Raw genomic sequence first — 230,686 nt, 5'->3', positions numbered from 1 at the left:
GCCATTCAAACTTCTGGTAATTGCATTCGCAATATCACCAGCGATGCTTTTGCTGGGGTTGCTGGCGATGAATACGTAGATCCACGCCCTATTTGTGAATTACTACGTCAATGGTCAACATTACACCCTGAGTTTGCACACTTGCCACGCAAATTTAAATTTGCGATTAATGGCGCCAAAGAAGATCGCACCATTTTGCTTTGTCATGATGTGGGCATTGAACTCAAAAAGAGCAAAGATATTCATAATGGCGAACTAAGCAATGGACTAACTGCAGACATCTATGCCGGTGGTGGCATGGGTCGCACCCCAATTCTAGGCTCGCTGATCAAGCAGAATTTGCCGTGGCAGCTACTGCCAAGTTACCTTACCGCACTATTGCGCGTGTATAACCGTTTTGGCCGACGAGACAATCTCTATAAGGCTCGCATCAAGATCTTAGTCAAAGCACTTGGGCCCGAAGAGTTCGCACGCCAAGTTGAAGGTGAATGGGCTCATATCAAAAATGGTGATGATAACTTTACTCAGGCCGAGTGGGATCGCGTTGCAAAGCACTTTACAAAGCCAGCTTACAAGAGCCTGACAACACTCTCCAATGAAGAAATCGTTAACCAGGCAAGCGATACAGAAAAGGCAGCGTTTGCAAGATGGCTTGAGCGCAATGTCAAAGGCCATCAAGTGCCTGGTTATGCCAGCGTGATTTTGTCACTCAAACCACATGGCTCAGTAGCCCCTGGTGATGCCACTACTGCACAAATGTTAGCAATTGCTGATTTAGCAGATCAATATAGTTTTGGTGAATTACGCGCAACTCATGAACAAAACCTAGTCTTGGCTGATGTTGAACAAGGCAAGCTATACGCACTTTGGCAAGAAGCGAAAAAGCAAAAAGTAGCGCTACCAAATATTGGTTTGCTCACTGACATCATCGCCTGCCCAGGTGGAGACTTCTGCTCCTTAGCAAATGCCAAATCACTACCGATTGCTAAAGCCATTCAAGAACGCTTTGATGACTTGGATTACTTATTTGATTTGGGCGACATCTCACTCAATATTTCTGGGTGCATTAACTCTTGCGGTCATCACCATGTCGGCAATATTGGCGTCTTAGGTGTCGATAAAGATGGTGAAGAGTGGTATCAAATCACCTTAGGTGGCGAGCAAGGTAATGATGCTGCTATAGGCAAAGTCATCGGACCCTCTTTCTACGCCGATGAAATTCCCGATGTCATGACGAACATCATTAATACTTATGTAGCGCAGCGCCAGGATGGTGAATCCTTTATCAAGACCTACAACAGATTAGGTATTACCCCCTTCAAAGAAGCTGCCTATCAGAATAAAAGAGCCAAAGAAGAGAAAGCTCAAACTGCGGGAGATGCATCATGACTAATGCAACGATTCCAACAAGTAACAATATTGCAAGTCATGATCAAATTTTGCATTTTCCTAAAGATCAAAAGCCCAATCTATCCCCCAATGAATGGTTAATTTGGGGCGGTAGTCAAGATGAAGGTGGCTTGCCAGATATCGAGCCGGGCCACTCTTCTCTTCACAAAATACTCGTGCCATTTACTTGGTGGATAGAGCATCACAATGAAGCCGATGTAGTCGCTAAAGCAAAACAAGGTCAAATTGGCGTGTGGTTTGCGGCTGATATTGATATTTTGAAACATGCCGAGTTGATTGAAGCTGGCAAGAAGGTATGGCCACTAGTCGCAGCACACTTTCCGATTTTTAGAGACGGTAGAAGCTTTAGTACTGCCGCACTATTGCGCAATCGTTTGCAGTGGACTGGGGAAATCCGCGCCATTGGCGATGTATTAATCGATCAATTATTGCAAGGTGCCCGTGTTGGTTTTGATAGCTTTGCACTACGTCCAGATCAAAAGACTGATGTTGCCTTAAAGCAATTTGATTTGTTTAGCGTGACAACGCAGAACAGTTGGCGCGATAAACGCACTACCATTAGCGCCTAATAAATACTTCAAGATACTTCGAGCTATCTCAAAAACTGCACCATTCATGTTCAATAACCCTTCATCCACTGGCAAAGTGTATTTAGTTGGCGCTGGCCCAGGTGCAGTTGATTTAATTACCGTGCGTGGTGCAAAACTTTTAGCGCAAGCAGACATTGTTTTTTATGATGCTTTAGTTGACCCTGAAATGCTAGAGCTTTGCCCGCAAGCAGAGAAAGTGGCTGTTGGTAAACGTTGCGGCAAGCTTTCATCAGCCCAGCAATTTATCAATAAGCGCTTAGTTGATGCTGCGCAAAAGTACCAAATCATCGTGCGCCTTAAAGGTGGTGACCCCATGATGTTTGGTCGCGCCGATGAAGAAATCCAAACCCTAAAAAATCGTCAGATTGAAGTGGAGGTCGTTCCAGGAATTACTGCTGCACTAGCTGGCGCTGCAAGCATTCAACAATCGCTGACTTTACGTGGCGTAAGCAGGAGCGTTGCTTTTATTACGCTGGCGCAAGGCACCAATCACTCGCATGCAAATGAAGATAAGGCGCCACAACCTATTGCAAGCCCCAGTGCAGATACCTTGGTGTATTACATGGGGCGTAAAGACGCTGCCAAAATTGCACAGCAACTCATTCAGCAAAGTGATCATGGTGGCGTTCATAAGCAGGATACGCCTGTGCATATTTTAGAAGCAGTTAGTACAGCACATGAACGACTTTGGAGCAGCACGCTTGAGCAATTGGCCAGCGGCAAAGCTGATGGCTGGTTTAACAGTAATTCGCCTGCTTTAATTATGGTTGGCGAAGCCTTAAGACATAAAGCTGAACTGGTGACTACAAAATCAGAGAGCTCTAGCACCAAAATCGATAATGGCCTGCAAGACAGCCAAATCCTCGCCAACCGCACTCGTCGCGCTTAAAGCAATCTGAGGAAATTTTTCTTGGCAAGCAGCAAGTAAGAGAGGAAAGTCATTGCGCAAATGACCACCCTGACCAAAAAAGACAGGCACTACAGTAATTTGGGTGGCACCATCGCCCGCTAAAGAAGCTACAGCACTCTCCAATGAGGGTTGCATCATTTCCAAGAAAGCAAGTTCCACCAACACCTGGGGATGCTGACTACGCCATAGTCCAGCCAATCGATCAAAAGGCTCGCGCCAACGAGCATCTCTAGCACCATGGCCAAAAAGAATGATTGCCTTCATAAATACTTATAAACTCTCACTATGAGTAGCTTTGCTAGATAAATATAGGTGATGATATATATCCGTAAGCTTACCCTTAATTTCACAAAAACCAATTTTAATTAATACAACATGGGCCATTCATGGAACTTCTTCACTCCTTAGCCAGCCATACCTGGTTTATTGCGCTGATGGCCGTCATGCTCATTGGAGGCGTGCTTTCTGCAGTTCACCACGCGGAAGTGATTGCCCATAAAACTGGTGAACCTTATGGCGCCCTAGTATTGGCAATTAGCGTCACCATTATCGAGGTTTCTTTGATTATCTCCATGATGCTATCGGGTCACGAAGGATCACAATTTATTGCTAGAGATGCAGTGTTTGCCACCGTCATGATTGTGATTAATGGCGTTATTGGTTTGTGTATTTTTATTGGCGGCCTGCACCATCATGAAATGTCTTTTCGCAATGAGGGTACCAACTCGGCCTTAGCAGTGCTGACTGCATTAGCCACCTTCATTTTGGTTATGCCAATTGTGACAACCAGCACCCCAGGGCCAGACTTCACCAAAAGCCAACTTGCTTTTGCAGGCATCGCCTCATTTGTCCTTTACGCTGCTTTTTTATTCTTCCAAACCATTAGTCATCGCGACTATTACCTACCAAAAACAGAAGAGAAAAAAACTGACATTAATTTTCATGCGCCAAAGCCCAGCAATCTCAAGGCTTCCATAAGTGTTGCACTATTGATTGCATCGCTGATCGTGGTTGTGGGTTTAGCGGAATTACTCAGCCCCGCCATTGAAGCTGGAGTTAAAGCTGCCGGCGCACCCAAAACCATTGTGGGTATCGCGATTGCCATGCTAGTACTCATGCCAGAAGGATATGCGGCAGTAAGAGCAGCAAAGGCTAATCGCTTGCAAAGCAGCTTAAATCTAGCATTAGGGTCAGCTCTCGCGAGCATTGGACTATCTATTCCAACAATTGCGGCGATCGCCATCTTCTTTAACCTGCCTCTTAGCCTAGGTATTAGCGACCTGAATATGACCCTGATGTATCTCACCCTCTTTATTGGGGCACTTACATTAGCCATCGGCAGAACCACGCTATTGCAAGGGGTGGTCCACCTGATTATTTTCTTTGAGTATTTGTTTTTAAGTTTGGTGCCCTAAAAATTAGTATTACCCCAAAAAAACTATAGATAACTCGCCCCCACTAAAAGACTATTTTTTTAACAAAAGATATATTTAGAATTTATAATCAAAAAATGATTGGTCTAATCCTTGCCTTCCTTCTGTCTTTCATAACAACATCGCTATTAATTCGATATAAAAAATTACATCAAAAATTTTCAGCAGACTCGGATTTCTCAGGGCCACAAAAATTTCATCAGTTCCCCGTTCCTAGAGTTGGGGGAATAGGCATTGCACTGGGCGCCGTCTTCGCAATACTTATTAGATTCTCTTATGGCCAGGGATTTGGTGTTGAAACGCTTTTATTGCTCTGCGCAATCCCCGCCTTTGCAATTGGGATGACAGAAGATATAACCAAGAAAATTAGCGTTAGGGCACGTCTAATTTTCACAGCAATTGGCGCTGGATTATTCGTATCACTTTCGCATATGCGAATATTGGGGGTGGGTATTCCGCACATAGATTCAATCATCTCCATTCCCGGAGTCGGGGGATTACTTACTATCTTTGCAATTACCGGATTATCAAACGCTTACAACATCATTGATGGATTCAATGGTTTAGCAAGCATGGTTGGCATCATTACACTTTTAGCCATAGGCTATATAAGTTATGTTCTGATGGATCCATTGCTGATGTACACAAGCCTTATCATGGCAAGTGCTATTCTGGGCTTCTTTGTCTGGAACTACCCTCGTGGCTTAATATTTTTAGGCGATGGAGGCGCATACCTAATAGGATTCTGGATTGCCTGCTTAAGCATAATTCTGGCCTATAAACATCATGAGGTCTCACCCTGGTTTTGCTTAATGATTAATGGCTATCCCGTTATTGAAACACTTTTCTCAATATATAGGCGTACAATTCATCAAAATAAGAGCCCTGGCCAACCAGATGGCATGCACTTTCACACTCTAATTTATCGACGAATCTTAATTAAAGACCAGTGTGATGACCATTTATTCTCAGCCAATGCCAAAACTGCACCATATCTCTGGATTATGGCAGGGCTGAGTGTTATGCCAGCAACTCTATTCTGGAATTCAACCCACATCCTAGCCTTGTCTTGGTTTATTTTTCTATCTATATACATGTGGATTTATTCCAGGATTGTAAACTTTAGAACCCCATTTTGGATGCGCATAAGCTAGCAAAGAATTGCAGGCTACGAATATATTAGGACGAAGATTTCGCTAACAAAATATGGCACCTAACCCTCTACCGCCACAGGGGGTTAATATAAAACCGAAATATTCTTAAAATTGATAGTTAAGTGATCCCGCAAGACTTCTAGGGGGCGCAGGCAATTGAGGAAAAGCGCGCCATACTACAGTTGATTTTGGAGAAATAATCAACCAGGCAGTAACAAAAATAGCGGTGAAATATATTTTTACGCTTTGATTTTGAACATACCATTGCTCTAATGCGCCTTTATAGGGCGCTATTACATTCTTATAAAAATCAATAGGACTTACATCACAACAAAGAATATCCTCCTCATTGCGAAAAACTATTGAGCCTATACCAGATAATCCCGGTTTTACTTTTTCGACCGCTTTTTGCACCTCCAAGGAATAAGAATTAAATGTCTGCTCAGTCAAAGGCCTGGGCCCTATTACACTCATATCCCCCAAAAAAATATTTAACAATTGTGGCAGTTCATTGATTTTTGTTTTTCGAAAGAATTTTCCTGAGGGGAGTATTCTTGGATCATCTTTTATGGTGACAGTTCCAGCCTTCATATTAGGACTGTTTTTTAACATGGTGGAGAATTTATATAGCCTAAATAATTTACCATGCTTACCAACCCTGTTCTGACAATAAAAAATTTCTCCCTCGCCAGTATTTTTAAGAAAAATAGCAACCGGAATTAGCAGCGGCGAAAGAAGCAACAAAGATAAAGCCGAAAAAAAAATGTCAAAAACTCGCTGCATTATCACATCCTTTGGTCTAAGTATTTTCCAGTTTCTTTATGCGCAAATCCTGGAACCATATAATTAAAGAGATCAACTATCTCCTCCTTGTGCCATGTTTTATTTGCTCTCATTAATTTTAGAGTCTCAATAAAGTGTTCAAGTCTGCCATTATCAAAAGTTGCAAGATTTTTAATTACGCCGATACCCTCAAACGACTCCATATCCAACAATTCGCTAGATGTAAAAAACTCTTCGAAATCTTTCTCCCCCGTGGTATCACTCTCAAAAAAATAACATGGCCATTTTTTTTGCGGAATAAGCTCCAAAACACGATGTCGAGCCTCCTCTTCCGTAGAGCACTCAACTGCCTCAAAACCTATATCGGAAAGATAGCGAATTGCGATTTCAGAAAAGGTTGTCAAATGAAGATTTTCATTTAGTTTTGGAAAAAAAATGTCTCGGTTTTGACCCAGCAAACATGACATCAAGCATAATTCACCAGATTCTTGAGGTGTTACAAAATATCGCCTAACGTCATTGGGGGCCGAAATTGGCTGGCGCTTTAAAATGCGTTGACTAAAACCATATAACAATGATCCATCCGAGAATGCCACATTCGCAAAACGCGCCGTAGAAATCGGGATCTCCAGACTTGCTCGCCCTAAAAACATTTCCATGATGCGTTTACTTCCGCCCATCATATTTACGGGGTTTGCAGCCTTATCCGTGGATACGCAAAAATATTTCTTGGCGCGCATAGACTTAGCAAGATCAATACTACGAATAACATTGGTAATATTGACATCAATCATTCTCATTAGCGTAAACGGATCCTTTTCGCTACGAACATGCTTTAATGCAGATAAATTTAATACATAGTCATATTCATACCCAGAATTTAAAAGCGCCAAAAATTCAACCGAGCCATAATCGATTGCAAACGTTTGAAAATCACCATTTATATAGCCTAAAGTGCTTCTGATATCGCGTACCAATTCCACCATGTTATTTTCACTAATATCAACAACATGCAAAACCTTCGGCATTCTTTTAAAGATTTCCCTAACTACAGCCTGACCTATAGAACCAGCTCCACCAATTATTAAAAAGCGAGACTGCTGAACCATATCATTTAACGCTGTTGAATGCGCAATAATGTCAGCATCAAATAAATTAAATTGACGCCCAATTAAAGATAGGATATTCATATTTCAACTTCGTAGTAATAGTGGATTAATTTTTTAACACTTAATGAGCCTCTTCGCCAGAGAGGATTTAATTTAATATTTATACAAATTGAACAATAAGTAAATTTCACTAGTAATGCAATAAATAATGGCCGAGTACAGCCACTTTATTGAGTATTTGATAAATTCGCAAAAAATGATATCGCCGTTCTTGAAATGCCTTCTCGCATTAAAAAAGGGGGGCTCCATCCAGGCACCCGCCTTTCATAAAAAGGATCGACTTCTAGCGACTCAGTTAACCTTAAAAACTGGCCTTCTTTGCCAAGCAACTTCATAACACACCCAAGAATTGGAAGGGGGAAATAAAACGTTGGCGGTAATTTCATGCCCAAGAATACCCCTCTCCTTAACTTTGATACCATCTTAGCGTGAGTGAACCGTGAACGATTGTCATTTTGAGCATATCGATCAAACTCTTCGGCCAATAGATTTATTAGAGCACGGGTGGAAATACCTGCCCCATCCGCCACCTCATAAACTCCACTTGGGACATGAGCACAGATGATGCAATACCTCAATAAGTCAACCAAATTTTCTATATACACCATTGATCTTTTATTCGCCACCGCTTTAAATGGCAACGGGAAGCCCAAAGATACCAATTTCATAAGACTCAAGAAATTTCCTCTGACGCCACCCCCGTACACCAATGGGGGACGAATGATGATTAACTTTACAGCAGATCCGGAAAAAATTTTCACCAAAGCCTCTTCAGATCTAATTTTTGATTCACCATAAGGATCGCTATCATCATGAGCGGCTTTTATGGAGCTAATATAAATAAACGTCTCAACACCGGCCTCGATAGTCTGCTCCGCTAATTTAATAGTCGCCTCAACATTTACCTTTATATACTCAGATAGCGGATCTGTTACACACTCCCTCATTTGGTGAACCCGCGCAGCACAATGCACCACTGTATCAACCCCATTAAGCGCCCCTGACCAATCTGTATAGCTATCGATATTTCCTATAGCTATATTATTAAGCCCGCGATCTCCATTCAGTTCGCGAAAAACTTTGCGAACTGAATGCCCATCCACATTTAACGTCTTGCAAAGGGCTGAACCAATAAAACCCCCAGCACCAGTTACAAGAACGCAATTTTGAGGTTTTTTTGACAATATCACTTACCCTCTATAAAAAATTTTAACTAATGTTTTTAGTAAAATTATCTGATCACCTATAAATGTTCGACCATTAACATAATCAATTGCCAGGCTTGCCTTAATCGGAAGAATATTTTTAACATATAGCTCTTCGGGATTCTTGGATGCCCCTAGAATTTTAGCTTCATTAATAAAAAATATAGAAGCTGAATCGGTCAAGCCGGGGCGCACAGAAAAAATAATCTTTTTTTGCTGAAGAGTATAAAAGTCAGCAAAATAGGGGACTTCCGGTCTTGGCCCAACAAAACTCATCTTACCCAGTAATATGTCAAAGAGCTGCGGCAACTCATCAAGCTTGCTACTTCTCAATACCCTTCCTACACCAGTGATTCGATTATCAGACCCTATCGTTAAAAGCGAACCATTCTCCCCTGCTGAATATTTCATTGATCTAAACTTATGAATGAAAAATGGCACTTGATTTCTACCAACCCTCAACTGAGAAAATAATATCGGCCCCGGAGATTCAATTTTTATCGCCACTGCAATTAGCGCAAACACTGGCATCAGAAAAATCAATGCGATCAAGCCAGTAAAAATATCAAATGCTCTCTTTAAAATCATGGTAGCGATAACTCAACTGCTTGTATAACCCGATTAATCTGCTCATCGCTCATAGAGCTATAAATTGGAAGCGATACTGAGGTCTCATAGACCATCTGGCTAACGGGAAACATCTCCTTCCGCAAGTCGCAAAAACTTTTCCAATACGGTTGCAAATGAAGTGGTATGTAATGAACGCTGCAACCAACACCATAGTCATGCATTTTATTAATAAAATTATCTCTATATTCCTTCATTTCAGCGGGCAACTGAATCACGTAAAGATGCCATGAATGCACGTCCCCCTGAAGTGGCTGAGGCGGAATGGTAATGCCGAACCGATTAAGTTTTTGATTGTATTCTTTGGCGATCCTCTCTCTTGCAGCCTGAAACCTCCAAGCCTTCTTTAGCTGCGCAATACCAATTGCCGCCGCCATATCAGTCAAGTTGTACTTATACCCAGGAGCCATTACCTGATAAAACCAGCTTGGAATTTTTGCCTGGAAGCGGCCAAATGCGTCTCTATCTATACCGTGCAACCTCATAAGCCTTGCACGATTTGCGATTTCTTGGCTCCTCGTTACCAACATTCCGCCCTCGCCCGTTGTTATAGTTTTGTTAGCATAAAAACTAAATACGGTTGCGTCTGAATTCAAAGTTCCCACCAAATGCCCATCGATACTAGACGGCAATGCGTGTGCAGCATCCTCTACAATTTTGATGTCATATCTTTTTGCAATCTCCGCTACAGCTGAGATATTGGCAGATATACCCGCAAAGTGCACAACTATAATTGCCTTAGTTTTTGGCGTGATTGCACTCTCAATCTTAGATATATCGATGCACAAAGTGGAGGGATCAATATCTAAAAACACTGGGTTCGCCCCTAAATATCTTATGACTTCCGCAGTTGCAGTAAAAGTGTGCGTTGTTGTAATTACCTCGTCACCAGCGCCCACACCCACCGCCTCAAGCGCTAAATGCAGCCCCGCAGTTGCTGAATTTACTGCAATAGCCTCTACCGAGCCCCCCAAAAATTCGGCAAAATCACGCTCAAAAGCAGCCGATCTTGCGCCAGAAGTTAACCAGCCACTTCTTAATACATCTACAACACCAGCAATTTCGTCGTCGCCTATTTCAGGGGAGGAAAATTTTATAAATTCATTCATCATCCGCAAGTCAAATCCAAAGAATATTTAGCAAGCACTCGCCCAGTAGTTCTGACCTCAATACCGACCATGGTAAATCCATGCTTTTCATAAAAAATTTTAGCGATCGCATTATCGCTATAGTCAGTTGTGAGAGTTATACAGTCAAAATGCCTTGATTTAACTTCAGCAATAAAGGCTCTCAATAATTGAGAGCCAATACCCACACCCCCCATTAGAACACCAACTGAAGCAAGCTCGCATTCAACCTCACGCGTCACGGACAACCTATTCACCCTTAAAAAATTAAGGGCCACCTCCAAAAATAAAGCTGGGCTCCTAACCATTGCAATAAGCGCAGGAAAAATAATTCGAAAACACCTTGCGAGGAGATGCTTATAAAATCTAGATTTATCAAGATAGCCCGCTATAAATCCAATTAGCTCGCCATTAGAATCCTCGGCAATCAAAAAAATATTTTGACGATACCCAATTAAGATGTCGTAATAAGCAGTTAAAAAGCCAATGCCCATGCGCTCCAAAAAAAACCCTTCAAATGCGATTCTATGAACTGATGCAATTGCAGATGAATCGCTAACCTCAGCTTTCCTAATTATTATTTTCGGTGACATTTATTCCCATTAAATTTAAAAAAATAATAAATTAATAGCTATAATCATACGCACATTTGAAGAATTTTTAGAATTTATTGAAAATTTATCTATAAATAACATCTCTTCCCTGTTGAGGGTTTATGAAAACAATTGGCTCCATTAGAATAATTCTTTACATCTTAATTGCCATCCTTGGTTCTGTATATATTTCAACCGCAGGCGATAAGGTTAATTGGCCAGATGAAAAGATATATATTGAGATCGCCACAAATTTAAATAAAGGACAGGGCTATGTTAACGAACTATCCGAGCCGTCAGCATTTAGGCCACCTGGATATCCGTTCTTGATCTCGATCCTCTATAAGGCTAAAAGCGCTCCTTTAATAGCAAAGATCGCAAACCTAATATTCCTGATTCTTACAACCTATATTCTTGAGAAAATAATCAGGTTCACATCCCCCAGTGGGGCAATATTTACTCCATTAGCTATATTTGCATACCCTTTGTTTATTTATGCTTCAGGAATATTAATTCCTCAGATTTTCGGAAGTTTTCTTTTTATTTTATCAATATACTGCATTTTTATTGCAAAAAGAAATTATTGGAATGGAATATTTTGCGGAATAATAATTGGATTCCTAGCTCTTACAATTCCAACTTTTTTCTTGTTTTATTTAATACTACTCCTCATATTAATCGCAAAAAATCCAAATAAAAAAAAATCAATATATATATTATTAGTATTTTTATTCATGAATATTACCATTGCCCCCTGGATCATTAGAAATAGCTTGTTGTTCAATAGCACTGTATTTATTTCAACTAACTCAGGAATAAATTTGCTATATAGTAACTCAGAAAATACTCAATATGACTCCGGCACCATTGATATTTCGAAGCATACATCACCCGTTAAGTTAAATGAGGCTCAGGAAGATGAGTATTACAAAAAGATTGTTTTTAATTTGATCTCTGAAAATCCAACAAGATATATAAAGCTATATTTCTTAAGAACTTTAAATTATTTTAATTATAAAAATAACATATCAAATCAATCTGAAGTTAATTCATTAAAAAATTTAGTCCTCTTTTTCAGCTATTACCCCTTTTTAATTATTGCAATTTTAAGAATTTCATTCTTTCAAAAAATTAAACTTTCTTATATTGAATACTACTTCTATTTAATTTATTTTGGTAATGCATTATTGAGCGCGATATTTTTTACCAGAATACGGTACCGCATACCATTTGATTTCATTCTAATTGCCATATCCTGTATTGCAATTGGACGTTATTTAGATTTTCAGAATTCCAAAAATGATAAGAGCATGTCATACACATTATGATTTTCAAAAAACACCATAAAGTAAAATTTTTAATCTTGGGGGCAGGCCCAAGCGGCCTATCTCTTGCGCACGCACTCTTAAGCCTAGGTCACAATACTTCCGATATTGTTCTGCTCGAGAAAGAAATGGTTCCCGGGGGTTTATGTAGATCTGAAATCATTGATAACGCACCGCTTGATATCGGCGGGGGGCATTTTCTAGAGGCCAATAATAAAAAAGCTTTAAATTTTTTATTTAAATTCATGCCAGAAGACGAGTGGCAACTATTCGATCGCATTTCAAAAATTCAAATTCATGGCATGGAAATTGACCATCCTCTTGAAGCAAACCTATGGCAACTCCCTAGGCATCTGCAAATAGGCTATTTAGAATCAATTGCCCAAGCAGGATGCGTAGTTAACAAACCCCATCCACATTCATTTTCCGAATGGGTAATATGGAAATTTGGCGTTGATATTGCAAATCAGTATTTACTTCCATACAACAGAAAAATATTCTCCATGGATCTATCGCAATTGGGAACATACTGGCTTCATAAGCTCCCCAATGTTTCGTTCAAAGATACGCTCTTGAGCTGTCTGGAGTCAAGGCCTACTGGCCAGCTATCAGCTCACGGAAGATTCTTCTACCCCAAAAAGTATGGGTATGGAGAGGTTTGGCGAAGAATGGGGGGGCAGCTTGGAGACATGCTGCACTTGAATTGCCCAATAAAAACGATTGATCCAGTCAAAAGAGTGGTTAATAACAAGTGGTCGGCCAGTTACATTATCAATACAATTCCATGGACTCTTTGGACATCATACTGCAATATGCCCCTAGAGATCCAAAAACTCATTTATCAACTTAAAAATGTATCAATAAATGTAGATTATGTTCCACAGACTTTACAGAATAAGTCGCATTGGATTTATAACCCCGATGAAAGCATTGCGCACCATCGACTACTCTTAAGATCCAACTTTACGAATAGTGGCAGAGGATATTGGACAGAAACGAATTCAAATCGCTCCCATCCGACCACAGGGCAACGATTCACAAATGAATTCGCCTACCCCGTTAATACCCTTGATAAACCAAAAGCAATTCGGGGAATACTGGAATGGGCATCCAATCATCAAATTATCGGCCTAGGAAGATGGGGGAAATGGGAGCATATGAATTCAGATGTAGCCGTATCGGAAGCGCTTGACCTTGCTTCAAAATTGAGCGGGCTATAAATTGATGAAAATCTCATTATGCTTAATTGTTAAAAATGAACTGCAAGGATGCAAAACCGATGTACCAAAAATTCCAAGAGATGAATTTCATGAAATTTTTGCCGTTGATGGAGGCAGCAACGACGGCACCATTGAATATTTAAATTCAGTAAATATTCCCGTATTTCCTCAGCCTAAAATTGGCCTGAATGCCGCCTACGTTTATGCAAATGAATTGGCTTCCGGAGATGCTGTTGTAGCCTTTTTCCCAAAGGGCACCTTACCAACAGACGACCTAAAAAAATTTCGCCCCCACTTTAACGCAGGGGCTCAATTGATAATTGCTAGCAGGCAATTATCAAACTCGAGCAACGAAGAGGATCAATCTTTTTTTCGGCCTAGAAAATGGGCTGTATTAGCACTTTCAATCCTTGCATACATTATATGGCGCCGTGAAGGTGTTTGGATCCGCGATGTTTTGCATGGATTCAAAGGCTGGGATAAAGCTGCCTTTAGGAAAATGGAGGTGCTTGATCGTGGCCTCTCCATCGACATTGAGATGGTAGTTCGCTCTTATAAATTACGACTTAAACGAATAGAATTCCCCACCAAAGAAGTTGCAAGAAATTACGGTGAAACAAATTTCAAGTTTTGGCCAACTGGAAAGAAAATATTGATATATCTTTTATATGAGCTAGCAAGAAAAAATTGACGGAGCCTATCCAGATAAAAAACTAAATTCAGTCTTAAATAATTTTCTCCGCATTGTAATTGACATAATTTTTCGATCCTCAACCATTGGTTATTTTTTGTTGCCCCTCCACAAAAAATATTTCAAAAAATAAATTTTCTAAGCTCCCTAAGTTGTATCGAAGAAAAAACTAAGCCGAACCCAACCAGAACAGCAATCAAAAATAAGAGCCAAAATGGCAAAGAGTCGTAAAAATTTACCATTACCAACATTTGCATTAACGAAACAAATATTTGCAGAAAAAATTTTCGAATGGGGTAATTAACTCTCCAATAAATCTCGCTAATAAATATTGTAATAACGCAAAAGACTATAAAAATTAATAAATTTGAGATTGCTGCGCCAATTGCCCCAAATTTAGGTATCAGCATGCAGGAGAAAATTACCCCTGCAATTACGGATGCTATTGAAATTGGTAAACTTAAATACGTCTTATGTGTGACCCATATGCCCGGGGAAAATATTAATGCAAAAATATAAAAAAATACTTGCCAACAAAAGATGCTAACCATAGGCCAAGCAGAATAATAAGCGGGGGCAGTAAAATTCTTTAAAAGATAAGGCGAAAGAAAAGTTATAAATACAATTGCCGCACATGCAACCCCAACATATAGGTTTGACAATAAATAAAAATGCCCTTTGCCGCCTGGTGATTGCATTGCCCGCAAAGCTAAAGGCCACCATGCCATCCTAAATGCCTCTAAAAAAATCGTTACAAATAAACTAAATTTAGCAGCCAGCACAAATAACCCAACCGCTTCAGCCCCAAAGTAGTATTCAAGAATCCACCTGTTTCCATTCATTAAGATATAAGTGAGAACACCGGCTGGCAATAATGGCAAACAAATTTTTAACACCCGAATAACTATAGGCTTTCTTGGAACCCTCACCATTAGGTAGTTGCGCATTAGCGCCCAAGAAAAAATCGCAAGAATAAATGATGAAATCGTTGATGCTAAAAATACTCCAAGTATTCCCATTTTCATAGACACTACAAATATTAGCAACAAACCAATGCTAGTAACGGACTGAGCCAGAAGCAATAGAAAGCAGGGCAATGCTCTATGAAGCAACCTCATTCCATCCATTACATAAAGCATTATTTGAGTGAAGAATACTCCTATAAAGTTTAAAGCAAAATAATACCAATAATATTTTTCACCACCTAAATACTCAGAGAGAGGCTTGCTAATAAATAGAGCAATGAGGAGAATTAGCAGGCCCCAAATAATTTGCATTTGCAACACCGAAGAAAAAATTATAGAACGCCTTGTATTCCCATACGTTTCAATTTTTAAAAACAAACTTGAAAAAGCAGAATCCACCCCAGGATTCGACAACGTCGCCATAAACAATCCAGAGACTATAACCATCTCAATAATTCCAAAATCATTTGGAGTAAAAATATTAGCGTATATTGGAATTGCTATGAAAGACAATCCCTTGACCATTAGATTTCCGGCCACATAAATTGACATGCTCCTCTTTAAGGTCGCAATAATTTTCATATCATTCTTAAAACAACCATCAGCTTCTTGACCACAAATCTTAATTTGATTATTTGAAATTAAAGAATTCCAACATCTTCAAAGGGTAGCGCGATAGTATCTTAAAAAAATTTGTCTTAACGCCACTTTCTTTGAGTGCTCGCATCATTTCAATATTCAATAAAATTGTATTTTTTAAACCCGCAGTACTTATGCCACCAATACCCATACGCACTAAAATTACAGGAATATATTTCGACCTAAACCCCTCGGAAGTAAAAATCCTGGAAATAAACTCTACATCCCCCGCAATTTTATAATTTGTTTTATACATTCCATGTTTTTCAAATACCCTACGTCTAACAAATAAAGTGGTATGCGCTGGAATCCAGCCCCAGGCAATTGACTTTAATGAAAATCGGCGAGAGCTATATTTGCGTATAAATTTTGAGCTATTTTTTGCATCAAAGAAAACTGCATCCCCATATATTGCGTCTAATGTTGGATCTAAAAATTCCTTGGCTACTAACTCCAAAATATTTGGATTCGCAAACAAATCATCTGAATGCAAAAGCCCAATAATCTCACCCGTGGCCAATCGAACACCTTTGTTAATGGCATCATATATCCCTTCATCTGGCTCACTTATCAGATAGCAGCCAAATTTATGAGAATACTCTTCCAATAGTCTCAATGTCCCATCATTGGAACCCCCATCAACAATAATGTGCTCTTTATTTGAATATGTCTGGGTGCTAAAACTATTACAAAGGGATTTAACAGACTTTTCACGGTTATAGATAGCCGTCACTATTGAGATTTTTGGCGTTGCACCTGAACTCATTTACTCAGATTAACTTTCTCTACCAACCCCATGATTAGGATTCGAGCTCGCTCCTCATCTCTTTCATGGCATGCTATCTTAATTGCATTGATGGCACCCTCAAGACTTTCAAGAGATTGAAATGGCTCATTGGCAATATATATTTTTGGGTGCAATGTTGGAATCGGATTACCCTCTAACAAAAGCTCTTCATAAAGTTTTTCACCAGGACGCAATCCTATGAAGACTATCTCAATGTCCCCATTAGGATTAATCTCACTCCTAATTGAGAGTCCAGAAAATTGAATCACTTTTTTGGCAAGATCAATTATCTTAACGGCCTCACCCATATCCAATAAAAAAACTTCGCCTCCAGCACCCATAGCAAATGCATTTAACACTAAGTGCACCGCCTCGCCTATAGTCATAAAATAACGGGTCACATCTGGACTTGTGACTGTTATCGGGCCACCCTTCATAATTTGCGCTCTAAATAGAGGAATAACAGAACCACTGCTACCCAAAACATTGCCAAAGCGCACTATTGAAAACTTTGTAGAATATTGATTTTTGATAGCCGTTTGTTGGGCCGCCTGCACGTACATCTCAGCCAATCTTTTAGTCGCGCCCATTAAACTAGTTGGCCTTACAGCCTTATCAGTAGATATGAGGATAAATGCCTCCACCTTTTTAAAAAGAGCGGCGTCTACACAAGAAATCGTGCCCAAGACATTGTTCTGGATACCAGAAATTAAGTTGGACTCCAATAATGGCACATGTTTATAAGCGGCGGCATGAAAAATTACCTGAACGCCAAGACCCTCAATAATATTCTGCATCAGACTTACATCAAGTATTGAGCCCAACACAGATTTAATAGGCACATTTAATGAGCCTACACCAGCCAAATCTTGCTCAAGCCTGTACAAATCATGCTCGCTATGGTCGAATAAAATCAGAAGCTTTGGATTGCCTCCCAAGACTTGGCGACTAATTTCACTTCCTATGCTTCCTGCGGCCCCAGTAACCATAACCACCTTACCGGATATTGACTGATTAATACGCGAATAGTCAAAATTAAAACTTTCCCGATCAATTAACTCGTCTAAATCCAACTCTCGGATGCTATCCTCAATAGAACCATGCTCTACCCCTAAAGGAGGCGGGGCATCATAAACTCGAACTCGAAGTGGCAGGTTTACAAGCCTTCCAAAAATTATGCGCCTCTCTTCGGAGTTTCCTGCAGGTAAGGCAACAATCAATTCATCTACAAGCTTATTCCTTGCAATATCAGCGAACTGAGTCATCGAATAAATTTTTATACCAGAAACAACTCGACCCCAGAGAGTCGGATCATTTTCGACAAATCCCACAACCTTATGCCCTCTCAACCTATAAATAGACTCTGCAAGATGCCTTGCATCTAAACTAGTGCCATAGATGTATATATTGTCACCGCCCCGTCTGTTTAATTCTGTTTTTTTATTTAATATGCCTAATATTGATTGCAAAATTAATCTATACACAATAATTAAGCTACAAAACAAAATAGGTTGGATTAGCCCAACATACTTAGAGACCCACTCAAAACCAAAAAAATTAAGCAGTATTGTTAATGGGAAAAAAATTCCCCAATAGCCTATACAGGCCCTCACCACCAACCCCAAAAATGCCATATCAGCAAATCTGGTTGCTTGGTCGTAAATTTTCTTCAACGCCAATACTGAAATACCCACCAAAAGTGCTAGGGCATAAGTTCCAATAACACGCCTGTCCAGGGGGTTTAACACTTCCCCATCAAGCCTGATCCAATATATTAGAGCGGTAGATGAAATCGAGAGAACACAGTCTCCAATTACCAAAAATATAAAGCGAGATATCCTATGAATTTTTTGATGGTTAGCGATCATTAAGAAATTCGAAATCAAAAGATGGGTATTCTATTAAGCCTCAAAAAAAATTAGTGGCGCCACAATAATCCACTACGGCACGTCTATCAAACTTTCCAGCGATTGCTGCCTCGACAAACTCTCGATGAGCGACTAGAACAACAATTAAATCAGCATCCCTCAAAGCCCGATCTAACTGAGCCAAAGAAAACTCAGGGTGACTTTCTATGTTTGGCTCAACAACGATAAGGTCGATATTATTTTCTTTCAATGCACGCACAACCGATACCGCAGGGGATTCCCGCAAATCATCAATATTCGGCTTAAATGCCAATCCCAAGCACGCAATCAATGGCCGTTTTTCTATCGCCGACAAGTCCGATATTTTTTTTTCCACCTCCGTTATGACCCATTCAACCTTCTGATTATTTACTTCGCGGGCAGCTTTAATCAATCTAGAGCGTTGCGGGCTTCTCGCTACAATAAACCATGGATCTACAGCAATACAATGTCCGCCAACCCCTGGGCCCGGCTGCAATATATTCACGCGCGGATGATGATTAGCCAGGGAAATTAATTCATTTACGTCTACTCTTAATTCACCACATATCATGGACAATTCATTTGCAAATGCGATATTAAGATCCCTAAAAGCATTCTCGGTTAATTTGCACATTTCTGCCGTGTTGGAGCTTGTTCCAATTACAGCACCCTTAATAAAAGATTTATAAAATTCAGAGGCTAGGGTTGTTGACTCTGGGGTAAGTCCGCCAACAATGCGATCATTAAAAATTAACTCGTGCAAAATATTCCCAGGAAGAACCCTTTCGGGACAGTAGGCCATATGAATACTTATTTCCTGAGACCGAAATAATTCGTAAACTTTTTCAGTTGTACCAACGGGCGAGGTTGATTCAAGAATAACCAATTCACCACCCTTAAGAAATGGAATTAAACTACTCGCAGCAGCCAAGACATAGTCTAAATTTGGTTGAGGTATTGACGAACAACTTTCAATAAACGGCGTAGGCACACAAATCAAATATACATCCGCCAATTGTGGCGTTACTGATGCTGATAAGCGACCTGATTTGACTGATTCTTGTATTAACTTCTCAAGACCCGGTTCTACAATATGAATACAGCCCTTATTCACTAGATCAACAACCTTGGAATCAACATCTACACCAACTACAGAATACCCAGCTGCAGCCAATATCCCAGCTGTTGGCAGGCCTATATAACCCAAACCAATAACACAAATTGTTGGCTTTTTTTCCACAATAGCAATCACTTAACAATCCTTCAATATTGAGATAATTTTTTGGCAAGCCGTTCCATCACCGTAAGGATTATCGGAATTAATCATGTCCTGATAAAGTATGTTATTCGTAAGAAGTTCCGATACATTTTTAATAATTTCATCCGCATCTGTACCAACAAGTCGGATGGCGCCAGCTTCAACTCCCTCTGGCCGCTCGGTAGTATCCCTCATCACCAAAACTGGCTTTTTTAAGCTTGGAGCCTCTTCTTGAATACCTCCGCTATCAGTTAGAATAATATATGCCGCCTTAAGCAAAAGAATAAATGGCTCATATTCCAAGGGTTCAATTAAATATATGTTATCAATTGACCCGAGCAGCCGATGCGCAGCTTCGTAAATTGCTGGGTTTGGATGCACGGGATAAACAAACTCTACAGCTTTAAAACGGTGCGCTAGTTGCTTTAGAGCCTTACAAATTTGAATGAAATTATCCCCATGATTTTCTCTTCGATGTCCGGTAATTAAAACAAAAGGTTTTGATTGCCAATCAAAACCTAGCACACCGGATAATTCTAAAACCCATCGATTTCGTCTCGAATCATCCAAATCTAATTTTTGCAAAATCCAGTACAGTGAATCAATCACAGTATTACCAGTAACAAATATTGACCCTGGATTGACACCCTCCTTCAGCAAGTTTAATTTCGATCTTTCAGTGGGGGCAAAATTCCACTTTGCAATCTTCGAGACTACCTGACGATTGAATTCCTCAGGAAAGGGCTGAAGAATATTGCCAGTTCTCAACCCAGCCTCAATATGCCCAACAGGCAAGTTACTATAAAAACCAGCTATTGCGGAAGCAAAAGTTGAGGTTGTATCTCCATGGACCAATAATAGATTGGGTGCGGTCTTCTGTATTACATCTCGCATGGCGATCAACATCTCGCCAGTAAGACTATGCAAATCCTGCCCCCTCCTCATCAAATTTAAATCAAAATCCGGGGTGATGCTAAATATCTCTAGAGCTTGATCCAACATTTCTCGATGCTGGGCGGTAACACATACAATAGCCTCAAAATCATTGGGCAACGCCTTCAATGCATGAATCAAAGGTGCCATTTTTATAGCCTCAGGACGAGTGCCAAAACTTAGCAATATTCTTTTTTTAATTTTTTGCAAGATCGTTGAGTCTATCTTTTAATTTTTCTGCAAGTCGGTAAAAACATTAATAGCGTTAAATAATATCGGCGGAAGCCTCGTAAGATTAACTTGAACGTGTCAAAACTAAACAATAAAAATTGTTTTTTTTGACTCCCCCCAATTTTTTTTAATTCCGCCTGAGCAAGCGCTAAGTCACTTAAATACGGTTTGTATACAGACTCTATTAATGGGTTTGGCAAGAAATATCCATTATTGGACAATATTACCCAGTTTTTTCTTAATATTCTCAAACTATGAAAGTGATAAAAAATTCCATCGCTCCATGGAAATCTAAGCGCATTCCATGGACCTAAAGCTGCACTTTCATTTTTTAACACGTGCACTTGATCCCCAAACAGGGTGGGCCATAGATCTAAATACTTCTGATCCCCAAACTTTCCATCCTCAAGTCTTGCAAAGCACCACTCTAAACACTTATGTTGCCACCACTTCTGGACAGATTCCACGCTGCTTCGAGAAAAAATAATAAACTGGACACAAAATTTACCCCGCTCGGCAGATGTGTCGCTGAGCGGATGAAAAGCATGCTTAGTAATCAGTACTTTCTTACAAGAGGATTCAAACTCATCAAAAATCTCCCTTGGATCCCTCAAAAACCACAAATCCGCATCCAAATAGGTCACTCGATCTACAGAGCCGTCCAAATCAAAGACAAAATTTGCAGCAAAAGGTGTTAAGGTCCAACAATACTCAGCTTTCGATCTATTCTTTTTAACACCCCTCAACTCGGCCGTCTCTAAATCTGACAAGCGAAGAAGAGTGATAAAAGGTAATCCCAATTTGACTAAGGAAAAATAAACCTCATCATCCAAACAAATTATCCAAAGATTAAAACGGTCAACATGGCGACACAGAGATTTATACAGAGCCAATCCCTGGGGTGCAAATGCAGAATCAAATAAAGTTACGAATTGCTCTATTTTTTGCAGTTTTAGCATATCAATATTAACTTAATTGATGATCAATCTCTCTCAATACATCCATAACTCGAAACTGTTGACTCTCTTCCAGCTGTGGGTACATAGGCAATGAAAAAATTTCTGCTGCAACCAATTCTGTATGAGGCAAATCACCCAGCTTGTATTGCAAATGATCAAATGCTTTCATGGTGTGGATGGGCCAAGGATAAGATATATTTACGTTGATTAATTTTTCGCTCAATAGCCTGATAACCTCATCCCTTCTGCTATGGCGCAAAACATACAAATAGTACGCGTGCTCATTTTGAGGTGCTGATTGAGGCAAAATGAAGCTAGTTCCTCGCAAGCCATGGTCATATATTCTGGCTATTTTTTGACGAGCCTTAATATATGAAGTTAAATGCTCCAACTTTTTAAGTAAAATTGCAGCCTGAAGTTCATCAATACGAGAGTTATAGCCATGCTCGATTGAGTAGTAGTTTTTTTCCATCCCGTAAAATCTTAATCGTCGCAACTTATCTCGCACAACCTCATTGCTTGTGAGGCATAGTCCTGCATCTCCATAGGCACCAAGAATTTTTGTGGGATAGAAAGAAAAGGCGGCGACATCCCCAATCGTTCCTGCCGTTCTACCTTTATATTTTGCGCCATGCGCTTGAGCACAATCTTCAATCACCTGAATTTTATATTTGCCCGCTAACGCCATCAATGGATCCATATCAACCATTTGGCCATATAGATGAACCGGGATAATTAACTTTGTCTTAGCAGATATTTTTTTTTCAACTAGATTAATATCCATAAGATAAGTATCGGGATTGACATCCACAAAAACAGGTACGCCACCAGCCGCTACGATTGCAGACACCGTAGGAACAGCAGTATTTGCCACGGTAATGACCTCATCCCCACTCTGGAGACCAAGTGCCTTGCAGGCTAAAAATATTGCATCAGTGCCATTGCCAACCCCAACAGAAAAATTTGCGCCGCACCATTTTGCAAATTTTTCCTCAAAAGCTTCAGTTTGCGGGCCGAGTATCAATCTTCCAGAGCTAAAAACTGTATCAATAGCCTCATAAATCTCTTGCTTCTCTAGGGCGAATTCAGCAGCATATTCCCAAACATTTATCAATCTAAAACTCCATTAAATAGGAAGCATGCAAAGATTATTTTTTAATAAATCAAAAAATTTGAGCATTATTAATATAAGATTTAAGCTAAATTTTAATACAGATTATAAGAACGGTAACAGAAAAAACGTGATCCCCAATACAAAAATTCAAGATTGTCAGGCTATTGATCTATCGACCATCTCATCCAAAGATCTGGGAAAATTAACAGTCATTGAAGGACCGCCAAATATCCCCTTCCATATCAAGAGGGTGTTTTATCTCCACGACATTCCTCCAGAGAAATCGAGAGGGTCCCATGCTCACAAAGAGCTACATCAACTGCTTATATGTATTAATGGATCATTTGATGTAGCTCTAGATGATGGATCTTCAAAAAAAATTGTTCATTTAAATGCGTTAACTGTAGGCTTACACATTCCCCCGATGATCTGGGCGGAAGAGCTAAATTTCAAACCCAATACCATATGTCTAGTTTTAGCCTCAGACTTTTATGACGAGTTAGACTATTACAGAAACTACGATGATTTTCTTGCCGCAAAGTTGATTGCCCGCTCTATAGATTCACACATTTGATCCATTGTTCTACTAGAACGATAATGCTTCAAAGCTCTTTCTCCTAGCTCAATGAATACATCTCTATTGCCTTCAATTTCATTAAAAATTGAAACAAGCTCATCATCCTCACCATACAGAACTCCATTTTTCATATGTTCAATATTAAAAATTTCACCGCCAGTAAACGCATCTCTCTTGGTGATAAAGGGAACGCCGTATCCCATACTTGTTAAAACACTTAAGCCAGCCTGATCCGGAGAGATACACGCATAAGCCTCCCTAAAGTGAAGCGCAAGCCCAGAAGGATCGTAAATCGCACCTTCAAGTCCAACCAAGCCATCCAATTTATTTTCTATAATCCAGCGCTCAACCTCAAAAAACTCTTCACCATCACCAATTATGGAAAGCGGAAGCGGGCTAGCGCTACATGAAACATATTTTTTATAAGCATGCAATAAAGAAAAAATATTCTTTTCTTTATAAAGAGTTCCAACAAAAATTATCTTTCTTTTTTCAATGGGATCATGCTCTCCCGATGAAATATCTACAGTATTGTGCGCAACAAAAAGCTTATCCCTGGAAACTCCAAGTTTTGCATACAACTCAATAGGGTAATTAGAGTAAAATATTAGCGCTTCCGCCCTATTGAAGAGGAATGCCCTCACACGATCAAGCCCCCTATTTTTATGAAATTTATTTTTATATGATGCTGAAACGCCTATACCCCAAGCCACCCACTTAAATTTTCTAAATGGCCACAATATTAATAAGTTTCTATCCAAGTATCTTAGGTTTGCCTCAGACACCACAACATCATACTCATTGCAAATGGAATATATATTTTTTTTAAAGTAAAGAAAAGGGGCCAAGTTTAATCAGCAACAGTATTATTTCGCTAAATTTTTTCTGCGAAGCAAGCTCTCCACTATGCAGTACAGTAATCTCGTGACTCCTACTTAGCCTCTCAAAAAGTGGGGAGAGATAATGCGCAACATATGGCTGAATAAATAACACTTTCATATATGCCTTTTCTTTGCTACGGCGCGCGCAAATGATTCTTGTAGCAAACTTTTAAAACGCTGGGAATAAATTGAATCTGAAAACCGCTCAGCCCTAGCAATTGCAAGTCTTGACATGCTTTTTTGCAATTCAGGGTTTTCGTAAAGATGGCCAATTATTGCCACGAACTTATCAATGAATGCGTCTGAGGCTATAGGCAATAAATATCCAGTTGCACAATCAATAACCTCCGACAGTCCGCCCAATCCGGTGGTTGCCACTGGATTACCCGCAGCCAGATGCTCCAAAGCCGTCAACCCAAACCCCTCAGGCTGAAGGGATGGCACCACGCCAATATCCGCGATACGGTATACAGAAGGCATAGCATCATAATCCACATAACCCAAGAAAATAACCCTGTCCGCCAAGTCAGCCGCTAACGCCCTAGCCCCCACCATGCAATCATCATCACTGGAGTTCTTAAAGGCTGGCGCACCTGCAATAATCAATCTAGCTGGATATATTTTTGCAAGTTTCTTAAATGCATCGATCAATAGCATAATCCCTTTTGATTCGGCGACTCTGCCTGCATATAAAATTACGAACTCATCAGGTCGAATATTCAAAGAGGCTCGAGAATACCGGCAATCTTCAAGTGGATTTTTTGGGTTAAATTTACCAACCTTAATCCCATTGTACAAAAGATGCATTCTTTGTGAATCTATGCGATTTTGGAGCTGGCTCAAAATAAAATCACTTACCCCATATATTTCATCAAAAGAACGAATAATCTCTTCGTTTAAATGGGTTTTTTGATACAAATAATTATTGTGCAAATGCAAAATTACATAGCCTTTATACACTTTTCTCAAAGGAAGAATATATTCTGGAGTATTTTCAATAACTACAAGATCAAAATCGTGAATTTTTTTGCCTAAATTTCTCAAGACCTCTTGAAAATACACATCTTCAATTAAGCCAAAACCAAAAAATCTCACAACCTTAAAGAGTGCTTTTTTAACAAGAAATCTTAAAGAGCGCGTTTTTATATATAGAAAACTTGTTTTTTTAAACCCAGCAGCCAGCCCTTCTTGGCAAAGTGGAGATGCTGATGCGCAAAGTATTTCAAAATGTTGGTGAGCCTCGTTAAACTCCAAGAAAATTTCTAGCAAATTTTCAACAGCGCCCCCCTCGTAAGCTGGTATTGGGAGTCGACCGGGAGAAATTAGCAACAGCTTAATGGCTGGATAAATTGTCACAACTAATTAATTTGATAGGGATGAAAATGCCAGCATATAATTGGCTTGAAGTTCTTTTGCAGCGGCGCGAATATCATAACCATAGGAGTAAATTGAGCTTAGATTCCCCTTCCTCCTTTTTAAATCAATACTCACAATCTCACTGGCCCAAGTTTTTGCAGGCTCGTTAAGCCCGATAAAGAAGACGCCGTCTCCAATAGCCACCTCTCGTGTAATAACGTCCGAAATAACGCATGGGACCCCAGCGGCTTGAGCCTCAAGCAAAACAAACGGAAGGCCTTCATGCAAAGAGGGAAAAAGAAATATATCAAACGCAGCAAATAACTCGGGAATATCCACGCGATCTCCCAAAAAACGCACCTGCCGCTCAATCCCATACTCTTTTGCCATCTCACTTACATCTAAAAACAAATCGCCAGTCCCAACTAGGACTAAAACTACATTTGGATTTAAATTAGCCAAATTTTTAAAAATTTCCAGTATAAAAGTATGATTTTTTTGAACATTAAAATGCCCAATGTGGCCAATAACTAATTCATTCACAATTCCAAGCTCGGCCCTCTTTAACTCCCTCGAAGCATCCTCATAAGTAAATTTGACTGGATCAATAGCATTCCTTATCAAAGTATAATTATTCGAATAAATGACCTCCGCACCATAAAGCCAGATAGCCGATTCTGTGGAGCAAGAGAATCTATGGGTGGAAGATGTATTGATAACTACTCTAAGGATTTTTTTAATAATTAAATCTACGCCTCTTGCGGGAAGTAATGCATTATGACTGTGAGAAATTCTTATGGGTATTAAAAAAATAAGGCTTGAAAATAAGAATATTGCGTTAAGCCAATTTAAATGGCAATGAATTGCCGACGGCCTATTAACAGTCAGAAATTTGCAATATAAGTAAAATTTTTTTAAATGAGATCCAGACCCCTCAAGCTTAAAAATATGACCGCCATATAGCCCAATTTCATCCGCATAAAAACTTTGACCACTCTCCAGCTCTAAAAAATCAAATTGAATTTTTTTTCTATCAATGTTTCTGTAGTAGTTCATGATCATGGATTGAACGCCGCCATGATCCATTTTTCTGACTATATGAAGAATTCTTTGCATTTTCAACCACCGCACTTAAGGGGATAAGTTAATCTTAAGATCGCCCCAGATCTGGCCTGGAAAAAGCCAGTCCAATGCAAAACCATAACGATGCCTCACTGATGTATGTACCGGATACATGGAGTCTAACAAGCGGGAGCATAAAAATAATTAGAATTATTAAATTTTTTGAATCTAAAGATATTAACTTATATAAATTTTTAGCAAAATAAAAAAAGAAAATTACCGCAAGAGAAAAATAAAAAATCCCGCCCTGCAGAAAAATTTCCAACTCTATGTTGTGAGGGTAGCCAGATATATCCCAAAATCCAAATAGGCCATATCCAAAAAATGGCCGTTCAATTATCAGCCTGATAGTATTTGAGTAGAGCGCCCCACGATTTGAAGTTCCACTCCAATTAATCCCCGTCATTTTCAACCAAGGGTGTATTGGCGCATTAATTGCATTTGCAGCGTCCAATATCTTAACGTCGCCCTCCTCGAGCTTGCCTTTATCGCCAGCATCGGAATCATTATGAGGCGGAGTTGGCTTGGCCTCAGATTTATGGTGATCGTTATACTCCAAGTACTCTAAAGCACGCTTCAATCCCCTCCCAGAATTATCCAGCTTATTAAACCCAACCGCCAATATTGGAGCGATAAAAATAATAGCTAGGAAAATATAGGAATTTTTTTTTGGATTTATCTTTTTCACACCCAGATATATATATGATATAACAAAAAATATTATATATAAGATCATTAAAAGAAATCCGCCCCTACCTTCTGGAATCAAGACCCCAAGGAATAAAATTGTACCCATCAAAATTCTAAAATACTTATACCTTCCCTCTTTTAAAAATAAAACAAAATAGAGGTTCAATCCGAAAAATATTGCCGATATGTATGATGCACTTTGATAGTCGACGCCCCCAAAATTCGAAAAACGATGTCCAAATAAGTACCCAAAAATATATGATTTAAAAATCGCTATACTTGCAATAAATACAAATAAATCAATTATTTTAATAAAGTAATCTATTAAACTTAATCTGCCAATCAAAATACCCATAATTAATGCAGGTAAACTAAATACTAAATAATATAAGATGTATAGTTCAGCGGTCTTATTTATGCTACCCCTATCAATAACAGAAAATATATATGCCCCACAAATCAAAAAGGGTAATATTAGTATTCTTTCTTGTAGAATTAGGCAAAAATTGAGGCTGAGCTTTGAATTATTTTTCAAAAAAATCATGATAGCGATTAAAAACAATACCCCCGCATAAATTTTAAAAATGGGGCTACTGTTAGAACCTGGATATGTATACCCAATCAGCGCACAAAATGTAAAAAATAATTCGTAACTCAGCAGACATAAAGCTGCTATAGCGGCAATAAAGCCGCTAGAATATCCATTTTTTATTTTTTCCATATTTTTAATTTTCTATAAACTCTCGTAAAAAATTGATAGAATAGAAACATTAGATAATAATTTTCAATTGCCCCATAAATCACATAATTAATCCATGGATCTTTCTGATGGCTGAATTTTTTAGCTATTTTTTTTAACTCATTTTTTGATATATTTTTCGAGAAAGTTAAGGCATTTATTTTTTCTCTTGAAATCATAGAAAAATATTCTTCCATTGATTTATCATCCAAAAGATTTGAATAAAAAGAAAATATCCCTTGGAGCTGCATGTGCCTAGCTCTCTTTTGGTATCCACCCACTTCAATACCATCCAACTCACCGTTGTAATTCACCTGATTTACTGGAACATACTGCACCACTGCAGAATCAACTAAAAACCACCAAAATGGAACGTCACCAGCATAACTAGTAAGCTCTTCAGGCATATATAAGGGGATAGCCTTCATGCCCGCTATGAATAAATCAATTGGTACCCAGGCGCCGTTAAGATTGGGTAAATGGATTTTTATAATATTTTCCCTTTGCCTCCGTCTTGGAGTGCTCGACCACGTTTCTTCTAAACTACAAATAACATTTTTAGAATCATCGTTCTGATTGAGCACAATATGGTAGTCGCCAAAAAAAACGGGGCTTAAGTTATTAATCAACGCCTCTTGAGCAACTGCGGCTAACTGGATTTGCCCATCAAATGGCAACCAATCATCGCCACTAAGGAAACAAGCATAGGGCGTCTTAACCTCCAGTAAGCCCCTTAAGGCATTCTCTCTCATACTCAATAAAACATCAGATGATAGGATAGTAATTCGATCATTCCGCAAGCCTGAGACCAGATCTAGGGTGGAATCACTACATTTATTTACGCACACCAAAATGGCGCCATCCAACTCCTCAGCAATAGCAAGCGCCGAAAAGACAGCCCTTAAAATTGTGCGCTCTTGATCTAATACAGGAATTACATATGTTATAAGCATTTTAGATTGGCCCACTTGAAGACCCCCATGTCAGAGTCCGCAGTCTTATTTTGTCAACCAAGCTTGCCTCGTCGTACTGCGCCGTTCTATTGTCCGACACCACTAAATTCAACTGGCCTCCAGACCTAAAAGTTTTACTTTTATCCCACTCCTCTTGGGCATATGAGCTACCATCGGCGCCAACAACAATCAGCTTGTACCCCATTCCAAGCAAAAAAGCTGAAAATCCTTTTCTACCACTTTCCAGAAGGAGGGCATCAAATTTAGTCTTGGGAATTTTCAATGATTTTGAAAATAAATTAAAAATACTTTTTTTGCAAATAAAAGCATTTGATCTCAAGTGATAGTTTGGGTACGGCTTAAATCTAAGGTAATTTCTAAAAAACTTTAGGCGCTGCCTTATGCCACCCGAAAAAAAATTGGCATTAGGCCATTGCAAATAGGACTCCCAAGATCCAGTGGCACCAGCCGCACCAATGGGCCCATTTTCAGTATTATTTAAAGCATGAGATAACAACCTCAGCCAATCATTAACCAATGGACGGCTAAACGTATTTAAAAAACATATCTCATCATATGAATCAATATATGGCATTATGCGTATGTAAGCACCCCAGTCATACCCATCGTCAATAAAGTCGAATATTTGAGCATTGCATAGTCTTGCCAAGTTAAGCGCAATTTCTTTTTCTTCGGGCTGGTCCCAGCCCTTAAAAATAACCCCTAGATGATGATTACAACCGGCATTAACAGCCATATATGATCGGAAAAAATCAAAAGTTGCCTTTGCACCCCCATCCATACCCCGCGCAAGGTATAAGACAAATAAACTCATTGACCAACCAAATCTTTTTGGCTAGATTTAAATGAGTAAATTGCTGTGTATGAACCCCCCAGACCCGAAATACGATCAAAAGGAAGCATTAAGAATGATAGAACAGGTCCAAGCCTGGCAATCCATCTAAACGGCGGCTTAGTACCTCGACATATATTAACCAAAGAATCTTTCCAGCCTGCAGCGCTAATGAGACATCCAACTCTATCATTCTGATGCAGACCAATTCTTACCATCCCATACCTACCCATCAGACTGTCCAGAGCCACAATAGAGACCAAAGATAAATGCCTAGGCGCATCAAGGTGGACCCAATATTTTTTAAAAACTCTAAATGAAAGAGATTCTGGGTTGGGTGAGGATAGAACAAGAATCCCCTTTCTCGATAATGAAGAAGATGCGGCCTCTAAGAATTCTGGTAAACATTCTAAATGCTCAATCACATGAAAGGCCACACAAACATCAACATCTTCCTGCAACCTTAACTCCCGGGCAGGTGATGATGAATTTACAACATTTAAACCCATGGACTGGCTTATATATTTACAGCAACTCTCATCCATTTCAATTCCAGTGACCTTAAAATCAGCCTCACTTGCAACACGCATAAAAGCTCCAGCTGCAGGACCCACCTCAATTAGCTTTCCTCTTTTTTTATATTTTTTAATAAGTCGCAGCTTATCCGATTCTAGGTCAACCTGATTGCTCTTATTCGAAGTGTGTTTATAAGCGGGATATGCCCCATGGTAGTAGAAACTTATATTATGAGGAGTGGGGTACAAGAAATAAGAATGACAACAGAGGCATCGATAATATGAGAAAGCATTATTATCGATGCCTCTGTTGAAATCCTTAGATTTAATAGCATCGGTAATATTACGTTCACCGCAAATTGAACAAAACATGTTATTCCTAATTCCAAACCCCGTAGATTTTTATTAAATGCTCATTCTATACCGACTATGTCAGTAATAATGAATGTTATGAACTTATTTAAATAAATTTGCAAAAAATTAAAATTTATTTTTAATTGGTTCAATATTAATCAATTCAGAATATGAACCTTCGGACTTAATTTTGCCATTCTCGATTTTTATAATTTTTGTGCAATCCTTTAAAGTGCTCAATCTGTGCGCAACCATGATAATGGTGATATTTGAATCAAGACAATGGACCGTTTCCATAATACTCTCTTCCGTGGCGGTATCAAGCGAACTAGTTGCCTCATCAAGTATGATTAAACTTGATTTTTTATATAGAGCCCTGGCCAGTCCGATGCGCTGGCGTTGACCGCCAGAAAGTCGTAAGCCACGTTCGCCAACACCACTTAAATATTGGTTTGGCAGTCGACTAATCCATCCATCTATCTTCGCACCTTTGGCAGCCTTTATAACATCAGCAATATCAATCTCCTCAATTGGAACACCGAAAGCAATATTCTCCATAATCGATGCGTCACTTAAATATATGGACTGGGGTACATGGGCAATATTTTCTTGCCAATTACGAGCATTAAGCTGCCGTATTTCTTCACCATCAACCTTCAACTTACCTTCGGATGGCTGCAAAAGACCCATTAAAACATCCAAAAAAGTAGATTTTCCACAACCACTTTTACCAATTACCCCTACTTTTTCCCCCTTCAAAATTATCAAATTAATTTGCCGTAAGACAAGGGGCTGACTAGGCTCATAGCCAAATGAAATATTGGACAACCTTATTTCATGCGTAAAGGAAATTGGGGTCAATGGCTTGCTGGAGCTTTTTGGCATTGATTGATTCAAAAGCGCCACCACATCCCCCAACGAATCAAGTCCGCCTTGTAGAGAGGCCCATGAACTATAGAGTTGTTGCAAGAGCGGCAATAACCTCTGCGACCCCAACGCTAAGGCGCCTAGCATTGGAATAATGCCAATAGCGCTATCTTGAAAGCCCAAAATAATTAGGGCCAATATTGCAATTAAAACAAGTCCTATTCCCTCCATAATATATTTTGGACTAATACTAAGAAAATGATTGCTACCTTGAGCACCCCTAACAGCACTATCCGCCGCTTCATATTTTTTACAAAAAATTTCCTGAGAACCATCAATTAAAACATCCCTTATCCCACCGAGGCCCTCTTGAATTGATTGGATAACATTGTTTGACTCATAAGCAATTATTTTGCTATTAACGTAGAGGCGATTTTTAATTAAACGAACTACAATTACATAAGAAAATCCAAAACCCAAAAATGCAATAAATGTTATCAGGGGATTTAGATAAATAAGCACGACTAAAATGGTCGTCAATAAAACTGCTCCAGAAATAAAATTTAGTATAGGCAAAACTGTGCTATAGATGACGGTATTTGCCTTATTTGAAATCCCGTTAATAATTTCACTGCTATTTCTTGAAATATGAATATGATATGGCTGATATAGGCTTTTTCGATAAATTTCGGCACTCAATTCAGCGCCAACTGAAAAAGACAAATTGGCAGTCCGCCAAAGAAGCATTAACCTTACACTTGCTGACAAAATTGCGGTGGAACAAAAGAATACCGCCATCGGAATTAATAAGCCGTTAGCGGTATTAATTTTAAATAAGTAAATTAATGGTTGAATGATTGGGCTTTCAAAAACCGTATCTGGGGCAGTAAGAGCACTCAGAAACGGCACGACTGAGCCAATACTTAATATTTCGATAAATGAAGTCAATATCATTAATATTGACAATAAATAAAAATCTTGTTTTTTCTTTGGACTAAAGTAAGCCCAAAGATTTAGAATGAGGGGTAGAATTTTTTTAACCCTTTTATTGCTATCTTTAGGCATTTTTAGAAAAAGTCGCTTTGCATGTCACGTGGATGGAATCAATCTTATTCTGACCAAACTTAAAATACCTCTCCGGGAAACAGCTCGATATAATCCGTTAAATTGCAAATTTAAATGTTTGATTATGTGGGCAGCCAACTAAAATATTAAGCGGCGAGCTGCAATAGTCTGCATAAGACCTTGATCAAGATCATATTTAGGCGACCAGCCAACCTCCTCTGTAAGTCTTTTATTGCTACCAACAACAAATGGTTGCATCCCCCCCTCCTGTAGCGGGGAGTCGAATTTAATCAATCTAGGATTTGAATTAGAAAATTTAGCAATTTTCAAAAGTAGCTCGTGTAATGCGATAGCCTGACCAGAACATATATTCACAGCCCCTTTAACTTCGCAATCCAGAAGATGCACTAACGCCGAGGCAACATCTTCTACATGTAAAAAGTCGCATATTTGACCTCCATGCTTACATATAAATGGCGTTCTACCAAGCAAAGAGTTTATAGCAGACGGAACCAACCGCTTTTGGTCTTCATTAGGTCCATATAGAAAAAAAATTCTGCCCCAAGCACTACTGATATTTTCATTTTTACTGTATGAATGCAAGATTTCCTGCATTGCATTTTTACAGACTGCATAAGGGCTTTGCGGCATTTTTAAGGTGGAATACTCATCGCAAATTTTATTATCCCAATTATACTCGGCACATGTACCAGCCATAACTATGCGTCGCCCACCAAAATCAACAAAATGCCTTAAAAGTGATACTGTTGCTTCAAGCCATTTAAAATTTTCTGGGGAATCTTGATACCTTCCTGGCTCGGCATACCACGCAAGATGAAGAAGATGACTAGGCTTTAACTCCATGCAAAGCTTCTTTACCTGAGCTGAATCAAGTAGATTGGCACTATGCCAATTGATATTACCGGAAATGATTGAGCCACTCGAAGTAACCGCATGAATTTCATAACCACAGCTCAACAATATATCAATAGTATTGCGACCTATGAAGCCGGATCCCCCGGTAAGGAGAATTTTCTTTTTCATATTTGAAAAGTTTAGCTAGGTTGCAGAATTTTTATTTCTGGTACGGCAACAACAAATTTTGCCCCTTTATCAGCAACAAATGACAACTGATCGATAACTTCTTCCTTAATATTCCAAGGCAATATTAAGATAAGATCCACCGCCATATCACGCAATTCGCCTGGTGCTTTAATTGGAATATGGGAGCCTGGCAAGTATTTATTTTGTTTTGAGATAGAGGCATCAAATACAATCGGCAATAAATCAGGTTTTACTCCCGCATAATTAAGAAGCGTGCAGCCCTTAGCTGCTGCACCATAAGCCACTACTTTCACATTTTTACGCTTTTGCTCAATTAAAAAAGTCAATAAATTATCCTTAATTTGATCAACTTTGAATTGAAAATCTTGATATAGCCTTAAATCCTTAACTCCATTACCTATCTCTTCGTCTATTAACTCCTTTACCGACCCCCTCACCGGCCTATCATCATCAGCGTGACATCCAAATATCCTTAAACTTCCGCCATGGGTATTTAACTTTTCGACATCAAATATACGTAACCCACAACTTGTAAAAATTTTATCCACTACGCTTAATGAGAGATATGAAAAATGCTCATGGTAAATAGTATCAAATTGCGATGACTCAATTAATCTCATTAAATGGGGAAACTCAAGAGTGATTGTCCCGCCAACCCTTAAGGCGGCTTTCAAGCCACAAGTGAAATCATTGATATTCGGCACGTGCGCATAAACATTATTCCCAACAATTAAATCGGCCTGGCGACCATCAGCAGATAAACGTCGACCCAGCTGTTCTCCAAAAAATTCCCGCAAGACGGGGATACCCAATGCTTCCGCAGCTTCAGCAGTACTTGCTGTGGGCTCAATCCCTAAACAGGGAATGTTTTCTCTCACAAAATTTTTAAGCAAGTATCCATCGTTTGACGCAATTTCAATAACAAAGCTATTCCCACATAACCCCATTTCTTCAATCATACGTTTAGAAAAATTCTCAGCATGATCCAACCAACTCTTCGATGTACTAGAAAAATAAGAATATTCTGCATCAAATAACTCGTCCGCTTGAGTGTAATCTTCCGTCTGCACAAGCCAGCATTGATTGCAAACCATAACCTTTAATGGGTAATATTTTTCAGGCCTGGTTAAATCTTCTGTGGTTAAGTATGCATTAGAGGGCGGTGAAAAACCCAAATCCAAGAAATTATGCGACAGTTGCGCAGAACAATGACGGCATCTCATAAATTAAATCCTATAAATTGATCATTCAGCAATGGATGCCCAGAATCTCTAGTAGAAATTTCAGAAAAATTAAGCGGCCAGGGGATGGATAGACGCGCATCCTCGGGATGAATCCCTCCCTCAGAATCGCGACGATAGGGCGCAGAATGAGCGTAAATTAACTCACAATCATCTGCAAGCGTTTGAAAACCATGCGCAAAACCTTCTGGAATCAATAGCGCGCGCCCATTTTTTGCAGAAAGTTTTTCTGCATGCCAATTCAAAAATGTAGGTGAATTTTTGCGCAAATCAACTGCAACATCCCAAACCTCACCTTGCAAGCATGAGACTAGCTTCATCTCAGCATAAGGGTAATTTTGGTAATGCATTCCCCTCACCGTACCCTTTTTCTTAGTTATAGTTTGATTAATCTGAGCAATTGGCTTTTTCCAACCCACACACTTCAATTCTTCCGAGCAAAATATACGCGCCAAAAACCCACGATCATCCCCAATCTCTTTTCTTTCTATGACCATCAACCCTGCAATAGGTGTGTCAAATATAGAAAATATACCCATACTATTGACTACTCATAGAACTAAAAAATTCTTGAATATCAGCCTCGCATAATTCAATGGCTGATTTACCATCTCTAAACTGCTGATACCATTTCATAGTACGCTCAACAGATACCGTCAAGCTCCAATAAGGGGTCACACCCAATAACTTTTTAGCTTTAGACACATCCAAGCATAAGAGCCCGGCTTCATGATGGCTATCGTAGGCATCACCCCATAAAACACTTCCATGCCCATAGATTTTATTTGCTAATTTGACAACACTTCTAACTGTAGCAACATCTTGCGACTGTGGCCCAAAGTTATACGCCCCAGCTAAAGAGGGGTTACTGTAAAGCTTCTCAGCCAAGACCAAATACGCGTTAATTGGCTCCAAAACATGCTGCCACGGGCGAACCGCATCAGGCCTTCGAACTTCAAGTGGAATATTTGCATCCCACGCTCGAATGGCATCTGGTATCAAGCGATCTTCCGACCAATCCCCTCCGCCTATTACATTGCCAGCGCGCGCAGATGCAATCGCTATACCCTTTTCAGCCAAATAAGAGTCTCTATATGACGAGATAATGAGCTCACTTGCGGCTTTGCTGGCGCTGTAAGGATCATACCCCCCCAGCTCATCAATCTCGCGATAAGGCTGAATACGCTCTAAATTTTTATAAACTTTATCCGTGGTTACGGCAACGACAACCTTAACCGAATCAATCCCACGCAAAGCATCTAACACCGAAGCAGTGCCCATGACATTAGTTGAGAAAGTATCCAATGGATCCCTATAGCTTCGCCGAACTAACGCTTGGGCAGCCATATGGAAAACAATCTCAGGCTGAGCTTTCTTTACTATAGCTGAGATTGCATCCGCATCCCTAATATCTACAAAATGACTATCCGTTCTCCCCAAAACATCTACTAAGTTAAAAAGGCTAGGGGCATCAATTGGGGGCAAGCCAATTCCAACAACCTTTGCGCCCAATCGATAAAGCTGCAAAGCTAACCAAGCACCCTTAAAACCACTGTGCCCAGTGAGCAATACTCTCTTCCCATGCCAAAATTTTTTAGAACTTACATCCATCGACTTTTACCAACTTTTCCATGGCGCATTATTGGATGCCCATAAATCTTCTAGATGATTTTTATCCCTTAAGGTGTCCATGGCCTGCCAAAACCCCTCATGCTTAAAAGACATCAGCTGCCCCAAAGATGCAAGGGCTGTCAGTGGCTCAGCCTCCCAAGTACATTGATCGCCACCAATAAAATCAAGGCATGCCGGAGAGAGAACAAAAAAGCCTCCATTAATTAAACCCCCATCACCACGAGGCTTTTCGGTAAAACCCTTTACTTGATTATCAACAAGGGTGAGAGCCCCATAACGCCCAGGAGGTTGAACCGCTGTAACGGTAGCCAATTTACCATGTGTGCGATGAAATTCGAGTAAGCGTCCAATATCAATATCACTAACTCCATCGCCATATGTGAAGCAGAATTCAGACTCATCTCGAACATAATTTAATATTCGCTTCAGACGTCCACCAGTTAAAGTTTCATCGCCAGTATCGATCAAGGTGACTTTCCACGGCTCCGCATTGCGCTGATGAACCACCATTTTATTGAGTGTCATATCAAAAGTAACATCGGATGTATGAAGAAAATAATTAGCAAAATACTCTTTAATTACATAACCTTTGTATCCGCAGCAAATAATAAAATCATTTACACCATGGGAAGAGTAGATTTTCATGATGTGCCATAAAATAGGTTTACCGCCAATTTCAATCATTGGCTTAGGTTTCAGATATGTCTCTTCTGAAATTCTTGTTCCTAGACCTCCCGCTAAAATTACAGCCTTCATACCATTAAATATCCCTAAAAAATATATTAGTTATTGAAATTTTAAACTACCGCCGAAATCACTTTCAAAATTAATGTTAATTGTTGGCAAATTTAATCTTTATTTGGATTTTGGAATAACCATGAGAAGTTCGACCTTGCAATACTATCAGCCATTCGGAAAATAATTTCACAATAATAAAATTATTTCTTTCATTTTAAGCCCCCTAATATCAATGCCTCACCAATTGGAATTAATAAACTAAATCTAAAATGCGCTCTAGTTGAAGAATTTAACAACCAGCCCCGCTCTAGATTAAATATACGTTCACACAAAGTAACCCTCAATGAGTGAAAGCAAGTCATTCAAAATAACTCATTTTGAAGTAAAAAGTAGCGTATATTAATACTCTTAAATTAGCGGAAAAATCATCTCGCCACAGGCAAACCTTAGGCCTGCTGATAACTGGGCCTAAAGTCGACAAACTAAATGATTCATTACGCCATGAACCTATCCACTTCTATAGCGCCTCATTAAATTTATTGAAACACCAAGGCGATCTCTTAGCCCCCGTTGCCTCCGCCACCAGCCTTGCTAACTCAGCAATAGTATTACCCATGCAAAGCCTACATTGATACTGGAGCCATATCATTGGCGTATAAAAACTACCTAAGATTTGCATTTCCAGTGACTATAAAATTAGCATCACTATAGACGCTGATTCAGCGCTTAGAATACAAATTAGATGCAGGATATATCAAGAAAACTCACTCAACCTACCGTCTTAATCGATGATACCGAACCTCGAATCAATGTTTATTTTTTGCTCAATCAAAGCTTTTAATTTTGTCATCAATCGTTAGCAAAGTTAATCCAGCAGCCCAGCTGACCCAAAAGATCAGAGCCGTAAAAGTTATGGCTGCCGAGACTTCAGTCGTGATCCAAAGAATGCCATTTGCAAAAAGAGCCCAAAACACCATTGATTTCCACGGCTCTTGCACCTGCTTTAATTGACTCATACTCAAAAGTAAAGAGCCTAATACCAAGATAACTCCAGGAATACCAACGGCCAAAAAAAGATCCAACCAACCACTGTGGCTGTGAGATAAATTTGAACTAGTTTCCGGCCAGTTGGCCTTGGCTATTCTTTTAAAAGAATCCTCGACCAGACCATACCCCAAAGGGGTTTGCGTAGCTAGCTGCATCCCCACGACAAACCAAGCAACACGCTCATAATTTGTTGCCGAAACTATTTGACCATACTCATTAATTGGATAACCCTGCTCTCCCGCAAACTTCCATTGCTGATATTTTTCAGTCTGTACAGCTACTTTGCCATCGGCAACCAAGGCCCTCCAAGAATTATTTTTTTGTAAATGGATATAAAGCACCACGACAAAAAAGACCAACACCAGCATAGCTAAAGCCCATTTTTTCCACCATTTTCCTAGGGTTATTTTTGTAAATAAATCTGTCAAAAATAGCGCCCCCATTACAGTTGAATAAGCAATACCATTTTTAATATTTTGAATATCAAATAAAAATAAATTGCCTACAATAAGGGTCATATAAAAAAAAATTTTCCAAAATTGATGTTTCAACTTTTCGCGAGACGAAAGTAAGATCTCAATCCTACCTAGGGCAATTGCCAGTGCTGGCAAGCAAAACGCAACATAGTCAGTCTTGGGAATGTAAAAGGGCTGCGCAATAAAATATATCTGCAAATAAGTCGGCACCCGAATGCCCCAACTAGAGCCATAGGTGGTGAGTGCATACTTAAGCAAATAAATCATCAAGGGGGCAGACAGGCCCAACAAGATTAAGATCCAATATGGTGATTGAAGAGCCTTGTTAGTGCACGCATCAGGTTTGCTGGCATCACTTGCACTAGCCTTGCTATCTGCACTTACCAAAGATAAGCCTAATCCAAACGCAAATATAGTCCCGATACAAACGTATTTCCAAATTCTTTCGAATTCTAAAAATTGTGCAGCAAAATCTTGAGAAAGAAAAATTAAGTGAAAAGTTGCCCAAATTAATAGGCCCACAATGAGCCAAATTGGGATAGCTCTTCTTTGCAATAGCTTTGCTCGGAAGTTGTAAATTGGGTAGAGCGCCGCTAATGCACCAACAACTAATGCTGTATTACGGAGCCCCACAGTCCCCGGCAAGATCCAGACGGCATATAACACAGCAAAAGCAGTGCACTGAACCCAAATGAGCCAAGAAGGAATGATTGACTTACCCATCCTCGAAGCTGGAGCGTTTTTATTTTTTTCCAAGAGATACTCTTAATAGCCTCTAATCACTCCATTTATTAACCCACTCACCAAGCAAGTCATTAGCTAAGTGTATCCGAGTAATTGTAAACCCATATGCTTTTAGTGCAGATACATTCACGGGATTTTAGCGATTGCTTTGTCCTATTACAGCTTACATTTTGAGGTAATCTTGAGACATTATCAGCAGGACTATTAAATCATGTTTATTTGATACGATTTCAGAATAAAATTTACTGAGATATCCTCGCTCCCAATGCGATAATCCTTAAGTCGGCACAGAATTTTATGCGCTCAACACGCACACTCGATTTATTGGGGCATGCAGCACTTTTGCCATAACCAGATTACCATTCTCATTGATATTATTTTTTGAGTTTTCAGAAGAAACATTTCATCGCAAGAAATAGCGCACATGGCTAATTTTTACTCAAAAATTTTATGGCTTACCGGTCAATTGTGGGTTGCTGCCTTCTTATTACCATTTGCTTACCTACTTGGCGATACAACATACTTTAATAAAGATGATAATTTCACTCAATTTACCCCCGTTTTCTCCTACGCTTTTGATGCAATTCTAAAGGGTGAATTTCCCTGGATGCATCCAGGAGAGCTCAATATCCGCCTGGCCGAAAGTCCTTATTACGCCGTATTTTCGCCCATTCTTCTATTGGCCTCTACTATCGCTCACTTGTTTCACTTAGAGCCCTACTGGATCATCAATTTTTGGTGCGTTGCTTTCTTCACACTCATCAATCTTGTGTTATTGAGATTTGTTAACACCCTCCCAATAGATAAGAGCATGAAAAGTGCAATCTTAATATGCGCTGGCATAGGCTCCTATATGGGCCAATACAGTATTAACTGGTATTACGTTCTCCCGGCTCTCTTATTGTTAATTGCAAAAATTGACTACTGGAGTTTTTATCTTCATCACCACAAAACTAACACGACTAATGACTGCATACTTCTAGTTGCAACATTTTTAGCCACCTGTGGGGGGAATCCACAATTTTTCCTCTACGCACAATTAGTAGAGTTTATTTTTCTCGCTCCATTTTTCAACAAGCAATTATTACTTGTCTATTTTCGCAATCAAGCAATTGGGCTAGCACTACTTGCACCATGGATATATTGTCAAATTGAGTACTGGAGTGGGTCTTGGAGAACAATCTTCAATTGGAACAAAATTGAAATTGATAAGTTCTTAATTTCTGGACTTTTTAATGTACGTCAACAAGAAGGTCAATCAATATGGATTGTTACTTGTCTGCTATATATTTGCGTGGCTTTTATCAAAAGACTTAAAGAGCAAAAGATTGATAAATTTTGCCTAAGCTTATGCCTTACAAGCGCTTTACTGCTTATATTTTCAAGTTTAGATTTAGCAACCATCTTTGGTGAGCATGAATATTTTCTGAAAAACTTCACCACCCCCAGAAAATGGTGGTTTTTTGGGGGAGTTACATCTGTTCTAGCAATTAGCTTGTGGTGCTCTTCGTGGACTAGGAGGGGGCAAATCGCTTTTGCAGCTTTCGCATTAATAACCAGTGGACTCTATCTTATTCATAATTATGGGCAAGCAGCCTACCCCTGGAAGGATACAAATTATGTGCAGACACCCTCTTCCATTGAAGCCATCCAAAAATATGCAGACCCGAACTCTCGAGTCTTTCAACTCACTAACTTTCGCAATTTGGAACCCAATCCAAGTGGCCACTTACTACTTAATACATGGCTTACGAGTAAGGGCCACAATTTAATTTTTACCAAGGGATATGAAACCATCCACGCGAAGGAAAATCTTCACCCAGAAATTGAAAAATATTTTGATAAACAAGACCTAAGCCTCGCGCAATACCAGAGCCTAGGCGTTTCAGTCATTTGGGTAAATAAACAAGAATTTTCACCAGCCTTATTTGATAGTGGTGACTATAAAATCGCTTATGAAGATGAAGATCATTTTCTTGTAAAACTTAAAAAACCGGGGCAAATTGTCACTTGCACTAAATCACCCTGCGATTCACACGTTCGATTTTATCCTGATCATATTGAGGTTGACATAGAGCATTTCCAAGCAGGAGATTTAGCATCAATTAAGGTGACCCCTTATACAAATTTTTCACTTACTGGCAATGGAAAGAAAATTCCTTACTTTGTATGCGGGGAAGATTGGCTTTGCTTCAAGCTGATATCTAATATCAACAACTATCAACTTAAGTACCAAGACCTTCCATTTATTGCCTTACTAGTAGGCTCAAACCTTCTGTTTATTCTTATACTATTTATGCTCCTTTGGGCACCCAATCGCGCGCGCCCAATGATATTTCATAAAACACATAGAAATTAAGCGTTGCACCCTGACTTTTCTTGAAGACTTCAGGCCTGTGTCTTTAATTATTTTTTGATAAAAAGCATATTTTCAGCGACTATAATTTGGGTCTATATTGCATTGATTTAGATTGATCTTACCTATCATCATTGATTGGAAACTTGTGCAAATTGTTATTCCTATGTCAGGCTTTGGCGAGCGCTTTCGCCGTGCTGGATACGTAGTCCCAAAACCCTTAATTGAGGTTGATGGCAAACCCATTATTGGGCACGTCATTAATATGTTTCCCGGGGAAACTGATTTCATTTTTATTTGCAATGAAGATCATTTAGCCAATCCCGATTATCAAATGGAAAAAATTCTTCATGAGCTATGCCCAACAGGCAGAGTAGTTGGCATTCCAGCGCATAAGCTAGGCCCCATTCATGCTGTACGTCAAGTTGAGCACCTACTAGACCCCAATCAGCCAGTTGTTGTTAACTATTGCGATTTCACGTGCTACTGGGATTGGGATCACTTCAAGAAGTTTGTTGTAGATACTGCCTGTGCGGGCGCCATTCCGGCATACAAGGGATTTCATCCGCACACTCTTGGCACCACTAATTATGCTTACATCAAAGAGATCGCTAAAAGTCAATCGGGACATGACGGCGCATGGGCCTTAGATATACAGGAAAAACAACCGTACACCAATAACCGGATGGAAGAGTTTGCATCTAGCGGAACCTATTATTTTGCTAGCGCAAAAATTATGAGTGATGCATTTAAGCAAACCATGGATCAAAACATTAACGTTGGTGGCGAGTACTATGTCAGCCTAGCTTACAAACCAATGTTTGCCAAAGGCAACAAAGTGGCAATCTACCCACTACAGCATTTCATGCAATGGGGTACCCCAGATGATCTCCATGAATACAACTCATGGTCAGATACCTTTAAACGTTTAATAAAATCCGATGTCGAGTCCAGACCTGTGGGATCTTTAGTCATCCCAATGGCGGGCATGGGCAAGCGCTTTGCTGATGAGGGTTACACACTCACTAAGCCTCTCATTCCAGTTTCAGGCAAGGCCATGGCAATTCAGGCAATTGAGGATTTGCCCAAGTCTCAATACCAATCACTTGTCATGCGCTCTGACATGCCAGGCTTAGCAGAAATCGAACACTCCATTAAAGAGCATTTTCCAAATGCAATCATCACTCTTGTACCCCAAGTTACTGAGGGGCAAGCCTGTACTGCACTCATAGGTTTAGACGCACTCGAAGAATTTAGCAAGCAGCACTCTAGCGATGATTTATTGCCCATAACGTTTGGCGCATGCGATAACGGCGTACTATTTAATCAAGCGACATATCAAGCACTCATTAATAATCCTGATGTTGATGTGATTGTCTGGGGTGCGCGGGGCCATACTAATGCTGTACGTAAGCCGCAGATGTTTGGTTGGATTGATGCCACTGTTGACGGACGCATCAATACCATCTCCGTCAAAACCCCTTTAGCCTCCCCAGCAACTGATCCAATTGTGATTGGTACATTCACCTTTAAAAACCCAAACGATGCAAGACGCGCCATTGATACCCTGATTGCCCGCAATGGCAGAATCAATGGTGAGTTTTATCTAGACTCCTGCATCAACGATGCAATTGGACTAGGACTGCATTGTCATTTATTTGAAGTGGATAGCTTCATTTCTTGGGGCACTCCAAACGATCTCAAAACATTTGAGTATTGGCAGGCATGCTTTCATAAGTGGCCACATCACCCTTACCGCTTAGAGCTAGATTCTCGAGTTGAGCCAACTGCTTTGGAGAATTTGTATCAGCGCTATGCCGCAAGAACCCCAGAACTTCCAAAATAAGCATTTATTAATACTACCCCATAGTTAATTCATTAAATGACCGCGCCCATCAAACGTGAACTAGGCATTTTTTTAATCGTTGGCCTATTAACTGTTGGGATTGATTTTTTAATCTATCGTGGCTTTATTTATATACAACCACTTGATATTGATAGCATCAATATCGCTAAAGGCTTTAGCTTTATTAGCGGAACAGTCTTTGCCTACTTTGCCAATCGTTTTTGGACTTTTAATCAACAAACTACAGGTGCTGGTAGCGTCTTTAGGTTTGTGATGGTTTACATCCTGGGCTTAGTCGCCAATATTGCGATCAATCACATATGTATCGAATGGTTTAGCAGTCCCGATTTTGCTCTGGAATACACCCTCTTGATTGCTTTCATCTTAGCAACCAGTGTTTCTGCCTCATTAAATTTTATTGGCATGAAATTTTTCGTCTTTACCGATCTTAAGATTGGTAACCCTAAGAACATTTAATCACTGAATCATTCAATACTCTTCGCCCCGTGAAACTATCCCTAATTATTCCCTGCTATAACGAAGCCGCTAATTTGCCTCTGCTTTTAGATCGCTGCGCCTCGCTCGGTGAATATCATGATATTGAAGTCATTCTGGTGGACAACGGCTCCACTGACAATAGTCCTGAAGTTTTGCAAAGTCTTTTGCCTAACCACCCACAATGCCGCAGTGTTCGCGTGCCTGTTAATCAGGGCTATGGCTACGGCATTTTGTCTGGGTTGCACGCTGCGACCGGCGAACTATTGGCCTGGACGCATGCAGATATGCAGACAGACCCCAAAGATGTTTTGCGCGGATTGAAAATATTTGCGCAACACGGGAGTAACAATATTTATGTCAAAGGCCAGAGAATCAAACGCCCCTTGGCGGACGTTTTCTTTACCATCGGCATGAGCGTTTTTGAAACTCTCTTGCTACGAACTCGACTTTGGGATATCAATGCTCAGCCCAATATGTTCTCAAGAGCATTTTTTGAGTCTTGGGAGAACCCACCCCATGATTTTTCGCTGGATTTATATGTATATTTCACGGCAAAGGCTCAGGGGATGTCTGTTTGCCGCTTTCCCGTAGAATTTGGAGAGCGGGCTCACGGTGTCTCTCATTGGAACGTCAATTGGGCGGCCAAAATGAAATTTATCCGCCGAACCATCGACTTTAGTTTTGAGTTAAAAAAAAGGCTGCCTCAATGAACTTCATTTCTCATCGACGCAATTCCATTGAGGAACTTAAAGCAACTCAAACTGATTATGGCGTCGAAGTAGATATTCGCTCAGACAATGGGAGGCTGGTAATCCATCACGATCCCTTTGCTTCAGGAGATGATTTTGAGGAATGGATCAAGCACTATCAGCATGGCACCCTTATCCTCAATGTCAAAGAAGAGGGGCTGGAAGAGCGCTTAATTAATTTGATGAAGCAGCGTGGAATTACTGATTACTTTTTCTTGGATCAATCTTTTCCATTTTTGATTAAATGGTCAAAGCTGGGTGAGCGCCGTTGTGCGGTACGCGTATCCGAGTTTGAGTCGATTGAAACCGCCCTTACCCTTGCGGGAAAGATTGACTGGGTCTGGGTTGATTGCTTTACTAAATTCCCGCTCAGCGGCCAAGATGCTAAACACCTGCAAGCTGCTGGTCTTAAACTTTGTCTCGTCTCTCCAGAGCTCCAAGGTCGCCCTGCCGAAACCGCTATCCCAGAATTGGCAAAACTTCTAGTCGAGCGCCAGATAACAGCAGATGCAATTTGCACCAAGAAACCTGAGATCTGGAAAGAATATCTATAAATATGTCGACCCTATTTCTAAAATCTTTATTTGGCTACTGCAAAAGTCCTCTCTTTTTATTGGGTCTGGCACTCCGCTTAGGATTGATCATCGCCATACTGCCAGAACCCGTTGGCCAATGGTATGCACCCTTCCTTAGCAACAGCATTGCAATATTTACCTTAGATCCATGGCAAGCATGGCTAAATCAGGGAGGCTCTACAATTGCATTCCCATACGGCTACGCCATGTGGCTGTTTTTGCTGCCCTTTAGCTTGTTATGCAAGCTGCTTTCAATTCCATTGGTATATGGATATGGCCTAAGTTTAATAGCAGCAGACTTTGGGCTATTGCTGATCCTACGCAAATTGCTGAAGACTAAAGACTGGGTGTTGCTAGCCACTTACTGGCTCTCACCCATCAGTCTGATTGCTAGTTACTGTCTCGGATACAACGACATCATTCCTATTTTTTTACTAATGAGTGCCGTTTACTTTTTGAGAGAACATAAACCCCTCCTTTCGGGAGTCTTCTTGGCTGCAGCCATCTCCGCAAAGCTCAGCATGGCTCTCGGCCTACCTTTCTTCCTAATTTACCTATTTCATAACGGCAATCTTCGCCAAATTTTGCGCCAATTTGTCATTGGTCTTACTATAGGTGCAGGCATTTTCTTTTTGCCATTTCTATTTTCTCAAGCCGGCATTGGTATGTTGGCCAGCAATCCTGAAGTTGAAAAGATTTATCAACTCTCCATCAGTCTAGTTCGCAATACAGCCGTCTATTTGGTCCCCTTAGCTTATCTCCTCATGCTCTATGCCGCATGGAGAATTAAGCGGATGAACTTTGAGTTATTTAATGCGATTTTAGGTATGGCATTTTTATTGGTCGTGCTGCTAACCCCAGCATCGCCAGGATGGTTTATCTGGATACTTCCACTCTTGGTTACTTATCAAGCTGGCGGCGATCGTGCTGCAATATACATCACCTCCATCTTTTCAGCTCTCTATGCGCTAAGTGCCATCCTATTTGTAGGCGCTCAACTAGATGCGACTTTACAGGTATTTGGACTATCAAATACTTTTAGTGACGCGCAATTGATCAACATACGCCTAATATCACTTTCTCATACCGCCTTGGTTGCCACGGGCATCGTATTGGCAATACGAATTTGGCGTGAAACTGTGATTCGGAATGACTTTTTTAGGCTGAGTCGCAAACCTTTTGTTATTGGAGTGGCAGGCGATTCGGGGGCAGGGAAGGATACATTTGTTAGCTCAATTGCAGGACTCTTTGGTTCCCACTCAATTGCCACCATCTCCGGAGATGATTACCATCTGTGGGATCGCCATCAACCGATGTGGCAAGTTTTGACACACATTAACCCTGCCGCCAACGATTTAGAAAGTTATGCCAAAAATTTGGTTTCACTTACCGACGGCAGAGCAATTCAGGCATGTCACTATGACCACGACACTGGAAAGATGAGTAAGCCGTTTACCGTAAAAAGCAATGACATTATTATTGCCAGCGGTCTCCATGCGCTGTACTTACCAATCCTACGTCAGTGTTATGACCTAAGTATTTATTTGGATATCGATGAAGAACTTCGGAAATATTTCAAAATACAGCGCGATGTTAATAAGCGTGGATATACCATCGAACGTGTTTTGGATGCACTATTAAAACGCAAAGCGGATTCTGAAAAATTTATTCATCCGCAAGCCGCCTTTGCTGACCTCATATTTAGCCTACGACCCATTCACTCTAGCTCACTACTAAATGCCAGCGAGAATAATCCCCCTCGCCTTAAATTAGTAGTCAAATCACGACATGGTTTTAATGAGCTCTCCCTTAAACGCGTGCTAATTGGAGTTTGCGGCCTCCATGTAGACATGAACACCAATAAAGACGTTTCTGAAGTAGCAATCAGCATTGAGGGTGAAGCGGGCGCCGAGGATATTCAAATGGCAGCACAATTAGTTTGCCCTCAAATTTTTGAATTTTTGGATTTGCAACCCCAATGGCAAAATGGGGTCTTAGGATTAATGCAATTGATTACCCTCTCGCATATCAACCAAGCACTGACAAGACGATTTATATGACGAACATTATCGACCAAGACCGCTTCTTGCGCCTGCCAGACGCAGTGTTATTTGACACGGATAACACCCTCTACCCCTATGATCCAGCGCATACCCGTGCACAACAAGCGGTCAAAGAAAAAGTGATGGGCACTTTCTCTATTAGCTCAAAAGATTTTGACGATGCCTTTCATGAAGCTCGTAAACAAATTAAAGCTCGATTGGGCCATACTGCCTCATCACACAGTCGTCTGCTATACCTCCAACGTATGTTAGAAATTATGGGGCTGGGCTCTCAGGTCTTACTGGCTCTTGATTTTGAGCAGACCTATTGGCGAACATTTCTAGCGAATGCAGTTTTATTCGATGACGTAAAAGAGCTTTTGGATGATTTACGCCTTCTGGGGATTCCCACTGCTATTGTGACTGACTTAACGGCACAAATTCAGTTTCGTAAAGTTGTGTATTTTGGTCTAGACCATTACTTCAATTACATCGTGACCAGCGAAGAAGCGGGATTTGATAAACCTCATGAGGCGCCATTTCAAATTGCGCTAGAGAAAATGCAACCCAAAGGTGATTGCATTTGGATGATCGGCGACAATCCCATCAATGACATTCGCGGTGGCAAAGAAAAAATCAATGCTGTGACTCTACAAAAAATTCATGAAGGAGTTAAGATTGGCGAGGGGCCAAATACCCCGGATGCTAGCTTTAAACACTTTAAGGAATTACGCCAACTTTTAGCAAAGCTAGGCGGAGACAAGTAAGGCTTTTAAATGGGCGATATCCACCAATCCATTAGCCAGATGTGCGCTAATTTAGGCCAAGATCGACTACTAGTTCAAGGCGCCGGCGGGAATGTTTCATGGAAAGAAGGTGAAATTCTTTGGATAAAAGCCTCTGGAACATGGCTAGCCAATGCCACCAAAGAAGATATCTTTGTACCAGTAGATTTAAAGCATTTGCAAAATGCCCTATCGCAGAAAAACTTCACCATCAAACCCCAGGTAATAGCTACTAAGATTGACAATAAACTACAGCCCTCAATTGAAACTGTCCTGCATGGATTAATGCCACAGAAAATTGTGGTGCATCTGCATGCAATCAATCCTTTAAGCCATTTAGTCTCTAGAGATTGCCGCATCTCTATTGCCAAAATCTGCGAGCAGGCGTCTATTAATGGGGTGTTGGTTGGATACCATAAACCCGGTCCAGATCTAGCGCAGGCTATTTATCAGTCTTTACAGGAATTCCCTGACGCTAGTGTCATCTTCTTAAAAAATCATGGCATCGTTGTTGGTGCACAAACCACTGAAGAGATTTACTCTCTCCTTAAAAAAATTGATCTTGCTTTTGCACCAAAATTACTCACAAGCAAAGATTCTGATGTCCCCGCAAACATTTTGCAATCTCCTGTTGAAGGATATACCCCCCTGAATAACAAAGATGCGCAAAAAATTGTCTTCAACCAATATCTGTTTAAACGATTAAATCAAGACTGGGTTTTATACCCTGATCATGCTGTTTTTTTAGGCCCCGCAGCCAATATTTACCCTTCATGGGAAGTCCTGCAAAAACAGAATAAAGATAGTCATCCTGAATTAATTTTTATCGAAAATGTCGGCATTTTTGTAAAGCCAGAATTTAATAAGGCAAAAGTAGCTCAGCTACTTTGCTACTTTGATGTCATTAATCGAGTGCCTCCTGAATTTCGGCTGGAATCATTAAATGCAGGGGAAGTGCGCGACCTTCTCAACTGGGATGCAGAGAGGCTACGCCAAAATATGGCCAAGTAATTGACTAAAGCGACTGCTTCAATAAATCCTTTCTAACATAGACGTACATATGACTTTGGCAATAACCTTCGCGACAGGTATCCCCTGTTGATGTTGAAGGCGAAATAAATCCTCTCTCACGCAATGTTTCATAATTTGGATTGCTTTGCAAGCGCGTCAAGAATTCCTCAAAATTTACCTGCCCGTGAGCATTTTGCAAAATGACCACATCAAACTTAGCGTCATCAAGATCCCGATCAATCATTTGGATTTCTTGCGGGAATAATGAAATGCCCTTGTGATACCACAAAGGATAATGCAATGGAGGCACACTTCCTAATTCGGCATACAAGGGTGTGAGCTCGCTAATGTTAAGTACCTTCAGTTTGGTAACGTTTCGACTCTTGTTTGCATGGCGTGAGCTCTTAAAAATTTTCTGCAATTCATTAATCATAAGCAAAGAATCATCAGAGCCCATGACATTTTTAAAATACGGCATAGAGCCAGGAAAATTCTGAACCGGCCTTGTGACGTAAAGATGTCTAAAAGAAAATGGCTCCGCTTTCGCCAAAACTGTTGTTTGCACCAAGCGATATATATATTTTGCCGGAAAAACGACAGAGGTCAATATCGCCAACATAAGGACTATCGAGACCCACCTATTTTGCACCAACCGTTTATCCCAAACAGTTTGAATCAATAATGGTATGAACAATGAAAAAAAGAAAGCCGTATAGTCTAATCCACTAGTACTGGACACAATAAAGGAACAGATAAAAAAAATGCCTGCAAACAATACATCCATTCGCACTGTTCGATAGGCAAAATAGAATGCAATACATGCGGCAATAAATAAATCACCATGATTAGCAAAATCCCAGATATGAATTTTCCGAATCTCGTGTGGCGACTGCCCGTAATTAAACCAATAGAAAAACTGATCGCTATCAGTAAAATTAATCAGAAGCGCTATTGGCAATATAAAAAAAGTTAAAAATAAAAAAATTGCAGTAAAAATAGATCGTACTTTTTGCCAATCTTTTGCATAGGAAAGATGAAATTGAATTTGATGATAAAGCCCGCCCTGCTGACCCTGTGTAAGGAAAATGACTAGAGAGCCAAGACAAAGATTCATTACGCCATAATCTTGCTTTGCCAGAAAACAGAGTCCAGCCATGAAGCCTGCAGCCATCAGAGACTGGTAACTTAGCCCCAACAATAAGACCATAGAGGCTAGAAAGCATAAAAAAGCTCCCGAGTTATACCAAGGATGAGACAAAAATACTAAATATAAGAATGAAAAACAGGCAATTGCCTTGTTGATATTAATCTGTGTGAACTGTAAGCGTCTGAGCAGTTGGTAAGCCAATATCAACAATATGGCATCTTCAAATAACTGAGAAATCTGCATCACAAACCAGCTTGGCGAAAATAGCTTGAAAAAAAGCGCTGGAATCAAAAAAGAAACTGGGCCTACTGGGGTGCCAAAATCAGAAAAGGGAATCTGTCCAAGAGAAACTCGATATGCACCCTCCCAAAGAATGGCATAGTCTCTAAATAACAAGAAATGTCTTTGGGAGAAAAGCAGACTTATAAGAGAAAAACAAATTAACAAGAAAAGATCATTGCGGATGGCAAAGATCTTTTTTATTCTATTTAGCAAAATATCTGTCCGTTCAATTCAAATATTTGCATAATTCTTTAAAAAATCAGCGTAAGCCAATTTAATACCATCCTCTAGACCAACTTTTGCCTGCCAGCCAAGACGGGCCAATCTCCCCGAATCCATCAACTTACGAGGAGTCCCATCCGGCTTGCTACTGTCATAGCCAATTGAACCCCGATACCCCACCACCTTTGCAATGATTTCGGCAAGCCTTGCAATTGTCAGATCCTCCCCGAAACCTACATTGATATGACTTTGCATCGGCGAGGTTTGTTGGTCATAAATATTTTTATCTAATTGCATGACGAATATAGATGCGGCAGCCATATCATCAACATATAAAAACTCACGCATTGGCAAACCCGATCCCCAAATGACCACTTCAGATGCGTCATTAATCTTTGCCTCATGGAAGCGCCGAATTAATGCAGGCAGTACATGACTATTTTCAGGATGGTAGTTATCACCTGGACCATATAAATTGGTTGGCATAACAGATCGATAGTCAATGCCATGAGATTGACCATATTGACGGTTATAACTCTCGCATAATTTAATACCAGCAATTTTCGCTATTGCATAGGGCTCGTTCGTAGGCTCCAATTTTCCCGTTAACAGGACATCCTCATTCATGGGTTGTGGAGCCATCTTGGGATAAATACAGCTAGACCCAAGAAATAACAATCTTTTTACGTCAGCTTCAAATGCCTGATGAATGACATTCGCCTCCATCATCAGATTCTGATAAATAAATTCGGCAGAATATACATTGTTTGCATGAATTCCCCCAACCTTAGCGGCCGCAAAATAAACCTGATCTGGTTTTTCCCTCTCAAAAAAGGCTTTAACAGCAGCTTGATTTGTGAGATCTAACTCCGCATGAGTTCGACTAATAATATTTTTGTAGCCTTTTGCCTGCAAATGCCTGACGATGGCTGAACCCACCATACCCCGGTGACCGGCTACATAAATCTTTTGTTGAAGATCTGCTGTCATTACTTTTCAGTACCAACTGAAACACTGTGACCGTGCTTGAGCAATAAAGCATGTTGCTTGGCCTTATCTAGGTCGCTTTCTACCATTTCCACAATCATTTGATCTAGTGTAATTTCTGGAACCCATCCCAACTTAGCCTTAGCTTTAGCGGGATCACCCAACAGTGTCTCGACTTCGGTAGGACGATAGTAGCGCGGATCAATCTGAACAATGACATCACCCACTTTGAGGGCAGGCGCCTTATCACCTTCTATGGCAGTAACTATGGCTTTTTCATTTTCAGCATTACCTTCAAACTTCAGAGTAATGCCGAGTTGCTTGGCACTGCGAGCAATAAACTCACGAACAGTGAACTGCACGCCTGTTGCAATCACAAAATCTTCTGGCTTGTCTTGTTGCAACATGAGCCATTGCATACGAACGTAATCTTTTGCATGCCCCCAATCACGCAGAGCATCAATATTGCCCATGAAAAGACACTTCTCTAGCCCTTGCGCAATATTGGCCAATCCACGAGTCACCTTACGCGTTACAAAAGTTTCTCCGCGACGTTTAGACTCATGATTAAACAAAATGCCATTGCACGCATAGATACCATATGCCTCGCGATAGTTAACGGTAATCCAGTAGGCATACATCTTAGCTACTGCATAAGGACTTCTCGGATAGAACGGCGTAGTCTCTTTTTGAGGAATCTCCTGCACCAAACCATACAACTCTGAAGTGGAGGCTTGATAAAAACGGGTTTTCTTCTCCAAACCTAAGATACGAATAGCCTCTAACATGCGCAATGGACCGATGGCATCAACATCTGCCGTGTACTCTGGTGATTCAAAGGATACCGCCACATGAGATTGCGCGCCCAAGTTATAAATCTCATCTGGCTGAGTTTGCTGAATGATTCGCACCAAATTACTAGTGTCTGTTAAATCACCGTAATGAAGAATCAAATCAGGATGATTGACATGCGGGTCTTGATAAAGATGATCGATGCGCTCTGTATTAAAAGAAGATGCGCGGCGTTTAATGCCGTGAACGATATAACCCTTTTCCAATAGAAATTCAGCTAAATAGGAGCCATCTTGTCCTGTAATTCCAGTGATAAGGGCTACCTTTTGCTTTGTGACCATAATATCTCTCTAGTATTAATGTAAGTTACGTCGATTCAGTAGATGACTTGGATTGGGAGCTTTGCACTTGTTGAAAATGCCATGCACTTGCGCACATTTCATCTAGAGTTCTGGCGGCGATCCAACCTAATTTCTCTTTTGCTAAATCCGCCTTGGCAAAATAAATTGGCAAATCACCATCACGTCTTGGGGCAAACTGTATAGGCAAATTCTTACCAACAGCACCCTCAAATGCTTTGACACACTCTAAAACGCTAGCGGGTTTACCAGTCCCCAAATTCACCACATGAAGGCCTGAATTGTTTGCCAAAAAATCTAAAGCAGCCATATGCCCTTCAGCCAAATCCATCACATGAATGTAATCGCGCTCTCCGGTACCGTCACGCGTCTCATAATCTTTGCCAAAGACACTGAGATATTGCAGGCTACCAGAAGCAACCCTAGCCAAATAAGGCATGAGATTTCCCGGGATACCGCTAGGATCATCGCCAATAAAGCCAGATTCATGAGCACCCACTGGATTAAAGTAGCGCAAACAAGCAATTTTCCACTGCGGATCAGATTTGGCTAGATCGCGCAAAATAATTTCAACTTGGAGTTTAGTATCGCCATATGCGTTGATAGGATTAGTAGGGTGAGCCTCATCGTAAGGCAAATAGACAGGCTCACCATAAACGGTGGCACTAGAGCTAAATATGAAAGTTTTTATCTCCAACTGCTGCATGGCCAGCAAAAGACTAATTGTTCCTTGCACATTGTTAGCAAAATACAAAAGGGGATTTGCAACAGATTCTCCAACTGCTTTTAAACCAGCAAAGTGGATCACCGCATCTACTTGATGATTGCGCATCACCTCGACTAGTAATTCAGTATTACGAACATCTCCCTCAATAAAGGTAATCGGTTTGCCAATAATTTTTTCTAGGCGCTGCACAACATCTTTTGAGCTGTTACAGAGATTGTCAAAGAGAATGGCCTCGTGCCCTGCCTGGGCCAAGACTACCGCATTATGACTGCCAATATATCCCGTTCCGCCGGTTAATAAAATATTCATTTTGATTGGCTCATCCGGGTCTATTCAATACAATCTATTAAATGCGATTTATTTAGTAACTCTGCTATTAACTTCGACCGTAGCTGTCTTCAAAACGCACAATATCATCCTCACCCAAATAGCATCCTGATTGAACCTCAATAATTTCTAGAGGGGTATTGCCAGGGTTGGCTAATCGATGGGTTTGACCCCGAGGAATATAGGTGCTCTGATTTTCAGTAAGGGTAATGACTTGACTTCCATTGGTAATCTCCGCTGTTCCCTTGACTACAATCCAATGCTCGGCACGGTGATGATGCATTTGTGATGAAAGGCTAGCTCCGGGCTTTACCTGAATGCGCTTCACTTTAAAACGCTCGCCTTCATCTACACTGTCATACCAACCCCATGGTCTTGCAACCTTGCGATGTAAGTTCTTTTCCTCTCGCTGTTGACCATCAAGCTTGGCAACAATTTGTTTTACCTCTTGACTATTGTTTCGGTCAGCGACCAGAATCGCATCTGCAGTTTCCACAATAATCAAATTTTCTACCCCGACTGCACTCACCAAACGATTGCCAGCATGTACCAGAGAGTTCTTTGTATTAGCGAGCAATACATCACCATGTACAACATTGCCTTGGGCATCTTGTTTGCCAACTTGCCATACTGCATCCCATGCGCCAAGATCACTCCACCCCGCATCCAACTCAACCATCTTCAAGACAAAATGGTTTGAATGCGGGCATTTTTCAATGACTGCATAGTCAATTGACTCGCCAGGTATCGAATGAAACGTCTCTGCATCTGGGCGCATAAAGATCGTTTGCTCAGCTTGATCTTGGGTACGAGACTGCCACGCCTTCTCGGTGGCAAGCAATATATCCGGACGAAATTCTCTTAAGGCCGCTAACCAGGTACTAGCTCGCATCACAAACATACCGCTATTCCACAGATAGATTCCCTCCGCGAGGTATCGCTGCGCCATTTCTAGATTTGGCTTTTCAACAAAGCGCTCGACTGCAAACTCTTGATGAGATCCCTTGGCTCCAGCACGTTGAATGTATCCGTATCCCGTTTCAGGTGACTTTGGTGTAATGCCTAAGACAACGATAGTTTGATTGCTTTGATCTGCCTTAACAAGAGCGATACAGTTATTTAAGGCTTTGTTAAATGCCGAAGTATTTTTAATGGTTTGATCTGCGGGGGTAATCAACAAAATAGGATCACTCTTTTGCTCACTAGAATACAAAGCCGCCAACGTCAGTGCAGGAGCAGTATTTTTGCCAACAGGCTCTAACAATAAAATTGCCTGAACGCCCGAGATGTCTTGCAACTGGTCAAGCACTAAAAAGCGATGGTCTTCTCCTGTCACAACCAAGGTTTGACCAAGCTGCAGCTCAGTATCGGCATCAGAACCAGCAATACCATTCAGCCTTGCAATCGCTTCCTGAAAAAGACTAGCGCCGTTCTCATTACCCGACAGGGCCAAGAATTGCTTTGGGTAAGCTGAGCGCGACAGAGGCCACAGACGCGTACCAGATCCGCCGCAAAGAATTACTGGTGTAACCTCAGTCATCGCTGTCATCGAAAAGCTCTAAAAGACACATATATAGATAGGGAATAACTATTTCAGTATTTTGCTGTTTAGGTCTTGATTTTATAGGTATTTACCACGCTCTCAGGCATCTGGCCAAGCAAAAAATTCATTAAAATAGCGCTCTAAGGGTTAAATGCGTAGGAATTGCATGCATACAAACTACCCCCCAATCAAAACATAACAGAACAAAAGGAGAAAATAAATGGCAGATATTCCAAAAATCAATGTACGCAACTCGGTTTCAGAGTGCGCCCAGTCCCTGAAAAAAGAGAATGCTGGTATGTACCATAACTATGGTATTGAAGACTGCATCGCCTCGATTGCTGCCACCAAAGTTAAATAAGAGCACCAAAAGAGACTTCCAACCCAGGCCTGCTTAGTTGCTTAATAGTTGCTGAGTGGTTAATTAGTAGTTAATTGAACTTATGTTGAGATTACTTTGCAGGCCTATTGGGATAACGCTTACCCGTCAAATTACTGTAAGCAGCGCCCGCTAAAACCAACAACACTGAATCAATCATCACTGGAAAAAAAGCATAGCGGTAAGCGCCGATATGTCCCAGGACTGCAATCATCGCCACTGCCGCTGCTGGTGGATGCAAACAACGCAATACAAACATACCCATAATTGACAATGATGCCGCTAGGGGCATAGCCAACAAAGGTTCGCCAATCCAATGCATGCAAGTAATACCAACGACTGCTGATAGCGTGTTGCCAGCAATCACGGCCCAAGGTTGCGCCATTGGACTTTGTGGGAGTGCGAATACCAACAAAGCGCTGGCACCTAATGAAGCCATGAGCCACTCGCTCACCCCAACAAATTCTCCAAGCATTTTGGCCAATGTCAGCACAAACAGTAAACCAGCTAGAGCCCCAAAAGATGATCGCAAACGCTCTCGCCATGCAACAGGGGGCTGGTCACCACCCAGATAGAAAAGAGAATTTTTAATAAAAGCTTGAATAGGGTGTTTCATACATTATTTTGCTGGCAATTTGGCATTAGTTATCGACTCAAAATACGGATACATACCGCGTACAAGATATCTGGCCGCCGCAGGTGTAATATGGTCTTCATCTAAAGTGGTGAGCGCATTCTCTACTCCAGGGATGCGATTTAAGCAGCCTTGCTCATTACAAAATAGATCATAGGCAGAGTAGTAAGAACCACCATTAGATAAAACTAGCTTTTTTAGATCGCCATCTAAGACTGTCATAGGAATCTTACAGCCACTTTCATCACAGATTTGGGCGCTTGCTGAATAATAGGGGCCAAACTTGATTTGATTAAGCTCTTGCAATGCCCTCTGAGAACTTTCAATACCGTCTTTAAGGTTTGCTTGCTCTAAAGCATTTGGCAATGTTAAATATTGATCCTGAAATTCCTTTCGCAATCCCTTTAAACCATCAATTTGCATGCTAATTAAATTTTGTGCTAACCCATCAAAGCTATACGCTGGCGGTAACTCTTTATGTTTTCTCCAATAGCGATACACCACTCTGGGTAAATCATCGCCCCAGCGTGGAGTAGGTCCAATCACTAGCACTGGGATATTTTCTTGTTTGAGCTTTTGCAAGGTTTGCACCGTGAGCTTGAAATACCACGGATGCCAGGCTTTATAGATCACCACTAAATTCGGTTTGATTCTGAGGATTTCTTTGAGTGCCAAGGTATTGGCATTTCGACAGAACTCGCCCTGCTCTTCGGTTGGCAAAAGACCGCCACAACCGGCAGCCGTAAATTGCGTCACCGCCACTTTGTCATTGTCTCGCTCAAGCTCACTAAAGCCAGGATAAATCGATCCCCCATGCGAATCACCCCAAAGCACTAACTTAAAGGGTCTATCGTCATGAATACATACTTTAGAAAAATTAGTGACATCATCACCTTTATCCATTAAGAAGCAAGTACGCTGTCGCTGCTCGACCACCTTATCAAAGGTGTAAGTGGAAATTTGTTTAATAAAAAATTTATGGCGAAATTGAATGCCTTTACGATCAAAGCAGTTGTAGCCAAGATATCCAATGATCACCATCAAAATGATGAGAGCCACATTTTTTTGTGTCCGGAATTTCGCATGAAAGCGAATGGGCTTTTCAATAAACCGATAAGTCAGCCAAGATAGCACGATAGATACCAAAACCAAAATGGTCCGATTCTCAATCGATAAATTACCACCCTCTTGAATACGTGCCAAAGCCAACAAAGGCCAATGCCATAGATAAAGTGGAAAGCTAATCAAGCCCACCCATACCATCACCCTGAGGCTCAAGATGTATCTGTTGCACCATGCATGAGGCCCTGCAGCAATCAAAAGCGCTGCGCCGATGGTTGGCAATAAGGCCCACCACCCCGGAAATTGGCTTTTTTGATTCAGCGCAAATATCGCAAAGAGAATGAGACCTAGTCCCAATACCGAAGTAGCCGAGGCAACCGCGGCAAAGCGTCTTTGCCCATTACTGATTCCCGCTAATGCTGGGCTATATAAGATGGCATAGGCTAACAAGGAGCCAATCAACAATTCCCAAAAACGGGTAAAGGGAGAATAAAACGTCGCTACTGGATCAACCCCAATCATGGCTACATTTAGCGCGAAGGAGGCAATCGCCACCAAAATGATGATTGGTAATACGCGTTTTGGCCAACGACTGATCCACACCATCAACAAGGGCCAGAAAATATAAAACTGCTCTTCAATGCCAAGCGACCACAGGTGTAACAAAGGCTTTACTTCAGCCGCTTTATCAAAGTAGCCACTTTCATTCCACAAAATCAGATTGGAGACAAAACCTGCTCCACCAGCAATGTGCTTACCCAATTGCGCAAAATCATCAGCTAATAAGTTAAGCCAACCAAATGCATAAGAGGCAATGAGCACCAAAATTAGGGCTGGGAAAATGCGATTGATCCGCCGAATATAAAACGCTTTAAAGCTAAAACGCTGCTGATCAATGTTTTCAAAAATAATGGTGGAGATTAAGTACCCTGAAATAACAAAGAAAACATCGACGCCTACAAAGCCCCCAGACAACCATTCTGGAAAGGCATGAAAAATCAATACGCTTAAAACTGCAATCGCACGCAGGCCATCGATATCAGATCGATACTTTGGGTGCAAGAGGGGATCAGAAACAGCGCTCAAAAATATATGTATGCAGTCTTAGATGCCTACAAGGATAAAGGAAGTGATGCTTGAGCCAGCATTTATTACAGGGCAAAAATAGGCGATAAAAAAGCCACTCAAGAGAGCGGCTTTTAACAATCAGCCAATTTTAGGGCTACTGAGTCAATCCTTAGGCTTTTTTAGCGTAAGCAGAGCACCAGCCCTTACCCGCTACTTGCTTACCAGCAAACAAGGAACAGCCACCAGCAGCAGCGCCTGCTTTGCCTTGGAACAAGGCGCAGTTATCGCACTCTTGACCAGCAGCGTATTTTGCATACTTTGCCTTATCTACCTTGGTAGCATCAGCTTTATAGCCTAATGCCGCAGCTTGAGGATCGGTTTCAGCAACCATAGCTTGAGCTTGCACTTTGCCATTTAGGGCCAAAGTACAGGCACCAGCAGCAGACAAAATCATAAATTGGCGACGACTATTTTTCATGGATTCTCCAAAAGATAAAACAGCAAACTATATGCACAAGCACAACGACTAATGCACATCCTTAAAAACTAGCTGTGATCATAGTGGAGATAGTTTGGACTTGCTAGCAGGCTTCTAACTAGCTGATTTATAAGACAATATAGTTGAGAATTGTTCTCAGGAATATTGGCCCAGGAAAAGACTATTTCCAGCCTTTTAAGTTCATGCACCCTTCCCACTGGCGCACATGAACCCCAGATCCTGTTTCAGGGTAATCTTCCTTACACTCTTTTAGATCCTTTTTAAAGCTAGTCAGATTATTTTTAGCCAAGTCTACGTTTTGATCAGGTATTGAAGCGCAAGCGCAAAGACTCATAACTACAACGAGCATGAGCAAACGATAGCAAAACAAAATATTGCGGAGGCGATTCATGGTGGGTCTTACTTATAGTCTACTTGCTAACGATCTACTTACTTTCGGTCTATTAAAGCCAAGAACTCACGACGTAAGTTAGAGTCCCTCAAAAATGCGCCACGCATCACGCTATTAATCATTTTCGAATCACGATCTTTCACACCGCGCCACTGCATACAAAAGTGATCTGCATCCATCACTACTGCCACGCCAATGGGCTTAATTTTTTTCTCTAACATATCAGCCAATTCAACTACGGCCTCTTCCTGAATCTGTGGCCTACACATGACCCATTCAGTTAATCGTGAGTATTTAGATAAGCCAATCAGTGCCGAGCCTTTGTTCGGCAGCACTCCGATCCAGATTCTGCCCATAATGGGGCATAGATGATGAGAGCAAGCACTGCGCACCGTAATTGGCCCAATGATCATCAATTCATTAAGGCGACTGACATTGGGAAATTTAGTTAAGGTTGGCTGATCAACGTAGCGACCATTAAACACCTCTTGCACATACATTTTGGCCACACGTCTACTGGTGTTTTTGGTGTTGTGATCATTTTCTGTATCAATCACCAAACTCTCCAACACGCCTTGCATCTTCTGGGCAACTTCATCAATCAAACCCTCTAACTCGCCAGGTTCAATAAATGCAGCAATATTGTCATTGGCATGAAAGCGGGCATTTTGAGCTTCAATACGGCGGCGAATCACCACTGAAAGTGGCGTTCCTGCATCGTCTTTTTTTGCTACCAATTTTTTAGCTAAATCTTTCTTAACAACCGATTTGGCTGAAGCACTTCTCTTAGCGGCCACTTTTTTTGGCGCTTGATGAATTGTTTTTTTCGTAGTCATGTTGATGATTTACTTTAGATCTGAAAGAAGATGGTGATCACGCAAAGAAGGCCTAACAACCACACGATCGATCGAGCAGTTGGCCAATTAGCGACATAGCAAATGAGATAGGCAATGCGGGCAATCATAAAACCAACTGCTAGAAGATCAATTTTTGTTTGTGGCGCATGGCTTATCGAAGCGATGATGACGGCAGCAAAAAACAGTGGCAGCGATTCAAATAAATTCGCTTGGGCGGCATTAGCCCTTGCTCTAAAACCAGTTTGCTTGGCTAGCCATTGTCTTGGCATGCTGTTGTCATATTGTTCAAAATCTTTTTTAGCAATACCAGCTGCGACATAAGGAAATAAACCCATCAATAAAATACAGGCATAGGCAATCGTCATCGGTGTCTCCTCAACCTTTTTTCTTATCTATTATTTAAGAGGCATTTGTTAGGCTTTGCTCTTTTTAGAACCAATGCGACTCTCAGTGCCATTGAGTAAATTTTGAATATTACTTTTGTGACGCCAAATGAGCAGTATGCAAACTGCTGCTAGAGCAATAGCCATTGGCTCAAAGCCAAATAAAAAAACAAAATAGATCGGGCCAAAGACGGCGGCAGCCAAAGCAGCTAAAGAAGAATATCTAAGAAACACCGCCACAATAATCCAAGTACTCAAAGTGGCTATGCCTAAAATGGGATTAATGCCAAACAAAATACCGCAAGCTGTTGCGACACCTTTGCCACCCTTAAATCCATGAAACACCGGGAAAAGGTGCCCAAGAAATACAGCGATCACTACACCGCAAAGTGCCCATGAATGTAAATACACATTCATGGGCGGATCACCCAAAATAGCCCTTGCCAAAACAACGGCTAGAAAACCTTTTAAAGCATCGCCCAAAAACGTAAGGCCTGCAGCCACTTTATTGCCAGTGCGCAACACATTGGTGGCGCCTGGATTACCAGAACCATAGGAATGGGGGTCAGGCAGTCTCATGCACTTGCTCACTACCACCGCAAATGAAATCGAGCCAATCAGATACGCAACCAGAATTAATAAAAGGTCTAGGGTAAAGGTCATAGCGTCATCTTAATCACTTTTGAGAATATTGATATCTTAGGAGTCTTTTTAAATCAGGCGCCACGCGGATGATGCTGCTGGTGGATCGATTTGAGGCGCTCCCTTGCAACGTGGGTATATATCTGCGTAGTGGATATGTCTGCATGCCCTAACAATAGCTGCACCACCCTCAAATCTGCTCCGTGATTGAGTAAATGGGTTGCAAAGGCATGTCTCAAAGTATGAGGAGAGAGAGAAACTGGAATATTGGCTAGCGTTGCATAACGCTTAATCAGGGCCCAAAAAGCTTGCCTCGTGAGTGCAGCTCCCGTATGGCGCCCGACAAAAACGACATCGCTTGATTTGCCCTCTAATAACGGCGTGCGTGCCTGTGCAAAATAGCGTCTCAACCATTGCCCTGCCTCACCACCAAAAGGTACTAAACGTTCTTTGCCACCCTTACCATTTACTACTCGAACAACGCCCTCATTTAAGCCAAGCGAGACCGTTTTCAGCGACACAATTTCTGAGACACGCAAACCACTGGCATACATTAACTCCAACATCGTCCGATCACGTAACCCCAACGGCGTTTCAATATCAGGCGCATTGAGTAATGCAGTAACCTGGTCTTCACTCAAAGTCTTGGGAAAGCGTAATGCTTGCTTAGCCGCTCGCAAGCCAATACAAGGATCACTTTTTACTAGGTTCATGCGCAAGGCGTGTCGATAAAAACGCTTAAATACCGTCAGCCTACGATTGGCTGTAGTCGCCTTGTCTGCACGACGATAGGCTATGTAGGCAGTGAGATCTTTTTCTTGAACAGCATACAAATCGATGCCAGCGTCTTTATAAAGCCACTGGGCCAACAACAATAAATCCCTGCGATAGGCCGACAAGCTATTTTTTGCCAGACCATCCTCCAACCAGCAAGCATCACAGAAGCGCTCAATTGCCTCCTCACTTGCTGGCGCTATCGCTAGTGAACCATTAGTCACGGAAATTATTGAAGCCTAAGGGTGCCTCGGTTACATCTTTCTTTAACAAAGCCATTGTGGCTTGCAAATCATCACGCTTAGCACCGGTCACACGCACCGCATCACCTTGAATGCTGGCCTGAACTTTTAGCTTACTGTCTTTAATAATGCGCACCACTTTTTTAGATAACTCCGATGTAATACCTTTTTGAATTTTCATGGTTTGCTTGCGCTTATCGCCGCCAATCGTTTCTGTTTTGTCATCTTTCAAATAACGCACATCTACATTACGCTTTGCCATCTTGCCAATCAACACATCGCGCACCTGACCCAGCTTAAATTCATCATCAGCAAACAAAATCAAAGCTTCATCCTTTTGCTCTACGCGGCTATCTGAACCCTTAAAGTCAAAGCGATTGGCAATTTCTTTATTAGATTGCTCGATAGCATTCTTAAGCTCAACCATATCTGGTTCACAAACTACGTCAAATGAGGGCATCTTCTACTCCTTTGTTTATTCTTAAATTGATATTTTTGTTTAATATTTTTACAGTATTTCTCTGAATATTCCTGGTATTTTGCAATTATCTGCGCTTCCAGCACGCATTCGAATAAGATTGTGGCATGACATCTTCCCAGAATTTGATCTCCGCCGCTAAATCAAGTGCAAATCTTGATCTGAAGAGTCGCAATACCTTCGGGTTTGACGCTAAAGCTGAACTTGCTTTTGAAATTACGATTGCCGAACAAATTCCAGCTGTAATGCAAGAAATTGCTGCAAAGAAATTGCCATGGCGCGTACTCGGAGGTGGAAGTAATGTAATTCTGCCCAAAGTACTACCGGGGGCAACATTGCTCATCAATATTCCTGGGGTTGAAGTCATTGGCTCCAATTTGGATATCACTACTATCGCTGTCGGTAGTGGCGTCAATTGGCATGAATTTGTGTCTTGGACCCTAGATCATGATTTTTGTGGTCTAGAAAACCTAGCGTTGATACCGGGCACTGTTGGGGCTGCACCCATTCAAAATATTGGCGCTTATGGAACTGAGGTGGTTGAATACATTCAAATGGTTGAAGCATTTGACACCAAAGAGCAGAGGTTTGTGGCTTTGTCTAAACAAGATTGCTGCTTTGCTTATCGTAATAGCTACTTCAAACAACAGCCCAATCGCTTTATTGTGAGTAAAGTTGTTTTTGACATTCCCAAGCAATGGCAGCCGCGCATTCAATATGCCGATCTTGCAAAACAATTTCTCCATAACTCTTCGCCTACTGCAAAAGATATCTTTTCTGCTGTTTGCGCAATACGAACCCAGAAACTTCCTGACCCCAAACTTATTGGCAATGCTGGTAGCTTTTTTCAGAATCCTATTGTTCCTAACGAACAATACGAGACCTTGATTCTGAAGCACCCTGAGCTTATCTCGTACCCAGATACTGACAATCAGCGTAAGTTGGCTGCCGGCTGGCTAATTGATCAATGCGGGCTTAAGGGGCAACGCATGGGCAATGTTGGCGTCTATGAAAATCAAGCCCTAGTTCTAGTTAACCATGGCGGTGGAACTGCACAAGATATTCTAGGTCTTGCAAAGTGCATTCAAGATGCAGTGCACGGTAAATTTGGCGTCAAGCTGGAAATAGAGCCTAATATTTTTTAGAGCCTTATCGCAGTGTGTGCATATCCCCAGGATGCGAACTGCTTTTTTCTTTCAGGCTAGCTGCGCTGATTTTTTCTTATCTTTAAAGACGCATTCATAGTAAACAAACTTTTAAGTTACCACTTGATGGTACTTTTACCTCTAGAAAGTGGCTCACTTATTGCATCTTTAATTGATTTACGCATATCCGGAATTCCCAAAAGAAATAAAGTCTCCTGAATTGCACTCCAATCTTCTTCAGATATCAACACACCATTCGCTCGCTTGCCACAAATCATAATTGGCTTGCGTGATTTGACTGCCTGATCAAGAAGGCGATTAAGATCCGCTCTCGCCTTACTTACATTTATCGTTGTCATTTTTTTCTAGTGTCATAAAGGAGCGAATGATGCATGTCTTATGACTGGGCTAATCATGTGCGATTTCTAACAATTCTGGATAGCGCTTTAAGAGAGCCTCTTTACCTTGATTCAAGCGCCTTAACCAGCCGGGACCACGTGAAGCCGCATCACTCCATGCGATTCTGATGAGATCAACATTACCATTATCAAAAAGCACCTTAAAAATAGCAGCTGCTTGCCCCAAATCCTTATTGGCTTTGACTTTGTCACTCACTGGTCGCTCGCCGTAAACAATTAATTTATGCACTGCATAACGTTCTGGAGCTGGAATATTGACAATACATGCCCCTTCTTTTGACAACAACACAGCTTGTGTCGTGTCTACCAGTGAAAACTCCATAAATTTTAAACACTCTAGAGCCAACCCCATTTCGGACAGAATGACAGTTCCCCCGCTACGAGTTTGTGGCGTCACAAAATCTAAACGCAATTCAGGGTCAGCTGGATTTCTATATTGAGCACCAGTTTTTCCCGAGAATTCGGTGATGGGCAGCAAGCCCATCTCCAAAGAATTAAGTGCATCATGTACTGAAATCTTGACATTAGCCCCCAGCGCAATAGATACATTCCTGCCTGCATGAGCAAAATCTACATCCATTGTCAAATTAGAGACCCCCCATTTGACGCCCAACATATTGCCCATTGCTAAAAATGCATGTGTGCCAATCAAAATACCGCCAGAGTGAAAAAATCCATACTGCTCAAGGCGGTTTATAACCCGAAAATGCTTAGTCAAAGTACCTGTACATCCAAGCACTTCAGCTGACTTCGCCTGTTTCTTAATTTTTTCCGGCAGATCACTCGACTTTAATTCTTGATGTTTTCTTATTAACTCCAACACCCGCTGATCCTCTGGCCCGACATATGCCATTCTGCCAATACCATCAATGTCACGATATCCATAATAAATATAAGGCTTTCCTTTTTGCGTTTGCTTATGAAATGCACCCGGAAGAGCTCTGAGACGATCAATACCCTGAATACGTAATTGATCTTGTAGCTCGCCATAAGCTGTTTGTGCAACCAAAGAAAGAGGGGTGTAAAGATTGCTTTTCACCTGGTTATTATACTTAAATTTATTTGTATAATAACCATCCGATCAGCTAAAAAATATGTGGGCTCACCAAATTTCAAAAATCATAATTCTGTGTCAACTCGGGACACCTCGATTACTGCCTGCCCTTCTGCTAGTCGCACCTGATAATTCTGATGAACATGTAGTTCATTAGAGTTACGTAGCGCAAATAATGAATTTTTTTCTTGCCTCAAAATTACAGCATAGCCACGCTCAAGCGTTCTTTGTGGGTTGAGCATCTCAAGTTGCAACTGGTAGTGGGTATGATTACGTTTCCAACTTTCTATGCGTACCGACCAAGCCTGATTAATGCGTTGTTGCAAACCAGTGATTTGCTCTCGCATACGATCGGGATTAGGTAATGCATGGCTTAGTCTTAGTGCCAACTGATCTAATGTTTGCGCTTCACGCTCGATGCGTTGGTTAATTCGTTGCAGCAATGCCTGAAAGATGGCATCTAGTTCTTGCAATATTTGATCTCTACGTGGCGCTGCCAGCTCTGCAGCCCCCGTGGGCGTTGGAGCACGCAGATCTGCTACAAAATCCGCAATGGTGAAATCGGTTTCGTGCCCAACGCCACTAACAACTGGGATTGCTGAGTGCGCTATTGCATATGCTAATTGCTCATCATTAAATGCCCACAAGTCTTCAATGCTGCCACCGCCACGAACCAACAAAATCACATCGACGGCATTCTCCTTTTCGGCATTTTTTAATGCTGAAATAATTCCAGCTGGCGCTTCTGGACCTTGCACCAAGGTTGGGTAGATTACAACTGGTATATGAGGCGCACGTCTTGCTAATGTGCTGAGTACATCTTTTAAGGCTGCTGCTTGTGGCGATGTGATGATGCCAATTGATCTTGGATGACTCGGAATCTCGCGTTTGCGATCTTCGTCAAATAAACCTTCTTTCGCAAGTTTTGCTTTGAGCTTAAGGAAGGCCTCATATAAACCACCCATGCCTGCGCGTCGCAAAGTTTGAATGGTAAGCTGAACGTCCCCCCTGGGTACATACATTCCAAGACCGGCGCTTACTTCCACTAAATCACCAGACTGGGGCATAAATCCAACCTGCCCATTGCGACCCCTGAACATCACACAGCGAATCTGACCCTCTTCATCCTTAAGAGAAAAATACCAATGCCCGCTGTCATAAGCCTTAAAGTTCGAAATCTCCCCGCTCACCCAAACGGTATCGAACCGATCCTCCAGAGATTGAGCAATGGCGCGGTTTAGGTCCCCAACAGACAGAATTTCTCTTGATATTTCCGACATTTTTTCTCTTTATTCACACAAGCATCAGGCTTTGGCGGCAATAACTATCCACAGAAACCCATTCGCCCAAGGTTTAATTCGAATAAGTAAGTAATTACTGACCCAAAGCGTCTCATAAATCCAACAGGTATTTTATAAATAATTGATTTATAAGGATAATTTTCATTAGCAACATAAGGTAGTTTTAGCGCTTATTAATCTCATTCACCAACAATCAAGCACTTACAGAACATGTATGGAAAAGTTTTACACAGAGTTATCCACAGGTTAGTTAAGCGAATTAGGGTTTGTAATTCAGCTAAAGTACTGAGCTTATGTACTCCATCTTACTATCTGCTGGCTGGCCTATTTGGCCCCTACTTATTATTTCTATTATCGGCCTAGCAATTGCGATTGAACGCTGCTGGTATTTACGATTTACGCATATTTTCCCTAAGGACCTGCTGGAATCCGTATTTGGCACAGCAAATCAGTTGGCCAATCAATCCCCCAACCAAAGGCTGGTCAACACCCATTTAGAGAATTTGATCATTCAGTCACCAGCAAGCCCGTTGCTCACCTGCGTACTGAAAGAAAAAATTGCTGGTAGCAATACTGAAGTTGCGCTAGAAGAACTACAAGTAGTTGCTCAGTCGACTTGGCTTAAGCTTGATCGCTATCTTGGCGCTCTAGCCACTATTGCCACCATTGCTCCTCTGCTAGGTTTATTTGGAACTGTAGTGGGTATGATCGAAATCTTTGGAAGTCAGGGCGCCATTAATGGTGCAGGCAGCCCTCAACAGTTAGCCCATGGCATTTCGGTGGCACTCTACAACACTGCGTTTGGTTTATTAATTGCCATTCCCGCACTAGCTGCATGGCGTGGATTGCGTGCAATGGCTAATCAACGACAACGCGAATGCGAAGAATTTACGCGTCAGTTGTTCAAAAAACTTTTTCCAACTGAAGCTGTCTAATGGGTTGGCTCGATCACTCTTTTGAAGAAAGAAAAACTTTTTCTTTAGGTAGAACATCGGCCTCTCCCGAGCCAGAAATTAATCTCATTCCATTTATTGATGTATTGCTGGTGGTATTAATCTTTTTAATGATTTCAACCACATTTACTCGCTATCAAGAATTGGCCATCACCTTACCGAGCGCTAATGGTAGTGAGGCTCAAGCTGAGAGCAAACAAATCCATATTGCCGTCAGTCGCGATGGGCGTTTTGCCATCAACGGCAAGGTTACGGATTTTTCACAACTAAGTAACGCTCTTACGCAACTGAATACCAATGCCAGCGCAAATCCCCAAGTAAATATTGATGCTGACGCCAAAGCACCGCACCAATCAGTAATGACCGCTCTAGAGGCTGCGCGTGATGCGAACCTGAGCAATATTGTCTTTAGCAGTCAAACCAAAAAGTAAAGCGACAATCTGATCATCATGGCTTTATCGATCTTTAGAAATGCACCTCGGTTTTGGGAAAGACGCGGTCCCACTAGTTTGCTACTTTGGCCGCTGGCATATTTATATGGCTGCATCTTACGCATCCGAAAAATTTTCTTTGACCTAGATATCGCACGCCCCAAGCCTGCCCCTGTGCCAATCATCATTGTGGGTAATATTCGAGTAGGTGGCACTGGTAAAACTCCAATCGTAATTGCCTTAGCAGATCGCCTCAGTCAATTGGGTTGGAAGCCTGCGATTATTAGCAGGGGATATGGCTCATCAACTCAAAAATTGCCTTTGCAAGTAAAGAGCTCCTCTGATCCAAGCATCGCTGGCGATGAACCTGTATTGATTGCGAAACGTACCCATGACCAGTTTCCGATTTGGGTATTTCAAAACCGCAGAGAAAGCATCACGGCACTTCTCAAAGCATCCCCAGATGTGAATGTCATCATCAGCGATGATGGTTTGCAGCATCGCGGTCTTGTGCGATGGCCTGCACGAGAGGGCGGTCGTGATATTGAGTTCGTGGTGCGTGACAACCGCGGTGAAGGCAATCGCTTTCTACTGCCCGCCGGCCCACTACGTGAACCCGCCTCACGTGAACGCGATGCAACACTACAAACGAACCTCACTGAGCAATTAAGTGGTGAAATTAAATATGAGCACTTTCAAGGTAGACGCGCCTTCAACCTGGTAAGTCAGCTCGGCACACCATACCAACTAAACAATCCTGCAAACACTCAATCGACCAAACAAATTGCGGAGCGTTTTTTACCCAAGAATATTGCAATGGTTGCTGGTCTTGGCAATCCAAAACGTTTTTTTGATGATTTAGTCAAGCTTGGTATTACCGGCAAACAATTCCCATTGCCCGACCATTTTGGCTACACCCCAGAATTCTTCAAAGGCATTAAGGCTGATTGCATTTTGATTACCGAAAAAGATGCAGTGAAATGCACCAATATTCATGACGATCGTATTTGGGTTGTACCCCTCTCATTACACCTGCCAGACTCTCTGATGGATTGGATGCAATCCATCTTACATAGGCCTGATCCAAGGCGCTACACCCTGTAATGCCTGAAATTTGATAGTGCCACTAGATACCGATACACTCTTACAAACAATCTTCTTATTTATTAACTATTAACAATTTATGGACAAGCGCTTACTTGATATTTTGGTTTGCCCCTTGTGCAAAAGTCAGCTGCACTTAAATTCAGATACACATGAACTCATCTGCAAGGCAGATCGCTTGGCTTACCCGATTCGAGACGATGTGCCTGTCATGCTCGTCGAAGAAGCGCGCAGCCTGAGCGCCGACGAGATCCTCTGAGGTATTGACACAATCAATTTATGTCAACGAACCATCCTGAATTTCTTGTAGTCATACCGGCACGATTAGGCTCAACACGCCTACCAAGAAAACCTTTAGCTGATATTGGCGGAAAACCAATGGTGGTTCGTGTAGCTGAGCAAGCCAAAAAATCATTGGCGCAAAGTGTTGTGGTAGCAACCGATTCTGCTGAAATACAAGCAGCGTGTGATGAATATCGCATTGAGTGTTTACTTACCAGCCCCGATCACTCCACAGGCACAGATCGACTTGCTGAAGTTGCACAACTGTTAAAACTACCAAGCAATGCTTTGGTAGTTAATGTACAAGGTGATGAACCACTCATTCCACCAGAACTTATTAATCAAGTTGCTCAAACTCTCGCTGATCATCATGAATGCGCAATCTCCACTGTTGCAGTGCCAATTAGTGATGACGCTGAAATTCAAAATCCAAATGTCGTTAAGGTTGTTCTCAATCGCAATAGTGAGGCCTTGTATTTTTCAAGAGCAACGATCCCTTTTACCCGGGATACAGAATTAGCAAAAAATATCACTCATTTACGGCACCTAGGCATCTATGCGTATCGGGCTGATTTTCTCCAAGCCTATACCCGTTTAGAACCAGCACCACCAGAACAAGCTGAGGCTCTTGAGCAATTACGCGCCCTCTGGAATGGCTATCGCATAGCCGTGCATGTTGCAAAAGAGACTCCTCCTGCTGGGGTAGACACCTCAGAAGACCTAGAAAGAGTGAGATCCCTGTTTAAAACGACTTAAAACGGGTTCTCGGGGATAATCCTAGTCTGTTGACATGCTGATTTCCGACTAAATACGGGACAATGTCACATCTTCTAAGGGGAAAACAATGCGGTTGATTTTGCTCGGCGCACCAGGTGCCGGAAAAGGTACACAAGCCCAATTCATTTGCGAGAAATTTGGCATTCCACAAATTTCTACTGGCGACATGTTACGTGCCGCGGTTAAAGCTGGCACTGAACTCGGTGTTGCAGCCAAGAAAATTATGGATGCAGGCGGTCTTGTTTCTGATGACATCATCATTGGCTTGGTTAAAGATCGACTAACCCAACCTGACTGCAGCAAAGGTTATCTGTTTGATGGTTTCCCAAGAACCATTCCTCAAGCACAAGCCATGAAAGATGCTGGTGTGCCGATTGATTATGTTCTAGAGATCGATGTGCCTTTTGATGCGATTATTGATCGTATGGGTGGTCGTCGCGTGCACCCCGCTTCAGGTCGCACTTATCACATTAAATTCAACCCACCCAAAGTTGAAGGCAGAGATGATGTGACGGGTGACCCACTCATTCAACGCGATGACGACAAAGAAGAAACTGTTCGCAAGCGTTTACAGGTTTATGACGATCAAACTCGCCCACTAGTTGACTACTACTCTTCATGGGCAGCGCAAGCGAGTCCAACAGACAAAGTCAAAGCACCTGCTTATCGCAAAGTCAGTGGTACTGGCAGTGTGGATGAAATTACTAACTCTATTTTTGCGGCATTAAAATAACTCACATATTCATTAATTCAAGGGGCTGCTTTTGCAGCCCCTTTTTCTTTGTCAGGAAAAGGGGTATTATTTAACTAATGTACTTAGTGGTATAGTTTTTTATGGCCAAAAAACGTACCTTCAAGACCAAAACCTTTAATAAATGGATGAGAAAAGTAGGCTTACAAGATCAAGAACTACTATTCGCGGTTGCGGAAATCGAGGCTGGTCTTGTTGACGCAGATCTTGGGGGCAATGTTTTTAAGAAAAGAATTGCCCTATCAGGGATGGGTAAAAGATCTGGCGTCAGAACATTGCTTGCTGGCAAGATTTCTAAGAAATGGTTTTTTCTTTTTGGCTTCGCAAAAAATGAAAAAGACAATATTAGCGATGATGAATTGGTTCATTTACAAGGCGCAGCGGGTAGGCTGCTACACCTCACTGATAAAGATATTGAAGAAGCAATCCTTGCTGGAGAACTAAAGGAGCTAATAAATAATGTTAAATAAAACAAAAAGTCGAATTATTGAAGAGATGACAGATACCGTAAAGGGCCTTCATAAAGCAGGTGTCATCACAAAAAAGAGTATGGAAGAATTTGAAGCTTTGCGGCACCTAGAGGTAAAACCAATGACGGCCAAGCGCATCAAGCAACTAAGGAGTAAAACCCATTTGAGTCAGGCTGTCTTTGCCTTAGCAATCAACACCAGTCTATCAACAATTCAGAAATGGGAGGCTGGTGATAAAAAGCCAAGTGGGCCATCGTTAAAACTCTTATCTCTAATCGAAAAGAAAGGACTGGAAGTTATTTTGTAGTCGATTTATAAGTACCTTAGATGAGGTAGTATAAAAACATAACCTTGTATAAGGCTCTTATAAATCGAGGCTTACTTTAACTCTTTGAGAGCACTCTCAAAAGACTCAATATCCGCAAAGCTTCGGTAGACAGAAGCAAAGCGTATGTAGGCGACTTTATCGAGTCGTTTGAGTTCGCGCATTACCAACTCGCCTACGCGCTCGCTTGGAATCTCTTTTTCGCCAAGACTAAGTAACTTTTCTTCGATTCGCCCGATGGATTCATCGACAGAATCCGATGAAACCGGACGCTTTCTCAATGCTAACTTTAATGAACTGGCCAGCTTGTCATGACTGTACTCGACGCGACTGCCATTCTTTTTGACAATCGCAGGCAGAACTAGCTCAACACGCTCGTACGTTGTAAAACGCTTGTCACATTTTGCACAACGACGACGACGACGAATTGTGTCGCCCTCATCAGAGACTCGGGTATCTAGAACCTGAGTATCGTCGTTATGGCAAAAAGGGCAGCGCAAGGTTTACTTTCTTTTCTTTTTTTCTTTAGCTATTTTTGACTAGCTTAACCGTAGACTGGGAAACGCTTAGTTAACTCAGCAACTTGAGCGCGTACCATAGCAATATTTTCTGGATCGTTTGGATTATCCAAAACATCAGCAATAAAGTTACCCACTTGTCTTGCTTCAGCTTCTTTAAAGCCGCGCGTTGTCATTGCTGGTGAACCTAAACGGATACCACTAGTCACCATTGGTTTTTCTGGATCATTGGGGATGCCGTTTTTATTACAAGTGATATGCGCCTCACCTAAAACACGCTCAGCTTCTTTACCAGTCATTTTCTTGGCGCGCAGATCGACCAACATTACATGCGAATCAGTGCCTCCAGAAACAATGCGTAAGCCACGAGCAATTAATGTCTCAGCTAAAGCCTTGGCGTTTGCCACAACCTGTTTTTGATAATCCTTAAACCCTGGGTCTGCAGCCTCTTTGAACGCAACTGCTTTAGCTGCGATCACATGCATCAATGGGCCACCTTGCAATCCAGGAAATACCGCTGAATTAATCGCTTTCTCGTGCTCTGCCTTCATCAAGATGATGCCGCCACGGGGCCCACGCAAGCTCTTGTGGGTTGTAGAGGTCACAATATCAGCATGCGGCACCGGGTTTGGATAAACACCTGCAGCAACGAGGCCAGCATAGTGCGCCATGTCCACCATGAAAATCGCGCCCACTTCTTTAGCTAACTTTCCAATACGCTCAAAATCAATTTTCTTGGAGTAGGCAGAAGCGCCAGCAATGATTAATTTAGGCTTGTGCTCTCGAGCCAGCCTTTCCATTTGCTCGTAATCGATTTCTTCATTTTTATCTAAACCGTAAGCGATTGGGTTAAACCACTTACCGCTCATGTTGAGAGCCATACCGTGAGTCAAGTGACCACCTTCAGCCAAACTCATACCCATAAATGTGTCACCAGGCTTTAAGAATGCCAAGAAAACGGCTTGGTTCGCAGAGGCGCCGCAATGCGGTTGCACGTTTGCTGCTTCTGCACCAAACAATGCTTTAACACGATCAATTGCTAATTGCTCTGCCACATCAACAAATTCGCAACCACCGTAATAACGCTTACCTGGATAACCTTCAGCATACTTATTGGTCAACTGGGAACCCTGAGCCGCCATTACCGCTGGCGAAGTGTAGTTCTCAGAGGCGATCAGCTCAATATGGTCTTCCTGACGCTTGTTTTCGTTCTGGATGGCCTCCCAGAGCTGAGGATCAACTTTGGCTAAGGTGTTTTGGCGGTCAAACATGGTAATAATCCTGGCAAGGTAAGAATGCGTTGGAATGCTTCATTAAGTTAGTAAAATTAACCTACATCATACAAAATCCACCATGACCACTACACAAGACCTCTCATTCCTGTCCCTAGTCCTTAATGCCAGCCTATTAGTACAGTTGGTAATGTTGTTATTACTGGGCATGTCCATCGCCTCCTGGACCATTATTTTTAAGAAAACGGCGATTTTGCGCGGCGTTCGCCAAGATACAGAGCGTTTTGAGCGTGATTTTTGGTCTGGTGGGGATCTAAATACCCTTCTCGAGGCGGCTCAACGCAATACCCGTAGCGATGCCGTTCTAGAACACATCTTCGAAGCAGGTATGCAAGAGTTCATGAAAGTTCGAGAGATTGATGCAGCTCGTCGTGCTATGAAAGCAACTTATCAGCGCGAGATGGATGCCCTTGAAGCAAACCTCCCTTTCTTGGCCTCTGTGGGTTCTGTTTCGCCTTACATCGGTTTATTTGGAACAGTTTGGGGAATCATGCATTCCTTCAGAGGGCTGGCCAATGTACAAAATGCAACTCTGTCTGCTGTTGCGCCTGGCATCGCTGAAGCTTTGATTGCAACTGCGATTGGTTTGTTTGCGGCGATCCCGGCAGTGGTTGCCTATAACCGTGCTGCTACCGATGTAGATCGCTTAGCCATTCGTTTTGAAACATTTATTGAAGAATTCACCAACATCTTGCAGCGCCAAGGTGCTGGACGCTAATCGATTTTCTAGAGAGATAAATCTTTCATGGCCGCATCTTCATTGAGAAAAACAAAACGTCGCGCTAAAGCCGACATTAATGTCGTTCCTTATATCGACGTGATGTTGGTTTTATTGGTGATCTTTATGGTCACTGCGCCTATGGTCAATCCTGGCGTTGTTAACCTACCAACTGTTGGCGGCGCGAAGGTTCAGTCCTTGCCGCCAGTGTTTCTCACTATTGATGCCAACGAAAATGTCATTGTTCGCAAAGATGGTGAGCCCGTACAAACACTGACGCCATTTGAGCTTGGAGCCTTTGCTAGAACACAAGCAGAAAAGTCAGCCGATCAACCAGTAGTGCTGGCCGCTGACAAATCAATTAAATATGAAACGGTCATGAACGTAATGTCCAAGCTCAAAGAGAATGGTGTTAAACGCGTAGGCCTTGCAGTTAAGAGTCAATAAGAAATAAGAGTGAATATTCTTTCTGCTAATTCATGAATAGCGCAGCCTCTTTTCAAAACCCAATATCCCCTTTTAAGCGGGGGCGAAACACTAAATTCACCAAAGAAGAAAGTACTAAACGCGCATTTACATTTTCACTAATTGCGCACTTGGGTCTACTGGCTTTTTTAGTCATTGGTATTAGCTGGAATAACAGCACCCCTTCAGGAGTAGAAGTAGAACTTTGGGACTCCACGCCACAAGTTGAAACACCACCAGAACCTGAAGTCAAAACAGCAGTCAAAGAAGAGGCTGCTGATATTGCCCTCAAGAAAAAGAAGGTAGAAAAAGAGCCCCCAAAGAAAGAAGTGGTTAAAGAAAAACCAAAAGCGGTCAAGCCACCCCCACCTAAAGAAAAAGAGCCTCCAAAAAAGGTTGAGCCGGCTAAAAAAGTAGAGGCAAAATCGCCTACCGAAACAAAAGCGAATGCTGCAGCAGAAAAAGCTCGTGCTGATCAGTTGGCAAAACTAAGGGCCGCTGCTGGCGCTGAGGGAGGCAGTGGTGGAACCGTGGGCAGCGGTGTTGGTGGTGGTGGCAATGCCCCTCCCGGCTGGACGGACAAGGTTATTAAAAAGGTGAAGCCTTTGATCGTATTTAATCCTGAGTCCGTGAACGGTAATCCGGCCGCGGTCATTCAGGTTAACTTAGCCCCAGATGGCGCCATTTTGAGCACCAGCGTCATCACCTCCAGTGGTAATGCTGGATGGGATCGTGCAGTACTACTAGCCTTATCTCGCGCTGAGAGCTTACCAAAAGACGACAATGGCAAAATTCCTCAACGTGAAGTGAAGTTGACATTCAAACCCAAGGATTAACGCATGTTGCAACAACTGAAAAAACTATATTGGTTTAGCGCTTTTGTAATTACTGGAACTCTTGCAACAATCGCAAATCCAGCACTTGCGCAAATGAATATTGAAATCACTGGCGTAGGTCAATCACTCTACCCAATCGCGGTAATGCGTTTTAAAGATGAGAATAAATTACCAACCAGCGTTACAGAAATTATTCGTCAAGATTTAGCACGCAGTGGCTACTTCAAAAATACTGAGAATAGTAATGCCGTTGAAAGTGATGATGGCACCCCAAATTACAAATCTTGGGCTGCGCGTGGTGCTGATGCTTTAGTAGTTGGCTCAGTAGTGCAGACTAGCAGCAATCAGTTTGAAATTCATTACAAATTGTTTGATATTCGCAAGTCACAAAGTTTGGGTGGTTTAAACCTCAACTCTTCTGCAGATAACTTGCGTGCTGCCGCCCACAAGATTGCTGACGATATTATTTTCAAGCTCCTAGGCGAACGTGGCGTCTTCTCTACGCGCCTATCCTATGTAATCAAAGAGGGCAAGCGCTATCGTTTGGTTATCTCTGATGCAGATGGGCAAAATATTCGCAATGCCATGAATAGTGGCGAACCCATCATTTCTCCATCATGGTCGCCTGATGGCAAGAAAGTGGCTTACGTCTCATTTGAAGATCGCAAACCGGTAATTTACGTTCATGAGCTAGCCACTGGTCGCCGCATTTCCCTCTCAAATCAAAAGGGGAATAACAGCGCTCCAGCATGGTCACCAGATGGAAAAAAATTAGCTGTGTCATTATCAAAAGATGGCAACACCCAAATCTATGGCATTAATGCCGATGGCAGTGGTTTACATCGCCTAACTCGTGGCAGCACTATCGACACAGAGCCACAATATTCTGCTGATGGCCGCTATATTTATTTCACGAGTGATCGTGGTGGCAGCCCTCAAATCTATCGCATGAGCGCAGATGGCGAACAGGTAGAAGGCGCTAAACGTGTGACTTTCAAACAAGGATTTGTTACTTCACCACGCATCTCACCTGATGGTAAATACTTAGCATACATCGCTAACGTTGGTGGTGCGTATCGCCTCTACATTCTTAATTTAGCAACCGGTGATGCACAGGCGCTGACCGATGGCACTAGCGATGAATCTCCTTCTTTTGCTGCAAATGGTCGCTATGTTCTTTACTCAACCAAAGTAGGTGGCAAGCGAGTTCTTGCAGCGGTGTCAGTGGACGGCAACTCAAAGCAAGTATTAAGCATTCCAGGATCTGATGTTCGCCAGCCTTCTTGGGGCCCATTTATGGACTAAAGATCCTTTTTAGGATCAAAAATGCGCTTTTTTGTAGTCTTGGAGGCATAATATTAGCCATCGGCTTTATGCCAATGAGTTAACTTATCCAAGCTAGTAAAAAAGGAAGATCATGAACGTTTCTATCGCACGCCGCGCAGCAACCTGGGCGCTTATTGGCGCAACTGCATTGTTAATGGCTGCTTGCTCCAGCGTAAAACTAGATGATGTTGATGGCGCGAATGGTAGTGGCGGTAGTGGCAACTTTGGCTCACAACCTTGGAACGATCCTAAGAGCCCGCTTTTCGAGAAAAGTATTTACTTCGGCTTTGACGAATACACCGTACAGACTAAATATCAAAAAATGCTTTCTGCACACGCGAGTTACCTAAAAGCAAATCCGAATCAGAAAATTATTATTCAAGGTAATACTGACGAGCGTGGCACAGCTGAATACAACTTAGCGCTTGGTCAACGTCGCTCTGACGCGGTTCGCAAGTCATTGAACTTGATGGGCGTTTCAGACAATCAAATGGAGGCTGTTAGCTTTGGTAAAGAAAAACCAAAAGCTGAGGGCGATAACGAAGCAGCTTGGGCAGAAAATCGCCGCGCTGACATTGTTTACATTACAAACTAAATGGAAACATTTTTCTCCAATCAAAAACAAACGCTCTCACGAGCGTTTTGTTTAAGCGCGGCCGTCATTTGCTTGGGTGCAACCAACAATGCATGGGCACTATTCTCAGATGATGAAGCACGCAAAGCCATCTTGGATTTGCGCAAGTCTTTGGCTACGACTCAATTAGAGTTGCAAGGTGAGATCGATAAGCTTAAGGCTGACAATGCTGAACTACGCGGCAAGATTGAAGGCCTTGAGAAGCAAGGCGAAGATATTTCCTCTAGTCAAAAGACCTATTACCAAGACTTGGATACTCGTCTTGGTAATTTCGAGCCACGCACGGCAACGATTGAAGGAGTAAGCGGCACAGTTCAGCCTAACGAGAAAAAAGCCTATGACGATGCGTTAAAAGCATTTCAGGCGGGCAACCTAAAGAAGGCGGATGAAGCATTCTCTGCGTTTGCAAACAAATATCCGAAGAGCCCATACCTTCCTTTGGCGCTTTACTGGGGTGGTAATAGCAAATATGCAAATAAGGATTACGCTGGTTCAATTAGTCAACTACAAAGCCTGATTAAGCGATATCCAAATCATCCACGTATTCCTGCGGCGATGGTGACATTGGGTAGCTCTCAATTAGAAAGTGGCAACAAGATCGCTGCTAAAAAAACCTTTAATGAGATTATTGCGAAGTATCCAGATACCGACGCCGCTAAAGATGCGCACCAACTGATTGCTGCAACAAAATAAGCAAAGTAAACAAACTAAGGCATGTCTAAACTGTCTGCGGTATTTCAAAATATTGCACCCCGTAAACCCGGGGCGCCAGCAGTTATCTTATTTTCAGGCGGCCTGGACTCTACAACAGTTTTGGCTCTAGCCAAAGATCTTGGCTATACACCCTATGCGCTCTCAGTGGGTTATGGCCAGCGCCACTCTTCAGAGCTAGCTGCAGCAAAATACATTGCCAAGCAAATCGGCGTCGCCCGTCATGAGGTAGTAAATTTAGATTTAACCCGCTTTGGTGGTTCGGCACTCACAGATTCATCAATTGCTGTACCCACCTCTCCTGGCAATGATCAAGAAATCCCCGTGACTTATGTTCCTGCACGCAACACGATTTTGCTTTCTCTCGCTTTAGGTTGGGCAGAAGCATTGGGTGGGCTCGATGTTTTTTATGGTGCCAACTCAGTTGATTATTCCGGTTATCCAGATTGCAGACCAGAATACGTTGCCTCCTTTGAAGCAATGGCCAACCTAGCCACCAAAGCAGGCGTGGAATCAACCAATAATGAAAATCGCTTTAGGGTTCACGCCCCAATTATTAATCTCACTAAAGCTCAGATTATTCAATTAGGCAGTGAGCTAGGCGTGGACTATTCGCAAACCGTTTCTTGCTATCAAGCAAATGATTTAGGTCAGGCATGTGGTGAGTGCGAGTCTTGCAGACTAAGGCAGGCCGGCTTTGAACAGGCCAAGGTCGCTGACCCTACGAGATATCGATCTTAGAACATATCAAGTAGCATGCAGCTCATCATCCTACTGAATCAAACTATCAGCCGGAATACCCAACATAGAATGCAATTTCCATATCATTTTCAGCGTTAAGGGGCGCTTGCGATTCAGGATTTCGTATACACGGTTTAATCCACCAATCATTGGCTGCAAATCTTTAGGTTTTAAGCCTGCTTGCTCCATTCGATACTTGATTGCCTCGATTGGGTCTGGTGGAGCTATTGAATAATACTTTGCCTCATACGCCCCCACCAACATAAGCAGAAGCTCAAACCGATCCGCATCTTTGGTGCCGCGTTTTGGCTCATTATCAACAAATGCAGAAACCTCCGCTAAAACTTCAGCATATTCTTTCTCATTCCGTATAGGTCTTAACTCTTTCATAAACCCGCCATATCCACTGTTTCTGCATTAATTTGATCATACGCAGAATGTGAGCCAATAAACTTTATATAAACTACGCCAAAACGATACGCGAATGCCACTATCAAACGATAGTCATTCCCCTTAATATTAAAGATCACTCTATTTTTACCAATAAAACTGGCACTTCTATATTGATTTTTAATATCCTGCGGAGAGGTCCATCGAGCATTGATCACCTCGTCATACCAAGCCTTTAAGGGTTGCTCTGAATCTGAATGTTTAGCCCAAAATTTAATCAAACATTTTTTTGCAATTACCCTCATTTGTGCATTAGTCCCAAAATGGGACTAATGCACATAGGGTTATAAAACTATGGCTATAGGGTGGTTAATGCAAAGGATTAGCTTTTGTTCAACATGCGTGCAATATAACGCGCGATGAGATCCACTTCCAGATTAACGCGATCACCCGTCTTTAATTTGCCAAGCGTAGTACTTTGTAGAGTATGGGGAATTAAATTAATGCTGACGATACATGCACCATCCACGTCTTCAGCTGTATTAACAGTCAAAGAAACTCCATTAACTACGATAGAGCCTTTGTATGCCAAAAATGGCGCTAAATCTATTGGAGCTTTAATGCGCAATAACCAAGAGCCGTAAGCATCTTGATCTACTGGGGCAAAGTGAAATACCTCTCCAACTCCATCTACATGGCCACTTACTAAATGACCGCCCAAGCGATCGTTTAAGCGTAATGCTTTCTCTAAATTTACAGGCCCAATCTTATCCAAGCCAACAGTCTTGTTAAGAGACTCTCGAGAGATATCCAAAGCAAAGGTATTCCCCTCAAATTTTGTAGCAGTCATACATGCACCCTGAATAGCAATGCTATCGCCCAGCGCAACATCGTCTAAATACCCAGAAGGTACTTCGATAATTAATTGAAGCCCATCGCCTTTAGCTTGTGCACTTTTAATTTGACCAACAGCGGTAATGATTCCAGTAAACATGGGGTGATTTTAGTTCTTATTTATTACTTGGATTTAATCAGACGCAAACGAATATCCGAGCCAAGCATGCTCTGATCAATCATTTTCCAATCTTGTTTAGACTGAAGTGAGTCTAAAGGTGAAATATTTGCCATGCCAATACCTTCTCCCATGAAGAATGGCGCATAGTAAAGCAGTAACTCATCCACACAATCTTCACTCAACATTGAACCATTGAGCTTAAACCCAGCCTCAACATGAATCTCATTCATATGGCGCTCTTGCGCGAGGTACGCAAAGAGTTTTGGTAAATCGACTTTCCCAAACTCGTTTGCCATAGTTAATACTTCGACTCCGCGCGACTTTAGGAGATTGGCTTTTTCTTGAACTGCAGAACCATTTAGATTTGCACAAACAATCATGACGCCTGACTCAGAAGGATTGTTTAATATTTTTGCGGCAAGGGGTGTCTCTAACTTGGAATCAATAATGATTCGCCAAGGTTGACGGTGTGTCTCAACTTCTCGCACATTCAAGGAAGGGTTATCTTCTTTCACGGTGCCAACACCAGTCACAATCGCACATGCCTGCGCGCGCCAATGATGTCCGTCAGCCCTAGCAAGAGAACCAGTAATCCATTGGCTATGGCCATTAGGCAATGCAGTTTTACCATCTAGACTCGCAGCGATCTTTAATCGCACCCACGGAAGACCACGCGTCATTCTTGAGATAAACCCGCAATTTAATATTTGCGCTTCTGATTCCATCAAGCCACATTGCACCTCGATGCCTGCAGCCTTCAGACGACCCAATCCTTTTCCAGCGACAAGAGGATTAGGATCAACCATCGCAACAATGACTTTTGCCGGCTTAGCAGTAAGCAAGGCATCAACACATGGTGGCGTTCGACCAGTGTGGTTGCATGGCTCTAGAGTGACATAGATAGTTGAGCCTTTCGGATCAAAACCTTTTAGTTTTGCATCGGATAATGCCTGAATCTCGGCATGGGGACCGCCAACTCTTTGAGTAAAACCACGCCCAATGATTTGTCCATCTTTAACGATGACGCAACCCACACGAGGATTTGGATTAGATAGGTAAAGGGCTTTTTGAGCCTCCGCTAAGGCTTCACCCATCCATTGGTGATCAATTGAGCTATACATGCTTCTATTAAACCATTCAATGGCAACGCTTAGCATCCCTTCTTGGGTCACAAATACGCCAGCGGCCACCACTGCTCAAAATAATATGACGCTCCAGGCCTGGCATCTTCTGGTGACCCAAGACTAAGCGATTCGCCACAAACCCCCCTTGCGAAGTCTTAGCAGCACCGGCTGCATTAAACAAAATGCCCGCTTTCCCTAAATGCGGGTCAATAAAATGCCTGTTTCCATACTTAAAGTAAATTGGCGTTGTTTGCCCATGAGAAACCCAAGCCCTATGGGCGCAAGCAATGGTTTTTTCTTTATATTCATAGCTATCCCCCTCCTTCCGTTTTTTCTTAGAAAAGACATTCGCGCAAGCGCTCTTGACCACCCAGCCGCTATCCCATTGATTTTCGAAATAGGGCGTCATTTGAACTGGCTCACCCAAATTTAAAGCTTGCTGTCTCGCAAACTGTGCATGCGCGATAAACCTTCTCGCAATCGATTCAATTTGGCGAACTGCAATCTGCTCATGCAATAGAGGCATCGTGCTGATTGCGACAATCGCCACAATCAAAATTAAAGCCATCAACTCAAGCAAGCTGGCTCCCAACTCAGAATGCCCATGCTTACTCAAAAGATTGTCGCCAATTGAGGCGCGTGACCGTTCCTGAATTTTCATCAACCAATAGATGAACTTCAATTGCAGGCCTTGTTTTACTAGAAATCTTCCAGAGATTTTTTCCAAGGCGTTGAATGAAACATGCGGACTGCGATGAATTTAATAAATTGGCAATATTAGTCTCGCACTCCAAGATGGTTTTTTCAGCAACCATAAAATGCACTTGAGCTAACTCAATTGCCTTAATTTCCAGCAACTGCTGAGCCAGTAATCGCTCTAAATGAACAATTAACGATGAGCACAACAATAGCAATGAAATAACCCAGGCCAGTATCACTGGGTAATTACCGTAAATTTCTAGTACTAAAGATTCGCTCAAAACCTCTTGAGGTTTTTGACTCATCTACCCCAGATGTCTCGCTTGCCATTTCCAGCCTCACCCTGTAAGCCCTTTGCCAGGATTGCACCTGTGAGCCCGAATCACTCAGCTCTCTAATACGCAAGGCATGTACGCCACTCAACAATGTAGTGTTCTGTAATCGACCTTGTTTATCTAGAGACTGGCAAATGAGCGATTGCTTATTCACGAAGAAACCTTGATGCACCAAACCTTGTTTCGTTCGTTCTTTTGTTAAAACATTACCGATGCAATCAAAATCAGCGCCGCTTGATAATTCATGTCTCACAACAATTGAATCTGACCCATTCTGGGTCGCTGTTTGATGAAGCTCAAGTGCTTTTCTTGAATCCTGGTTGCTTGAATTCTCTTGAGCAGGCTGTGCATGCTGATAGCCCGCCATTCGAATAGCTCGGCCAATTAACTCCAATGCGCGGTCTGCCTCTAGGGCCATCATGTGATTTTTTTCATAGGCAATTTGTTGCTTTATTAAATTAGCGCTTACCTGGAGTAGCGGATTGAGTAATAGAACGCTGAGCGCGATTCCGATGAGACATTCCAGAAGATTCATGCTTCAATCCATTTTTAGAAACACTGGGGGTAGCCACTTGCTCTTTGCTTGCCTGATTATCGCCAGCTTTATATTGTTCTACACGCTCGTAAAGATCAAAATCTAGCCGCAACTGAGCTCGCCGAATCTCCAATTGATGAAAACGCATAGCTAGGCCGTGATAATGCCCAATGGATGCAAGCCATACCCCAGAAATTAGGCTTATTGCCACCAAAACCTCTAACAAAATGAAGCCATTGGGAGATTTCAGTCTTGATGGCTGCATGCGTTATTTTCAGCCAAGCTAAACATCGATAAAACGGGGTTCAGCGACTATTGGCGTCAGAAAATGTGTGGATTGCTGTAGGGGACCACGATAACTATCTCCTCAGCTTAAAATGGAGGACTATGTCGACTACCCTTGCCTCTACCGAAGAAATTGTTGCCGAGCTACGATCCGGCAGAATGGTGATTCTTGTTGATGAGGAAGATCGTGAAAATGAAGGCGATCTTGTGCTGGCTGCAGATCATGTGAGCGCTGAAGCCATTAATTTCATGGCAAAGCATGGTCGCGGCTTAATTTGTCTCACCCTGACTCGTGAGCGTTGCCAGCAACTTAATCTACCCCTCATGGTGCGCGATAACGGCACTTCCATGGGTACCAATTTCACAGTATCGATTGAAGCTGCCAGTGGCGTTACTACTGGTATCTCTGCAGCAGACCGCGCTCATACTATCAAAGCGGCTGCCGCCGCCAATGCCAAGCCAAATGACCTGGTTCAACCGGGCCATATCTTTCCGTTGATGGCCCAACCTGGGGGGGTATTAATACGGTCTGGTCATACTGAAGCCGGCTGTGATCTTGCAGCCATGGCTGGGTGTTCGCCTGCCTCGGTCATTTGCGAGATCATGAAAGATGATGGCAGTATGGCGCGCTTGCCAGATCTACTGGAGTTTGCAAAAGATCATCAACTCAAAATTGGTAGTATTGCCAACCTCATTCAATACCGCAGCCAACATGAAAGCATTGTGGTGCGCGAAGGCCAAAGAGAATTTGTCACGCCGTGGGGAAAATTTAATGGCTACATCTATCGCGATACTCCAAGCTCCTGCCTTCATATCGCGCTTGTTCATGGCAAGCCAGCTGAAAATGAAGAAACGCTAGTGCGCGTTCACGAGCCCGTGACCGTCTTAGACTTCCTAGATTCCGACGTCAGCACACACTCCTGGCCTTTGGCTAAAGCTCTGCAAGCTATCGCCTCGGCGCCAACAGGCGCAGCAGTATTGTTAAATGCCGCAGGGATTGCGTCGCCCAATGATGTTGATTGGCTGGCGCAATTTAATAAATTAAACCGAGCTGAAGGTGGTGCCCAACAGCCCCTAGCTCGCAAAACTGATTTCAGAAGCTATGGCATTGGCGCGCAAATTTTGAAAGATATCGGCGTAGGCAAAATGCGCTTACTAGCTAACCCAAGCCCCACACCAAGTCTTTCTGGATACAAACTAGAAGTCACTGGCTACAAACCCTATCAATAAAATCCTTACGCCAGTCAATTTTTAACTCACATACTTACCCACCAAACCATCATGACCGATTCCAATAATGACTTTGTAGGCGTACTTGAAGCAGATCTCAATGGTCAAGGTTTGCGCATTGGCATTGTGCAGGCTCGCTTTAATGAAGAGCATTGCGTTGCCCTGACTAACGCATGCATCACAGAACTGATTGCATTGGGCGTATCTCAATCGGATATCAAACTCGTTACCGTACCTGGTGCTCTAGAGATTCCATTTGCCCTACAAAAACTAGTAGAAACCGGTGAGTTTGATGGTCTAGTAGCTTTGGGTGCTGTCATTCGCGGTGAAACCTATCACTTTGAATTAGTCTCCAATGAATCGGCTGCGGGCATTACCCGTATCTCCATTGACTCGGGCTTACCTGTAGCCAATGGCGTTCTTACTTGCGACACCGATGGGCAAGCCCAAGCACGTGTTCATGAAAAAGGCGCAGATTGCGCAAAAGCTGTAGTTGAAATGGCTAACCTGGCTTTAGCACTCACTCCAGATATCGATATCGAAATGAACGCTGGCGAAGAGTAAAGATTCCTATGTCCAAATCCAACCCAAACCCTGCCGCTTCAGCAAACCCTAAAAACGGTGCTGACAAAGCTCAAGCGCCCAAGCGTTCGCTGACTCCGCGTCGCCGCGCTCGCGAGTACGCCCTTCAGGGTGTTTATCAAAGCCTAGTTATGCGACGTGCAGGCAGCCTACCAAATAGCGCGATGATCGCTAAACAATTGGCAGAAGATCCCGCTTTTAAGCGCTGCCAATTAGACTTATTCCAAGGCATATTTGAGGGAGTATTAGAGCGTGCAGATGAATTAGAAGCCATCATCACTCCAGCCCTTGATCGCCCTATTAATGAGCTTTCACCTGTTGAACACGCGGCCCTACTGATAGGCGCCTATGAATTGGCCGTAGATATTTCGATTCCCTACAAAGTCGCAATAAATGAAGCGGTTGAGCTTGCCAAAACTTTTGGCGGTACCGATGGACATAAATATGTTAACGGTGTACTAGATTTAGTGGCACAAAAATTACGTACCGCTGAAACACAATCAAATTAATTGCCTGCTTTATCACTGCAAGCAATAAAAAGCCCCGCAAATCATCACCGGGCTTTTTATTCGCCCCACGCTCTACCATGACGCATTACACAACTTAGATTCTGGGGATAAAATTATCTTAATTCATGCATAGCCCTTTGACAGGAAAAGTCCATCATGCAAAAAGTAGACATTCGCAGTTTTTTAAAAGATAAAAACCTATTTAAGGAACAGGGCTTTATTAATGGAAAATGGGTAAGCGCTCAGAGTACATTCCAGGTCAATAATCCAGCAACCGATGAATTGATTGCTACCGTTAGCAATTTAGGTAATCAAGAGGCTGAACTTGCGATTAGCGCAGCAGAACAAGCACTGCCTGCTTGGCGAAGCAAACTGGCAAAAGAGCGTGCTCAGATCATGCGCAAGTGGTTTGACCTCATTATTGAAAATACCCAAGACCTTGCTACCCTCATGACGCTGGAGCAAGGTAAGCCACTAGCAGAAGCTGGTGGCGAAGTGATCTATGGAGCATCATTTCTTGAGTGGTTTGCAGAAGAAGCAAAACGCGTTGAAGGCTCTGTTTTAGAAACCCCATGGGGCGGCAAACGTATGATGGTTTTAAAACAAGCCATTGGAGTTTGTGTCGCGATTACGCCGTGGAATTTTCCATTCTCAATGATCACCCGGAAAATCGCTCCAGCCTTAGCTGCTGGTTGCACCATTGTGATTAAGCCCGCAGAATTGACACCTTTGTCCGCCCTAGCCCTGGCAGAGCTTGCTAGTCGCGCAGGTATCCCAGATGGGGTAATTAATATTTTGACCGCCGATGCACAGCAATCCATTGCGGTAGGTAAAACACTTTGCGCATCCCCCACTGTTAGGCATCTCTCCTTTACCGGATCGACTGAAGTGGGCCGCATTTTGATGGAGCAATGCGCACCTACAGTTAAAAAATTGGCGCTTGAGCTGGGTGGTCACGCACCATTTATTGTTTTTGAAGATGCGGATATTGATGCAGCAGTCAGTGGTGCAATGTCGTCTAAATTCAGAAACTCAGGGCAGACCTGTATATGCGCCAATCGTTTTTATGTACACAAGAATGTGCAAGATATTTTTGTAGCAAAATTCGCAAAAGCCATTAGCTCCATCAAAGTCGGCAACGGTCTGGAATCAGATGTCACCCAAGGTCCATTAATCGAAACTGCTGCGTTAGAGAAGGTTGAAAAACATGTTGCCGATGCGGTCAAGAAAGGCGCCAAATTGGTTACAGGTGGCAAAGCAAGCATTCCCGGGAAAAACTTCTATGAACCTACCATTTTGTCGGGTGTCACAAGCGATATGCTGATTACGCATGAGGAAACTTTTGGTCCTGTGGCACCCATCATTCCATTTGAGTCTGATGAAGAGGTGATTAAATTAGCCAATAACAGTCAATTTGGTCTTGCGTCTTACTTTTATAGCCGTGATATTGGTCGCGTATGGAAAGTAGCGGAAGCTCTTGAATATGGCATGGTTGGCGTCAACTCCGGCCTGATTTCAAATGAAGTAGCCCCTTTTGGTGGCATTAAACAATCGGGACTCGGGCGTGAAGGCAGCAGCCACGGCATGGATGAGTACTTAGAAATGAAATATGTCTGTATTGGCCTATAAAGCCAACCGTCTAACAGTGAATGCTTATTTTGCTTGCTGCTTAAGGTAGACCAAATCCCAAACACCGTGGCCTAGGTTAATACCACGGTTCTCAAATTTTGTAATCGGCCGATAAGATGGCCGCTCCACATAGCCCGCATGTTGCGCACTCAATTGCGCAGTAGTTGGCTTAAATTCATTGAAGTGTTTGGCAAATTCATCTGGGCCTAGCGCATCCTCTAAGCCAAAGGTTTCAATTTTTACCAATTCGCTAGAAGTATTTTTTAGACTGGGCTCAGCATTCAGCACGAGTAACATTTGCTCGGCATAGTTATGCCAATCAGTGGCAAGATGCAAGTAAGCCCCCGGCTTTAAACGCGAGACCAATAATTTCACAAACTGTGCTTGAATTAAGCGACGCTTATGGTGGCGTTTTTTATGCCAAGGATCGGCAAAATAAATATGGATGCCGTCGAGAGAGTCCGGCAAGATCATATTCTCAAGAACCTCAACAGCATCATGTCGAATAATGCGCAAGTTGCTCAGATTGTTCTCGCCAATAAGTTTTAAAAGAGCGCCAACTCCAGGTAAATGTACTTCAATACCTAAAAAGTCATCCTCAGGTCGCAAAGCCGCAATTTTGGCGCTTGTCTCGCCCATTCCAAAACCAATTTCAAGAATCTTTGGCTTGGTGGAGCCATCAAATGCCTTCACCAAATCTAGGCTTTCCTGTTGATACGATAGGAGAAAGCGTGGCCCTAAATCATCGATTGCACGTTGTTGGCCTGCAGTAGTTCTACCAGCCCGAAGAACGAAAGAACGAATGCGATCAACATGCTTCATTTTTTAATCGCAATTGGGCTTTCCCAGCCCGCCGAGCGATACGCATAAACAATTTCACCAAGAACAATCGATAAAGATGTCATGAAAGAAATCAAGCCCAACACAAAGGTCCAAATAACATAAGTGGTTTGCAAGGACCGAACTGCGCCAGCCTGAAAGAAAAAGAGCTCAAGGACCGTTAAAGAGATAAACACTCCACTTAACACATCGAAGAAAATAGCGGCGGTACATAAACGACCTCTAATCTTGGCTTCGTTTACCTCTATCTGCATATGAATCAGGGATTCTTCATCTTTGATTTTTCCCTCGTAAATCGCATGCTGAATAGCACGCATACGATCTACGGTTCTAGCAAGACGACCGGATATCGCGTTGATCAGAGTTGCGACCGCAGTCAACAAAAACACTGGCGCTAATGCCAGCTGAATATTATTTGTAATTGCGTCGATTGATACATCCATCTCAGATATCCAATAATTAATGTGACCACGCGATGAAGCCGCTATATGAAGTCATGAGTACTAGTAGGCCAAAAACAATTCGGTACCACGCAAACGGAATGAAGTTGTGATGCGCGACATAGTGAATAAGCCATCGGACACAAATAAATGCGGAAATAAAAGCAGCTATAAAACCAATCACAATCGCCACACTATATTCTCCAGAAATACTTACTGGATTTTTCCAAAGCTTTAACAGCTCATAAGCAGTAGCACCGCCAATCACTGGAATCGCCAAAAAGAAAGAGAACTCTGTGGCAACTACGCGGGGCAAACCAAAGAGCATGCCTCCAATGATGGTGGCGCCGGATCGAGAGGTACCCGGTATGAGTGCTGCGCATTGGGCTAAGCCCACTTTGAATGCATCCAAATAAGTCAGGTCATCGACCGTATGAATGCGACTCTTGGTTGATGCATTTTTTGCCTGACGGCGCTCAGCCCAAAAAATAATAAGAGCACCCACAATAAAGGCACTGGCAACTGGAATTGGGGAAAACAATACGGCCTTAATATGCTTGCTAAATAAAAAACCCAGGCCCATTGCAGGCGCAGAAGCAATCATCAAATTCACAATAAAGCGACGAGAATTGGGATTAGAGGCTAAGGATCGAGTCACACTTAAGAGCTTGCCCCTGAACTCCCAACAAACTGCCAAAATAGCGCCAAATTGGATGATGACCTCAAAGGCCTTCCCTTGCTCATCGTTAAAGTCGAGCAAATCTCCGACCAAGATAAGGTGCCCAGTACTAGAAATGGGCAAAAACTCAGTCAAGCCCTCAACAACCCCCAAAATTACGGCTTTTAGCAACAATATAAGATCCATCTGTGAATTTTATAAGGATATGAGGGACCTCCCAAGGATTTGGCAAAATTGAGCCCAATTGCCCAGGCAAATCAATTTGGCCTTAAACTTCATGCACCTAAAAATAGACGAGTTTGATGAACCCAACCCGCTTTCGCCTTTCACGACTTACCGTTCTCGGCTTAATCGTCGGGCAGGCGCTTGGTCTTCAAACCTGGGGGTCAGTGGCCATAGCTCAATCCCCAAATGGAGCGGCAAGACCAGCATTACCCACCCCCATTAGTCCATCTACTCTAGTTGGACTAGAGCAGCCGCCACAAATGGTCTTGCCACCAAGCAAAACTGCGCTGCCTAGTGGCGCTGCACCATCAAGCGTCAACAGTAATAATGCCAATATTCAAAAAGGTCAACTTGCTGATCTGATTGGACTCTATCAAGATGCGGCATTTAGTGATCCCGTTCTGACCGCAGCCCGTTTTAATTACCAGGCAAGCAAAGAGCTTTACTGGCAAGGTCTCTCACTCTTGCTACCTCAAGCCAACGCCACTCCAGGTGGCACACGTTACTACCAACATGGAGTCGGGCAAACGGTGGTTGCTGCAGGACCTGGAAACTCACGTGTATTCGACCAAAAAAATTACACTGTCACCTTAACGCAGCCTGTATTCAATTTGGGCGCTCTTGAAGCCTTTAAGCAGGGCGACTTAAATACCAAACTTGCAGATATGCGCTTTTATCTAGCGCAGCAAGATTTAATCATTCGCGTTACTCAGGCTTACTTTGATGCACTAACCAGCCAAGACAATGTCGAGCTCTATCGCAATAAGAAAAGTTTGATTACTCAGCAATTAGATGCTGCACAGGCAAAATTTGATGCTGGCTTAGCAACCATCGTCGACGTAAATACCGCACAGGCTGCCCTTGATTTAGCCAATTCCCAAGAGATTGCAGCTCAAGCTGATTTAGTGGTTAAACGTGGCGTGCTAGAACAGCTAGTCGGTCATGCGGTGGGGCCACTAAAGCCATTAGTAAAAGAAGCTAAAATTGCTGGGGTCCTCAAAGATCCTCGCACTAAATCCAAAGACACCATTGCCAGCGCGATTGCTGACAGCGTTAATCCACAGCTACCACCAGGTCAAACCTTAGAAGATTGGATCAATCAAGCTGAGACAGCAAACTTCAACGTGCTTGCAGGTCAACTCTCGGTAAGCTTAGCTGAAAGTACCTATCGAGCATCACAGGCATTAAATTACCCATCTCTTAACCTCATAGGAACTTCGGGCTTTAATACCTCAAACGGCACTCCAAATAGCTATACTCCGGCCAATACCAACGTGTATAACAACACCATTGCTTTGCAAATGACCATTCCTTTGGTGTCAGGTGGATTTAATAGTGCCGTCATCCGTCAAAATGCTGCACTGGTAGATGCTGCCAAGGCAAACTATGACAATGCAAGACGCACTGCTGCGCAAAATACACGTTCTGCGTTTACTGGCTTTTATGGCGGACTAGCAAGCGTAAAAGCATATGAGGCAGCGGAGCGCTCATCTAGCTCAGCCCTTGAATCTAGCAAGCTAGGCTTTCAAGTCGGCACATTAATCAATATCGATGTATTAATTGCTCTAGATACTTTAATTACTACTAGATCACAATTACAACAGGCGCGCTATAACACCATTCTGAACGCCATTAAGCTCAAGGCGCATGCTGCCGCCTTGACTGATCAAGACTTAATCTCTATTAATGCTTTGCTGCGCTAAGCAGCTCAATAGCCGATGCAATTACGTCATCAGTACTTGGTGGCACTTTGATGTCGCCTATATTACGAATCAAATCAGACCAATAGCCTTCAGTTTTCCACCTAGGCGAATCACAATAAATCTCGATCGTGGGTTTATTTAATACTGCGGATAAATGAGTTAGGCCAGTATCAACACCGATAACCAATGCAGCATTGGCAACCACTGAAAATGCCTCTTCAATTGAAAAAGCCTGAGGCACTACTGCATTGGGAATGTGAGCGGCAAGCTCATCACTCACAGCCCTTTCTGAGGCATTACCCCAAGGTAAAACTACTTGATAGCCTTGATCTGATAAAGCCATGCCTAAAGCTACCCAATGTTGATTGGACCAACGTTTTGCCTCTCTAGCAGTCGAATGAAAAAACAAAATATAAGGCTGCCGCATTCCCACCGCCTGCTTAGCAGAGATGGCTTGAACGTAATCATTTGGATAAAACCGAATATCCTCAAGCCTATCGATTAAGGGCCAATCGAAAGCCGAACAAGTTACGTAACGAGAGCGATCAAGCGCATGACACTGAGAAGGGACCTGAACACATTGGTTGTAAAAGATTCTAGCGATAGGCTCGTAACCAGAATATTCGGTAGCATTAGCCAAGCCAGCCACAATTGCTTCAGGATTCTTTTTTGCCAAAGAACATACCAGAGCAGACTTTAATAGCCCCTGAGTTTCAATAATGACGTCATAAGAAACTTGCTGCAGATTTTTCTTGAAAGCAAAAAACTCACACCATGAATCCAGACTAAATAAGGACTTTTTCCAACGTCTTAATCCAAAAGGGATAATGCGATCAATTCCTCGAAATCCGTCCCGACTCAATAAGGGCTGTAGAAGATGAACATACCCCTCTTCTACAACCCAATCAATTTGAGCATCTGGAAAACGTGCACGAATATCCCAAACAATTGGTAAGTTATGTAGTACATCCCCCAAGGAGGAGAGTTTTACCAATAAGATTTTTGGAGATGCACCCAACTTCATCACTCGAACTTTGGAGCCTGATCCCAAGATAAGCCCGCCAAATCTTTAGCATTCAGATTGGGGCTTGCTCCAGGCTCTAATGGCCACTTGATAGAGAGCGAGGGATCGTTCCAAGCCAAGCAAACCTCGCTTTGTGGGTGATAGTAATCAGTAGTCTTATATAAAAACTCAGCCACTTCTGAGACCACTAAAAATCCATGTGCAAATCCCGCAGGAACCCACAGCTGCCTATGGTTTTCAGCGCTTAGCTCTACGCCAACCCATTTTCCGTACGTTAACGAACTCTTGCGTAAATCGACCGCAACATCAAATACCGCACCAGATACAACACGCACCAACTTACCTTGTGTTTTTTCCAGCTGATAGTGCAGACCGCGCAAAATTCCTTTGCCAGAAAAGGAATGATTATCTTGAACAAAATTGGTATTGAGTCCCGTAGCCGCCAAAAAATCTTGCGCATTGAATGACTCTGTAAACCAACCGCGATCATCACCAAAAACTTTAGGCTCAACTATCAAGACGTCATTGATTGCCGTTGGCATCACAGAAATTTTAGGATGTTGATAGTCTGGCATTAGTCAACCTTTTTGGATGATAGTGCGATAGGCGCCAAACCACTCTTCATTTCATTCAAAATCTTCATTAAGTATTGGCCATAACTATTTTTGCTTAATTGGGTTGCCACTTTATAAACATCTTCAGCGCCAATCCAACCCTGCCGGAAAGCAATTTCTTCAGGGCAAGCAACCATCAAACCTTGACGTTTTTGCAGGGTTGCAATAAAACCGGCAGCGTCCAACAAAGAATCATGTGTTCCTGTATCGAGCCATGCAAATCCACGTCCCATAATCTCAACGCTGAGTTGATTTTTATCTAGGTAGATGCGGTTAACATCGGTAATCTCTAGCTCGCCACGGGCGCTTGGCTTAATGGAATTGGCAATATCACAGACCTGATTGTCGTAGAAGTAGAGGCCAGTAACGGCATAACTACTTTTTGGCATAGCAGGCTTTTCTTCAATCGAAACCGCCTTATAAGCTTTATCAAACTCAACCACCCCGTATCGCTCGGGATCGGTTACATGATAAGCAAATACCGTAGCACCTTGCTGTCTTTCATCGGCGCTCTGTAAATTTTCGACTAACTCGTGACCATAAAAAATGTTATCGCCCAGCACTAAAGCACTAGGATGATTGTTCACAAAATTCTTACCCAAGGTAAACGCCTGTGCTAAACCATCTGGAGAAGGTTGCACGCAATATTGAATATTTAAACCCCATTGCGATCCATCACCAAGTAATTCTGTGAAGCGTGGGGTATCGTGCGGCGTGGAGATGAGCAAAATATCCCGAATACCTGCCAACATGAGGGTAGTAAGCGGGTAGTACACCATCGGCTTGTCATAAACAGGCATAAGCTGTTTAGAGACTGCCTGAGTCACTGGATACAAGCGCGTTCCAGAACCCCCCGCCAAAATGATGCCTTTGCGACTTACCGTCATCCGACTAACCCTTTATATGAGATTCTTTTGCGCAAGCTGGGCAATATATGTCCGCACGCTTTCTTCCCAAGAAGTATTCAAATGCTGTAATTTTGTCATATCACCCTCACTCTCAATTAAAAGCCTGAGCTTCGAGTTATCTAAACGTGAATTTTGGGGTCGCGGTGCAGGCAAAGGGTATTCAGCAGCCAAAATAGGCAAAATGGAGTCGGGTTTCACTGTTAAATCTACACCACAATCAGTCGCTACCTTAACTGCCAGACTAGCCATGCCATGCCAACTCGTCTCGCCATTGGGTACGGCATGATAAATACCCGAGGGGAAGGGCTTTAATTGGAACTGATCATCAAATACTAAATCTAGGCTGGTTTGCGCCAGCCACTGAGCATTGGTTGGCACACCCAATTGATCATGAATCACTCTTAATTGATCGCGCTCTTTTGCTAAACGCAAAATTGTTCGAATAAAGTTTGCGCCCTCACCATACACCCAACTAGTTCTCAATATTGCATAGCGGCTTGCTGACTGCTTTGCGAATACCTTCTCAATCGCTTCTTCGCCGGCAGCCTTACTTTTGCCGTAGACACTCAAAGGATTGCGTGGATCGGACTCAATATAAGCAACTTGCTTTTGACCATCGAAAACATAGTCGGTGGAATAATGTAACAAGCTTGCGCCATGAGAAGTTGCATACGCCGCCATCAGCTCTGGAGCATGTGTATTAATCGCAAAAGCTAACTCCTCATTGGTCTGTGCCAAATCTACCGCTGTATAAGCAGCAGCATTAATAATAAGGTTAGGTGCCACCTGCTCAAGATAACTATTTAACGCCTTCTCATTGGATAAATCGCAGTCATCTCGCCCGGCATATTGAACCTCTATATTTTGAGATGGTGGAAAAGCATCAAAAAGATTTTTAAAGGCTTTGCCTAACTGGCCATCTTTTCCAAAAACAAGAATTTTCATTGGCGCTTAATAATTAACTGTATTGCTTTTGCAGCCAATCACGATAAGAACCACTCACCACGCCCTGAATCCAAGCCGGATTATCTAGATACCACTGCACTGTTTTACGAATACCGCTATCAAACGTTTCAGCAGGACGCCAACCAAGGTCACGCTCGATCTTGCTTGCATCAATTGCATAACGGCGGTCATGTCCAGGGCGATCTTTTACGAAAGTAATTTGATCGGCATAAGATTTACCATCCTCGCGCGGCTTCAAGATATCCAAAATTTGGCAAATGGTTTTAACAACATCGATATTTGCTTTTTCATTCCAGCCCCCAATGTTGTAGGTTTCACCCAATTTTCCCTTAGCCAATACTTCTCGAATAGCAGCGCAGTGATCACCCACATAAAGCCAATCACGAATTTGCTGCCCATCACCATAAATCGGCAAAGGTTTTTTGTTTAAGGCATTCAAGATCACTAAAGGAATCAGCTTCTCAGGGAAGTGATAAGGGCCATAATTATTAGAGCAATTAGTGGTGACCACTGGCAAACCATAGGTATGGAACCAAGCACGCACTAAGTGATCTGAAGATGCTTTAGATGCTGAGTATGGGCTATTGGGTTCATAAGAATTTTCTTCTGAAAATGCTGGGTCCGTAGCAGAGAGTGAGCCGTATACCTCATCAGTTGATACATGATGAAAACGAAATTGATCTTTATCTAACCCCTGAAGATTGCCCCAATATTCGCGAGCGCACTCCAGCAAATTGAATGTCCCAAAAATATTAGTTTGAATAAATTCCCCTGGACCATGAATTGAACGATCCACATGACTTTCAGCGGCAAAGTTCACAATCGCACGCGGCTGATGCTGTTTGAGTAAGCCACTCACCAAATCCTTATCGCCAATATCACCATGGACAAAAACATGGCGCCCATCTTTTTGTAGCGGCTCTAAAGTAGCCAAATTCCCCGCATAGGTGAGTTTATCCAGGTTCACAATTCCTTCGGCATGAGGATCCGCAAACCAATCCAATACAAAATTACCCCCAATAAAGCCTGCACCGCCAGTAACTAAAATCACAATTTCTCCCGCCGAACTCTATCTGTTATGTGTTTTTCCAGGCGGTTCAGTGCTTTCATGGACATTAATTCATTTCTTCTAGAAATTCTCTGCATTCGCCGAAAAAAAGCATGGTCTCCAAATATTTTATTGTGCCACTGCTCATAATTTGTCTGAACATCCAGAATGAGAGATGGCAATTCGTGTAAATCACCCCAAATGATAAATTTTGAATACCGCGTCAAATGAACAAGCGGAGCTCTCTCGCTCACTACAAGCGCACCACACCTTAAGGCTGGCAATATTCGTAGCTCCTCCAGGGTGTCATGGTGATCGGTTTGGCGAATATTGACAATTATTTTGGTGTTACGATACAAGTTTTCAATACCGTCAAAGCAATTATTAATATTTCTTGACTCTACATTCAGCCCTGCCAATGCCTCCAGAAAAGTTTTTCTTCGACCTTCATTTGGGTTGCCAAAAAGTGTAATTGTATGAAGATCACGCGGATGCGAAAGAGAAAAAGAGTCTGCTTGCATCTGGTAAAGAGCGGGGCTGATACAAAATGATTTAGATTCATACTGAGATAGCTCTGGACATTTTTTAATATTCTCTTGATTAATTCTGCTGTAATCAAAAATAATATCGGCCTCAAGAAGTTCTTTGACATTTGGAATCCGAACGAGGTAGTTTGACTGCTGCCCCTCAATAGGAATTGCGCCAGGAAGCGCACCATCAGAATCCCTACCCCCAGACTTAACAAGCGTGTGCTCTACTTGCATTCCTATTTTATAGACTGGAAATTGCCATCCAAATAGAGAAAATTTACCCGCTCCAAAATATAGCAAGCACTTTCCACTTAATAAATGAAGCCGCTCACCAAGCAACCCAACCAAGTAAAAATAATAATCGGATAAGACCTTGTCATAGCTCTGATTAAATACAAAAAATGCTTGATTAACTCGAATGAAATTTAGCTTTCTACGGGATAGGAGATTCTTAAAAAAAAGAATTACTGCAATCAAGATGCTATCCAAATTTAACCTTACCTAAGAAAAGTCTAAAAAAATTACAATAAATGTTTATTTTCTAGATAAAAAGATTCATAGGGATACTGCTCTTTGTCTTCCATCATCTTTTTGACTCTCTTATCAAACATTCCTTTGTATCCACCAAATAGAATATCTTTATATTTCTGCTTCTTCATAAATTCACGATTAAATTTCGATGCCGTTCTAATTCCCTTAATGTATCCGCCATCTGTCACATCTGAATGGATGTTATCAATCATTCCTAGTTCGAAGGTAGGTATCTCGCGATGATATTTTTCATGGTATCGCCAATAAAAATCGCCATCCTCCTCCCCAAGACCAAGCAATCGCTCATCAAAAAATCCCACTTCAAGCAATTCTCTCTTGCTCACAATGAAATGAGAAAAGCTGCCATTAATCGTAAATGTTTCTGGTGCGTCAGAAAGTAAAGTCTCTAGCTCGTCAAAAAAAGACTTTCCATCCGCAGTTTGGATTTTCAAATCATCATTTAGAACCAACACGCTATTATTGGTTGCAGCCAATATACCCCTATTCCAGAGCTTGGCTAAAGACTGAAATTTTGGAAATACCATCGGATAGACGCAGTCATATTGGGCCAAAAATTCAAATAATTTGGCGCGATAATTCTGATCAAAATCATCTCGAGCAGGCCCATTTACGGTCAATATGATCTCCATACTCGGACGAAACTCCTTGATGCTTTTAATTAGAGGCACCAAGTCACTTTCAAAGCGTTTATCAAAGGTAGTAATTACAATCGAGTAATTCATATAGATATCAAATATAAGCGAGGTAGTAATGGCTATTATCCGACTTTCTGCCATAGGGGTCACTTCAGACTATTATGGGAGCCTAGTTCCAGTAGTCTGCAAAGCCTTGGGGTATCAAGTTCAATGGGTGCGACCAAAACACGCGGATATATTGATTTATGGCCCATTTGGCAATTACAACCAGAAAAGCCTAAAGTGGTGCCCCAAACCATTAAGGCCCCTTGCCTCTAAAGCAATAGCCCCCATCGACTCCTGGCTTCATCAACGGCAATATCAACCTATCAAAATTTTTCAAACCGGAGAAAATACGCGCCCTGACTATGTAGCAGCAGATTATTCAATTTCGTTTGATCTCGGACTTAGCGGCAGTCACCACTTCCGCATGCCCTATTGGATGGAAATGGTTGATTGGTCTAGCGAGGGCGTCACAGGAAACCAAAACCCACGTTTTGGTCGGTTGTTAAGTCTGGAGAGGCTGATGCAGCCCCTTGGTAAAGACTTTCTCTCAAGACCTCAAAAGGCAGCAATATTTGCCTCTCACCTCAGAGAACCTAGAAGAACATTGCTTGAGGCTGTAAAACAGCAAATTGAAGTGGTTCAATACGGTAGATCATTTGATCAAACTGTTAAAAATCACCTTGAGAGCGGGATCATCAAATATGATGAATTACAAAAAGTGGCTTTCAATTTATGCCCTGAAAATGGCATGCATCCGGGGTACTACACAGAAAAAATTCCAGAGGCCTTTATGGCTGGCTGCCTGCCAATTACCTGGGTTGATGAAAATGTCAAAACAGATTTCAACCCTAATTCATTTATTAATTTAGCCCCAATGTCTCACAACCATTTTTCTGAACTGCAAGAGATACTGCATTCTCAAAAAATTCTCAGCGCTTATGCCGAACAAGCATTGATTCTTAATAAGCCCTCTATAGAGCCATTAAAGAATTTCATTCGGGGGATTATCCAAGAAGCTCTAAGCTAAGGCTTAGGAAACCATGGGGAAGGACTGAAGGATCGATCCATCCATCGAAGAACCGATCGCATCGTTTTACGTAGACCCTTTACTGGCTTTCTGTCAAAGCGATCTGTAATAGTAGATTTACTATGGGACAGCCTAATTGGATAAGGCTTAGCTGCCAAAATTCTTAGACCATGCTTAAAGTAATGCTCCAAATAATGGTCAACAGGCTCGTATATATAGGCAGCATTTTTTAATAAAATTTTGGCTGCATCTGGCTGAATCATATAAGCGGCAGTTCCACATGGCTCAGCAAGATTTCTCACCAAGTCATATCCTTGCCTATGCCTCAAAACCTCATGCTTTGTTTCATATATTCCGGACAGTCTTACTAAACTCCATTGATCTGAGATGTCAATCAAATCTCGAATCACCTGTTCAATATTTTCCGTTACCTGAAAGTCATCTTCAAAAACGAGAGTGGTGTAATCATTCTCGACACACAGCTTCCATGCTTCAATGTGGGACAAAAAACACCCAATTTCACCGGGCGTCAATTCGTAACCTTGTAATAACTTGACTTTGATTGCTTGATAACTTGGTGGCATCTGAGCAAGCAGGCGACCATCAACTGCATCAATAAATTTCCATGGAATAGAAAAACGCTCTAATTGTTTTTTAACAGCCTCTCTTCTATCCATCGAGCGCTGTAGCGAAATTACAAATACTTGAATCGGTGCCTGCATGCCCATATCAATCCTAAAAATAGCTTTCTAAATAGCGCCCAAATCGCTTGACTGACTTCAAGGCTCGAGAAAGCATTGATTTTTGAGTCGCCCCAAAATCCATGCCCGGATCCCAATTTGATTGATAAATTACACCTAAATAGTTCTTCGTTAATTTTGCTGGTGCCTCCCCCAGCCTGCGCAGAACATAAAACTGCCAATCGTAGTAATAGATTCTGAATAACTGCTCGATGGGGCGCAAGGGTATTGCCTGGTATTTCAATAGGGCTTCTAGATACAAAAGTGTTTCTGGATGATCGTCACTTGAGATATCCCAAAACGTCATATTTTGCGGAGCAAGTAAATGCTCATCTAGCGAACGCCACACTTTTGCCGACCAAATAAATGGTGGGCACGGGCAGTAATAATTTGGTCCATTTCTACCGAACAAAGCTTTTACGGTATCGCCCTCCAGCTCAAGGTTGCGAACTACTTTTGCATGATTCCGGTTGATCGAAAGCTGAAAAAACTCTTTATTTTGATAAATGACAGTGTAAGGATTGCCATCAGCAGCCAAAAAATCAGACCGATGAAATGGCTTAATAAATACGCAATCAGAATCAAGGCAAACATAATTTTCAGCAAGCCCCAGCCTCCAAAATTCCGACTTTATCGCCTGTTGGGCCAAACCTCCAGATCGAGTCTTTTCAATTCCCAGAGGTGCCCTAGGATTGCTGGCCACAATTGCCTCATCCGATACCCAATGGTAATCATTGCCTTCCCCCAAAATAGTAATTAATTCTGGATACTGATCTTCAGGCGTAGAAATATAAAAAGGTATTTGATCTTGATTAAATTTCTTGATTGAATCAAGCAAGCGTTTTAACCGGAGAAAATCTCGACGGTAAGACTTGCAATAGAGAACGATATCTTTCAAGGATTTTTCCGAATATTTTCTTGCATTTCAGAAAGTATTCTATACGCAGATTGATCTACTCCGAGCGGATCCCATTTGGGCTCAATCAATTTTCGCTCTTTCCAATCAATCCAAATTCTCTCTAAAGCCAACTCAACATCTTGGGGCTTGCTCTGAGGACTTAAATAAGCACCCCTATCTAGCAACATTTGATCCAACTGTGGATTGCGATGCGTAATCCCCCAAATGGGTCTACCCGTCCAGAGATAGTCATACAACTTTGATGGTATGTATTCAGCACACCATTCATCGTTTCCGTGCAATAGGATTAATACGTCAGCCGACTGCATACGCTCAATCACTCTTTCACGACCCGACTTACCGCTCACAGGATCTCGCTCTAAGCGACCATGTGCCAATAAAACATCCTCAAACCCGAAGTCTTTAATAAATGCAGAAGTCAAAGGATCTAATGGGGCGCCATAAGCATGAATGCGAATGAAATCTCTCGCTTCTGGATGCTTTTTCAGCAAGGCACTTAGCGCCTTCAGAATAGTAGATAAGGAGCGATCATTCGCCAATGAGCCGAAGTGACAAAGATTTAAATGCTCTGTATAAATATGAGGCTTGACGGCACCTAACCCGCCAGGAGGTTCTGCACCCGGCAGCAACATAAATCCATGGGCATTGCCAAGAGTATTTAAATTGGGGTTACGCACTTTTGCATAATGTACGGCGCCTTCCGTAAACCACCACACCAGATCAGAAGACTGGCAAATCTTTTTCTCTAGCCTTTGGCGAAATTGCGCATCTCTATTGCTCGGTTTATCAAACCCCTGATCTTCCGGACTTTTACGAATCACCAATGGATCATGCACTTCAACAATCCAAGGCAAGCCCGTTACTTTCTTCAACCAATATCCAGCCAAGTGTGCTGACCATGCACCTCCAGTAGAGTAAATAAGATCAATCTTTCCCTGGCGCGCCAATACCAAACCATGCATGAAAGCTGGCATTGCCCAAGACCACTGGCTGGAGTAGCCCAAAATAAGCTTCTCTAAACCAATCAATGGGGCCAATAAGATTGAAACCGTTCTGGTCAATACTTTGTAGATCAAACCACGACCATATTGATTAGCAATCCAATGCCGAAAATCAAATCGAAATGCAGCTGGACCCCAAGCCAGAAATTGGCGATGTGGAAAACGCTGATCCTTGATGCCAGTAATTGCGCTAAAAACCACTGGCTTCACACCAGCTTCTAAAAAATAAGGAATTTTGTCAGTAATAGTTAAGCTAGAAGCGCGGCCATCCATATTGAAGCCATGCGACAGAATTAACCAACTTTTTCTTGCGGTAAGCACAGGAATTTCGGTAGCCACCAACTGTCTCAATTCACTTGATTAGTTGCCAGCAACAATTGACATTACCGCCATACGAACCGCGATACCAAAAGTGACTTGATTCAGAATCACCGACTGAGGCCCATCAGCTACAGCTGAATCAATTTCTACACCGCGATTCATTGGACCGGGATGCATCACAATCGCATCTGACTTAGCCAGCGCCAAACGGGTTGGGGTCAGACCATACTGCTGAAAGAATGCATCTCCTTCAGGCACCTGACCGGCTTCCATGCGCTCTTTCTGAATTCGGAGGGTCATCACCACATCAACATCCTTTAGACCCTCTTCCATGCTATGGAAGACCTTAACGCCCAACATATCAAGATCGCTAGGCAGCAGGCTTTCAGGACCGATCGCACGAATATCTTCACACCCTAAAGTGGTGAGGGCGTGAATGTTCGACTTTGCAACCCGACTATGAACAATGTCGCCAACGATAGCCACTTTTAGCCCTTTAAAATTGTGCTTAAAGTGACGCATCGTATACATGTCCAGCAATCCTTGGGTTGGATGCTGGTGACTGCCATCCCCTGCATTGACCACATGAACATGAGCAGGAACATGATTAGCAATCTCAATAGGCGCCCGAGAAACGCTATGGCGTACAACAAAGATATCCGCTTGCATTGCTACAAGATTGTCGATGGTATCCAGCAGGCTTTCGCCCTTTGCTGTTGATGAAGTAGAAATATCTAAATTGATAACGTCAGCAGAAAGACGCTTAGCAGCAATCTCAAAAGTGGTGCGAGTGCGAGTAGAGTTCTCAAAAAAGAGATTAAAAACACTCCTCCCTCTGAGCAGTGGGACTTTCTTCACTTCTCTTGCTGGATCAGTCACGCTCACAAACTGCTTTGCAGTATCAAGAATGTGAAGTATCTGCTCTTTTGGCAAACCTTCCAAGGTTAAAAGATGTGTCAACTCTCCAGCGGCATTAAATTGATTTACAAGACTGTTTTCAGCACCCATTATTCACGCTCCTCTAGCTGAAAACTGAATTTCCCAGCGGAATCTTTTTCTAGAACTAAGATCTGCTTGTCTGGCACTTGTACTTGCTGGCCTTCAAAGTTAGCGCTTACCGGTAGCTCACGATTTCCCCGATCTGCAAGAACCATCAACTCAACTTGCGCAGGACGACCAAAATCAAACAACTCATTTAAAGCGGCCCGTACCGTTCTTCCGGTAAACAAAACATCATCAATCAAAATAACATTCGCGCCGTTGACATCAAATGGCAGATTGGTAGTCATAGTGCTTGCCGTGCGCAAAGCAGTCATACCTTTCTCAGCATAATCATCACGATGAAAAGCCACATTAATCACACCATAGTGAGGCAAACCCAAATCTTTGGCTAAACGTTCCGCAATCCATGCACCACCCATTGCTAAGCCTGCTAATTCAAAAGAACCTTGCTGCATTCTTTTCCGCAGAGCATCTAACAACTTTCCGTATAACAATTCAGCATTCATGGCTTAATTCAATAGCTCCAAATTTTTGATTCACTCAAGACTGAAACTTTTCCGCAAAGTATTGCTCCAAAATCAAAGTTGCAGAGTGGGCATCTAGATTGTCCCGCATCTTAGGATCACCCTCCAAAATTGCCGATGTGTAACGCTCATCTACCCAAGCAACCGGTAAATGCAGCCTTCCATGCAGTTGATTGCCAAAGCGAGTGGCCTTTGCAGTCATTTCGTGCTCTGCACCATCCGGATACACAGGGCGACCAACAACTAGCTGTTGAGGCTGCCAGTCTTTGACAAGGCCTTGGATTTCCCGAAACAAGGCATCTACGTTTGGGGCTGCGATCGTCTTAAGTGGCTGCCCCGCTTTTGTAAATGCATTACCCACAGCCACTCCAACACGCCGCAAACCATAATCAAATGCCATTACCGTCACCGCCTGACTCATTTCGGAAACCGCCTTGCTAGGCATGCCCAGCCTCCCCAGAGAGATGAGACAAATCAAAGCCTAAATGACGCATTGTCTTTTCATAACGCTGGCTTGATGGTGTATTGAATATGACCTCCGTCATTTGCTCATGGGATAAAGGAACATTCATCCAGCCATTGAGAGTGATTTCTTCTTCAAGCTGTCCTGCGCCCCAACCTGCATAGCCCAGAGTCATCAAAAATTTTCTCGGTCCATTACCCAGAGCTACGGCCTCAAGAACATCTTTAGAGGTTGTCATGGTGAGGCCGCCTGGAATGATCAGAGAGGAGCTATATGAAAGATGGGGGTTGGACTCATGCAGAACAAAACCTCTCTCAATTTGAACAGGGCCACCAAAATAGACTGGCTGATCCAATAAGGGGGCGATCTCTAACTTGAGTTCAATCTTGTCAAATAAAGTAGCGAGATTGACCTCAGTGGGCTTATTAACAACCAAGCCCATGGCACCGCGCTCATTATGCTCAAACAGATATACCACTGAATTAGCGAAATTTGGATCGACCATGCCTGGCATAGCAATCAAAAATTGATTTGCTAGATGATCGGCAGAATAGGAAATCAAAGACCCAGGGTCTGAATCATGGGGGTCTTTGTTGGCCGAAGTCATATAGGGCTATTTTACAGAATATCTAGATTTTTCCAGTAATCGAATAGGCCAATAAACCAACTACCTCATGAAGCAGATTATTCCAATTGCGAGCGCCCTCAGTTAAATCAAAAGCATTCCAAGTTAGAGCGTTAGCAGTTTGATAGTCAACGGGCAATGGAATAACGTCAACACCCTGTTTTTCAAAGATTTTGACAGAGCGGAACATATGACTGGCGGAAGTAACTAGAAGCCAAGGCTTTAGGGCGCCTGAATCGTTTTTCTGACCATACTCTGCAATCATCGGTCTCATATAGAGCACATTTTCATAGGTATTACGAGATTGATTCTCGTAGTGCGCTGTTTTTTGAGTAACCTCTGCCAAACCCTGTTCTGCGATTAATTGCTTAAATGCTTCTGCCTCTGACATCCCCTGGGGATTCACCCTTCCTGAATACCCACTAAAAATAAATGGTAAGTCTGGATATTTTCGAATGAGCTCAAATGCTTTTGTTACTCGCTCTGCTGCAGAACCAATTGAAACCTCACCTCGATCGAGTGCAATTTGACCCCCCTCTACAGCGCCACCCAAGATGATGATGCCCCCAATGTCTTTTTCTGATACTTGAGTAAGGAATGTTTTGGGAACTCTATTTTCAAGCGCTTGCAAAAATACTTCAGAAGCTGGAAGCCATCCCACAACCAATAAATCAAAAATCGCTAAAAGCAAAAAACGTCGGCATAGATGGGGCTTTCTCAGTAGCAGGAATATCAGCCCCAGCACAACAAAAAAAAGAACCCAATTCAGCGGCTCTATGCAGCACTGCACTACCTTCGAGAGAATAAAAAAGATCGTATCCATAGTTAATCCTGATCTTAACCTGTTTAATTGGGCCCGCCTTCAACGCATTATTGAATTTCACCCTAATATAGGGGTTATGGAAAAAGCACTTGTTTGGCTTCGTCGAGACCTTCGCCTGTATGACAATGCAGCCCTTTCTCATGCCCTAAGAGAAAGTAAGCAGGTCTGGTTAGCTTTTGTTTTCGATACCGATATTCTTCAACCCCTTCTGAAGGGTGAACTGGATTCCAAGGGCCTTAAACATGATCGGCGCGTAGATTTCATCTGGCAAGGCTTAAAGCAAATAGATGACCAGCTTCGCCAATCCGGAGGGGGGCTCATCGTGCGCTTTGGAAAGCCTACTGAATGCATTCCCCAAATTGCCAAAGAGCTAGGTGTACAAACTGTTTTCACAAATCATGATTACGAGCCCTCTGCGAATGATCGAGATGAAACTGTAAAAACATTATTGTCAAAATTAGGTATTGAATTTGAGACTTTCAAAGATCAAGTAATTTTTGAGAAGAAAGAAATTCTCACAAATTCCAATACTGTCTTTTCAGTCTTTACGCCTTACAAAAATAATTGGCTGAAAACACTTCAAGAAAAAGATCTAGCTGCTCACGATTGCAATCCAAAGCAAGGGCAATATGCACCCATTCCAAAAAAACTGGATCTGCCATTCCTCTCCCTTGAGTCCATGGGATTCTGCCCTACCGGTATTGAATCCTATCTCCCGCCTGGCTCGGAAGGTGGTCAGCTATTTTTAGACGACTTTCTCTCGCGTATTGATCAGTACCAAGTTGGTAGAGATTTTCCTGCGATTAAGGGTGTCAGTTATTTATCAACACACTTGCGCTTTGGAATGCTCTCAATTCGAGGCCTGGTACGTGAAGCGCATCGCAGAATGCTAACTGGCAGCATGGGAGCCACCATATGGCTTAGTGAGCTGATTTGGCGTGATTTTTATTTCATGATTCTGGCAAATCATCCTCGCTTAGCAACTGGGGTTTCATTTAAACCAGACTATGACAATATCATTTGGGAAAGTGGCGCTCACGCCAAGAAATTATTTCAGGCTTGGTGTGAAGGTAAAACAGGCTATCCATTAGTTGATGCAGCAATGCATCAACTAAACCAAACTGGTTATATGCACAATCGCTTACGTATGGTTGTAGCTAGCTTTTTGACAAAAGATTTGGGAATTGATTGGCGCTGGGGAGAGGCTTATTTCGCAGAACATCTGAATGATTTTGAGCTCTCCTCAAACAACGGTGGCTGGCAATGGGCTTCCTCTTCCGGCTGCGATGCCCAACCCTATTTCCGCATCTTTAACCCCATCACCCAATCAGAGAAATTTGACTCTGAAGGCAAGTTCATCCGACGGTACCTGCCGCAGCTCGAGAAACTCTCTAAAAAAACTATCCATGCCCCCTGGCAAGCTGGCCATATTGAGCTTGAAGCCGCAGGCATCGTGTTAGGTAGAGACTACCCACACCCTATCGTAGATCATGACGAGGCACGAAAAAAAACCTTGGTGCGCTATAGCGTAGTCAAAAAAGTTACCTAGAACTGGTCAGGCTTTAATATTCCGCTTTAAGATATCAGCATGAGCAAGATCTATGCTGTAGGTGATGTACAGGGATGCGCACCTTCCCTGAATGCCCTCGTTAAAAAACTACCAAAAGAATCCAAGATGATTTTTTTGGGGGATCTAGTCAATCGGGGCCCAGACTCCTTGGGCGCCCTACGAAAACTCAAATCCCTTCAAGAATCTGGACGCGCCGAATGCATTCTAGGAAATCACGATTTACATCTACTTGCAATTGATGCAGGCATTCGTAAGACGCGAGGGCTAGATACTGTTGAACCCATACTTAACGCACCCGATAGAGCAGAGTTAATCAACTGGCTACGTAAGCGACCAATGGCATTAAGCAACGGCAATTGCTTAACAGTGCACGGCGGTGTGCTACCTCAGTGGGATTTACAGCAAACCATTGAATGCGCCCAAGAGGTGGAAAAAGTATTGCGTAAAAAATCATATAAAGAATTTCTAGCCAATATGTACGGCAATGCTCCCAACCAATGGAGTAATTCTTTAAAAGGCTATGATCGCCTTCGAGTAATTACCAATGCTTTAACCAGAATGCGCTTTTGCACACCTAGCGGCAAGATGGAATTTGAAAGCAAAGAAGGTTTAGAAGATGGTCCAAAGGGTTTTATTCCCTGGTTTAAGGTACCAAAGCGAAAAACTCAGGACACTGTTATTTACTTTGGTCACTGGTCAACTCTAGGATTGATGCGCCAACATAATGTTGTTGGTCTAGATACCGGTTGCGTATGGGGCGGAAAACTTACTGCCATGGAGATCTCAGATTCAAACAAGGATATGAAATCCTCTGAAATCATCCAAGTCGATGGTTATGACCACCCACTAAGGATGTAATGAGCCAGTCTCTTTACTTTAGTTTCTGAAATGACTTCTCTGCAGCAGAAATAATTGCATCAATTACTTCGTTGGTATGAGCTATTGAAGTAAAACCCGCCTCATATGCTGATGGCGCTAAGTACACCCCTTCATCAAGCATGAGGTGGAAAAACTTTTTAAATGCCTCAATATTGGTCTTTGTAACAGCCTCATATGAGGTTGGTACTTGATCGGCAAAATAAAAGCCAAACATGCCACCTACGCTATCAACAGCAAATGGAAGATTTACCTTGTTGGCAGCCTGCTTTAAGCCTTGCATGAGTTTTTGAGTTTGCTCGCCGAGACATTCATAAAACCCTTCGCGAGACACAATCTCTAAGGTCTTCAAACCTGCTGCAACTGCCACTGGGTTGCCGGACAAAGTACCGGCCTGATAAACATTTCCCAAGGGGGCTAACTTCGACATGATTTCTTTTTTACCGCCAAATGCTGCCATTGGCATACCACCACCCATGACCTTACCTAGGCAAGTTAAATCAGGAATAACACCCTGCAAGGACTGAGCACCACCAAGGGCCACCCTAAAGCCAGTCATGACTTCGTCATAGATTAAAACGCTGCCATATTTGCTAGTGAGATTACGGATAACTGATAAAAATTCTCCAGATGGCTGAATCAAATTCATATTGCCAGCAATTGGCTCCAATATGACTGCCGCAATTTGATCACCCTGCTTTTTAAATACTTCTTCAAATGCTGCAACATCGTTATATGGCAACACCAAGGTGTGTTTCACTAAATCTTGTGGCACTCCGCCAGAGGATGGCGCATTTTGAGTTGAGTCAGCAAAAGTCAGTAGCCCCGAACCCGCCTTTACCAATAAGCTATCAGCATGCCCGTGATAGCAGCCCTCGAATTTGATAATCAAGTCACGACCTGTATAACCGCGAGCTAAACGCAAGGCGCTCATAGCTGCCTCGGTGCCACTAGAAACCATACGCACTTGCTCAATACTAGGCATCAATTGGCAAATACGCTCTGCCAATTCGATTTCACCTTCGGTTGGAGCGCCATAACTAAAGCTAGTCTCTGCAGCTTTTTTGACCGCCTCAACCACCTCTGGATGAGCATGGCCCACAATCATTGGGCCCCAGGACATAATCAGATCAATATATTGCTTATTGTCTGCATCCCAAAAATAAGGGCCTTGCGCTCTAGTGACAAAACGTGGGGTACCACCCACCTGACGAAATGCCCGTACTGGTGAGTTCACGCCCCCAGGAATGGTTTTCTGTGCGCGTTCAAATAAGGCATCGTTTTGACTCACTGTGACCTCAATCTGCTTGGTTGTTTTGTGATTACTTTGTTAATGAACGGCAAATAATTAAATCGCCATCATTTCAAAATCTTCTTTGCGCGCACCACATTCTGGGCAAGTCCAATTCATAGGGACATCTTTCCAAAGCGTTCCTGGAGCAATGCCTTCATCAGGTAAGCCTGCGGCCTCGTCATAGACCCAGCCACAAATAAGGCACATATATGTTTTAAATTCCATCGATTTATTCTCCGTTTTATTACAGTTGCTTCACCGCAACTAATAAACTCACCCAACCTATTTTAAAGCGCCTTAATTATTCAACTCATCATTTCATTCATCGCTAGGCTGCTTTATTGCAGGACGTTTTTGATGCATCTCAAACTTGAATAGGCGACATTCCAACGGACCATTAAATAAAGGCGTACGCTTAGATTCTTTAATTCGCAACTGTCCTGGCAGCGCCATATCAGCAGTCAACACAAAGACACTCCATCCACCAAAAGCATCCTTCAGATGCTGTCCAAATTGGCGCAAAAATTCCACAAACTTGGGGTCTTGTTCTTGTTGGGCCTGAAGTTTTTTTAATGACTCTCGGCTTGAACGCTTTGCACTTTGGCGGCCAGTTTCTAAATTGAGCTCAAATCGATTTTCTGGCTCACCAGATTCATCCTCAATGCCCCTTAAATCCCGATCCCGATCTTGACCACGACCACCCTTAATAACTAAACGCTCACCATAAGGAGGGTTCAACAGCATCACGCCATCTTTTGCATTAACAGGTGGCTTGCTTGCCATTGCATCGATCTGACGAACAACAGGCTGATCAGGCAACTGCGCACGTTGCCAATTGCCCTTAAACATCGCAACCAGTTTTTCATTGATATCGCCACCACTAATTCCTAGGGATTGCGCATCAGGATATTGTTTACGCTTTTCCAGAATTTCTGTCTGAGCTGCTTCTTTTAATGCAAGCCAACGCTTTTGTTCAGCCATCTCATTAAAAGGCTTTAGTCGCAGAAAACCAAACCCCTGAGTCGATGTTATTAATGGACGATAAGCTAGGCGACTGGGTTTGGCATCATTCCCATATATATCCGCACGAATGGCTCCAGGTGGTATCGCTAAAGCCTTTTGGGCCGCCTCAATTAAAAAGGTGCCGCTACCGCACATCGGATCAAATAAAGTTTGGCCTGGCTTCCAACCAGTAATCGACAGAATGCCGGCAGCCAAATTTTCCTTCAGCGGTGCATCACCTTTTTCATCACGCCAACCACGCTTGAATAAAGCTTCGCCAGAAGTATCAAGATAAATTGTGACTTGGGTTGCAGTTAAATGCGCCTGCACCCGAATATCTGGAAAGGTTGTATCAATACTCGGACGATCGCCAGTGACATCACGTAAACGATCCACAATCGCATCTTTAATTTTGAGTGTTGCAAAATTTAGACTCTTTAATGGTGAGCGATGTGCAGTGACATCAACCCTTAAAGTTTGTTTAGAGTTAAACCACTCTTCCCAAGCTAAGCCGCCAGCAAGTTTATAAAGATCATCTTCCTGCCTATAGGGAGCCTGCGCCATTTGCAATAAAACGCGACTCGCGATTCTGGAATGCAAATTGAGCGCCATCCCTGCCGATAATGGCCCAGACAACCCAATACCACCCGTAGGGCTAGTGGGAGTAGGGTCAATGACCCAGGCACCCAAGACCTTGGAATCAGGACGCGCAGCAATTTCTGCCAGCTCCTGTGCAAGCGGGATCTCTAAACCGCCAGGGCAGACAACAAAAAATCTCATGGGGCTCGCAGTTTTAGAAAGTTAGAAAGAAAAATAAATAAAAACGAAATGAAAGAGCTAAGGGTTGGGGCTCGAGAACCTAGAATCAGGGTTTAAAAATCACCAAAGCCACAATAACCAACAACAATATCACTGGGACTTCATTAAACCAGCGATACCAAATACCAGATCTTGTATTGAGACTAGCGCGAAACTTCTTCAATAAACCCCAACAAGCGTGGTGGTAACCGATTACCAAAATTACAAAGAATAATTTGGCATGCATCCACACATCTCGAGCGCCAATACCAAAGCCAAGCCACAGTGTGAGCCCCAACAGAACAGCCGGCACCGCTAAAATGGTCATAAACCTAAATAAGCGATCAGCCATTCCCAAGAGTCGAGAGTAGGCTTCGATATTTTTTTCATCAGCTAGATTTACATAAATCCGCGGCAGATAAAACAAACCAGCAAACCACGACGTAATAAAAACGATGTGTAAGGTTTTAACCCAAAGGTAGGCATTAGCCATATTGATCAGTGCCGAAGTATGTATTTAATGTGAATTGAGTGTGGATCAAGTACGAATCTCACCATGACCCATGACGACATATTTAAGGGAAGTTAGACCTTCCAAGCCAACTGGACCACGGGCATGTAGCTTGTCATTTGAAATACCGATCTCGGCACCCAGACCATACTCAAATCCATCAGCAAAGCGTGTACTGGTGTTTACCATCACACTTGCACTATCCACCTCACGTAAGAAACGATTCGCATTTGCTTGGTTATTAGTAATAATGGCATCAGTATGTTTGCTGCCATAACGCTCAATGTGATCCATGGCCTCATCCATATCAGCCACAGTTTTAATTGACAAAATTGGCGCCAAATACTCTGTTTGCCAATCTTCATCGGTAGCATTGACTAAGTTTTTAAATCCGCTTGACTCTAATGTTGAGCGAGTCGAGGGATCTACGCGTAACTCAACCCCTTTATCTTGATAAATCTTGCAAAGCTCAGGCAGTACTTTCGAGGCAATGCTCTTATTTACCAACAGGGTTTCCATAGCATTGCAAGGCGCATAACGCTGCGTCTTAGCGTTGTCGCACACCTTGATAGCCATGGCTACATCAGCATCTGCATCAATATAGGTGTGGCAGATGCCATCCAAATGCTTAATCATTGGAACGCGCGCTTCAGCCATTAAACGGGCAATCAAACTCTTACCGCCACGCGGAACAATGACATCGATATATTGAGTCATCGTAATCATCTCGCCAACAGCACTACGATCGGTTGTAGTAACCACTTGAACTGCATCTTTTGGGAGATTTGCAGCAGTAAGACCTTCTTGAATAATTTGAGCTAACAATGTATTGGAATCAATCGCTTCGGAGCCACCGCGCAATATCACCGCATTACCAGATTTAAGACAAAGTGCGGCAGCATCAATGGTCACATTTGGACGGGATTCATAAATGATGCCAATGACACCTAATGGCACTCGCATCTGACCAAGCTCGATACCTGATGCTTGCTTCTTTAAGGCAGTAATTTTTCCAATAGGATCTTCTAAGGAAACAATTTGCTCAAGACCCAAAGCCATCGTTTCAATAGTTTTGGGTGTCATGGTTAAGCGATCTACAAAAGCCGCATCCTGACCGTTAGCTTTTGCACGCTCAACATCAACTGAGTTCACTTTTTGAATCTCACTCGCCTTTTGACGAACCAACTTGGCGATATGCAATAAGGCTTGGTTCTTTTGTTCGCTAGATGCACGAGCCATAGCGCGCGAAGCGCTACGTGCCCTGCGACCAATGTCCTGCATTATTTTTTGAATTTCAGTACTCATCTTTGCTATTTTCTACTAATTTCTAGCGTAGTAGATTTCCCACTAAACGCAGCCCATCCCAGGGGTCTGCAGGCAACTCTGCTGCGGATAAGCCCTTTACTTGACGATCTAGACCTGCAGCTACCTGCATGGCCCTACGCAACTTCAGTGGCTGAATTCTTCTCAGGGCAGTTGGATACAAGCGCTCTTTATTACCCCAAATCCGATTCGCACGCATCAGCTGCTGAACTGACTCTCCAGCATCGCTAGCAGCTTTTATCTTTGACAGCAGTCTGAGCTCCTCAGTGACACTCCATAAAATTAAGACTAATGGCTCGCCCTCACCCTTAAGACCATCTAGCATGCGGTTCAATCTAGGCAAATCTCCCGCCAACATCGCCTCAGTTAACTCAAATACGTTATAGCGAGCCACCTTTAAGATAGAAGAGCGAATTTGCTCCTCGGTTAACACTCCAGCGGGATAGAGCAACCCTAGCTTCAATATCTCTTGATGAGCGGCAATCAAATTACCCTCAACTTGATCAGCAATAAATTCCAAAGCACGTTGGCCTTCTGAACCACTCTCCACCTCTTGGTTTTGTTTTTTTAATCTAGCGGCAATCCATCTCGGTAAATTGCCTCGATCAATCGAATCAATCTGAATTGCCATACCGGCATCATCCAATGCACTAAACCAGGCAGAAGTTTTGGTCTTACCGTCTAACCTAGGTAGCACTATGCATACAACAGTATCTGGCCCCTCTGAACCATTAGGCTGTGATCCTATCTGCGCAGCAAATTGCTTTAAAGCATCAGCGCCATCCCGACCCGGTTTCCCAGTTGGGATGCGCAACTCGACCCAGCGCTTATCTCCAAAAAGTGACATGGTTTGACCTGCACTCAATAAAGCGCTCCAATCAAATCCACGCTCTTGTAGTAACACTTCGCGCTCGGTAAAGCCTAGTTTCTTAGCGGTCAAGCGCAATTGATCCATGGCCTCCATCATCAATAGCGGCTCATCACCAGTAAAAATATAAAGTGGCAACATTGTCCCGCCAGAACCCAGGGATTTGAGATGTGCTTGCAGGGCGTCGACTTTAACCATGCGCGTCTAGATTCTCTAAATTTTCTTTTTAAAACGACTTAGTTCTTGGCGCTCTAGCAGCGGCAGAGATACGTCGCAAAATTTGCACAGCCAAATCTTTGCGCATCAAAGACAAGAATTGTTGTTGCTGAACATCTGTTGCCAACACGGTAGTATTTGAGAAGTCCATGTCACGAGTCATATAAATCTCGCTGTCCGGAATAATGTCAGCGCCAGAATTATCAAATGCTCGAAAGCCCACGCGGATATTTAAGCGATATGCAGACACTTGACCAGCGGCGTTATAAGCCAAAATTTCACGGCCATTAATATCATTCGTGATTTCAAGAATAAGGTCTGCGTCCTTCGGGTTAATTGCAACCTTGGCATCGGTTCCTTGCAAAATAGATGTCTGGATATCAGCACGCAAAGGTGGCGAAGGATTTCCCGTGATTGCAATTGCTTTAAAAGGCAAATCCACCATGCCACGCAAACGATAGCCACATGCCAAGAGGCCAGTAACAGGCACACTAGCAATCAGTCCAAGTAATGCGCGACGAAGTGGATTAATGACCATGATCTAGCTCTCCGTCTATTTATGCGACGATATTGACCAAACGACCTGGGACGACAATCACCTTTTTAGGTGCGCCACCGTTTAAGGCTTTGCTTGCAGACTCGCTTTGCAATGCCAAGGTTTCAATTTGCTCTTTGCTAGCATCGGCTGGCACCTTAATATCACCACGTAGCTTGCCATTAATCTGCAGCATTAAGGTAATTTCCGTTTGAACCAAAGCAGACTCATCAACGGAAGGCCATGGAGCATCCAATAAAGACCCGAATATCTTGGCATAACCCAAATCCTTCCACAAAACATGAGTCAGGTGTGGCACTACTGGATAAAGAACGCGCAACAGAATACTAAGACACTCACGTAATACTGGGGCGCTAATAGCACAATCCTGACCTAGCTTGATGGGTTCAAGAACATTAAGCATCTTCATAGCAGCGGATACCACAGTGTTGTACTGGCGACGCTGATAATCAAAATTGGCTTGCTTCAGTATTGAATACACTTCTCGACGCAACTCTTTTTCTGCGTCATTTAAGTTACTTGGTACTGCATCCTGCGCTTCACGAACAGACCCAGCTTGACCGCTTGAGTAAGTCCACACACGTCGTAAGAAACGGGAAGCACCATCTACGCCAGCTCCAGACCATTCAAGTTGCTGCTCCGGTGGTGCAGCAAACATCACAAATAAGCGAGCAGTATCAGCGCCATATTGATCAATTAAAGCCTGAGGATCAACGCCATTATTCTTGCTCTTGGACATCTTCTCAACACCGCCAATCATGACTGGCGCTCCAGAAGAATCTCCCTTTAACTTGGCACCCTGAGGACGACCTTTTTCATCCAGATCTAGTTCAACATCTAAAGGATTTAGCCAAGTCTTTTTGCCTGAAGCCTCTTCGGTATAATACGTTTCATTCAAAACCATGCCTTGCGTTAGCAAGTTCTGAAAAGGCTCATCAAACGTAATCAAATTCAGATCGCGCATGACCTTAGTCCAAAAGCGCGCATACAGTAAATGCAAGATTGCATGCTCAATACCGCCAATGTATTGATCCATTGGCATCCAATATTCATTACGCGTATCAACCATCGTCTTGGCATCTGACCCTGTATAGCGCATGAAATACCATGACGAATCCACAAAGGTATCCATGGTGTCAGTTTCACGACGAGCAGGCTTCCCGCATTTAGGGCACTTCACATTTAAGAAGTCAGCACGCTTATTCAATGGATTACCGCTGCCATCTGGCACGCAATCTTCTGGCAACACTACAGGTAAGTCGGCCTCCGGAACTGGCACAGCACCGCAACCAGGGTTCTGTTCATCACCACAATGAATGATTGGAATCGGTGTACCCCAATAACGCTGACGAGAAATGCCCCAGTCGCGCAAACGATAAGTAGTTTTGATTTCACCAATACTCATGTCACCCAAATCTTTGGCGACTGCATTAACTGCTTCATCGTGAGAGAGGCCATCATATTTGCCACTATTGAAGCAAACGACACCTTCCTTCTGGGCATACCAATCTTCCCAGCGAGTAGCATTAAACATGGGTGACTCGTCTTTAAGCGCAACCACTTGTTTAATAGGTAAGTCGTATTTGAGCGCAAAAGCAAAATCACGTTCATCGTGAGCAGGCACGCCCATTACGGCACCATCGCCATATGACATCAACACATAGTTACCAACCCATACAGGAACTGGCTCATTAGTTAAAGGATGCGTCACAAATAAACCGGTGAACATTCCTTCTTTTTCTTGGGTAGCCAGGTCAGCTTCAATAACGCTACCGGTTTTGCATTTCTCAATAAATGCCGCTAGCGCTGGATTATTTTCGGCAGCCTTGTTTGCTAACGGATGCTCTGCGGCCACAGCACAAAACGTCACACCCATAATGGTGTCAGCACGCGTAGTGAAAACATAGAGCAAACCATCTTGAATGAAATTGCCATGCACATCAGCAATTTCATGCTTAAAAGCAAACCGCACACCACGGCTCTTACCAATCCAGTTTTGCTGCATGGTTTTGACACGCTCAGGCCAGCCCAAGCCATCCAAACCAGAGAGTAACTGCTCAGCATAAGCAGTAATGTTGAAGTAGTAGCCAGGAATTTCGCGCTTTTCAACCAAAGCGCCTGAACGCCAACCGCGGCCATCAATCACTTGCTCATTTGCTAAAACGGTTTGATCAATCGGATCCCAGTTCACTACCTGAGTCTTGCGATAGGCAATGCCCTTTTCTAACATTTTCAGAAAGAGCCATTGATTCCAGCGATAGTAATCGGGACTGCAAGTAGCAACCTCTCTTGACCAGTCAATTGCCAGACCCATCGCCGCCATCTGCTTTTTCATATAGGCGATGTTGTCGTAAGTCCACTGCGCAGGCGGAACCTTATTCTGGATGGCAGCATTTTCTGCAGGCATACCAAATGCATCCCAACCCATAGGCATTAAAACGTTATATCCCTGCATACGCAGTTGGCGAGCCATCACATCATTGATTGTGTAATTGCGAACGTGACCCATGTGCAACTTGCCCGATGGATAAGGCAACATGGAGCATGCGTAATACTTTGGCTTTTTCTTACCGTCCGCACCAACAGCATTCTCTACAACCTTATAGGCTTGCGCAGATTCCCAATCGGCTTGCGCTGCTGCTTCGATCGCGCGGTAGTCGTAATCCTTACTCATTCAATACAACTCTTTTCTTTTATTTTTCTATTCTTCAGTTTTTTAACTGTATTTTTGATTTACTTGCGTAATCCCAACACATCCTGCATGTCATACAGCCCAGAATTTTGGCTTTGCAAGAAACGTGCTGCGCGCAATGAACCCTGCGCATATGACTGACGACTTGATGATTTGTGGCTAATTTCAATGCGCTCGCCATCACCAGCAAATAGCACAGTGTGATCACCCACAATATCTCCGCCACGAATGGTGGCAAAGCCAATGGAACCCTCTTTGCGTTCGCCTGTATGCCCTTCGCGTGCATATACAGCAACATCGTCAAGCTTCTCGCCCAAAGCTTCTGCAATGACTTCACCCATTTTTAAAGCCGTGCCTGATGGCGCATCTACCTTATGGCGATGATGTGCCTCGATGATCTCGATGTCATATCCTTGATTCAACATCTTGGCTGCAATTTCTAAAAGCTTAAAAGTGGCATTCACGCCAACACTCATATTAGGAGCAAATACGATTGCCAATTTAGCGGATGCTTTTTTTAGATTGGCGATTTGATCAGCGCTAAGTCCTGTCGTACCAATAATCATCTTGGTAGCTGTTTTTTCAGCTACTGCAAGATGAGCCATAGTTCCTTCAGGTCTTGTGAAGTCAATCAAAAACTCTGCATTAGCCAAAACTGCAGCTACATCAGATGAAATCATCACCCCAGTCTTTTTACCTAAAAACGCGCCTGCATCATCACCCAACTGAGAGCAAGAAGAATGATCGAGGGCACCAACCAATTGAGCATCGGGAGTATTGAGAACAGCCTCAATCAACATTTTGCCCATGCGTCCGGTTGCTCCAGCAATTGCAATTTTCATCATGTGTTTCTTCGCTTCTAATTAGAGGTATTTCAAATAGCTATTGAATATCTGCTTTTGAAATACCTATGGTTTTAGTCTTGGTATAAAAGTTTGAATTCTTTTACTGCTTCGCTTCGGTTGCAGGCGGAGTATTCAAACTACCTGGGCCCAGCACTTCTGGCTGCGCATCAGGTTTATTTGAAAAACTAAAGAAATCCCAGAAAGAACTTTTACTTTCTGCAGGCACCGGAGGAATAGCGGCTCCAGCAGGTAAGTTGTCTGTCTTGCTGGTGACCATCACTTCAGGCTGCTGCAATGGGGGGGTTACTGGAGGTTTGTTTGATCCAGTAATAACATCCCAGAAAGAACGCTTTGATTTAGCGTAGTTATCAATCTCCGCCACTAACTCAACTTCTGTTGGCAATGCATCACCTTCAAACTTCACCAATTTATCGCCATCAAAATACACGGTGACATGACGCTCAGCACCTACACGCTGACCAGCACGCTTGAATTCAAAAACATAATCCCAACGGTTTGCATGAAAGTAACTTGCCAACAAAGGCGTGCCTAAAATTTGACGCACTTGTTCGCGACTCATGCCCAGTTGTAATTTCGCGTATTGCTCGCTGGAAATAAAATTACCCTGCACTACATCTGGCACATAGGGACGAAAGATTTTGTTCATCCAAGCGCGCTGGGTCTCATCCACTGCAGTAGAGCAACCGCTCACTCCAAGAGCTATAAATGCGGCAATCGCCACAATGCCACCCCTAGGTGGAGCAAAAACTCCTCTCAGAAGTACATTCAAAAAGCGGCTAAAAAGTTCAAGGCAATTTTGCATAGCTGGTCGTATCATTAAGACATTGATTTTAGCCCCCAAAGCCATGAATACGAACCAAAACCCTACTCCTGAAAATTTGCGTGATATCGGCCTCAAGGCCACAGGTCCGCGGATGAAAATTCTGGACTTCTTTCATCAGAACAGTGGTACGCACTTCAGCGCCGAAGACGTATTTATGGCCTTGGCCAAAGAGGATCAAGAAATTGGTCTGGCCACGGTTTACAGAGTGCTCACACAGTTTGAGCAGGCTGGCTTACTGCTTCGTAGCCATTTTGAGTCTAGTAAGGGCGATAGCAGGGCAATCTATGAACTCAATGAAGGTCAACATCACGACCATTTAATTTGTCTAGATTGTGGGCACGTTGAGGAGTTTGTAGATGAAGCAATTGAGAAAAGGCAGCGGGATATAGCCAAAAACCTTGGATTTAAGCTCCAAGAGCATGCTTTAGCCATGTACGGTCATTGCCAGAAGAAAAACTGCCGAAATAAGCAAAAATAGGTGCTTTTAAGGGCAATTAGGCTCATTTAGATATCCCTAGATGTCAAAAAAGACCTCAAAATGAGGTCTTTTTGTTTTTTAACTACTTTTAACTACAGTAAGCGTTAATTAGATGCTTTTAATTACTTAACTGCCATTAATGCTTCTGCTGCATTGAGCATTTGCACTGAGTAACCCCATTCGTTGTCATACCAGGCCAATACCTTGACCAATTTGCCGTCGGCAGAAACGCGAGTCTGAGAAGCGTCATAAATACTTGGACGTGGATCATGGTTAAAGTCGATTGAAACCAAAGGCAAAGTGTTGAAGCCCAAAATTCCTTTGAGCTCACCCTCACTAGCTGCCTTCAAAATCGTATTAACTTCATCGACGCTAGTAGCGCGGGTTGCGGCAAATGTGAGATCCACAACTGAGACGTTAATTACTGGAACACGCATTGCGAATCCATCAAAACGTCCTGCCAATGCTGGCAATACCAAACCAACGGCTTTAGCGGCACCCGTTTTAGTTGGGATCATGCTGCTTACAGCAGAACGTGCGCGACGCATATCCTTGTGATACACATCGGTTAATACCTGGTCGTTTGTAAAGGCATGAATGGTGGTCATCAAACCTGATTCGATGCCAATCTTTTCTAGCAATGGTTTTACCAACGGAGCCAAACAGTTTGTTGTGCAGCTCGCGTTTGATACAACGACATCGCTTGGCTTCAACACATTTTGATTTACGCCATACACAATCGTTGCGTCCACATCTTTTTCACCAGGAGCGGAAATTAATACTTTCTTTGCACCCTGTTGAATATGAATCATGGCTTTTTCTTTTGAAGTGAACTTACCAGTGCACTCCAAAACTAAATCAACACCTAATTCGCCCCATGGAGTTTCTGCGGGATTGCGAGTGCAAAACATTTTGATGCGATCACCATTCACCACCATATGATCGCCATCTACTGAAACCTCAGCTGGGAAGCGGCCGTGCGCTGAGTCATACTGAGTCAAATGAGCATTAATGGCAAGATCGCCCATCGCATTGATTGCAACCACTTTGATATCGCGACGTGGTTTTCCATTGACTTGATCTTCATACAAGGCACGCAATACCATGCGACCGATACGCCCATAACCGTTAATTGCGACACGAATTGTCATTGATTTCCCCTAGCTAATATTGAATTCATTTGTACTGTGCATTCCAGATTACTTTTTCGAGATGCACTGTTTCACAGTCTTCGAAATTTGATCCACTGTTAAACCAAAATATTCATATAACTGACCAGCAGGAGCAGACTCACCAAAAGTGTCCACTCCATGCACGGCAGCACAACCATACTTCCACCAGAAATCACTCACGCCAGCCTCAATCGCAATACGTGGAATATTCGGCGGCAAAACTGATGATTTGTAAGTAACGTTCTGTTGATCAAACACACTGGTTGATGGCATTGAGACGATACGAACACCAACACCATCTTTTTCTAGGCGCTCAGCAGTTTGTAAAGCCAATGCAATCTCGGAACCAGTTGCAATAATCACTGCATCAATCTTTCCAGATTGCGGATCACGCAGCACATAACCTCCGCGGGCAATATCCTTAATTTGCGCTGCCGAGCGAGATACAAATGGGCAATTTTGGCGACTAAAGATCAGCGCACTTGGGCCATTCTGACGCTCGATTGCCGCGCCCCAAGCTACGGCACTCTCCGTGGTGTCACAAGGACGCCAAACCATGAGATTTGGGATCAAACGCAGGCTGGCGACATGCTCGACAGACTGGTGGGTTGGGCCATCTTCACCCAAACCAATGGAGTCATGCGTGAAGACAAAAATGCTACGCAACTTCATCAGGGCAGCCATGCGAATTGCATTGCGGCTGTAATCCGAGAACGTCAGGAAGGTACCACCAAATGGAATATATCCACCGTGTAGAGCAATACCATTCATGATGGCGCTCATACCAAACTCACGAACACCATAATTGATATGGTTACCCCATTGATCGCCACGCACTGCTTTGCATGCTGACCAATTAGTAAGGTTAGAACCGGTTAAATCTGCAGAGCCGCCCATAAATTCAGGCAATGCAGGAGCCAATGCTTCAATCGCATTTTGACTTGCCTTACGAGTTGCAACTGTTTCTGCTTTAGATTGACACGCCTTTAAATATTGATTGAGTGTTGGCGCAAAATCTTTTGATAAATCCCCCTGCATGCGACGCTGTAATTCAGCTGCAAGTTCTGGGAATTTATTTCTGTATTTCTGGAAATCTTTATTCCACTCATGCTCAAGTGCTTGACCACGTTTTTTGAAATCCCAAGCGCTATAAATATCCTTAGGCACTTCAAATGGGGCATACGGCCAATTCAAGGCAACACGTGTTGCCGCAATTTCAGCAGCGCCCAGTGGAGAGCCATGAACCTTATCGGTGCCAGCCATATTGGGCGAACCTTGACCGATCGCAGTCTTACAGCAAATGAGGGTAGGTTTATCGCTCATTTTGGCCTTTGCAATCGCCTTGGAGACGGCTTCTGCATTATGACCGTCAACATCACGAATCACATTCCAACCGTAAGCCTCAAAACGCTTCGGCGTATCTTCATTGAACCAAGAGACCACTTTTCCATCGATGGAAATGCCGTTGTCATCCCAGAGTGCAATCAACTTGTTTAACTTTAATGTACCTGCCAATGAGCAAACCTCATGGCTAATACCTTCCATCAAACAACCATCACCCAAGAAGACGTAGGTGTAGTGATCAATAATGTTGTGACCAGGACGATTAAATTCTTCAGCAAGTAATTTCTCTGCCAATGCCATACCTACCGCATTAGAAATTCCCTGACCCAATGGACCTGTAGTGGTTTCTACTCCTGGAGTAATTCCATACTCAGGATGACCTGGGGTTTTGCTGTGTAACTGACGGAAATTTTTTAATTCTTCAATTGGCAAATCGTAGCCAGAAAGATGCAATAAGGAATACAACAACATCGAGCCATGACCGTTTGACAATACAAAACGATCGCGGTCAATCCAATGAGGGTCTGTTGGGTTGTGTTTTAAATGCTCATTCCACAGTCCAACAGCAATATCTGCCATACCCATTGGCATACCAGGGTGACCTGAATTTGCTTGTTGAACTGCATCCATGGATAGTGCGCGAATGGCGTTAGCCATGCGAATTTGAAGATTTGACATCGTAAAAATGGTCTCGAGGAAAATAAATTGGCTATATTTCAGTAATGCCTCAATTTTATCTTCCCGGACCATGGGATTCCGAAAAGCCAACCGCCCTAACCCCTGAGGTTGCCCACCATTTGCGCGTCAGGCGAATTGAGCTTGGAGAGACCTTCCCTATATTTGACGGAAAAGGCCAAGTTGCTAAAGCCAAGCTCCTTTCCCTAAGCGGAAAAAGCGGATCTGCCCAATTAAGCGAAATCCGTACAGACATCCATCGAGAGACCCCCTATGCCATCACCCTAGCCCAAGGACTGGCAGGTGGCGACAAAATGGACTGGATTGTCGAAAAGGCTATTGAAACGGGCGCCCAGGCAATCACCCCTTTGCAATGCGAACGATCCATTCTGAAACTAACTCGATCGAATGATCAAGATCGCGCCCAAAAGCGCCTTGCCCACTGGAAAGGCATTATTCAGGCAGCGTGCGAGCAGTGCGATAGAACAGTCCTTGCAACACTTGAGCCTATTCAAACTTTTGATGAGTATCTGAAAGAATCCAAACCCGCCCTCAAAATTCTTTTGAGTCCTGATGCAACTCAAAGTTTGTACTCAGTCCTTTTGGAAAACGAACCTCAAGATGTCATTTTGATGATCGGCCCAGAGGGAGGTCACTCACCCGAGGAAGAGGCGCGAGCTCAAGCTGCGGGCTATCAAATCGTTTCTTTGGGTGAACGAGTACTCCGTACTGAAACAGCTGGCGTTGTAGCGATTTCAGTTGTACACAGTGTGTGGAACCCAGAAATGCAAAAGCGCCTCAAATGAGGCGCATTCAGGGCTTCAAGGAATCTATCGATTACGCGAAAGAGTAAAACACGCGATACGGTGTACGGCGCTCAGCCCAATAATCAACAGCATCACGGAATACATCTAACAAAGTTTCACGAGCTTCTTTGTCAAACTTCTGTGTGCAAGGCAAGCCTTCAAGCACCACTACAAATCCAGGCTGTTGACCTGCTTTATCAGTAGTTGTAGTAAGCGCATCTAACAGCGGATCAAAATTCTTAGCCTGCTGTTTTGTAAAGGTGTAAGCAATTGCAATCGCTTCAAGAACTTCGCCCTTAGTCATCGCATTTGCGCAATTTGCGTAAATAAAATGCTGACCAAGCTCAGTAGCAGCTTCTTGCAAATCAGGTGTGCGAAATGCGCGAATCGATTGCACGATGTTAGTGCGTACGCTGCGCAACATAGCCGGCGGTCCGGCATCACGAACGGCCAAAGCAGCACGCCAAGAAGCTGTCACTTTTTTCCCCGAAACTTGATTTGCTGCATAGGTTTGTAAACGAGATAAACCACCCTGAGCATAAACATTGGCAGCCGACGATTCCGTTTCAAGTCGATCGTTGCTATCCCAACTTTCAGCGCGGCTATGTTCTTCGAAGCTGGCTGTAACGGTGTTTTCAGAGCGATTATTCATGATGGGTGCTAGGTTACCCTTAACACGCCATCAAATCAAGCCCAAATACGCTGATTTATTTATAAGTCTTTGATTTATATAAAATTAATTTATGTAAGTTATCACTAACTTACATAAATTATAAGGACTTAGGAGATACCTCTAGCGTTACTAGCGGCCTCAACAACTGCCAAAGTAGTCACATTCACGATACGGCGAACGGTAGCTGCGGGAGTCAAAATATGAATTGGCTTAGCAACACCTAATAGCAACGGTCCAATCGCGATGCCATTACCAGCTGCGGTTTTTAACAAGTTGTATGAAATGTTCGCCGCATCAATATTTGGTAATACCAGCAAGTTTGCATCGCCTTTCAATGGTGATGAAGTGACAGTGCCAGCGCGAATAGTCTCATCAAGAGCACTATCTCCATGCATTTCACCATCCACTTCTAGGGTTGGATCCGCGTTTTGGAGCAAAGCCAAGACTTCGCGCATCTTCACTGCAGAAGGAGCATTGCTTGAGCCGAAGTTTGAATGGGACAAGAGTGCAACCTTTGGCACCAACCCCAACTTACGCATTTCGCTAGCAGCCATCAGAGTTAAATCTGCTAACTGCTCTGCAGTTGGGTCAATATTGATATGAGTATCAACCAAGAACACTTGGCGACCTGGCAGGATTAATCCTGACATAGCGCCGTATACATTTGCACCAGGTTCACGACCAATCACTTCATCAACATATTTCAGATGCGTGGCGATGTTGCCAACAGTTCCAGAAATCATGCCGTCAGCCATACCCTTTTTAATCAAGAGGCTTCCGATCAAGCTGTTGCGACGACGCACTTCCAACTTAGCAAACGATTGGGTTACACCCTTGCGCTCAGTGAGCCCAAGATAGGTTTGCCAGAAATCACGGAAACGATCATCTTTCTCGGGATTCACGATTTCAAAGTCTTCTCCTGACTTCATGCGCAGGCCAAACTTCTCAATACGATGATCGATTACTGCAGGGCGACCAATCAAGATTGGGGTAGCCAAATGCTCATCGATGATGATTTGTACAGCGCGCAATACACGCTCATCTTCGCCCTCGGCAAATACGATGCGCTTCTGGTTCGCAGGCACACGCTTAGCAATGCTAAAGAGCGGTTTCATCAAAGTACCAGAGTGGTACACAAATTGCTGCAACTGATTGCGGTACGCATCAAAGTCTTTAATTGGGCGAGAAGCTACTCCATCATCCATTGCCGCCTTAGCAACCGCAGGCGCAATCACTGTAATCAAACGGGGATCAAATGGTTTTGGAATTAGGTACTCAGGGCCAAAAGATAAATTCTCAATACCGTATACAGATGCAACGACTTCGCTTTGCTCTGCTTGAGCCAATTCCGCTACAGCTTTTACCGCAGCTACTTCCATGCCACGAGTAATCGTTGTTGCACCAACATCTAATGCGCCGCGGAAAATAAATGGGAAGCACAAAACGTTATTAACTTGGTTCGGGTAATCCGTTCGACCTGTCGCCATCACCGCATCGGGACGAACTGCTCGCACTTCTTCAGGAAGAATTTCTGGGGTTGGGTTAGCAAGGGCGTAGATAAGTGGCTTATCAGCCATCTTCTTCACCATCTCTTGTTTTAGGACACCACCAGCAGATAGACCTAAGAAAATATCTGCGCCTGCAATTACATCATCCAGAGTGCGCAAATCTGTTTCTTGGCAGAACGGCTCTTTCTCTGGATCCATTAATTCCTTGCGACCTTTGTAAGCAACGCCGGCAAGATCGGTTACCCAAATATTTTTACGTGGAATACCCAAATCAACCAATAAATCCAAGCAAGCCAAGGCTGCAGCGCCGGCGCCAGAAGTAACTAACTTCACGTTGCCAACATCTTTGCCAACCACTTTCAAGCCATTAAGAATTGCGGCAGCTACAACGATCGCGGTTCCATGTTGATCATCATGGAAGACGGGAATTTTCATGCGCGCTTGTAACTTACGCTCAACCACAAAACAATCTGGCGCTTTGATGTCTTCCAAATTAATGCCACCGAATGTTGGCTCGAGTGCAGCAATAATTTCGACTAATTTATCGGGATCGTTTTCGTTTACTTCGATATCGAAAACATCAATGCCAGCAAATTTCTTAAATAGAACCGCTTTACCTTCCATGACTGGCTTACTTGCCAGTGGGCCGATATTTCCCAATCCAAGAACCGCGGTGCCATTTGTAATCACACCAACGAGATTGCCTTTGGCCGTGTACTTAAATGCGTTTGCAGGATCTTTAACGATCTCTTCGCAAGGAGCAGCAACACCAGGCGTGTAAGCCAACGCTAAATCGCGTTGATTTGTGAGTTGCTTTGTGGGAGCAATCTCAATCTTTCCAGGAACTGGGAATTCGTGATACTGAAGGGCAGCCTGTCTCAAAGCTGCAATTTGTTGTTCTTTACTGTTATCTTTACTCATCAACGAACTCGCTAGTTTGTTTTACTTTTATCTTTAAATGCTAAATAGGTCATTAATTCTATTCCTCTCGAGCATTTGAGTCTTAAGAGCCATAAAATGGGACATGCACTCTTCCCCCAAACCCTTAGGTGAATTCGACCTGATTGAGCGTTTCTTTAAAACGCCAGCTGCTTCGCAAGCATCCAATTCTGCGATCAATTTAGGCATTGGGGATGATTGCGCACTAATTAACCCTCCATCAGGTGAAGAAATTGCCATCACCAGCGACATGCTCGTTGAAGGCCGACACTTTTTAAAGGGCGCCGACCCAGAACAACTGGGCCGCAAAGCCCTAGCCGTCAACCTTTCAGACCTTGCGGCAATGGGCGCTAAACCCCTTGGCTTTAACCTTTCGATCGCATTACCAAGCATGAATGAGCAATGGTTAGAGGCTTTTTCCAAGGGCCTATTTTCAATAGCCAATCAGTTTGCTTGTCCACTAATAGGCGGTGATACCACAGCCGGACCACTCACTATTTCCATCGCCACTCTAGGCAGCACGCCTCCTGGAAAAGCCATTCGCAGGTCAGGGTCAAAGGTCGATGACGAGGTTTGGGTCTCAGGAACAATGGGGGATGCAAGACTCACTCTTGCTGCACTGCGTCATGAAATTGATCTTCCGATAAATGATCTTCAGAAAATTGAACATCGCATGCATCAACCAACCCCAAGGATTGAGCTAGGACTTAGACTCCGCGAAATCGCCAGTGCTGCGCTAGATGTATCCGATGGACTACTTGGAGACTTGCAACATATCTTGCGCCAATCACAAGTGGATGCAGAAATATTCCTAGAGCGTCTACCAAAATCGGATGTCTTAAAAAAACAAAGTATTCAAACTCAAAATCAATTTGCAGCTTGCGGGGGAGATGATTATGAGCTTTGCTTCACTGCACCCAAAAATCAACATCAGACTATTTTAGAAATAGGAAAGGCACTCAATTTACCGCTGACCTGTATTGGCCGAATCATTCACAAAAAAAATGATTCGCCACAAGTTCACATCCTGAATTCAGATGGAAAAATTCTTTCCGATACTGAAGCGGCACAATTTCTCAAATCATTCGATCACTTTGCAGCATGAACAACACTGTGAATAACACTACTACACAAGAGCTGGCCATAAAGCCAAATTTCAAGTGGATGTTGGGAGACATGAATAGGGTTCTTGCTTTTGGATTTGGTAGCGGTCTTAGCGCCATGGCCCCAGGTACTGCGGGCACCCTATGGGCTTGGGCTATCTACTTAATTGCTGATTATATTTTTCCTTTGTCCGGTACGCCTGCGCTCTTATGGGCTCTAGCGGCTGGATTTATCTGGGGTTGCCGGATTTGTGGATTCGCCAGCGAAGAACTAGGTAAGCGTGATTTTGGTGGCATTGTTTGGGACGAGATGATTGCGTTTTGGGTCATTCTGGCATTGATCATGCCAAGCAATCTTTGGATACAGATTTTGGCTTTTGCATTGTTCCGATTTTTTGATGCAGTCAAACCAGGTCCAATAGGCTGGATTGATCGACATTTTAAAAATAAAGAAAAATTGGACGAGCCATCAACTCAATTGCAAATATGGTGGCGAGGCTTTGGCATCATGATTGATGATCTTGCTGCAGCCTTGTCTACTCTTTTGGTGATTGCACTAATTCAGATAATTGCAATTTACATGGCTTGAATCTCATCATGAATACCTCAGACATCGTTATTACTCTCGCAGAAATCCTTCAGTCAAAAAACTGGAAAATGGCTGCAGCTGAGTCTTGTACTGGTGGATTGGTTTGCGCGAATTTGACAGAAATAGCTGGCTCTAGTGAATGGTTTGAGCGTGGCTACATTACCTACAGCAACGAAGCCAAAATGGAGTGTCTGGGAGTTCCAGACAAGCTACTGAAGGCTTTTGGGGCAGTTAGTGAAGAGGTGGCCAAAGCCATGGCTGAAGGGGCTCAAGTTCACGCTGGGGTCAATGCTGCCCTCTCCATTACTGGTATTGCCGGCCCAAGCGGTGGCTCCAAGGAAAAACCAGTTGGCATGGTTTGCTTTGCTTGGACCATACGAAGTGATGCTGGTGATAACAGGGTGGTCACTAAAACGATGCACTTTGATGGGGATCGACAACGCGTTCGACAACAAGCCTGCGATTACGCACTTAGTGAATTAGCAAAACTTCTCGAGAATTAGTACTGCAAAAGCTTGGTGGAGTTACTTCATCCACCCTTTGTGATAGAAGTACCACAGCGGAATAATTGCGGATACGACCATCGCAATAATAGCCATTGGGTATCCCCAAGTTGCATCTAACTCAGGCATGTGTTTGTAGTTCATACCCCAAATGCTAGCTAACAATGTTGGCGGCATTAATGCTACGGATACCACAGAGAAGATCTTGATGATCTTTGATTGATTCAAATTAATGAAACCCACCGTCGCATCCATTAAGAAGTTAATCTTGTCGAACAGGAAGGCCGTATGGTTTTCTAGTGAGTCGATATCACGCAAAATCTGACGCGCTTCTTCTTGCTGCTCATCAGATAGCAACTTGCTACGCATTAGGAAAGATAAGGCTCTGCGGGTATCCATGACGTTGCGGCGAATACGGCCGTTGGTATCCTCTTCCTTAGCAATCGTCTCGAGAACTTGCTCGGCATCCGCATCATTGATGTCGTCTTGCAAAACACGTTTTCCAGCTTGCTCTAAATTTTCATAAACCTCTTCTAAGGCGTCCGCAGAATACTCAGCGTCAGTTGAGTACAAATCCAACAACACGTCTTTAGCATTACTAACAGACCCAGGACGTAAGCGAGCACGCAAACGTACCAAGCGGAACACTGGTAAATCTTCATCATGAATGGAGAACAAGACTTGCTTGGTCATCACAAACGCAACTCGTACGTTGCGAGATGTTTCCTCTTCATCCAATAAGAAATCTGTGCGGATATGGAGATGACCATCATCCGCTTCAAAGTAACGAGCAGAAGCTTCCAAGTCACCCAAATCATCTAGCTCTGGCAAAAGTACGCCAAAAGCCTCTTTAATCCAAATTAGCTCTTCTTCTTCAGGGTCGACCACGTCAATCCAGATAGGATTGGCATACTGCAATAATTCATTGCGATCTTCTACTTGCTCTTGTGAGAGGCGGCCATTTTGCAGGACGAACAAGTTGATCATGGTGAACTCCTAAGGAATGTGCGCTAGTTTATCCTATAGACCATGACCGTTTCATTAAAATAAGCCAAATCGAATGAACTCTCGCTCAAATACCTTCTACCAGCAACTCCAGTCTGCATGGGCTTCCCAAGGTAGCATGCTGTGCGTAGGTTTTGACCCAGATCCCAAGCGCCTGCCCCCTTCACTACAAGACAAACCTGAGGGTATCTTTGAGTTCTGTCGCGAAATCGCGGATGCCTCTGCAGACCTTGTTTGCTCCTTTAAGCCCCAATTTGCCTACTTTGCATCTCAAAGGGCTGAAGCTCAGCTTGAAAAGCTCATTCGTCACCTCAAAGATAAATACCCCCACATCCCGGTAATTTTGGATTCCAAGCGTGGTGACATTGGCAGTACAGCCGACCATTACGCTCTAGAGGCATTTGAACGCTATGGCGCCGATGCGATTACCGTTAATCCCTATATGGGCTTTGACACAATCGAGCCCTATCTCAAACATACTGGCAAAGGCGTCATCGTCCTATGTCGCACATCCAACCCTGGCGGATCCGATCTACAGTTTTTAAATGTCTCCCCAAGTGGTGAACCCCTGTATCTGCATGTTGCCAAGCTGGCTGCTACCCAATGGAATAACAGTGGACAAATTGGATTGGTTGTTGGCGCAACCTTTCCTGAAGAGATCGCAAAAGTACGCGCTATTGTGGGTGATATGCCTCTGCTTATTCCAGGCATTGGTGCTCAGGGCGGTGATATTGAAGCAACCGTTAAAGCAGGTGCTGTCGCGGGCAAACCCGGGACAGGCATGATCATTAATTCTTCTAGAGCCATTTTGTATGCCAGCTCTGGAGTCGATTTTGCTCAAGCAGCAAGAGCGGTCGCTCTTAACACTCGTGACGCACTAAGGGCGGCAAGCTAAAGACTTTAAATATTACTTAGCGATATTGCTTAACGCTTAGTATTTTTAGGGGTAGGGATTGGGGCTAGCGCAACGCGCCCCATATTTTCCAGAATGAATTCTTGCCGAGTCGGAAAATTAATATTTGCCTTACGGCAATATTGTTCTTTATCAAAACACTTTGGCGCCGGTAAGGCTGAAGCTAGTGCGGCCGCTTGTTCAATATCTAAATTTGCCGGGCTGATAGCGTAGTAATGTTGAGTAGCTGCGCCTATGCCAAAAATGCCTTCGCCCCACTCCACTGAATTCAAATAAATCTCAAATACTCTCTGCTTAGAAAGCATGAGTTCCAACAACCCAGTAATTACGAGCTCCTGCGCTTTACGGAAATAATTTTGCTCTGAAGACAAAAATAGGTTTTTCGCTAACTGTTGGGTAATGGTTGACCCACCCCGCAACGCAGTCTTTGTCTTTGCGCCAGAGCGAATTCTTTCCTGAGTCTGCTGTTGGTTCTTCTCCCAAGCCTTTTGCATATCCTCAACACGTACCCCTTTGTGCTGAAAAAAAATATCGTCCTCACTAACCAAGACTGCGCGCTTAAGATTATTGGAAATCTTGTCATAGGGCGCCCAATGAGATTGAATGTCGCATGTGAAATGCCATGAACATAAACGCCAACGTTCCGCTCGCTGGAACGCCGTACTACCAGGATTTAAGTTGACCCACAATCCAATCTGAATCGCAAAATATAGCTGCATGGCGACAAAGCCCACTAGCAAACATTTGAGTGGATACAAAATCCAGCGCATTGGAATAATCTAGGTTAGCGTGAAAACTCGGTTAACTACGCAACTTTGCAAGAACAGCGCGCGGATCGATCTTTGCAGCAAGCTCAGCGCCACGCCAGATTAAGAACGCATCAGCCGCTTGCTCTACCAACATTCCCAAACCATCGCTGATACGAGCACCACGCTGTAGGGCTTGCTTCATAAAGGCAGTGGTCTTGCCGTAAACCATGTCATAAGCAAACGATCCAGGTTTAAAAACCTGCATTACCGCCACCTCACTAAGTGGCGACTCATCTGTTAATCCAGCGGCTGTGGCATTAATCACCAGATCAAAAGCGTGCAGTGTATTTTGAGCACTCTCCAGATCAGCTAAAGTGCGAGACTCTAGCGAAACTTCATTTCTTACGGCTAGATCAGCAAATATTTTCACCAGCTCATCCGCCTTGGCGGCAGAGCGATTGGCAATCACTAAGCATTTAGGTGAGCGCTGCAATAAAGGCCCAATGACGCCACGTGATGCGCCGCCCGCGCCTAACAACAAAATATGTGAGGCATGAATATCAATCCCTTGTGCCAATAGATCACGCACTAAACCTGCACCATCGGTGTTGTCACCATAAATCTTACCATTCTGAATACACAGCGTATTTACCGCACCAGCTAGCTGCGCGCGATCTGTTAATTGATCTGCAAACGCCTGTGCATCTAACTTAAAGGGAACAGTGACATTCATCCCCTTACCTCCAGCCGCAAAGAAAGACTTTGCTGCCTTTGCAAAACCATCTAATTCTGGTTGCAAACGGCCATAGTGAATTTCCTGCCCCGCCTGCTCCGCGAACTGTTGATGGATCATGGGTGACTTACTGTGAGCAATAGGATTACCAGCAACCGCATACACATCTTTTCCCGAGAAAAGACTTGGGTCTGTATGAAGCTCTAGGTTAGCGTTTGAAGTCATAAGGATTACAGAATAAGCGAATTAGTTCCGCAATTCCAAATGATTGCTACCTTCTCGAGTGAAGTCAAAAGTCGAGATCCAATCGAGCACATCGATTTGATTGCGCATTTCTACTGGAAAAGGACCAAATGGCGCTGAAGCCCTGACGATGGCAAGCGCTTGACGATCTAATTCCGGGTTGCCAGAACTGCGCCCAATAGAAAGCCCTTCTTTTCCTTGGGCGTTATTGGTTATCCGACCTTGCGCATCCACACTCACCACAATTACCAAACTCCCATATAAAGGTCGTCCATTGGCACGCGGAAAAAAGGTGCTGCCGTAAGCCTCAATCTTTTGGCGCATAGCATCAAAATAATGCGCAAAGGTCACAGCTTTTGTATTAGCACTGGTTAGAACCTTGCGTCTTGGCTCGCGACCATCTTGTTGCAAGCGCTTAGCTAACTCCGCTTCCAGCGAATTAAGTTGCTGAGCCATTTTTTGTTCTTCACCACTCCTTCGACCACCAGAGCGGGCGCGCTGCTCGTCGAGTTTGGCCAACATTTGCTTTTGTTGTTTCTCCAAAACCTCAATGCGAGCCTCAGCCCCCAACCTAGCACGATGCAAGGCAGTAGCATCTTGGGTCTCAGACTTTCCGCCCCCTTGCAAATCAGCTTGAGCTAATTTATTTGCCTGCTTGGGGGGCGACTTATTGCCAGCATTTACAAGAACTACGCTGAGCGGTGTATTCAGGCGACGATTCTGAATCTCGCCCATGCCCCAACGAAAGGACAGAAAGATGATGTGTATCAGCAGCGATACACAGAGCGCCAAGCGAAAGGGGTGTTTACGCCAAGCATCTTGAAAATAAGAAATCAGTCTTTCTATTTTTTCAAAATGCGGAAAATGCATCGGTCTAATCCAGGCTCGCATCTTCTTCAGATTCCCCAGACGAAGGCTCCTCCTGGCTATCTGAGGCCTGACCGTTTGACTGCACCGACTCTATTTCTAACACCCTCACAGCGGCACTCAATTGCAATAGATCTACATCAGATACCTTTACATGCGCCCTGGTCATGCGTGGATGACTGGCCATCTCTGGAATAGGCAAATGCAAAGGTATAGGCTCAACTCTCGACATCCCCTCTTTTAAATGTCTTACATAAACACCTTTTGAGGTCTCATCTTGCGCAATCCAGCGTAGACACCAGTACTTCTCCAAACGATCTTGGTATTCACCATACGCTTGATAGGAAGATTCAAAATCCGCTGCAATTCCCATTAACACTGCATCTCGCGGAGGAAATGGTGCAACCATCTTGGCAGTAACACCATGCTTTGCCAGCGCCAGTAACTGCCATTGATTTACCAAATCGGAGTAACGGCGCAACGGAGAGGTAGACCAAGCGTAATAGTCCAAACCTAAACCTTCATGAGGTCCGGGAGTAGTTTGCATACGGGTACGCATTGGGCCCCAGCCCTTTTGCGTTCTAAATAAGCCGGGCAATCCATGATCAGCCAGCAATTGACCTGAAGCGCTATTACAGAAGATCATCCACTCCGCAACAATCGTATCCAAAATAGAGCCGCGCTGACGTGGAGTAATCTCCACACGCTCAACTCCGTCGTTATTTTTAATTTGAAAATGAAAATCTCTTGCCAAAGCATTTGGGTCAATTAAACCTAATTGCTCCGCACGTAATCCGTTAGCCACTCTTTTTTCCTGGCGGCCAGAGTGTAAGTGTTTTGCAGCTCGCCACAAAATTCCTAACTCTTTTTTATACGGATATTCAACGCTTGCGCCCGATAAAGTCTCATCACTAACTAAATGCTCAATATTTTCAAGGCGCAAATTAGCTGCAATTGGGACCATTTCAGCGCGCATTTGAATAGTCTCTCGATTTACGACCCCATCAGCATCAATATCCACATAGACCGACAAAGCGGCTCTAGAGTCGCCCTCATCCAATGAAAACTTCTGAATGACCGCGTCGGGCAGCATCGTGATTTTGTCGCCCGGGAAATAAACCGTAGACATACGACTACGTGCTACTTCGTCTAGCGCATCATCCCTAGTCAGAACTAATCCTGGGGCTGCAATATGAATTCCAATGCGATGACCACCATCTGGCAAATCCGTTACAGATAGCGCGTCATCAATCTCTGTAGTTCCAGCGTCATCAATAGAAAAAGCCTGCACTTCTGCACGAGGCAGTTCTGCGATCGCCGCATCATAGGAATCCTGATCAACCCCCACATTGGGATTATGAGCAGAACCATTTGGGAAATGGGCCTTTAAAAACATTCCCTGGTGATAGGCCAGTGGAGAGTCAATCGCGCCACAACGAATCATCAACTGCGCAGGCGACTCGCCAGTCTCTGTGCAAGCGGCGCTTAAGGCTTTATATGCAGAGCTATTCTTATCAGGAGAAAACAATAAATGCTTGGCAGAAGCTTTTAAAGCCTCTGGGAATATCCCCACCACTAAGTCTTGTTGCCACAGGGACTGTTGCTCTAATTCTTTTTGCTTGCGCTCGAGTGCCGCCAAGCCTGCCTGAAGTTGCTCTAAAGGCGCTCTTTGGAAGCGTCCTCGTCCCTTGCGACGAAAGAATACTGGCGCACCTTGCAATGCAATTGCCAATGAAGCTTGTTGCGGAATGGATGCTTGATCTCCAAAGTATTCATGGGAAACATCCACCAATCCAAATTCTTCATCTGGCGCGCAATCCCATAACAACTGTAAATCGATTTCTTTAGAGAGCGTGAGCGCCTCATCCATCACGGCCTGAGCTTCAGGCTTTTCAAAGCGCAACCAAACCTCTTTAGCCTTGAGCTTGATTTTTTTGCCAGACAAACTGGTTGCCTGCCAAGACTCTGCATCACCTGTTCCGGTTGCAGACTGCACCGTGGCGATTTTGATGTCGCCACCCTCTTCGTATAAGAGATTCATGCTTATAGCGAAATTCCGCCGCTAGCTTCTAATGCCACGCCATTCACATAGCTAGCCTCATCACTAGCCAAGAATAGGTATACATTAGCCATTTCTTCAGGGGTACCCAAACGCCCAAGCCAACTACGCTTCTCAATATCCTTCAGAATGTTTTCCGGCATTGCCTTCACCATTTCGGTGGCAATAAATCCAGGGCATACCGCATTCACTCGAATACCTTTGGGCCCGAGCTCACGAGCCCAGGTCTTGGTAAAGCCGATCACGCCAAATTTTGTAGCTGAGTAATTTGTTTGGCCAAAGTTGCCATACAAACCAACAACACTCGAGGCATTCACGATTGCACCAGAACCAGCCTCCAACATATGAGGAACAATCAACTGCGTGCAATTGAAAACGCCTTTGAGATTCACGTCAATGACTGAATCAAATTGAGCTTCAGTCATTTTGATCAAACGTGCATCCTGAGTAATGCCCGCGTTATTAATCAAAATATCAATACGGCCATGCTGTTGCATTACTTGATCAACTACCGCCTGAATACTCGCGCGATCGGTCACATTCATTACATGCGCTTCGCTATTGGGTATTTGAGCAACAGCGCTTTTGACCGCTTCTGGATTGACGTCAGCAACGATCACAATTGCGCCTTCTTGCGCAAAACGCTGGGCCGTTGCAAAACCAATGCCCTTGGCTGCTCCAGTAACAATTGCTACCTTACCTTTTAATCGATCACCCATGAATTTACTTTCAGTATGTGTTTTATATGTGAAATTGCTGCAAGCGAATTTAGATTGCGATTTTCTTTAATAATTTTTGATGTACGCCACCAAAACCGCCGTTGCTCATGACCAAAATGTGATCACCTGGCTTAGACTCTTTTGCAACCGCGAGCACGAGAGAATCCAGATCATCAAAAGCTTGAGCTTTAACTTCCCCTTGGCTATTGAGTGGTGCCAGAACCTCTGCCAAATCCCAACCCAGTGACTCTTTGCCGCTACTAGCGCCATATGCAAATACTTTGTCTGCTTGCTGCAAGCTATCGGGCAACTGGGCTTTCATAGTACCAAGCTTCATGGTGTTGGAGCGAGGCTCGAGAACAGCCAAGATGCGAGATTTACCTACGCGTCTACGCAGACCATCAACTGTCGTTGTAATGGCAGTGGGATGATGCGCAAAATCGTCATAAACAGTGATGTCATTAGCAACACCAATTGTTTCGAGTCGACGTTTGACGTTTTTAAATTCTGCCAAAGCACGTGCAGAATCTGCTGGTGAGATCCCAATATGATTCGCGGCCGCAATTGCAGCCAATGCATTCAATTGATTATGCCTACCCATCACGCCTGAGTCTAGCGCCCAGTTCACTGTCGCAACATCCTTACCTGCTTTGCGAACAATGAAACTATCTGCTTCTTGCGAAATCAAAGACCACTCGTTAACAGCGTCTTGTCCAAAGCGCTCTACTGGTGCCCATGCACCCCTTGCAATCACACGCTCCAAGGCAGGCTCTTCACCATTGACTACCAATAATCCATCACTCGGAACGGTACGCACTAAATGATGAAACTGAGTTTCGATTGCAGTAAGATCCGCAAAAATATCGGCGTGATCAAATTCCAAATTATTTAATAAAGCAGTACGGGGTCTATAGTGAACAAACTTACTGCGCTTATCAAAAAACGCAGTGTCATATTCATCAGCCTCAATCACAAAATATTTACTCTCACCTAAACGAGCGGAGACTGTGAAATTCAGTGGCACACCACCAATCAGATAACCTGGTTTATAGCCATTGAATTCCAAAATCCATGTAAGCATTGCTGAAGTAGTAGTTTTGCCATGTGTGCCCGCAACCGCCAAAACATGTCTGCCATATAGAACTTGTTCCCCGAGCCATTGGGGGCCAGAGATATAAGGAAGCCCTTGATTCAAAATCGCTTCCATCAGTGGATTGCCACGAGAAACCACATTGCCGATCACAAATAGATCCGGCATCGCCTCAAACTGCAATAATTGATCCGGTGAGAAACCCTCAATTAGCTCGATACCTTGGGATTCAAGTTGCGTACTCATTGGGGGATACACGTTGGCGTCGCAACCCGTTACGCGATGTCCAGCCTGTCTGGCAATTGCGGCAATGCCGCCCATGAAAGTACCGCAAATGCCCAAAATATGTATATGCATTAATGAATTTTAGCGAAGGACATGAGATGAACCTAAGACAATGGATTGTGATTGCTGGTGTCAGCATATTGGCACTACTAACCGGCATCTTTACTTCTCAATGGGTCTCTCAATCTGGCTTGGCCAGCGAACCATCAATCAAGGCTTTTTTTGCCAACCCTTGGCAAACACCAGACGGAAAAGCTGCTGATATCGAAAATTGGCGAGGAAAAGTCTTGGTTGTTAACTTTTGGGCCTCTTGGTGCCCCCCATGTGTAGAAGAAATGCCCACTTTGGATCAAATTTCAAAAGAATATGCTGCTAAAAATGTCTTATTTGTTGGCATTGGCATTGATTCACCATCTAACGTACGTGAATTTCTGGAAAAAACCCCGGTTTCCTATCCAATCGTCATCGGTGGATTAGAGGGCAGCAATTTAGCAAAGCAAATGGGCAATTCTCAGGGGGCTCTACCCTATACCGTCATCATCAACCCAAGCGGAAAATCTACTTTCACAAAATTAGGAAAAATAAGCGAAGATGAGCTCAAAAAAGCGATTAACAATGCTCTTTAAATACATTTGAATCTTTTTATCCGGAATTAACTCTCTGCCAATTGCTTAATTAATAGGCAATTTTCTCAATAATTTTCATTATTTGTACCTAAAACTAGTGAAAATTTCATTTTTAGCCCCCAGTTTTGAACTTTTCAGAGATTTCTGAAGGTATACTTTCAACCGTAGCAAGTGAAGCAATAAATGAAGCAATAGTAGTGTGGCCAGCTAAAAGCCAAATTAAACAATTGACACCTAACTGCCTCTAAAAACAGGGATCTATGTCTAAAAAAGCTTCAATTCTCGTCATACAAGGTCCAAACCTCAATTTATTGGGCACTCGTGAACCAGAGGTTTACGGCAAAACTACCCTTGAAGATATCCATCAAAAACTGGGGGAGCTTGCAAAAGCCCAGTCCGTTGAATTAAGCACCTATCAAAGCAACCACGAAGGCGAGCTCATCGACCGCATCCAGAAAGCAAAACAGGATGGGGTTGATTTCATCATCATTAATCCAGGCGCCTTTACCCATACCAGCGTAGCTCTGCGTGATGTCTTGGCTGGTGTTGCCATTCCATTTACTGAAGTCCATTTATCCAACATTCACCAGCGCGAAGAGTTTCGGAAACATTCCTACCTATCCGATATCGCGACAGGGGTGATTTGCGGACTTGGTGCCATTGGCTATGAACTCGCATTACAAGCTGCGATCGCTCGTTTACAAAAATAAGCTTATTTACAGAATTTCAAGAGAGGACACACTCATATGGATCTTAGAAAACTTAAAACCTTGATCGACCTAGTTTCCGAATCAGGCATTTCTGAATTAGAAGTAAACGAAGGTGAAGATCGTGTTCGTATCGTCAATTCTGGTTCTCCAGTTGCTGCAGGCCAAGTTGTTTATGCCAACCCCGCCCCTTTACAGGCTATTGCAGCAGCCCCTGTGGCAGCCGCTGCGCCTCATGCGCCAGCTGCGGAAGCCCCAGTTGCTGAAGAAGGCTTTGTTGCTCGCTCACCAATGGTGGGCACCTTCTATCGCGCACCAAATCCAGAGTCTCCAAACTTTGTGAATGTGGGTGACACCGTAAAAGTTGGTCAAACACTTTGCATTATTGAAGCAATGAAACTTCTCAATGAAATTGAATCTGAAAAAGCTGGCGTAATCAAAGAAATTCTTTGTGAGAACGGTCAAGGCGTTGAGTTTGATCAACCCCTATTTGTGATCGCTTAAGCACTTAAGCCTGCGACCTCTCTTTTGCCTTTCGAAACCCCTCACCTAACTCAGAGCCGACATGTTCGATAAGATTCTGATTGCCAATCGCGGAGAAATCGCTCTTCGCATCCAACGCGCATGTCGCGAGTTGGGAATTAAAACTGTTGTGGTGTACTCCACGGCTGATAAAGAAGCGAAATACGTCAAACTAGCTGATGAAGCCGTATGTATCGGGCCAGCACCTTCCCCTCAAAGCTATCTCAATATGCCTGCAATTATTTCCGCAGCGGAAGTGACTGATGCTGAAGCGATTCACCCAGGTTATGGATTCCTCTCTGAGAATGCTGACTTTGCTGAGCGTGTTGAGAAATCAGGCTTTGCTTTTATTGGTCCAACAGCGGCTTCGATTCGCCTTATGGGTGATAAGGTTTCAGCAAAGCGCGCCATGATTAAAGCTGGTGTACCTTGCGTTCCTGGATCCGAAGGCGCATTGCCAGATAATCCAAAAGAAATTATTGCTGCCGCAAAAAAAGTAGGTTATCCCGTCATCATTAAAGCCGCTGGTGGCGGTGGCGGTCGCGGTATGCGCGTAGTTCATACAGAAGCGCATTTAATTAATGCTGTAAACATGACTCGTGAAGAAGCGGGTCGTGCATTCGGCAACCCAGAAGTCTATATGGAGAAGTTTTTAGAAAAACCTCGCCATGTAGAAATCCAAGTTCTAGCTGACACTCATGGAAACGCTATTTGGCTAGGCGAGCGTGACTGCTCAATGCAACGTCGTCACCAAAAAGTGATTGAGGAAGCTCCAGCCCCAGGAATTGATCGCCGCTTGATCGCCAAAATTGGTGAGCGCTGTGCGGATGCTTGCCGAAAGATTGGCTACCGCGGTGCAGGCACATTTGAATTCTTATACGAAAACGGTGAATTCTTCTTCATCGAGATGAATACCCGTGTTCAAGTTGAGCACCCAGTTACAGAAATGATTACCGGTGTAGATATCGTGCAGGAGCAAATACGCATTGCTGCCGGCCTAAAGCTCAGCTATCGCCAGAAAGATATTGTTTTCCGCGGACATGCCATTGAGTGTCGTCTCAATGCAGAAGATCCATTCAAGTTCACCCCAAGTCCTGGGCGCATTGGCTCGTTCCATATGCCTGGAGGTCCTGGCATTCGCGTGGACTCACATGCTTACAGCGGCTACATGGTTCCATCCAACTACGACTCCATGATCGGCAAACTCATTTCTTACGGCAATACTCGCGAACAAGCGATTCGTCGCATGCAAATTGCTCTTTCAGAAATGGTGATTGACGGCATTACTACCAACGTTCCTCTTCATCGTGAACTCATGCTCGATCCAAACTTCATGGAAGGTGGCACAAGCATTCACTACCTAGAGCATCGTTTGGAAGAACAAGCTGCTAGTCGCGGTAAATCCTAATTCATGCAAGCCATAAGAGCGTTACATGTCTTATCGTGAGTTGGTATTCACGGTAGCAGCCGAAACTGCGGAACCTTTAGGAGACGCTTTACTCGAGCTAGGCGCCTTGTCGGTGACCGTTGAGGATGATGCAGCTGGTGGCTATGATGAAAACCCACTCTATGGCGAGCCGGGTTTATCGCCTGAAGTGCAAGCGTGGGATAGATCATCCGTTACCGCCCTCTTTAATCCAGAAATTGATGCATCCGGCTCTGCGGAATTTATTCCAGAACTACTTGCCTCTCTCAAAGAAGCTGGTTTCAAGCTATCTTCACCGCAAGAAAAAACGGTAGAAGAACAAGACTGGGTTCGATTAACCCAAAGTCAATTTGCGCCGATTCAGATTGGCAAACGCATCTGGGTTGTTCCTTCTTGGCATGAGGCGCCTAACGATTCAAATGCGATTTGTCTAGCGGTTGATCCAGGACTTGCTTTTGGTACTGGTAGTCATCCAACCACTCATTTATGCCTACTTTGGTTAGAAGAACATCAAAATCTCTTGAACCAAAGTTTGTTGGATTACGGTTGTGGGTCAGGCATTTTGGCAATTGCTGCCGCAAAACTGGGTTGCAATCCCGTAGTTGGCACCGACATTGACCCTCAAGCAATGGTTGCCGCCCGAAGCAATGCGGAAATCAACAATACCGAAATTCGTTTTGTATTGCCAACAGAAGGCGCCCCAGAATTGGCTGCAGAAAGAAAATATGACATTGTGATGGCCAATATTTTGGCCAACCCACTTCAAGTATTGGCGCCTGCATTGGTCAATAAGATGCGACCAGGCGGTCAAATTGTTTTATCTGGCGTTCTTGCCCGTCAAGCTGATGAAGTGATCACCACTTACAGTCAGTGGCTTAAACTTTCTGTCTGGCGTGAGAGCGAAGGTTGGGTTTGCTTGCACGGCACCATGGGTGTCGAACAAAAAAACGGCTCAAACTCTACTGCTGACGCTGATTCTGCTCAAAAAAAAAGATTTAAGCGTTCTAAATACCTAAAACCGACTTTACTAAGCCTTCTTTTTCTTGTCTCACTGATTTTTGGTGAGCATCTTTTTAGAAACACACTCATTCCAGCATTAGCTCCACGCATCGATGGCACATCGAATGCAGTTGCAGTGCGCACATTTTCGCTTCTGCAATTCGTTGATCAAAAATTATGTAGTGCATTAGGGTGCTTTAATCGCCCTGTGAGCGATTTTTCCGCATGGAAAATAACTTCAGCAACACTTTCGTCCGAAAGCGCGCGTGATGGCCTTAAAAGCCCTGCAAATCAATCGATCTTGCAAATTGAAATACAAAATCGTCTTGCAATTCCTATTTTGTTCCCAAATTTAGAAATTTCCCTCACTGATGCAGAAGAATCTGAACTGAAAACGATTCATCTAACTCCAAAAGAATGGCTCTCTCCCTCTTGGCAAGAATCACATCCTGATTTTTTAAAAAATGGCGCGCCCGCTGGTGAAATTATCCTAGCTGAGTTGCCAATCCTACTACCAGCAAATGCAGCCGGCTATCGAGTGCATGTAATTTATCCGCACTAATCTGATTATCGACACCTTTTTACACATCATTTTCCAATTAATCCTATCTTCAACCACACAGAAAGCAATTTATGGCTAGCCTGATCTGCGGTTCTATCGCATACGACACCATCATGAACTTTGAAGGCAAATTTGCCGATCAAATTCTTCCAGAGCAGATTCATATCCTGAATGTGGCGTTTTTGGTTCCAACCATGCGCCGCGAATTTGGTGGTTGTGCTGGCAATATTGCCTATAACCTACACCTTTTGGGCGGCGACCCCATCATCATGGCAACTGTTGGTGGTGATGCAAAACCCTACATGGATCACCTAAAGAAACTCAGGATCGACGCAAGCCACATTCGTCAACTCGAAAACGCTTTTACAGCGCAAGCTATGATCACCACCGATCAAACAAACAATCAAATCACTGCGTTTCACCCCGGAGCCATGAGTGAATCACACCTCAATGAAGTTGCAACAGTGGTAACTGAACGCAGCAAAAACGCAAAAGGCGCTGCGAAATTTGGAATTGTTGCCCCAGATGGCAGACAAGGAATGTGGGAGCATTGCCACCAGCTTGCAGATGCAAACATTCCATTCATTTTTGATCCAGGCCAAGGATTGCCCATGTTTGACGGATCGGAGCTCCTCGAATTGGTTGAGATTGCCAGCTATTTGGCTGTAAACGACTATGAAGGCGAAATGCTTTCCAAAAAAACAGGTTTGGAGTTATCGAAAATTGCCGAACGCGTCAAAGCACTGATCGTCACAAAAGGTGCTCAGGGCGCTGAGATTTATACGGATGGCAAATGCATTTCGATTCCGCCTGTTCCAGCTGCACAAGTCATTGATCCAACTGGATGTGGCGACGCATTTCGCGGTGGATTACTCTTTGGCCTTGAAAGCGGTATGGACTGGGAAACTACTGGACGTCTAGCTAGTCTCATGGGCTCAATCAAGATTACCCACCAAGGGCCTCAAAACCACCAGCCGAGCAAAACCCAGATCGCCGATCAATTTAAATCCGCTTTTGGGTTTAACTTCTAAAGATTTAAGCCGTTTCGGAAATAAAAAAAGGGGTACTCGTGAGAGACCCCTTCTAATAACACCCGTCTATAAAGGACGTGTGCCAGTTGGGAAGGGCCAAGCAGCAGCAGGATTCAACGCACTAGTCGCTGGTGCAGCTTTCTTAGCCGCGGGCTTTTTTACAACCGAGCCCGATTTCTTCGCAGCAGGCTTACTTACTTTTTTTTTGCTACGCGCTTTTTAGCAGCTTTTTTAGCAGCAGGCTTCTTAGCAGCAGCTTTTTTCTTAGCAGCTGGCTTTTTCTTAGCTACTTTTTTAGCAGCAGGCTTCTTAGCGGCAGCTTTTTTAGCAGCTGGACGCTTCTTAGCGGCAGCTTTCTTAGCAGCTGGCTTTTTCTTAGCTACTTTTTTAGCAGCTGGTTTCTTTGCAGCTACTTTTTTCTTAGCAGCTGGTTTCTTTGCAGCAGGTTTTTTCTTTGTTGCCATGTGTGTTACTCCTTCACGTGAGGATTAGTACAAACTACATTTTTAAGAAAACCCGACCATTCGGAATGAACGAGCGAGCCATTCATCGGCGCGCGGCTTGAAGCTAAGTGCTGCACGCTAATGAATCCTTGGAAAAAAAGCCGTGGCCCCGAAGGACAACGGCTTCTTAAATGTGCTGGAAAAAACGGGGAGAATAGCCCAGGCACCCTTGAGCAAGGGTTTTCGGATTTGAGTCTGTTTTTGCTGACTTCCTAAACTAACCAACCGTCTAATCTCCTATTTAGCCAGTTGTGCGCTTTAAAACTAGTTTATTACTCCCAACTTAGCGCACCACCGGTTTGATACTCAATAACGCGTGTCTCAAAAAAGTTTCTTTCTTTCTTAAGATCAATCATTTCTGACATCCATGGAAATGGATTCTCTTCATTTGGGAACATCGCGTCAAGTCCTATTTGCAAACATCTGCGATTACAAATGTATCTTAGGTAACCTTTGAACATCGGAGCGTTCAATCCGAGCACTCCTCGAGGCATCGTATCTTCGGCATAACGGTACTCCAACTCGACCGCTTTTTCGAAGATCGATTTAATCTCGTCTTTGAACGCAGAAGTCCATAACTGCGGGTTCTCCAGCTTGATTTGGTTAATCAAATCGATACCAAAATTGCAGTGCATTGACTCATCGCGAAGGATGTATTGATACTGCTCCGCGGCACCCGTCATTTTGTTTTGACGACCCATCGCAAGTATTTGCGTAAAACCAACATAAAAGAACAAACCTTCCATTACGCAGGCAAAAACAATCAGAGATCGAAGTAATTTTTGATCGTTTTCTAGTGTGCCAGTCTTAAATGTTGGGTCAGTCAGCACATCAATAAACGGAATGAGGAACTCATCTTTAGCGCGAATCGACTCAATTTCGTGATACGCATTGAAGATTTCGCCTTGGTCTAAGCCCAAAGATTCCACAATATATTGATAGGCGTGGGTATGAATTGCCTCCTCGAAAGCCTGACGCAATAGGTATTGACGGCACTCTGGAGCGGTAATTTGGCGATATGTACCCAAAACAATATTGTTTGCAGCCAAAGAATCCGCTGTAGTAAAGAAGCCAAGATTGCGCTTAATGATTCGACGCTCATCTTCTGTAAGACCATTTGGATCTTTCCAAAGCGCGATATCGCGGTTCATATTGATCTCTTGTGGCATCCAGTGGTTAGCGCAACCCGCCAAATATTTCTCCCAAGCCCACTTATATTTAAATGGAACGAGCTGATTAACGTCGGTTTTTGCATTGATAACGCGCTTATCAGCCACGTTAACGCGACGAGTTTCCATGCCATTTGCTGGCGCACTTTGTGTTTGCGCTGCTGCAGGCACAGCAGCTTGAGGTGCCGCCATCGCCTCTTGGTCTGGCTGCGGGCGTTGCGGTTCAGCCGCAACCGGTTGTGGCGCAAGACCAGCTTTCGCTAGTGCTGGAGCTACTTCCTCTTCCCAATTCAACATAACTTTCTCCTAAATTCTTTTATTTCTGACCAATAAACCAATGTTTATTGGCATGCTTCACATTCTTCAAATCCAGCATCACCTGGACGCATTGTGCAAACTGGGCCATCCGCTTCAACAGGAGCTGCAGCTACACCACCACCTTCAGCGCCACTGGAAACAGAGTTCAATTGACCGCTAGCCACAGTAGATTTCTCAACATGGGTTGCCGCCATCGTGCGGAGGTAGTAAGTGGTTTTCAGACCACGCAACCAAGCTAACTTGTAGGTGTCATCCAATTTCTTGCCTGATGCGCCAGCCATGTAGATATTCAAAGACTGGGCCTGATCAATCCATTTTTGACGACGGGAAGCAGCCTCAACCAACCAGCTTGGCTCAACTTCAAAGGCGGTTGCATACAAATCGCGGAGATCTTGAGGGATACGGTCGATCTTAGACAAAGTGCCATCAAAGTACTTCAAGTCAGCAATCATGACCTCATCCCAGAGTCCACGATCTTTCAAATCACGTACCAAGTACTCATTTACCACTGTGAACTCACCAGAAAGGTTGGATTTAACAAACAAGTTCTGGAATGTTGGCTCGATACAAGCCGAAACACCAATAATGTTAGAAATCGTTGCTGTCGGCGCAATCGCTACGCAATTGGAGTTACGCATACCATGTTGCTTGATGCGAGCGCGCAAACCGGCCCAATCCATCGTAGAAGAGCTGTCCACTTCAACATAGCCACCACGCTCGGCGGCCAACATTGCTACGGTATCTTGCGGAAGAATGCCGCGATCCCACAATGAACCTTTATAAGTGCTGTACACACCACGCTCTTCAGCCAATTCATTAGAAGCTTGGTATGCGTAGTAGCAAATTGCTTCCATTGAAGAATCCGCAAACTTCACAGCCTCTTCACTGGCGTAAGGGATACGTTGCATGTGCAAGCAATCTTGGAAGCCCATAATGCCCATACCTACTGGACGATGCTTCAAGTTGGAATTACGTGCCTTAGCTACTGCGTAGTAGTTGATATCGATTACGTTATCGAGCATACGCATTGCAGTACGTACGGTTTTTTGAAGCTTTTCGTGATCAAGAACCAATTTACCGTTCGCATCAGTAGTCATATGCGCGGTTAAGTTCACAGAACCAAGGTTACAAACTGCAATCTCGTCCTCATTTGTATTGAGAGTGATCTCAGTACAGAGGTTAGAAGAGTGAACTACGCCAATATGCTGCTGTGGGCTACGAATATTGCAAGGATCCTTGAAAGTAATCCATGGATGGCCAGTTTCGAACAACATGCCAAGCATCTTGCGCCATAACTGTTGCGCTGGAATTCTGCGGAATGGTTTTAACTCACCTCGATCAGCTTTTTGCTCATAAGCTACATAAGCCTCTTCAAATGCCTTGCCAAACTTATCATGCAAATCAGGCGTATTGGATGGAGAGAACAATGTCCACTCACCGTTTTCCATTACACGCTTCATAAACAAGTCGGGAATCCAGTTAGAAGTATTCATGTCATGCGTACGGCGACGATCATCACCAGTGTTCTTACGCAATTCCAAGAACTCTTCAATATCCAAGTGCCATGTTTCCAAGTAGGCGCAAACCGCGCCCTTACGCTTACCACCTTGGTTTACAGCAACAGCTGTGTCATTTACTACTTTGAGGAATGGCACAACGCCTTGTGACTTACCGTTTGTACCTTTGATATGACTACCTAATGCGCGAACATTGGTCCAGTCATTACCCAAGCCACCAGCAAACTTAGATAGCAATGCATTTTCTTTCAATGCCTCATAGATGCCATCAAGATCATCTTCAACAGTCGTCAAGTAGCAGCTTGATAGTTGTGGGCGTGTTGTTGCTGAGTTAAACAAGGTTGGCGTGCTGGACATGAAATCGAATGTAGAGAGGATTTCATAGAACTCAATGGCACGACGCTCACGATCCAACTCATTCAAAGCCAAGCCCATTGCTACCCGCATGAAGAATGCTTGTGGCATCTCAATGCGGCGATCTTCAATGTGCAAGAAATAACGGTCATATAAGGTTTGCAATCCGAGATAGTTGAATTGCAAATCACGGCTGGCATTCAAAGCCGCGGCTAGACGCGGCAGATCAAACTCACTCATACGTGGGTCCAGTAATTCCGCTGAAATACCCTCGTGGATATACTTGGCAAAGTAAGTGCTGTATTCAGCTTGCATATCACCTTGCAACACTTCCTTACCCAAGATCTCTTTGCGAATCACGTGCATCAAGATGCGTGCTGTTACTTGGCTGTACGCTGGATCTTTTTCAATCAAAGTACGGGAAGCCAAAATAGCGGAGTCATAAACCTGCGCCATTGGAACACCATCATACAAATTCTTGATGGTCTCAGTGATGATCGGACTTGCATCAATATGATTACCCAAACCTTCACAAGCGGCTTCAATCACTGTGCGCAATGCGGCCATATCAAGCCACTTTTCTACGCCGTTGTCAGTTACCTTAATCCCAGACTCTGCAGTCTGGTTTGCGGTCTGAGCTTCCTGAGCAACCTCTTGTTGCGCAGCACGCTCTTGGTTACGCTTTTCGCGGTACAAAACATAAGCACGAGCAACGTTGTGCTCACCACTGCGCATCAAAGCCAATTCAACTTGGTCTTGAATATCTTCGATATGGAAAGTGCCGCCATTGGGACGACTACGCAATAAAGCACGCACAACGGAATGAGTTAGTTGCTCAACCTGCTCACGCACGCGGGCAGATGCGGCGCCCTGGCCACCATTAACTGCCAAAAATGCCTTGGTTACTGCAATCGCAATTTTGGATGGCTCGAATGCAACAACAGAACCATTACGGCGAATAATTTTGTAATCGGACAATTGGGTTGCCTGAGCACCACCAACTCCGCCGGCCACAAAGCTGGCAGAAGGGGTCTGATTGATTGCCCCTGCAGGGTTAATTCCTGGGTTATTTGCGCCAGGTGTTTGGCCTGCCGTCTGTGGATTTGCGTATGTCATGTTACTCCTGCGTCTATATATAGTTATTTGGACAAAATATCGTTAAAAAACAATAAGGTATTGCTGGATTTAAACACTATATCTAGTGCTATAAATCGAATTGGCTACTAAGTATAGGGAAATATTGAGTCCTTGATAAGTCTTTTCCTACAAATATTTATTAGTATTTTTACTAAGGGATTGCCCTATTTTTGGGGTCATTTTGGTGCGTAATTTTTCGCCCTTTTTAAATTAAGGCTAAAAAAGTAAGCGTATGCTCACATACAAATGTGGGGGCTAACGAGGAGTCAATCCGTACGGTAGATTTTTTAAGGAAATGCCTGTCTCTTTTTGGAACTTCTTCCAGTCAAAATGAGTTCCGGGATCAGTCTTTCGTTCGGGGGCAATATCACTATGCCCTGCGAATTGCAGGTTTGGGTAACGAGCTGCCAAAAGCTGAATGAGTTTTTTTAGGGCTTGGTATTGCGCATCTTCAAATTGCGTATCTCCATCACCCTCTAATTCAATACCAATTGAAAAATCATTACATTTTTCTCTACCCATAAATGAAGAAACGCCGGCATGCCATGCTTTATTTTGAGTTGAAACAAACTGCACCAACTCACCAGAGCGAGTGATCAAAAAATGACTAGATACTTTTTGTCCTGTGATCTCTTCGAAATACGGATGCTCTTTTGCATCCAATTTATTTTGAAAAAAATCAATGATGTATTGACTAGAATTTTTTGATCTGAATCCACCAGGAGGCAAACTGATGTGATGAATCACCACCAAATCTGGTGAAATATTTTCTGGGCGCACATCTTGATTTGGAGAAAGGCGCCATTTTGCAGAACCAATCCAACCTTCTTGATCAAGTTCATTTAAGTGATCTTGAGAACAATAAAAACGTTCTTCAAAAGTCTTAGCCTCTGATTTTGGAAGATGTACTTTGCAATGCTGACATTGCACCATCTCCTCGGGGCCGGTAGCCTTTGGAGCCTTATTTGAATTGGGGTTATGTGATTTACCTTCCCCGGCCTGAATATGCTTTTTACCCTTTAACCAACGATAAAAAAGGTAAGCGCCAGCAAGTAATAAAAGCCATTTGAACAAGAATTACGCTCTCTGCAAAATGACTTCTAAAACGAAACGGCTACCCACGTAAGCGAGAAGCAAAGCAAAGTATGCACTCAACACCCAACGAATCGCAGCTCGACCACGCAAGCCTACACGCCGACGCGCTAACAATAAACCAGCGAATAGAAACCAAGAGACCAAAGCGAAAATAGTTTTATGGTCAAACACCAGCGGTCTGCCAAATAGTGTTTGCGAAAACAGCAAACCAGAAAACACGGTCAAGCTTAATAGCGCAAATCCAACATAGAGCAAGTTGAATAAAAGGCTTTCCATCGTCATCAATGGCGGCAAATCTTCAAGCCAATGTGCGACTCGACTATTGGGAACAATCGCTAATTGACGGTGTAATGCTCGGTCTTGAATACTCATCAACATCGCATGCATTGCAGCCAAACTAAGCAAACCTACTGAAATCGTGGCAACAATGAAGTGACCCTTAAACCAAGGGTCAGAAACTGCTCTCGGCGAAATTAATGTTCCTGGAAATACACTTGGCAAAAGAGAGCACGCGAAAGCAAAAAGAACAGCTAACCAACGCAAGCTGGAAATGGGCAAAAACCAAGATTGAAACCAGTAGAAAGCCAAACCAACCCAGGCAATTAGAGACAAATCCTGAGCAAACCCGAAAACGAAACCCTGAGGCGTAAATACCGAGTCATGCAATTGCAACCCATGTGCCAGCAAGGCCAGAAGAATAAAAGCCTGGATCAGCGTTGATGATTCTGAAGGATTACCCTTCTCCTTTGGGCTAAAGCTCAAAAAAAGCAAAAGAAGTAGATAGAGTGCAGATGGAAGCAACTCGTACGCTGGGTGACCTAAAATATCCATCTACAAAGTCTAATCGATAAATGCTAGAAAACCTCACCGATCGCCTATCCCGTGTTGTGAAAACAATGCGAGGCCAAGCCCGCCTTACTGAAGCCAATACCGCAGAAATGCTACGGGAAATCCGTCTTGCCTTATTAGAGGCAGACGTAGCCCTACCTGTAGTGAAGTCTTTACTGGAGCAAATTAAATTTAAGGCGCTTGGTGAAGAGGTTATAGGCAGCCTCAGCCCTGGACAAGCCTTGGTTGGGGTCGTTCAACGCGAGCTTGCCCAAGTCATGGCAGGCGATAGCAATCAAAGTGGTGAACTTAACCTGGCTACACAGCCGCCTGCAGTCATCTTGATGGCTGGTTTACAGGGTGCAGGTAAAACTACATCGGTTGGCAAACTCGCCAAGTGGCTGCAAGAGAAAAAGAAAAAGAAGGTGCTCACAGTTTCTTGTGACGTATATCGTCCCGCTGCGATTGAACAGCTTGAGACGGTCACGAAACAAGTTGGCGCAGAATTTTTCTCTAGCAACGTTAATCAAAAGCCAAACGATATTGCGACTGCCGCTCTAGACTGGGCGCGCCGTCATTACTTTGATGTCGTGATTGTCGATACCGCCGGCCGTCTTGGTATTGATGAAGCGCTCATGCAAGAGATCAAAACTTTGCATGCCAATCTCAATCCGATTGAGACCTTATTTGTAGTGGATGCAATGCTAGGTCAGGATGCCGTCAACACTGCTAAAGCATTCCATGAGGCACTACCACTTACTGGGGTCATCCTCACCAAGCTAGACGGCGACTCTCGTGGAGGTGCCGCACTCTCTGTTCGCCAAGTCACTGGTGTACCGCTTAAATTTATTGGTGTAGCGGAGAAGATGGAAGGCCTAGAAGCCTTTGATGCGGAACGCATGGCGAACCGCATTTTAGGCATGGGCGATATTCTTGCTTTAGTTGAGCAAGCCCAGCAACACGTCGATGTTGCTAAAGCAGAAAAGTTAGCGAGCAAGATCTCCAAAGGTGGATTTGATCTTGAGGATTTTCGCGATCAACTGATGCAAATGCAAAAGATGGGTGGCATGGCTAGCTTGATGGATAAGCTTCCTAGCCAAGTAGCGCAAGCTGCCTCCAAAGCGAATTTAAGTAACGCGGACAAACAAACCACGCGCATGCGCGGAATCATCGACAGCATGACTCCTCAAGAGCGCAGAAAGCCTGAGTTACTCAAAGCCAGTCGTAAACGTCGTATTGCAGCAGGCTCAGGAGTAGAAGTGCAAGAAGTGAATCGCCTACTGGCTCAGTTTGAACAAATGCAAACGATGATGAAACAATTTAAGGGTGGCAAGATGGCGCGCACCATGGCCACTATGGCAGCTAAAGGAGCCGCCAAGGGCATTGGCGGTCTCTTTAAAAAATAAAATTAAGCGACTGTATTTTTGGCTGCTTGAACAGCTGCGATCACTTTTTCTTTAATTTGCGCCAAGGGCACATTCTGTGACTCCGCGTCAGTACGGCCCTTAAATTCCACTTGAGAATCTGCTAAACCACGATCGCCGATCACTACGCGGAAAGGTGCACCAATGAGTTCCCAGTCAGCAAACATTGCACCCGGACGTTCATTGCGATCATCCAAAATCACATCGATGCCAGCAGCAAGCAATTCATCATGAAGCTGATCACATGCCGCTTTCACTTGTTCTGACTTTTCGTAACCCATTGGGCAAATAACTACCTCAAATGGCGCCATCGAGATAGGCCAAATAATTCCCTTGTCATCATGTCCTTGCTCAATAGCTGCACCAAGCAAACGGGTTACACCAATTCCATAACAACCCATGACCATTGGTTGGGCTTTGCCTTGTTGATCTAAATAGGTGCAACCCATTGCTTCAGAGTAGCGCGTACCTAATTGGAAAACGTGACCCACCTCAATGCCACGGCATATATCAACAACACCTTTGCCGTCAGGTGAAGGATCGCCAACTACCGCATTACGAATATCCAACAGTACAGGCTCTGGTAAATCACGGCCCCAGTTCACGCCCGTCAAATGGTGACCGGCATCATTAGCGCCACATACAAAATCAGACATATTGGCTACGGTTCGGTCAGCAACAACAGTGACGTCTGCACTCACGCCAACAGGACCTAAATAGCCCGCAGGGGCATGACATGCGTGTTTGATTTCTGCTTCGGTAGCAAAACGTGACTCAGCCATACCTGGCACTTTGCTTGCTTTGACTTCATTAAGTTCATGATCGCCACGTACCAACAACATAAAAAGCTTTGCTGGACCATTTTCTTGATCAGCCGCGAACAACAAAGACTTTACGGTTTTCTCAAGCGGAATATTGAGAAACTTCGCCACATCTGCGCAATTGGTTTTATCAGGCGTTGCCACCTTTGTCATTGATTGTGTTGCAGCAGCACGAGCAGCAATTAATGCTAACGATTCGGCGGCCTCTAAATTGGCTGCGTAATCCGAATTCGGACAATAGACAATCGCATCTTCTCCAGTGTCCGCAATCACATGAAACTCTTGACTACCAGAGCCACCAATAGCGCCGTTGTCAGCAGTCACTGCACGAAACTTCAAGCCCATTCGCTTAAAGATGCGGGTGTATGCATCAAACATGATCTGGTATGACTTCTTCAAACCCTCGTTATCGCGATCAAATGAATATGCATCTTTCATACTGAACTCGCGGCCGCGCATAATGCCAAAACGAGGGCGACGCTCGTCACGGAACTTCGTCTGAATTTGATAAAAATTAACTGGTAGTTGCTTGTAGCTCTTAATCTCGTTGCGAGCTAAATCGGTAATGACTTCTTCTGAGGTTGGCTGAATCAAAAAGTCGCGGTCATGGCGATCTTTGATACGCAATAACTCAGGCCCCATTTTTTCCCAGCGACCTGTCTCTTGCCACAACTCTGCTGGTTGAATCATTGGCATCAACAATTCAATCGCACCCGCACGATTCATTTCTTCTCGAATGATATTTTCAACCTTGCGGATTACCTTCAGTCCCAAAGGGAGGTAGTTATAAACACCAGCGCTCAATTTGCGGATTAAACCCGCACGCACCATGAGCTTATGCGAAACCACCTCAGCGTCAGAGGGGGCTTCTTTTAGCGTCGCGAGAAATGATTGTGATGCTTTCATGTATGGATATAATCAAATCATTGATTTTAAAGGATTTGGGGCACGATCATGCTTGACCGTGAAGGGTATAGACCCAATGTCGGCATTGTCCTCCTTAACAGCCGTAACGAGGTTTTCTGGGGAAAACGCGTTGGGCAGCATTCGTGGCAGTTCCCACAGGGTGGGATAGCTCATGGTGAAAGCCCTGAGCAGGCGATGTACCGCGAATTGCATGAAGAGGTTGGCTTGCTACCGGAACATGTCCAAATCATTGGACGAACAAGGGACTGGCTCCGCTATGATGTCCCTGAGGAATACTTACGCCGCCAACATGCTACTCGCGTTCACCGTGCAGCCTATCGAGGTCAAAAACAAATCTGGTTTCTGTTGCGCTTTGTTGGTTTAGATAGTGACATTCAGTTACGTGCTACCGAACATCCTGAATTCGATGCTTGGCGGTGGGTGCCATTTTGGATTCAACTTGATGCTGTGATTGGCTTTAAGCGTGAAGTCTATCAGCTCGCTTTATCTGAGCTAGCACGCTACCTCGCTAAGGGTGTGCGTATGCAACAACTTGCCTGGGGAACACCGCTAGATTTCTTTCAGTCTTTCTACTCCAAAGGAGACGACAGCTCAAAAGAATCCACCAAAACAGATAAGCAAAAATAATGAGTTCATTCATGCAAAGAATTAGCCAATTACTAGTTTGTATTTGTTTTGCATCACTTCTACTGGCTTGTGCTGGCGATCCCATAGAAAGCGGTCTGGATCCATTTGCGCCCATGGTATTCAAGGAAGGCATCACCAAGATGCCTGCAAACCCGCCTAACGCATCAACACTTCTACCTTTTTACGTCTCTCAACAAACAATTTTTAAGTTCGCCGTCGATACCGACTCCATTTCAATTGGAGCCGATGGAGTAACGCGCTATATCGTCGTGATGACCAACCCCAGCGGCGGTCAACAAGCTCAGTATGAAGGTATCCGCTGCGATTCTTTCCAGTGGCGCCTCTATGGCACCCTTGAAAATGGATCTTGGAGAGAGAATCCTCTATCAAGCTGGAGACCCATCCAAAATAATGTACCCAATCGCTACCAAGCATCCTTAGCACAAGGCGCTTTCTGCAACTTCAATACACAAGAAAAAAACATCAAGACGATTGTTCAGGCACTCAATCCAAACGGATATGGGCCAAACAGATTTACTGGTGGAACCAAACCAACCAACTCGTTTGGTGTCGAATAAAAAGGTGCTTAAAGCTAAATGGTCTAGATAGACTATTTAGCACTTAAACGAGTACCGATCTTCTCTCCAGCCATAAGGCGAGTAAGCACATTTGGCTCGCGCCCTGAAGCAATCACGGTTGATGTTCCTGTTTGCGCTGCCATTTTTGCAGCCAACACTTTCGTAAGCATGCCGCCTTTACTGAGTTCGCTACCAGCGCCACCAGCCATTTTCTCTAAAGCAGAATCACCAGCAATAGCATCACTTAACAAAGTGGCATCGGGATTCTGACGTGGATCCGCAGTAAATAAACCACCTTGGTCAGTCAAGATAACCAATAAATCTGCATGAACCAAATTACTTACTAAAGCGGCCAAACTATCGTTGTCACCAAACTTAATTTCGTCAGTAACAACTGTATCGTTTTCATTAATGATGGGAACAACGCCTAGCTTCAACAATGTGTCTAAGGTGCCTTTAGCATTTGCATTACGTTCAGCATGCGCCAAGTCTGCATTTGTTAATAGGATCTGAGCACTACGCAAATTGAAGCGTGCAAAACAGCTTTCATACACTTGTATTAAGCCCATTTGACCAACGGCTGCGGCTGCTTGCAACTGATGAATCTCTTGTGGACGCTTAGTCCAGCCTAGGCGTTGCATGCCCTCAGCAATAGCGCCCGAGCTCACCATCAATACTTCATGACCAGCCTTTAGCAGCTCAGCAATCTGACCAGCCCAATTCGCAATCGCGGCATGATCAAGACCTTCGCCATTATTTGTAACAAGGCTAGATCCCACTTTGACAACAATGCGTTTTGTTTGCTTGAGGTTCATAACAAATAAAAATGCTTAATGTACTTAATCTATTTAATCAGTTGCTCTATCTTGATTCTTATCTTCACTTTGCTCTTGATAACGAGGATCAGCTGCACGCTCTTCCGCATCATCACGATCACGGCGCACAGAATCCAAATAATCCTGAAGCGCATAACAAAGCTTCTCGCAGCCCATACCTGTTAAAGCAGAAATCTCAAAAACAGGGCCGCTCCATTTAAACTTTTTCACAAAGTCGGCAACCACCTTTTTACGATCCTCTTCAGGAATCATGTCAACCTTGTTTAATACAAGCCAGCGTGGTTTCTCAACCAGGGACTCATCATATTTACGTAGCTCATTCACAATAGCGTTTGCATCTGCTACTGGGTCGACATTCTCATCAAATGGAGCAAGGTCAACTAAATGCAAAAGCACACCAGTACGCTGTAAATGACGCAAGAAACGATGGCCTAAACCTGCGCCTTCTGCTGCACCCTCGATCAAACCTGGAATATCGGCAATCACAAAACTACGCTCACTACCTACACGCACCACACCTAAATTAGGATGCAAAGTAGTAAATGGATAATCAGCAATTTTGGGGCGCGCATTGGATACGGCGGTAATCAAGGTTGATTTACCTGCATTTGGCATTCCCAAAAGGCCAACGTCAGCCAATACCTTTAACTCCAGCTTTAGCTTGCGACGCTCGCCAGGTTTGCCATTAGTTTTTTGACGTGGCGCACGGTTGGTACTACTCTTAAAGTGAATATTGCCCCAACCACCAACACCGCCTTGCGCCAGACAAAGACGCTCACCATGCGTTGTTAAATCTGCAATTGGTTCACCAGTTTCGTAATCAGAAATGATGGTGCCGACTGGCATACGCAATTCAATATCATCGCCTGCGCGACCATAGCAATCCGCACCACGCCCAGGCTCACCATTCTTTGCAGTGTGCGTTTTGGCATAGCGATAATCAATTAAGGTGTTGATATTGCGATCGGCAATAGCCCAAACGCTTCCACCCTTGCCGCCATCACCACCATCAGGGCCACCAAACTCGATAAACTTTTCTCGGCGCATAGAGGCGCTTCCGGCGCCACCTTGGCCGGCTATTACTTCAATACGCGCTTCGTCTATAAATTTCATGAATAAAAAAGGCCTCGCTTAGCGAGGCCTGTTCCTAAGAGTTAAATTCGGAATAAATCTGAATTAAACGTGTCTCAGTCAGGCGCCTTATGAACGAGGCAAAACTGAAACTTGGGCCTTCTTCAAAGCACCCTTAACGCCAAATTCCACTTGACCGTCAATTAAGGCGAACAAAGTGTGATCTTTACCAATACCAACGTTAGCACCTGGATGAACACGTGTGCCACGTTGACGAACAATGATGCTGCCAGCATTGATCTGCTCGCCGCCGTATACCTTAACGCCTAGGCGTTTCGATTCTGAGTCGCGGCCATTTCGTGTTGAGCCGCCGCCTTTTTTCTGTGCCATATCTTTCTCCTACTCTGAATTAGGCTTTAATCGTGTTGATCAAAATTTCAGTGAAATTCTGACGATGGCCTTGGTGCTTTTGATAATGCTTGCGACGGCGCATCTTAAAGATTGTCACTTTATCGTGACGTCCTTGGGAGACGACAGTGGCCATCACAGCTGCACCATTAACCAATGGATCACCTAATTTCAGTGAAGCGCCTTCGCCAACGGCGAGGACTTGGTCAAGAGTGATTTCGCTGCCGATTTCCGCTGGTATCTGTTCTATTTTCAATTTTTCGCCAGCAGCAACTTTATACTGTTTGCCACCGGTTTTTATGACCGCGTACATGGTTTGAAACCTCAATTAATATCTACATTTAAGCTAATCCACCCTGGATAAGCTAAGCCGATTATTATATCTTGCATGACGAGCACTGTCAAAACCAATGACCTAAGCCAAATCCTGGCACCAATTTCCTTAGAATTCAAGGACTTAGATCAGGTAATTCGCGACCGTTTGGCCTCAAAAGTGGCCCTCATTGACCAAATTTCCACCTACATCATCCAAGCGGGTGGGAAGCGGGTAAGGCCAGCTCTGCTGATGTTAATTGCCAAAGCTTTGGCCAATGGCAAGCCTACCCCCCACACCCTAGAAATGGCTGCCGTGGTTGAATTTATCCACACAGCCACCCTCTTGCATGACGATGTAGTTGATGAGTCCACCCTCAGAAGAGGTCGTGAAACCGCCAATGCCGCCTTCGGCAACGCGGCTAGCGTTTTAGTGGGTGATTTTTTGTATTCCAGAGCTTTCCAGATGATGGTTGGCCCGAACGATCTTCGAGTCATGCAAATTCTGTCGGACGCAACCAATACGATTGCCGAGGGCGAAGTATTGCAATTGCTCAACATGAATGATCCTGAAGTAGATGAAGCAAGCTATCTGCAGGTGATTCGTTACAAAACCGCCAAACTGTTTGAAGCATCAACCGAACTTGGCGCTATTTTGGCTCAAGCCAGTGATACGCAGCGAGAGCAAGCAGCAGCGTTTGGCAGGCACATTGGCACCGCCTTTCAACTCATGGATGACTTGTTGGACTACACCGCTAATGCAGCTCAAATGGGCAAGAATGCCGGCGATGATTTAAGGGAAGGCAAACCAACATTGCCGCTCATCTACCTTCTTGAGAATGGCACAAATACAGAGCAACTCTTAGTACGCGCAGCCATAGAGCAAAACCAAGATCTACCAGAAGACGTGTTTGCGCAAATCTTAAGTGCAGTACAAAATTCTGGAGCGCTTGATTACACACAAGCTGCCGCTAAGCGTGAAGCGGACTTAGCCTTGGAATGTATTCAGGATTTTCCAAGCAATGAAGCAACTACTGCCCTACGTGATCTCTGTGTCTACTCACTCGCTAGACAAACTTAAGACCCAACGCTATTCATACGTAGTTCACGAGCAGTAATGCGAGCCCGCTCAGCCTCCTCACGCAGTCGCGCAGCCTCCTCTTTTGAGAGTCGCTCAAGATTTGAATAATCCAATTTCCAACCTGGATCAGACGACCAAACCAAAGGGGATTGCACGGTTGTTCTAGGTGCTGGCGCGGATTCCAAAAGACGCAAAGCCAACTCAAAATTGAGCTGTCTAGATGAAGCGTCATGCGGTTTTGCAGCAGCATTCCCCAGCGGGAAATCGCTAAATAAAAATCTAGGTACGCCGCAATACTCCACGATATCTTTCGCTGCACCCATGACAACCGTGGAAATTCCTTCTGCCTCCAAAAATCTTGCCAACAAACTTTGACTCTGATGACAAATAGGGCAATTTGGAATTAATACCGCAACATCCACATGATCAGCACGCAACATTTCCAAAATCATGGGTGCATCTATCTCCAAAGTATGTCGCTGACTTCTATTAGTAGGGAGGCCATAAAAATGTGGCGCCAGAGAAGCAATTCTGCCCTCAATTTTTGCCTGCTTAGCAGCCTCTAAAGGAAACCAGCAACGACTATCTTCCATATTGGCATTTTTGCGATCAATACCAACGTGCGCAATACGAAGATCAGCATCTGTATCGATAGAGTATTGATACGGCTTATAAAATTTTGCTGCAGCGTTATAAGCCGCGCCAGGCCCTTGATCACCTTTCTGGGGGTCATATGGAACTGCGGTTGTAATTAACGCCAGAACTGATTGATTTAGCGGTTTTTTGAGGGGGCTGAATGGAACCTCGGTGTAGTGTGCCCACACATATGGATTGTCGTAACCCAAGCCCAAGTAATAGCTCCGAGTGCGTTCAATATAACGAACGGGTTGATCCCATTCTGGTGCAAAAACTAGCTCAGAGACTTTAGACATGTACTCGCCCTGTAAGATATCGCCTAATTAATATTTAACTCTTAGGAACTCATTATGGCTCAATGGCTCAGATTTCAGCATCAAGGCAAAAGTGGATTAGGACAAGTTCAGGGCGACCAAATTGCCGTCTACTCCGGAGATCTATTTAACAATCCACAAGCTACTGGCGAAACACTCAAATTAACTGACGTCACCATTGATATTCCTTGCACTCCTTCCAAAATGGTTGCAATGGTCGATAACTTTCATGCGCTAGTTACCAAACTAGAGCATGCGGTTCCTGCTGAGCCACTGTATTTCTTAAAGGGCAATAATTCATTCTTGGCAGCAAATCAAGTCATTCGCACACCGAAGTCTTACTCAGGGAAAGTAGTCTATGAGGGCGAATTAGGAATTGTGATTGGTAAACGTATTCATGAAGCAAATGAATCCGAAGCAGCAAAAGCCATTTTTGGTTACACCTGCATTAACGATGTAACTGCAATCGAAATTTTGAATCGCGATCCTGGCTATGCTCAGTGGACGCGCTCCAAGAGCTTTAATACATTTGGCGTATTTGGCCCTTACATCACTACCGATGTGGATCCAAGTAAGCTCACCATCAAAACCATTTTGAACGATCAAGAACGTCAAAACTATCCGGTTGCGGACATGATTTTCCCACCCGCTAAATTGGTAAGTCTTATTTCACAAGATGTTCCTCTTGAGGCTGGCGACATCATTGCTTGCGGGACTTCGGTAGGCGTCGGATCCATGAAGCCTGGCAGCAACGTCAGCATCATCATCGACGGTGTTGGCAGACTGGATAATCGTTTCGAATAAGCGCTTATCTAGAAACTAGAAAACAAAAGCCCTTGCTAAACAGCAAGGGCTTTTGTTTTACCACTCAAAGAAATTACTTTTAGTAACCAGATACTGAAGGCAGAGCCAAACTTCCTTTAGAAGCCTGTACGTTTTCATCTAAGTATTTGGTTAAAGCAAAGACTGTATTAAGGCAAGGAGTTGGAGTCTGGGTAATACGACCTAACTCAATTACAGATCCTAAGAGTGCATCGATCTCCAAGCTACGACCAGCCTCTAAATCTTGCAACATTGAAGTTTTATGTTTGCCAACTTTCTCCGCACCAGCGATGCGGCGCTCGATATCCACGCGGAAAGTAACCCCTAATTTTTCAGCGATAGTTTGCGCTTCAGCCATCATGCTGCGCGCCAACTCTTTAGTCAGCGGATATTGGCAGATACCTTCAAGCGTTCCATGTGTCAGCGAGCTGATTGGATTAAAAGTCATATTCCCCCAGAGCTTTAACCAAATCTCAGAGCGAATGTCATCCAGAATAGGAGATTTAAAGCCTGCGGCGCTCATCATCTCTGACATTTTTTGGATGCGCTCGGTTGTCTTGCCATCCAACTCGCCCAATGGGAAGCGATTACCTTCAACGTGACGAATCACGCCAGGAGCTTGAGTAAAGGTAGCTGGATAAACAACGCAACCAATGATGTTATTTGGATTAATTGCTTTCTTAGCAAGGCCGCCAGCATCCACAGTCTCAACAGAATGATCTTGATACTCGCCACCTAGCTTCTGGAAATACCACCAAGGAATTCCGTTTTGCATTGGAATCAAAATGGTTTCTGGTCCCATGATGGCTGCCAAGTCATCAATGATTGGCTCAACTTGGTGGGCCTTCACCGCCAAAATTACGACATCTGGAGTTTCTGCATCACGAATTTTTTCTACAGCTTTCACTTGAGCAACTAAAGGCTCAGGTTGATCATCCATAATCAACGCCAAACCGCGCTCTTTGATTGCCGCAAGAGTAGCGCCACGCGCAACTACTGTGACATCGTTGCCCGCTCGGGCCAACATGACAGCTAGGTAGCCGCCAATGGCGCCACCCCCACCGATCACACAAATTTTCATAGGAACCCCACAAGAATAAAAATTTTGAATTAGGTCTATTTTAATGTGGATGTTTTGCAGTGCAACAAATTTTATTGCCTATTTTTTAGGCATATATTGCTTTAAACCGCTTTGAGCTCATCTTTTGGGACTAGGCTACCCAAAATCATTCCAGCAATACTAGCCAGCAGGCCAGCCAACTGGGGCGGCATGATGGCGTTGGGAGCCAAGATTTCGCAGCTAATCCAAATGGTTAATCCGCCGACTACCGCCAGCAATCCACCCAAAGAATTTGCCTTGGACCAATAAACCCCAAATGCGAGCGGGACAAATGCGGCAACCAAGGTCACCTTATAAGCACTTTCTACCATCTTAAAAATAGAAAGCTCTGAGTTCACCGCAAAGAAGGTCACTACTACGGCAAAGCACAAGACCGTGATGCGCATAATTTTTAGTAATGCATGATCAGACAAATGCTTAAAAAAACCTCGAACAATATTTTCAGCAAAAGTAACTGACGGAGCTAAAAGGGTTGCACTGGCGCAACTTTTAATTGCCGAGAGTAAAGCGCCAAAAAACATTACCTGCGCAATCAATGGAACGTGATTCAAAATCAGCTTAGGCAAAATCATTTGAGGGTCAGTAGTTAAATACTGCTTCACTAAATCCGGACTAATCAAGGTTGCTGAATATGCCAAGTACATTGGTACAAACGCGAAAATGAAATAGAGTACGCCGCCCAATATTGCTGCATTCACTGCAATATTGACGTTCTTACTTGAAGTAATTCGCTGGAATACATCCTGCTGAGGAATAGAACCCAACATCATGGTACAAAGCGCAGCAATAAACCCTAAGATCGATGCTAAGTTCATATCTGGCCAAAAATTGCTAAATTGCCCAGCCGCTGCGGCATGCTCAATCACCACGCTGATGCCACCGGTTTGAGCCGTCATCTCACCACCGATATACAGCATGCCAATCACAATGATGATCATCTGAATAAAGTCAGTAATCGCCACGGACCACATGCCACCGAACAAGGTATAGATTAAAACGCTAGCGGCGCCAATCATCATGCCACCCGTTTGAGAAATACTGCCTTCAGATACAACACTAAAGACCAAACCAAGCGCCTTAATCTGAGCGGCAACCCAACCCAAATACGAAACGACAATACAAAGCGTTACCAAAACCTCAACGGTACGGCCATATTTTTCTCTGAAGAAATCACCAATCGTCAACATTCGCCTGTTGTACAGATGACGAGCAAAAAAGAGGCCAACCAGAATTAAGCACAAAGAAGAACCGAAAGGATCGGAGACCACCCCGCCCAAACCCTCTTTTAAAAAGGTGGCTGGTATTCCTAAAACCGTTTCGGAGCCAAACCAGGTAGCGAAAACGGTAGCCGTAACAATTGGCATGGGGAGGCTATGCCCTGCCGCAGCAAAGTCGGCAGTATTTTTAACGCGTAGAGCAGCCCACAAGCCAATGCCGACTGATACCACCCAGTAAATGATGACGAACCAAATCAGCACGCCAGATTTCCCCTAAAAGAATTTGATGAAATTATATGGCTATGTCACTTTTGTCACTAAGGAAAAGAAGGTGCGATTTCCTGCTGCTCACCAACCACTGCGTCTGACATAATGGACAGGTGCAACAGCCTACATCAAGCCTCAACGCAAGCTTTACCGATAGCCAAGCTCAGGATTTGGCTTACCAAAAGACCATTTTGCGGTCGGTATCCAGAACCTTTGCGCTAACCATCCCCCTGCTGCCACCCGCAATTGAAAAAGTCGTAGGCAATACCTATTTGCTTTGTCGCATCATCGATACCATTGAGGACGCCGCCAGTCTGAGCGTAAGTACGAAACAAGAACTATCTAAATTGTTTCTAGATTGCGTATTAGAGCGGTTGCCAGCACAGGATTTTGTAAATCCCTGCCTCTTAGCACTGCGGGATTATGGAAATCTTGATGAACTAGACCTTATTTCCCATACGCCAACGGTCTTAAGAATTTTGCATACCTGCTCCAAAAAAGACCAAGCTGCAGTAAGCAGATGCGTCTCCATCATGTCAGATGGTATGTCTTATTTTCATGACAAACAAACCCAAGCTGGACTTCAAGATCTAAAGGAATTTGAAAAATATTGCTATGTTGTTGCCGGCGTTGTTGGAGAGCTCTTAACAACAGTATTTAGCAATCACTCACCTACATTATCCAAAAGCTTTCTGGGTAAAGAGAGTCTAGCAATCGCTTTTGGTCAAGCGCTACAAATGACCAATATTCTGAAAGACTCTCCCGAAGACAAAGCGCGTGGGGTTTCCTGGAAGCCTGCCAATATGAGTCAAGCGGATCTTCTGCAGATCGCCTATGAAAAGCTACAAGACTCTTTGCAATACATTCTACTAGTTCCAAAACAAGATAGCGGAATACGACGTTTCTGCTTTCTGGCTTTTGGTTTAGCTGTTATGACGCTTAGCAAAATTGCTCAGCGCACTGAATTTAATAATAAGAATGAAATAAAGTTATCTAGAAGAACTGTGATGGCTTTCTACACCTTTACCAGCGTTGCCATTCATAGCGATCTTTTGATGAAAATCTTTTTTCACCACTCATCCAAAGCACTTAGAAAATTTGCCAAGACTTAGAGCACGCCCTCGTGCTTAAGTAACCAAGTTTTGATTTGACGATAAAGACCTGGTGAGTTTTCTTTCATGAAACCGCCAATACCTTGGGCAGAAACTACCCGATGGCACGGAGTAATTAATGGAAAAGGGTTTGCGCCGCAGGCAGTTCCAACTGCGCGCGGCCCACTCTTAATTGCACCCGCAATCTCACCATAGGTTTTTGCCTCACCCAGTGGAATCTTCCGAATACTTTGCCATACCTTTTGTTGATGAACGGTTCCTGATGGCTTCATAGGGAGATCGAATTGATAGCTCGGATCCTTAAAATACGCCTTACATTGCCTGGCCACTTCTTTGGCTAATGCATTTTGTGGAGATGACAAAGCCTTGGTCGCAGGCAGATAGTCAATTTTTGACAACATCAGACTGCCATCAACTAATTCAGTAGCGATACCCAATCGACCAAACGGGGCTTCAATCACGCAATAACTTGCACTTTTGATGTTTGCAGAGTCTTTTGTCCGTGGCATAAGAAAGATTCTCACACAATTTCAGCAAAAAGGATGGTGGTTACCGAATTTGATCTATAGCTTGTGTAACTCCACTTTGCTATATTGAATCATCCTGTATTTACATAGGCAAACAGATGGATAACTTTTTTGACGATTGGCCCCTCTATAGTCAGGCAGCCTTAGTCCTATTTTTACTTGCGCTTTCTGGCTTCTTTTCCATGGCCGAAACCAGCATGATCTCTTCTAATCGTCATCGCCTGCGCGCGATGGCCAATAGCGGAAACACCGGGGCCGCATTAGCTGAAAAGTTACTTAAGCGTATTGACTCTTTACTGTCGGTATTGCTGATCTCCAATAATTTGATCAACACTATTCTTCCGATTCTCGTTACCGGAATCGCTTTACATTTATTTGGCGAGAGCGGGCTTGTTCTATCTATTGCTACCCTTGTAGTTGCTTTACTGATTATTGTGTTCAGCGAAATCACGCCAAAAGTCATTGGCGCAGCCTTCCCGGAAAAGATCGCATCCAATGTAGGTTGGTTAATACTGCCGCTGACAATTCTTTTTGCCCCACTACTTTGGTTAATTAATAACTTTGTGTCTGGATTAATGAAAGTTTCGGGTCTTCAATCGTCCTCAGACAGCAGAACGATGAGCAAAGAGGAACTGCGTAGCCTTGTTCTAGAATCCAACCGATTTGTATCAAACCATCATCGCAATATATTGCTCAATTTATTTAATTTAGAGAACATTACTGTTGATGATGTCATGACGCCTAGGTCAAAAATAGAAGTTCTAGACCTTTCTAGACCTATTGACGAGGTGGTTCAGCAATTAGAGACTTGCTATCACAATAAATTGCCGGTGTGCGATGGCGATTCAGAGCGCATTGTCGGAATTCTGTCAGTCAAAAAGGCTCTGTCACTATTAGGCGACTCTGATTTAAAGCATGAAGATTTTCGTGTCTTGCTAAATGAGCCCTACTTCATCCCCACTGGCACACCAGTATTGCAGCAGATGCAATTTTTTCAAGACAACCAACAACGCTTAAGTTTGGTAGTCAATGAATATGGCGAAGTTTTAGGCTTAGTGACATTCGAAGATATAGTTGAAGAGTTAATTGGGGAATTCACAACCTCTTTTTCAGATCTCTCTACCGATCCACGCTGGCTAGCAGATGGAACCTATCTTGCCAGTGGCGGCGCTTCATTACGAGATCTCAATCGCTTATTGAATTTAGATCTCCCGCTAGAGGGTCCACGCACCTTGAATGGTCTCATCCTCGAAAATCTAGAAGCCATTCCGGATCATGATGTCAGCATCAAAATTGGCGGGATCGTGATGGAAATTGTTCAGTTTGACGATCAAGGTGTAAAAACAGTCAAACTTTACCGCCCTAAGATTGATCAAGAATTAGCTTGATTGGCATTCATGATGAATCGCTGATTATTCGCACTTGGCAAGAGATAGCAGAAAATGCACTTTATGCTAGAGCGAGTGATATTCACATTGAGGCTCGCTCCTTAAGTAGCCTTATACGTATTCGCGTTGATGGATTGTTGCAGACGCAATATGAGTATCCGATTGAATTTCATGAACGACTGATTACTCGCATCAAAATACTAGCGCGTTTAGATATCGCCGAGAAACGCATTCCACAAGATGGACGCCTATGTATTGGCTTAGATTTTTCAAACCCTGAAATTGATTGTCGCGTTTCTTTGCTGCCTACGCTTTATGGCGAGAAAGCAGTTATTCGCATTCTGCAGAGTCAAATTGAGGAACTTGACCTTGAAAGAATCGGCTTGCTACCTGAACAACTAGATCTCTTACAGACTGCAATTGCCCAGCCTAATGGTCTAATCCTAGTAACAGGACCAACTGGCAGTGGCAAAACTCGCACGCTATATAGCTGTCTTAATAAACTCAATCAAACTCACCGCAATCTATGCAGCATTGAAGATCCCATTGAGATTCGTTTGCCTGGTGTTAATCAAGTGGCCTACCATCCACGAGCTGGCTTGGAGTTTTCAACCATCATCAAAGCCTTGTTGCGCCAAGATCCTGATGTCATCATGATTGGTGAGATCCGGGATGGCGCTACCGCAAGCCTAGCCATCCAAGCGGCACAAACTGGACACCTTGTTCTCAGCACTCTTCACACACGTGATGCAAGAAGCGCCATACCCCGGCTTCAAAGCCTAGGCGTAGATAAAGAATTGCTCGCATCTTGCTTGCTATGCGTCAGCTCACAACGCCTTGTTAGAACCTGTTGCACTTGTTGCAGACAATCAAAAGTCAATAAAGAATCCAATCAAGCTATTGAGCTTTGTAATGCTTGTAATGGCCTTGGCTACTTAGGTCGCCTTGGTGTTCATGAGGTTTTAAATGTCAAACAAGTTTTGAATCCTGCTTTGGCATATATCAGTATGAGCGAAGCTGGAGCACAGCATATCCATGCGGGATTAATAGACCAAGCCTCTTTGAGCGCAGAAATTAACCCATGGCATTGAGTGCGCAATGTCAATTGGCGTTTTCAGAGCAATTATTAACCCTTCTAAAGGCTGGGCTACCCCTTCTCAATGCTGTACAGCTTATCCAGTCTAGCGCGCCCAAAGACTGGCAGCCCTGGCTTGAAGGTATTCAGGGCCAACTCAAAAAAGGCAATAGTCTTTCTCAAAGCCTGGCCATCCAAGGTGCTTTATTTTCTATAGAGTTAATTAATCTCATTCGAGTCAGTGAGCGTACAGGCGATATGCAGCTAGCCCTTGAAATCGTCAATCAACAATTGGAATCCCAAATTCAACTTAAGCAGAAAGTTAGACAAGCACTAACCTATCCAATCGCCACCTTAGGAACCTCTTTCCTATTATTGATTGTGATGATGGTGTGGGTGATTCCCGTATTCAAAGAAGTTTTTGAAAATTTTCAAGCAGAACTACCTGCGGCTACTAAAGCACTAATTCAGATTTCTGCCGCCATTCAAAATTATTTTATTGAAATGGGAATTTGCATAATCATTTGCGTCATCACACTTTTCTTCAGTTGGAATAAATACACTTATCTACAAAAGAAAGGTGATCAATGGGCATTTCGCACTCCCTTACTGGGAAAGCTTCTGCGGATTGCAGCCCTGCAATACTGGTGTCGTACATTGGGCCACCTATTAGAGTCAGGCTTACCCCTGCCAGATGCATTACGAGTTACCGCCCACTCCTCCAACCACTGGATTAGTCATGATCTTAGCGCCGAGGTATTCAAACACATTACGCGTGGCTGGCCGCTAGGGGAAGCGCTACAAAAAGCAGACCCCAACAATCGATTCTTTGATTTTGAAACTCTTCAACTACTGCATATTTCCAGTGAGAGCGGCTTTCTAGTAAACATGCTTAGTAAGCGTGCCAATACTCTGAGCGATCAACTAAGTAAGCAACTAAATAATCTCGGACAAACCTTAGAGCCCTTGCTAATCATTTTGATTGGAATCATTATTGGTGGTCTTGTGATAATTTTGTATCTACCAATATTTCATTTGGGGCAGATTGTTTGATGCATGTACTTACTTACCTAGCAATAGTAAAAGTTGCGCTCATCATCGCACTTGTATATCTGGCCTATATTGATTTCCGCAGTTTTCAATTACCCAATGCCATCACACTCCCCATGATTGCCATTGGCATCCTCCTCAATATAGTTGACACACCATATCCAGGATTAGCAAGCCCCACTAGCAGTCTCTTGGGCGCCATTGCTGGATTTGCACTTCTGTGGGCCCTAGACAAAATGTATTACTGGGCCAAGAAACAACATGGCATAGGTCTAGGAGATGCAAAGCTCTTATCAGCACTTGGTGCGTGGCTTGGGTTAGACGCAATACCAAATATTCTTCTAATTGCTTCTATAACCGGCGTTATTGGAGGAGTCCTGTGGATACGTTTTCAAAAACAAACGATTCGGTCCGCATTTCCCTTTGGGCCTTTCCTTGCGTTTGCTGGCATTATTGAGCTGTTATGGCCACAACTTCTTCAAGCCCTCATTCTGAACAGTCCGACTTAAGAGGGCTTAAGGGGGTCATCCCCCTCATTGGGCTCACAGGAGGCATTGGCTCTGGGAAAACCGCCGTCAGCGATCAATTAGGGAAACTAGGTGCCGGGATTATTGATACCGATGTCATTGCCCATCAAATTACCGCAGCTAATGGCCCTGCAATTGAGCCCATCCAAAAGCATTTTGGCCCCGATTACATTGACGCCAATGGCGCCCTAGATCGAGCTAAGATGCGCACCCTCGTTTTTGCCAATCCAGATGCAAAACAAGCATTAGAAGCGATCACTCACCCCCTAATTCGCCAAGAAGCTATTAAGCAAGCCTTTCAGGAAGCCAAAGGCGGGGCACCTTATCTGGTTTTTGTTGTTCCGCTCCTACTGGAATCTGGAACCTGGATAGATCTGATAGACCGATTGGTAGTGGTTGATTGCCCTGTAGAGACCCAAATTAGCAGGGTAATGCAGCGCAATAATTTATCTAGGGCAGAGGTTGAAAAAATTCTCCAATCCCAAGCCTCGCGAGAGGACCGCCTAGCTCAAGCCGATTTTGTTATCAAAAATCAAGGTAGCCTCGATCAGCTAATCGAAGAAGTAAATCAGCTCAATCAAAAAATCCTCAAAATATAGAAGTATTAGGTCAGTTCGTCATAAAATATGGGCTTGTGATCGTCTACGAATATCCTTTCAATGAATTAGTTCGAAGCATGCTTCGACTGGAGTATTTGTTCGCCCGCTTTAATCATTTCACTCGATCGGATGACCCTGAATTGCATCACAATGCAATCGCCATTTTGTTTGATCTTGGTGACATCGGCGCACGTGGCGATATTAAATCTTTACTCTTAAAAGAATTTGAGCGTCAAAAATATGCGCTCAATGGATTGAAGTCATCACAAAAGGTTGATCAAGAAGCTCTCACGCAAACCTTAAATGAGATTGATTCAGTTGCATACAAAATCAACCAATCTGCCGGTAGACCCAATTTAATGATTTCTGAGAGCGAATGGCTGAATGGCATACGTACTCGTCTAAATATTCCAGGCGGAACAAGTCCGATCGATTTGCCAAGTTATCACGCTTGGAAAAATAGCCCATCAACAGAGCGACGCAAATTACTAGAAAGTTATATTGCGCCTTTGTTGCCATGGCAAGATGCTTGTCAATTATTTTTGCGCTTACTGCGTCAATCAGGTGAAGTAAAAGATGTTGTTGCTCACAGCGGATCTTTTCAGCAAGCACCTTCTGGAAAAGTCTATCAACTCATGCGTATCGCCGTTGAAGATGACACACTCTTCTCAGAAATTAGCGCCAATAAATATCTGCTTTCAATCCGCTTCATGCAGTCTGATCGAGACAAAAAAGCACAGCCTGCCAATAAAGATGTGCCTTTTAAACTGACGCTCTGTCAGTTCTAGGTTAATAAGGCTTTTAGCCTTTCCAGCATTGGCCAAGCGGCCGGCAATAAGGGTTCAACACTCGGCTTTTCAGATCCCAAAATCTCCCAAGATAAGGCCTGTCCCTCGCAACCCTTAGGGATGCCATTCCAGTTTCGAATAACACTTACATGCAAACGAACATATGCATGTGGGTAATCATGCTCAAGCACGGTTAATTCTTCGCTAGATTCAATATCAATTCCCAACTCTTCATGAAGTTCTCGTTTTAAGGCCTGAAAAACGGATTCCCCCTTTTCAATTTTTCCTCCTGGAACTTCCCAGTAGCCAGCATAAGGTTTTCCTTCGGGTCGTTGACCTAAAAGATAGCGGCCAGATTCATCAATTAAGATGCCAGCAGCTACTTCAGTGATGGGTCTATCAGTGGTTTGCAAAATTTGCTTTTAAGCGTGAGAGCCGGCCCAATGTTTTGCAAACTGCCAGGCTACACGGCCTGAACGTGAACCACGCTCTAAAGCCCAAACAAGCGCTTCAGATCTAGCTGCTTCAATTTGCGAAGCACTCAGACCAAAGTGTGCCAACCAGTGCGAAACGATAGCAAGATACTCATCTTGCTTTGGTGGATAGAAAGAAAGCCACAAACCAAATCGTTCTGACAGAGAAATCTTTTCTTCAACAACTTCGCCCGGATGAATTTCACCATCATCGCTATGCACATAGCCTTCGTTGTCTTTCATGTACTCCGGCAATAAATGACGGCGATTTGAAGTCGCGTAGATCAAGATATTGTCGACTTGAGCTGAAACTGAGCCGTCTAGGGCAGATTTCATGGCTTTATAGCCTGATTCACCATCTTCAAATGAGAGATCGTCACAGAAAATGATGAAGCGCTCAGGGCGGTCTGCCAAAAGCTCGGTAATATCAGCAAGATCGGCTAAATGCTCTTTTTCGACCTCTACTAGACGTAAGCCTTGGCTTGCAAACTCATGCAAACTAGCTTTGATGAGGGAAGACTTCCCTGTGCCCCTTGCGCCCGTCAACAAAATATTGTTTGCCGGCTTTTTCTGTATGAAATTTTTCGTGTTATCTCGAATTGCATCTCGTTGACGATCGATGTTTTGCAGATCTTCAAACGTAATGTCTGCAACATGCTTTACAGGCTGTAAAAATCCAATGCTGCCAAAGATGCTATCTCGACGACGCCATCTAAATGCCGTGGACGATTTCCACTGCGCTTCAGTTAATGGCTTAGGTAAAAAAGTCTCTAGATGCTCTAAAAGACGGTCTAATTTTTCATTCATGGGATTGGTCTTACTTATGAGCGATAGTCTGCGTTAATTGACACATAGTCGTGCGATAAATCACATGTCCATATCGTTTGAGATGCAGTGCCGCGTCCTAAGTCGATCTTCACAGTAATTTCAGGGGCCTGCATTACTTGCTGGCCATCTACCTCTTGATAATCTGGATTGCGCCCACCATTCTTAGCAACCCAAACATCACCAAGCCACATTTGGACACGGTTTACATCTAAATCCTGAATACCGGCGTATCCAATCGCGGCCAATATCCGTCCTAGGTTTGGATCGCTAGCAAAGAATGCAGTTTTGACCAAAGGCGAATGGGCAACTGCTTTGGCAACCAACTTACACTCTTCTGGAGTTTTGCCACCCAGCACTTCAATCGTCATAAATTTTGTTGCGCCTTCGCCATCGCGCACAATCATTTGAGCTAATTTTCTAGCGAGAGTAATCAGAGCTTCACGCACTACTACATAACTAGGATCACTTGTCGACTGAATGCTTACCGATGACTGACCTGTCGCCATGATGATGAAAGAATCATTGGTGGATGTATCGCCATCAATCGTGATGGCATTAAATGAAAGATCCGCTACTTCGCGTGTAAGCGTAGTCAGCAATCCTGGAGCAAAACCCGCATCCGTTGCAATAAAGCCCAACATGGTTGCCATATTTGGATGGATCATGCCAGCACCTTTACAGATACCTGTCAGCACCACTGGACCCGCTGGAGTTTGAACTGTGACAGAGCTCGCTTTTGGCTGAGTGTCGGTAGTCATAATGGCTTCAGCAGCATCAAACCAATGATCCTCGCCAAGATTTGCAACTGCCTTAGGAAGCGCGCTAATAATTTTCTGAATCGGCAACGGCTCCAAGATCACGCCCGTTGAAAATGGCAAGATCTGTTCAGGGTTGAGCTTTAATTCCTTAGCCAAAGCCTGGCAAGTTTCTAGGGCATGTTTCATCCCCTGCTCTCCGGTACCCGCATTGGCATTGCCCGTATTAACCACTAATGCCCGTATCTCACCTTTAGTGCCATCCAGGGCTAAGTGCCCACGACAAACTTGAACTGGGGCAGCGCAGAAACGATTTAGGGTAAACACGCCAGCTACCTGTGATCCAGGAGAAAGTGTCATTACTAGCAAATCTTTGCGATTGGCCTTTTTAATGCCAGCTTCTGCAATGCCCATGGCAAAGCCCTTAACAGGCGTTAGATCAGCTTTTTGAGGGAGGGATAAATTAACGGTCATAGTCCGATAATTGTAGATGAGGCTTAAAAACAAAGCGCGCCGTATTTGGCGCGCTTTATCTAAATCAACTTCAGAATACTGGGATCAAGCCTTGACTGGCAATTCCCGAATGCGCTTACCTGTGGCTGCCGCAATTGCATTCGCCAGGGCAGGCGCCACTAAAGGAACCCCAACTTCACCCAATCCCCCCGGTTTTTCTTGGCTAGGAATTAAGTGCACTTCGATTGTCGGAACCTGATTTTGACGAAGACTTGGGTAGTTATTGAAATTCGTCTGCTGAACACGACCATTCTCAATAGTAATCGCATTACCCAAAGCTGCGCCTAGGCCATAAATTACACCGCCCATTAGCTGAGCCCTTGCTTGATCCGGGTGAACCACGATTCCGCAATCAGAAACAAAAGTAATCTTCTTCACTTTGGTATCGCTTGACGCAGTATCTAATTCAACAACACATGCTGAATAGGTGTCATAGCACTCCATCTGAGCCACACCAAATTTTTTACTACCAGCGGAATAGCCAGACTTCTTCACCGCAGCCTCAAGAACCGCTTTTGCTCGTGGATGCTTATTTAAAGAAGCCATACGAAACGCAACCGGATCTTTTCCTGCAGCATTTGCAGCCTCATCAACGAAACTTTCAATAGCGAAAGCATTCAATGCGTTACTTACTGAGCGCCAGTAGCCTACTCGCACACCAGTATCAGTAATGACATTGGTGATCTCCATATTTGGAATGTCATAAGTCACATTGTTTGAACCTTCAACCATGAAGGGATCAAAGCCATCCTTCACAAATCCTGGGAATGCACGCGCGGTCACCGACTGCGAAACCATCTTCGCTTTCATCAATTCTAACTGTCCATTAGCGCCAATTACTCCATCCACTTGATGAATACTCATTGGGCGATAGAAGTCATGCGTAATATCGTCTTCTTTCGTCCAAAGCATCTTGACTGGCATACCTGCTGCCTTTGAGATCTCCGCCGCCTGACGAATAAAGTCGAGTTCCAGCTTGCGACCAAATCCACCGCCCAAGAATGTGGTTTCAATAGTCACATCTTCTGGTTTAACACCCGCGGCAGCCGCAGCAACGGCTTGTCCACCTTGTTGGAACTGAATGGGTCCAATAATTCTGCACTTCCCATTAGAAACGTCCGCAGAACAATTGACGGGCTCCATGGTCGAGTGCGCCAAATAGGGCAAGAAATACTGTGCGCTAACTGGTTTGCCACCTGAGGTGGATTTATTGACATCGCCAACCGTCTTAATCACGGCGCCCTTTTGGGATAGTCCAGCCTCGAGAGACTTACGAACAGTTGCATTGCTTAAGCTTGCATTTGGTCCTTCATCCCAGTTGATCTTCAGGGCATCTCTGCCTTTGCGCGCGGCATAAAAGTCTTTTGCCAACACAGCCACGCCATCAGAGATTTGAACTACTTTGATAACACCAGCTACCTTGAGTGCGCCAGATGCATCATAAGATTTTGGAGTGCCGCCAATTACAGGGCATTGCGCCAAAGAAGCAATTGCCATACCTGGAATCTTGACGTCGATACCGTAAACCGCTTTGCCAGCAACTTTTACAGGCGTATCCAAACGGCGCATAGTCTCTTTTCCGATAACCATAAAATTGGCTGGAGATTTTAAGACTGGCTTTTCTGGGAGGGGCAATTTAGCAGCGTCTACAGCCAACTCACCATACGTTGCTGACTTGCCGCCAGCATGAGTCACTTTGCCGTTCAAAGCTTTACAGTCAGATGCAGCAACATTCCATCGTTGCGCTGCTGCCTGAACCAAAACAGATCGAGTTGCTGCACCAGCTGTTCTCAACTTATCAAACGCCTCACGAACAGAAGTAGAGCCGCCAGTAATTTGGCCGCCTAACATTGCATTGATATAGACCGGCGCTACGCTAGCAATTTCTACTTTGACCATCGAGAGCGGGAGATTTAATTCCTCTGCAAGCAATGCAGGCAAAGAGGTATAGACGTCTTGCCCCATTTCTGATCGAGCACAAATCAGAGTAATTTGATTGCTAGGCGCAATCTGAATCCAAGCATTTGCCAAAGCAGGTGTAGCACTGGCAGTTGCAGCTTCACTGGCAATAGGCAGATGCATTCCAACCACAAATGCCCCACTAAGCGCAGCGCTATGCTGAAGAAATTGACGACGGCTTACATTTTTTAATGAATGATTTTTCATATGTCCACCCCTTAAGCCAATTTATCAGCAGCGCGTTTAACTGCCTTCTCAATCCGGGAATAGGTGCCGCAGCGGCAAATATTTCCAGCCAAGGCATTCTTAATATCATCACTATTGGGCTTTTTATTCTTGGCCAATAAATCTGCTGCCGACATCATTTGCCCCGTTTGGCAATAACCACATTGAGGCACATCGAACTCTGTCCAAGCATCCGCAAGTGCTTTACCAACTTTTGGAGATAGACCCTCCAAGGTGGTTACCTTTTTGCCAGAGGCCACTGAAACTGGGGTTGAGCATGAACGAATTGCTGCGCCATCCAAATGAACAGTACAAGCACCGCAAAGCCCCGCACCGCAACCAAACTTAGGACTGGTTACATCCAGGTGATCACGCAAGACCCAAAGAATCGGAGTTTCTGGATCTCCATCAAAATTTACCGCTTTGCCATTGAGAGTAAACGTTACGGCCATAGTGCCCCCTAGTAATGAATATGTAACAAGCAAGAAATAGATTTAGAACTTACAAATCATGACAGATATCGCGGACGATCGTCGTATAAAATGACTAGGGATTTCACCAAGAAAAAAGACCCAGAAATCTGGGCCTTTCAATAGATAAGCAAAGAAGCTAGTTAAGCTAAGGCGCCACAGCAATTCTTGTATTTTTTACCGCTGCCACAAGCACATGGATCATTACGCCCAATCTTTGGACCAGTGCGAACTGGCGCCGGCTGAATATCAATCAAAGCGCCACGATCACCAGTTGAGCCCGCTACCTCCATATCAGCATCAGCATGTTGATATTGCAGATCTTTTAATTTAGCCAAATCCTCATTCATGGATTCGGATGCCTGATCCAATTCGCTTGCACTACGAATTTGCACTGTCATGATGCTTTTAACAACATCATTCTTGATGACATTCAGGAGTTCGCCATAGAGTTCGAATGCCTCGCGACGATATTCCTGCTTGGGATCCTTTTGGGCATAACCTCGTAAATGAATACCTTGGCGCAAATGATCTAATGCAGCCAAATGCTCACGCCAGTGAGTATCAAGACTATAGAGAAGAACGGAACGCTCAAAACCAGCAAAGGACTCGCGCCCAGCTAGATCCACTTTTGCGTCATAAGCCTTTTTAGCGTCTTGCAAAACTCGCTCAACAATTTCAGAGTCATCAACGCTTTCTGCGCCCTCAACCCATTTCTGCAGGTCGACCGTTAAGCCCCACTCGCTTGCTAAAACATTTTCAAGGCCTGGTAAATCCCACTGCTCTTCCATTGACTCGGCTGGAACATAGTAAGAGCAGACAGAGCGGAGAACATCTTCACGCAAATTAGTTATCAGCCCACCAACATCAGCACTTTCGAGTACCTCATTTCTAAGACGATAAGTTTCTTTACGCTGGTCATTGGCTACGTCGTCATACTCCAACAATTGCTTACGTATATCAAAGTTACGACCTTCAACCTTGCGTTGAGCAGACTCGATAGATCGAGTCACCATACCAGCCTCAATTGGCTCACCATCAGGCATCTTTAAACGCTCCATCACGGCGCGCAAACGATCACCTGCAAAAATACGCAGCAATGGATCATCTAGCGAGAGATAGAAACGTGATGAGCCTGGATCACCTTGACGCCCAGAGCGGCCACGAAGCTGGTTATCAATACGACGGCTCTCATGACGCTCAGTGCCAATAATGTGCAAGCCACCAGCAGCCAAGACTTGATCATGAATGCTTTGCCACTCATCTTGCAATTGCTTGATCTTGGCAGCTTTTTCAGCATCAGAAAGAGAGGCATCAGCTTCAATAAGAGCAGATTGCTTACCTACATTACCGCCCAGCACAATATCCGTGCCACGACCAGCCATATTGGTTGCAATCGTGATCATTTTTGGACGTCCTGCTTGCGCAATGATCTCTGCCTCACGAGCATGTTGCTTAGCATTCAACACTTGATGCGGCAACTTACGCTTATCTAACAATCCAGCAATTAATTCTGAGTTCTCGATTGAGGTTGTTCCAACCAAGACTGGCTGACCACGCTGATAACAATCTTCAATATCTTTAATCACAGCGTCATAGCGCTCGCGAGAAGACTTATAAATTTGATCTTGGCGATCTTTACGCTGACTAATACGGTTCGGTGGAATAACAACTGTTTCAAGGTTATAAATTTCCTTGAATTCATAAGCCTCTGTATCCGCTGTTCCAGTCATACCGGCTAACTTGCCGTACATCCGGAAATAATTTTGGAAAGTAATTGTCGCTAGTGTCTGATTCTCATTCTGAATCGGTACGCCTTCTTTAGCTTCTACCGCTTGATGCAAACCATCTGACCAACGACGGCCTTGCATGAGGCGGCCAGTGAACTCATCAACAATAATGACTTCGTTATTTTGAACAACGTAGTGTTGATCACGGTTGTATAAAGTATGCGCACGCAAAGCCGCATAGACGTGGTGCATCAAAGTGATGTTTTGAGGTGCGTATAAAGAATCGCCATCATTTAAGGCGCCAATCTGCACCAATACCTGCTCAGCTTTGTCGTGACCCTGTTCGGTCAGATAAACCTGCTGAGACTTCTCGTCAACCCAATAATCGCCAGGCTTCTCAACGCCAGTACCATCAGCCTTCTCTTCGCCAATCTGACGCTCTAAATAGGAAGGGAGTTTATTAATCTTGATATAGAGATCAGTATGATCATCCGCCTGACCAGAAATAATTAATGGTGTACGCGCTTCGTCAATCAGGATGGAGTCAACTTCGTCCACGATTGCGTATGCCAAGCCACGTTGAACGCGCTGGTCTAGGTCTTGCACCATGTTGTCGCGCAAATAATCAAAACCAAATTCATTATTTGTGCCGTAAGTGATATCAGCTGCATATGCTTCTTGCTTGGTTTTGTGATCCATCTGCGATAGATTCACGCCAACTTTCATACCCAAGAAGTTATACAAACTTGACATCCACTCGGCATCACGTTGCGCCAAGTAATCGTTCACAGTAACAACATGCACGCCCTTACCAGTGAGCGCATTCAGATAAACAGGAAGAGTAGCGGTTAAGGTTTTTCCTTCACCCGTACCCATCTCAGCAATCTTGCCTTGGTGAAGCGCAAGACCACCCATGAGCTGAGCATCAAAGTGGCGCATCTTCATCACACGTACGCTCGCCTCACGCACAACAGCGAAAGCTTCTGGCGCGATGTCATCTAAGGACTCACCAGCAGCTAAACGAGATTTGAATTCATCTGTTTTGGCTGCGAGCGCGGCATCGTCCAAAGCCTTAAGGCCAGGCTCAAAAGCGGCTACTTTGGCAACGACTTTGCGATACTGTTTTAATAGGCGGTCGTTACGACTGCCGACCAGGGTTTTAAGAAGACCGATTACCATGGGATATTGAAGAAAATGAAGACCTTGAGTTTATCATCCGAACCCCATTTTTATGAACTTTGCTCGCAAACCTTCCCGTAAGCAGACTGCCCACGAATGGGTGGATTACCTACGCGAATCCAATGGTTTAGGCGGGATTCTGGCTAAAACTGAAGGCCTTGTGAAGCTCAAACTCACCCTTGAGCAAGCATTGGCAAAGTTAGATCTCGAGCACCTAAGCTCCAAAATTGAGCCGGGATGGAGCTCAAGCAAAGAGAATGCGCTTTTTTTACTAGTGAATAGCGCCAGCATCAGCAATCGCTTGCAGCAGAATTTACCAAGTCTAATCAATGAGTTGCAAATATTAGGGGTACATTGCACGGCCATTCAGGTCAAAATAAAACCCGCACCTGCTCAGTGGGAAGTGAAGCCCCGTGAAAGCACCCCAGAACGCAGACCAGCACAGGGCTTTAACGAGATAGCTAAAAAATCCTGGGAGGATCTGTTGCAAAAACTTGCACCCGATTCAGAGCTACGAAAAACGGTAGAAAGATTACTTCGGCATAAGCCGAAATAAAGAAAGCGTCCTCAGAAAAAGAGAGGTTGGTTTTCTTGAGAATAGGCCGCAGGCGCCTTATTTTCGGCAAAAGTACTAATTTCGTAAGAAGTCGGGTCTTCCAAGAGCTTGCGTAGCAGTGCGTTGTTTAATGCATGCCCTGACTTTTCAGCAATATAAGCGCCCACGATAGGATGACCGACCAAGTACAAGTCGCCAATGGCATCCAAAATTTTATGGCGCACAAATTCATCCTCGTAACGAAGTTCTTCGTTATTTAAAATACGATGCTCATCAAGCACGATCGCATTATCCAAACTACCACCGCGAGCTAAGCCCATTTCTCTAAGCGCTTCCACCTCGTGCGCAAATCCAAATGTACGAGCGCGACCAATTTCACTACGATATGCATGTTCTGCAAAGTCCACCACAAATCGTTGACCTGTTTTATCGACCGCAGGGTGTTTGAAATCGATCGTGAAATCCAACTTAAAGCCAAAGAAAGGCTCAAGGCGCGCAAGCTTATCGCCTTCACGAACTTCGACTGGCTTCTTAATTACCACGAACTGGCGCGGAGCATCCTGCTCAGCGATTCCAGCAGACTCAATTAAGAATAAGAAAGAAGCTGCACTGCCATCCATGATGGGAACCTCTTCACCATCAAGCTCGATAAGCAGATTATCTAAACCTAATCCCGCGCAAGCAGATAGCAAATGCTCAACCGTGGATACTCGAACACCATCTTTCTGAATAACCGATGCCAAACGCGTGTCGCAGACAGCCAAAGCCGTTGCAGGCACAAGAGATTGTTGCTCAGTATCTACTCGAACAAACTGAACCCCTGAATTTACTGGTGCAGGCTTAATGGCAATCGTTACCTTACGACCAGAGTGCAAACCAATTCCCACGGTTTTCACCGGAGAGGCTATGGTTCTTTGCTTCATCATGATCGTTTCTTTAAATTCAGGGGGTATAAATTAAAAATTACAGCTTCTTTAATATGGAAGCTGCATCACTTACTTCAAATTTACCAGGAGCTTCACGATCTAAAGATTTCACCACACCATCCTCAACAATCATGGCATAACGATCTGATCTAAGACCCAAACCACGAGCCGTTAAATCTAACTCTAGGCCTAATTTTTTGGTGAACTCAGCACTGCCATCACCCAGCATGCGGACTTTCTTGCCAACCTTTTGGTCACGTCCCCATGCACCCATTACGAATGGATCATTCACGGAAACACACCAAATTTCATCTACGCCCTTAGCCTTAATAGCATCGTAGCTCTCAACATATCCTGGAACATGTTTAGCGGAGCATGTTGGCGTAAAAGCGCCAGGCAAACCAAAAATCACAATCTTTTTGCCAGCAGCAATTTTTTCAACTTCAAAGGCATTTGGTCCTAATGCGCAACCCTCAGCCTCTTCATTAAAAAACTCATAAAGGGTGGCATTTGGTAATTTCTGTCCAATAGCAATCATGGTGTCTCCAATAAGTAATTGTTAGTCAGCGTGCCAACGCAAGCGCAGGATTCGTCGTCCGGAGGGGCGCTGCGCTGGCATCTTGCAATTACCTATTGTATTGAGCAGTCAATTAATCTGCTTGCTTACGCAAAAATGCAGGTATTTCATAGTAATCAGCCCCTTTGTCCAATAAGGTCTTCGCTTGAGGAGAACTATCTGCACCTAATATCGGTGCAGGGGTAGCTTCACGCGAGCTGCGAAAAACCCGTGGCAAGTCGTACTGACTGTAATCAACCGCACTACTCGATGTTGGCTGAGCTACCATTGCTGGAGCGCCAGCAGAACCAGTCATCGTCATTCCTGCGCTAGTGCTTAATGCAGAATCTAGACCAACCTTGCTGATTGCTGCAGAAGCACTTGCAGGCGCAAAGCTATTGAGGTCTGCCATTGTTGGAATCGCATCATGTGTACCAGTAGCCTGTCTCCAAACAACCTCTGGTTGATGGCTTTGACGTGCTTGTGGATTATTTAAGCCGGTTGCGACAACGGTTACGCGCAAAGCATCGCCGAGGCTATCGTCATATACCGTTCCAAAGATCACAGTTGCATCATCAGCGGCATAACCGCGAATAGCAGCCATTACCTCACGAGTTTCAGACAACTTCAAAGAACGGCTAGCAGTAATGTTTACCAATACGCCACGCGCACCAGACAAATCTACACCCTCCAATAATGGCGAAGCAACTGCAGCCTCAGCAGCCAAACGTGCACGATCCATGCCAGAAACAGTTGCTGTTCCCATCATGGCTTTGCCTTGTTCGCCCATAACAGTCTTAACGTCTTCAAAGTCTACGTTAATTAAACCTTGAACGTTAATGATTTCAGCAATGCCAGAAACCGCGTTATGCAAAACATCGTCAGCGCAAGCAAAGGCCTTATCAAACTCAGCGTCTTCACCCATCACTTCAAATAGTTTTTCATTGAGCACAACAATTAATGAATCTACATATGATTCGAGTTCGGTGGCGCCATTTTCAGCAACTTTCAAACGCTTCACGCCCTCAAAATCAAATGGCTTACTAATTACGCCAACTGTCAAAATACCCATTTCTTTTGCCACTTGAGCAACGATTGGGGCAGCACCAGTACCTGTACCACCGCCCATACCGGCAGTAATAAATACCATGTGTGCGCCTTGTAATACATCCGCAATACGAGCACGAGCTTCTTCAGCGGATGCAGCACCAATTTCTGGTTTTGCGCCAGCACCTAATCCGCTAGAGCCCAGTTGCAAATTCACAGATGCTTCAGAACGCTGTAACGCGCCAGCATCGGTGTTCATGCAAATGAACTCTACGCCATTTACTCCGCGACGGATCATGTGTTGGACGGCATTACCACCAGCCCCGCCAACGCCAACCACTTTAATAATGGTTTTGCCAGCAACTTCTTGATCTAACATTTCAAATTCCATATACCCTCCTAGGTAAAAAACGTACTACATTGACGACGACGAAAAACAACTTAAAAATTTCCTGCAAACCATTCCTTCATGCGCGTGATAATTCCTTGTAACGCGCCTGATTGAGATACTCGACGGCCACGCAATACTTGAGCTTGGCCTTCCATCAATAGACCAATGCTGGTAGCGAAACGTGGGCTACGTAAGATTTCATGCAAGTGGCCACGGTATTCAGGCGTACCGATACGTGCAGGACTTAAGAACACCTGCTCAGCCAACTCAACCATTCCAGGCATTAATGCCGTACCGCCTGTAAGCACAATTCCTGAAGAAACCATATCTTCATAGCCAGAATCACGCACAACACCTCTTACTAAAGTGAATAACTCTTCCACGCGCGGCTCAATGACTGCAGCCAATGCTTGCTTTGACATTGGGCGCGGTTCACGATCACCCACTCCAGGAACATCGATCATCGCCGCCGGATCCGCCATCTCTTGACGGGCGATGCCATGTGCAATTTTTAAATCTTCAGCATCAATCGTTGGGGTACGTAATGCCATTGCAATGTCATTAGTAATTTGATCGCCTGCGATTGGAATCACTGCCGTGTGACGTATCGATCCTTGGCAATAAATCGCAATGTCAGTTGTGCCGCCGCCAATATCAACCAATACAACACCTAGCTCTTTCTCATCTTCGGTCAATACCGCCAAGCTTGATGCTAAGGGCTGCAAAATTAGATCATTTACTTCCAGCCCACAACGGCGTACACACTTCACAATATTCTGGGCCGCACTTACTGCGCCAGTAACAATGTGTACTTTCACTTCGAGTCGCAAACCACTCATACCAATCGGCTCACGCACATCTTCTTGACCATCAATGATGAATTCTTGAATAAGAATATGCAGGATCTGTTGATCAGTTGGAATATTGATTGCTTTAGCAGTTTCAAGCACCCGCTCCACATCGCCGGCACTAACTTCTTTATCGCGAATAGCCACCATGCCGCTGGAGTTAAAGCTCACAATATGATTACCAGCAATCCCAGTGAAGACTTGGACGATCTGGCGGTCAGCCATAATCTCCGCCTCTTCCAAGGCCTTCTGAATAGACTGCACAGTTGCCTCAATGTTTACAACAACACCCTTCTTCAAACCTTTTGAAGCTGTTTGACCAACACCTACAACATTGAATTGACCATCAGGCGCTAATTCAGCAACCAAGGCAACCACCTTGGAGGTTCCAATATCTAAACCAACCAATAAATCGCGATTGTCTTTACTCATTCCCATTCCCTCATTACTTCAACTCACTTTTTTTGCCATCAAGATCGTTCTTTTTCAAACTTACTGAGGCAAGATGAACTGCAAAACCATTTGCATAACGTAAATCCACTACATCGATTCGGTTTGCCCACCTTTCCTGCACCTGTGGCCAATACTTGAGTAGTCGTGAGACTCGCTCTTCCGTGAGATTTTTATCCGAGCTTTCTTCATCACGGCCAAATTCGACCTTCATTCCATTCGAGAGTTTGATATGCCAGGCATAACGCTCGGTTAGCGCAAGACTCACCACTTCCACACCCCAAGGCTTAAACCAGTTACTTGCTCTCTCATATAAGCTGGTTACCTCTTTTCCGGCATCTTCTGGACCATGGAAATCAATTAATCTCGCCCCATCCGGAACCTCTGAAATCCGGCCGGCGAATAACTCGCCATATTTATTAATCAAAGTATTGCTATCAATGCCGTCCCAAGTGCCAAAAGCTTGCTGCTCTTCAATGCTGACAATTAACCCATTGGGCCAAACACGACGAACATTTGCATGACGCACCCATGGCATACTTTCAAAACCGCGTTTCACATCCTCTAAGCGCACGCTAAAAAAGTTACCCTGAACAGTTTCAGCAATCTGTCGCTTCACCATCGACTTGTTAATATGTTTCAAAGATTGGCTAGCTAATGGCTCTATCTGAATCTGCTTTAAAGTAAAAACAGGACGCTGGCTCAACCAAACCAATAAACCAATTGCAACCATCACTAAAAAACACTGCATCAAGAAACGGCTAAGTTTTTGCATCCGCTCGGGGTAATTCCAGAGTGGAGACATCAACATGGCGAAAATTTCGCCGAACCGGTCCATGAAATTATTCATGCGTTGGCATCCTCTTTTTGATGCATCGTCTGAAGCAGTAACCAAAGCACTAAATCGGCATACTCTAGACCTGCAGCTTTTGCTGCCATTGGCACTAAAGAATGCGAAGTCATACCTGGTGATGTATTCATTTCCAGCAAATATGGTTTACCAGTCTTTTGATCTAGCATTACATCTGCTCGACCCCAAGTACGACATCCCAAGGCTTTGTATGCAGCTAAGGCAAGCTCTTGAACTCTTTCATTTACCTCATCCGGCAACCCTGTTGGGCAAAGGTATTGGGTCTCATCTGAAAAATACTTGTTATGAAAATCGTAGTTAGCTTGCGGCGGAATAATTTTGATAACTGGCAATGCTTCAGCGCTTTCACCCTGACCAACTAATGGGCAAGTTAATTCATCACCAACAATACATGTTTCAGCAACCACCTTGGTATCCAAACTTGCAGCCAACTCATACGCTGTAGGAAGCTCCTCTACAGACTTCACCTTGGTTAATCCCAAGGAAGATCCCTCATGGGCAGGTTTCACAATTAAAGGCAGGCCAAGATGTTTAGCAACTGCATGCCAATTACTATTTGCAGTTAATTCCTCAAACTCTGGTGTAGACAGTCCATTGCTAATCCAGATCTGCTTAGTGGCAATCTTGTCGATTGCTAGAGCTGAAGCCAATACCCCGCTACCGGTGTAAGGCAATTCAAGTAATTCTAATAATCCTTGTATCGTGCCATCTTCACCATAACGACCGTGTAAAGAAATAAAGACCCGATCAAATTTCTCATTCACTAATTCAGTAGGATTGCGCAGACCAGTATCAAATGCATGCGCATCAATACCTTTTGAGATAAGCGCCTGCAATACCCCATTCCCCGACATCAGAGAAATTTCCCGCTCACCTGAACGACCGCCAAGCAAAACTCCAACACGCCCAAGCGACTGAACATTTAAGTTAGCCAATTGGGCTTTCACGCGATCGCCCCACAAACCAAGCCTATTCTTAGACATTCTTCGCCTCCACCAATGTATGTGGCAAAGCGGATATTGAGCCTGCTCCCATCGTAATTAATACATCCCCATCTTTTAAGATCTGACTCAGTTTTTCTGGCATCTCGGCAACATTGGATGCAAATACCACCGCATTAGAGTTGAGAAGAGACTGAGTAGATTTGTCTTCAAGCATCGCTGCTTTCATCAAACTCTTACCATCCGCACCTGGAATTTTTGCTTCGCCAGCTGGATACACTTCGGTCAATACCAAGGCATCAAAATTTTTAAGTACCTGAACGAACTCGCCGAAGCAATCACGCGTTCTCGTAAATCGATGAGGCTGAAATGCCAATACCAAACGGCGATCTGGATACGCACCACGCGCTGCCGCCAATGTTGCAGCCATTTCTACAGGATGATGGCCATAGTCATCAATTAATGTGAAGCTACCACCAGACACCAATGGAATATCGCCATATCTTTGGAATCGACGACCAACACCACCAAACTCAGATAGTGCTTTTGTAATTGCCTCATCGCCAACACCCAACTCTGTCGCAATACCAATAGCAGCTAGGGCGTTGCGAACATTATGCAAACCAGGAAGATTTAAAGTCACATTGAGTGCGCCTGGCTTATTGCCATGGCGACGCACTGTACGACGCTCGACTGTAAAGTGCATTTGCGTGCCATCGGCCCGAACATTGCTTGCACGAATATCCGCATCTTCAGATAAACCATAACGCAGCACTGGTTGCGACACAAATGGAATAATGTCGCGCACATTTGCATCATCAATGCACAAAACCGCCACGCCATAAAATGGCATTCGCTGGATGAACTGCACAAAGGCTTGCTTCAATCTAGCCATGTCGTGCTGATAAGTATCCATATGATCAGCATCGATATTGGTAACCACTTCCATTGCGGGGAATAATTGCAAGAAAGATGCGTCTGACTCGTCGGCTTCAACCACAATAAAGTCACCTTGACCCAAGCGCGCATTCGCCCCTGCAGAATTGAGTTTCCCGCCAATCACAAATGTGGGATCCAGACCACCCTCTGCTAATACAGAAGCAACCAAGCTTGTAGTTGTGGTTTTTCCGTGAGTACCAGCGATCGCAATGCCCTGCTTTAAGCGCATTAACTCGCCCAACATCACGGCTCGCTGTATCACTGGAATTTTTGCAGCGCGCGCAGCCAATACCTCCGGGTTGTTACCAGCTACTGCTGTTGAAATCACAACAGCCTCTGCGGCACCCACATTTTTTGGATCATGGCCAATCTGAATTGCCGCACCTAACTCTCTCAAACGTTTCGTGGTTGCGCTTTCCGTCAAATCAGATCCTGAGACCTGATACCCAAGATTAAGCAATACTTCGGCGATACCGCTCATGCCTGAGCCGCCAATCCCGATAAAGTGAATTTGCTGAACGATGTGTTTCATATGCCTACCCCCGCACAATCAGCACATACTTCGGCAACGCGCTGAGTTGCATGTGGTTTAGCCAGCGCATGCGCACGCACAGCCATCTCTTTAAGATCTTCGCGTTGCAGGCTTTGAATCATTTCAGCTAAATCCTGAGGGTTTAATTGTTTTTGCGGCAAAAGAATGGCTGCTTTTGCATCTGATAAAAATCGAGCATTTGCTGTTTGATGATCATCAATCGCATGCGGAAAGGGAATCAGACATGAAGCAACGCCACAAGCCGCCAATTCAGAGACAGTCATGGCGCCAGAACGGCAAATAACTAAATCGGCCTGAGCATATACGTTTGGCATATCGTCAATAAATGGACGAATATCAGCCTCAACACCACACTCTGCATATCGGGCTTGTAATTCTGCTAAATGCTTATCGCCAGCCTGATGAATAACTTTGGGGCGAGCTTCTTTTGACATCAAAGCCAAAGCGGCAGGAATAATTTCATTTAAGGCGGCCGCACCTAAGCTTCCACCAACAACCAAAATTGAAAGCGGGCCTTGGCGATGCTCATAGCGAGTAGTAGGCGCTGGCATATTGTCGAACTCTTGTCGAATAGGATTGCCAACCCACTCTGCCTTATCCATCGTATTCGGAAAGCCAGTCAAAGTACGCATCGCAATTTTGGCCAATGCAAGATTTGCACTACCCGCGACAGAATTTGATTCGTGCAATACCAATGGGCGCTTCAATAGTTTTGTAACCAGTCCACCAGGGAAAGTAATGTATCCGCCCATACCTAATACAACACTGGGTTTTAGTCTGCGCATAATTTTCCAGCTCTGAAAGCAGGCGCGCGCCAGATTAATTGGGAGCATCAATTTGGCTTTTAATCCTTTGCCACGAAGTCCGCCAAACTCAACCGCTTCAAAAGGAAAATCGCAAGACTGAACCAAGCGATATTCCATGCCCTTTTGATTACCCAACCACGAAACGTTCCAACCACAAATCCGCAAATATTCGGCGACAGCTAACCCTGGGAAGATATGCCCGCCAGTACCACCAGCCATCACCAATATTGAAGGTTTTGTCACAACTTCCCTCCGCGCATCAAAATGCGATTCTCATAATCAATACGCAATAGCATTGCAATTGCAACTGCGTTCATCAAGATTCCAGAGCCGCCATAACTTACCAAAGGCAATGTCAAACCTTTAGTTGGCAATAACCCTAAATTCACGCCCATATTGATAAACGCCTGCCAACCAATCCAAATGGCAACGCCCTTAGCTGCTAAGCCTGCAAAGCTTCGGTCTAATTGCAGAGCGGTACGACCAATCATGAATGCGCGACGCACAATCCAGTAGAACAAAAAGATCATGACAACGACACCAATAAAGCCAAGCTCTTCTCCAATTACAGCCATGATGAAGTCGGTGTGTGCCTCAGGTAAGTAATGTAGTTTTTCTACGCTGCCCCCAAGACCAGTACCAAACCATTCGCCCCGTCCAAACGCCATCAAAGAGTGCGTTAACTGATAACCTTTGTTCGCAGCGTTGTCTACTTGCCAAGGATCCATAAAAGCCAACATACGACCGCGTCTAAACGGTGAAAGTGCGATCATGGCGGCTCCGCTAAGCAAACCAACCACAATCAAGCCGCCGAATAACTTCGCGTTGATTCCACCTAGGAACAAAATGCCAAACGCAATTAAGGCCACCACCACGAAAGCGCCCATATCGGGCTCTTTCATTAGGAGACCGCCTACGAGTGCAACGGCGATACCCATAGGCAACATTCCTTTCGAAAAAGAATGCAAGTATTCTTGGCGTTGCACTGTGTAACTCGCAGCAAAAATGACGGCTGCGAATTTCATCAACTCTGAAGGTTGGAAATTCATCACACCCAATGGAATCCAACGCTTAGCTCCGTTAACCCCTTTTCCTATACCGGGAATTAATACGGCGATCAGCAATATCACCGTAAATCCAAAAATGACTGGAGAATAGCGATCCCAAACTTTGCTAGGAATCTTGAATGCCCAGATTCCCACACCGATAGCAATCGCCAGTGAAATTAAATGGCGAATTAAAAAGAAGTTGCTGCTGTAATTCGCATACTTGGGTCCATCAGCCAAAGTAATTGAAGCTGAATAAACCATTACCAAACCAATCAGCATGAGTGATAAAACTGCCCAGACAAGCAACTGGTCATATTCCATCATGCGTGAACGTGTTTGCTCAACACCAGAAACTGCATCACGCAAACCTGTGCGGAAATTATCAATACCGCCTCTAGAAAAACTCCAGAAACGATCCAATCCAAGGCGGTTTTGCGGAAACAGTTTTTCTTTAAAGCTCATGTCTGAGCCCCTTCGAAACGCATTCCCAATTCTTCAACTTCGGATACAAATACTTGAGCGCGCTCTACATAATCGCGGAACTGATCCAGGCTTGCACATGCAGGGGAAAGAAGCACCAAATCACCTGATACTGCTTGGGCTGCAGCAGCACTTACTGCTGCAGGCAAATCACCGCTGATGACGCAAGGAATCTCATTGCCAATCGCTTGCGCAATTTTTTCACCATCCTTGCCAATCAGGAATACGCCCTTTACAAACCGAAGAGCAGGTTCGCGCAGAGGACTAAAGTCTTGGCCCTTGCCTTCGCCACCAGCGATCAACCAAATTCGCTTGCCAGCTTCATTGCTGCCTAGGCCATTCAAAGCAGCTACTGTTGCACCAACATTTGTGCCCTTACTATCATCAACGTATTCGACATCATTAACTACTGCAATACTTTGAACACGATGAGGTTCGCCATGGTAGTCACGTAAACCATGTAACAAAATATTCATTGGCAAATTCGCTGCACGCGCTAAGGCGAGTGCAGCCAAGGCATTTAACGCGTTATGGCGGCCACGTATACGCAATGCATCTGCTGGAATTAAGCGCTTCAAACGCAAAGGCTCTTCTTCTACAACGGCAGACTTACGGCGACGTTTTGGCTGCGGCTCAACATCCTCATCCACCTCAGCCCAAACCAGCCAATCAATTCCACCAGCACGTAGATCATGCTCAATACCAAAAGCGCCTTGCTCATCGGGGCTATTTGAACCAAACGTAACAACTGCTCTCTCTGCTTTTTGCTCATCAGAAAGCAAGCTCATAACCAAAGAATCATCTCGATTCAAAACACAAATAGTGTTGCCGCCAAATATCTTTGCCTTAGCTTTTGCATACGAAGACATGTCTCCATGCCAATCCAAGTGATCCTGAGTAATATTCAGGACCGTTGCTGCAGTGGCATTCAATGAATCGGTGTAAACCAACTGGAAGCTGGAAAGCTCTAACACCCACACATCCGGCATATCTTCAATTTGATCCGCAGCATCCAAACAAGCAATTAACTTATCAAGCGCTGCTGGGCTGATATTTCCAGCAACAGCTACTTTCTTGCCAGCACGCTCACATAGCTGGCCAGTTAGCGCAGTTGTGGTTGTTTTCCCATTGGTACCGGTAATTGCAAGTACAGATGTCGCATAACTAGATTGTTTTTCGAGCGCAATACGCTCCATTGCAGCAATAGCACGAGCAAAGAATTCGATTTCACTCCAAACATCAACTCTGGCTTTGCGAACTTTTATCAAGAATGATTCTATTGGCTCCTGCAATGGAGACAATCCAGGGCTAATGCCGATGACATCAATATCGCCGAGTAATTCATCACTCAACGGTCCAAAACAAGACTCTTGTAAACCAGCAAATTCAAGTTCAGCAAGCCAAGCTAATTGACGCTCGGACAATGCAGAGCGATCACGCGTATCTGCGAGCCGCACAAACGCACCGTTTCGCAAACACCATTTCGCCATCGCCACGCCAGACTCACCCAACCCCAAAATCAGAAAGCGATGTGGAGCCTCGTAGCCTGAATCTGCTACTGCAACGGGATTTGCGAAGACGTTAATTAAATTCAACATATATCTATTTGGCTCACCGTAATTTCAAACTAGACAAGCCAATTAACACCAACAAAATCGTGATGATCCAAAAACGCACAACTACTTGAGTTTCTTTCCATCCACCTAATTCGAAGTGATGGTGCAAAGGAGCCATACGGAAAATACGGCGCCCTTCACCAAAATGTTTTTTAGTGAACTTGAACCAAAACACTTGCAGCATTACTGAGAGTGTCTCGGCAACAAAAATTCCGCCCATCACGAACAAAACAATCTCTTGGCGAACAATCACTGCAATCGTTCCGAGCGCGCCACCCAAAGCTAATGCGCCAACATCACCCATAAATACTTGGGCTGGATGCGTGTTGTACCAAAGGAATGCAAGACCTGCACCGCCCATGGCGCCGCAGAAAATCATGAGCTCGCCAGCCCCTGGGATATATGGGAAGAGCAGATATTTCGCGTAAATGGCATTACCCATCACATATGCAAATGCGCCCAGTGCTGCGCCGACCAATATCACCGGCATGATCACCAATCCATCTAAACCATCGGTTAAATTGACCGCATTACTACTACCCACGATCACCAAATAACTGAGGATGATGAAACCCATCACTCCCAATGGATAACTGACCTCTTTCATAAATGGAATTAGCAAATTGGTCTTTGCGGGTAAATCCAATGCAAAACCACTCTTTAACCACTCATAAAATAATTGCAATACTTTTAAGTTGTTAACTTCTGATACTGAGAACGCCAAATAAATGGCCGCAAACAACCCTATTAATGTTTGCCAAAAGAACTTCTCACGGGAAGCCATGCCTTTAGGATCTTTGCGAGCTACCTTCCGGTAGTCATCGACCCAACCAACTGCGCCAAAACCAAAAGTCACAATCATGACAATCCAGATAAAGCGATTGCTCAAATCCGCCCAGAGCATGCAGGAAACAAAGATGCCGATCAGAATCAAGACGCCGCCCATCGTAGGCGTACCGGATTTAACCAAATGGGTTTGCGGCCCATCGGTACGGACCGCTTGACCCATTTTTAGCTCAGCCAATTTACGAATCACCCATGGACCAGCAGCCAATCCAATTAGCAATGCTGTCACAGTAGCCATGACCGCTCTAAAAGTGATGTAGTTGAAAACACGGAAGAATCCAAAGTCTTCTTGTAGCCACTGCGCCAATATTAAGAGCATGTTTTAGCCTCCTCTAACAAGGCTTGCACCACACGCTCCATGCGCATAAATCGTGAACCTTTAACTAAAATATTTAAATGTTGATTTCCGCTAGCTAAATGCGAGCGCAACTCTTCATTTAGCTTAGAAATCAAATTCTCAACGCTTGTGAAATGGCTGGCGCTTGAAGCCACACCAGTTTTTGCAGAGTCAAAGCCATTCATTGCAAATACACATTGATCACCCAAGGCAAACAACTTAGCAATTCCTTGTTCTGCAGCGTAAGCTCCGACTTCTCGATGGAATTCAGGGCCTTGATTACCTACTTCACCCATATCACCTAAAACAAGCCACGCAATACTGCCTGATTGCTTCAGCGCATCAATTGCAGCTCTGACTGAATCGGGATTGGCGTTATAGCTGTCATCAATTAATGTGTACTTCGAGTCAGAAAATTTGACCTGCATGCGGCCATTGACTGGGGTAAACGCTTCAAGTCCTTGCTTGATTTTTTCAAGAGAGATACCCGCAGCTAATGCCACCGCGCTGGCTGCTAATGCATTACGTACGTTGTGAGTACCTAGCGTATTTAATTGAACCTCGATTGAATTTGAGCCTAAATTAATTTGCACACAACTATTGCTGAGTTGGTAGCCACTTACTGCTGCGCCTGAGTTTGACGGGTTAGATGTCAATCCAAAATCTATTACCTTGCGCCCAGCTGCAGCCACCTTCCAAGCTCCTGAAAATTCTGAGTCAGCCGGAAAGACCGCGATTCCATTTTTTGGTAATGCGCGAATAACATCGGCATGCTCTTCCGCAACTGCAGCGACGGTCTCCATAAATTCTTGGTGCTCGCGTTGCGCATTATTAATTAAAGCGATATTCGCTTGTGCTATCGAAGCCAATAGAGCAGTTTCGCCAGGGTGGTTCATGCCAAGTTCTACCACTGCAAGTGCATCTGTGGAGCGTAGCTTTAATAGCGTTAATGGCAAACCAATCTCATTATTGAGGTTACCTTTTGTCACTAAAGTATGCGCTTCGCCTGCTGTCGCTTTAAATATCGAAGCGATCATTTCTTTAACGGTAGTCTTGCCATTGCTGCCAGTTACCAGAGCTAAAGGAATAGCATGGCTTGCACGCCACGCTTTTGCTAACTCACCAAGACCCACACGAGTGTCAGGCACGCATACTGCCGGTAGATTATCTGGGCATCTCTTGGCATCGCTAACTAGTGCAGCACCTGCCCCAGAATTTGCAACATCAACCAAAAAATCATGCGCATCAAAACGCTCGCCTGTTAGGGCGATAAACAATTCACCAGAGTCAATTTGACGACTATCAGTTCCAACTCTGGACAACATTAATTTATCTGCCTCTTTTGCAGAAATATTTAATAAATAACTGCCAGGCAACATTACTTGTACCTCAGCGAGAGTAGTCATTGCAGCCATCAGACTAGACCTCCTGCTGCAAGGCGAATATGCTCTTGGTCAGAAAAATCAAAACGCTTATCGCCAATTTCCTGGGTGGTTTCATGACCCTTCCCGGCAACCAACACAACATCACGCGCATCAGCATGGCGAATTGCCGCCATGATGGCAGCTGCACGATCAGGAATCTCTTGCACATTAGCGCCAGGAGATTGAATTCCTTCGCGAATCATTTGAATAATTTGCAAAGGATCTTCTGATCTTGGGTTATCACTAGTAATAACAATTTGATCAGCGAACTGTTGAGCAACGGTGCCCATTTGAGAACGCTTGCCTGAATCTCGATCTCCGCCACACCCAAATACACACCAAATTTTTCCACCACGCTGTTCAGCGATAGGACGCAATGCCTTTAATGCTTTCTGCAGAGCATCAGGAGTGTGCGCGTAATCCACTACCGCCAAGAGACCTCCAGCCTTTATATGTTTACTCAATGAAATGAGTTCCATCCGCCCAACAACAGGCTGTAACTGACCTACACGATTACTTGATTCAGTAATGCTTAAACCCTGCGTTAATAATGTTGTCCAAACTGCAAGCGCGTTGCTTAAGTTGAACTCTCCAAGCAATGGAATATGAAGATTTGCTTGACCAACCCCATCCAGCACAAAGGTAGTGTCATAACCCGAATGACTGAATGAACTATCAATCGCATAGATTCTCTGCAAACGATCGCCAAAATTTTCAAATCCCTGGAAAGCAGCTTTATTGAGCGCAAAGGCCCAAACTTTCAGCGCATCTTTAGCTAGTAGATTCATGGCCAATTCACGGCCAAAGGCATCATCCAAATTAATGACGGCATGCTGCAAGCGTGGCTGAGCAAATAACTTTGCTTTTGCCTGTGCATAATCGGCCATGTTGCCGTGATAATCCAAGTGATCTTGCGTCAAGTTGGTAAATACCGCGCAATTAAATGCAGTTCCCTCGATGCGGTCTTGATCTAAGGCATGAGATGACACTTCCATGACGACTTGTTTTGCGCCTGCATCCAATAATTCTTTTAATTGCGTCTGTAATTTTGGAGCGTCTGGAGTTGTATATCCTGTTTTCTCTAAAGCGCCAGGAAAGCCCGTTCCCAAAGTTCCCAGTACCGCTGTGCGGTGACGTGATCCATCCAAGGCTATTGCAAGCCATTGCGTTACGCTGGTTTTGCCATTCGTTCCGGTAACCCCAATCATTCGTAATTGTTTGCTTGGGTTGCCATACCACTCTGAACAAAACTTCCCAGCAAGTGCAGCCAAGTTTTCAACCGCAACACATTGTGGGTGTTCCATATAGCGCGCATAAGAATTGGAAACATCGATAGGATCAAATACAACGCATGCTGCGCCGGCATCCAGCGCGGCATCAATAAATTGACGACCATCACGCAATGCATTCCCATGTCCAACTGGATATGCAAAAAAGATATCGCCAGGGCAAATCTGACGACTGTCAGCGCTTACCTTTGCAGAAGAATTTACTAAGGAATGTAAGTGCTCAACTAAGTGATCGGGATTGATATTCAACATCGTCCTCATCGTTTCAAGACCGCATGTTGAGTCTGCGCATTTGCAGTACGAACTTCTGTAAGACTCTTATCATCAAGCGCCATTTGCTTAACCTTATTATCCGGAAGAACATTTAATGCTCTTAAGGTCTCACCAACAATTGTTGAAAACACTGGCGCAGCCACATCACCACCATAATGGCTTCCACCAGTTGGCTCATCAACCATGACAGCAACCACAATTCTTGGGGCGCTTATGGGAGCAAGGCCTGCGAAGTAGGCGCGATATTTATTACCATATCCTTTGCCAACTAATTTATGAGCTGTTCCTGTTTTACCGCCAACTCGATAGCCTTCTGCCTGAGCTTTAACGGCCGTTCCACCAGGTTCAGTTACTGTCTCTAACATTTCGCGCATCTCAATTGCTGTCTTGGCCGACAGGACTCGAGTGCCCGTCTTAGCATCGGGACTACGTTCAATTGTTAGCGGAACCAACTCACCATCACGCGCAAAAATTGTATAAGCACGAGCCACTTGGAATAAAGAGGCAGAAATACCATAACCAAATGCAATACGTGCTTGATCTGTTGGCATCCATTTTTTATATGGATGCACTGTGCCAGCAACAGCACCAGGGAATCCAATTTTGGGTGACTGACCTAAACCTACAGCAGTATAGAAATCCCACATCTCTTCCGGCGAAAGATAATTCATCGCAATTTTTGCCGTACCAATATTGCTTGATTTCTGGATTACTTCAGCAACCGTTAAATTTCCATAAGGATGGGTGTCGGTAATTGGCTTTGGGCCCACAAGATATTTCGCTCCAATTGCCATATTGGTATTAGGAGCAACAGATCCTTTCTCAAGCGCGATGGAAACCGTTAAGGGCTTGATCGTGGATCCAGGCTCAAATGTGTCAGTCAATACACGGTTACGCAACTGCTCGCCACTCAAATTTCTACGGTCATTGGGGTTATAGCTTGGATAATTTGCTAAGGCTAATATTTCCCCTGTTTGCGCATCTAAAACTACGGCTCCACCAGCTTTTGCGTGATGCTGTTCAACTGCACTCTTCACAGCGTTATATGCCAGGAACTGAATTTTGCTGTCAATTGAAAGGTGCAAATCTTTTCCGTTTTGAGGCAACTGCTCAATCGCAATATCTTCAACGACGCGCCCAAGTCGATCAACCACCACACGTCGTTGACCAGGATGGGCTGCCAAATCTTTCTCCCTGGAAAGCTCCATGCCTTCCTGCCCCTTATCGTTGACGTTTGTAAAGCCAACTACATGGGCCATTGCCTCGCCCTCAGGATAGAAGCGCTTGTACTCGTTATTTAAACCAATACCTGGAATTTCAAGCTGCATAATTTGTTGCGCAACCTTTGGGTCCACCTGACGCTTTAAGAAAACTTGCTTCCGATCTTCTTGCAACTTTTTACGCAAGTCCCCTTTACTTATTTGCAATAAATTAGCAAGCTTCTGCAGCTTATCGGCAGACAAATCATCGGGAACCGTATCGTTATAAGCAATGATCGATTTAGCCTCAAGGCTTGTAGCAATCACTTGACCATTGCGATCCAAAATTTTGCCGCGACTTGCAGGCAACTCTAATTCACGCTGTGTTCCACGTACGCCTTTAGCTTCATAGAAAGCATTCCCTGGACCCTGAATCCAGAATGCTCTTAATAAAAGCATCATGAAAACAAAGAACAAGAGGAATAACATCAATCTTGAGCGCCACATTGGCAGGCGCAAGACTAGATTTGGAGTTGTAGAGAACCCAACTGGCCTCATTGAGCATCCCTCAAATACAAAGTACGCTCAGGAGAAATGGGAACCATATGCAATTGATTGCGTGCGAGATCACGAATACGAGCAGACTTAGAAAGATTGCGCTGCTCATACTCCAAACGCAACCATTCTTGATTTAACTTACGCTCTTCAATTTGCGCACGCTCCAGGGCGACAAAAAGCTTGCGCGCGCGTTGTTGCGCAGCCACTAGCGATAGGGCGCAAATCAATAAGAGCGCGAGCAATGTCAGGGTAGCGCGATTCATGCAGCCACCCCCATCCGTTTCTCGGCAACACGCATGATTGCCGAACGTGCGCGTGGATTCTCGGCAACCTCGGCATCGCTTGGCTTAACTCGCCCAATAATTTCTAATGCGCTTTGGGGTAAATCTTTTTCCCGCACTGGCAAACCACGCGGCACTTCAACTGTTGAATGAGACTGTAAAAACTGTTTAACGATGCGATCTTCCAAAGAATGGAAGCTTATAACCGCAAGTCGAGCACCTGGCTTCAATAGCCTCAATGCAGCCTTAAGGCCTAGCTCCAAATCTTCTAGCTCACGATTGATAAAAATACGCAGCGCTTGAAAAGTTCTTGTTGCAGGATCTTGTCCAGCTTCGCGAGTGCGGACAACGCTTGCAACCAAATTTGCTAATTGGGTAGTGGTTTTAGGTGACAAGCTCTGATCACGCTTAGCTACGATAGCCTTGGCAATCTGAAATGCAAAACGCTCTTCCCCGTAAGTTTTAATCACGTGTGTGATTTCCTCTTGAGGGGCTTGCTCCAACCACTCTGCCGCCGTCAAACCTTGATTGGTATTCATGCGCATGTCGAGCGGGCCTTCTCGACGAAACGAAAAACCACGATGCGCTTCGTCCACTTGTGGAGAGCTGATACCGAGATCCAACAAAATTCCCTCGACCGTCTCTGCTTCCGCATACTGATCCATCTGCGCAAAGCTGTCGTGAATGATTGTTAAGCGTGGATCGTTGATTTTCTTCGCTACCGCTATTGCATCCAAGTCCTTGTCGAAGGAAATCATGCGCGCTGAATTTGGCAACTCTTTTAGCAGCGCTTGTGTGTGACCACCGCGACCAAAAGTTCCGTCGATGACTAAGATATTTTTTGTTGGGTTTTGATTCTGAATGAGCGGGCCATTGATCAGCGCCGTCACCGCCTCGGCCAGCAACACTGGGCGATGAGTTATGTTCATAGCACCCCGTCATCAAAAATTAAATTGCTTGAGTGCTTCAGGCATGCCTTGTGCAATCGCAGCCTGTTCTTTTGCAGCATAGGTTGCTGCATCCCATAACTCCAAGTGACTACCCATACCGAGCAAGATCACTTCTTTTTCAATTCCTGCGGCAGCACGCAACTCTGGACTTACTAAAACTCGACCAGCACTATCAAGGTCAATCTCAGCGGCATTACCTAAGAAAATTCGGCGCCACCAATGCGCATCCATTGGGAGTTGAGCAACTCTAGATCGAAAGCTCTCCCACTCTGGCCTTGGAAAAAGCAATAAGCAGCCATCAGGGTGTTTAGTGAGCGTTACTCGGCCCTCGCCCTGCACCAAAAGGGCGTCACGATGCTTTGCCGGAATCGACATCCGACCTTTTGCATCTAAATTAAGAGCTGACGCGCCTTGAAACACCATTTACCCCACTTTTTCACACTTCCTCCCACTTTAGAGGATCGGCATATTAGGGTCAAGTGTTTTTGGGGATTTTCTTAGGAATTTCTCTAATGTTTACAGACACTTAGCGTCGTATGTTAATAAAATGATGGCAATAAAATAGCTACTTAAAACAATGGCTTGGAAAATATACTTAAGACAATATCTTAGATATATGACCTAATAATCTAAAAAATACTGTATTTATGTCCAGTATTAAATAAATTAATCAATAAATTTTCTAAAAATTTAAATCCGAATTTTTATTACTAGATTTTGTAAGCGGTTGTCGTCATCACTTTTGAAATTGTTTGCATGATTTTCTGGATTGGCTCAGGAAGAGTGGCGCCGCCAGCATGCAAAGCGGCTTGTCCATGCTCAATCTCATCGATGCGCATTTGATCAACGATTGCGCGAGAACGCTGATCGTCAATTGGCAATTTCTCAAGATGGTTTTCAAGATGTGCCTCAACTTGTTTTTCTGTTTCAGCAACAAATCCTAAACTCCATTTATCTCCAGCTAAACCAGCTAACAAACCAATCGCAAAAGACCCCGCATACCAAAATGGATTGAGATAACTTGTATGTGAATCTAATTCTTTAAGACGAGTTTCGCACCATGCCAAATGATCCATTTCTTCTTGCGCAGAATGCTCTAGCATTTCTCTAATTTGAGGATCACGCGCTACCAATTTTTGCGATTGATAAAGTGCTTGCGCGCAAACTTCACCAACATGATTTACGCGCATCAATCCAGCCGCATGTTTACGCTCAGCAGCATCAAGAGAATGCTTTGTATTTGACTGAAAGTTTGGTGTTGGTCGATCTGCATTTGCACCACCAACAACTGACCGCAGGGCGGTATCAAACTCAATAATCAGACGATCAATAGGCGTCATTGGCTAAAAAATAAGTTAAACCAAAACCTCTGCTTTACAGCTTTGCTTTGTCTTTAAACCAAGTTCCGCCAAGAGCGCACGGTCTTGTTCTGCTTCAGGATTGCCGGTAGTGAGTAGTTGCTCACCATAAAAAATAGAGTTCGCACCAGCCAAGAAACACATAGCCTGAACAGCTCTTCCGAGCTCTTGGCGACCAGCTGATAAACGCACCCGTGCTTTAGGCATTGTGATGCGTGCAACAGCAATCGTTCTTACAAATTCCAATGGATCTAATGGTTTTTGATCTGCCAATGGCGTGCCTGTAACCGGGACTAAATGATTAATTGGAACAGATTCTGGATATGGACTTAAGTTCGCTAAGCGCGTCAAAAATGCAGCGCGTTGCTCACGAGATTCACCCATACCAACGATACCGCCACAACATACAGACATACCTGCTGAGCGCACATTTGAAATCGTATCTAAGCGATCTTGATAACCACGAGTAGAAATAACTGAACGATAAAAATCTTCACTTGTATCGAGGTTGTGATTATAAAAATCGAGGCCTGCTTCTGACAATGCTTTAGCTTGATCGGCCTCCAACATTCCTAAAGTGGCGCAAGTTTCAAGACCTAATGCCTTGACACCTTTAATCATCGCAGTCACTTTTTCAATATCGCGATCTTTGGGTTCACGCCATGCGGCACCCATACAAAAACGATTAGAGCCTGCTGCTTTAGCTGCTTTAGCGGCTTCCAAAACCTCCTCTAAGCCCATTAACTTTTCAGCCTTCACATCGGTGTCATAACGAGCTGCTTGCGGGCAATAACCGCAATCTTCGGGACACCCGCCAGTCTTAATCGATAAGAGGGTTGCCAATTCCACATCACCCTCAGGAAAATAGGTCTTATGAGTTTCCTGGGCTTTAAGCATTAACTCATTGAAAGGTAAGGCAAACAAAGCCTCCACCTGAGTTAGTGACCACTCACCTTCCGCATCAAGCTCTTTACGCAAATCCGCCTTGGATTTGATCTGAGTGAGGGGTTTTTCTACAGTTTGGGCGTCCAACATGGGTAAATTCCAGAAAATAGGTGAATCTCAGGCATAAACATAACAGATGGAAGCCGAAATTAGGAAAAACTAGTGGTCAAATATCGAATATGAAGGTTATTTCTGATCCAAATCAACCCACCCTCATTGACCGCAGCCTGGCAGCCGTTTGGCACCCCTGCACCCAAATGAAGCAACATGAATCCTTTCCATTGATCGCCATTACCAAGGGAAAAGGGGCTTGGCTCTATGACGAGCAGGGAAATGCGCTTCTGGATTGCATCAGCTCTTGGTGGACAAACTTATTTGGGCACTCCAACCCTCGCATCAACCAAGCTATTCATGCGCAACTAGAAAAAATTGAGCATGTGATGCTCGCAGGTTTTACTCACCAGCCTGTTGTTGAACTCTCAGAAAAACTGTCTGCACTCGCTCATCATCACTTAGGACATGTGTTTTATGCATCGGATGGCGCTTCCGCTGTCGAGATTGCACTCAAGATGAGCCATCACTACTGGCAACACAACGACAAACCAAGCAAAAAGAAATTTGTTTGTCTTGAAAATGGCTACCACGGAGAAACATTAGGTGCACTAGCAGTAACTGATGTCGCTATTTTTCGTGAAGCCTATGGATCACTTTTGCAAAATGTTTTTACTGCGCCATCTCCTGATACACGCAAAGCAAAAAACGGAATGAGTGCTGAAGACGTTGCAAAAGATGCAGCACAGAAACTACAAGAGCTATTTGAAAAAGAACATGAAAATATTGCAGCAATTATTGTCGAGCCCCTAGTGCAATGTGCTGGTCAGATGGTCATGTATTCACCAGAGTATATTCGCCTTGTAAGAAGCTTATGCGATCAATATGAAGTGCATTTGATTGCCGATGAAATCGCCGTAGGTTGTGGGCGTAGCGGCAAATTCTTCGCTTGTGAACATGCGGATATTTGGCCAGATTTTCTGACGCTCTCCAAAGGAATCAGCGGTGGCTATCTACCGCTTTCGCTTTGCATGACGACAGACAAAATTTACCAAGCGTTTTATCAAGATCAAGTTCAGCATGGTTTCCTGCATTCGCATTCTTACACTGGCAATCCTCTTGCTTGCGTAGCAGCTTTAGCTTGCTTAGAAATTTTTGAATCAGAGAACGTGCTTGAGCGAAATAAAATTCGCTCACAAGAACTAGCATCAGCTTTCGAATGGGCCAAGACTGATTCGAGAATTGAGCATTGGCGTCAACAAGGGATGGTATTGGCATTTGATGTCAAACCATCCTCTTTAAAAAATCCAAATGCATTTCCTCGGGAGATGTTTGCAAAGAGCTTGTCCGAGGGCATTCTCATTCGACCAATTGGAAATACTATTTACGTAATGCCGCCTTACATTCTTTCTTCGGAAGAAACTCAAGCCATGGGGCAGTCAGTAAAGAGGGCCCTAGATAAGGCGCTTGCATGAGTCAATCTCCAGTGAATCGATTCAAAGCATTAACGCTAGCCGAAGAACAAATTGTGGACTTAGATCTGCAATTACTGAAGCGTAAATTACGCATTACTGAAACCCCTTGTGACACCAAGGCATTGGTTGGTGATCGTGAACTAAAAGCTTTTTGTAGCAATGATTACTTAGGGCTAGCCAATCACCCCAGAATCACAGAAGCCCTAGTAGAAGGGGCTCGTAAATATGGGGTTGGTAGCGGCGCATCCCACTTAATCAGCGGCCATAGCGCTGCACATGAATCACTAGAAAAACAGTTGGCGGCATTTCAAGCAGACCATATCCCCAATGCCCGCGCATTATTTTTCAGCACGGGATATCTTGCTAATCTGACTGCTATTACTGGTCTAGCAAGACTTGCTCCGCGAGGTGAAGTCAGCATTTATTCTGCCAAACTAAATCATGCCTCATTAATTGATGGCGTTCGTTTAGCGAGCGCTCAAAACAACGCCAGCGTCACACTCTTTGATCACACTCAACCTGAGCTCTTGCTTACGGATCTGCAAAAAGATACCAAAGCGCTCAAACTCATTGTGACGGATGCTGTTTTTAGTATGGACGGCGATCTAGCACCTGTAAAAAAATTACTCAATATTGCTGAGCAATGCGATGCGCTTCTATTGGTAGATGACGCTCATGGCTTTGGAGTGCTAGGCAAACATGGGCATGGTGTTTTAGAGCAAGAGCAAATTTGCTCTGACCGCATTATTTATATTGGGACTTTAGGTAAAGCAGCCGGAGTAAGCGGTGCATTTATCTGCGCAGAAAATACTTTTATTGAATGGCTCATTCAAAAGGGTCGACCTTATATTTACAGTACCGCCACCCCTCCAGCAATTGCGCATGCCTTACTGCAAAGCCTGAAAATTATTGATTCTGAAGAAGGCGCTCAACGTCGCGCCCACTTAAATCGATTGATTACTATTTGGCAATCAGAGATGAAGTTCTCCAAATGGGAAAAAGTGCTCTCTTGCACGCCGATTCAGCCAATCATCTTAGGCAGCAATGCAGACGCCCTAATGGCTGCAAAGCTATTAGATGAGGCAGGCTATTGGATTCCAGCCATCAGACCACCCACCGTTCCGATTGGTAGCTCACGCTTACGTATTACTTTCTCAGCAAATCATAGCGAGGATGATCTGCGCGCACTCATCAACACGCTGAATTTGATCGAACAACGCGTACTTGAGAAAACCCATTGATGAGTACATTACCTGGATTTTTTGTTACCGGCACAGATACTGAAGTTGGAAAAACCTTAGTAAGTGGCGCCTTAATTCTGAAGTTACGAGAATTAGACAAACAAGTCGTCGGGTTTAAGCCGGTAGTTGCCGGCACTTACCCAGGGCAGAATGGTCAACCTCTAAATGAAGATCTTGAAACTTTACGAATTGCTTCGAATCTACAACAAGGACAATTGAGTCTCTGTCCTTATGTTCTAGATACTCCAGCAGCGCCGCATTTGGCTGCAAAAAGGAAAGGCATTCGTCTTGAACTCGAGACCATGCTGAAGGCATATAAAGATCTGCAACGGGAAAAAGGCTGCGTTGTAGTCGAGGGTGCCGGTGGCTTTCTTGTTCCACTGAATGATCAAATGAACTTGGGTGATTTTGCTCAACAAATTCAGCTGCCAGTCATCTTAGTTGTTGGTATGAAACTGGGATGCATCAACCATGCGCTACTTACCATCGAAGCTATTCGCGCGCGCAAGCTTGTTATTGCGGCTTGGATTGCAAACACATTGGATCAAGAGATGGGTTTATTAAGTGAGAATATTGAAACGCTTCAATCTCGAATCAGTGCGCCCTTCTTAGGATTGATACCTAATCTACCAACGAACATTCAAAAATTGAGTAACCAACCCTATTCACTTGAAGCGCTGAAGTTTGCTGCGCAGCATATTCAGTTACCAGCTGAATAAACTCGAAATATTCATGTATACCCACGTTTGGGATGCACTTCAATTCAGTTTCGGATAAGATGAAGCAATGCATTTAATTCCAGAAATAATTGAGTCCGCGCCAGAAATACAAGAAATTCGGCGCAACATTCATGCGCATCCAGAGCTGCGCTTTGAGGAAAATCGCACCGCCGATCTCGTTGCGGAAGCTCTCTCTAGTTGGGGCATCAGCGTATTCAGGGGAATGGGCAAAACAGGTGTCGTTGGGCGACTCGATGGAGACTTAGGCCCCGGCAAGATGATTGGCTTGCGCGCTGACATGGATGCACTACCCTTACAAGAGCACAATAATTTTGCACACACCTCACGCAATCCTGGAAAGATGCACGCCTGTGGTCACGATGGTCACACTGCCATGCTCTTAGGAGCTGCGCAATATCTATCGAATCATCGAGATTTCAAAGGTAGCGTGATTTTTATTTTTCAGCCAGCCGAAGAAGGCGGCGCTGGTGCCCGTGAAATGATCAAAGATGGTTTATTTGAGCAATTTCCTTGTGATGCTGTATTTGGATTACATAACTGGCCCGGTTTAGCTGAAGGTGATTTTGGAGTGACGCCCGGCCCGATGATGGCATCAAGCAATGCTTTTGAGATTACCGTCACCGGTAGAGGTGGCCATGCGGCACTTCCCCATAACAGTGCTGATCCAGTACTGGCTGGAGCGCAAGTGGTATTAGCTCTGCAAAGCATTATTACTCGCAACAAACGTCCTGTAGATGCTGCAGTACTTTCAGTAACGCAATTTCATGCGGGCGAAACCAGTAACGTTATTCCAGACAGCGCTTTTATTGGTGGCACTGTACGCACCTTTACCCTAGAGGTGCTTGATCTAATCGAGCAACGCTTAAGAGAGGTTGCTCATAGTGTTGCAGGTGCATTTGACTGCCAAGCTGAAATTACCTTTTCTAGAAACTATCCCCCTCTGATCAACCATGCAAATGAAGTGGAATTTGCGAGTCAAGTGATGAGTGAGTTAGTAGGCAAACAAAATGTCAACACATCGATTGACCCCACTATGGGCGCGGAAGACTTCGCCTTTATGTTGTTAGAGAAACCGGGCTGCTATGTCTTTTTGGGTAACGGAGATGGCGATCATCGATCGACTGGTCATGGCATGGGTCCATGCCATCTACATAACCCATCCTATGACTTTAATGACGCTTTGATCCCAGTAGGGGTGAACTACTGGGTCAAATTAGCTCAACGCTTTTTAGAGAAAAGCTAAGTAGCTTTAAATTCAGCATCAAGAATTTGTGAATTTAGCAGGGCGCTTTTCCATAAAGGCAGCCATACCTTCTTTTTGATCATTAGTTCCAAAGCATGCATGAAACAGGCGACGCTCAAAATGAATCCCTTGCGACAGGGTTGTCTCGTAAGCTGTATTGACAGCTTCTTTAACCATCATCGTTGTTAGTAAAGGCATATCGGCAATATCTTTAGCAATTGCTTTGACTTCTTTAAGCAAATCCGCTTTTGGGAATATTCGCGATACCAAACCAGCACGCTCAGCTTCAGCAGCATCCATCATTCGCCCTGTTAAAGCCAAGTCCATTGCCTTTGCTTTTGATACTGCACGGGGAAGACGTTGTGTTCCGCCAGCGCCAGGAATAATGCCTAATTTGATTTCAGGTTGCGCAAATTTGGCGTTATCAGCAGCCATGATCGTGTCGCACATCATTGCCAATTCACAACCACCACCTAATGCATATCCAGAAACCGCCGCGATCACAGGCTTGCGTACTTTCTGCATGTGCCCCCAATTACGAGAAATAAAATTATGTCGATACACATCTTGCAAGCTGCGCTTTGCCATTGAAGCGATATCCGCGCCCGCAGCAAACGCCTTTTCACTACCCGTGACAATGATGCAACCAATGTTGTCGTCCGCATCAAACTTCAGCAAGGCTTCGCCAAGCTCATCCATCAATTGATCATTCAGTGCATTTAATACATCAGGGCGATTCAATGTAATGGTGGCAACCTTGCCATCTACTTCAGTCAAAATTGTTTGGTAGCTCATCGACTTCTTTCTACTTTCTAGTTTCTGTTTATCTTTTTTGGATTGCCGCATTACCGGGGCAATAACAACCACACCCTGCCATTCTGCTTCATTCTTCCAGCTGCTTCACCTGCAGCATCACCTGAACCCCAATAGTAATCGGCTCGCACACCGCCGACAATGGCTTTACCAGTATCTTGCGCAAAAACCAACTTCTGAAGTGGCTGATTACTCAAGGGTCGCGTTGTTGCCAGAAACACTGGCGCACCCAGTGGCATTGCTTGCAAATCGATTGCGATACTACGCTCGCCTGTTAATGGAACACCCAATGCACCAGTAGGGCCTAAATCAGCATCCACATTACTAGGCAATTCTTTGAAAAAGACAAAACGTGGGTTGGCATTAAGCATTTCGTTAACGCGATCTGGATTGCGTTTAGCCCACTGTGAAATTCCTTGCATCGTTGCTTCACTTCGCGTGATTTCTTTACGATCTAGCAACCATTGCGCAAAAGATTTGAAAGGTTGCTCATTCGTTCCCGCAAAACCCAAGCGCATCACACGCCCATCTTCAAGACGAATTTTTCCAGAACCCTGAATTTGCATAAAGGCTGCAGCAACAGGATCCTGAACCCAAGCAATTTCAGAACCTTTAAGCACTCCTGAGCTTATTAATTCAGCGCGAGTAGGGCCAAGATTTGGTTTAGATTTTTTCCAAGCAGCGGGATAAGCATAGAGCGGCACACTATATGTGCTGGTTTTAGTTTGAGATCCATTCATCACTGGTTCGTAATAACCAGTAATCAAGCCTGTATCAGCCCCAGAATTATTTCGGACTTCGTATGCTTGAAAGTTATTTTCAAAATATCTGCGAATGGCTTGGGAATCACGGCTAGAGAGGTTTCCAGCCTGAGTACACACCTGGCGCCAATTAACATCGCCATTTCGTGAACTGCGCTTGAGCAAACCCTCACAACTTTTTTGCCAGGCTGGCCATGCTTGTACTAACTCATCATCCTGCCACCCTGGAATTGCCTGCCATGAGACAGAACTAAAGTTTGCAATGGATGAACTGTAAGCTGAAGGAGCTACTCCTGAGCTACTTGATCGATATCCCGTTCCGCGCGTCGGTGGAGTTGAACATGCAGTTAGTAAGGCAACAGTCGAAATAGTGAAAATTGCGACTACACTTACTTGAGACCATTTATATTTCGAAATCATGATTGCCAATTTACTTGATGAATACCCAATGCTACTGTTTGTCATTGAAGGCGCTATCGCGCTAGGACTTTTGTTGTTTATTGTCCTATGGACTGGTAAAGGCAAAAAATAATTACTGGGCTCTATTACCGCATAGCCTTACTGGATAGTGAATCGCCTTAATGTAGTGTCCGTGGCATTACCAAGGCAAATTCTGGGATGGGCGCCTGAAAAAACTGGGCATCTTCCGTAACGCAAAAATACTCGCCACGCATAGTTCCTGCAGGAGTTGGGAGGGTAGCCCAACTGGTGTACTCAAAATGCTCCCCTGAGCGCAATAAAGGCTGCTGTCCTACTACCCCTAGACCCTTTACCTCCTGCACATCGTTATCCCCATCCGTAATGAACCAATGACGGGCTATGAGCTGAATACTGGCCGATCCCGTGTTGCGAATGGTGATCGTATAGGCAAAGGCAAATTGGCGATTATCTGGGTCAGATTGGTCTGGAAGGTACTGCGTCTTGACCGTAATGCTGATTTCATGAGGATTCATGATGGAATTCTGCTCCATCCTAAGGCCAACTGCAAGCTAGAATCTAGGGATGGAAAGCCAAAAAACATCACCAAATCCTCAATTTGTCATTGCCCCCTCCATTTTGTCGGCTAACTTTGCCTGCCTGGGCAAAGAAGTCCAGGATGTCCTAGTGGCGGGCGCTGACTGGATTCACTTTGATGTGATGGATAACCACTATGTTCCCAACCTCACTATTGGCCCCTTGGTTTGTGAGGCTATTCGCCCTTACGCCAAGAAAAATGGCGTGCCTGCAGTAATCGATGTCCACCTCATGGTTGAGCCAGTTGATCGCATCATTCCAGACTTTGCCAAAGCTGGTGCGAACTTGATTAGCTTTCATCCAGAAGCAAGTCCGCATGTGAATCGCACATTAAATTTGATTCGTGATCAAGGCTGTCAAGCTGGTCTTGTTTTAAATCCAGCTACGCCACTTGATCACCTAGATCACACTCTTGAATTACTAGACTTAGTTTTACTAATGTCAGTTAATCCCGGATTTGGTGGTCAATCTTTTATCCCGAGCACTTTGCAAAAAATTACGCAAGTGCGCACTCGACTTGATCGTCATGAAGCTGACACTGGTCACAAGATTCGTCTCGAGGTTGACGGTGGCATCAAAGTCGACAATATTGCGCAAGTTGCTCATGCTGGTGCCGACACATTTGTAGCGGGCTCAGCAATATTCGGAAAAGAAAACTACGAGCAAGTCATCAAAGAAATGCGTGCTGAATTAGCAAGGTCAGGAAAAGCCTAATGCAACGCGAAGAATTCAATGCCCTAGCGAAGCAGGGGTTCAATCGAATTCCCCTTGTCAAAGAGGTGTTGGCGGATTTAGAAACGCCACTATCGCTCTACGTCAAACTTAGCCAAGCGTTTGGCAGCAAAAATACTTACCTTCTTGAGTCTGTTTTGGGAGGCGAGCGCTTTGGCCGCTTCTCCTTTATTGGCTTGCCTGCGAAGACCATTGTTCGCACTGTTGGTACACCGCTTAAACCCATAAACGAAGTGATAACAGACGGTAAAGTAGTTGAAACAAACACAGATAACCCGCTGGATTTCGTAGATGCGTATTTCAAGAGGTTCAAGGTTGCGGTTCAAGCAGGGCTTCCACGCTTTTGCGGAGGCTTAGCAGGATATTTTGGCTACGACACTGTTCGTTACATCGAATCACGTTTAGCTAAGCATGATTTGCCTGATGAACTAGGTGTGCCAGATATTCAGCTCATGTTGACTGAAGAGTTGGCCGTTATCGATAACGTTGCCGGGAAAATTTATTTCATTGTTTATGCGGACCCTAGCATTCCTGATGGGTATGAGAAAGCGCAAACACGTCTCAAAGAATTACTTGCATGCCTTAGCAAACAAGTCAGCATGCCACCATCGTTAGCCAGCACGAAAACTGAACTCATTCGTAAATTTAAAGCGGCTGATTTTGAAGATGCGGTTCGCAAAACCAAAGAATATATTTTGGCGGGCGACTGCATGCAGGTTGTTATTGGCCAACGCATTAGCAAGCCATTTACAGATTCACCCCTATCTCTATACAGGGCCTTACGATCACTGAATCCATCGCCTTATATGTATTTTTATGACTTTGGTGATCTGCAGATTGTGGGCTCATCCCCAGAGATCTTGGTTCGTCAGGAAAAACGTGCAGCAGAAAAGATTGTGACCATTCGCCCACTGGCTGGCACACGTTCTCGCGGAGCAAATCCAGAAGAAGATGAGCGCCTAGCTAAAGAACTCTTAGCAGATCCAAAGGAAATTGCCGAACACGTCATGTTGATCGACCTTGCACGCAATGATGTAGGACGAATTGCGAAGACTGGCTCCGTCAAAGTAACTGATTCAATGTCAATTGAAAAGTATTCCCATGTTCAACACATTGTGAGTTCTGTTGAAGGTGATCTTTTAGACAATATGAGCAACATGGATGTTTTAAGGGCAACTTTCCCAGCGGGCACTCTGTCTGGAGCCCCAAAGATTCGCGCAATGGAAATCATTGATGAAATGGAAATTGTGAAACGCGGTGTTTATGGTGGCGCAGTGGGCTATCTTTCCTTCTCTGGCGATATGGATGTTGCAATTGCGATTCGCACTGGCGTGATTCGGGATGGCATGCTGCATTCTCAAGCGGGCGCTGGTGTTGTTGCTGATTCAGACCCAACTGCCGAATGGAAAGAAACCGAAGCCAAAGCGCGTGCAGTACTCACAGCGGCAGATTTAGTACAAGGAGGACTTGATGCTCCTAATGATTGATAACTACGATTCGTTTACCTATAACCTCGTGCAGTACTTTGCAGAATTAGGTGAAGAGGTCAAAGTCTTTCGCAATGATGAGATTGCAGTTGCGGATATTGCCAAACTAAATCCTTCGCGCATTTGCATTTCTCCTGGACCCTGCAGCCCTACTGAGGCCGGCATCTCTGTTGAGACCATTAAGCAATTTGCTGGCAAGCTTCCTATTCTCGGCGTATGCCTTGGTCACCAAGCTATCGGCGAAGCATTTGGAGGCAAAGTTGTTCGCGCTCAGAAAGTAATGCACGGCAAAACTGATGATATTCATCACACTGGTGTGGGTGTTTTTCAAAACCTACCTAACCCATTCAAAGTGACGCGTTATCACTCGCTAGCCATTGAAAAAAGCTCCTTACCAGCTTGCTTAGAAGTCACCGCCACCTCTTCGGACGAAGAGATTATGGGCGTAAGACACCGCGAGATGGCTGTTGAAGGCGTTCAGTTTCATCCAGAGTCCATCCTTTCCGAGCATGGTCACGCCCTACTCAAGAATTTTTTACAAATGTAATCAAGAAGCCCAAGTAAGCACTATGCCAATCACCCCTCAAGAAGCTCTGCAACGCTGCATCGAACATCGCGAACTCTTTCACGATGAAATGACCGATATGATGCGTCTCATCATGAGTGGTGAAATGGCACCTGAATTAGTTGCTGGCTTATTAGTTGCTCTTCGCACCAAAAAAGAAACTGTTGGTGAGATTGCAGCGGCAGCGCAAGTCATGCGCGAGTTCGCAACTGCGGTAAACGTGGAAGATCGATCCCATCTTGTTGACGTAGTGGGTACTGGCGGTGACGGCGCACACACTTTTAATATCTCAACTGCGGCAATGTTTGTTGCGGCAGCCGCTGGTGCAAAGATTGCTAAACACGGTAATCGCAGCGTTAGCAGCAAATCCGGTAGCGCTGATGTTTTGGAGGCCCTGGGCGTCAATTTGACCCTATCCGCCGATCAAGTTGCCAAATGCATTTCCAATGTTGGCGCTGGTTTCATGTTTGCCCCCAACCATCACCCCGCAATGAAAAATGTTGTGCCCATTCGCAAACAATTAGGCGTGCGTACTATTTTCAATATTCTGGGACCACTAACTAATCCAGCTGACGCGAAACGTATTTTGATGGGCGTATTTCACCCAGATCTGGTGGGTATTCAAGCAAGGGTTTTGCAAGCTCTAGGCATGGAACATGCATTAGTGGTTTATGGTCGCGATGGTCTAGATGAAATCTCTCTCGAAGGTCCAACTTTAGTTGGCGAACTTAAAGATGGCGCTGTACGCGAGTATGAAATTCATCCAAAAGATTTTGGCTTGAACACTGCGCCAACAAACAGCTTTAAAGTGGCCAACGCAGAAGAATCCAAGAAAATTGTGCTTGATGTAATTGATAACAAACCAGGTCCAGCAAGTGACATCGTTTGCTTAAATGCTGGCGCCACTCTTTATGTAGCGGGCATTGCGCAAGATATCGCCAGTGGTATCGCTAAAGCCAAAGCAGCGATCAGTTCTGGCGCTGCACGCCAAAAACTGGATGCATTTGTTGCAGCCACCCAATCCAAGTAATTCCTAACGAACCCTCTAATGACTCTTGTTTCATGAGCGATATCCTAGAAAAAATTGTTGCGACTAAAAAAATTGAGGTTGCAAACAACTTAAAGAAAATTTCACTTGCGGGTCAACGTGAAATGGCTCATGCCAATAATCAAGATTCGAAGCAAAAACCTCGTGGATTTATTCGCGCTATCGAACAAAAGATTGCAGTAGGCAATGCAGGCGTCATTACTGAGATTAAAAAAGCAAGTCCAAGTAAGGGTATTCTGCGCGAACACTTCATTCCCGCTGAAATTGCTAGATCCTATGAAAAACATGGCTCAGCTTGTTTGTCAGTATTAACCGATGTGGATTATTTCCAAGGAAGTAACGCCTACCTTCAAGAAGCTCGTAGCGCTTGCAGTATTCCTGTTTTACGCAAAGACTTTACGATAGACCCCTATCAAATCTATGAAGCGCGGGCGATTGGTGCAGATGCGATTTTGTTAATCGTCGCCTGCCTTGAACTCAACCAAATGAAAGAGCTGGAAGCTTGCGCCCACGAGCTAGGCTTAGATGTATTGGTAGAAGTCCATGATGGGCCTGAACTTGAACAAGCGCTTGAATTAAAAACACCATTGCTTGGAATCAACAACCGTAACCTCAAAACTTTTGAGGTGACATTGCAAACCACACTGTCACTTTTGCCTTCAGTTCCCAGCAATAAAATTTTGGTTACTGAATCCGGAATATTGAGTCGCGATGATGTGCAACTTATGCGTAGCAATCAAGTAAATGCTTTTTTAGTCGGCGAAGCCTTTATGCGTAGCGCCGATCCAGGCAAGGCGCTTAGCGATCTATTTTTCTAAATCGCTTAATTAGATCTAAGCCGGACTTAATCAATGCAATTAGCAAGATAGAGCCCAGTACATCGCCAATGGCCATGACCGCAAAGTGATTCACGCTCCCGGTATTTGCAAGCCCTACAGTGGCATACCAATATTGATGCAAGCCAGCACTCATCAAGGCGTAAATCACGATACAAAGCAATAATTTTTGCAAATTCATATTACTTAAATCAGCTTCTAGCTTCACATTACTAAAGACAAATATCCTCGCAAGGTATGGGGCAAACCCAGAGATGAGGCCAGTGCCAATGCAAATTATCAGATCCGATGAAAGTTCGCCGCTATAACTAATTAAGGCGGAAGCTAACGCAATACCTAACGCTCCCGGCAAGCCAAATATCAAGGTTAAAAATAGTCGCAGGCCTGCTGGCAGATAAATCCAATTCACGCCAAGGCCAAACACCAATTCACTAGTGATCCAGCTATTGATATAAAAAAGCAGCGTATATGTAAGCGCACTAATAAGCACATTTATCAAGCCTGTACGCATAAGCATTGAAGAAAAATTCGACATTAGTATTAGCGTTAATGATTATTGTGACTGAGGTCAATAGCAACAACTGCAATTCAGGAATAGAATGGTGTTCACCTAAGAGCTAATATTGTTTATTTAATTCATGTCAATCGAAAAGCCATCCGCCTATCTTCGTTTTTTAAATTTGATTGATGCACTCGATCGAATTAACCCTGGCAAAAAGTTAGATGCGATTGAAAAAAGTTTACTAGACAGAGTTGTTACTGCAGCACATGCAAAACAAGCTATCTTAGTGGGGGATCTTATTTCACTTTCCGAGCTAGGCTCTCAAGCCACACTCCATGGGCGTCTTAAGAATCTTATCGCTATGGGCTATATCAAAATGGCCTCAAACGATGATGGCCGAAAAAAGGAAGTCTTACCCACTAAGGCAGCCCTCAAGCGATATGAAGATATCTCAAAATGTCTAGAAAAAGCACTTAAATCAGCTTAAGAGACTCCCAGGAAACAACCAAGAGCTGTCTTGGAGAAATTAAAAAAGCCCTGTTAGTTTTAACAGGGCTTTTTGTTTTCTTCTTAACTCAGATCTTAGACGTTGAATAAGAAGTTGAGTACATCCCCATCCTTCACAACGTACTCTTTACCTTCGGCGCGCATTTTTCCAGCTTCTTTAGCGCCTGATTCGCCCTTGAATTGAATAAAGTCGTCATAAGAAATGGTTTGTGCACGAATAAAGCCGCGCTCAAAATCGGTATGAATTACACCTGCTGCTTTTGGCGCCGTATCACCTTGATGAATTGTCCATGCCCGCACTTCCTTAACGCCAGCAGTAAAGTAGGTATGCAATCCCAAGAGCGCGTAACCAGCCCGAATAACGCGGTCCAAGCCTGGTTCATCCATGCCTAAATCAGACAAGAAAGCTGATTTATCAGCATCATCCAAATCTGCAATTTCAGCCTCAATCGCCGCGCATACAGCCACTACTGGTGCTTTTTCTTTGGCAGCATGTTGCTTCACCGCTTCAAGATGTGGATTATTTTCAAAACCGTCTTCTTTGACGTTTGCAACATACATTGCAGGCTTTGCAGTGATTAAACACAAAGGCTTAATCAATAATTTTTCCTCATCCGTCAAACTCAAACTACGTACTGGTTGCGCGGAATCTAAATGCGCTTGTACTTTCGTGAGCACCGCAACTAAAGCAGCAGCTTCTTTATCGTTTCCAGACTTGGCCGCTTTACTTGAACGAGCAAGTGTTTTTTCAACTGTGGCCAAATCTGAGAGCGCTAACTCAGTATCGATAACACCAATGTCAGCAATAGGGTCGATCTTGCCAGCAACGTGAATCACATTAGGGTCTTCGAAACAACGCACTACATGAGTAATCGCGTCAGTTTCACGGATATTGGCCAAGAACTGATTCCCAAGACCTTCGCCCTTAGAGGCTCCCGCTACTAAGCCCGCAATATCCACGAACTCCACTGCGGCGGGCAAAATACGCTCGGGCTTGACGATCTCAGCTAAGGCGGCTAAGCGAGGGTCTGGAACCTCTACAACGCCAACATTGGGCTCAATCGTGCAAAAAGGATAGTTTTCTGCTGCGATTCCAGCCTTGGTAAGCGCATTAAAGAGGGTAGATTTGCCGACGTTAGGCAGGCCGACGATGCCACATTTCAAAGACATAACCATATTGTAATGGGGCTGGTTTCGATATCATCGAGATATGTCGGAAGCACACCATCATCATTCACCCAAAAAACAGGTAAACCCCTCGCAAATACGGTCCATCGATGTCGCCGTAGTAGGCGGGGGCATAGCCGGCAAGGCCTGCGCCTTGGGTTTAGCCCAGCTTGGGCTCACTACAGTAGAAATTGCCCCAGATTTAGGAAGCCCGAGCCCAGCTCCAGAAGGCAGTCAATGGGGCCAAAGAATCTACGCCTTTTCACCAAGTACTCAGAAATTGCTCGCCCACCTACAAACATGGGATGCCCTTGACCATAGTCGTATGCAAGTTGTGCGAGATATGCGCATTTACGGAGATCGCGGAGAAAGAAATGATCAACTACATCTCTCTGCGTTTGAGGCTGGCACTTCGCAACTTGCTTGGATTGGCGAGTCAAATTTAATTGAACATACGCTTGATCAAGCCAGTCGATTTCAGAATAAGCTTGAACGCATTAACGATGCTGTAGAAACAATTGAAGTAAATGCTCAAGGTAGCACCTTACATCTAAAAAATAGTGAGCTTCTTCATGCGCAATTAGTCATTGCAGCGGATGGAGCAAACTCACCTATTCGCTCAGCCATCGGCATTACCGCCAGCGAAGAAAGTTATTCACAAAGCGCTGTAGTTGCAAATTGGGTTTGCACTTACCCGCATCTCGAAACTGCCTTTCAATGGTTTTTGCCTGGTGGAGATATTGTGGCAATGCTACCTCTACCAAATAAACAGGTATCGATGGTGTGGTCAACTACTCCCGAACATGCAGCAGAGCTTTTGCAACTCAATCAATCTCAATGGCAAGAACGTTTTTCATTGATTGCCAATGGCGCCATTGAAAAACAATTGGGTGAACTCACTCTTAACTCGACACCAGCTGCGTTTCCACTGCGCAAAATTCGAGCAACACGCTTTATCGGCCCTGAAGCCAATCCTCAAGTGGTTCTGATTGGAGATGCCGCACATGTGATGCACCCCTTGGCAGGTCAAGGTCTCAATTTGGGATTGAGAGATGTTGCCGTATTACTGAATGTAATTAGTAAACGTGAGCCATTCCGCAAATTGAATGATTTAACCTTGCTCCGTCGTTACGAACGACAACGGCAAGGTGATACCAATGCACTGTTGTGGGTAACAGATAAATTGAAAAAGTTATTTTCTGGTACTAGCACTACAGAAAAGCAATTGCGCAACTGGGGTCTTGGCTTGGTTAATAAAAGCCACTTCATCAAACAGCGCCTCATTGAGCGCGCACTAGGAGAAATTGATTTTGACTAAATTGATAAGCAGCCTGCTATCAAACACCGCACTTGTGCTTGGAGTGATATGCACACTCCTCACCCCTTCAGAATCCGCATTTGCACAAACAGAGCAACAAATTAAGACTGAGATTCAAAAGAAACTCAGCTCTAATGCAAAAGTACGCAGCGTAACTGCCGCCCCCGTTTCGGGCCTCTATGAAGTTCTTGTTGGCAATGAAATTTTCTACACAGATACTTCTGGTAAATATTTAATTCAAGGTGAAATTATTGAACTCGCCTCCGGAAAAAATATTACTGAGCAACGGCAAGCTGACCTCAACCGCATCAAGTGGAGCGATCTAAATCAAGCCAATGCATTTAAATCAGTTCGTGGCAATGGTCAGCGCCAATTGGCTATTTTTTCAGATCCGAACTGCGGTTACTGCAAGCGCTTAGAAAAATCTTTACAGCAATTAGACAACGTCACCATCTACACATATCTCATTCCTATTTTGTCGCCAGATTCCGCTCAAAAATCAAAGCAGATCTGGTGCAGTGCTGACCCGTACAAGAACTATATTGATTGGATGGTGAATGGAACTGCACCAACAGGCAAAACTGACTGCAGTAATCCTCTAGATAAAAATTTGGCCTTTGCAAAAGCCTATGGCATCACTGGCACCCCTACACTTTTCTTTACCGATGGAAGTCGTTTCCCTGGCGCAGTTCAAGTAACTGATATCGAAAAGAAATTTAATTCGCTTAAGTAACAAAAAGAAGCTCATGAACAAATCTGATCTGCCAGCAATTCAATACACCGTATGGCCTGCAGACCTGCACGGTCATCGCTTTAAAGTAAAGCTGCGCATTGCCAATCCCGATCCCCTGGGCCAGATATTACAAATGGCGGCATGGATTCCTGGTAGCTATTTGATTCGAGATTTTTCAAAACATATTGAGACTATTGAAGCTTTTGGCGCTTCAAGCAAAAAGAAATTAACTCTTGAACGCATCGATAACAATCAATGGCGCTTGCCCGCAGATATCACTGAACCAGTTGATATCATCACGACGGTATATGCATTTGATAATTCTGTTCGAGCAGCATATCTAGATACTGAGCGGGGCTTTTTCAACCCTACTAGCCTGTGTCTTTCAGTAGCTGGCCAAGAAAATATTCCATGCTCACTAGCGATTACCTCTCCTGACAATGCCTCTACCGAACACTGGGCTATACAGACGGGTTTAAGAAAAGCCAAAACTGATGAGCGTGGCTTTGGCTATTACTTAGCTAAAAATTATGATGACCTTATTGATCATCCAGTTGCGATGGGTGAATTCCAATTGGTTCATTGGAATTCAAATAATGTTCCGCACAGTCTGGCTATACAAGGATGCCTATACCCAGTTGATTCCGCACGTTTAGTAAACGATTTACAGGCTATCTGTTCATGCACTATCAACCTGTTTGAGCCTAAAACAAAGAAGGCACCATTTACCAACTATCTCTTCCTACTCAACGCAGTGCTCAATGGCTATGGTGGCCTTGAGCATCAAAACAGCACAGCTTTACTCTGCCGCAGAGACCAGATTCCACAAAAACATATTCCCTTGGATGAAACCGCTTATCGTGAATTTCTGGGTCTGTGCAGTCACGAATACTTCCATGCATGGCTGGTAAAACGTATTAAGCCTAAGGTTTTTCAGCCCTACGATTTACAAAACAGAAACCACACCCAATTACTTTGGCTTTTTGAAGGCTTCACTAGCTACTACGATGATCTTCAGCTCTTCAGAAGCAAACGAATTAACCCAGCTCAATATCTCAAGTTGGTTGCAGACAACTGGAACGGTGTTCTGCGTAGCCCAGGAAGATTAAAGCAAAGCTTGGCCGATAGCTCTTTTGACGCCTGGACAAAATACTATCAAGCCGATGAAAACACACCGAATGCTGTTGTAAGTTACTACGGCAAAGGCGCATTATTGGCGCTTGGCCTAGATTTACAAATCCGCGCATTCTCTAAAAACAAAAAATCATTAGATGATTTAATGCGCTTAATTTGGCAAAAGCATGGTGTAACGCTAGATGGAATTGCAGAGCATGGATTAGATGACTTAATTGATCGGCTACTTGGCAGTGGATTCCAAAAAATATGGGGCGACTTTAAATCACGCTATGTATATGGAACTGAAGATATTCCACTGCAGAAGTGGATTTCATCAAAAGTAGTGTCTGTAAATTTAAAAGTTCAGACAAAGCTAGAGAAGATCAAACTACAGCTTGGGCTGCGTCATTCTGAATCAAATGGTTGGCTCAAAATTACTCATGTCCTAGATGGCGGTGCCGCTCAAGAAGCTGGATTAGCACCAGGCGACCTTTTGGCAAGCATTAATGGTCAACGCATCACTAGCAACCGCTGGGATAAGGTTCTCAACAGCCTGACAGATCATCAAAATATCTCTGTTTGTTTTTACCGCGATGATCTTGAGCACGAACGCATCATGGTGTTGCAACCTGCTCAACTGCCAGCACAATACGATCTCGTTCTATCGTCCACCCCTACCCCCAGTCTTACTAAGTAGCGTAGACTATGTACTCCTTTTCCAAGGAAGCCATTCCACAAGACTGGCGCGAGTTATTGGGCGACTATTTCGACAGTCCCGACTGGAAACTACTCGAGAACAATATTCAAAACGAATTGAATACCAATCTTGGAATGGTTCGGCCCGAGCCACAAAATTTTTTCAAAGCACTCGCATTAACCCCCGTTGACTCTGTAAAGGTAGTCATCCTAGGTCAGGATCCTTATCACTCTCCTGGTCTCGCACAAGGCTTGGCATTTTCTATTCCAAATAATATCTCGCCTAACTCACGAGAGTTTCCCAGCTCGCTACGCAACATTAGTAAAGCACTCAGCATCGAGGGTTTTGGTGCATTATCGAATGGCGACTTGCATCACTGGGCTGAGCAGGGAGTTTTATTACTCAATACTGCGCTCAGCGTCAAATTGGGCGAGGCTGGAAGTCATACGAATTTAGGCTGGAAGAGTTTGATTGACAGATTGATTTCTGCACTATCAACCCAAAAGCCGCAGTTGGTTTGGCTACTTTGGGGTGGGCATGCTCAAAGCAAATTACCTTTGATTGTTCAAAATAACGATCAACTCGTTTTGCAATCTTCACACCCCTCCGGTCTAGGTGTATACAAAACAAACTTGCCCTTTTTAGCGCCTGCTGACAAAGATAGTTGTCGACACTTTACAAAAACCAATGACTGGTTAATTACTCACCACCTAGAACCAATCCAATGGGTGAAAACTACAACAACCAAAGATGAAAAGGCTCAAGGCAATTTATTTAGTTAAAGTTGTGTAAACGCATCCAATAGCGCAGGAAGCCAAAATTGCTGCCGCCCACTCCAGCATTTGCCCCGATTGAAAAAGATTGAGGTACTGACCCACATAAGCTCCCAAAGCAGCTGCGATAAACCCAAGTAAGGCTGCAACCAGCAAACCCTGTAGATTTGAAGTCCGAATTGCAGGATTTGGACGTTTTTTTGGGTTTCCTGGGTAAAAAATCCAGGTGGCCACACCTGAGGCACCCCCGATCAGCAAAAAAGCCAAAAAACCCATTTTTATCCCCTTTTGCGCCCATGATTGAGGGCATCAAATCTATAATTGCCATTATGAAGTTGTTGACACTCGGCATCAATCATCACACAGCGCCGGTCGCCATTCGGGAAAAGGTCGCCTTTGATCCTGAATTTCTTCAAGAAGCGTTGCACGATCTTCGCCAGCATCTGCTTGGAGCGAATCAATCTGGCCTGCCCGAAGCAACCATTCTATCTACCTGTAACCGCACCGAAGTCTATTGCGCCGCCAATGATGCAAGCGCCGCAGATATTTTGCATGAAGCCACTTTTGACTGGTTAGCAAAAACTCAGCAACTTGCACCAAGCAGCCTTCAACCCCACATTTACTCATTGCCGCAATCTGATGCTGTTCGCCATGCATTCAGAGTGGCGTGCGGATTAGATTCTATGGTGATTGGTGAAACCCAAATTCTTGGGCAAATGAAAGATGCGGTCCGCACTGCAAATGATGCAGGTGTATTGGGCACTTACTTAAATCAGTTATTTCAAAAAACCTTTGCTGTTGCTAAAGAGGTACGCGGATCGACGGAAATTGGTGCTCACTCAATTTCTATGGCTGCAGCTGCTGTGCGATTGTCCGAACGCATCTTTGAAAAAATTTCTGATCAAAAAATTCTATTCATCGGCGCAGGAGAAATGATTTCCTTGTGCGCAACGCATTTTGTAGCGCGTAAGCCCAAGAATGTAGCGATTACTAACCGCACGATTGAACGTGGGCAAGAATTAGCGGACTCTATTGCTTCACAAGATATTCAGGCAGAGTCATTCAAGCTATCTGAATTGCCTGGTCGTCTACACGAATTCGACATTATTGTTTCAAGCACGGCTTCATCATTACCCATCATTGGTCTTGGTATGGTGGAAAGTGCTCTCAAGCAACGGCGTCATAAACCCATGGTGATGATTGATTTAGCTGTGCCGCGTGATTTCGAACCAGAAATTACCAGACTTGACGATGTGTACCTCTATACCGTTGATGATCTAGGCGTCATGATCCAAACCGGAGCCAATTTACGTCAAGCAGCCGTCAGTCAGGCCGAAGCAATTATTGAAGATCGGGTTGGCAACTTTATGCATTGGATGCAAGGGCGCAACGCAGTGCCATTAATCCAAGATATTCAACAACAAGGTGAACGACTAAGACAACTTGAATTAGAGCGCGCTATGAAGCGCCTTATGCGCGGTGATGATCCACAAGAAGTATTAAGTGCAATGGCACAAGGTCTTACAAATAAATTCTTGCATGGTTCACTACATGCACTACAACACTCCAATGGCGCCGAGCGCGACGCCTTGATTAAGTTACTGCCAAAACTATTCGCCTCACATACCAAACCAGAAGACCATTAGATGAAGCCCAGCATGCGGGCTAAGCTGGAACATCTAGATACGCGCTTAGCCGAACTTAATTCCCTTTTAACCTCAGAAGAGGCAACCAAAGATATGGATGCCTATCGCAAACTCACGCGTGAACATTCTGATATTGCAACGGTGGTTGTGCAATTTGGCTTGTATAAACAAGCTGAAGCTGATGCACAAGCGGCTGAAGAAATGCGCAAAGATCCAGAAATGAAGGACTTTGCCGACGAAGAACAAAAACAAGCTCAAGCGACGATGGAAGAACTAGAAGGCAGCCTTCAGAAGCTTCTCTTGCCTAAAGATGAAAATGACGAGCGCAATGTTTTCTTGGAAATTCGTGCGGGTACCGGCGGGGATGAAAGCGCCCTTTTTGCAGCTGATCTTTTGCGTATGTACACCCGCTTTGCCGAGCGGCAAGGCTGGAAAGTGGAAATGGTTAGCTCCACAGAATCCGATCTTGGTGGCTATAAAGAAGTTGTTCTTCGCTTAGTAGGTCAATCGGTTTACTCACGCCTCAAATTTGAATCAGGCGGCCATCGTGTACAACGCGTGCCACAGACAGAAACCCAAGGACGCATTCATACATCAGCCTGTACAGTTGCAGTAATGCCTGAGGCAGATGAGCTCGAAGCAGTCAAAATTAACCCTGCCGAATTACGCATTGACACCTTCCGTGCTTCTGGCGCAGGTGGGCAGCACATTAATAAAACGGATTCAGCAGTTCGTATCACCCATCTTCCAACCGGTACAGTTGTTGAATGCCAGGATGATCGAAGCCAGCACCGCAATCGCGAACAAGCTATGAAAGTGTTGGTCTCACGCATCATGGATGCGCGTGAGCGCGAGAAACATCAACTAGAAGCACAGACCCGTAAATCTCTGATTGGCTCTGGAGATCGCAGCGATCGTATTCGTACATACAATTTCCCGCAGGGCCGCATCACTGATCATCGTATTAATCTCACGCTCTATAAAATTGATGCCATGATGGATGGGGATTTAGATGATTTATGCAACGCTCTTGCATCTGAGCATCAGGCTGAGCTTCTTGCTGCACTAGGTGATAACTAAGCACCCACCAAATCAGTTATGAGCAAGACCTTAAGTCTGCGATCTCTATTAGGTAGCACATTACTTCCTCGCAATGAAGCGTATATCTTGATGGCGCACGTGCTTGATAAGCACTACCAGCTACCTCGCTCAACACTCATTTCTCGGGATGAAATAGAACTGAGCGCCCCAGCACTAGAGGAATGGCATGCACTCGAATCTAGAAGGCTTAATGGTGAGCCAGTAGCTTACCTGGTGGGTAAAAGAGGCTTTCATAAAATTGAGCTTCAAGTTACGCCGGGAGTATTGATTCCCCGACCAGAGACAGAGTTACTAGTTGATATCGCCCTTCAAGAAATTAAGAAAATTGAAAGTTCAACAAAGAGCCCAAAGATACTTGATCTAGGTACGGGCTCAGGCGCTATTGCTTTAGCCATTGCAAATGAGGCACTCAATAGCCAGGTCATTGCAACAGATCAATCTCTTGAAGCACTCACAATTGCCAAATCAAATGCGAAATCTTTAGGGCTTGAGACTCGCGTTCAATTTACTCAAGGCAGTTGGTATCAAGCGTTAAAAGAGAGTGTTACTTTTGACATCATTGTGGGCAACCCTCCTTATATTCCAGCTCAAGATCCTCACTTAATTGTGGGTGATCTTCGATTTGAGCCTTTAAATGCGCTAACAGATCACTCCACCGGACTTAGTTGCCTTGAAGCAATTGTGTTGGAGGCAAAGAATCACCTTAAACCAATGGGTTTACTAGCTGTAGAGCATGGATATGACCAATCTAATGCCGTGGTTGAGCTGATGAAAACTGCAGGTTTAAGCGATATTCAAACCCATCAAGATTTATCTGGACACCATAGGGTTGCCTCAGCCAGAAAGCAAGACTAGTGACTGTCTTTTTTTAGATAAAGTCTTAAAATCAATGGTATTAAATTTTTAAATATTTTTATCGAAGTCAGGCATTTTTAGGAAAGATTTATGGATACCCAAGCTCAAATCAAAGAAATTATTACTAGCCATCCCGTTGTTCTATTTATGAAGGGCACAGCACAATTTCCGCAATGTGGCTTCTCTGGAAATGCAGTCAACATTCTTCGCGCTAGCGGTGTTGAAAAGCTACACACTGTAAATGTCTTAGAAGATGCAGCTATTCGCCAAGGCATCAAGGAGTTTGCTAACTGGCCAACTATTCCACAGCTCTATATCAATGGAGAGTTCATTGGTGGCTCAGACATCATGACAGAGATGTACCAGTCTGGCGAATTACAAAAGTTAGTTAAAGCTTAATCAAGTTTTTACGTCTACTACGTGACTTTTGATTTAGTCTCTCTTCTACTATTTGGCCTGCCACTGGGATTGTGTGCGGGCCTTTTGGTTTATGTTTTTAATCTACGATCCACTATTGCGCGAATTGAGCTTGAGGCTGAAACTGAAGCCACTTTAGTTGATGGCCTTAGATCTGAACGAGATCAAGCATTGCAAAATGCGATCCGCCTTGAGGCCGAGCTGGATTCTGAGCGCAAACAAGGGCTTGGTCGAATTGAGTCGCTTAACGATGCCAAAGAAGCACTTACAAATCAATTCAAAAATTTAGCTAATGAGATCCTAGAAGACAAGTCAAAGCGCTTTACCGAACAAAATGTAGCTAGCCTTGATGCGCTATTAAAGCCATTACAAACCAAACTCACTGAATTTAGAGAGCAAGTAACTAATTCGTATGGCAATGAGGCGCGTGAACGCTTTGCCCTGAAAACCGAGATTGAAAGGCTTGCCAACCTCAACCTCAAAATGTCTGATGAGACACGCTCTCTAACCCAAGCTCTAAAGGGTGACTCGAAGGTCCAAGGAAATTGGGGCGAATTAGTACTAGAGTCCATCCTTGAGTCGTCAGGCCTACGCAAGGGTGAAGAATATGTGGTGCAAGATAGCCACACTCAAAGCGATGGATCACGCTTACAGCCAGACGTAGTCATCAAATTACCTGAAGGCAGAAGCCTAGTTGTCGATAGCAAAGTGTCTATCACCGCATATGCAAGACATGCTGAATCAACCGATCCAGACGTCGCTGAAAAAGAGTTGACTGCACACATCCAATCTTTGCGGCAGCACATTCAGGGACTTTCTGGAAAAAATTACAGTGCCCTATATGGAGCAAATTCTGTTGATTTTGTCTTGATGTTTGTACCGGTGGAGCCTGCATTTTTATTGGCCCTGAAAACCGCGCCCAATCTCTATCAAGAGGCGCTGGCGAAAAATATTGTTCTCGTTTGTCCAAGCACTTTAATGGCAACACTGCGCACCGTTGCCCACCTCTGGAGACAAGATCATCAAAATCGCAATGCTTTAGAAATTGCAAAACAATGCGGAACACTCTATGACAAGTTTGTAGGATTTGTAGATGATCTTGAGAAATTAGGACAACGTCTAGATCAGGCGCAAACCAGCTATCACGATGCGTTTAATAAACTCAAATCCGGCAAAGGCAACCTCATTCGCACTGCTGAAAAAGTACGTGAACTTGGTGTTAAGCCTAACAAGAATTTATCAACGCCATTAATTGAATCTTCATCAGAAACAGAGTAAGAGCGGGTCTTTGAATAAAGAAAGTAGCGCTCACACTTATCGAAAAGTAGCGATTGCTGCTTGCTTTGGGACTTTTTTAGAGTGGTATGACTTTTTAACCTTTGCCACTTTAGCGGTAACCTTTGGCCCGCTATTTTTTCCCTCAAGCGACCCGAATACAGGGCTTCTGGCAAGTCTCGCTACCTTTGGGGTAGGGATGGTAGTCAGACCAATTGGATCGGCCATATTTGGCTCCATGGGTGATCGCATTGGACGGAAACCGGTCTTCATGATCACCATAGCCCTCATGGGCATGACAACAGTGAGCGTGGGTTTCTTACCCAGCTATGCCCAAATTGGGATTTGGGCGCCTATCCTACTGGTCAGCTTAAGGCTTCTTCAAGGCCTTTCGGCCGGTGGTGAAATTGGTGGAAGTGCCGTCTACCTAACCGAGCATGCTGGCGATTCTCATCGTGGCTTTAAAACCAGCTTTTTGCAACTGATGGGGCCCTTAGGCATCTTAGTATCAACGCTCCAAATCGCGCTTCTGCAAAAATATTTAAGTCCCGATCAATTCCAGATATGGGGCTGGCGCGTACCATTTTGGATTTCCTTAGCACTACTTATCATTGCGTTTTATGTTCGCAGATCTCTAGAAGAAACACCAGTCTTTCTAGAGCTTTCCAAGCAAAATGAACAATCTCAGTCGCAATTAATCAATAACTTTAAAGACCCTGAAATCCGCAAAAGAATGTTTTTGCTTTTCTTTTGCGTCTCCTCAAGTGGTGCAATTTTATTCTTTTGCGTCCAGGTCTATACCGCAATTTTCCTCAAGACCACGCTTCATCTAGAACCATTATTAGTTGATCAACTGAGCATCATCTCAACGCTAGCGCTATTCCCGCTCACGATTTTTGCGGGTTGGCTTTCGGATAAAGTTGGCAGAAAGCCCGTCGTTGTCAGCGGACTTCTTTTAGGAGGCGCTTTGATCATGCCTGCTTTTTACTTGCTGCAACAAATTGGGCAAAATGCGTCACAGAGTAATCATGTATTGATCGTTGCGACAATCTTGGTTGGCCTATCAGGCATTCTGGCGCTCGTAGTGGGGCCGCAAACAGCATTACTCGCAGAACTCTTTCCTGCGAAATCAAGAAATAGTGCCGCCACTCTCCCCCATAATCTTGCAGCAGGATGGATTGGCGGCCTACTACCCCTCATTATCACTTGGCTCAATCAACAACTGGGTAATAACGTTGCAGGGCTTTGGTATCCAACGATTTTTTTATTGAGTGCCGCAACATTAGCACTTCTATTTCTACCAGAGTCAGTCGAAAGCAATCTTAGGATTTGATATTCGCAATAAAAAACCCTCTAAGTTCTATTAGAAGGTTTGAATTTGGTGCCCCTTGTCCGACTCGAACAGACCACCTACTGATTACAAATCAGTTGCTCTACCAGATGAGCTAAAGGGGCACGGATGATATTTTAACCTACTTCACAATCCTTAAGGATGGTTTTGCAGATTTTGGTTTTTCTGGCGCCTCATCAGAGCTATCTGCCACGTGTAAATCACGGGCCTGAGAAGGGTCAAACGGGAATGACATGCCTTGACCGTTCTCACGTGCATAGATAGCAAGAACATGGCTTACTGGCACCATGATTTTTCTAGGTATTCCACCAAACCTTGCCTGAAAGCTAATCCAGTCATTCTCTAGCTGAAGCTGATGACAGGCTTCCAGCGAGAGGTTTAGAACGATCTCATTATTTTTGACGTATTCCATAGGCACCTCCACCCCAGCATCTACAAATACAGCGATAAAGGGCGTAAAACCAAAATCCGTACACCACTGATGTAGCGCACGGATTAGATAGGGTTTGTTGCTAGGAATGTCAGACATACTGACTGTAACAGCCGCTGAACTTACTAGCGGCGCATTACTTTTTCTGAAGGGGTTAATGCCTCAATATAAGCAGGTCTACTGAAAATACGTTCTGCGTATTTCAATAGAGGTGCCGCATTACGTGAGAGATCAATTCCATAATGCTCTAAACGCCACAACAATGGGGCAATTGCAACGTCCAACATCGAGAACTCATCACCCAACATGTATTTGTTCTTCACAAAAATGGGCGCCAATTGCGTCAAGCGATCACGAATAGCCAAGCGCGCTTTATCGTGCGTCTTCTCAGCAGCTTTACCTTTTTCATTTTCGAGGGCAGCTACATGAACAAATAACTCTTTCTCAAAATTAAAAAGGAAGAGGCGTGCACGCGCACGAGCTACGGGATCAGGCGGCATCAACTGCGGATGAGGGAAGCGCTCATCAATGTACTCATTGATGATATTTGATTCATACAGAATTAAATCGCGCTCGACCAAGATGGGAACTTGGCCATATGGGTTCATCACAGAGATATCTTCTGGCTTGTTGAATAAATCAACATCGCGGATCTCAAAATCCATGCCTTTTTCGAAAAGCACCAAACGGCAGCGTTGCGAGAATGGGCAATTAGTACCCGAGTACAACACCATCATAAATTTATTTCCTTAAATTTCTACTTCAATACAACAAATAACACCGATTTACTAGTTGGGTGAGGTTCTCAGAACCTCAGCCCAAACTATTAGTGAATATCTTTCCAGTAGGCCTTATTTAAACGCCAGGCTAAGATTGTAAAGATTGCTAAGAACAAGAGAACCACAACACCAAGACGCTTACGCTCTAACTGCACTGGCTCAGCCATCCAAGACATAAATGCAACTAAATCAGCAACGTTATCATCATATTCTTGTGGCTTCATAGTACCTGGAGTGAGTTGTTCAAACCCAACAAATACCTTCTCCATTCTGCCTTCATCATGCGGATCTTTGTGCTCTTCAAACTTAGCAGCACGCTCACCCTGTAATTGCCATAAGACATGCGGCATGCCTACGCTTGGATAAACCAAGTTATTCCAGCCAGTTTGAGTTGTATCGTCTTTATAGAAAGTACGCAGATAGGTGTACAACCAATCTGTTCCACGAGCACGCGCCTCAACGGATAAATCCGGAGGGTTCTTTCCAAAGAATGCCTTGCCTTCTTTTGGCGTCATTGAAATGGTCATCAAATCACCAACCTTGGCATCATTCAAAATCAAATTGTCTTTGATCTGCTGATCGGTCAGGCCGATATCGCGCAAACGGTTATAGCGCATGCTAGAAGCAGCATGGCAATTTAAGCAATAGTTCACGAACAACTTGGCGCCATTTTGTAATGAAGCATTACTGCTAACGCGCTCTGGTGCTTTATCCAGGGGAAATCCGCCTTCATTTGCACTGACATTCATACCAAAACCAAGGGCGGCAACCACTACAGTTGCTTGGCAAAGACCCATCAAAGTTTGCAGAATTCGTTTCATACTAGTTCCTAATTTTTCTCTGGATTCTCGATTAATGGGACTTAAAAGTAACGCGAGTTGGAACCGGCTTGAATGTACCAAGCTTGCTCCAAAACGGCATTGCCAAGAAGAAGCCCAGATAGTAAATCGTACAAATCTGAGAAATCTTTTCAAATACTGGTGATGGTGGCTGAATTCCTAAGTAACCCAAGATCACAAAGCTCACCACAAATACGCCATAGATATATTTATGGAATTGTGGGCGATAGCGAATCGATTTCACAGGAGATTGATCTAGCCAAGGTAAGAAGAACATGATCACAACTGAACCGCCCATGATCACAACACCCCAGAACTTCGCATCAAATAAGTAGAATCCACCAGCCAATACAAGAGCGATAGCAGCACATACGCCTTTGAACTTAATATCTTTAGTGCTTTTCGCAAACATTCCCAAGATTACCGCCAAGAAAATCCACAATGGCAATAAGAAGTTTGTTGTAGTTGCACGCAACATTGAATAGAAAGGTGTGAAATACCAAACTGGAGCAATGTGCGGAGGCGTTTGCAATGGATTCGCTGGAATGAAGTTATTTGCCTCAAGGAAGTAACCACCCATCTCAGGAGCAAAGAATACGATGCAAGCGAATACCATCAAGAACACACCCAAACCAAACACATCGTGCACGGTGTAATAAGGATGGAATGGAATACCGTCAACTGGATGGCCATTTGCATCAAGGTTTTCTTTGATTTCTACGCCATCGGGGTTATTTGAGCCAACTTCATGCAAGGCAATAATGTGGGCAGCAACTAGGCCAATCAATACCAATGGGATTGCGATCACGTGGAATGCAAAGAAGCGATTGAGCGTTGCATCACCAACAACATAATCGCCACGCAACCACAATGAAAGATCTGGTCCGATAAATGGGATTGCGGAGAACAAGTTCACAATCACTTGAGCGCCCCAATAAGACATCTGACCCCATGGAAGCAAGTAACCGAAGAAAGCCTCGCCCATTAAGCACAAGAAAATCGCGCAACCGAAAATCCAAATTAACTCACGTGGCTTGCGATAAGAACCGTAGATCAGACCACGGAACATATGCAAATAGACCACCACGAAGAACATTGAAGCGCCAGTGGAGTGCAAATAGCGAATTAACCAACCCCACGGCACTTCGCGCATGATGTATTCAACTGACTCAAACGCTTTTGCAGCATCTGGTTTGTAGTTCATTACCAAGAAAATGCCGGTAATAATCTGCAAAGCCAAAACCACAATGGCTAAAGAGCCAAAAAAGTACCAAAAATTAAGGTTTTTAGGGGCGTAATACTCAGTTAAGTGGGCCTTAATTGAGGATGTAAGCGGGAAACGAGAATCAACCCAGGCCAACACCTTTTGAGCTACTGGAGCATTGGCTGGAACTTGTTTTTCTTGAAATGCCATTTATCTCTCCTTAGGCCTTCTTATCTTCGCCAATCAGAATCTTGGTATCGCTCAAATACATATGTGGCGGCACTTCAAGGTTATCTGGAGCTGGTTTGTTCTTATATACACGGCCTGCCATGTCAAAAGTTGATCCATGGCATGGGCAAAGGAAGCCGCCCGGCCATGTGCTTGGCAATGACGGCTGAGCGCCTGCCTCAAATTTGGCTGATGGGGAGCATCCCAAATGCGTACAAATACCCACCACTACCAAGTACTCAGGCTTGATAGAACGCCACTGGTTCTGCGCATACGGAGGGGTGAACTGAGACGGATCACGCAAAGAATTTGGATCAGCTAATTCGCCATCCAATTTAGAGAGTTCAGCTACCTGCTCAGGCGTACGGCGCACCACCCAAACTGGCTTACCGCGCCACTCCACAGTACGCATCTCATCAGGCTTCATGCCCGTAATATCGATCTCAACAGCTGCGCCAGCGGCTTTTGCGCGCTCAGAAGGCTCAAAACTGTCCACAAAAGGGTAAAGGGCTGCTGCTGCGCCTACGCCTCCAACTGCGGAAGTGGCGATCAGCCAATTACGGCGATCCTTGTCCATACAGGGCTTGTCACTCATTTACAAAATTCCTAGAAAGGGTATTTATGGGTGGAAATTGCTTAAAGCTAGGATTTTAAAGTAAAAAGTGGGGTAAGCAAGAAAGTTATAGGGCTAATCTCGGGTTAACCTGTATTTAGACAAAAATGGGGGTTTTTATGGCGGTTTTAAAGGAATTTCGGGACTTTGCGGTCAAGGGCAACGTGATTGACCTGGCAGTCGGTGTCATTATTGGTGGTGCATTTGGGAAAATTGTGGATTCTCTGGTCAATGACATAGTGATGCCAGTCATTTCCTCCCTACTAGGGGGTCGCATTGACTTCACAAACCTTTTTGTCGTCCTGGGACATATTCCAGAAGGTGTACCTAGAACTTTTGATGCCCTAAAAAAGGCTGGGGTTCCCATTTTTGCCTATGGCAACTTCATCACAATCTCTATCAATTTCATTCTTCTGGCTTTTGTCATTTTTCAAATGGTCAAAGTGGTTAACAAAATCAGATTAGTTGATGCACCACCGCCTCCACCAACTCCAGAAGATATTGTTTTACTCAGAGAAATTCGTGATAGCTTGCAAAAATAAATCTGTCTAATTTTAAAAAGCCCCGAACCACAAAAACTCAGCGCCCAGTAACGCTGGTATGGGAAAATTCTTATAAAAATACATGTGACAATTAGCAAGAAGCCTGTCACATGTATTGATTCTTCAAAGTAAAAGATGACCCCACAAATTGCCTTCTTAATTAATCAAGCACTACAAAGTCTTTCTGTGGGAAATTTCAAAACTGCCGAGCTTTATCTGGGGCAGGCGCTCAAACTGAATCCCAAGAATACGCACACCTTAAGATTTCTAGGGGTCGTTGCAGCACAACAAAACCAATGGGAGAAGGCCTTAGATTTTTTAAATAGATCGATTAAAGCGGATCCCAAAAATGCAATTGCTTATAGCAATATTGGAAATGTTTTTTTGGGACTCAAAGAATATTCAAGCGCCATTACAAATTACGAAAAAGCTCTCACCTTAAATCCTAACGATGCTGAAGCGTGGTCAAACAAAGGCAATGCTCTTGCAACTCTCAAACGCTATGATGAAGCTCTCGAGCAATATGATCGCGCTTTAGCACTTAACCCCCAATATGCAGAAGCGTGGTCAAACAAAGGCAATGCTCTTGCAACTCTCAAACGCTATGATGAAGCTCTCGAGCAATATGATCGCGCTTTAGCACTTAACCCCCAATATGCAGAAGCGTGGTCAAACAAAGGCAATGCTCTAAACGAAATAAAAAATTTCGAGCAAGCTTTAAGCGCATATCAACAATCCATAGTCATAAACCCATACCAGGCAGATGTATGGTCTGGCGTCGGCAACTCGCTGACCGAATTAAAAAATTATGAAGCCGCAATGGCTGCTTATGAAAAAGCCATCTCGCTTGACCCTCAATATGCTGAAGCATGGTCAAACAAAGGAAATCTACTGGGTCAACTAAAAAGATATAAGGAAGCTCTAGCATGCTGCAAACAAGCTCTAGATATAGATGAGGGCTATGTACCAGCCT

At 43.9% G+C, this 230,686-nt stretch carries 232 protein-coding genes, 1 tRNA gene and 2 pseudogenes (2 of these 235 only partly in view); 90 read left to right on the top strand and 145 right to left on the bottom strand.

What is annotated here, in order from left to right:
- The 3 genes in view from DCO17_RS01820 to cobA are tightly spaced (at most 46 nt apart) and all read left to right on the top strand, a layout consistent with a single transcriptional unit that may run on beyond the window.
- On the top strand, positions 1 to 1,389 hold the 3' portion of the coding sequence (locus DCO17_RS01820) for a nitrite/sulfite reductase (protein WP_173955116.1). The gene continues 342 nt to the left of window position 1, outside the view; the window shows 1,389 of its 1,731 coding nt (coding positions 343-1,731); the start codon falls outside the window, past its left edge; its stop codon occupies positions 1,387 to 1,389.
- Positions 1,386 to 1,979 carry a DUF934 domain-containing protein gene (locus DCO17_RS01815; RefSeq protein ID WP_173955115.1) on the top strand — a complete coding sequence of 198 codons (594 nt, stop codon included), beginning with the start codon at positions 1,386 to 1,388 and terminating at the stop codon, positions 1,977 to 1,979. The genes DCO17_RS01820 and DCO17_RS01815 overlap by 4 nt, the downstream gene beginning before the upstream one ends.
- Before the next feature lie 46 nt (positions 1,980 to 2,025).
- The gene (gene cobA / locus DCO17_RS01810; protein ID WP_173955114.1) at positions 2,026 to 2,889 is read left to right on the top strand and encodes a uroporphyrinogen-III C-methyltransferase; all 864 of its coding nucleotides are present in this window, start codon (positions 2,026 to 2,028) and stop codon (positions 2,887 to 2,889) included.
- On the opposite strand, the gene DCO17_RS01805 is transcribed toward cobA, so the two are convergent.
- Positions 2,812 to 3,174: a sirohydrochlorin chelatase gene (locus DCO17_RS01805; protein ID WP_173955113.1), complete on the bottom strand. Its 363-nt coding sequence runs from the start codon at positions 3,172 to 3,174 to the stop codon at positions 2,812 to 2,814. The genes cobA and DCO17_RS01805 overlap by 78 nt on opposite strands.
- A 122-nt stretch (positions 3,175 to 3,296) precedes the next feature.
- Between DCO17_RS01805 and DCO17_RS01800 the strand changes: the two genes are divergently transcribed.
- Together DCO17_RS01800 and DCO17_RS01795 are read left to right on the top strand one after the other, a co-directional pair.
- Complete coding sequence (locus DCO17_RS01800; RefSeq protein ID WP_173955112.1) at positions 3,297 to 4,325, top strand: calcium:cation antiporter; 1,029 nt, start codon at positions 3,297 to 3,299, stop codon at positions 4,323 to 4,325.
- Between the two features lie 95 nt (positions 4,326 to 4,420).
- Positions 4,421 to 5,497: a glycosyltransferase family 4 protein gene (locus DCO17_RS01795; RefSeq protein WP_173955111.1), complete on the top strand. Its 1,077-nt coding sequence runs from the start codon at positions 4,421 to 4,423 to the stop codon at positions 5,495 to 5,497.
- Positions 5,498 to 5,602: 105 nt separating this feature from the next.
- Here DCO17_RS01795 and DCO17_RS01790 read toward each other — a convergent pair whose 3' ends face one another.
- The 6 genes from DCO17_RS01790 to DCO17_RS01765 all read right to left on the bottom strand — a co-directional run bounded on the left by DCO17_RS01790 (position 5,603) and on the right by DCO17_RS01765 (position 11,001).
- Entirely contained in the window at positions 5,603 to 6,280 is a 678-nt protein-coding gene (locus DCO17_RS01790) for a sugar transferase (RefSeq protein ID WP_173955110.1), read from the bottom strand.
- 2 nt (positions 6,281 to 6,282) lie between these two features.
- A complete protein-coding gene (locus DCO17_RS01785) occupies positions 6,283 to 7,470 on the bottom strand; it encodes a UDP-N-acetylglucosamine 4,6-dehydratase (protein ID WP_173955109.1) in 1,188 nt (395 codons plus the stop codon).
- A gap of 146 nt (positions 7,471 to 7,616) precedes the next feature.
- Positions 7,617 to 8,633, bottom strand: coding sequence for an NAD-dependent epimerase/dehydratase family protein (locus DCO17_RS01780; protein WP_173955108.1), 1,017 nt, complete (start codon positions 8,631 to 8,633; stop codon positions 7,617 to 7,619).
- Between the two features lie 6 nt (positions 8,634 to 8,639).
- Positions 8,640 to 9,242: a sugar transferase gene (locus DCO17_RS01775; protein ID WP_254598793.1), complete on the bottom strand. Its 603-nt coding sequence runs from the start codon at positions 9,240 to 9,242 to the stop codon at positions 8,640 to 8,642.
- Positions 9,239 to 10,390 carry a DegT/DnrJ/EryC1/StrS family aminotransferase gene (locus tag DCO17_RS01770; protein ID WP_217425433.1) on the bottom strand — a complete coding sequence of 384 codons (1,152 nt, stop codon included), beginning with the start codon at positions 10,388 to 10,390 and terminating at the stop codon, positions 9,239 to 9,241. The genes DCO17_RS01775 and DCO17_RS01770 overlap by 4 nt, the downstream gene beginning before the upstream one ends.
- Positions 10,390 to 11,001, bottom strand: a complete 612-nt coding sequence (locus DCO17_RS01765) for a GNAT family N-acetyltransferase (RefSeq protein WP_173955106.1) — start codon at positions 10,999 to 11,001, stop codon at positions 10,390 to 10,392. The genes DCO17_RS01770 and DCO17_RS01765 overlap by 1 nt, the downstream gene beginning before the upstream one ends.
- Positions 11,002 to 11,123: 122 nt before the next feature.
- Here DCO17_RS01765 and DCO17_RS01760 point away from each other — a divergent pair, with 122 nt between their 5' ends.
- The 3 genes from DCO17_RS01760 to DCO17_RS01750 are packed head-to-tail and all read left to right on the top strand — an operon-like array spanning position 11,124 to position 14,237.
- Entirely contained in the window at positions 11,124 to 12,329 is a 1,206-nt protein-coding gene (locus tag DCO17_RS01760; RefSeq protein WP_173955105.1) for a glycosyltransferase family protein, read from the top strand.
- Positions 12,326 to 13,546, top strand: coding sequence for an NAD(P)-binding protein (locus DCO17_RS01755; protein WP_173955104.1), 1,221 nt, complete (start codon positions 12,326 to 12,328; stop codon positions 13,544 to 13,546). The genes DCO17_RS01760 and DCO17_RS01755 overlap by 4 nt, the downstream gene beginning before the upstream one ends.
- Positions 13,547 to 13,550: 4 nt before the next feature.
- Complete coding sequence (locus DCO17_RS01750) at positions 13,551 to 14,237, top strand: glycosyltransferase (protein WP_173955103.1); 687 nt, start codon at positions 13,551 to 13,553, stop codon at positions 14,235 to 14,237.
- Between the two features lie 122 nt (positions 14,238 to 14,359).
- Here DCO17_RS01750 and DCO17_RS01745 read toward each other — a convergent pair whose 3' ends face one another.
- From DCO17_RS01745 to DCO17_RS01715, 7 genes are read right to left on the bottom strand one after another with little or no spacing between them, the layout of a single operon-like run.
- Positions 14,360 to 15,784, bottom strand: a complete 1,425-nt coding sequence (locus DCO17_RS01745) for a lipopolysaccharide biosynthesis protein (protein ID WP_173955102.1) — start codon at positions 15,782 to 15,784, stop codon at positions 14,360 to 14,362.
- 49 nt (positions 15,785 to 15,833) lie between these two features.
- Positions 15,834 to 16,607, bottom strand: coding sequence for a glycosyltransferase family 2 protein (locus DCO17_RS01740; protein ID WP_173955101.1), 774 nt, complete (start codon positions 16,605 to 16,607; stop codon positions 15,834 to 15,836).
- Positions 16,604 to 18,496, bottom strand: a complete 1,893-nt coding sequence (locus DCO17_RS01735) for a polysaccharide biosynthesis protein (RefSeq protein WP_173955100.1) — start codon at positions 18,494 to 18,496, stop codon at positions 16,604 to 16,606. Before DCO17_RS01735 ends, DCO17_RS01740 begins: the two co-directional genes overlap by 4 nt.
- A 40-nt stretch (positions 18,497 to 18,536) precedes the next feature.
- On the bottom strand, positions 18,537 to 19,766 hold the full coding sequence (gene wecC, locus DCO17_RS01730) for a UDP-N-acetyl-D-mannosamine dehydrogenase (protein ID WP_217425453.1): 1,230 nt from the start codon (positions 19,764 to 19,766) through the stop codon (positions 18,537 to 18,539).
- 3 nt (positions 19,767 to 19,769) lie between these two features.
- A complete protein-coding gene (wecB, locus tag DCO17_RS01725; protein ID WP_437342810.1) occupies positions 19,770 to 20,918 on the bottom strand; it encodes a non-hydrolyzing UDP-N-acetylglucosamine 2-epimerase in 1,149 nt (382 codons plus the stop codon).
- An 11-nt stretch (positions 20,919 to 20,929) separates the two neighbouring features.
- Positions 20,930 to 21,898: a glycosyltransferase family protein gene (locus tag DCO17_RS01720; RefSeq protein WP_173955099.1), complete on the bottom strand. Its 969-nt coding sequence runs from the start codon at positions 21,896 to 21,898 to the stop codon at positions 20,930 to 20,932.
- A gap of 7 nt (positions 21,899 to 21,905) precedes the next feature.
- Positions 21,906 to 23,012 (bottom strand): DegT/DnrJ/EryC1/StrS family aminotransferase, encoded by a 1,107-nt coding sequence (locus tag DCO17_RS01715; RefSeq protein ID WP_173955098.1) that lies wholly within the window; start codon positions 23,010 to 23,012, stop codon positions 21,906 to 21,908.
- 25 nt (positions 23,013 to 23,037) lie between these two features.
- Here DCO17_RS01715 and DCO17_RS01710 point away from each other — a divergent pair, with 25 nt between their 5' ends.
- Complete coding sequence (locus tag DCO17_RS01710; RefSeq protein WP_173955097.1) at positions 23,038 to 23,586, top strand: sugar 3,4-ketoisomerase; 549 nt, start codon at positions 23,038 to 23,040, stop codon at positions 23,584 to 23,586.
- Here the strand turns inward: DCO17_RS01710 and DCO17_RS01705 are convergent.
- From DCO17_RS01705 to DCO17_RS01640, 14 genes are all read right to left on the bottom strand, one after another.
- Positions 23,529 to 24,437, bottom strand: a complete 909-nt coding sequence (locus DCO17_RS01705) for a glycosyltransferase (protein WP_217425432.1) — start codon at positions 24,435 to 24,437, stop codon at positions 23,529 to 23,531. The genes DCO17_RS01710 and DCO17_RS01705 overlap by 58 nt on opposite strands.
- A gap of 147 nt (positions 24,438 to 24,584) precedes the next feature.
- Positions 24,585 to 25,826, bottom strand: a complete 1,242-nt coding sequence (locus DCO17_RS01700) for a glycosyltransferase family 4 protein (RefSeq protein WP_173955095.1) — start codon at positions 25,824 to 25,826, stop codon at positions 24,585 to 24,587.
- 6 nt (positions 25,827 to 25,832) lie between these two features.
- Positions 25,833 to 26,942, bottom strand: coding sequence for a glycosyltransferase family 1 protein (locus DCO17_RS01695; protein WP_173955094.1), 1,110 nt, complete (start codon positions 26,940 to 26,942; stop codon positions 25,833 to 25,835).
- Between the two features lie 34 nt (positions 26,943 to 26,976).
- Positions 26,977 to 28,359: an O-antigen ligase family protein gene (locus DCO17_RS01690; protein ID WP_173955093.1), complete on the bottom strand. Its 1,383-nt coding sequence runs from the start codon at positions 28,357 to 28,359 to the stop codon at positions 26,977 to 26,979.
- Positions 28,347 to 29,345 (bottom strand): hypothetical protein, encoded by a 999-nt coding sequence (locus DCO17_RS01685; RefSeq protein ID WP_173955092.1) that lies wholly within the window; start codon positions 29,343 to 29,345, stop codon positions 28,347 to 28,349. Before DCO17_RS01685 ends, DCO17_RS01690 begins: the two co-directional genes overlap by 13 nt.
- Positions 29,332 to 30,165, bottom strand: coding sequence for a hypothetical protein (locus tag DCO17_RS01680; protein ID WP_173955091.1), 834 nt, complete (start codon positions 30,163 to 30,165; stop codon positions 29,332 to 29,334). The genes DCO17_RS01685 and DCO17_RS01680 overlap by 14 nt, the downstream gene beginning before the upstream one ends.
- On the bottom strand, positions 30,162 to 31,070 hold the full coding sequence (locus DCO17_RS01675; protein ID WP_173955090.1) for a class I SAM-dependent methyltransferase: 909 nt from the start codon (positions 31,068 to 31,070) through the stop codon (positions 30,162 to 30,164). Before DCO17_RS01675 ends, DCO17_RS01680 begins: the two co-directional genes overlap by 4 nt.
- Positions 31,071 to 31,178: 108 nt before the next feature.
- The gene (locus DCO17_RS01670) at positions 31,179 to 32,984 is read right to left on the bottom strand and encodes an ABC transporter ATP-binding protein (RefSeq protein WP_217425431.1); all 1,806 of its coding nucleotides are present in this window, start codon (positions 32,982 to 32,984) and stop codon (positions 31,179 to 31,181) included.
- Positions 32,985 to 33,122: 138 nt separating this feature from the next.
- Complete coding sequence (locus DCO17_RS01665) at positions 33,123 to 34,028, bottom strand: NAD-dependent epimerase/dehydratase family protein (RefSeq protein WP_173955089.1); 906 nt, start codon at positions 34,026 to 34,028, stop codon at positions 33,123 to 33,125.
- Between the two features lie 11 nt (positions 34,029 to 34,039).
- Positions 34,040 to 35,272 (bottom strand): class I SAM-dependent methyltransferase, encoded by a 1,233-nt coding sequence (locus DCO17_RS01660; RefSeq protein ID WP_173955088.1) that lies wholly within the window; start codon positions 35,270 to 35,272, stop codon positions 34,040 to 34,042.
- Complete coding sequence (gene rfbC / locus DCO17_RS01655; protein ID WP_173955087.1) at positions 35,269 to 35,829, bottom strand: dTDP-4-dehydrorhamnose 3,5-epimerase; 561 nt, start codon at positions 35,827 to 35,829, stop codon at positions 35,269 to 35,271. The genes DCO17_RS01660 and rfbC (DCO17_RS01655) overlap by 4 nt, the downstream gene beginning before the upstream one ends.
- Position 35,830: 1 nt before the next feature.
- Positions 35,831 to 36,901, bottom strand: coding sequence for a CDP-glucose 4,6-dehydratase (gene rfbG / locus DCO17_RS01650; RefSeq protein ID WP_173955086.1), 1,071 nt, complete (start codon positions 36,899 to 36,901; stop codon positions 35,831 to 35,833).
- A gap of 6 nt (positions 36,902 to 36,907) precedes the next feature.
- Positions 36,908 to 37,678: a glucose-1-phosphate cytidylyltransferase gene (gene rfbF, locus DCO17_RS01645; protein WP_173955085.1), complete on the bottom strand. Its 771-nt coding sequence runs from the start codon at positions 37,676 to 37,678 to the stop codon at positions 36,908 to 36,910.
- Between the two features lie 806 nt (positions 37,679 to 38,484).
- Positions 38,485 to 39,738: an O-antigen ligase family protein gene (locus tag DCO17_RS01640; protein WP_217425430.1), complete on the bottom strand. Its 1,254-nt coding sequence runs from the start codon at positions 39,736 to 39,738 to the stop codon at positions 38,485 to 38,487.
- A 613-nt stretch (positions 39,739 to 40,351) separates the two neighbouring features.
- Here DCO17_RS01640 and DCO17_RS01635 point away from each other — a divergent pair.
- The 8 genes from DCO17_RS01635 (at position 40,352) to DCO17_RS01600 (ending at position 49,789) form a co-directional block, all read left to right on the top strand.
- Positions 40,352 to 42,286 carry a hypothetical protein gene (locus DCO17_RS01635; protein WP_173955083.1) on the top strand — a complete coding sequence of 645 codons (1,935 nt, stop codon included), beginning with the start codon at positions 40,352 to 40,354 and terminating at the stop codon, positions 42,284 to 42,286.
- A 145-nt stretch (positions 42,287 to 42,431) separates the two neighbouring features.
- A complete protein-coding gene (locus DCO17_RS01630; RefSeq protein ID WP_173955082.1) occupies positions 42,432 to 44,129 on the top strand; it encodes a glycosyltransferase family protein in 1,698 nt (565 codons plus the stop codon).
- 36 nt (positions 44,130 to 44,165) lie between these two features.
- On the top strand, positions 44,166 to 44,606 hold the full coding sequence (locus DCO17_RS01625) for a GtrA family protein (RefSeq protein WP_173955081.1): 441 nt from the start codon (positions 44,166 to 44,168) through the stop codon (positions 44,604 to 44,606).
- A gap of 29 nt (positions 44,607 to 44,635) precedes the next feature.
- Positions 44,636 to 45,337: a glycosyltransferase family 2 protein gene (locus DCO17_RS01620; RefSeq protein ID WP_173955080.1), complete on the top strand. Its 702-nt coding sequence runs from the start codon at positions 44,636 to 44,638 to the stop codon at positions 45,335 to 45,337.
- Positions 45,334 to 45,930 carry a phosphatidylinositol-specific phospholipase C/glycerophosphodiester phosphodiesterase family protein gene (locus DCO17_RS01615; RefSeq protein WP_173955079.1) on the top strand — a complete coding sequence of 199 codons (597 nt, stop codon included), beginning with the start codon at positions 45,334 to 45,336 and terminating at the stop codon, positions 45,928 to 45,930. Before DCO17_RS01620 ends, DCO17_RS01615 begins: the two co-directional genes overlap by 4 nt.
- 2 nt (positions 45,931 to 45,932) lie before the next feature.
- Complete coding sequence (locus DCO17_RS01610; RefSeq protein WP_173955078.1) at positions 45,933 to 48,011, top strand: uridine kinase; 2,079 nt, start codon at positions 45,933 to 45,935, stop codon at positions 48,009 to 48,011.
- Positions 48,008 to 48,760, top strand: coding sequence for an HAD family hydrolase (locus DCO17_RS01605; protein ID WP_173955077.1), 753 nt, complete (start codon positions 48,008 to 48,010; stop codon positions 48,758 to 48,760). Before DCO17_RS01610 ends, DCO17_RS01605 begins: the two co-directional genes overlap by 4 nt.
- Positions 48,761 to 48,769: 9 nt before the next feature.
- Positions 48,770 to 49,789 (top strand): class II aldolase/adducin family protein, encoded by a 1,020-nt coding sequence (locus tag DCO17_RS01600; protein WP_173955076.1) that lies wholly within the window; start codon positions 48,770 to 48,772, stop codon positions 49,787 to 49,789.
- A gap of 4 nt (positions 49,790 to 49,793) precedes the next feature.
- Here the strand turns inward: DCO17_RS01600 and DCO17_RS01595 are convergent, their stop codons facing one another.
- The 5 genes from DCO17_RS01595 to DCO17_RS01575 all read right to left on the bottom strand — a co-directional run bounded on the left by DCO17_RS01595 (position 49,794) and on the right by DCO17_RS01575 (position 56,181).
- Positions 49,794 to 50,960 carry a hypothetical protein gene (locus tag DCO17_RS01595; protein WP_217425429.1) on the bottom strand — a complete coding sequence of 389 codons (1,167 nt, stop codon included), beginning with the start codon at positions 50,958 to 50,960 and terminating at the stop codon, positions 49,794 to 49,796.
- Between the two features lie 489 nt (positions 50,961 to 51,449).
- Entirely contained in the window at positions 51,450 to 52,430 is a 981-nt protein-coding gene (gene fcl / locus DCO17_RS01590; RefSeq protein WP_173955074.1) for a GDP-L-fucose synthase, read from the bottom strand.
- Positions 52,430 to 53,560, bottom strand: coding sequence for a GDP-mannose 4,6-dehydratase (gene gmd / locus DCO17_RS01585; protein WP_173955073.1), 1,131 nt, complete (start codon positions 53,558 to 53,560; stop codon positions 52,430 to 52,432). Before gmd ends, fcl begins: the two co-directional genes overlap by 1 nt.
- A gap of 25 nt (positions 53,561 to 53,585) precedes the next feature.
- Complete coding sequence (galE, locus tag DCO17_RS01580; protein ID WP_173955072.1) at positions 53,586 to 54,614, bottom strand: UDP-glucose 4-epimerase GalE; 1,029 nt, start codon at positions 54,612 to 54,614, stop codon at positions 53,586 to 53,588.
- A 67-nt stretch (positions 54,615 to 54,681) separates the two neighbouring features.
- Positions 54,682 to 56,181, bottom strand: a complete 1,500-nt coding sequence (locus tag DCO17_RS01575; RefSeq protein WP_437342809.1) for a mannose-1-phosphate guanylyltransferase/mannose-6-phosphate isomerase — start codon at positions 56,179 to 56,181, stop codon at positions 54,682 to 54,684.
- A 214-nt stretch (positions 56,182 to 56,395) separates the two neighbouring features.
- Between DCO17_RS01575 and DCO17_RS01570 the strand changes: the two genes are divergently transcribed.
- Positions 56,396 to 56,536 (top strand): hypothetical protein, encoded by a 141-nt coding sequence (locus DCO17_RS01570; protein ID WP_173955071.1) that lies wholly within the window; start codon positions 56,396 to 56,398, stop codon positions 56,534 to 56,536.
- A gap of 91 nt (positions 56,537 to 56,627) precedes the next feature.
- Here DCO17_RS01570 and DCO17_RS01565 read toward each other — a convergent pair whose 3' ends face one another.
- From DCO17_RS01565 to DCO17_RS01525, 9 genes are all read right to left on the bottom strand, one after another.
- Positions 56,628 to 57,170 carry an HPP family protein gene (locus DCO17_RS01565; protein ID WP_173955070.1) on the bottom strand — a complete coding sequence of 181 codons (543 nt, stop codon included), beginning with the start codon at positions 57,168 to 57,170 and terminating at the stop codon, positions 56,628 to 56,630.
- Positions 57,171 to 57,173: 3 nt separating this feature from the next.
- Positions 57,174 to 59,336: an acyltransferase family protein gene (locus DCO17_RS01560; RefSeq protein WP_217425428.1), complete on the bottom strand. Its 2,163-nt coding sequence runs from the start codon at positions 59,334 to 59,336 to the stop codon at positions 57,174 to 57,176.
- 151 nt (positions 59,337 to 59,487) lie between these two features.
- Complete coding sequence (locus DCO17_RS01555) at positions 59,488 to 59,796, bottom strand: high-potential iron-sulfur protein (RefSeq protein ID WP_173955069.1); 309 nt, start codon at positions 59,794 to 59,796, stop codon at positions 59,488 to 59,490.
- A gap of 181 nt (positions 59,797 to 59,977) precedes the next feature.
- Positions 59,978 to 60,208, bottom strand: a complete 231-nt coding sequence (locus DCO17_RS01550) for a hypothetical protein (RefSeq protein WP_173955068.1) — start codon at positions 60,206 to 60,208, stop codon at positions 59,978 to 59,980.
- Positions 60,209 to 60,246: 38 nt separating this feature from the next.
- Positions 60,247 to 61,044, bottom strand: a complete 798-nt coding sequence (folE, locus tag DCO17_RS01545; RefSeq protein WP_173955067.1) for a GTP cyclohydrolase I — start codon at positions 61,042 to 61,044, stop codon at positions 60,247 to 60,249.
- A 14-nt stretch (positions 61,045 to 61,058) separates the two neighbouring features.
- Positions 61,059 to 61,430, bottom strand: coding sequence for an MAPEG family protein (locus tag DCO17_RS01540; RefSeq protein WP_173955066.1), 372 nt, complete (start codon positions 61,428 to 61,430; stop codon positions 61,059 to 61,061).
- A gap of 48 nt (positions 61,431 to 61,478) precedes the next feature.
- Positions 61,479 to 62,111 (bottom strand): glycerol-3-phosphate 1-O-acyltransferase PlsY, encoded by a 633-nt coding sequence (gene plsY, locus DCO17_RS01535; protein WP_173955065.1) that lies wholly within the window; start codon positions 62,109 to 62,111, stop codon positions 61,479 to 61,481.
- Positions 62,112 to 62,164: 53 nt separating this feature from the next.
- The gene (gene xerD, locus DCO17_RS01530; protein ID WP_173955064.1) at positions 62,165 to 63,088 is read right to left on the bottom strand and encodes a site-specific tyrosine recombinase XerD; all 924 of its coding nucleotides are present in this window, start codon (positions 63,086 to 63,088) and stop codon (positions 62,165 to 62,167) included.
- The gene (locus DCO17_RS01525; protein WP_173955063.1) at positions 63,081 to 63,566 is read right to left on the bottom strand and encodes a YajQ family cyclic di-GMP-binding protein; all 486 of its coding nucleotides are present in this window, start codon (positions 63,564 to 63,566) and stop codon (positions 63,081 to 63,083) included. The genes xerD and DCO17_RS01525 overlap by 8 nt, the downstream gene beginning before the upstream one ends.
- A 125-nt stretch (positions 63,567 to 63,691) precedes the next feature.
- Between DCO17_RS01525 and murB the strand changes: the two genes are divergently transcribed.
- Positions 63,692 to 64,729 carry a UDP-N-acetylmuramate dehydrogenase gene (gene murB / locus DCO17_RS01520; RefSeq protein ID WP_173955062.1) on the top strand — a complete coding sequence of 346 codons (1,038 nt, stop codon included), beginning with the start codon at positions 63,692 to 63,694 and terminating at the stop codon, positions 64,727 to 64,729.
- Positions 64,730 to 64,845: 116 nt separating this feature from the next.
- Here murB and DCO17_RS01515 read toward each other — a convergent pair whose 3' ends face one another.
- The 3 genes from DCO17_RS01515 to xseA form a co-directional block, all read right to left on the bottom strand.
- Positions 64,846 to 65,088 carry a type II toxin-antitoxin system Phd/YefM family antitoxin gene (locus DCO17_RS01515; protein WP_173955061.1) on the bottom strand — a complete coding sequence of 81 codons (243 nt, stop codon included), beginning with the start codon at positions 65,086 to 65,088 and terminating at the stop codon, positions 64,846 to 64,848.
- Positions 65,089 to 65,137: 49 nt separating this feature from the next.
- Positions 65,138 to 66,187 (bottom strand): nucleotidyltransferase family protein, encoded by a 1,050-nt coding sequence (locus DCO17_RS01510; RefSeq protein WP_217425427.1) that lies wholly within the window; start codon positions 66,185 to 66,187, stop codon positions 65,138 to 65,140.
- Between the two features lie 80 nt (positions 66,188 to 66,267).
- Positions 66,268 to 67,482 carry an exodeoxyribonuclease VII large subunit gene (gene xseA / locus DCO17_RS01505; protein ID WP_173955060.1) on the bottom strand — a complete coding sequence of 405 codons (1,215 nt, stop codon included), beginning with the start codon at positions 67,480 to 67,482 and terminating at the stop codon, positions 66,268 to 66,270.
- Between the two features lie 314 nt (positions 67,483 to 67,796).
- Here xseA and DCO17_RS01500 point away from each other — a divergent pair, with 314 nt between their 5' ends.
- From DCO17_RS01500 to DCO17_RS01465, 8 genes are all read left to right on the top strand, one after another.
- Positions 67,797 to 68,438, top strand: a complete 642-nt coding sequence (locus DCO17_RS01500; RefSeq protein ID WP_173955059.1) for a MotA/TolQ/ExbB proton channel family protein — start codon at positions 67,797 to 67,799, stop codon at positions 68,436 to 68,438.
- A complete protein-coding gene (locus tag DCO17_RS01495; protein ID WP_173955058.1) occupies positions 68,438 to 68,887 on the top strand; it encodes an ExbD/TolR family protein in 450 nt (149 codons plus the stop codon). The genes DCO17_RS01500 and DCO17_RS01495 overlap by 1 nt, the downstream gene beginning before the upstream one ends.
- Positions 68,888 to 68,905: 18 nt before the next feature.
- Entirely contained in the window at positions 68,906 to 69,991 is a 1,086-nt protein-coding gene (gene lpxK / locus DCO17_RS01490) for a tetraacyldisaccharide 4'-kinase (RefSeq protein ID WP_173955057.1), read from the top strand.
- 79 nt (positions 69,992 to 70,070) lie between these two features.
- A complete protein-coding gene (locus tag DCO17_RS01485) occupies positions 70,071 to 70,250 on the top strand; it encodes a Trm112 family protein (protein WP_173955056.1) in 180 nt (59 codons plus the stop codon).
- 20 nt (positions 70,251 to 70,270) lie between these two features.
- The gene (kdsB, locus tag DCO17_RS01480; protein ID WP_173955055.1) at positions 70,271 to 71,029 is read left to right on the top strand and encodes a 3-deoxy-manno-octulosonate cytidylyltransferase; all 759 of its coding nucleotides are present in this window, start codon (positions 70,271 to 70,273) and stop codon (positions 71,027 to 71,029) included.
- A gap of 88 nt (positions 71,030 to 71,117) precedes the next feature.
- On the top strand, positions 71,118 to 71,783 hold the full coding sequence (gene adk, locus DCO17_RS01475) for an adenylate kinase (protein WP_173955054.1): 666 nt from the start codon (positions 71,118 to 71,120) through the stop codon (positions 71,781 to 71,783).
- A 101-nt stretch (positions 71,784 to 71,884) separates the two neighbouring features.
- Positions 71,885 to 72,271 carry a type II toxin-antitoxin system RelE/ParE family toxin gene (locus DCO17_RS01470; RefSeq protein ID WP_173955053.1) on the top strand — a complete coding sequence of 129 codons (387 nt, stop codon included), beginning with the start codon at positions 71,885 to 71,887 and terminating at the stop codon, positions 72,269 to 72,271.
- Positions 72,261 to 72,578, top strand: coding sequence for a helix-turn-helix domain-containing protein (locus DCO17_RS01465; protein WP_173955052.1), 318 nt, complete (start codon positions 72,261 to 72,263; stop codon positions 72,576 to 72,578). Before DCO17_RS01470 ends, DCO17_RS01465 begins: the two co-directional genes overlap by 11 nt.
- 71 nt (positions 72,579 to 72,649) lie before the next feature.
- Here the strand turns inward: DCO17_RS01465 and nrdR are convergent, their stop codons facing one another.
- The gene (gene nrdR, locus DCO17_RS01460) at positions 72,650 to 73,096 is read right to left on the bottom strand and encodes a transcriptional regulator NrdR (protein ID WP_173955051.1); all 447 of its coding nucleotides are present in this window, start codon (positions 73,094 to 73,096) and stop codon (positions 72,650 to 72,652) included.
- 44 nt (positions 73,097 to 73,140) lie between these two features.
- Positions 73,141 to 74,385, bottom strand: a complete 1,245-nt coding sequence (glyA, locus tag DCO17_RS01455) for a serine hydroxymethyltransferase (RefSeq protein WP_173955050.1) — start codon at positions 74,383 to 74,385, stop codon at positions 73,141 to 73,143.
- A gap of 82 nt (positions 74,386 to 74,467) precedes the next feature.
- On the opposite strand from glyA, the gene tolQ reads away from it, so the two are divergent.
- The 7 genes from tolQ to queC all read left to right on the top strand — a co-directional run bounded on the left by tolQ (position 74,468) and on the right by queC (position 79,837).
- Positions 74,468 to 75,124 carry a protein TolQ gene (gene tolQ / locus DCO17_RS01450; protein ID WP_173955049.1) on the top strand — a complete coding sequence of 219 codons (657 nt, stop codon included), beginning with the start codon at positions 74,468 to 74,470 and terminating at the stop codon, positions 75,122 to 75,124.
- A 27-nt stretch (positions 75,125 to 75,151) separates the two neighbouring features.
- A complete protein-coding gene (locus tag DCO17_RS01445; RefSeq protein WP_173955048.1) occupies positions 75,152 to 75,571 on the top strand; it encodes an ExbD/TolR family protein in 420 nt (139 codons plus the stop codon).
- A gap of 32 nt (positions 75,572 to 75,603) precedes the next feature.
- Complete coding sequence (locus DCO17_RS01440; RefSeq protein WP_173955047.1) at positions 75,604 to 76,425, top strand: energy transducer TonB; 822 nt, start codon at positions 75,604 to 75,606, stop codon at positions 76,423 to 76,425.
- Between the two features lie 3 nt (positions 76,426 to 76,428).
- Positions 76,429 to 77,730 (top strand): Tol-Pal system beta propeller repeat protein TolB, encoded by a 1,302-nt coding sequence (gene tolB, locus DCO17_RS01435; RefSeq protein WP_173955046.1) that lies wholly within the window; start codon positions 76,429 to 76,431, stop codon positions 77,728 to 77,730.
- 112 nt (positions 77,731 to 77,842) lie between these two features.
- Complete coding sequence (pal, locus tag DCO17_RS01430) at positions 77,843 to 78,346, top strand: peptidoglycan-associated lipoprotein Pal (RefSeq protein ID WP_173955045.1); 504 nt, start codon at positions 77,843 to 77,845, stop codon at positions 78,344 to 78,346.
- Positions 78,347 to 79,078: a tol-pal system protein YbgF gene (gene ybgF, locus DCO17_RS01425; RefSeq protein WP_173955044.1), complete on the top strand. Its 732-nt coding sequence runs from the start codon at positions 78,347 to 78,349 to the stop codon at positions 79,076 to 79,078.
- 21 nt (positions 79,079 to 79,099) lie between these two features.
- A complete protein-coding gene (gene queC, locus DCO17_RS01420) occupies positions 79,100 to 79,837 on the top strand; it encodes a 7-cyano-7-deazaguanine synthase QueC (RefSeq protein WP_173955043.1) in 738 nt (245 codons plus the stop codon).
- Between the two features lie 30 nt (positions 79,838 to 79,867).
- Here the strand turns inward: queC and DCO17_RS01415 are convergent, their stop codons facing one another.
- From DCO17_RS01415 to DCO17_RS01380, 8 genes are all read right to left on the bottom strand, one after another.
- On the bottom strand, positions 79,868 to 80,227 hold the full coding sequence (locus tag DCO17_RS01415; protein ID WP_173955042.1) for a helix-turn-helix domain-containing protein: 360 nt from the start codon (positions 80,225 to 80,227) through the stop codon (positions 79,868 to 79,870).
- A complete protein-coding gene (locus DCO17_RS01410; protein WP_173955041.1) occupies positions 80,224 to 80,532 on the bottom strand; it encodes a type II toxin-antitoxin system HigB family toxin in 309 nt (102 codons plus the stop codon). Before DCO17_RS01410 ends, DCO17_RS01415 begins: the two co-directional genes overlap by 4 nt.
- A gap of 77 nt (positions 80,533 to 80,609) precedes the next feature.
- Entirely contained in the window at positions 80,610 to 81,221 is a 612-nt protein-coding gene (locus DCO17_RS01405; protein WP_173955040.1) for a riboflavin synthase, read from the bottom strand.
- A 23-nt stretch (positions 81,222 to 81,244) separates the two neighbouring features.
- A complete protein-coding gene (gene ribD / locus DCO17_RS01400; protein ID WP_173955039.1) occupies positions 81,245 to 82,363 on the bottom strand; it encodes a bifunctional diaminohydroxyphosphoribosylaminopyrimidine deaminase/5-amino-6-(5-phosphoribosylamino)uracil reductase RibD in 1,119 nt (372 codons plus the stop codon).
- A gap of 16 nt (positions 82,364 to 82,379) precedes the next feature.
- Positions 82,380 to 83,027 carry a pilus assembly FimT family protein gene (locus DCO17_RS01395; RefSeq protein WP_254598791.1) on the bottom strand — a complete coding sequence of 216 codons (648 nt, stop codon included), beginning with the start codon at positions 83,025 to 83,027 and terminating at the stop codon, positions 82,380 to 82,382.
- On the bottom strand, positions 82,975 to 83,370 hold the full coding sequence (locus DCO17_RS01390; protein WP_254598790.1) for a hypothetical protein: 396 nt from the start codon (positions 83,368 to 83,370) through the stop codon (positions 82,975 to 82,977). Before DCO17_RS01390 ends, DCO17_RS01395 begins: the two co-directional genes overlap by 53 nt.
- On the bottom strand, positions 83,312 to 83,935 hold the full coding sequence (locus tag DCO17_RS01385) for a hypothetical protein (RefSeq protein ID WP_173955038.1): 624 nt from the start codon (positions 83,933 to 83,935) through the stop codon (positions 83,312 to 83,314). Before DCO17_RS01385 ends, DCO17_RS01390 begins: the two co-directional genes overlap by 59 nt.
- Positions 83,859 to 84,200, bottom strand: a complete 342-nt coding sequence (locus DCO17_RS01380; RefSeq protein WP_173955037.1) for a hypothetical protein — start codon at positions 84,198 to 84,200, stop codon at positions 83,859 to 83,861. Before DCO17_RS01380 ends, DCO17_RS01385 begins: the two co-directional genes overlap by 77 nt.
- Positions 84,201 to 84,322: 122 nt before the next feature.
- Here DCO17_RS01380 and ribBA point away from each other — a divergent pair, with 122 nt between their 5' ends.
- The 4 genes from ribBA to DCO17_RS01360 all read left to right on the top strand — a co-directional run bounded on the left by ribBA (position 84,323) and on the right by DCO17_RS01360 (position 88,170).
- The gene (ribBA, locus tag DCO17_RS01375; protein ID WP_173955036.1) at positions 84,323 to 85,450 is read left to right on the top strand and encodes a bifunctional 3,4-dihydroxy-2-butanone-4-phosphate synthase/GTP cyclohydrolase II; all 1,128 of its coding nucleotides are present in this window, start codon (positions 84,323 to 84,325) and stop codon (positions 85,448 to 85,450) included.
- Positions 85,451 to 85,501: 51 nt separating this feature from the next.
- The gene (gene ribH, locus DCO17_RS01370) at positions 85,502 to 86,014 is read left to right on the top strand and encodes a 6,7-dimethyl-8-ribityllumazine synthase (protein ID WP_173955035.1); all 513 of its coding nucleotides are present in this window, start codon (positions 85,502 to 85,504) and stop codon (positions 86,012 to 86,014) included.
- Between the two features lie 8 nt (positions 86,015 to 86,022).
- Positions 86,023 to 86,541 (top strand): transcription antitermination factor NusB, encoded by a 519-nt coding sequence (gene nusB, locus DCO17_RS01365; RefSeq protein WP_217425426.1) that lies wholly within the window; start codon positions 86,023 to 86,025, stop codon positions 86,539 to 86,541.
- A 156-nt stretch (positions 86,542 to 86,697) separates the two neighbouring features.
- Positions 86,698 to 88,170, top strand: coding sequence for an NAD-dependent succinate-semialdehyde dehydrogenase (locus tag DCO17_RS01360; RefSeq protein WP_173955034.1), 1,473 nt, complete (start codon positions 86,698 to 86,700; stop codon positions 88,168 to 88,170).
- Positions 88,171 to 88,194: 24 nt separating this feature from the next.
- Here DCO17_RS01360 and trmB read toward each other — a convergent pair whose 3' ends face one another.
- Genes trmB through DCO17_RS01345 form a run of 3 tightly spaced genes read right to left on the bottom strand, consistent with a single transcriptional unit; the run spans position 88,195 to position 90,315 of the window.
- Positions 88,195 to 88,992, bottom strand: coding sequence for a tRNA (guanosine(46)-N7)-methyltransferase TrmB (gene trmB, locus DCO17_RS01355; protein ID WP_173955033.1), 798 nt, complete (start codon positions 88,990 to 88,992; stop codon positions 88,195 to 88,197).
- Entirely contained in the window at positions 88,989 to 89,453 is a 465-nt protein-coding gene (locus DCO17_RS01350; protein ID WP_173955032.1) for a DUF2721 domain-containing protein, read from the bottom strand. Before DCO17_RS01350 ends, trmB begins: the two co-directional genes overlap by 4 nt.
- Before the next feature lie 16 nt (positions 89,454 to 89,469).
- Positions 89,470 to 90,315 carry an undecaprenyl-diphosphate phosphatase gene (locus DCO17_RS01345; protein WP_173955031.1) on the bottom strand — a complete coding sequence of 282 codons (846 nt, stop codon included), beginning with the start codon at positions 90,313 to 90,315 and terminating at the stop codon, positions 89,470 to 89,472.
- Between the two features lie 116 nt (positions 90,316 to 90,431).
- Here DCO17_RS01345 and DCO17_RS01340 point away from each other — a divergent pair, with 116 nt between their 5' ends.
- Positions 90,432 to 92,057: a TolC family protein gene (locus DCO17_RS01340; protein ID WP_173955030.1), complete on the top strand. Its 1,626-nt coding sequence runs from the start codon at positions 90,432 to 90,434 to the stop codon at positions 92,055 to 92,057.
- Here the strand turns inward: DCO17_RS01340 and waaC are convergent.
- The 7 genes from waaC to DCO17_RS01305 are packed head-to-tail and all read right to left on the bottom strand — an operon-like array spanning position 92,038 to position 98,475.
- Positions 92,038 to 93,108 carry a lipopolysaccharide heptosyltransferase I gene (gene waaC, locus DCO17_RS01335; protein WP_254598789.1) on the bottom strand — a complete coding sequence of 357 codons (1,071 nt, stop codon included), beginning with the start codon at positions 93,106 to 93,108 and terminating at the stop codon, positions 92,038 to 92,040. The two genes, DCO17_RS01340 and waaC, sit on opposite strands and share 20 nt — an antisense overlap.
- On the bottom strand, positions 93,081 to 93,656 hold the full coding sequence (gene rfbC / locus DCO17_RS01330; RefSeq protein WP_173955029.1) for a dTDP-4-dehydrorhamnose 3,5-epimerase: 576 nt from the start codon (positions 93,654 to 93,656) through the stop codon (positions 93,081 to 93,083). Before rfbC (DCO17_RS01330) ends, waaC begins: the two co-directional genes overlap by 28 nt.
- The gene (gene rfbA, locus DCO17_RS01325; RefSeq protein WP_173955028.1) at positions 93,656 to 94,582 is read right to left on the bottom strand and encodes a glucose-1-phosphate thymidylyltransferase RfbA; all 927 of its coding nucleotides are present in this window, start codon (positions 94,580 to 94,582) and stop codon (positions 93,656 to 93,658) included. The genes rfbC (DCO17_RS01330) and rfbA overlap by 1 nt, the downstream gene beginning before the upstream one ends.
- 12 nt (positions 94,583 to 94,594) lie before the next feature.
- Positions 94,595 to 95,548, bottom strand: coding sequence for a dTDP-4-dehydrorhamnose reductase (gene rfbD / locus DCO17_RS01320; RefSeq protein ID WP_173955027.1), 954 nt, complete (start codon positions 95,546 to 95,548; stop codon positions 94,595 to 94,597).
- Between the two features lie 13 nt (positions 95,549 to 95,561).
- Positions 95,562 to 96,620, bottom strand: a complete 1,059-nt coding sequence (rfbB, locus tag DCO17_RS01315; RefSeq protein ID WP_173955026.1) for a dTDP-glucose 4,6-dehydratase — start codon at positions 96,618 to 96,620, stop codon at positions 95,562 to 95,564.
- Complete coding sequence (locus DCO17_RS01310; RefSeq protein ID WP_173955025.1) at positions 96,617 to 97,624, bottom strand: hypothetical protein; 1,008 nt, start codon at positions 97,622 to 97,624, stop codon at positions 96,617 to 96,619. Before DCO17_RS01310 ends, rfbB begins: the two co-directional genes overlap by 4 nt.
- Positions 97,625 to 97,668: 44 nt before the next feature.
- A complete protein-coding gene (locus DCO17_RS01305) occupies positions 97,669 to 98,475 on the bottom strand; it encodes a glycosyltransferase family 2 protein (RefSeq protein WP_173955024.1) in 807 nt (268 codons plus the stop codon).
- On the opposite strand from DCO17_RS01305, the gene DCO17_RS01300 reads away from it, so the two are divergent.
- Positions 98,450 to 99,406, top strand: a complete 957-nt coding sequence (locus DCO17_RS01300; RefSeq protein WP_173955023.1) for a glycosyltransferase family 10 domain-containing protein — start codon at positions 98,450 to 98,452, stop codon at positions 99,404 to 99,406. The two genes, DCO17_RS01305 and DCO17_RS01300, sit on opposite strands and share 26 nt — an antisense overlap.
- On the opposite strand, the gene DCO17_RS01295 is transcribed toward DCO17_RS01300, so the two are convergent.
- The 8 genes from DCO17_RS01295 to DCO17_RS01260 all read right to left on the bottom strand — a co-directional run bounded on the left by DCO17_RS01295 (position 99,403) and on the right by DCO17_RS01260 (position 105,824).
- Positions 99,403 to 100,134, bottom strand: coding sequence for a glycosyltransferase family 25 protein (locus DCO17_RS01295; protein WP_173955022.1), 732 nt, complete (start codon positions 100,132 to 100,134; stop codon positions 99,403 to 99,405). The genes DCO17_RS01300 and DCO17_RS01295 overlap by 4 nt on opposite strands.
- Before the next feature lie 7 nt (positions 100,135 to 100,141).
- Positions 100,142 to 101,044, bottom strand: coding sequence for a DUF6492 family protein (locus tag DCO17_RS01290; RefSeq protein ID WP_173955021.1), 903 nt, complete (start codon positions 101,042 to 101,044; stop codon positions 100,142 to 100,144).
- On the bottom strand, positions 101,041 to 102,405 hold the full coding sequence (locus DCO17_RS01285) for a glycosyltransferase family protein (RefSeq protein ID WP_254598787.1): 1,365 nt from the start codon (positions 102,403 to 102,405) through the stop codon (positions 101,041 to 101,043). The genes DCO17_RS01290 and DCO17_RS01285 overlap by 4 nt, the downstream gene beginning before the upstream one ends.
- A 21-nt stretch (positions 102,406 to 102,426) precedes the next feature.
- Positions 102,427 to 103,395, bottom strand: coding sequence for an aspartate carbamoyltransferase catalytic subunit (locus DCO17_RS01280; protein ID WP_173955020.1), 969 nt, complete (start codon positions 103,393 to 103,395; stop codon positions 102,427 to 102,429).
- Complete coding sequence (gene pyrR, locus DCO17_RS01275) at positions 103,395 to 103,895, bottom strand: bifunctional pyr operon transcriptional regulator/uracil phosphoribosyltransferase PyrR (protein WP_173955019.1); 501 nt, start codon at positions 103,893 to 103,895, stop codon at positions 103,395 to 103,397. Before pyrR ends, DCO17_RS01280 begins: the two co-directional genes overlap by 1 nt.
- A 34-nt stretch (positions 103,896 to 103,929) precedes the next feature.
- Entirely contained in the window at positions 103,930 to 104,358 is a 429-nt protein-coding gene (ruvX, locus tag DCO17_RS01270; RefSeq protein ID WP_254598786.1) for a Holliday junction resolvase RuvX, read from the bottom strand.
- Positions 104,351 to 104,890 (bottom strand): YqgE/AlgH family protein, encoded by a 540-nt coding sequence (locus DCO17_RS01265; RefSeq protein ID WP_254598825.1) that lies wholly within the window; start codon positions 104,888 to 104,890, stop codon positions 104,351 to 104,353. Before DCO17_RS01265 ends, ruvX begins: the two co-directional genes overlap by 8 nt.
- A gap of 115 nt (positions 104,891 to 105,005) precedes the next feature.
- Positions 105,006 to 105,824, bottom strand: coding sequence for a YdcF family protein (locus DCO17_RS01260; RefSeq protein WP_173955017.1), 819 nt, complete (start codon positions 105,822 to 105,824; stop codon positions 105,006 to 105,008).
- 76 nt (positions 105,825 to 105,900) lie between these two features.
- On the opposite strand from DCO17_RS01260, the gene DCO17_RS01255 reads away from it, so the two are divergent.
- The gene (locus tag DCO17_RS01255) at positions 105,901 to 107,373 is read left to right on the top strand and encodes a cryptochrome/photolyase family protein (RefSeq protein WP_173955016.1); all 1,473 of its coding nucleotides are present in this window, start codon (positions 105,901 to 105,903) and stop codon (positions 107,371 to 107,373) included.
- A gap of 39 nt (positions 107,374 to 107,412) precedes the next feature.
- A complete protein-coding gene (locus DCO17_RS01250) occupies positions 107,413 to 108,252 on the top strand; it encodes a symmetrical bis(5'-nucleosyl)-tetraphosphatase (RefSeq protein WP_173955015.1) in 840 nt (279 codons plus the stop codon).
- A gap of 13 nt (positions 108,253 to 108,265) precedes the next feature.
- Here DCO17_RS01250 and hemL read toward each other — a convergent pair whose 3' ends face one another.
- The 10 genes from hemL to DCO17_RS01200 all read right to left on the bottom strand — a co-directional run bounded on the left by hemL (position 108,266) and on the right by DCO17_RS01200 (position 119,165).
- Positions 108,266 to 109,561: a glutamate-1-semialdehyde 2,1-aminomutase gene (hemL, locus tag DCO17_RS01245; RefSeq protein ID WP_173955014.1), complete on the bottom strand. Its 1,296-nt coding sequence runs from the start codon at positions 109,559 to 109,561 to the stop codon at positions 108,266 to 108,268.
- A 57-nt stretch (positions 109,562 to 109,618) separates the two neighbouring features.
- Positions 109,619 to 109,789, bottom strand: a complete 171-nt coding sequence (locus tag DCO17_RS01240; RefSeq protein ID WP_071464595.1) for a rubredoxin — start codon at positions 109,787 to 109,789, stop codon at positions 109,619 to 109,621.
- 93 nt (positions 109,790 to 109,882) lie between these two features.
- Positions 109,883 to 111,346 (bottom strand): THUMP domain-containing class I SAM-dependent RNA methyltransferase, encoded by a 1,464-nt coding sequence (locus tag DCO17_RS01235; RefSeq protein WP_173955013.1) that lies wholly within the window; start codon positions 111,344 to 111,346, stop codon positions 109,883 to 109,885.
- Positions 111,347 to 111,431: 85 nt separating this feature from the next.
- On the bottom strand, positions 111,432 to 111,857 hold the full coding sequence (locus DCO17_RS01230; protein ID WP_173955012.1) for a CopD family protein: 426 nt from the start codon (positions 111,855 to 111,857) through the stop codon (positions 111,432 to 111,434).
- A gap of 45 nt (positions 111,858 to 111,902) precedes the next feature.
- Positions 111,903 to 113,180 (bottom strand): glutamate-5-semialdehyde dehydrogenase, encoded by a 1,278-nt coding sequence (locus DCO17_RS01225; RefSeq protein ID WP_173955011.1) that lies wholly within the window; start codon positions 113,178 to 113,180, stop codon positions 111,903 to 111,905.
- A gap of 22 nt (positions 113,181 to 113,202) precedes the next feature.
- Complete coding sequence (gene holA / locus DCO17_RS01220; RefSeq protein ID WP_173955010.1) at positions 113,203 to 114,264, bottom strand: DNA polymerase III subunit delta; 1,062 nt, start codon at positions 114,262 to 114,264, stop codon at positions 113,203 to 113,205.
- Between the two features lie 28 nt (positions 114,265 to 114,292).
- Positions 114,293 to 114,820: an LPS-assembly lipoprotein LptE gene (locus DCO17_RS01215; protein ID WP_173955009.1), complete on the bottom strand. Its 528-nt coding sequence runs from the start codon at positions 114,818 to 114,820 to the stop codon at positions 114,293 to 114,295.
- Between the two features lie 19 nt (positions 114,821 to 114,839).
- Positions 114,840 to 117,512 carry a leucine--tRNA ligase gene (leuS, locus tag DCO17_RS01210; RefSeq protein ID WP_173955008.1) on the bottom strand — a complete coding sequence of 891 codons (2,673 nt, stop codon included), beginning with the start codon at positions 117,510 to 117,512 and terminating at the stop codon, positions 114,840 to 114,842.
- 59 nt (positions 117,513 to 117,571) lie between these two features.
- Positions 117,572 to 118,372 (bottom strand): 4-hydroxy-tetrahydrodipicolinate reductase, encoded by an 801-nt coding sequence (gene dapB / locus DCO17_RS01205; RefSeq protein WP_173956655.1) that lies wholly within the window; start codon positions 118,370 to 118,372, stop codon positions 117,572 to 117,574.
- 103 nt (positions 118,373 to 118,475) lie between these two features.
- On the bottom strand, positions 118,476 to 119,165 hold the full coding sequence (locus tag DCO17_RS01200; protein ID WP_217425425.1) for an outer membrane protein assembly factor BamE: 690 nt from the start codon (positions 119,163 to 119,165) through the stop codon (positions 118,476 to 118,478).
- 76 nt (positions 119,166 to 119,241) lie between these two features.
- Between DCO17_RS01200 and fur the strand changes: the two genes are divergently transcribed.
- On the top strand, positions 119,242 to 119,697 hold the full coding sequence (gene fur / locus DCO17_RS01195) for a ferric iron uptake transcriptional regulator (RefSeq protein WP_173955007.1): 456 nt from the start codon (positions 119,242 to 119,244) through the stop codon (positions 119,695 to 119,697).
- A gap of 122 nt (positions 119,698 to 119,819) precedes the next feature.
- On the opposite strand, the gene gap is transcribed toward fur, so the two are convergent.
- On the bottom strand, positions 119,820 to 120,848 hold the full coding sequence (gap, locus tag DCO17_RS01190; RefSeq protein WP_173955006.1) for a type I glyceraldehyde-3-phosphate dehydrogenase: 1,029 nt from the start codon (positions 120,846 to 120,848) through the stop codon (positions 119,820 to 119,822).
- 48 nt (positions 120,849 to 120,896) lie between these two features.
- Positions 120,897 to 122,891, bottom strand: coding sequence for a transketolase (gene tkt, locus DCO17_RS01185; protein ID WP_173955005.1), 1,995 nt, complete (start codon positions 122,889 to 122,891; stop codon positions 120,897 to 120,899).
- A 44-nt stretch (positions 122,892 to 122,935) separates the two neighbouring features.
- Here tkt and DCO17_RS01180 point away from each other — a divergent pair, with 44 nt between their 5' ends.
- Entirely contained in the window at positions 122,936 to 123,694 is a 759-nt protein-coding gene (locus tag DCO17_RS01180) for a 16S rRNA (uracil(1498)-N(3))-methyltransferase (RefSeq protein ID WP_173955004.1), read from the top strand.
- A 31-nt stretch (positions 123,695 to 123,725) separates the two neighbouring features.
- Here DCO17_RS01180 and DCO17_RS01175 read toward each other — a convergent pair whose 3' ends face one another.
- Positions 123,726 to 124,346, bottom strand: coding sequence for a barstar family protein (locus DCO17_RS01175; protein WP_173955003.1), 621 nt, complete (start codon positions 124,344 to 124,346; stop codon positions 123,726 to 123,728).
- A gap of 128 nt (positions 124,347 to 124,474) precedes the next feature.
- A complete protein-coding gene (locus DCO17_RS01170) occupies positions 124,475 to 126,796 on the bottom strand; it encodes an NADP-dependent malic enzyme (protein ID WP_173955002.1) in 2,322 nt (773 codons plus the stop codon).
- A 103-nt stretch (positions 126,797 to 126,899) separates the two neighbouring features.
- Here DCO17_RS01170 and thiL point away from each other — a divergent pair, with 103 nt between their 5' ends.
- Genes thiL through DCO17_RS01155 form a run of 3 tightly spaced genes read left to right on the top strand, consistent with a single transcriptional unit; the run spans position 126,900 to position 129,009 of the window.
- Positions 126,900 to 127,919: a thiamine-phosphate kinase gene (gene thiL, locus DCO17_RS01165; protein ID WP_173955001.1), complete on the top strand. Its 1,020-nt coding sequence runs from the start codon at positions 126,900 to 126,902 to the stop codon at positions 127,917 to 127,919.
- The gene (locus DCO17_RS01160; RefSeq protein WP_173955000.1) at positions 127,916 to 128,506 is read left to right on the top strand and encodes a phosphatidylglycerophosphatase A family protein; all 591 of its coding nucleotides are present in this window, start codon (positions 127,916 to 127,918) and stop codon (positions 128,504 to 128,506) included. Before thiL ends, DCO17_RS01160 begins: the two co-directional genes overlap by 4 nt.
- Before the next feature lie 8 nt (positions 128,507 to 128,514).
- Entirely contained in the window at positions 128,515 to 129,009 is a 495-nt protein-coding gene (locus DCO17_RS01155) for a CinA family protein (RefSeq protein WP_173954999.1), read from the top strand.
- A gap of 21 nt (positions 129,010 to 129,030) precedes the next feature.
- Here the strand turns inward: DCO17_RS01155 and corA are convergent, their stop codons facing one another.
- Positions 129,031 to 129,996, bottom strand: coding sequence for a magnesium/cobalt transporter CorA (gene corA, locus DCO17_RS01150; protein WP_173954998.1), 966 nt, complete (start codon positions 129,994 to 129,996; stop codon positions 129,031 to 129,033).
- A 73-nt stretch (positions 129,997 to 130,069) separates the two neighbouring features.
- On the opposite strand from corA, the gene pyrF reads away from it, so the two are divergent.
- A complete protein-coding gene (pyrF, locus tag DCO17_RS01145) occupies positions 130,070 to 130,909 on the top strand; it encodes an orotidine-5'-phosphate decarboxylase (RefSeq protein ID WP_173954997.1) in 840 nt (279 codons plus the stop codon).
- A 29-nt stretch (positions 130,910 to 130,938) separates the two neighbouring features.
- Here pyrF and mtgA read toward each other — a convergent pair whose 3' ends face one another.
- From mtgA to mpl, 6 genes are read right to left on the bottom strand one after another with little or no spacing between them, the layout of a single operon-like run.
- The gene (mtgA, locus tag DCO17_RS01140; protein ID WP_173954996.1) at positions 130,939 to 131,697 is read right to left on the bottom strand and encodes a monofunctional biosynthetic peptidoglycan transglycosylase; all 759 of its coding nucleotides are present in this window, start codon (positions 131,695 to 131,697) and stop codon (positions 130,939 to 130,941) included.
- Between the two features lie 31 nt (positions 131,698 to 131,728).
- Entirely contained in the window at positions 131,729 to 132,634 is a 906-nt protein-coding gene (aroE, locus tag DCO17_RS01135; protein ID WP_173954995.1) for a shikimate dehydrogenase, read from the bottom strand.
- Between the two features lie 21 nt (positions 132,635 to 132,655).
- The gene (locus DCO17_RS01130) at positions 132,656 to 133,522 is read right to left on the bottom strand and encodes an energy transducer TonB family protein (protein ID WP_254598785.1); all 867 of its coding nucleotides are present in this window, start codon (positions 133,520 to 133,522) and stop codon (positions 132,656 to 132,658) included.
- A gap of 4 nt (positions 133,523 to 133,526) precedes the next feature.
- Positions 133,527 to 135,560 carry a ribonuclease catalytic domain-containing protein gene (locus DCO17_RS01125; protein ID WP_173954993.1) on the bottom strand — a complete coding sequence of 678 codons (2,034 nt, stop codon included), beginning with the start codon at positions 135,558 to 135,560 and terminating at the stop codon, positions 133,527 to 133,529.
- A 2-nt stretch (positions 135,561 to 135,562) separates the two neighbouring features.
- Positions 135,563 to 136,297, bottom strand: coding sequence for a 3-oxoacyl-ACP reductase FabG (fabG, locus tag DCO17_RS01120; RefSeq protein WP_173954992.1), 735 nt, complete (start codon positions 136,295 to 136,297; stop codon positions 135,563 to 135,565).
- Between the two features lie 49 nt (positions 136,298 to 136,346).
- Positions 136,347 to 137,744, bottom strand: a complete 1,398-nt coding sequence (mpl, locus tag DCO17_RS01115) for a UDP-N-acetylmuramate:L-alanyl-gamma-D-glutamyl-meso-diaminopimelate ligase (protein ID WP_173954991.1) — start codon at positions 137,742 to 137,744, stop codon at positions 136,347 to 136,349.
- 26 nt (positions 137,745 to 137,770) lie between these two features.
- On the opposite strand from mpl, the gene DCO17_RS01110 reads away from it, so the two are divergent.
- The 7 genes and pseudogenes from DCO17_RS01110 (at position 137,771) to DCO17_RS01085 (ending at position 143,545) form a co-directional block, all read left to right on the top strand.
- Complete coding sequence (locus DCO17_RS01110) at positions 137,771 to 138,298, top strand: TlpA family protein disulfide reductase (RefSeq protein ID WP_173954990.1); 528 nt, start codon at positions 137,771 to 137,773, stop codon at positions 138,296 to 138,298.
- A 260-nt stretch (positions 138,299 to 138,558) separates the two neighbouring features.
- Positions 138,559 to 139,008: a type II 3-dehydroquinate dehydratase gene (gene aroQ / locus DCO17_RS01105; protein ID WP_173954989.1), complete on the top strand. Its 450-nt coding sequence runs from the start codon at positions 138,559 to 138,561 to the stop codon at positions 139,006 to 139,008.
- 36 nt (positions 139,009 to 139,044) lie between these two features.
- Positions 139,045 to 139,509 (top strand): acetyl-CoA carboxylase biotin carboxyl carrier protein, encoded by a 465-nt coding sequence (accB, locus tag DCO17_RS01100; RefSeq protein WP_173954988.1) that lies wholly within the window; start codon positions 139,045 to 139,047, stop codon positions 139,507 to 139,509.
- A 61-nt stretch (positions 139,510 to 139,570) separates the two neighbouring features.
- Positions 139,571 to 140,935, top strand: coding sequence for an acetyl-CoA carboxylase biotin carboxylase subunit (accC, locus tag DCO17_RS01095; RefSeq protein WP_173954987.1), 1,365 nt, complete (start codon positions 139,571 to 139,573; stop codon positions 140,933 to 140,935).
- 25 nt (positions 140,936 to 140,960) lie between these two features.
- Positions 140,961 to 141,881 (top strand): annotated as a pseudogene (gene prmA, locus DCO17_RS10465) (50S ribosomal protein L11 methyltransferase); the annotation flags it as partial.
- Positions 141,882 to 142,514 carry a DUF3426 domain-containing protein gene (locus DCO17_RS10460; RefSeq protein ID WP_254598824.1) on the top strand — a complete coding sequence of 211 codons (633 nt, stop codon included), beginning with the start codon at positions 141,882 to 141,884 and terminating at the stop codon, positions 142,512 to 142,514.
- A gap of 71 nt (positions 142,515 to 142,585) precedes the next feature.
- Complete coding sequence (locus tag DCO17_RS01085) at positions 142,586 to 143,545, top strand: carbohydrate kinase family protein (RefSeq protein WP_173954985.1); 960 nt, start codon at positions 142,586 to 142,588, stop codon at positions 143,543 to 143,545.
- A gap of 194 nt (positions 143,546 to 143,739) precedes the next feature.
- Here DCO17_RS01085 and DCO17_RS01080 read toward each other — a convergent pair whose 3' ends face one another.
- From DCO17_RS01080 to DCO17_RS01060, 5 genes are all read right to left on the bottom strand, one after another.
- Positions 143,740 to 144,009, bottom strand: a complete 270-nt coding sequence (locus DCO17_RS01080) for a histone-like protein 2 (RefSeq protein ID WP_173954984.1) — start codon at positions 144,007 to 144,009, stop codon at positions 143,740 to 143,742.
- Between the two features lie 311 nt (positions 144,010 to 144,320).
- Positions 144,321 to 145,514 carry a ribonucleotide-diphosphate reductase subunit beta gene (locus DCO17_RS01075; RefSeq protein WP_173954983.1) on the bottom strand — a complete coding sequence of 398 codons (1,194 nt, stop codon included), beginning with the start codon at positions 145,512 to 145,514 and terminating at the stop codon, positions 144,321 to 144,323.
- 44 nt (positions 145,515 to 145,558) lie between these two features.
- Positions 145,559 to 148,522, bottom strand: coding sequence for a ribonucleoside-diphosphate reductase subunit alpha (locus DCO17_RS01070; RefSeq protein WP_173954982.1), 2,964 nt, complete (start codon positions 148,520 to 148,522; stop codon positions 145,559 to 145,561).
- A 276-nt stretch (positions 148,523 to 148,798) separates the two neighbouring features.
- The gene (gene ampD / locus DCO17_RS01065) at positions 148,799 to 149,617 is read right to left on the bottom strand and encodes a 1,6-anhydro-N-acetylmuramyl-L-alanine amidase AmpD (protein ID WP_302479827.1); all 819 of its coding nucleotides are present in this window, start codon (positions 149,615 to 149,617) and stop codon (positions 148,799 to 148,801) included.
- A gap of 3 nt (positions 149,618 to 149,620) precedes the next feature.
- On the bottom strand, positions 149,621 to 150,469 hold the full coding sequence (locus DCO17_RS01060; protein ID WP_173954981.1) for a cytochrome C assembly family protein: 849 nt from the start codon (positions 150,467 to 150,469) through the stop codon (positions 149,621 to 149,623).
- Positions 150,470 to 150,489: 20 nt separating this feature from the next.
- Here DCO17_RS01060 and ffh point away from each other — a divergent pair, with 20 nt between their 5' ends.
- Positions 150,490 to 151,872 carry a signal recognition particle protein gene (gene ffh / locus DCO17_RS01055; RefSeq protein WP_173954980.1) on the top strand — a complete coding sequence of 461 codons (1,383 nt, stop codon included), beginning with the start codon at positions 150,490 to 150,492 and terminating at the stop codon, positions 151,870 to 151,872.
- Between the two features lie 2 nt (positions 151,873 to 151,874).
- Here ffh and DCO17_RS01050 read toward each other — a convergent pair whose 3' ends face one another.
- Positions 151,875 to 153,617, bottom strand: coding sequence for a proline--tRNA ligase (locus DCO17_RS01050; protein ID WP_173954979.1), 1,743 nt, complete (start codon positions 153,615 to 153,617; stop codon positions 151,875 to 151,877).
- 48 nt (positions 153,618 to 153,665) lie between these two features.
- On the opposite strand from DCO17_RS01050, the gene DCO17_RS01045 reads away from it, so the two are divergent.
- The gene (locus tag DCO17_RS01045) at positions 153,666 to 154,265 is read left to right on the top strand and encodes an RNA pyrophosphohydrolase (protein ID WP_173954978.1); all 600 of its coding nucleotides are present in this window, start codon (positions 153,666 to 153,668) and stop codon (positions 154,263 to 154,265) included.
- Positions 154,266 to 154,276: 11 nt separating this feature from the next.
- Entirely contained in the window at positions 154,277 to 154,843 is a 567-nt protein-coding gene (locus DCO17_RS01040) for a CNP1-like family protein (RefSeq protein ID WP_254598784.1), read from the top strand.
- A gap of 35 nt (positions 154,844 to 154,878) precedes the next feature.
- Here DCO17_RS01040 and proB read toward each other — a convergent pair.
- From proB to rplU, 4 genes and pseudogenes are all read right to left on the bottom strand, one after another.
- Positions 154,879 to 155,658, bottom strand: a pseudogene (gene proB / locus DCO17_RS01035) (glutamate 5-kinase); the annotation flags it as partial.
- A gap of 33 nt (positions 155,659 to 155,691) precedes the next feature.
- The gene (obgE, locus tag DCO17_RS01030; protein WP_173954975.1) at positions 155,692 to 156,792 is read right to left on the bottom strand and encodes a GTPase ObgE; all 1,101 of its coding nucleotides are present in this window, start codon (positions 156,790 to 156,792) and stop codon (positions 155,692 to 155,694) included.
- Positions 156,793 to 156,879: 87 nt separating this feature from the next.
- Positions 156,880 to 157,140 (bottom strand): 50S ribosomal protein L27, encoded by a 261-nt coding sequence (gene rpmA, locus DCO17_RS01025; protein WP_173954974.1) that lies wholly within the window; start codon positions 157,138 to 157,140, stop codon positions 156,880 to 156,882.
- A 19-nt stretch (positions 157,141 to 157,159) separates the two neighbouring features.
- Positions 157,160 to 157,471: a 50S ribosomal protein L21 gene (gene rplU / locus DCO17_RS01020; protein ID WP_011902040.1), complete on the bottom strand. Its 312-nt coding sequence runs from the start codon at positions 157,469 to 157,471 to the stop codon at positions 157,160 to 157,162.
- A 75-nt stretch (positions 157,472 to 157,546) separates the two neighbouring features.
- Between rplU and DCO17_RS01015 the strand changes: the two genes are divergently transcribed.
- Positions 157,547 to 158,551 carry a polyprenyl synthetase family protein gene (locus tag DCO17_RS01015; RefSeq protein WP_173954973.1) on the top strand — a complete coding sequence of 335 codons (1,005 nt, stop codon included), beginning with the start codon at positions 157,547 to 157,549 and terminating at the stop codon, positions 158,549 to 158,551.
- Here DCO17_RS01015 and DCO17_RS01010 read toward each other — a convergent pair.
- The gene (locus tag DCO17_RS01010) at positions 158,548 to 159,483 is read right to left on the bottom strand and encodes a glycine/sarcosine/betaine reductase selenoprotein B family protein (RefSeq protein WP_173954972.1); all 936 of its coding nucleotides are present in this window, start codon (positions 159,481 to 159,483) and stop codon (positions 158,548 to 158,550) included. The two genes, DCO17_RS01015 and DCO17_RS01010, sit on opposite strands and share 4 nt — an antisense overlap.
- Positions 159,484 to 159,537: 54 nt before the next feature.
- Between DCO17_RS01010 and DCO17_RS01005 the strand changes: the two genes are divergently transcribed.
- A complete protein-coding gene (locus tag DCO17_RS01005; protein ID WP_173954971.1) occupies positions 159,538 to 160,305 on the top strand; it encodes a fumarylacetoacetate hydrolase family protein in 768 nt (255 codons plus the stop codon).
- A 79-nt stretch (positions 160,306 to 160,384) separates the two neighbouring features.
- Here DCO17_RS01005 and DCO17_RS01000 read toward each other — a convergent pair whose 3' ends face one another.
- Positions 160,385 to 161,404 (bottom strand): 2-dehydropantoate 2-reductase, encoded by a 1,020-nt coding sequence (locus DCO17_RS01000; protein ID WP_173954970.1) that lies wholly within the window; start codon positions 161,402 to 161,404, stop codon positions 160,385 to 160,387.
- A 101-nt stretch (positions 161,405 to 161,505) separates the two neighbouring features.
- The gene (locus tag DCO17_RS00995) at positions 161,506 to 162,921 is read right to left on the bottom strand and encodes a high affinity choline transporter 1 (protein ID WP_173954969.1); all 1,416 of its coding nucleotides are present in this window, start codon (positions 162,919 to 162,921) and stop codon (positions 161,506 to 161,508) included.
- A gap of 119 nt (positions 162,922 to 163,040) precedes the next feature.
- Here DCO17_RS00995 and DCO17_RS00990 point away from each other — a divergent pair, with 119 nt between their 5' ends.
- Positions 163,041 to 164,039, top strand: coding sequence for a squalene/phytoene synthase family protein (locus DCO17_RS00990; protein ID WP_173954968.1), 999 nt, complete (start codon positions 163,041 to 163,043; stop codon positions 164,037 to 164,039).
- On the opposite strand, the gene DCO17_RS00985 is transcribed toward DCO17_RS00990, so the two are convergent.
- Positions 164,036 to 164,548, bottom strand: a complete 513-nt coding sequence (locus tag DCO17_RS00985) for a methylated-DNA--[protein]-cysteine S-methyltransferase (RefSeq protein WP_173954967.1) — start codon at positions 164,546 to 164,548, stop codon at positions 164,036 to 164,038. The two genes, DCO17_RS00990 and DCO17_RS00985, sit on opposite strands and share 4 nt — an antisense overlap.
- Before the next feature lie 116 nt (positions 164,549 to 164,664).
- On the opposite strand from DCO17_RS00985, the gene DCO17_RS00980 reads away from it, so the two are divergent.
- The 6 genes from DCO17_RS00980 to zapD are packed head-to-tail and all read left to right on the top strand — an operon-like array spanning position 164,665 to position 169,993.
- Positions 164,665 to 165,954, top strand: coding sequence for an HlyC/CorC family transporter (locus tag DCO17_RS00980; protein ID WP_173954966.1), 1,290 nt, complete (start codon positions 164,665 to 164,667; stop codon positions 165,952 to 165,954).
- A complete protein-coding gene (locus DCO17_RS00975; RefSeq protein WP_173954965.1) occupies positions 165,951 to 167,045 on the top strand; it encodes a GspE/PulE family protein in 1,095 nt (364 codons plus the stop codon). The genes DCO17_RS00980 and DCO17_RS00975 overlap by 4 nt, the downstream gene beginning before the upstream one ends.
- Positions 167,036 to 168,082 carry a type II secretion system F family protein gene (locus DCO17_RS00970; protein WP_173954964.1) on the top strand — a complete coding sequence of 349 codons (1,047 nt, stop codon included), beginning with the start codon at positions 167,036 to 167,038 and terminating at the stop codon, positions 168,080 to 168,082. The genes DCO17_RS00975 and DCO17_RS00970 overlap by 10 nt, the downstream gene beginning before the upstream one ends.
- Complete coding sequence (locus DCO17_RS00965) at positions 168,082 to 168,588, top strand: prepilin peptidase (protein WP_173954963.1); 507 nt, start codon at positions 168,082 to 168,084, stop codon at positions 168,586 to 168,588. Before DCO17_RS00970 ends, DCO17_RS00965 begins: the two co-directional genes overlap by 1 nt.
- Positions 168,543 to 169,205: a dephospho-CoA kinase gene (gene coaE, locus DCO17_RS00960; RefSeq protein WP_437342807.1), complete on the top strand. Its 663-nt coding sequence runs from the start codon at positions 168,543 to 168,545 to the stop codon at positions 169,203 to 169,205. Before DCO17_RS00965 ends, coaE begins: the two co-directional genes overlap by 46 nt.
- Before the next feature lie 35 nt (positions 169,206 to 169,240).
- The gene (zapD, locus tag DCO17_RS00955; RefSeq protein WP_173954962.1) at positions 169,241 to 169,993 is read left to right on the top strand and encodes a cell division protein ZapD; all 753 of its coding nucleotides are present in this window, start codon (positions 169,241 to 169,243) and stop codon (positions 169,991 to 169,993) included.
- Here zapD and DCO17_RS00950 read toward each other — a convergent pair.
- The 6 genes from DCO17_RS00950 to secA all read right to left on the bottom strand — a co-directional run bounded on the left by DCO17_RS00950 (position 169,990) and on the right by secA (position 178,125).
- Positions 169,990 to 170,406 (bottom strand): NUDIX domain-containing protein, encoded by a 417-nt coding sequence (locus tag DCO17_RS00950; RefSeq protein ID WP_173954961.1) that lies wholly within the window; start codon positions 170,404 to 170,406, stop codon positions 169,990 to 169,992. The genes zapD and DCO17_RS00950 overlap by 4 nt on opposite strands.
- Before the next feature lie 9 nt (positions 170,407 to 170,415).
- A complete protein-coding gene (locus DCO17_RS00945) occupies positions 170,416 to 171,273 on the bottom strand; it encodes an ATP-binding protein (RefSeq protein WP_173954960.1) in 858 nt (285 codons plus the stop codon).
- 14 nt (positions 171,274 to 171,287) lie between these two features.
- Positions 171,288 to 172,523 (bottom strand): bifunctional glutamate N-acetyltransferase/amino-acid acetyltransferase ArgJ, encoded by a 1,236-nt coding sequence (argJ, locus tag DCO17_RS00940; protein WP_173954959.1) that lies wholly within the window; start codon positions 172,521 to 172,523, stop codon positions 171,288 to 171,290.
- Between the two features lie 84 nt (positions 172,524 to 172,607).
- Entirely contained in the window at positions 172,608 to 174,728 is a 2,121-nt protein-coding gene (locus DCO17_RS00935; RefSeq protein WP_173954958.1) for a xanthine dehydrogenase family protein molybdopterin-binding subunit, read from the bottom strand.
- 11 nt (positions 174,729 to 174,739) lie between these two features.
- On the bottom strand, positions 174,740 to 175,198 hold the full coding sequence (locus DCO17_RS00930) for a (2Fe-2S)-binding protein (RefSeq protein ID WP_173954957.1): 459 nt from the start codon (positions 175,196 to 175,198) through the stop codon (positions 174,740 to 174,742).
- A gap of 161 nt (positions 175,199 to 175,359) precedes the next feature.
- Positions 175,360 to 178,125 (bottom strand): preprotein translocase subunit SecA, encoded by a 2,766-nt coding sequence (secA, locus tag DCO17_RS00925; protein ID WP_173954956.1) that lies wholly within the window; start codon positions 178,123 to 178,125, stop codon positions 175,360 to 175,362.
- 52 nt (positions 178,126 to 178,177) lie between these two features.
- Between secA and DCO17_RS00920 the strand changes: the two genes are divergently transcribed.
- Complete coding sequence (locus DCO17_RS00920; RefSeq protein ID WP_173954955.1) at positions 178,178 to 178,681, top strand: hypothetical protein; 504 nt, start codon at positions 178,178 to 178,180, stop codon at positions 178,679 to 178,681.
- An 11-nt stretch (positions 178,682 to 178,692) separates the two neighbouring features.
- Here DCO17_RS00920 and lpxC read toward each other — a convergent pair whose 3' ends face one another.
- The 19 genes from lpxC to bioB all read right to left on the bottom strand — a co-directional run bounded on the left by lpxC (position 178,693) and on the right by bioB (position 199,704).
- Positions 178,693 to 179,607 (bottom strand): UDP-3-O-acyl-N-acetylglucosamine deacetylase, encoded by a 915-nt coding sequence (gene lpxC, locus DCO17_RS00915; protein WP_173954954.1) that lies wholly within the window; start codon positions 179,605 to 179,607, stop codon positions 178,693 to 178,695.
- Positions 179,608 to 179,644: 37 nt separating this feature from the next.
- Positions 179,645 to 180,145, bottom strand: coding sequence for a peroxiredoxin (locus DCO17_RS00910; protein WP_173954953.1), 501 nt, complete (start codon positions 180,143 to 180,145; stop codon positions 179,645 to 179,647).
- Between the two features lie 112 nt (positions 180,146 to 180,257).
- On the bottom strand, positions 180,258 to 181,601 hold the full coding sequence (gene ftsZ, locus DCO17_RS00905; RefSeq protein ID WP_173954952.1) for a cell division protein FtsZ: 1,344 nt from the start codon (positions 181,599 to 181,601) through the stop codon (positions 180,258 to 180,260).
- Positions 181,602 to 181,651: 50 nt separating this feature from the next.
- On the bottom strand, positions 181,652 to 182,881 hold the full coding sequence (ftsA, locus tag DCO17_RS00900; protein ID WP_173954951.1) for a cell division protein FtsA: 1,230 nt from the start codon (positions 182,879 to 182,881) through the stop codon (positions 181,652 to 181,654).
- A gap of 13 nt (positions 182,882 to 182,894) precedes the next feature.
- The gene (locus DCO17_RS00895; RefSeq protein WP_254598782.1) at positions 182,895 to 183,710 is read right to left on the bottom strand and encodes a cell division protein FtsQ/DivIB; all 816 of its coding nucleotides are present in this window, start codon (positions 183,708 to 183,710) and stop codon (positions 182,895 to 182,897) included.
- A 35-nt stretch (positions 183,711 to 183,745) separates the two neighbouring features.
- Positions 183,746 to 184,753, bottom strand: coding sequence for a D-alanine--D-alanine ligase (locus DCO17_RS00890; RefSeq protein ID WP_173954949.1), 1,008 nt, complete (start codon positions 184,751 to 184,753; stop codon positions 183,746 to 183,748).
- Positions 184,746 to 186,182, bottom strand: coding sequence for a UDP-N-acetylmuramate--L-alanine ligase (gene murC, locus DCO17_RS00885; RefSeq protein ID WP_173954948.1), 1,437 nt, complete (start codon positions 186,180 to 186,182; stop codon positions 184,746 to 184,748). Before murC ends, DCO17_RS00890 begins: the two co-directional genes overlap by 8 nt.
- A complete protein-coding gene (murG, locus tag DCO17_RS00880) occupies positions 186,179 to 187,252 on the bottom strand; it encodes an undecaprenyldiphospho-muramoylpentapeptide beta-N-acetylglucosaminyltransferase (protein WP_173954947.1) in 1,074 nt (357 codons plus the stop codon). Before murG ends, murC begins: the two co-directional genes overlap by 4 nt.
- Positions 187,249 to 188,520: a putative lipid II flippase FtsW gene (ftsW, locus tag DCO17_RS00875; protein ID WP_173954946.1), complete on the bottom strand. Its 1,272-nt coding sequence runs from the start codon at positions 188,518 to 188,520 to the stop codon at positions 187,249 to 187,251. The genes murG and ftsW overlap by 4 nt, the downstream gene beginning before the upstream one ends.
- Complete coding sequence (gene murD, locus DCO17_RS00870) at positions 188,517 to 190,136, bottom strand: UDP-N-acetylmuramoyl-L-alanine--D-glutamate ligase (RefSeq protein WP_173954945.1); 1,620 nt, start codon at positions 190,134 to 190,136, stop codon at positions 188,517 to 188,519. Before murD ends, ftsW begins: the two co-directional genes overlap by 4 nt.
- Positions 190,137 to 190,149: 13 nt before the next feature.
- Complete coding sequence (mraY, locus tag DCO17_RS00865) at positions 190,150 to 191,319, bottom strand: phospho-N-acetylmuramoyl-pentapeptide-transferase (RefSeq protein WP_173954944.1); 1,170 nt, start codon at positions 191,317 to 191,319, stop codon at positions 190,150 to 190,152.
- The gene (locus DCO17_RS00860; protein ID WP_173954943.1) at positions 191,310 to 192,752 is read right to left on the bottom strand and encodes a UDP-N-acetylmuramoyl-tripeptide--D-alanyl-D-alanine ligase; all 1,443 of its coding nucleotides are present in this window, start codon (positions 192,750 to 192,752) and stop codon (positions 191,310 to 191,312) included. Before DCO17_RS00860 ends, mraY begins: the two co-directional genes overlap by 10 nt.
- Positions 192,752 to 194,302 (bottom strand): UDP-N-acetylmuramoyl-L-alanyl-D-glutamate--2,6-diaminopimelate ligase, encoded by a 1,551-nt coding sequence (locus tag DCO17_RS00855; RefSeq protein ID WP_254598781.1) that lies wholly within the window; start codon positions 194,300 to 194,302, stop codon positions 192,752 to 192,754. The genes DCO17_RS00860 and DCO17_RS00855 overlap by 1 nt, the downstream gene beginning before the upstream one ends.
- Before the next feature lie 5 nt (positions 194,303 to 194,307).
- Positions 194,308 to 196,080 carry a peptidoglycan D,D-transpeptidase FtsI family protein gene (locus DCO17_RS00850; RefSeq protein WP_173954941.1) on the bottom strand — a complete coding sequence of 591 codons (1,773 nt, stop codon included), beginning with the start codon at positions 196,078 to 196,080 and terminating at the stop codon, positions 194,308 to 194,310.
- Entirely contained in the window at positions 196,077 to 196,343 is a 267-nt protein-coding gene (ftsL, locus tag DCO17_RS00845; RefSeq protein WP_173954940.1) for a cell division protein FtsL, read from the bottom strand. The genes DCO17_RS00850 and ftsL overlap by 4 nt, the downstream gene beginning before the upstream one ends.
- The gene (gene rsmH / locus DCO17_RS00840) at positions 196,340 to 197,290 is read right to left on the bottom strand and encodes a 16S rRNA (cytosine(1402)-N(4))-methyltransferase RsmH (RefSeq protein WP_173954939.1); all 951 of its coding nucleotides are present in this window, start codon (positions 197,288 to 197,290) and stop codon (positions 196,340 to 196,342) included. The genes ftsL and rsmH overlap by 4 nt, the downstream gene beginning before the upstream one ends.
- Before the next feature lie 12 nt (positions 197,291 to 197,302).
- A complete protein-coding gene (gene mraZ, locus DCO17_RS00835) occupies positions 197,303 to 197,731 on the bottom strand; it encodes a division/cell wall cluster transcriptional repressor MraZ (protein WP_173956651.1) in 429 nt (142 codons plus the stop codon).
- Between the two features lie 290 nt (positions 197,732 to 198,021).
- The gene (gene coq7, locus DCO17_RS00830) at positions 198,022 to 198,651 is read right to left on the bottom strand and encodes a 2-polyprenyl-3-methyl-6-methoxy-1,4-benzoquinone monooxygenase (protein WP_173954938.1); all 630 of its coding nucleotides are present in this window, start codon (positions 198,649 to 198,651) and stop codon (positions 198,022 to 198,024) included.
- Positions 198,652 to 198,666: 15 nt separating this feature from the next.
- On the bottom strand, positions 198,667 to 199,704 hold the full coding sequence (gene bioB / locus DCO17_RS00825; RefSeq protein WP_173954937.1) for a biotin synthase BioB: 1,038 nt from the start codon (positions 199,702 to 199,704) through the stop codon (positions 198,667 to 198,669).
- A gap of 89 nt (positions 199,705 to 199,793) precedes the next feature.
- On the opposite strand from bioB, the gene bioA reads away from it, so the two are divergent.
- From bioA to DCO17_RS00805, 4 genes are all read left to right on the top strand, one after another.
- Positions 199,794 to 201,140 carry an adenosylmethionine--8-amino-7-oxononanoate transaminase gene (gene bioA, locus DCO17_RS00820; RefSeq protein ID WP_173954936.1) on the top strand — a complete coding sequence of 449 codons (1,347 nt, stop codon included), beginning with the start codon at positions 199,794 to 199,796 and terminating at the stop codon, positions 201,138 to 201,140.
- Positions 201,137 to 202,381, top strand: a complete 1,245-nt coding sequence (locus DCO17_RS00815; RefSeq protein ID WP_173954935.1) for an 8-amino-7-oxononanoate synthase — start codon at positions 201,137 to 201,139, stop codon at positions 202,379 to 202,381. Before bioA ends, DCO17_RS00815 begins: the two co-directional genes overlap by 4 nt.
- Positions 202,381 to 203,100, top strand: a complete 720-nt coding sequence (gene bioD / locus DCO17_RS00810; protein ID WP_173954934.1) for a dethiobiotin synthase — start codon at positions 202,381 to 202,383, stop codon at positions 203,098 to 203,100. Before DCO17_RS00815 ends, bioD begins: the two co-directional genes overlap by 1 nt.
- A 67-nt stretch (positions 203,101 to 203,167) precedes the next feature.
- Positions 203,168 to 204,364, top strand: coding sequence for a M20 aminoacylase family protein (locus DCO17_RS00805; protein ID WP_173954933.1), 1,197 nt, complete (start codon positions 203,168 to 203,170; stop codon positions 204,362 to 204,364).
- A gap of 18 nt (positions 204,365 to 204,382) precedes the next feature.
- Here the strand turns inward: DCO17_RS00805 and DCO17_RS00800 are convergent, their stop codons facing one another.
- The 3 genes from DCO17_RS00800 to apaG all read right to left on the bottom strand — a co-directional run bounded on the left by DCO17_RS00800 (position 204,383) and on the right by apaG (position 206,891).
- A complete protein-coding gene (locus DCO17_RS00800; protein ID WP_173954932.1) occupies positions 204,383 to 205,159 on the bottom strand; it encodes an enoyl-CoA hydratase in 777 nt (258 codons plus the stop codon).
- A 50-nt stretch (positions 205,160 to 205,209) separates the two neighbouring features.
- The gene (gene mltA / locus DCO17_RS00795; RefSeq protein ID WP_173954931.1) at positions 205,210 to 206,358 is read right to left on the bottom strand and encodes a murein transglycosylase A; all 1,149 of its coding nucleotides are present in this window, start codon (positions 206,356 to 206,358) and stop codon (positions 205,210 to 205,212) included.
- Between the two features lie 158 nt (positions 206,359 to 206,516).
- Entirely contained in the window at positions 206,517 to 206,891 is a 375-nt protein-coding gene (gene apaG / locus DCO17_RS00790) for a Co2+/Mg2+ efflux facilitator ApaG/CorD (RefSeq protein ID WP_173954930.1), read from the bottom strand.
- Positions 206,892 to 206,940: 49 nt separating this feature from the next.
- On the opposite strand from apaG, the gene rpe reads away from it, so the two are divergent.
- From rpe to trpC, 5 genes are read left to right on the top strand one after another with little or no spacing between them, the layout of a single operon-like run.
- The gene (rpe, locus tag DCO17_RS00785; RefSeq protein ID WP_173954929.1) at positions 206,941 to 207,666 is read left to right on the top strand and encodes a ribulose-phosphate 3-epimerase; all 726 of its coding nucleotides are present in this window, start codon (positions 206,941 to 206,943) and stop codon (positions 207,664 to 207,666) included.
- The gene (trpE, locus tag DCO17_RS00780; protein WP_173954928.1) at positions 207,666 to 209,171 is read left to right on the top strand and encodes an anthranilate synthase component I; all 1,506 of its coding nucleotides are present in this window, start codon (positions 207,666 to 207,668) and stop codon (positions 209,169 to 209,171) included. Before rpe ends, trpE begins: the two co-directional genes overlap by 1 nt.
- Positions 209,155 to 209,718: an anthranilate synthase component II gene (locus DCO17_RS00775; RefSeq protein WP_173954927.1), complete on the top strand. Its 564-nt coding sequence runs from the start codon at positions 209,155 to 209,157 to the stop codon at positions 209,716 to 209,718. Before trpE ends, DCO17_RS00775 begins: the two co-directional genes overlap by 17 nt.
- Positions 209,719 to 209,740: 22 nt before the next feature.
- Complete coding sequence (trpD, locus tag DCO17_RS00770) at positions 209,741 to 210,766, top strand: anthranilate phosphoribosyltransferase (protein ID WP_173954926.1); 1,026 nt, start codon at positions 209,741 to 209,743, stop codon at positions 210,764 to 210,766.
- Between the two features lie 32 nt (positions 210,767 to 210,798).
- Complete coding sequence (trpC, locus tag DCO17_RS00765; protein WP_173954925.1) at positions 210,799 to 211,602, top strand: indole-3-glycerol phosphate synthase TrpC; 804 nt, start codon at positions 210,799 to 210,801, stop codon at positions 211,600 to 211,602.
- Here the strand turns inward: trpC and DCO17_RS00760 are convergent.
- A complete protein-coding gene (locus tag DCO17_RS00760) occupies positions 211,583 to 212,155 on the bottom strand; it encodes a hypothetical protein (protein ID WP_254598779.1) in 573 nt (190 codons plus the stop codon). The genes trpC and DCO17_RS00760 overlap by 20 nt on opposite strands.
- A 103-nt stretch (positions 212,156 to 212,258) precedes the next feature.
- Here DCO17_RS00760 and DCO17_RS00755 point away from each other — a divergent pair, with 103 nt between their 5' ends.
- Positions 212,259 to 212,609 (top strand): winged helix DNA-binding protein, encoded by a 351-nt coding sequence (locus DCO17_RS00755; protein WP_173954924.1) that lies wholly within the window; start codon positions 212,259 to 212,261, stop codon positions 212,607 to 212,609.
- A gap of 95 nt (positions 212,610 to 212,704) precedes the next feature.
- Here DCO17_RS00755 and ychF read toward each other — a convergent pair whose 3' ends face one another.
- Positions 212,705 to 213,799 carry a redox-regulated ATPase YchF gene (gene ychF / locus DCO17_RS00750; protein ID WP_173954923.1) on the bottom strand — a complete coding sequence of 365 codons (1,095 nt, stop codon included), beginning with the start codon at positions 213,797 to 213,799 and terminating at the stop codon, positions 212,705 to 212,707.
- Between the two features lie 40 nt (positions 213,800 to 213,839).
- Between ychF and DCO17_RS00745 the strand changes: the two genes are divergently transcribed.
- The 4 genes from DCO17_RS00745 to DCO17_RS00730 are packed head-to-tail and all read left to right on the top strand — an operon-like array spanning position 213,840 to position 218,442.
- Positions 213,840 to 215,114 carry an FAD-dependent monooxygenase gene (locus DCO17_RS00745; protein ID WP_173954922.1) on the top strand — a complete coding sequence of 425 codons (1,275 nt, stop codon included), beginning with the start codon at positions 213,840 to 213,842 and terminating at the stop codon, positions 215,112 to 215,114.
- On the top strand, positions 215,107 to 215,847 hold the full coding sequence (locus DCO17_RS00740) for a DsbC family protein (RefSeq protein WP_254598778.1): 741 nt from the start codon (positions 215,107 to 215,109) through the stop codon (positions 215,845 to 215,847). The genes DCO17_RS00745 and DCO17_RS00740 overlap by 8 nt, the downstream gene beginning before the upstream one ends.
- 13 nt (positions 215,848 to 215,860) lie before the next feature.
- Positions 215,861 to 217,660, top strand: a complete 1,800-nt coding sequence (locus DCO17_RS00735) for a M61 family metallopeptidase (protein WP_173954921.1) — start codon at positions 215,861 to 215,863, stop codon at positions 217,658 to 217,660.
- A gap of 8 nt (positions 217,661 to 217,668) precedes the next feature.
- A complete protein-coding gene (locus tag DCO17_RS00730; protein ID WP_173954920.1) occupies positions 217,669 to 218,442 on the top strand; it encodes a uracil-DNA glycosylase in 774 nt (257 codons plus the stop codon).
- Here DCO17_RS00730 and DCO17_RS00725 read toward each other — a convergent pair.
- Entirely contained in the window at positions 218,431 to 218,709 is a 279-nt protein-coding gene (locus DCO17_RS00725; protein ID WP_173954919.1) for a hypothetical protein, read from the bottom strand. The two genes, DCO17_RS00730 and DCO17_RS00725, sit on opposite strands and share 12 nt — an antisense overlap.
- A 53-nt stretch (positions 218,710 to 218,762) precedes the next feature.
- On the opposite strand from DCO17_RS00725, the gene hemA reads away from it, so the two are divergent.
- The 6 genes from hemA (at position 218,763) to DCO17_RS00695 (ending at position 225,060) form a co-directional block, all read left to right on the top strand.
- Positions 218,763 to 220,079, top strand: a complete 1,317-nt coding sequence (hemA, locus tag DCO17_RS00720) for a glutamyl-tRNA reductase (protein ID WP_173954918.1) — start codon at positions 218,763 to 218,765, stop codon at positions 220,077 to 220,079.
- Positions 220,080 to 221,159 (top strand): peptide chain release factor 1, encoded by a 1,080-nt coding sequence (gene prfA / locus DCO17_RS00715; RefSeq protein ID WP_173954917.1) that lies wholly within the window; start codon positions 220,080 to 220,082, stop codon positions 221,157 to 221,159.
- An 18-nt stretch (positions 221,160 to 221,177) separates the two neighbouring features.
- On the top strand, positions 221,178 to 222,035 hold the full coding sequence (gene prmC / locus DCO17_RS00710) for a peptide chain release factor N(5)-glutamine methyltransferase (RefSeq protein ID WP_173954916.1): 858 nt from the start codon (positions 221,178 to 221,180) through the stop codon (positions 222,033 to 222,035).
- A 90-nt stretch (positions 222,036 to 222,125) separates the two neighbouring features.
- Entirely contained in the window at positions 222,126 to 222,434 is a 309-nt protein-coding gene (grxD, locus tag DCO17_RS00705) for a Grx4 family monothiol glutaredoxin (RefSeq protein WP_173954915.1), read from the top strand.
- A gap of 21 nt (positions 222,435 to 222,455) precedes the next feature.
- A complete protein-coding gene (locus tag DCO17_RS00700; RefSeq protein ID WP_173954914.1) occupies positions 222,456 to 223,730 on the top strand; it encodes a DNA recombination protein RmuC in 1,275 nt (424 codons plus the stop codon).
- Positions 223,731 to 223,740: 10 nt separating this feature from the next.
- Positions 223,741 to 225,060, top strand: a complete 1,320-nt coding sequence (locus DCO17_RS00695) for an MFS transporter (protein WP_173954913.1) — start codon at positions 223,741 to 223,743, stop codon at positions 225,058 to 225,060.
- A gap of 46 nt (positions 225,061 to 225,106) precedes the next feature.
- On the opposite strand, the gene DCO17_RS00690 is transcribed toward DCO17_RS00695, so the two are convergent.
- The 6 genes from DCO17_RS00690 to petA all read right to left on the bottom strand — a co-directional run bounded on the left by DCO17_RS00690 (position 225,107) and on the right by petA (position 229,153).
- Positions 225,107 to 225,182 (bottom strand) — tRNA-Thr (locus DCO17_RS00690).
- A 17-nt stretch (positions 225,183 to 225,199) separates the two neighbouring features.
- Entirely contained in the window at positions 225,200 to 225,607 is a 408-nt protein-coding gene (locus DCO17_RS00685; RefSeq protein WP_173954912.1) for a ClpXP protease specificity-enhancing factor, read from the bottom strand.
- A gap of 26 nt (positions 225,608 to 225,633) precedes the next feature.
- Entirely contained in the window at positions 225,634 to 226,245 is a 612-nt protein-coding gene (locus tag DCO17_RS00680; RefSeq protein WP_173954911.1) for a glutathione S-transferase N-terminal domain-containing protein, read from the bottom strand.
- Between the two features lie 89 nt (positions 226,246 to 226,334).
- Entirely contained in the window at positions 226,335 to 227,108 is a 774-nt protein-coding gene (locus DCO17_RS00675; protein ID WP_173954910.1) for a cytochrome c1, read from the bottom strand.
- A gap of 31 nt (positions 227,109 to 227,139) precedes the next feature.
- Positions 227,140 to 228,540, bottom strand: a complete 1,401-nt coding sequence (locus tag DCO17_RS00670) for a cytochrome b (RefSeq protein ID WP_173954909.1) — start codon at positions 228,538 to 228,540, stop codon at positions 227,140 to 227,142.
- A 10-nt stretch (positions 228,541 to 228,550) separates the two neighbouring features.
- On the bottom strand, positions 228,551 to 229,153 hold the full coding sequence (petA, locus tag DCO17_RS00665; RefSeq protein WP_173954908.1) for a ubiquinol-cytochrome c reductase iron-sulfur subunit: 603 nt from the start codon (positions 229,151 to 229,153) through the stop codon (positions 228,551 to 228,553).
- A gap of 137 nt (positions 229,154 to 229,290) precedes the next feature.
- On the opposite strand from petA, the gene mscL reads away from it, so the two are divergent.
- On the top strand, positions 229,291 to 229,713 hold the full coding sequence (gene mscL, locus DCO17_RS00660) for a large conductance mechanosensitive channel protein MscL (RefSeq protein WP_173954907.1): 423 nt from the start codon (positions 229,291 to 229,293) through the stop codon (positions 229,711 to 229,713).
- 135 nt (positions 229,714 to 229,848) lie between these two features.
- Positions 229,849 to 230,686: the 5' portion of a tetratricopeptide repeat protein gene (locus DCO17_RS00655; RefSeq protein ID WP_173954906.1), read on the top strand. 1,217 nt of this gene lie beyond the right edge of the window; 838 of the gene's 2,055 nt are visible here — the first part of the coding sequence; its start codon is at positions 229,849 to 229,851; the stop codon falls past the right edge of the window.

Origin of the sequence: Polynucleobacter tropicus, from assembly GCF_013307225.1 — a bacterium.
GTDB lineage: Bacteria > Pseudomonadota > Gammaproteobacteria > Burkholderiales > Burkholderiaceae > Polynucleobacter > Polynucleobacter tropicus.
The sequence above is the reverse complement of the archived record's forward strand: the minus strand, read 5'-3'. Positions and strand labels throughout refer to the sequence as shown.

Bases quoted from the DNA above. Each gene is read 5' to 3' on its own strand.
- DCO17_RS01670 (WP_217425431.1), bottom strand. From the start codon at position 32,984: ATGCCTAAAGATAGCAATAAAAGGGTTAAAAAAATTCTACCCCTCATT.
- grxD (WP_173954915.1), top strand. From the start codon at position 222,126: ATGGATACCCAAGCTCAAATCAAAGAAATTATTACTAGCCATCCCGTT.
- bioD (WP_173954934.1), top strand. From the start codon at position 202,381: ATGAGTACATTACCTGGATTTTTTGTTACCGGCACAGATACTGAAGTT.
- folE (WP_173955067.1), bottom strand. From the start codon at position 61,044: ATGACTACGAAAAAAACAATTCATCAAGCGCCAAAAAAAGTGGCCGCT.
- aroQ (WP_173954989.1), top strand. From the start codon at position 138,559: ATGTCTAAAAAAGCTTCAATTCTCGTCATACAAGGTCCAAACCTCAAT.
- DCO17_RS01070 (WP_173954982.1), bottom strand. From the start codon at position 148,522: ATGACATACGCAAATCCACAGACGGCAGGCCAAACACCTGGCGCAAAT.
- DCO17_RS00980 (WP_173954966.1), top strand. From the start codon at position 164,665: ATGGATAACTTTTTTGACGATTGGCCCCTCTATAGTCAGGCAGCCTTA.
- DCO17_RS01215 (WP_173955009.1), bottom strand. From the start codon at position 114,820: ATGGTCATTAATCCACTTCGTCGCGCATTACTTGGACTGATTGCTAGT.
- trpE (WP_173954928.1), top strand. From the start codon at position 207,666: ATGCAACGCGAAGAATTCAATGCCCTAGCGAAGCAGGGGTTCAATCGA.
- DCO17_RS00945 (WP_173954960.1), bottom strand. From the start codon at position 171,273: ATGAATGAAAAATTAGACCGTCTTTTAGAGCATCTAGAGACTTTTTTA.
- cobA (WP_173955114.1), top strand. From the start codon at position 2,026: ATGTTCAATAACCCTTCATCCACTGGCAAAGTGTATTTAGTTGGCGCT.
- DCO17_RS00680 (WP_173954911.1), bottom strand. From the start codon at position 226,245: ATGATGGTGTTGTACTCGGGTACTAATTGCCCATTCTCGCAACGCTGC.
- DCO17_RS01555 (WP_173955069.1), bottom strand. From the start codon at position 59,796: ATGAAAAATAGTCGTCGCCAATTTATGATTTTGTCTGCTGCTGGTGCC.
- DCO17_RS01045 (WP_173954978.1), top strand. From the start codon at position 153,666: ATGCTTGACCGTGAAGGGTATAGACCCAATGTCGGCATTGTCCTCCTT.
- DCO17_RS01610 (WP_173955078.1), top strand. From the start codon at position 45,933: ATGTCGACCCTATTTCTAAAATCTTTATTTGGCTACTGCAAAAGTCCT.
- DCO17_RS00725 (WP_173954919.1), bottom strand. From the start codon at position 218,709: ATGGGTTTTTTGGCTTTTTTGCTGATCGGGGGTGCCTCAGGTGTGGCC.
- DCO17_RS01130 (WP_254598785.1), bottom strand. From the start codon at position 133,522: ATGCATTTTCCGCATTTTGAAAAAATAGAAAGACTGATTTCTTATTTT.
- DCO17_RS01665 (WP_173955089.1), bottom strand. From the start codon at position 34,028: ATGAAAAAGAAAATTCTCCTTACCGGGGGATCCGGCTTCATAGGTCGC.
- DCO17_RS00755 (WP_173954924.1), top strand. From the start codon at position 212,259: ATGTCAATCGAAAAGCCATCCGCCTATCTTCGTTTTTTAAATTTGATT.
- fur (WP_173955007.1), top strand. From the start codon at position 119,242: ATGAATACGAACCAAAACCCTACTCCTGAAAATTTGCGTGATATCGGC.
- DCO17_RS01525 (WP_173955063.1), bottom strand. From the start codon at position 63,566: ATGCCCTCATTTGACGTAGTTTGTGAACCAGATATGGTTGAGCTTAAG.
- DCO17_RS00895 (WP_254598782.1), bottom strand. From the start codon at position 183,710: ATGTTGATGTCTCCACTCTGGAATTACCCCGAGCGGATGCAAAAACTT.
- holA (WP_173955010.1), bottom strand. From the start codon at position 114,264: ATGGTTAAAGTCGACGCCCTGCAAGCACATCTCAAATCCCTGGGTTCT.
- mscL (WP_173954907.1), top strand. From the start codon at position 229,291: ATGGCGGTTTTAAAGGAATTTCGGGACTTTGCGGTCAAGGGCAACGTG.
- DCO17_RS01155 (WP_173954999.1), top strand. From the start codon at position 128,515: ATGAATACCTCAGACATCGTTATTACTCTCGCAGAAATCCTTCAGTCA.
- DCO17_RS01345 (WP_173955031.1), bottom strand. From the start codon at position 90,315: ATGGATCTTATATTGTTGCTAAAAGCCGTAATTTTGGGGGTTGTTGAG.
- DCO17_RS01075 (WP_173954983.1), bottom strand. From the start codon at position 145,514: ATGTTGAATTGGGAAGAGGAAGTAGCTCCAGCACTAGCGAAAGCTGGT.
- rplU (WP_011902040.1), bottom strand. From the start codon at position 157,471: ATGTACGCGGTCATAAAAACCGGTGGCAAACAGTATAAAGTTGCTGCT.
- aroE (WP_173954995.1), bottom strand. From the start codon at position 132,634: ATGACTTCAAACGCTAACCTAGAGCTTCATACAGACCCAAGTCTTTTC.
- adk (WP_173955054.1), top strand. From the start codon at position 71,118: ATGCGGTTGATTTTGCTCGGCGCACCAGGTGCCGGAAAAGGTACACAA.
- DCO17_RS00670 (WP_173954909.1), bottom strand. From the start codon at position 228,540: ATGGCATTTCAAGAAAAACAAGTTCCAGCCAATGCTCCAGTAGCTCAA.
- DCO17_RS00815 (WP_173954935.1), top strand. From the start codon at position 201,137: ATGAGTCAATCTCCAGTGAATCGATTCAAAGCATTAACGCTAGCCGAA.
- corA (WP_173954998.1), bottom strand. From the start codon at position 129,996: ATGATCAACTTGTTCGTCCTGCAAAATGGCCGCCTCTCACAAGAGCAA.
- lpxC (WP_173954954.1), bottom strand. From the start codon at position 179,607: ATGATGAAGCAAAGAACCATAGCCTCTCCGGTGAAAACCGTGGGAATT.
- DCO17_RS01410 (WP_173955041.1), bottom strand. From the start codon at position 80,532: ATGAGGGTAATTGCAAAAAAATGTTTGATTAAATTTTGGGCTAAACAT.
- ruvX (WP_254598786.1), bottom strand. From the start codon at position 104,358: ATGCCTAGCAAGGCGGTTTCCGAAATGAGTCAGGCGGTGACGGTAATG.
- DCO17_RS01405 (WP_173955040.1), bottom strand. From the start codon at position 81,221: ATGTTTACTGGAATCATTACCGCTGTTGGTCAAATTAAAAGTGCACAA.
- pal (WP_173955045.1), top strand. From the start codon at position 77,843: ATGAACGTTTCTATCGCACGCCGCGCAGCAACCTGGGCGCTTATTGGC.
- DCO17_RS01485 (WP_173955056.1), top strand. From the start codon at position 70,071: ATGGACAAGCGCTTACTTGATATTTTGGTTTGCCCCTTGTGCAAAAGT.
- DCO17_RS01255 (WP_173955016.1), top strand. From the start codon at position 105,901: ATGGAAAAAGCACTTGTTTGGCTTCGTCGAGACCTTCGCCTGTATGAC.
- DCO17_RS00730 (WP_173954920.1), top strand. From the start codon at position 217,669: ATGTACTCCTTTTCCAAGGAAGCCATTCCACAAGACTGGCGCGAGTTA.
- lpxK (WP_173955057.1), top strand. From the start codon at position 68,906: ATGGCTTTATCGATCTTTAGAAATGCACCTCGGTTTTGGGAAAGACGC.
- DCO17_RS00890 (WP_173954949.1), bottom strand. From the start codon at position 184,753: ATGTCTAAGAATAGGCTTGGTTTGTGGGGCGATCGCGTGAAAGCCCAA.
- mraY (WP_173954944.1), bottom strand. From the start codon at position 191,319: ATGCTCTTAATATTGGCGCAGTGGCTACAAGAAGACTTTGGATTCTTC.
- DCO17_RS01110 (WP_173954990.1), top strand. From the start codon at position 137,771: ATGAACCTAAGACAATGGATTGTGATTGCTGGTGTCAGCATATTGGCA.
- gap (WP_173955006.1), bottom strand. From the start codon at position 120,848: ATGACAATTCGTGTCGCAATTAACGGTTATGGGCGTATCGGTCGCATG.
- murD (WP_173954945.1), bottom strand. From the start codon at position 190,136: ATGTTGAATTTAATTAACGTCTTCGCAAATCCCGTTGCAGTAGCAGAT.
- prmC (WP_173954916.1), top strand. From the start codon at position 221,178: ATGAGCAAGACCTTAAGTCTGCGATCTCTATTAGGTAGCACATTACTT.
- murB (WP_173955062.1), top strand. From the start codon at position 63,692: ATGACATCTTCCCAGAATTTGATCTCCGCCGCTAAATCAAGTGCAAAT.
- DCO17_RS01790 (WP_173955110.1), bottom strand. From the start codon at position 6,280: ATGCAGCGAGTTTTTGACATTTTTTTTTCGGCTTTATCTTTGTTGCTT.
- DCO17_RS01805 (WP_173955113.1), bottom strand. From the start codon at position 3,174: ATGAAGGCAATCATTCTTTTTGGCCATGGTGCTAGAGATGCTCGTTGG.
- ribH (WP_173955035.1), top strand. From the start codon at position 85,502: ATGACCGATTCCAATAATGACTTTGTAGGCGTACTTGAAGCAGATCTC.
- DCO17_RS01675 (WP_173955090.1), bottom strand. From the start codon at position 31,070: ATGTTTTGTTCAATTTGCGGTGAACGTAATATTACCGATGCTATTAAA.
- ftsA (WP_173954951.1), bottom strand. From the start codon at position 182,881: ATGAGTAAAGACAATCGCGATTTATTGGTTGGTTTAGATATTGGAACC.
- DCO17_RS01225 (WP_173955011.1), bottom strand. From the start codon at position 113,180: ATGAGTACTGAAATTCAAAAAATAATGCAGGACATTGGTCGCAGGGCA.
- DCO17_RS01595 (WP_217425429.1), bottom strand. From the start codon at position 50,960: ATGGCTGCAGGCTTCATGGCTGGACTCTGTTTTCTGGCAAAGCAAGAT.
- gmd (WP_173955073.1), bottom strand. From the start codon at position 53,560: ATGGTCACAAAGCAAAAGGTAGCCCTTATCACTGGAATTACAGGACAA.
- obgE (WP_173954975.1), bottom strand. From the start codon at position 156,792: ATGAAATTTATAGACGAAGCGCGTATTGAAGTAATAGCCGGCCAAGGT.
- DCO17_RS01680 (WP_173955091.1), bottom strand. From the start codon at position 30,165: ATGAGTTTATTTGTCTTATACCTTGCGCGGGGTATGGATGGGGGTGCA.
- DCO17_RS01340 (WP_173955030.1), top strand. From the start codon at position 90,432: ATGAACCCAACCCGCTTTCGCCTTTCACGACTTACCGTTCTCGGCTTA.
- DCO17_RS01500 (WP_173955059.1), top strand. From the start codon at position 67,797: ATGTACTCCATCTTACTATCTGCTGGCTGGCCTATTTGGCCCCTACTT.
- DCO17_RS01800 (WP_173955112.1), top strand. From the start codon at position 3,297: ATGGAACTTCTTCACTCCTTAGCCAGCCATACCTGGTTTATTGCGCTG.
- DCO17_RS01515 (WP_173955061.1), bottom strand. From the start codon at position 65,088: ATGACAACGATAAATGTAAGTAAGGCGAGAGCGGATCTTAATCGCCTT.
- DCO17_RS01785 (WP_173955109.1), bottom strand. From the start codon at position 7,470: ATGAATATCCTATCTTTAATTGGGCGTCAATTTAATTTATTTGATGCT.
- coq7 (WP_173954938.1), bottom strand. From the start codon at position 198,651: ATGACGCCTATTGATCGTCTGATTATTGAGTTTGATACCGCCCTGCGG.
- DCO17_RS01415 (WP_173955042.1), bottom strand. From the start codon at position 80,227: ATGAAAGAGTTAAGACCTATACGGAATGAGAAAGAATATGCTGAAGTT.
- DCO17_RS01770 (WP_217425433.1), bottom strand. From the start codon at position 10,390: ATGAATGAATTTATAAAATTTTCCTCCCCTGAAATAGGCGACGACGAA.
- DCO17_RS00760 (WP_254598779.1), bottom strand. From the start codon at position 212,155: ATGTCGAATTTTTCTTCAATGCTTATGCGTACAGGCTTGATAAATGTG.
- DCO17_RS01570 (WP_173955071.1), top strand. From the start codon at position 56,396: ATGGCAGATATTCCAAAAATCAATGTACGCAACTCGGTTTCAGAGTGC.
- DCO17_RS01815 (WP_173955115.1), top strand. From the start codon at position 1,386: ATGACTAATGCAACGATTCCAACAAGTAACAATATTGCAAGTCATGAT.
- kdsB (WP_173955055.1), top strand. From the start codon at position 70,271: ATGTCAACGAACCATCCTGAATTTCTTGTAGTCATACCGGCACGATTA.
- DCO17_RS01550 (WP_173955068.1), bottom strand. From the start codon at position 60,208: ATGAATCGCCTCCGCAATATTTTGTTTTGCTATCGTTTGCTCATGCTC.
- DCO17_RS01005 (WP_173954971.1), top strand. From the start codon at position 159,538: ATGGCTCAATGGCTCAGATTTCAGCATCAAGGCAAAAGTGGATTAGGA.
- DCO17_RS01125 (WP_173954993.1), bottom strand. From the start codon at position 135,560: ATGAATCTCTTATACGAAGAGGGTGGCGACATCAAAATCGCCACGGTG.
- DCO17_RS01495 (WP_173955058.1), top strand. From the start codon at position 68,438: ATGGGTTGGCTCGATCACTCTTTTGAAGAAAGAAAAACTTTTTCTTTA.
- DCO17_RS01750 (WP_173955103.1), top strand. From the start codon at position 13,551: ATGAAAATCTCATTATGCTTAATTGTTAAAAATGAACTGCAAGGATGC.
- rfbA (WP_173955028.1), bottom strand. From the start codon at position 94,582: ATGACGGTAAGTCGCAAAGGCATCATTTTGGCGGGGGGTTCTGGAACG.
- murC (WP_173954948.1), bottom strand. From the start codon at position 186,182: ATGAAACACATCGTTCAGCAAATTCACTTTATCGGGATTGGCGGCTCA.
- rfbD (WP_173955027.1), bottom strand. From the start codon at position 95,548: ATGAAAATTCTTGTTTTTGGAAAAGATGGCCAGTTAGGCAAAGCCTTT.
- DCO17_RS01465 (WP_173955052.1), top strand. From the start codon at position 72,261: ATGTTAAATAAAACAAAAAGTCGAATTATTGAAGAGATGACAGATACC.
- secA (WP_173954956.1), bottom strand. From the start codon at position 178,125: ATGGTAATCGGTCTTCTTAAAACCCTGGTCGGCAGTCGTAACGACCGC.
- rfbG (WP_173955086.1), bottom strand. From the start codon at position 36,901: ATGGATGTAAGTTCTAAAAAATTTTGGCATGGGAAGAGAGTATTGCTC.
- ftsL (WP_173954940.1), bottom strand. From the start codon at position 196,343: ATGAATCGCGCTACCCTGACATTGCTCGCGCTCTTATTGATTTGCGCC.
- bioA (WP_173954936.1), top strand. From the start codon at position 199,794: ATGAAGGTTATTTCTGATCCAAATCAACCCACCCTCATTGACCGCAGC.
- DCO17_RS01385 (WP_173955038.1), bottom strand. From the start codon at position 83,935: ATGAATCTTCTGGAATGTCTCATCGGAATCGCGCTCAGCGTTCTATTA.
- rpe (WP_173954929.1), top strand. From the start codon at position 206,941: ATGGAAAGCCAAAAAACATCACCAAATCCTCAATTTGTCATTGCCCCC.
- DCO17_RS01015 (WP_173954973.1), top strand. From the start codon at position 157,547: ATGACGAGCACTGTCAAAACCAATGACCTAAGCCAAATCCTGGCACCA.
- ychF (WP_173954923.1), bottom strand. From the start codon at position 213,799: ATGTCTTTGAAATGTGGCATCGTCGGCCTGCCTAACGTCGGCAAATCT.
- DCO17_RS01760 (WP_173955105.1), top strand. From the start codon at position 11,124: ATGAAAACAATTGGCTCCATTAGAATAATTCTTTACATCTTAATTGCC.
- rfbC (WP_173955029.1), bottom strand. From the start codon at position 93,656: ATGCCAGACTATCAACATCCTAAAATTTCTGTGATGCCAACGGCAATC.
- DCO17_RS00805 (WP_173954933.1), top strand. From the start codon at position 203,168: ATGCATTTAATTCCAGAAATAATTGAGTCCGCGCCAGAAATACAAGAA.
- queC (WP_173955043.1), top strand. From the start codon at position 79,100: ATGTCTAAACTGTCTGCGGTATTTCAAAATATTGCACCCCGTAAACCC.
- DCO17_RS01745 (WP_173955102.1), bottom strand. From the start codon at position 15,784: ATGAAAATTATTGCGACCTTAAAGAGGAGCATGTCAATTTATGTGGCC.
- DCO17_RS01795 (WP_173955111.1), top strand. From the start codon at position 4,421: ATGATTGGTCTAATCCTTGCCTTCCTTCTGTCTTTCATAACAACATCG.
- DCO17_RS10460 (WP_254598824.1), top strand. From the start codon at position 141,882: ATGGGTGTCGAACAAAAAAACGGCTCAAACTCTACTGCTGACGCTGAT.
- DCO17_RS01300 (WP_173955023.1), top strand. From the start codon at position 98,450: ATGGCTATTATCCGACTTTCTGCCATAGGGGTCACTTCAGACTATTAT.
- dapB (WP_173956655.1), bottom strand. From the start codon at position 118,372: ATGAAAATTGCAATTGCTGGAGCAACCGGACGCATGGGCAAAATGTTG.
- DCO17_RS00985 (WP_173954967.1), bottom strand. From the start codon at position 164,548: ATGCCACGGACAAAAGACTCTGCAAACATCAAAAGTGCAAGTTATTGC.
- DCO17_RS01160 (WP_173955000.1), top strand. From the start codon at position 127,916: ATGAACAACACTGTGAATAACACTACTACACAAGAGCTGGCCATAAAG.
- DCO17_RS01605 (WP_173955077.1), top strand. From the start codon at position 48,008: ATGACGAACATTATCGACCAAGACCGCTTCTTGCGCCTGCCAGACGCA.
- prfA (WP_173954917.1), top strand. From the start codon at position 220,080: ATGAAGCCCAGCATGCGGGCTAAGCTGGAACATCTAGATACGCGCTTA.
- pyrF (WP_173954997.1), top strand. From the start codon at position 130,070: ATGAACTCTCGCTCAAATACCTTCTACCAGCAACTCCAGTCTGCATGG.
- bioB (WP_173954937.1), bottom strand. From the start codon at position 199,704: ATGTTGGACGCCCAAACTGTAGAAAAACCCCTCACTCAGATCAAATCC.
- DCO17_RS01735 (WP_173955100.1), bottom strand. From the start codon at position 18,496: ATGATCGCTAACCATCAAAAAATTCATAGGATATCTCGCTTTATATTT.
- DCO17_RS01360 (WP_173955034.1), top strand. From the start codon at position 86,698: ATGCAAAAAGTAGACATTCGCAGTTTTTTAAAAGATAAAAACCTATTT.
- DCO17_RS00735 (WP_173954921.1), top strand. From the start codon at position 215,861: ATGAACAAATCTGATCTGCCAGCAATTCAATACACCGTATGGCCTGCA.
- DCO17_RS01250 (WP_173955015.1), top strand. From the start codon at position 107,413: ATGAGCAAGATCTATGCTGTAGGTGATGTACAGGGATGCGCACCTTCC.
- DCO17_RS01440 (WP_173955047.1), top strand. From the start codon at position 75,604: ATGAATAGCGCAGCCTCTTTTCAAAACCCAATATCCCCTTTTAAGCGG.
- DCO17_RS01565 (WP_173955070.1), bottom strand. From the start codon at position 57,170: ATGAAACACCCTATTCAAGCTTTTATTAAAAATTCTCTTTTCTATCTG.
- DCO17_RS01765 (WP_173955106.1), bottom strand. From the start codon at position 11,001: ATGTCACCGAAAATAATAATTAGGAAAGCTGAGGTTAGCGATTCATCT.
- DCO17_RS01305 (WP_173955024.1), bottom strand. From the start codon at position 98,475: ATGGCAGAAAGTCGGATAATAGCCATTACTACCTCGCTTATATTTGAT.
- fabG (WP_173954992.1), bottom strand. From the start codon at position 136,297: ATGGGTGATCGATTAAAAGGTAAGGTAGCAATTGTTACTGGAGCAGCC.
- thiL (WP_173955001.1), top strand. From the start codon at position 126,900: ATGCACTCTTCCCCCAAACCCTTAGGTGAATTCGACCTGATTGAGCGT.
- DCO17_RS00675 (WP_173954910.1), bottom strand. From the start codon at position 227,108: ATGAAACGAATTCTGCAAACTTTGATGGGTCTTTGCCAAGCAACTGTA.
- DCO17_RS01080 (WP_173954984.1), bottom strand. From the start codon at position 144,009: ATGGCAACAAAGAAAAAACCTGCTGCAAAGAAACCAGCTGCTAAGAAA.
- apaG (WP_173954930.1), bottom strand. From the start codon at position 206,891: ATGAATCCTCATGAAATCAGCATTACGGTCAAGACGCAGTACCTTCCA.
- DCO17_RS01380 (WP_173955037.1), bottom strand. From the start codon at position 84,200: ATGCAGCCATCAAGACTGAAATCTCCCAATGGCTTCATTTTGTTAGAG.
- DCO17_RS01720 (WP_173955099.1), bottom strand. From the start codon at position 21,898: ATGCTAAAACTGCAAAAAATAGAGCAATTCGTAACTTTATTTGATTCT.
- glyA (WP_173955050.1), bottom strand. From the start codon at position 74,385: ATGTTTGACCGCCAAAACACCTTAGCCAAAGTTGATCCTCAGCTCTGG.
- tkt (WP_173955005.1), bottom strand. From the start codon at position 122,891: ATGTCAAATCTTCAAATTCGCATGGCTAACGCCATTCGCGCACTATCC.
- DCO17_RS00745 (WP_173954922.1), top strand. From the start codon at position 213,840: ATGTCGGAAGCACACCATCATCATTCACCCAAAAAACAGGTAAACCCC.
- mpl (WP_173954991.1), bottom strand. From the start codon at position 137,744: ATGCATATACATATTTTGGGCATTTGCGGTACTTTCATGGGCGGCATT.
- DCO17_RS01085 (WP_173954985.1), top strand. From the start codon at position 142,586: ATGGCTAGCCTGATCTGCGGTTCTATCGCATACGACACCATCATGAAC.
- DCO17_RS01540 (WP_173955066.1), bottom strand. From the start codon at position 61,430: ATGACGATTGCCTATGCCTGTATTTTATTGATGGGTTTATTTCCTTAT.
- DCO17_RS00775 (WP_173954927.1), top strand. From the start codon at position 209,155: ATGCTCCTAATGATTGATAACTACGATTCGTTTACCTATAACCTCGTG.
- DCO17_RS01260 (WP_173955017.1), bottom strand. From the start codon at position 105,824: ATGGATACGATCTTTTTTATTCTCTCGAAGGTAGTGCAGTGCTGCATA.
- DCO17_RS01710 (WP_173955097.1), top strand. From the start codon at position 23,038: ATGCAAAGATTATTTTTTAATAAATCAAAAAATTTGAGCATTATTAAT.
- rfbF (WP_173955085.1), bottom strand. From the start codon at position 37,678: ATGAAGGCTGTAATTTTAGCGGGAGGTCTAGGAACAAGAATTTCAGAA.
- coaE (WP_437342807.1), top strand. From the start codon at position 168,543: ATGGCCACAACTTCTTCAAGCCCTCATTCTGAACAGTCCGACTTAAGA.
- DCO17_RS01775 (WP_254598793.1), bottom strand. From the start codon at position 9,242: ATGATTTTAAAGAGAGCATTTGATATTTTTACTGGCTTGATCGCATTG.
- DCO17_RS01695 (WP_173955094.1), bottom strand. From the start codon at position 26,942: ATGCAAAGAATTCTTCATATAGTCAGAAAAATGGATCATGGCGGCGTT.
- rsmH (WP_173954939.1), bottom strand. From the start codon at position 197,290: ATGAACATAACTCATCGCCCAGTGTTGCTGGCCGAGGCGGTGACGGCG.
- DCO17_RS01180 (WP_173955004.1), top strand. From the start codon at position 122,936: ATGCCTCAATTTTATCTTCCCGGACCATGGGATTCCGAAAAGCCAACC.
- DCO17_RS01755 (WP_173955104.1), top strand. From the start codon at position 12,326: ATGATTTTCAAAAAACACCATAAAGTAAAATTTTTAATCTTGGGGGCA.
- ybgF (WP_173955044.1), top strand. From the start codon at position 78,347: ATGGAAACATTTTTCTCCAATCAAAAACAAACGCTCTCACGAGCGTTT.
- petA (WP_173954908.1), bottom strand. From the start codon at position 229,153: ATGAGTGACAAGCCCTGTATGGACAAGGATCGCCGTAATTGGCTGATC.
- galE (WP_173955072.1), bottom strand. From the start codon at position 54,614: ATGAATATTTTATTAACCGGCGGAACGGGATATATTGGCAGTCATAAT.
- DCO17_RS01740 (WP_173955101.1), bottom strand. From the start codon at position 16,607: ATGAGTTCAGGTGCAACGCCAAAAATCTCAATAGTGACGGCTATCTAT.
- DCO17_RS01050 (WP_173954979.1), bottom strand. From the start codon at position 153,617: ATGAAAGCATCACAATCATTTCTCGCGACGCTAAAAGAAGCCCCCTCT.
- DCO17_RS01470 (WP_173955053.1), top strand. From the start codon at position 71,885: ATGGCCAAAAAACGTACCTTCAAGACCAAAACCTTTAATAAATGGATG.
- pyrR (WP_173955019.1), bottom strand. From the start codon at position 103,895: ATGAATGCTGAATTGTTATACGGAAAGTTGTTAGATGCTCTGCGGAAA.
- DCO17_RS00920 (WP_173954955.1), top strand. From the start codon at position 178,178: ATGAACTTTGCTCGCAAACCTTCCCGTAAGCAGACTGCCCACGAATGG.
- DCO17_RS01615 (WP_173955079.1), top strand. From the start codon at position 45,334: ATGAACTTCATTTCTCATCGACGCAATTCCATTGAGGAACTTAAAGCA.
- mtgA (WP_173954996.1), bottom strand. From the start codon at position 131,697: ATGCGCTGGATTTTGTATCCACTCAAATGTTTGCTAGTGGGCTTTGTC.
- leuS (WP_173955008.1), bottom strand. From the start codon at position 117,512: ATGAGTAAGGATTACGACTACCGCGCGATCGAAGCAGCAGCGCAAGCC.
- rfbC (WP_173955087.1), bottom strand. From the start codon at position 35,829: ATGGGTATATTTTCTATATTTGACACACCTATTGCAGGGTTGATGGTC.
- DCO17_RS01000 (WP_173954970.1), bottom strand. From the start codon at position 161,404: ATGAAAATTTGTGTGATCGGTGGGGGTGGCGCCATTGGCGGCTACCTA.
- DCO17_RS00970 (WP_173954964.1), top strand. From the start codon at position 167,036: ATGGCATTGAGTGCGCAATGTCAATTGGCGTTTTCAGAGCAATTATTA.
- DCO17_RS01625 (WP_173955081.1), top strand. From the start codon at position 44,166: ATGACCGCGCCCATCAAACGTGAACTAGGCATTTTTTTAATCGTTGGC.
- ribBA (WP_173955036.1), top strand. From the start codon at position 84,323: ATGTCGACTACCCTTGCCTCTACCGAAGAAATTGTTGCCGAGCTACGA.
- DCO17_RS01280 (WP_173955020.1), bottom strand. From the start codon at position 103,395: ATGGGTGCTGAAAACAGTCTTGTAAATCAATTTAATGCCGCTGGAGAG.
- accC (WP_173954987.1), top strand. From the start codon at position 139,571: ATGTTCGATAAGATTCTGATTGCCAATCGCGGAGAAATCGCTCTTCGC.
- fcl (WP_173955074.1), bottom strand. From the start codon at position 52,430: ATGACAGCAGATCTTCAACAAAAGATTTATGTAGCCGGTCACCGGGGT.
- DCO17_RS01390 (WP_254598790.1), bottom strand. From the start codon at position 83,370: ATGAGTCAAAAACCTCAAGAGGTTTTGAGCGAATCTTTAGTACTAGAA.
- DCO17_RS01240 (WP_071464595.1), bottom strand. From the start codon at position 109,789: ATGGAATTTAAAACATATATGTGCCTTATTTGTGGCTGGGTCTATGAC.
- accB (WP_173954988.1), top strand. From the start codon at position 139,045: ATGGATCTTAGAAAACTTAAAACCTTGATCGACCTAGTTTCCGAATCA.
- DCO17_RS01010 (WP_173954972.1), bottom strand. From the start codon at position 159,483: ATGTCTAAAGTCTCTGAGCTAGTTTTTGCACCAGAATGGGATCAACCC.
- ribD (WP_173955039.1), bottom strand. From the start codon at position 82,363: ATGTATAGCTCAATTGATCACCAATGGATGGGTGAAGCCTTAGCGGAG.
- trpD (WP_173954926.1), top strand. From the start codon at position 209,741: ATGCCAATCACCCCTCAAGAAGCTCTGCAACGCTGCATCGAACATCGC.
- rpmA (WP_173954974.1), bottom strand. From the start codon at position 157,140: ATGGCACAGAAAAAAGGCGGCGGCTCAACACGAAATGGCCGCGACTCA.
- DCO17_RS00935 (WP_173954958.1), bottom strand. From the start codon at position 174,728: ATGAAAAATCATTCATTAAAAAATGTAAGCCGTCGTCAATTTCTTCAG.
- DCO17_RS00965 (WP_173954963.1), top strand. From the start codon at position 168,082: ATGCATGTACTTACTTACCTAGCAATAGTAAAAGTTGCGCTCATCATC.
- argJ (WP_173954959.1), bottom strand. From the start codon at position 172,523: ATGACCGTTAATTTATCCCTCCCTCAAAAAGCTGATCTAACGCCTGTT.
- DCO17_RS01230 (WP_173955012.1), bottom strand. From the start codon at position 111,857: ATGGCTAATGCCTACCTTTGGGTTAAAACCTTACACATCGTTTTTATT.
- plsY (WP_173955065.1), bottom strand. From the start codon at position 62,111: ATGACCTTTACCCTAGACCTTTTATTAATTCTGGTTGCGTATCTGATT.
- DCO17_RS00910 (WP_173954953.1), bottom strand. From the start codon at position 180,145: ATGATTGCTATTGGACAGAAATTACCAAATGCCACCCTTTATGAGTTT.
- DCO17_RS01295 (WP_173955022.1), bottom strand. From the start codon at position 100,134: ATGGGCATGCAGGCACCGATTCAAGTATTTGTAATTTCGCTACAGCGC.
- DCO17_RS01170 (WP_173955002.1), bottom strand. From the start codon at position 126,796: ATGAGTAAAGATAACAGTAAAGAACAACAAATTGCAGCTTTGAGACAG.
- DCO17_RS00800 (WP_173954932.1), bottom strand. From the start codon at position 205,159: ATGAGCTACCAAACAATTTTGACTGAAGTAGATGGCAAGGTTGCCACC.
- DCO17_RS01060 (WP_173954981.1), bottom strand. From the start codon at position 150,469: ATGGATATTTTAGGTCACCCAGCGTACGAGTTGCTTCCATCTGCACTC.
- DCO17_RS01350 (WP_173955032.1), bottom strand. From the start codon at position 89,453: ATGGATGTATCAATCGACGCAATTACAAATAATATTCAGCTGGCATTA.
- mltA (WP_173954931.1), bottom strand. From the start codon at position 206,358: ATGATTTCGAAATATAAATGGTCTCAAGTAAGTGTAGTCGCAATTTTC.
- DCO17_RS01660 (WP_173955088.1), bottom strand. From the start codon at position 35,272: ATGAGATGCCGTCATTGTTCTGCGCAACTGTCGCATAATTTCTTGGAT.
- DCO17_RS01690 (WP_173955093.1), bottom strand. From the start codon at position 28,359: ATGGAAAAAATAAAAAATGGATATTCTAGCGGCTTTATTGCCGCTATA.
- DCO17_RS00930 (WP_173954957.1), bottom strand. From the start codon at position 175,198: ATGGCCGTAACGTTTACTCTCAATGGCAAAGCGGTAAATTTTGATGGA.
- DCO17_RS00850 (WP_173954941.1), bottom strand. From the start codon at position 196,080: ATGAGGCCAGTTGGGTTCTCTACAACTCCAAATCTAGTCTTGCGCCTG.
- DCO17_RS01635 (WP_173955083.1), top strand. From the start codon at position 40,352: ATGGCTAATTTTTACTCAAAAATTTTATGGCTTACCGGTCAATTGTGG.
- tolB (WP_173955046.1), top strand. From the start codon at position 76,429: ATGTTGCAACAACTGAAAAAACTATATTGGTTTAGCGCTTTTGTAATT.
- DCO17_RS01040 (WP_254598784.1), top strand. From the start codon at position 154,277: ATGCAAAGAATTAGCCAATTACTAGTTTGTATTTGTTTTGCATCACTT.
- xseA (WP_173955060.1), bottom strand. From the start codon at position 67,482: ATGTCGGAAATATCAAGAGAAATTCTGTCTGTTGGGGACCTAAACCGC.
- DCO17_RS01235 (WP_173955013.1), bottom strand. From the start codon at position 111,346: ATGAGATTTTTTGTTGTCTGCCCTGGCGGTTTAGAGATCCCGCTTGCA.
- ftsZ (WP_173954952.1), bottom strand. From the start codon at position 181,601: ATGGAATTTGAAATGTTAGATCAAGAAGTTGCTGGCAAAACCATTATT.
- hemA (WP_173954918.1), top strand. From the start codon at position 218,763: ATGAAGTTGTTGACACTCGGCATCAATCATCACACAGCGCCGGTCGCC.
- DCO17_RS01575 (WP_437342809.1), bottom strand. From the start codon at position 56,181: ATGACAGCGATGACTGAGGTTACACCAGTAATTCTTTGCGGCGGATCT.
- DCO17_RS00685 (WP_173954912.1), bottom strand. From the start codon at position 225,607: ATGTCTGACATTCCTAGCAACAAACCCTATCTAATCCGTGCGCTACAT.
- ffh (WP_173954980.1), top strand. From the start codon at position 150,490: ATGCTAGAAAACCTCACCGATCGCCTATCCCGTGTTGTGAAAACAATG.
- nusB (WP_217425426.1), top strand. From the start codon at position 86,023: ATGTCCAAATCCAACCCAAACCCTGCCGCTTCAGCAAACCCTAAAAAC.
- ftsW (WP_173954946.1), bottom strand. From the start codon at position 188,520: ATGAGCTTTAAAGAAAAACTGTTTCCGCAAAACCGCCTTGGATTGGAT.
- trpC (WP_173954925.1), top strand. From the start codon at position 210,799: ATGAGCGATATCCTAGAAAAAATTGTTGCGACTAAAAAAATTGAGGTT.
- tolQ (WP_173955049.1), top strand. From the start codon at position 74,468: ATGACCACTACACAAGACCTCTCATTCCTGTCCCTAGTCCTTAATGCC.
- trmB (WP_173955033.1), bottom strand. From the start codon at position 88,992: ATGAAGCATGTTGATCGCATTCGTTCTTTCGTTCTTCGGGCTGGTAGA.
- DCO17_RS01395 (WP_254598791.1), bottom strand. From the start codon at position 83,027: ATGAAAATTCAGGAACGGTCACGCGCCTCAATTGGCGACAATCTTTTG.
- DCO17_RS01265 (WP_254598825.1), bottom strand. From the start codon at position 104,890: ATGCCAGGCATGGTCGATCCAAATTTCGCTAATTCAGTGGTATATCTG.
- DCO17_RS00855 (WP_254598781.1), bottom strand. From the start codon at position 194,302: ATGTTGAATATCAATCCCGATCACTTAGTTGAGCACTTACATTCCTTA.
- DCO17_RS01445 (WP_173955048.1), top strand. From the start codon at position 75,152: ATGGCCGCATCTTCATTGAGAAAAACAAAACGTCGCGCTAAAGCCGAC.
- DCO17_RS01175 (WP_173955003.1), bottom strand. From the start codon at position 124,346: ATGAATAATCGCTCTGAAAACACCGTTACAGCCAGCTTCGAAGAACAT.
- DCO17_RS01600 (WP_173955076.1), top strand. From the start codon at position 48,770: ATGGGCGATATCCACCAATCCATTAGCCAGATGTGCGCTAATTTAGGC.
- DCO17_RS00860 (WP_173954943.1), bottom strand. From the start codon at position 192,752: ATGGCTGCAATGACTACTCTCGCTGAGGTACAAGTAATGTTGCCTGGC.